This is a genomic window from Pseudomonas mendocina, from assembly GCA_037482215.1.
GTDB classification, from domain to species: Bacteria; Pseudomonadota; Gammaproteobacteria; order Pseudomonadales; family Pseudomonadaceae; genus Aquipseudomonas; species Aquipseudomonas mendocina_E.
The window spans coordinates 1,555,485-1,786,170 of the sequence record CP148074.1 but is presented as its reverse complement, the minus strand read 5'-3'; the positions used below and the strand labels follow the sequence as shown (position 1 = coordinate 1,786,170).

At 54.1% G+C, this 230,686-nt stretch carries 213 protein-coding genes and 1 pseudogene (2 of these 214 only partly in view); 70 read left to right on the top strand and 144 right to left on the bottom strand.

Annotated features, from left to right (window positions below; translation table 11 throughout):
- The 3 genes in view from plsX to WG219_08075 are tightly spaced (at most 13 nt apart) and all read right to left on the bottom strand, a layout consistent with a single transcriptional unit that may run on beyond the window.
- A protein-coding gene (plsX, locus tag WG219_08085) for a phosphate acyltransferase PlsX (protein WXL27401.1) crosses the window boundary here: on the bottom strand, positions 1 to 128 show its beginning. Its footprint begins 883 nt before the window's first position; only the first 128 of its 1,011 coding nucleotides appear in the window; the start codon lies at positions 126 to 128; the stop codon falls past the left edge of the window.
- A gap of 3 nt (positions 129 to 131) precedes the next feature.
- Positions 132 to 314: a 50S ribosomal protein L32 gene (rpmF, locus tag WG219_08080; GenBank protein ID WXL27400.1), complete on the bottom strand. Its 183-nt coding sequence runs from the start codon at positions 312 to 314 to the stop codon at positions 132 to 134.
- A 13-nt stretch (positions 315 to 327) separates the two neighbouring features.
- A complete protein-coding gene (locus WG219_08075) occupies positions 328 to 855 on the bottom strand; it encodes a YceD family protein (protein WXL27399.1) in 528 nt (175 codons plus the stop codon).
- A gap of 118 nt (positions 856 to 973) precedes the next feature.
- On the opposite strand from WG219_08075, the gene WG219_08070 reads away from it, so the two are divergent.
- The gene (locus WG219_08070) at positions 974 to 1,549 is read left to right on the top strand and encodes a Maf family protein (protein ID WXL27968.1); all 576 of its coding nucleotides are present in this window, start codon (positions 974 to 976) and stop codon (positions 1,547 to 1,549) included.
- A gap of 44 nt (positions 1,550 to 1,593) precedes the next feature.
- On the opposite strand, the gene WG219_08065 is transcribed toward WG219_08070, so the two are convergent.
- From WG219_08065 to rluC, 3 genes are read right to left on the bottom strand one after another with little or no spacing between them, the layout of a single operon-like run.
- Complete coding sequence (locus tag WG219_08065) at positions 1,594 to 2,571, bottom strand: S49 family peptidase (protein ID WXL27398.1); 978 nt, start codon at positions 2,569 to 2,571, stop codon at positions 1,594 to 1,596.
- A complete protein-coding gene (locus WG219_08060; GenBank protein WXL27397.1) occupies positions 2,561 to 3,256 on the bottom strand; it encodes an HAD-IA family hydrolase in 696 nt (231 codons plus the stop codon). Before WG219_08060 ends, WG219_08065 begins: the two co-directional genes overlap by 11 nt.
- Entirely contained in the window at positions 3,249 to 4,202 is a 954-nt protein-coding gene (gene rluC, locus WG219_08055) for a 23S rRNA pseudouridine(955/2504/2580) synthase RluC (GenBank protein WXL27396.1), read from the bottom strand. Before rluC ends, WG219_08060 begins: the two co-directional genes overlap by 8 nt.
- A gap of 567 nt (positions 4,203 to 4,769) precedes the next feature.
- Here rluC and rne point away from each other — a divergent pair.
- Positions 4,770 to 7,853: a ribonuclease E gene (gene rne / locus WG219_08050; GenBank protein WXL27395.1), complete on the top strand. Its 3,084-nt coding sequence runs from the start codon at positions 4,770 to 4,772 to the stop codon at positions 7,851 to 7,853.
- Between the two features lie 62 nt (positions 7,854 to 7,915).
- On the opposite strand, the gene WG219_08045 is transcribed toward rne, so the two are convergent.
- The 15 genes from WG219_08045 to WG219_07975 form a co-directional block, all read right to left on the bottom strand.
- Positions 7,916 to 8,515, bottom strand: a complete 600-nt coding sequence (locus WG219_08045; protein ID WXL27394.1) for a nucleotidyltransferase family protein — start codon at positions 8,513 to 8,515, stop codon at positions 7,916 to 7,918.
- Positions 8,512 to 9,504 carry an XdhC family protein gene (locus WG219_08040; GenBank protein ID WXL27393.1) on the bottom strand — a complete coding sequence of 331 codons (993 nt, stop codon included), beginning with the start codon at positions 9,502 to 9,504 and terminating at the stop codon, positions 8,512 to 8,514. Before WG219_08040 ends, WG219_08045 begins: the two co-directional genes overlap by 4 nt.
- The gene (locus WG219_08035) at positions 9,504 to 11,825 is read right to left on the bottom strand and encodes a molybdopterin cofactor-binding domain-containing protein (protein ID WXL27392.1); all 2,322 of its coding nucleotides are present in this window, start codon (positions 11,823 to 11,825) and stop codon (positions 9,504 to 9,506) included. Before WG219_08035 ends, WG219_08040 begins: the two co-directional genes overlap by 1 nt.
- Positions 11,825 to 12,292, bottom strand: coding sequence for a (2Fe-2S)-binding protein (locus tag WG219_08030; GenBank protein WXL27391.1), 468 nt, complete (start codon positions 12,290 to 12,292; stop codon positions 11,825 to 11,827). Before WG219_08030 ends, WG219_08035 begins: the two co-directional genes overlap by 1 nt.
- Positions 12,293 to 12,513: 221 nt before the next feature.
- Complete coding sequence (gene murB, locus WG219_08025; protein WXL27390.1) at positions 12,514 to 13,533, bottom strand: UDP-N-acetylmuramate dehydrogenase; 1,020 nt, start codon at positions 13,531 to 13,533, stop codon at positions 12,514 to 12,516.
- Entirely contained in the window at positions 13,530 to 13,994 is a 465-nt protein-coding gene (locus WG219_08020; protein WXL27389.1) for a low molecular weight protein-tyrosine-phosphatase, read from the bottom strand. Before WG219_08020 ends, murB begins: the two co-directional genes overlap by 4 nt.
- Entirely contained in the window at positions 13,994 to 14,758 is a 765-nt protein-coding gene (kdsB, locus tag WG219_08015; GenBank protein ID WXL27388.1) for a 3-deoxy-manno-octulosonate cytidylyltransferase, read from the bottom strand. Before kdsB ends, WG219_08020 begins: the two co-directional genes overlap by 1 nt.
- Positions 14,759 to 14,944 (bottom strand): Trm112 family protein, encoded by a 186-nt coding sequence (locus tag WG219_08010; protein WXL27387.1) that lies wholly within the window; start codon positions 14,942 to 14,944, stop codon positions 14,759 to 14,761. It lies immediately after the preceding gene.
- A gap of 52 nt (positions 14,945 to 14,996) precedes the next feature.
- Positions 14,997 to 15,998: a tetraacyldisaccharide 4'-kinase gene (lpxK, locus tag WG219_08005; GenBank protein ID WXL27386.1), complete on the bottom strand. Its 1,002-nt coding sequence runs from the start codon at positions 15,996 to 15,998 to the stop codon at positions 14,997 to 14,999.
- Between the two features lie 12 nt (positions 15,999 to 16,010).
- Entirely contained in the window at positions 16,011 to 16,439 is a 429-nt protein-coding gene (locus WG219_08000) for a biopolymer transporter ExbD (GenBank protein ID WXL27385.1), read from the bottom strand.
- Positions 16,436 to 17,068 (bottom strand): MotA/TolQ/ExbB proton channel family protein, encoded by a 633-nt coding sequence (locus WG219_07995; protein ID WXL27384.1) that lies wholly within the window; start codon positions 17,066 to 17,068, stop codon positions 16,436 to 16,438. The genes WG219_08000 and WG219_07995 overlap by 4 nt, the downstream gene beginning before the upstream one ends.
- Positions 17,069 to 17,140: 72 nt before the next feature.
- On the bottom strand, positions 17,141 to 19,366 hold the full coding sequence (locus WG219_07990) for a DNA internalization-related competence protein ComEC/Rec2 (GenBank protein WXL27383.1): 2,226 nt from the start codon (positions 19,364 to 19,366) through the stop codon (positions 17,141 to 17,143).
- Between the two features lie 76 nt (positions 19,367 to 19,442).
- On the bottom strand, positions 19,443 to 20,687 hold the full coding sequence (locus WG219_07985; protein ID WXL27382.1) for a lipoprotein-releasing ABC transporter permease subunit: 1,245 nt from the start codon (positions 20,685 to 20,687) through the stop codon (positions 19,443 to 19,445).
- Positions 20,687 to 21,370, bottom strand: coding sequence for a lipoprotein-releasing ABC transporter ATP-binding protein LolD (gene lolD / locus WG219_07980; protein ID WXL27967.1), 684 nt, complete (start codon positions 21,368 to 21,370; stop codon positions 20,687 to 20,689). Before lolD ends, WG219_07985 begins: the two co-directional genes overlap by 1 nt.
- Positions 21,371 to 21,377: 7 nt before the next feature.
- Positions 21,378 to 22,628, bottom strand: a complete 1,251-nt coding sequence (locus tag WG219_07975; GenBank protein ID WXL27381.1) for a lipoprotein-releasing ABC transporter permease subunit — start codon at positions 22,626 to 22,628, stop codon at positions 21,378 to 21,380.
- Between the two features lie 93 nt (positions 22,629 to 22,721).
- On the opposite strand from WG219_07975, the gene WG219_07970 reads away from it, so the two are divergent.
- From WG219_07970 to WG219_07960, 3 genes are read left to right on the top strand one after another with little or no spacing between them, the layout of a single operon-like run.
- Complete coding sequence (locus tag WG219_07970; GenBank protein WXL27380.1) at positions 22,722 to 23,297, top strand: PilZ domain-containing protein; 576 nt, start codon at positions 22,722 to 22,724, stop codon at positions 23,295 to 23,297.
- A gap of 7 nt (positions 23,298 to 23,304) precedes the next feature.
- The gene (locus tag WG219_07965; GenBank protein ID WXL27379.1) at positions 23,305 to 23,598 is read left to right on the top strand and encodes a phosphodiesterase; all 294 of its coding nucleotides are present in this window, start codon (positions 23,305 to 23,307) and stop codon (positions 23,596 to 23,598) included.
- Positions 23,595 to 24,326: a glycerophosphodiester phosphodiesterase gene (locus WG219_07960; GenBank protein WXL27378.1), complete on the top strand. Its 732-nt coding sequence runs from the start codon at positions 23,595 to 23,597 to the stop codon at positions 24,324 to 24,326. Before WG219_07965 ends, WG219_07960 begins: the two co-directional genes overlap by 4 nt.
- A gap of 155 nt (positions 24,327 to 24,481) precedes the next feature.
- Here WG219_07960 and sthA read toward each other — a convergent pair whose 3' ends face one another.
- The 10 genes from sthA to WG219_07910 all read right to left on the bottom strand — a co-directional run bounded on the left by sthA (position 24,482) and on the right by WG219_07910 (position 34,878).
- Positions 24,482 to 25,876, bottom strand: a complete 1,395-nt coding sequence (sthA, locus tag WG219_07955; protein WXL27377.1) for a Si-specific NAD(P)(+) transhydrogenase — start codon at positions 25,874 to 25,876, stop codon at positions 24,482 to 24,484.
- A 115-nt stretch (positions 25,877 to 25,991) separates the two neighbouring features.
- Positions 25,992 to 26,219, bottom strand: a complete 228-nt coding sequence (nqrM, locus tag WG219_07950; protein WXL27376.1) for a (Na+)-NQR maturation NqrM — start codon at positions 26,217 to 26,219, stop codon at positions 25,992 to 25,994.
- Positions 26,216 to 27,241, bottom strand: a complete 1,026-nt coding sequence (locus WG219_07945) for an FAD:protein FMN transferase (GenBank protein WXL27375.1) — start codon at positions 27,239 to 27,241, stop codon at positions 26,216 to 26,218. The genes nqrM and WG219_07945 overlap by 4 nt, the downstream gene beginning before the upstream one ends.
- Positions 27,242 to 27,243: 2 nt before the next feature.
- Positions 27,244 to 28,470 (bottom strand): NADH:ubiquinone reductase (Na(+)-transporting) subunit F, encoded by a 1,227-nt coding sequence (gene nqrF, locus WG219_07940; protein WXL27374.1) that lies wholly within the window; start codon positions 28,468 to 28,470, stop codon positions 27,244 to 27,246.
- A 9-nt stretch (positions 28,471 to 28,479) separates the two neighbouring features.
- Positions 28,480 to 29,088 (bottom strand): NADH:ubiquinone reductase (Na(+)-transporting) subunit E, encoded by a 609-nt coding sequence (gene nqrE, locus WG219_07935; GenBank protein WXL27373.1) that lies wholly within the window; start codon positions 29,086 to 29,088, stop codon positions 28,480 to 28,482.
- On the bottom strand, positions 29,089 to 29,757 hold the full coding sequence (locus WG219_07930) for an NADH:ubiquinone reductase (Na(+)-transporting) subunit D (protein ID WXL27372.1): 669 nt from the start codon (positions 29,755 to 29,757) through the stop codon (positions 29,089 to 29,091).
- A 2-nt stretch (positions 29,758 to 29,759) separates the two neighbouring features.
- Positions 29,760 to 30,548, bottom strand: coding sequence for a Na(+)-translocating NADH-quinone reductase subunit C (locus tag WG219_07925; GenBank protein WXL27371.1), 789 nt, complete (start codon positions 30,546 to 30,548; stop codon positions 29,760 to 29,762).
- Complete coding sequence (locus tag WG219_07920) at positions 30,541 to 31,752, bottom strand: NADH:ubiquinone reductase (Na(+)-transporting) subunit B (protein WXL27370.1); 1,212 nt, start codon at positions 31,750 to 31,752, stop codon at positions 30,541 to 30,543. Before WG219_07920 ends, WG219_07925 begins: the two co-directional genes overlap by 8 nt.
- Before the next feature lie 3 nt (positions 31,753 to 31,755).
- Complete coding sequence (locus tag WG219_07915) at positions 31,756 to 33,093, bottom strand: Na(+)-translocating NADH-quinone reductase subunit A (GenBank protein WXL27369.1); 1,338 nt, start codon at positions 33,091 to 33,093, stop codon at positions 31,756 to 31,758.
- 336 nt (positions 33,094 to 33,429) lie between these two features.
- A complete protein-coding gene (locus WG219_07910; GenBank protein WXL27368.1) occupies positions 33,430 to 34,878 on the bottom strand; it encodes a glyceraldehyde-3-phosphate dehydrogenase in 1,449 nt (482 codons plus the stop codon).
- Positions 34,879 to 35,028: 150 nt separating this feature from the next.
- On the opposite strand from WG219_07910, the gene mfd reads away from it, so the two are divergent.
- Positions 35,029 to 38,466, top strand: coding sequence for a transcription-repair coupling factor (gene mfd / locus WG219_07905; GenBank protein WXL27367.1), 3,438 nt, complete (start codon positions 35,029 to 35,031; stop codon positions 38,464 to 38,466).
- Positions 38,467 to 38,476: 10 nt separating this feature from the next.
- Positions 38,477 to 39,016 carry a CsiV family protein gene (locus tag WG219_07900; protein ID WXL27366.1) on the top strand — a complete coding sequence of 180 codons (540 nt, stop codon included), beginning with the start codon at positions 38,477 to 38,479 and terminating at the stop codon, positions 39,014 to 39,016.
- A 40-nt stretch (positions 39,017 to 39,056) separates the two neighbouring features.
- Here WG219_07900 and WG219_07895 read toward each other — a convergent pair whose 3' ends face one another.
- On the bottom strand, positions 39,057 to 39,299 hold the full coding sequence (locus tag WG219_07895; protein ID WXL27365.1) for a glutaredoxin family protein: 243 nt from the start codon (positions 39,297 to 39,299) through the stop codon (positions 39,057 to 39,059).
- A gap of 62 nt (positions 39,300 to 39,361) precedes the next feature.
- Positions 39,362 to 40,480, bottom strand: coding sequence for a DUF5610 domain-containing protein (locus WG219_07890; protein WXL27364.1), 1,119 nt, complete (start codon positions 40,478 to 40,480; stop codon positions 39,362 to 39,364).
- Between the two features lie 244 nt (positions 40,481 to 40,724).
- Here WG219_07890 and WG219_07885 point away from each other — a divergent pair, with 244 nt between their 5' ends.
- The 6 genes from WG219_07885 (at position 40,725) to WG219_07860 (ending at position 47,287) form a co-directional block, all read left to right on the top strand.
- Positions 40,725 to 41,048, top strand: coding sequence for a YqjD family protein (locus tag WG219_07885; protein ID WXL27363.1), 324 nt, complete (start codon positions 40,725 to 40,727; stop codon positions 41,046 to 41,048).
- 9 nt (positions 41,049 to 41,057) lie between these two features.
- Positions 41,058 to 41,444 (top strand): phage holin family protein, encoded by a 387-nt coding sequence (locus WG219_07880; GenBank protein WXL27362.1) that lies wholly within the window; start codon positions 41,058 to 41,060, stop codon positions 41,442 to 41,444.
- The gene (locus WG219_07875; protein ID WXL27361.1) at positions 41,441 to 41,749 is read left to right on the top strand and encodes a hypothetical protein; all 309 of its coding nucleotides are present in this window, start codon (positions 41,441 to 41,443) and stop codon (positions 41,747 to 41,749) included. Before WG219_07880 ends, WG219_07875 begins: the two co-directional genes overlap by 4 nt.
- A 100-nt stretch (positions 41,750 to 41,849) precedes the next feature.
- Complete coding sequence (locus tag WG219_07870) at positions 41,850 to 43,181, top strand: deoxyguanosinetriphosphate triphosphohydrolase (GenBank protein WXL27360.1); 1,332 nt, start codon at positions 41,850 to 41,852, stop codon at positions 43,179 to 43,181.
- Between the two features lie 4 nt (positions 43,182 to 43,185).
- Positions 43,186 to 44,250 carry an FUSC family protein gene (locus WG219_07865; protein WXL27359.1) on the top strand — a complete coding sequence of 355 codons (1,065 nt, stop codon included), beginning with the start codon at positions 43,186 to 43,188 and terminating at the stop codon, positions 44,248 to 44,250.
- A gap of 85 nt (positions 44,251 to 44,335) precedes the next feature.
- Positions 44,336 to 47,287 carry an HD domain-containing phosphohydrolase gene (locus WG219_07860; protein WXL27358.1) on the top strand — a complete coding sequence of 984 codons (2,952 nt, stop codon included), beginning with the start codon at positions 44,336 to 44,338 and terminating at the stop codon, positions 47,285 to 47,287.
- Between the two features lie 58 nt (positions 47,288 to 47,345).
- Here WG219_07860 and WG219_07855 read toward each other — a convergent pair whose 3' ends face one another.
- On the bottom strand, positions 47,346 to 47,687 hold the full coding sequence (locus WG219_07855; protein ID WXL27357.1) for a YggL family protein: 342 nt from the start codon (positions 47,685 to 47,687) through the stop codon (positions 47,346 to 47,348).
- A gap of 224 nt (positions 47,688 to 47,911) precedes the next feature.
- Here WG219_07855 and dacB point away from each other — a divergent pair, with 224 nt between their 5' ends.
- Entirely contained in the window at positions 47,912 to 49,360 is a 1,449-nt protein-coding gene (gene dacB / locus WG219_07850) for a D-alanyl-D-alanine carboxypeptidase/D-alanyl-D-alanine-endopeptidase (GenBank protein WXL27356.1), read from the top strand.
- Between the two features lie 51 nt (positions 49,361 to 49,411).
- A complete protein-coding gene (locus tag WG219_07845; GenBank protein WXL27355.1) occupies positions 49,412 to 49,663 on the top strand; it encodes a YheU family protein in 252 nt (83 codons plus the stop codon).
- 99 nt (positions 49,664 to 49,762) lie between these two features.
- Here the strand turns inward: WG219_07845 and WG219_07840 are convergent, their stop codons facing one another.
- From WG219_07840 to WG219_07765, 16 genes are all read right to left on the bottom strand, one after another.
- A complete protein-coding gene (locus WG219_07840) occupies positions 49,763 to 50,569 on the bottom strand; it encodes an SDR family oxidoreductase (GenBank protein ID WXL27354.1) in 807 nt (268 codons plus the stop codon).
- Positions 50,570 to 50,748: 179 nt separating this feature from the next.
- Positions 50,749 to 51,072 (bottom strand): helix-hairpin-helix domain-containing protein, encoded by a 324-nt coding sequence (locus WG219_07835; GenBank protein WXL27353.1) that lies wholly within the window; start codon positions 51,070 to 51,072, stop codon positions 50,749 to 50,751.
- A gap of 222 nt (positions 51,073 to 51,294) precedes the next feature.
- A complete protein-coding gene (locus WG219_07830) occupies positions 51,295 to 53,292 on the bottom strand; it encodes a nucleoside-diphosphate sugar epimerase/dehydratase (protein WXL27352.1) in 1,998 nt (665 codons plus the stop codon).
- A gap of 95 nt (positions 53,293 to 53,387) precedes the next feature.
- Positions 53,388 to 54,398, bottom strand: coding sequence for a glycosyltransferase family 4 protein (locus WG219_07825; GenBank protein WXL27351.1), 1,011 nt, complete (start codon positions 54,396 to 54,398; stop codon positions 53,388 to 53,390).
- A gap of 114 nt (positions 54,399 to 54,512) precedes the next feature.
- Positions 54,513 to 55,403 carry a glucose-1-phosphate thymidylyltransferase RfbA gene (rfbA, locus tag WG219_07820; protein ID WXL27350.1) on the bottom strand — a complete coding sequence of 297 codons (891 nt, stop codon included), beginning with the start codon at positions 55,401 to 55,403 and terminating at the stop codon, positions 54,513 to 54,515.
- A complete protein-coding gene (gene rfbD, locus WG219_07815; protein WXL27349.1) occupies positions 55,400 to 56,293 on the bottom strand; it encodes a dTDP-4-dehydrorhamnose reductase in 894 nt (297 codons plus the stop codon). Before rfbD ends, rfbA begins: the two co-directional genes overlap by 4 nt.
- A complete protein-coding gene (gene rfbB, locus WG219_07810) occupies positions 56,290 to 57,366 on the bottom strand; it encodes a dTDP-glucose 4,6-dehydratase (GenBank protein WXL27348.1) in 1,077 nt (358 codons plus the stop codon). The genes rfbD and rfbB overlap by 4 nt, the downstream gene beginning before the upstream one ends.
- Positions 57,367 to 57,602: 236 nt before the next feature.
- On the bottom strand, positions 57,603 to 57,893 hold the full coding sequence (gene ihfB / locus WG219_07805; protein ID WXL27347.1) for an integration host factor subunit beta: 291 nt from the start codon (positions 57,891 to 57,893) through the stop codon (positions 57,603 to 57,605).
- Positions 57,894 to 58,046: 153 nt separating this feature from the next.
- Positions 58,047 to 59,732 carry a 30S ribosomal protein S1 gene (rpsA, locus tag WG219_07800; protein ID WXL27346.1) on the bottom strand — a complete coding sequence of 562 codons (1,686 nt, stop codon included), beginning with the start codon at positions 59,730 to 59,732 and terminating at the stop codon, positions 58,047 to 58,049.
- Between the two features lie 151 nt (positions 59,733 to 59,883).
- Positions 59,884 to 60,570: a (d)CMP kinase gene (gene cmk / locus WG219_07795; protein ID WXL27345.1), complete on the bottom strand. Its 687-nt coding sequence runs from the start codon at positions 60,568 to 60,570 to the stop codon at positions 59,884 to 59,886.
- Entirely contained in the window at positions 60,567 to 62,822 is a 2,256-nt protein-coding gene (locus WG219_07790) for a bifunctional prephenate dehydrogenase/3-phosphoshikimate 1-carboxyvinyltransferase (protein ID WXL27344.1), read from the bottom strand. Before WG219_07790 ends, cmk begins: the two co-directional genes overlap by 4 nt.
- The gene (gene hisC, locus WG219_07785) at positions 62,819 to 63,925 is read right to left on the bottom strand and encodes a histidinol-phosphate transaminase (GenBank protein WXL27343.1); all 1,107 of its coding nucleotides are present in this window, start codon (positions 63,923 to 63,925) and stop codon (positions 62,819 to 62,821) included. The genes WG219_07790 and hisC overlap by 4 nt, the downstream gene beginning before the upstream one ends.
- Before the next feature lie 73 nt (positions 63,926 to 63,998).
- Complete coding sequence (gene pheA, locus WG219_07780) at positions 63,999 to 65,093, bottom strand: prephenate dehydratase (protein ID WXL27342.1); 1,095 nt, start codon at positions 65,091 to 65,093, stop codon at positions 63,999 to 64,001.
- Positions 65,093 to 66,178 (bottom strand): 3-phosphoserine/phosphohydroxythreonine transaminase, encoded by a 1,086-nt coding sequence (serC, locus tag WG219_07775; GenBank protein WXL27341.1) that lies wholly within the window; start codon positions 66,176 to 66,178, stop codon positions 65,093 to 65,095. Before serC ends, pheA begins: the two co-directional genes overlap by 1 nt.
- A gap of 90 nt (positions 66,179 to 66,268) precedes the next feature.
- On the bottom strand, positions 66,269 to 69,043 hold the full coding sequence (gyrA, locus tag WG219_07770) for a DNA gyrase subunit A (protein ID WXL27340.1): 2,775 nt from the start codon (positions 69,041 to 69,043) through the stop codon (positions 66,269 to 66,271).
- A gap of 233 nt (positions 69,044 to 69,276) precedes the next feature.
- Complete coding sequence (locus WG219_07765) at positions 69,277 to 69,498, bottom strand: hypothetical protein (protein ID WXL27339.1); 222 nt, start codon at positions 69,496 to 69,498, stop codon at positions 69,277 to 69,279.
- A gap of 218 nt (positions 69,499 to 69,716) precedes the next feature.
- Here WG219_07765 and WG219_07760 point away from each other — a divergent pair, with 218 nt between their 5' ends.
- From WG219_07760 to WG219_07740, 5 genes are all read left to right on the top strand, one after another.
- The gene (locus WG219_07760) at positions 69,717 to 71,042 is read left to right on the top strand and encodes a TRZ/ATZ family hydrolase (protein ID WXL27338.1); all 1,326 of its coding nucleotides are present in this window, start codon (positions 69,717 to 69,719) and stop codon (positions 71,040 to 71,042) included.
- Positions 71,043 to 71,174: 132 nt separating this feature from the next.
- A complete protein-coding gene (ubiG, locus tag WG219_07755) occupies positions 71,175 to 71,873 on the top strand; it encodes a bifunctional 2-polyprenyl-6-hydroxyphenol methylase/3-demethylubiquinol 3-O-methyltransferase UbiG (protein ID WXL27337.1) in 699 nt (232 codons plus the stop codon).
- 5 nt (positions 71,874 to 71,878) lie between these two features.
- On the top strand, positions 71,879 to 72,550 hold the full coding sequence (gene mupP / locus WG219_07750) for an N-acetylmuramic acid 6-phosphate phosphatase MupP (protein ID WXL27336.1): 672 nt from the start codon (positions 71,879 to 71,881) through the stop codon (positions 72,548 to 72,550).
- A gap of 48 nt (positions 72,551 to 72,598) precedes the next feature.
- Positions 72,599 to 73,339: a YciK family oxidoreductase gene (locus tag WG219_07745; protein ID WXL27335.1), complete on the top strand. Its 741-nt coding sequence runs from the start codon at positions 72,599 to 72,601 to the stop codon at positions 73,337 to 73,339.
- Between the two features lie 200 nt (positions 73,340 to 73,539).
- Positions 73,540 to 74,466: a GGDEF domain-containing protein gene (locus tag WG219_07740; GenBank protein WXL27334.1), complete on the top strand. Its 927-nt coding sequence runs from the start codon at positions 73,540 to 73,542 to the stop codon at positions 74,464 to 74,466.
- A gap of 61 nt (positions 74,467 to 74,527) precedes the next feature.
- On the opposite strand, the gene WG219_07735 is transcribed toward WG219_07740, so the two are convergent.
- The 6 genes from WG219_07735 to WG219_07710 all read right to left on the bottom strand — a co-directional run bounded on the left by WG219_07735 (position 74,528) and on the right by WG219_07710 (position 79,148).
- Positions 74,528 to 75,634 (bottom strand): pseudouridine synthase, encoded by a 1,107-nt coding sequence (locus WG219_07735; protein ID WXL27333.1) that lies wholly within the window; start codon positions 75,632 to 75,634, stop codon positions 74,528 to 74,530.
- A gap of 121 nt (positions 75,635 to 75,755) precedes the next feature.
- Complete coding sequence (locus WG219_07730; protein WXL27332.1) at positions 75,756 to 75,935, bottom strand: DUF1289 domain-containing protein; 180 nt, start codon at positions 75,933 to 75,935, stop codon at positions 75,756 to 75,758.
- 33 nt (positions 75,936 to 75,968) lie between these two features.
- Positions 75,969 to 76,793, bottom strand: coding sequence for an SMC-Scp complex subunit ScpB (scpB, locus tag WG219_07725; protein WXL27331.1), 825 nt, complete (start codon positions 76,791 to 76,793; stop codon positions 75,969 to 75,971).
- A gap of 1 nt (position 76,794) precedes the next feature.
- A complete protein-coding gene (locus WG219_07720) occupies positions 76,795 to 77,493 on the bottom strand; it encodes a ScpA family protein (protein ID WXL27966.1) in 699 nt (232 codons plus the stop codon).
- Positions 77,494 to 77,641: 148 nt separating this feature from the next.
- The gene (locus WG219_07715; GenBank protein WXL27330.1) at positions 77,642 to 78,271 is read right to left on the bottom strand and encodes an L-threonylcarbamoyladenylate synthase; all 630 of its coding nucleotides are present in this window, start codon (positions 78,269 to 78,271) and stop codon (positions 77,642 to 77,644) included.
- Positions 78,272 to 78,284: 13 nt separating this feature from the next.
- Positions 78,285 to 79,148 (bottom strand): PHP domain-containing protein, encoded by an 864-nt coding sequence (locus tag WG219_07710; protein WXL27329.1) that lies wholly within the window; start codon positions 79,146 to 79,148, stop codon positions 78,285 to 78,287.
- Positions 79,149 to 79,296: 148 nt separating this feature from the next.
- Between WG219_07710 and WG219_07705 the strand changes: the two genes are divergently transcribed.
- The 5 genes from WG219_07705 (at position 79,297) to WG219_07685 (ending at position 82,625) form a co-directional block, all read left to right on the top strand.
- Entirely contained in the window at positions 79,297 to 79,596 is a 300-nt protein-coding gene (locus tag WG219_07705) for a YciI family protein (protein WXL27328.1), read from the top strand.
- Between the two features lie 41 nt (positions 79,597 to 79,637).
- Positions 79,638 to 80,021 carry a translation initiation factor 2 gene (locus WG219_07700; GenBank protein WXL27327.1) on the top strand — a complete coding sequence of 128 codons (384 nt, stop codon included), beginning with the start codon at positions 79,638 to 79,640 and terminating at the stop codon, positions 80,019 to 80,021.
- A 3-nt stretch (positions 80,022 to 80,024) separates the two neighbouring features.
- Entirely contained in the window at positions 80,025 to 80,702 is a 678-nt protein-coding gene (locus WG219_07695; GenBank protein ID WXL27326.1) for a response regulator transcription factor, read from the top strand.
- Positions 80,703 to 80,807: 105 nt separating this feature from the next.
- Positions 80,808 to 81,218: an LTXXQ domain protein gene (locus WG219_07690; GenBank protein WXL27325.1), complete on the top strand. Its 411-nt coding sequence runs from the start codon at positions 80,808 to 80,810 to the stop codon at positions 81,216 to 81,218.
- Positions 81,219 to 81,293: 75 nt separating this feature from the next.
- Positions 81,294 to 82,625, top strand: a complete 1,332-nt coding sequence (locus WG219_07685) for a HAMP domain-containing sensor histidine kinase (protein WXL27324.1) — start codon at positions 81,294 to 81,296, stop codon at positions 82,623 to 82,625.
- Here WG219_07685 and WG219_07680 read toward each other — a convergent pair.
- Positions 82,603 to 83,157, bottom strand: a complete 555-nt coding sequence (locus WG219_07680; GenBank protein WXL27323.1) for a nitroreductase family protein — start codon at positions 83,155 to 83,157, stop codon at positions 82,603 to 82,605. The two genes, WG219_07685 and WG219_07680, sit on opposite strands and share 23 nt — an antisense overlap.
- Before the next feature lie 89 nt (positions 83,158 to 83,246).
- Entirely contained in the window at positions 83,247 to 83,618 is a 372-nt protein-coding gene (locus WG219_07675) for a YkgJ family cysteine cluster protein (GenBank protein ID WXL27322.1), read from the bottom strand.
- 152 nt (positions 83,619 to 83,770) lie between these two features.
- Between WG219_07675 and WG219_07670 the strand changes: the two genes are divergently transcribed.
- Both WG219_07670 and WG219_07665 read left to right on the top strand, forming a co-directional pair.
- Entirely contained in the window at positions 83,771 to 85,225 is a 1,455-nt protein-coding gene (locus tag WG219_07670; GenBank protein WXL27321.1) for a TrkH family potassium uptake protein, read from the top strand.
- Positions 85,226 to 85,295: 70 nt separating this feature from the next.
- On the top strand, positions 85,296 to 86,750 hold the full coding sequence (locus WG219_07665) for a TrkH family potassium uptake protein (GenBank protein ID WXL27320.1): 1,455 nt from the start codon (positions 85,296 to 85,298) through the stop codon (positions 86,748 to 86,750).
- Here the strand turns inward: WG219_07665 and WG219_07660 are convergent.
- On the bottom strand, positions 86,744 to 87,757 hold the full coding sequence (locus tag WG219_07660) for an AraC family transcriptional regulator (protein WXL27319.1): 1,014 nt from the start codon (positions 87,755 to 87,757) through the stop codon (positions 86,744 to 86,746). The two genes, WG219_07665 and WG219_07660, sit on opposite strands and share 7 nt — an antisense overlap.
- Positions 87,758 to 87,899: 142 nt before the next feature.
- On the opposite strand from WG219_07660, the gene WG219_07655 reads away from it, so the two are divergent.
- Together WG219_07655 and WG219_07650 are read left to right on the top strand one after the other, a co-directional pair.
- The gene (locus WG219_07655) at positions 87,900 to 88,217 is read left to right on the top strand and encodes an Mpo1-like protein (GenBank protein WXL27318.1); all 318 of its coding nucleotides are present in this window, start codon (positions 87,900 to 87,902) and stop codon (positions 88,215 to 88,217) included.
- A 151-nt stretch (positions 88,218 to 88,368) separates the two neighbouring features.
- Positions 88,369 to 89,763 (top strand): adenylate/guanylate cyclase domain-containing protein, encoded by a 1,395-nt coding sequence (locus WG219_07650; protein WXL27317.1) that lies wholly within the window; start codon positions 88,369 to 88,371, stop codon positions 89,761 to 89,763.
- A 46-nt stretch (positions 89,764 to 89,809) separates the two neighbouring features.
- On the opposite strand, the gene WG219_07645 is transcribed toward WG219_07650, so the two are convergent.
- On the bottom strand, positions 89,810 to 90,628 hold the full coding sequence (locus tag WG219_07645) for a UDP-2,3-diacylglucosamine diphosphatase (GenBank protein ID WXL27316.1): 819 nt from the start codon (positions 90,626 to 90,628) through the stop codon (positions 89,810 to 89,812).
- A gap of 161 nt (positions 90,629 to 90,789) precedes the next feature.
- Here WG219_07645 and WG219_07640 point away from each other — a divergent pair, with 161 nt between their 5' ends.
- The 3 genes from WG219_07640 to WG219_07630 all read left to right on the top strand — a co-directional run bounded on the left by WG219_07640 (position 90,790) and on the right by WG219_07630 (position 92,810).
- Positions 90,790 to 91,542: an AraC family transcriptional regulator gene (locus tag WG219_07640; protein WXL27315.1), complete on the top strand. Its 753-nt coding sequence runs from the start codon at positions 90,790 to 90,792 to the stop codon at positions 91,540 to 91,542.
- A gap of 81 nt (positions 91,543 to 91,623) precedes the next feature.
- Positions 91,624 to 91,959 carry a tRNA-binding protein gene (locus tag WG219_07635; protein ID WXL27314.1) on the top strand — a complete coding sequence of 112 codons (336 nt, stop codon included), beginning with the start codon at positions 91,624 to 91,626 and terminating at the stop codon, positions 91,957 to 91,959.
- A complete protein-coding gene (locus tag WG219_07630) occupies positions 91,956 to 92,810 on the top strand; it encodes a DMT family transporter (GenBank protein WXL27313.1) in 855 nt (284 codons plus the stop codon). The genes WG219_07635 and WG219_07630 overlap by 4 nt, the downstream gene beginning before the upstream one ends.
- Before the next feature lie 5 nt (positions 92,811 to 92,815).
- Here WG219_07630 and WG219_07625 read toward each other — a convergent pair whose 3' ends face one another.
- From WG219_07625 to recQ, 5 genes are all read right to left on the bottom strand, one after another.
- The gene (locus WG219_07625) at positions 92,816 to 93,106 is read right to left on the bottom strand and encodes a SelT/SelW/SelH family protein (protein WXL27312.1); all 291 of its coding nucleotides are present in this window, start codon (positions 93,104 to 93,106) and stop codon (positions 92,816 to 92,818) included.
- Between the two features lie 105 nt (positions 93,107 to 93,211).
- Complete coding sequence (locus WG219_07620; protein ID WXL27311.1) at positions 93,212 to 95,410, bottom strand: FimV/HubP family polar landmark protein; 2,199 nt, start codon at positions 95,408 to 95,410, stop codon at positions 93,212 to 93,214.
- Between the two features lie 102 nt (positions 95,411 to 95,512).
- A complete protein-coding gene (locus tag WG219_07615; GenBank protein WXL27310.1) occupies positions 95,513 to 96,916 on the bottom strand; it encodes an MFS transporter in 1,404 nt (467 codons plus the stop codon).
- Entirely contained in the window at positions 96,916 to 97,350 is a 435-nt protein-coding gene (locus WG219_07610) for a MarR family transcriptional regulator (protein ID WXL27309.1), read from the bottom strand. The genes WG219_07615 and WG219_07610 overlap by 1 nt, the downstream gene beginning before the upstream one ends.
- 146 nt (positions 97,351 to 97,496) lie before the next feature.
- Positions 97,497 to 99,623 (bottom strand): DNA helicase RecQ, encoded by a 2,127-nt coding sequence (gene recQ, locus WG219_07605; GenBank protein WXL27308.1) that lies wholly within the window; start codon positions 99,621 to 99,623, stop codon positions 97,497 to 97,499.
- Between the two features lie 165 nt (positions 99,624 to 99,788).
- Here recQ and WG219_07600 point away from each other — a divergent pair, with 165 nt between their 5' ends.
- The 4 genes from WG219_07600 to lapD all read left to right on the top strand — a co-directional run bounded on the left by WG219_07600 (position 99,789) and on the right by lapD (position 103,581).
- Positions 99,789 to 100,376, top strand: a complete 588-nt coding sequence (locus tag WG219_07600; protein ID WXL27307.1) for a YecA family protein — start codon at positions 99,789 to 99,791, stop codon at positions 100,374 to 100,376.
- Between the two features lie 15 nt (positions 100,377 to 100,391).
- Positions 100,392 to 100,790, top strand: a complete 399-nt coding sequence (locus tag WG219_07595; GenBank protein WXL27306.1) for a YbaN family protein — start codon at positions 100,392 to 100,394, stop codon at positions 100,788 to 100,790.
- Positions 100,791 to 100,924: 134 nt separating this feature from the next.
- Positions 100,925 to 101,617 (top strand): cysteine protease LapG, encoded by a 693-nt coding sequence (lapG, locus tag WG219_07590; GenBank protein ID WXL27305.1) that lies wholly within the window; start codon positions 100,925 to 100,927, stop codon positions 101,615 to 101,617.
- A gap of 8 nt (positions 101,618 to 101,625) precedes the next feature.
- Positions 101,626 to 103,581, top strand: a complete 1,956-nt coding sequence (gene lapD / locus WG219_07585) for a cyclic di-GMP receptor LapD (protein WXL27304.1) — start codon at positions 101,626 to 101,628, stop codon at positions 103,579 to 103,581.
- Between the two features lie 49 nt (positions 103,582 to 103,630).
- Here the strand turns inward: lapD and WG219_07580 are convergent, their stop codons facing one another.
- The 12 genes and pseudogenes from WG219_07580 to WG219_07525 form a co-directional block, all read right to left on the bottom strand.
- Entirely contained in the window at positions 103,631 to 105,025 is a 1,395-nt protein-coding gene (locus WG219_07580; GenBank protein WXL27303.1) for a sigma-54 dependent transcriptional regulator, read from the bottom strand.
- Between the two features lie 6 nt (positions 105,026 to 105,031).
- Positions 105,032 to 106,168: pseudogene (locus tag WG219_07575) on the bottom strand (ATP-binding protein).
- Between the two features lie 255 nt (positions 106,169 to 106,423).
- Positions 106,424 to 107,893, bottom strand: a complete 1,470-nt coding sequence (locus tag WG219_07570; protein ID WXL27302.1) for a sigma-54 dependent transcriptional regulator — start codon at positions 107,891 to 107,893, stop codon at positions 106,424 to 106,426.
- A 242-nt stretch (positions 107,894 to 108,135) separates the two neighbouring features.
- Positions 108,136 to 108,432, bottom strand: a complete 297-nt coding sequence (fliT, locus tag WG219_07565) for a flagellar protein FliT (protein WXL27301.1) — start codon at positions 108,430 to 108,432, stop codon at positions 108,136 to 108,138.
- 22 nt (positions 108,433 to 108,454) lie between these two features.
- The gene (fliS, locus tag WG219_07560) at positions 108,455 to 108,835 is read right to left on the bottom strand and encodes a flagellar export chaperone FliS (protein WXL27300.1); all 381 of its coding nucleotides are present in this window, start codon (positions 108,833 to 108,835) and stop codon (positions 108,455 to 108,457) included.
- A gap of 81 nt (positions 108,836 to 108,916) precedes the next feature.
- Entirely contained in the window at positions 108,917 to 109,309 is a 393-nt protein-coding gene (gene fliS / locus WG219_07555; GenBank protein WXL27299.1) for a flagellar export chaperone FliS, read from the bottom strand.
- Positions 109,309 to 111,042: a flagellar filament capping protein FliD gene (gene fliD / locus WG219_07550; GenBank protein WXL27298.1), complete on the bottom strand. Its 1,734-nt coding sequence runs from the start codon at positions 111,040 to 111,042 to the stop codon at positions 109,309 to 109,311. Before fliD ends, fliS (WG219_07555) begins: the two co-directional genes overlap by 1 nt.
- Positions 111,043 to 111,117: 75 nt before the next feature.
- A complete protein-coding gene (locus tag WG219_07545; protein WXL27297.1) occupies positions 111,118 to 111,468 on the bottom strand; it encodes a flagellar protein FlaG in 351 nt (116 codons plus the stop codon).
- Positions 111,469 to 111,539: 71 nt separating this feature from the next.
- Positions 111,540 to 113,057 carry a flagellin gene (locus WG219_07540; GenBank protein ID WXL27296.1) on the bottom strand — a complete coding sequence of 506 codons (1,518 nt, stop codon included), beginning with the start codon at positions 113,055 to 113,057 and terminating at the stop codon, positions 111,540 to 111,542.
- Positions 113,058 to 113,325: 268 nt separating this feature from the next.
- The gene (locus WG219_07535; GenBank protein ID WXL27295.1) at positions 113,326 to 117,717 is read right to left on the bottom strand and encodes a glycosyltransferase; all 4,392 of its coding nucleotides are present in this window, start codon (positions 117,715 to 117,717) and stop codon (positions 113,326 to 113,328) included.
- A gap of 68 nt (positions 117,718 to 117,785) precedes the next feature.
- Entirely contained in the window at positions 117,786 to 118,676 is an 891-nt protein-coding gene (locus WG219_07530; GenBank protein WXL27294.1) for a glycosyltransferase family A protein, read from the bottom strand.
- Positions 118,673 to 119,425, bottom strand: a complete 753-nt coding sequence (locus WG219_07525) for a class I SAM-dependent methyltransferase (GenBank protein WXL27293.1) — start codon at positions 119,423 to 119,425, stop codon at positions 118,673 to 118,675. The genes WG219_07530 and WG219_07525 overlap by 4 nt, the downstream gene beginning before the upstream one ends.
- A 483-nt stretch (positions 119,426 to 119,908) precedes the next feature.
- Here WG219_07525 and WG219_07520 point away from each other — a divergent pair, with 483 nt between their 5' ends.
- The gene (locus tag WG219_07520) at positions 119,909 to 123,712 is read left to right on the top strand and encodes a hypothetical protein (GenBank protein WXL27292.1); all 3,804 of its coding nucleotides are present in this window, start codon (positions 119,909 to 119,911) and stop codon (positions 123,710 to 123,712) included.
- Positions 123,713 to 123,789: 77 nt separating this feature from the next.
- Complete coding sequence (locus WG219_07515; protein WXL27291.1) at positions 123,790 to 125,619, top strand: tetratricopeptide repeat protein; 1,830 nt, start codon at positions 123,790 to 123,792, stop codon at positions 125,617 to 125,619.
- 39 nt (positions 125,620 to 125,658) lie between these two features.
- On the opposite strand, the gene WG219_07510 is transcribed toward WG219_07515, so the two are convergent.
- The 11 genes from WG219_07510 to flgB form a co-directional block, all read right to left on the bottom strand.
- Positions 125,659 to 127,317 (bottom strand): flagellar hook-associated protein 3, encoded by a 1,659-nt coding sequence (locus WG219_07510; protein WXL27290.1) that lies wholly within the window; start codon positions 127,315 to 127,317, stop codon positions 125,659 to 125,661.
- Positions 127,318 to 127,364: 47 nt separating this feature from the next.
- Complete coding sequence (flgK, locus tag WG219_07505; GenBank protein WXL27289.1) at positions 127,365 to 129,410, bottom strand: flagellar hook-associated protein FlgK; 2,046 nt, start codon at positions 129,408 to 129,410, stop codon at positions 127,365 to 127,367.
- A gap of 6 nt (positions 129,411 to 129,416) precedes the next feature.
- The gene (gene flgJ / locus WG219_07500; GenBank protein WXL27288.1) at positions 129,417 to 130,598 is read right to left on the bottom strand and encodes a flagellar assembly peptidoglycan hydrolase FlgJ; all 1,182 of its coding nucleotides are present in this window, start codon (positions 130,596 to 130,598) and stop codon (positions 129,417 to 129,419) included.
- A gap of 10 nt (positions 130,599 to 130,608) precedes the next feature.
- Entirely contained in the window at positions 130,609 to 131,715 is a 1,107-nt protein-coding gene (locus tag WG219_07495) for a flagellar basal body P-ring protein FlgI (protein WXL27287.1), read from the bottom strand.
- An 11-nt stretch (positions 131,716 to 131,726) separates the two neighbouring features.
- The gene (gene flgH / locus WG219_07490) at positions 131,727 to 132,446 is read right to left on the bottom strand and encodes a flagellar basal body L-ring protein FlgH (GenBank protein ID WXL27286.1); all 720 of its coding nucleotides are present in this window, start codon (positions 132,444 to 132,446) and stop codon (positions 131,727 to 131,729) included.
- Positions 132,447 to 132,537: 91 nt separating this feature from the next.
- Entirely contained in the window at positions 132,538 to 133,323 is a 786-nt protein-coding gene (gene flgG / locus WG219_07485) for a flagellar basal-body rod protein FlgG (GenBank protein ID WXL27285.1), read from the bottom strand.
- A 46-nt stretch (positions 133,324 to 133,369) separates the two neighbouring features.
- The gene (locus WG219_07480; protein ID WXL27284.1) at positions 133,370 to 134,110 is read right to left on the bottom strand and encodes a flagellar basal body rod protein FlgF; all 741 of its coding nucleotides are present in this window, start codon (positions 134,108 to 134,110) and stop codon (positions 133,370 to 133,372) included.
- Positions 134,111 to 134,309: 199 nt separating this feature from the next.
- Positions 134,310 to 135,680, bottom strand: a complete 1,371-nt coding sequence (flgE, locus tag WG219_07475; protein ID WXL27283.1) for a flagellar hook protein FlgE — start codon at positions 135,678 to 135,680, stop codon at positions 134,310 to 134,312.
- Between the two features lie 43 nt (positions 135,681 to 135,723).
- Positions 135,724 to 136,395: a flagellar hook assembly protein FlgD gene (locus WG219_07470; protein ID WXL27282.1), complete on the bottom strand. Its 672-nt coding sequence runs from the start codon at positions 136,393 to 136,395 to the stop codon at positions 135,724 to 135,726.
- A gap of 25 nt (positions 136,396 to 136,420) precedes the next feature.
- Complete coding sequence (flgC, locus tag WG219_07465; GenBank protein ID WXL27281.1) at positions 136,421 to 136,870, bottom strand: flagellar basal body rod protein FlgC; 450 nt, start codon at positions 136,868 to 136,870, stop codon at positions 136,421 to 136,423.
- A 14-nt stretch (positions 136,871 to 136,884) separates the two neighbouring features.
- The gene (flgB, locus tag WG219_07460) at positions 136,885 to 137,292 is read right to left on the bottom strand and encodes a flagellar basal body rod protein FlgB (GenBank protein WXL27280.1); all 408 of its coding nucleotides are present in this window, start codon (positions 137,290 to 137,292) and stop codon (positions 136,885 to 136,887) included.
- Positions 137,293 to 137,691: 399 nt separating this feature from the next.
- Here flgB and WG219_07455 point away from each other — a divergent pair, with 399 nt between their 5' ends.
- Positions 137,692 to 137,910 carry a bacterioferritin-associated ferredoxin gene (locus WG219_07455; GenBank protein WXL27279.1) on the top strand — a complete coding sequence of 73 codons (219 nt, stop codon included), beginning with the start codon at positions 137,692 to 137,694 and terminating at the stop codon, positions 137,908 to 137,910.
- A 199-nt stretch (positions 137,911 to 138,109) separates the two neighbouring features.
- Positions 138,110 to 138,580: a bacterioferritin gene (gene bfr, locus WG219_07450; GenBank protein WXL27278.1), complete on the top strand. Its 471-nt coding sequence runs from the start codon at positions 138,110 to 138,112 to the stop codon at positions 138,578 to 138,580.
- Between the two features lie 120 nt (positions 138,581 to 138,700).
- Here bfr and grxD read toward each other — a convergent pair whose 3' ends face one another.
- The gene (gene grxD, locus WG219_07445; GenBank protein ID WXL27277.1) at positions 138,701 to 139,027 is read right to left on the bottom strand and encodes a Grx4 family monothiol glutaredoxin; all 327 of its coding nucleotides are present in this window, start codon (positions 139,025 to 139,027) and stop codon (positions 138,701 to 138,703) included.
- A gap of 117 nt (positions 139,028 to 139,144) precedes the next feature.
- Positions 139,145 to 141,253, bottom strand: a complete 2,109-nt coding sequence (locus WG219_07440; GenBank protein ID WXL27276.1) for a molybdopterin oxidoreductase family protein — start codon at positions 141,251 to 141,253, stop codon at positions 139,145 to 139,147.
- Between the two features lie 413 nt (positions 141,254 to 141,666).
- Between WG219_07440 and argF the strand changes: the two genes are divergently transcribed.
- Positions 141,667 to 142,587 carry an ornithine carbamoyltransferase gene (gene argF / locus WG219_07435; GenBank protein WXL27275.1) on the top strand — a complete coding sequence of 307 codons (921 nt, stop codon included), beginning with the start codon at positions 141,667 to 141,669 and terminating at the stop codon, positions 142,585 to 142,587.
- Positions 142,584 to 143,687, top strand: coding sequence for an ABC transporter ATP-binding protein (locus WG219_07430; GenBank protein WXL27274.1), 1,104 nt, complete (start codon positions 142,584 to 142,586; stop codon positions 143,685 to 143,687). The genes argF and WG219_07430 overlap by 4 nt, the downstream gene beginning before the upstream one ends.
- Positions 143,688 to 143,690: 3 nt before the next feature.
- Here WG219_07430 and WG219_07425 read toward each other — a convergent pair whose 3' ends face one another.
- From WG219_07425 to ybaK, 3 genes are all read right to left on the bottom strand, one after another.
- A complete protein-coding gene (locus WG219_07425) occupies positions 143,691 to 144,494 on the bottom strand; it encodes a PhzF family phenazine biosynthesis protein (GenBank protein ID WXL27273.1) in 804 nt (267 codons plus the stop codon).
- Between the two features lie 101 nt (positions 144,495 to 144,595).
- Positions 144,596 to 145,390, bottom strand: coding sequence for a transporter substrate-binding domain-containing protein (locus WG219_07420; GenBank protein WXL27272.1), 795 nt, complete (start codon positions 145,388 to 145,390; stop codon positions 144,596 to 144,598).
- Between the two features lie 102 nt (positions 145,391 to 145,492).
- Complete coding sequence (ybaK, locus tag WG219_07415) at positions 145,493 to 145,963, bottom strand: Cys-tRNA(Pro) deacylase (GenBank protein WXL27271.1); 471 nt, start codon at positions 145,961 to 145,963, stop codon at positions 145,493 to 145,495.
- Between the two features lie 300 nt (positions 145,964 to 146,263).
- Here ybaK and WG219_07410 point away from each other — a divergent pair, with 300 nt between their 5' ends.
- From WG219_07410 to glpD, 4 genes are all read left to right on the top strand, one after another.
- On the top strand, positions 146,264 to 147,109 hold the full coding sequence (locus tag WG219_07410) for an MIP/aquaporin family protein (protein ID WXL27270.1): 846 nt from the start codon (positions 146,264 to 146,266) through the stop codon (positions 147,107 to 147,109).
- A gap of 41 nt (positions 147,110 to 147,150) precedes the next feature.
- Entirely contained in the window at positions 147,151 to 148,647 is a 1,497-nt protein-coding gene (gene glpK, locus WG219_07405; GenBank protein ID WXL27269.1) for a glycerol kinase GlpK, read from the top strand.
- Between the two features lie 126 nt (positions 148,648 to 148,773).
- Positions 148,774 to 149,529, top strand: coding sequence for a DeoR/GlpR family transcriptional regulator (locus WG219_07400; GenBank protein ID WXL27268.1), 756 nt, complete (start codon positions 148,774 to 148,776; stop codon positions 149,527 to 149,529).
- A gap of 179 nt (positions 149,530 to 149,708) precedes the next feature.
- Positions 149,709 to 151,256, top strand: coding sequence for a glycerol-3-phosphate dehydrogenase (glpD, locus tag WG219_07395; protein WXL27267.1), 1,548 nt, complete (start codon positions 149,709 to 149,711; stop codon positions 151,254 to 151,256).
- Between the two features lie 111 nt (positions 151,257 to 151,367).
- Here glpD and ccoM read toward each other — a convergent pair whose 3' ends face one another.
- The 13 genes from ccoM to WG219_07330 form a co-directional block, all read right to left on the bottom strand.
- Positions 151,368 to 151,490, bottom strand: a complete 123-nt coding sequence (gene ccoM, locus WG219_07390; GenBank protein ID WXL27266.1) for a cytochrome c oxidase subunit CcoM — start codon at positions 151,488 to 151,490, stop codon at positions 151,368 to 151,370.
- Positions 151,491 to 151,649: 159 nt separating this feature from the next.
- Positions 151,650 to 151,814, bottom strand: a complete 165-nt coding sequence (locus tag WG219_07385) for a hypothetical protein (protein ID WXL27265.1) — start codon at positions 151,812 to 151,814, stop codon at positions 151,650 to 151,652.
- Positions 151,815 to 151,930: 116 nt separating this feature from the next.
- Positions 151,931 to 152,764, bottom strand: coding sequence for a UTP--glucose-1-phosphate uridylyltransferase GalU (galU, locus tag WG219_07380; GenBank protein WXL27264.1), 834 nt, complete (start codon positions 152,762 to 152,764; stop codon positions 151,931 to 151,933).
- 72 nt (positions 152,765 to 152,836) lie between these two features.
- Positions 152,837 to 153,856, bottom strand: coding sequence for a UDP-glucose 4-epimerase GalE (gene galE / locus WG219_07375; protein ID WXL27263.1), 1,020 nt, complete (start codon positions 153,854 to 153,856; stop codon positions 152,837 to 152,839).
- A gap of 25 nt (positions 153,857 to 153,881) precedes the next feature.
- Positions 153,882 to 154,931 carry an NAD(P)-dependent oxidoreductase gene (locus WG219_07370; protein ID WXL27262.1) on the bottom strand — a complete coding sequence of 350 codons (1,050 nt, stop codon included), beginning with the start codon at positions 154,929 to 154,931 and terminating at the stop codon, positions 153,882 to 153,884.
- Positions 154,931 to 155,716, bottom strand: a complete 786-nt coding sequence (locus WG219_07365) for a DUF4422 domain-containing protein (protein ID WXL27261.1) — start codon at positions 155,714 to 155,716, stop codon at positions 154,931 to 154,933. Before WG219_07365 ends, WG219_07370 begins: the two co-directional genes overlap by 1 nt.
- Complete coding sequence (gene glf, locus WG219_07360; GenBank protein ID WXL27260.1) at positions 155,716 to 156,858, bottom strand: UDP-galactopyranose mutase; 1,143 nt, start codon at positions 156,856 to 156,858, stop codon at positions 155,716 to 155,718. The genes WG219_07365 and glf overlap by 1 nt, the downstream gene beginning before the upstream one ends.
- Positions 156,859 to 156,996: 138 nt before the next feature.
- Positions 156,997 to 158,373: a DUF6418 domain-containing protein gene (locus tag WG219_07355; GenBank protein ID WXL27259.1), complete on the bottom strand. Its 1,377-nt coding sequence runs from the start codon at positions 158,371 to 158,373 to the stop codon at positions 156,997 to 156,999.
- A gap of 8 nt (positions 158,374 to 158,381) precedes the next feature.
- The gene (locus tag WG219_07350; GenBank protein ID WXL27258.1) at positions 158,382 to 159,524 is read right to left on the bottom strand and encodes a CDP-glycerol glycerophosphotransferase family protein; all 1,143 of its coding nucleotides are present in this window, start codon (positions 159,522 to 159,524) and stop codon (positions 158,382 to 158,384) included.
- A complete protein-coding gene (locus tag WG219_07345) occupies positions 159,521 to 160,729 on the bottom strand; it encodes an oligosaccharide flippase family protein (GenBank protein WXL27257.1) in 1,209 nt (402 codons plus the stop codon). The genes WG219_07350 and WG219_07345 overlap by 4 nt, the downstream gene beginning before the upstream one ends.
- 57 nt (positions 160,730 to 160,786) lie before the next feature.
- A complete protein-coding gene (locus tag WG219_07340) occupies positions 160,787 to 161,248 on the bottom strand; it encodes an adenylyltransferase/cytidyltransferase family protein (protein ID WXL27256.1) in 462 nt (153 codons plus the stop codon).
- A gap of 906 nt (positions 161,249 to 162,154) precedes the next feature.
- On the bottom strand, positions 162,155 to 162,892 hold the full coding sequence (locus tag WG219_07335) for a carbonic anhydrase family protein (protein ID WXL27255.1): 738 nt from the start codon (positions 162,890 to 162,892) through the stop codon (positions 162,155 to 162,157).
- Between the two features lie 33 nt (positions 162,893 to 162,925).
- A complete protein-coding gene (locus WG219_07330) occupies positions 162,926 to 163,225 on the bottom strand; it encodes an aspartate-semialdehyde dehydrogenase (protein WXL27254.1) in 300 nt (99 codons plus the stop codon).
- Positions 163,226 to 163,452: 227 nt separating this feature from the next.
- On the opposite strand from WG219_07330, the gene rapA reads away from it, so the two are divergent.
- Positions 163,453 to 166,296, top strand: coding sequence for an RNA polymerase-associated protein RapA (rapA, locus tag WG219_07325; GenBank protein WXL27253.1), 2,844 nt, complete (start codon positions 163,453 to 163,455; stop codon positions 166,294 to 166,296).
- Here the strand turns inward: rapA and WG219_07320 are convergent, their stop codons facing one another.
- The gene (locus WG219_07320) at positions 166,297 to 167,214 is read right to left on the bottom strand and encodes a LysR family transcriptional regulator (protein ID WXL27252.1); all 918 of its coding nucleotides are present in this window, start codon (positions 167,212 to 167,214) and stop codon (positions 166,297 to 166,299) included.
- Between the two features lie 117 nt (positions 167,215 to 167,331).
- Here WG219_07320 and WG219_07315 point away from each other — a divergent pair, with 117 nt between their 5' ends.
- Both WG219_07315 and WG219_07310 read left to right on the top strand, forming a co-directional pair.
- Entirely contained in the window at positions 167,332 to 168,990 is a 1,659-nt protein-coding gene (locus WG219_07315) for a GMC family oxidoreductase (protein ID WXL27251.1), read from the top strand.
- A 96-nt stretch (positions 168,991 to 169,086) separates the two neighbouring features.
- Entirely contained in the window at positions 169,087 to 170,706 is a 1,620-nt protein-coding gene (locus tag WG219_07310) for an MFS transporter (protein WXL27250.1), read from the top strand.
- 43 nt (positions 170,707 to 170,749) lie between these two features.
- On the opposite strand, the gene WG219_07305 is transcribed toward WG219_07310, so the two are convergent.
- Positions 170,750 to 172,069: an MFS transporter gene (locus tag WG219_07305; protein WXL27249.1), complete on the bottom strand. Its 1,320-nt coding sequence runs from the start codon at positions 172,067 to 172,069 to the stop codon at positions 170,750 to 170,752.
- A gap of 345 nt (positions 172,070 to 172,414) precedes the next feature.
- On the opposite strand from WG219_07305, the gene WG219_07300 reads away from it, so the two are divergent.
- On the top strand, positions 172,415 to 174,595 hold the full coding sequence (locus WG219_07300; protein WXL27248.1) for an EAL domain-containing protein: 2,181 nt from the start codon (positions 172,415 to 172,417) through the stop codon (positions 174,593 to 174,595).
- A 21-nt stretch (positions 174,596 to 174,616) separates the two neighbouring features.
- Here the strand turns inward: WG219_07300 and WG219_07295 are convergent, their stop codons facing one another.
- From WG219_07295 to WG219_07285, 3 genes are all read right to left on the bottom strand, one after another.
- Entirely contained in the window at positions 174,617 to 176,002 is a 1,386-nt protein-coding gene (locus WG219_07295) for an undecaprenyl-phosphate glucose phosphotransferase (GenBank protein WXL27247.1), read from the bottom strand.
- A gap of 412 nt (positions 176,003 to 176,414) precedes the next feature.
- Positions 176,415 to 177,197 (bottom strand): TIM barrel protein, encoded by a 783-nt coding sequence (locus tag WG219_07290; protein WXL27246.1) that lies wholly within the window; start codon positions 177,195 to 177,197, stop codon positions 176,415 to 176,417.
- Entirely contained in the window at positions 177,194 to 178,084 is an 891-nt protein-coding gene (locus WG219_07285) for an NAD(P)-dependent oxidoreductase (protein WXL27245.1), read from the bottom strand. Before WG219_07285 ends, WG219_07290 begins: the two co-directional genes overlap by 4 nt.
- A gap of 123 nt (positions 178,085 to 178,207) precedes the next feature.
- Between WG219_07285 and WG219_07280 the strand changes: the two genes are divergently transcribed.
- From WG219_07280 to phnE, 4 genes are read left to right on the top strand one after another with little or no spacing between them, the layout of a single operon-like run.
- A complete protein-coding gene (locus tag WG219_07280; GenBank protein WXL27965.1) occupies positions 178,208 to 179,062 on the top strand; it encodes a putative selenate ABC transporter substrate-binding protein in 855 nt (284 codons plus the stop codon).
- Positions 179,059 to 179,862, top strand: coding sequence for a phosphonate ABC transporter ATP-binding protein (locus WG219_07275; GenBank protein WXL27244.1), 804 nt, complete (start codon positions 179,059 to 179,061; stop codon positions 179,860 to 179,862). Before WG219_07280 ends, WG219_07275 begins: the two co-directional genes overlap by 4 nt.
- Positions 179,856 to 180,683: an ABC transporter permease gene (locus tag WG219_07270; GenBank protein ID WXL27243.1), complete on the top strand. Its 828-nt coding sequence runs from the start codon at positions 179,856 to 179,858 to the stop codon at positions 180,681 to 180,683. Before WG219_07275 ends, WG219_07270 begins: the two co-directional genes overlap by 7 nt.
- A complete protein-coding gene (phnE, locus tag WG219_07265; protein ID WXL27242.1) occupies positions 180,680 to 181,450 on the top strand; it encodes a phosphonate ABC transporter, permease protein PhnE in 771 nt (256 codons plus the stop codon). The genes WG219_07270 and phnE overlap by 4 nt, the downstream gene beginning before the upstream one ends.
- 4 nt (positions 181,451 to 181,454) lie before the next feature.
- Here phnE and WG219_07260 read toward each other — a convergent pair whose 3' ends face one another.
- Together WG219_07260 and WG219_07255 are read right to left on the bottom strand one after the other, a co-directional pair.
- Complete coding sequence (locus WG219_07260; GenBank protein WXL27241.1) at positions 181,455 to 181,823, bottom strand: DUF5064 family protein; 369 nt, start codon at positions 181,821 to 181,823, stop codon at positions 181,455 to 181,457.
- 68 nt (positions 181,824 to 181,891) lie between these two features.
- Positions 181,892 to 182,209: a DUF2288 domain-containing protein gene (locus tag WG219_07255; GenBank protein ID WXL27240.1), complete on the bottom strand. Its 318-nt coding sequence runs from the start codon at positions 182,207 to 182,209 to the stop codon at positions 181,892 to 181,894.
- Positions 182,210 to 182,496: 287 nt separating this feature from the next.
- Here WG219_07255 and WG219_07250 point away from each other — a divergent pair, with 287 nt between their 5' ends.
- The 8 genes from WG219_07250 (at position 182,497) to tsaA (ending at position 189,485) form a co-directional block, all read left to right on the top strand.
- Positions 182,497 to 183,618: a branched-chain amino acid ABC transporter substrate-binding protein gene (locus WG219_07250; protein WXL27239.1), complete on the top strand. Its 1,122-nt coding sequence runs from the start codon at positions 182,497 to 182,499 to the stop codon at positions 183,616 to 183,618.
- Between the two features lie 114 nt (positions 183,619 to 183,732).
- Complete coding sequence (livH, locus tag WG219_07245; GenBank protein ID WXL27238.1) at positions 183,733 to 184,656, top strand: high-affinity branched-chain amino acid ABC transporter permease LivH; 924 nt, start codon at positions 183,733 to 183,735, stop codon at positions 184,654 to 184,656.
- Positions 184,657 to 184,664: 8 nt separating this feature from the next.
- Entirely contained in the window at positions 184,665 to 185,921 is a 1,257-nt protein-coding gene (locus tag WG219_07240; protein WXL27964.1) for a high-affinity branched-chain amino acid ABC transporter permease LivM, read from the top strand.
- Positions 185,918 to 186,685, top strand: coding sequence for a high-affinity branched-chain amino acid ABC transporter ATP-binding protein LivG (livG, locus tag WG219_07235; GenBank protein ID WXL27237.1), 768 nt, complete (start codon positions 185,918 to 185,920; stop codon positions 186,683 to 186,685). The genes WG219_07240 and livG overlap by 4 nt, the downstream gene beginning before the upstream one ends.
- Positions 186,685 to 187,386 carry an ABC transporter ATP-binding protein gene (locus WG219_07230; GenBank protein ID WXL27236.1) on the top strand — a complete coding sequence of 234 codons (702 nt, stop codon included), beginning with the start codon at positions 186,685 to 186,687 and terminating at the stop codon, positions 187,384 to 187,386. The genes livG and WG219_07230 overlap by 1 nt, the downstream gene beginning before the upstream one ends.
- Positions 187,387 to 187,507: 121 nt before the next feature.
- Entirely contained in the window at positions 187,508 to 188,218 is a 711-nt protein-coding gene (locus tag WG219_07225) for an rRNA pseudouridine synthase (GenBank protein WXL27235.1), read from the top strand.
- A gap of 30 nt (positions 188,219 to 188,248) precedes the next feature.
- Positions 188,249 to 188,710, top strand: a complete 462-nt coding sequence (locus WG219_07220) for a DUF1456 family protein (GenBank protein ID WXL27234.1) — start codon at positions 188,249 to 188,251, stop codon at positions 188,708 to 188,710.
- Positions 188,711 to 188,768: 58 nt separating this feature from the next.
- Positions 188,769 to 189,485, top strand: coding sequence for a tRNA (N6-threonylcarbamoyladenosine(37)-N6)-methyltransferase TrmO (gene tsaA, locus WG219_07215; GenBank protein ID WXL27233.1), 717 nt, complete (start codon positions 188,769 to 188,771; stop codon positions 189,483 to 189,485).
- Between the two features lie 188 nt (positions 189,486 to 189,673).
- Here tsaA and fpr read toward each other — a convergent pair whose 3' ends face one another.
- Entirely contained in the window at positions 189,674 to 190,453 is a 780-nt protein-coding gene (gene fpr / locus WG219_07210; protein ID WXL27232.1) for a ferredoxin-NADP reductase, read from the bottom strand.
- Between the two features lie 110 nt (positions 190,454 to 190,563).
- Here fpr and WG219_07205 point away from each other — a divergent pair, with 110 nt between their 5' ends.
- Positions 190,564 to 191,490, top strand: a complete 927-nt coding sequence (locus WG219_07205) for a LysR family transcriptional regulator (GenBank protein WXL27231.1) — start codon at positions 190,564 to 190,566, stop codon at positions 191,488 to 191,490.
- 9 nt (positions 191,491 to 191,499) lie between these two features.
- On the opposite strand, the gene WG219_07200 is transcribed toward WG219_07205, so the two are convergent.
- Together WG219_07200 and erdR are read right to left on the bottom strand one after the other, a co-directional pair.
- Positions 191,500 to 191,865 carry a diacylglycerol kinase gene (locus WG219_07200; protein ID WXL27230.1) on the bottom strand — a complete coding sequence of 122 codons (366 nt, stop codon included), beginning with the start codon at positions 191,863 to 191,865 and terminating at the stop codon, positions 191,500 to 191,502.
- A 54-nt stretch (positions 191,866 to 191,919) separates the two neighbouring features.
- Positions 191,920 to 192,570 (bottom strand): response regulator transcription factor ErdR, encoded by a 651-nt coding sequence (gene erdR, locus WG219_07195; GenBank protein ID WXL27229.1) that lies wholly within the window; start codon positions 192,568 to 192,570, stop codon positions 191,920 to 191,922.
- A 200-nt stretch (positions 192,571 to 192,770) separates the two neighbouring features.
- Here erdR and WG219_07190 point away from each other — a divergent pair, with 200 nt between their 5' ends.
- Entirely contained in the window at positions 192,771 to 193,652 is an 882-nt protein-coding gene (locus tag WG219_07190) for a DMT family transporter (protein ID WXL27228.1), read from the top strand.
- A 3-nt stretch (positions 193,653 to 193,655) separates the two neighbouring features.
- Here WG219_07190 and WG219_07185 read toward each other — a convergent pair whose 3' ends face one another.
- The gene (locus tag WG219_07185; protein ID WXL27227.1) at positions 193,656 to 194,366 is read right to left on the bottom strand and encodes a tRNA-uridine aminocarboxypropyltransferase; all 711 of its coding nucleotides are present in this window, start codon (positions 194,364 to 194,366) and stop codon (positions 193,656 to 193,658) included.
- 263 nt (positions 194,367 to 194,629) lie between these two features.
- On the opposite strand from WG219_07185, the gene WG219_07180 reads away from it, so the two are divergent.
- On the top strand, positions 194,630 to 195,028 hold the full coding sequence (locus WG219_07180) for a quorum-sensing-regulated virulence factor family protein (GenBank protein ID WXL27226.1): 399 nt from the start codon (positions 194,630 to 194,632) through the stop codon (positions 195,026 to 195,028).
- 39 nt (positions 195,029 to 195,067) lie between these two features.
- Here WG219_07180 and WG219_07175 read toward each other — a convergent pair whose 3' ends face one another.
- Positions 195,068 to 197,464 (bottom strand): xylulose 5-phosphate 3-epimerase, encoded by a 2,397-nt coding sequence (locus WG219_07175; GenBank protein ID WXL27225.1) that lies wholly within the window; start codon positions 197,462 to 197,464, stop codon positions 195,068 to 195,070.
- Between the two features lie 129 nt (positions 197,465 to 197,593).
- On the opposite strand from WG219_07175, the gene WG219_07170 reads away from it, so the two are divergent.
- Both WG219_07170 and WG219_07165 read left to right on the top strand, forming a co-directional pair.
- Entirely contained in the window at positions 197,594 to 198,991 is a 1,398-nt protein-coding gene (locus tag WG219_07170; GenBank protein ID WXL27224.1) for an MBL fold metallo-hydrolase, read from the top strand.
- A 68-nt stretch (positions 198,992 to 199,059) separates the two neighbouring features.
- A complete protein-coding gene (locus WG219_07165) occupies positions 199,060 to 200,136 on the top strand; it encodes an LOG family protein (protein WXL27223.1) in 1,077 nt (358 codons plus the stop codon).
- Positions 200,137 to 200,230: 94 nt separating this feature from the next.
- On the opposite strand, the gene recX is transcribed toward WG219_07165, so the two are convergent.
- From recX to WG219_07150, 3 genes are all read right to left on the bottom strand, one after another.
- Positions 200,231 to 200,698 carry a recombination regulator RecX gene (gene recX / locus WG219_07160; protein ID WXL27222.1) on the bottom strand — a complete coding sequence of 156 codons (468 nt, stop codon included), beginning with the start codon at positions 200,696 to 200,698 and terminating at the stop codon, positions 200,231 to 200,233.
- 5 nt (positions 200,699 to 200,703) lie between these two features.
- Complete coding sequence (recA, locus tag WG219_07155; GenBank protein ID WXL27221.1) at positions 200,704 to 201,747, bottom strand: recombinase RecA; 1,044 nt, start codon at positions 201,745 to 201,747, stop codon at positions 200,704 to 200,706.
- An 89-nt stretch (positions 201,748 to 201,836) separates the two neighbouring features.
- On the bottom strand, positions 201,837 to 202,349 hold the full coding sequence (locus tag WG219_07150; protein ID WXL27220.1) for a CinA family protein: 513 nt from the start codon (positions 202,347 to 202,349) through the stop codon (positions 201,837 to 201,839).
- 77 nt (positions 202,350 to 202,426) lie between these two features.
- Between WG219_07150 and mutS the strand changes: the two genes are divergently transcribed.
- Together mutS and fdxA are read left to right on the top strand one after the other, a co-directional pair.
- Complete coding sequence (mutS, locus tag WG219_07145) at positions 202,427 to 205,000, top strand: DNA mismatch repair protein MutS (protein WXL27219.1); 2,574 nt, start codon at positions 202,427 to 202,429, stop codon at positions 204,998 to 205,000.
- 132 nt (positions 205,001 to 205,132) lie between these two features.
- The gene (gene fdxA, locus WG219_07140; protein WXL27218.1) at positions 205,133 to 205,456 is read left to right on the top strand and encodes a ferredoxin FdxA; all 324 of its coding nucleotides are present in this window, start codon (positions 205,133 to 205,135) and stop codon (positions 205,454 to 205,456) included.
- Positions 205,457 to 205,876: 420 nt separating this feature from the next.
- Here fdxA and rpoS read toward each other — a convergent pair whose 3' ends face one another.
- The 9 genes from rpoS to WG219_07095 form a co-directional block, all read right to left on the bottom strand.
- Positions 205,877 to 206,872 (bottom strand): RNA polymerase sigma factor RpoS, encoded by a 996-nt coding sequence (rpoS, locus tag WG219_07135; protein WXL27217.1) that lies wholly within the window; start codon positions 206,870 to 206,872, stop codon positions 205,877 to 205,879.
- A 106-nt stretch (positions 206,873 to 206,978) separates the two neighbouring features.
- Positions 206,979 to 207,863: a peptidoglycan DD-metalloendopeptidase family protein gene (locus WG219_07130; GenBank protein WXL27216.1), complete on the bottom strand. Its 885-nt coding sequence runs from the start codon at positions 207,861 to 207,863 to the stop codon at positions 206,979 to 206,981.
- Between the two features lie 81 nt (positions 207,864 to 207,944).
- A complete protein-coding gene (locus WG219_07125) occupies positions 207,945 to 208,892 on the bottom strand; it encodes a DUF368 domain-containing protein (protein WXL27215.1) in 948 nt (315 codons plus the stop codon).
- A 22-nt stretch (positions 208,893 to 208,914) separates the two neighbouring features.
- Positions 208,915 to 209,550, bottom strand: coding sequence for a protein-L-isoaspartate(D-aspartate) O-methyltransferase (locus tag WG219_07120; GenBank protein WXL27963.1), 636 nt, complete (start codon positions 209,548 to 209,550; stop codon positions 208,915 to 208,917).
- Positions 209,551 to 209,591: 41 nt separating this feature from the next.
- Positions 209,592 to 210,341: a 5'/3'-nucleotidase SurE gene (gene surE / locus WG219_07115; GenBank protein WXL27214.1), complete on the bottom strand. Its 750-nt coding sequence runs from the start codon at positions 210,339 to 210,341 to the stop codon at positions 209,592 to 209,594.
- Entirely contained in the window at positions 210,329 to 211,387 is a 1,059-nt protein-coding gene (gene truD / locus WG219_07110) for a tRNA pseudouridine(13) synthase TruD (protein WXL27213.1), read from the bottom strand. The genes surE and truD overlap by 13 nt, the downstream gene beginning before the upstream one ends.
- Entirely contained in the window at positions 211,384 to 211,857 is a 474-nt protein-coding gene (gene ispF, locus WG219_07105) for a 2-C-methyl-D-erythritol 2,4-cyclodiphosphate synthase (GenBank protein WXL27212.1), read from the bottom strand. Before ispF ends, truD begins: the two co-directional genes overlap by 4 nt.
- Before the next feature lie 86 nt (positions 211,858 to 211,943).
- The gene (fghA, locus tag WG219_07100; GenBank protein WXL27211.1) at positions 211,944 to 212,789 is read right to left on the bottom strand and encodes an S-formylglutathione hydrolase; all 846 of its coding nucleotides are present in this window, start codon (positions 212,787 to 212,789) and stop codon (positions 211,944 to 211,946) included.
- 56 nt (positions 212,790 to 212,845) lie between these two features.
- Positions 212,846 to 213,958: an S-(hydroxymethyl)glutathione dehydrogenase/class III alcohol dehydrogenase gene (locus WG219_07095; protein ID WXL27210.1), complete on the bottom strand. Its 1,113-nt coding sequence runs from the start codon at positions 213,956 to 213,958 to the stop codon at positions 212,846 to 212,848.
- Between the two features lie 125 nt (positions 213,959 to 214,083).
- Between WG219_07095 and WG219_07090 the strand changes: the two genes are divergently transcribed.
- Positions 214,084 to 214,974: a LysR substrate-binding domain-containing protein gene (locus WG219_07090; protein ID WXL27209.1), complete on the top strand. Its 891-nt coding sequence runs from the start codon at positions 214,084 to 214,086 to the stop codon at positions 214,972 to 214,974.
- On the opposite strand, the gene ispD is transcribed toward WG219_07090, so the two are convergent.
- The 14 genes from ispD to WG219_07020 all read right to left on the bottom strand — a co-directional run.
- Positions 214,975 to 215,688 carry a 2-C-methyl-D-erythritol 4-phosphate cytidylyltransferase gene (gene ispD, locus WG219_07085; GenBank protein ID WXL27208.1) on the bottom strand — a complete coding sequence of 238 codons (714 nt, stop codon included), beginning with the start codon at positions 215,686 to 215,688 and terminating at the stop codon, positions 214,975 to 214,977. It lies immediately after the preceding gene.
- Complete coding sequence (gene ftsB, locus WG219_07080) at positions 215,685 to 215,966, bottom strand: cell division protein FtsB (protein WXL27207.1); 282 nt, start codon at positions 215,964 to 215,966, stop codon at positions 215,685 to 215,687. Before ftsB ends, ispD begins: the two co-directional genes overlap by 4 nt.
- A gap of 126 nt (positions 215,967 to 216,092) precedes the next feature.
- Positions 216,093 to 217,382 (bottom strand): phosphopyruvate hydratase, encoded by a 1,290-nt coding sequence (gene eno / locus WG219_07075; GenBank protein WXL27206.1) that lies wholly within the window; start codon positions 217,380 to 217,382, stop codon positions 216,093 to 216,095.
- Between the two features lie 115 nt (positions 217,383 to 217,497).
- Positions 217,498 to 218,343, bottom strand: a complete 846-nt coding sequence (gene kdsA / locus WG219_07070) for a 3-deoxy-8-phosphooctulonate synthase (GenBank protein WXL27205.1) — start codon at positions 218,341 to 218,343, stop codon at positions 217,498 to 217,500.
- A 3-nt stretch (positions 218,344 to 218,346) separates the two neighbouring features.
- Positions 218,347 to 219,978: a CTP synthase gene (locus tag WG219_07065; protein ID WXL27204.1), complete on the bottom strand. Its 1,632-nt coding sequence runs from the start codon at positions 219,976 to 219,978 to the stop codon at positions 218,347 to 218,349.
- Between the two features lie 163 nt (positions 219,979 to 220,141).
- Complete coding sequence (gene tilS / locus WG219_07060; protein WXL27203.1) at positions 220,142 to 221,455, bottom strand: tRNA lysidine(34) synthetase TilS; 1,314 nt, start codon at positions 221,453 to 221,455, stop codon at positions 220,142 to 220,144.
- Complete coding sequence (accA, locus tag WG219_07055; protein WXL27202.1) at positions 221,456 to 222,406, bottom strand: acetyl-CoA carboxylase carboxyl transferase subunit alpha; 951 nt, start codon at positions 222,404 to 222,406, stop codon at positions 221,456 to 221,458.
- Positions 222,407 to 222,577: 171 nt separating this feature from the next.
- Positions 222,578 to 226,099: a DNA polymerase III subunit alpha gene (dnaE, locus tag WG219_07050; GenBank protein ID WXL27201.1), complete on the bottom strand. Its 3,522-nt coding sequence runs from the start codon at positions 226,097 to 226,099 to the stop codon at positions 222,578 to 222,580.
- 111 nt (positions 226,100 to 226,210) lie between these two features.
- Entirely contained in the window at positions 226,211 to 226,807 is a 597-nt protein-coding gene (rnhB, locus tag WG219_07045; GenBank protein ID WXL27200.1) for a ribonuclease HII, read from the bottom strand.
- The gene (gene lpxB, locus WG219_07040) at positions 226,807 to 227,940 is read right to left on the bottom strand and encodes a lipid-A-disaccharide synthase (GenBank protein WXL27199.1); all 1,134 of its coding nucleotides are present in this window, start codon (positions 227,938 to 227,940) and stop codon (positions 226,807 to 226,809) included. Before lpxB ends, rnhB begins: the two co-directional genes overlap by 1 nt.
- Positions 227,941 to 227,943: 3 nt before the next feature.
- Positions 227,944 to 228,720, bottom strand: coding sequence for an acyl-ACP--UDP-N-acetylglucosamine O-acyltransferase (lpxA, locus tag WG219_07035; protein WXL27198.1), 777 nt, complete (start codon positions 228,718 to 228,720; stop codon positions 227,944 to 227,946).
- Positions 228,717 to 229,157, bottom strand: a complete 441-nt coding sequence (gene fabZ, locus WG219_07030; protein ID WXL27197.1) for a 3-hydroxyacyl-ACP dehydratase FabZ — start codon at positions 229,155 to 229,157, stop codon at positions 228,717 to 228,719. Before fabZ ends, lpxA begins: the two co-directional genes overlap by 4 nt.
- 50 nt (positions 229,158 to 229,207) lie before the next feature.
- The gene (gene lpxD, locus WG219_07025; protein WXL27962.1) at positions 229,208 to 230,269 is read right to left on the bottom strand and encodes a UDP-3-O-(3-hydroxymyristoyl)glucosamine N-acyltransferase; all 1,062 of its coding nucleotides are present in this window, start codon (positions 230,267 to 230,269) and stop codon (positions 229,208 to 229,210) included.
- On the bottom strand, positions 230,269 to 230,686 hold the 3' portion of the coding sequence (locus WG219_07020; GenBank protein ID WXL27196.1) for an OmpH family outer membrane protein. The gene runs 86 nt beyond the window's last position; only the last 418 of its 504 coding nucleotides appear in the window; the start codon falls outside the window, past its right edge — the gene reads right to left on this strand; the stop codon is at positions 230,269 to 230,271. Before WG219_07020 ends, lpxD begins: the two co-directional genes overlap by 1 nt.

Below are 230,686 nucleotides of genomic sequence, written 5' to 3'. Positions count from 1 at the left end.
GAGGATTGGCCAACGAGGACCAGGTGCAGCGAGGGGAATTCAGCCAAGCAGGAAATGCAGGCCGGAACAATGCTGTGGGGACCGAAGTCCCCACCCATTGCATCAATCGCAATGATCGAGGCGGACAAGGATTACTCGTCAGCGCCCTTGTCGATCACTTTGCGACCACGGTAAACGCCTTCTGGCGATACGTGGTGACGCAGGTGTACTTCGCCAGTGGTTTTCTCAACCGACAGAGCGTTTGCTTCGAGAGCATCGTGGGAACGACGCATGTCGCGAGCGGATCGGGATTTTTTGTTCTGCTGAACAGCCATAACTAATTAACTCCTAAACGTTTGGGTCACGCTTTAACTGTGCCAATACACTGAACGGGTTGGACCGCGCTACCTCGTCCTCGCTCAACTCGGGCTCTTCGAGGCCGGCCGGCTGCTGGCAATCTTTAGGGTCATGAGCCGGGACAATGGGTAAAGCGAGCAAAAGCTCATCCTCAACCAACGCCAGCAGATCCAATGGGTCTTCACCCAACTCAATCACGTCATAGCCCTGAGGCACTGACTGGGTATTGGCACCCTCCCTCACCACAGCGTAATCACACTCACTGCGAATCGGTAAAGTGACCTGCTCCAGACAACGCTGGCAAACCATTTTAACTTCAACCTCAAGCTCACTGTGGAAAACCACAGCATTGCGCTCGTCGCGCTCGAACGAAAACTTCGTGCGCACCATGCCTTGGTTATCGGCAAGCGGGCCGCAGAGGCGCTCTAAATCAGCAAGCGGCATCTCACCATCGAGGGTGGTGCTGCGATCTGCTAACTTTCGCGGATCAACGTGAGGTGGAATCGGGCCATTTGACATAGGCGGCGCATTCTAGGGATGCAACCCGCTGCTGTCAAAGGAATTCAGCCTGTGCAGTGACTAAACCGACAGTTAGAATCACCAGACCACTATTTAACCACTCAAGGAAACTGCCGTGCTGCCTTTAGTTCTGGCCTCCAGCTCCCCTTATCGCCGCGAACTGCTGGGCCGCCTGCGCCTTCCCTTTGCCTGGCAAGCCCCCGACATAGATGAGTCTCGCCACGCCGACGAACCTGCACACGCCCTGGTTCGTCGCCTATCACTGGAGAAAGCCAGCGCACTTCGCCAGGAATACCCGCAACACTTGATAATCGGCTCCGATCAAGTCGCGGTGTTAGGCGAAGAAATCCTTGGAAAACCCCACACATTTGAACGCGCCATGCAGCAATTAAAAGCAGCAAGTGGCAACAGCGTGACCTTCCTGACCGGACTAACCCTGCTCAACAGTCAAACAGGGGAACATCAGACCGATTGCATTCCATTCACCGTCCACTTCCGTGAACTCAGCGACGAACAAATCGCCCGCTATCTTGAGGCTGAGCAACCCTACGACTGCGCAGGAAGCTTTAAATCTGAAGGCCTGGGCATCAGCCTATTCCGCAGCACCGAGGGCTCTGATAGCAATAGCCTGATAGGACTGCCACTAATTCGACTGGTGGACATGCTACTGGCCAACAAAATTCAAATCCCATAAGCAAAAGACCCGGCTAAAACCGGGTCTTTTTTTGCACAAAGGGACTAACGCAGCGTTGGCCCCTGGAACCCCATCCACAGCGCAATGCGCTCAGCCACACTGGTACCGAGGACCTTAGCAAACCGGTCAAATGGCGTTTCTTGAACGGTAAAGTCGACGAGATTTTTCTCACCGACAACCTCACGCGCCACATAACTAGTGCTACCCAACCCATCAATCAACCCCAACTCCAGCGCCTGCTCACCCGACCAAACAAGCCCCGAGAACAATTCTGGATGTTCCGCATCTTTGAGACGATCCCCGCGCCCCTTCTTAACACTGGCAATAAACTGCCGATGGGTAGTTTCGAGGACGCTCTTCCAGAACTTGGTTTCCTCAGGATTTTGCGGCTGGAACGGATCAAGAAAAGCCTTATGCTCACCCGAGGTGTACAAGCGGCGCTCAACACCAACTTTCTGCATGGCATCAACAAACCCGAATGATGCAGCAGTCACCCCAATAGAGCCCACCAGACTGGCTTTGTCGGCATAAATAGCATCAGCAGCACTGGCAATGTAATAAGCGCCCGATGCCCCGAGATCAGAAATCACAGCATAAAGCTTGATATTGGGATGCTCACCGCGCAAACGACGAATCTCGTCATAGACGTACCCCGACTGCACAGGGCTACCACCTGGGCTATTAATACGCAAAATGACAGCTTTAGTGCCCTCGTCTTCAAAGGCAGCCCGCAGACTGCTAACTATATTGTCGGCACTGGCGGACTCCTGATCTGCGATCATCCCGCGAATTTCAATGAATGCCGTATGACTAGCAGAAGTTGCAGCCCCACCGCTCATTTTGAGCGCCGGGGAAAACAGCGCAAGGGCCGCGAAAATATAAATAAAAGTCAGGAGCTTGAAAAAAATTCCCCACCGACGCGAACGGCGCTGCTCCTGGACTCCTGCCAAAAGAGCCTTTTCCAACAACTTCCAGCTCTTGGCATCTTCGCCCTCAGCCGGCGCCTTCCATTCATCCGCCATGCACACCACCCTCAACTGAACACTTGGGAACCTGCCCAGCCAACCAGGCAGCCAAATCGGTAAAACAGTCTACTTCCAGCACAGGCTTGCAGGGGCGCAGCATCTCAAGAGGCTGCGCACCATAACCAACAGCAACAGAATCCATACCGGCACGCTGAGCCATAAGCAGATCAAAAGTTGAGTCACCAACCATTATCGCCCGCTCAGCACTGACACCACTTTGCTCAAGTATTTCGTGCAACATCAAAGGATCAGGCTTACTCGCTGTCTCATCAGCGCAGCGACTGTAATCGAAGTAGTCCAGCCACCCCCGCCCAGCGAGCGCTCGCTGCAACCCAGGCCGTGCCTTACCTGTTGCCACAGCCAGCTGGTAGCCCTGCTCTCGAAAAGCCGCAAGGGATTCCTCAACCCCATAAAATAAAGGAGAAGGTTCAACATCCAGCGCCCGGTAATGCACGCTGTAGAGCTCCCGAAGTCTCGCCACATCTGCATCACTGTGCATCTGCGGATACAACACACGGATTGCTTCCGGCAGCGCCAGCCCAATAATGCCGCGCACCTGATCATCACTACAGCGCGGCAGAGAAAAGGCATCAGTTGCACGATGCATTGACTCAACGATACGACTGATTGAGTCAGCTAAAGTGCCGTCCCAGTCAAAGATCAATAACTGATAATCACGCACTCAAACGCTCCAGCGTTTTCGACCAAAGCTCATCAACAGGCGCCTCAACCCTAAGTTGAGAGCCATCAGGCATCGGTACGATCAGCTCGTATGCATGTAGAAACAGACGCTTACCACCCATCTCGCGCACTTCGCGGGTGAAATCATCATCACCATACTTACTGTCCCCAGCAATGCTATGCCCGGCATATTGCGTGTGAACACGAATTTGATGAGTACGACCCGTTACAGGCTTAGCCTCAATAAGCGTGGCAAATTCGCCAAAACGGCGCAGCACACGGAAAACGGTCAACGCTTCCTTACCTTCCGGATTCACTTCAACCATTCGCTCGCCCGAGCGCAGATTGCTTTTAAGCAGCGGCGCACTGACTTGCTTTTTGGCTGTTGGCCAATACCCTCGCACAAGCGCCATGTAGCGCTTGTCAACGCCATCACCACGCAGCGCTTCATGCAGATGTCGCAGCATGCTGCGTTTCTTGGCGATCATCAGAAGCCCGGAGGTATCACGATCCAAGCGATGGACCAACTCAAGGTCTTTTGCATCCGGACGCAACTGACGAAAAGCCTCGATAACGCCGTAATTAAGACCGCTGCCACCATGTACAGCGATACCCGCAGGCTTGTTCAACACAATAAGCGCTTTGTCCTCATAGACAATTGCCGCTTCAAGGCGCTGCAACAAACCCTGCGCAACAGGCTCGGGCTCATCACGATCTGGCAGACGTAATGGCGGGACCCGCACCACATCACCAGCCTGGAGCTTGTACTCAGGCTTGATCCGACCTTTATTCACCCGCACTTCGCCCTTACGCAAAATGCGGTAAATCAAAGTCTTAGGCACACCCTTAAGTTGGGTGCGGAGGAAATTGTCGATTCGCTGGCCGGCATACTCCGGCGAAACCTCGAGCAGCTGGACGCCGGAGGTTGGAGAGGAAGGATTTGTCATCCTCTGATCATACATTTTTTATGCAATTGAAGCACTTATTCATTGCTGCTATAGTCGGGAAGCCGCCATAAGCGGACTGGCAATAGAGTGCTTGCAAAACTGCCACCTCTGCCAACGCAACCCATTTGGGACGCAGGCCGTCCGACGGGCCATTCAAGACGTCACTTAAGATGCTGAATAGTCCGGAAACAAAGCCTAACAAAGCCTTGATGCGCAGATGAATCCACGGATAACTGCGATAAAAGTAACCCGCTGCGTAAGAACGCGAGCGGCACCCGAGTTTCAGCGATACGTGTAGGGTGGAGATGCACAACTGTTGGCCTGCGTAGCAATTTGCTTTACCAAGACGCTTTACTCGTCCGCTACCAACAGCTGATTCCTCCTCCTGACTTAATGCTTACTGGAAATCACAGCAAGCAGGAGACGTCCGTCGCGGACCAGCAAAACGCTGCCGCCGCTTGACACTGGAGCGCTTTACGACCGCACCAGCGACGCCCCTGACACCGACAACTGAAGTCGTGTGTGCCGAACGCCGCTTCCGCCAGCACCGGAAATCGACGGTACTACATGAAAAGAATGTTGATTAACGCAACTCAACCCGAAGAGTTGCGTGTCGCCCTAGTAGATGGCCAAAAACTCTACGATCTGGACATCGAGTCAGGCGCTCGTGAACAGAAAAAATCCAATATCTACAAAGGCCGTATTACCCGCGTAGAACCTAGCCTTGAAGCCGCTTTCGTTGACTTCGGTTCCGAACGCCACGGTTTCCTCCCTCTTAAAGAAATCTCCCGCGAATACTTCAGTAAGGCTCCGGAAGGACGCGTCAACATTAAAGACGTCCTGAAAGAAGGCCAGGAAGTTATCGTTCAAGTTGAGAAAGAAGAGCGTGGTAATAAAGGTGCTGCACTGACCACCTTTATCAGCCTGGCAGGCCGTTACCTGGTTCTGATGCCCAACAACCCACGCGCTGGGGGTATTTCCCGCCGCATTGAGGGCGAAGAGCGTAACGAACTGCGCGAAGCCCTCAATGGTTTGGTCGTGCCGGGTGACATGGGCCTGATTGTCCGCACTGCTGGCCTCGGCCGCAGCAGCCAGGAAATGCAATGGGACTTGGATTACCTGCTGCAACTCTGGAGCGCTATTAAAGAAGCGTCCCAGGACCGCGCAGCCCCATTCCTGATCTATCAGGAAAGCAACGTCATTATCCGCGCTATCCGCGACTACCTGCGCCAAGATATCGGTGAAGTGCTGATCGACAGCATCGAAGCCCAGCAGGAAGCACTGAGCTTCATCAATCAGGTGATGCCGCAGTACGCCAGCAAGATCAAGCTGTACGAAGACAGCGTCCCGCTGTTCAACCGTTTCCAGATCGAAAGCCAGATCGAAACCGCCTTCCAGCGCGAAGTTAAACTGCCTTCTGGCGGTTCCATCGTCATCGATCCGACTGAAGCCTTGGTGTCTATCGACATCAACTCGGCACGCGCCACCAAAGGCAGCGACATCGAAGAAACAGCCCTGCAGACCAACCTGGAAGCGGCTGAAGAAATCGCCCGCCAACTGCGCCTGCGAGATATCGGCGGCCTGATCGTGATCGACTTCATCGACATGACCCCGGCTAAAAACCAGCGCGCCGTTGAAGATAAAGTGCGTGAAAGCCTCGAAGCAGACCGCGCCCGCGTGCAAGTCGGCCGCATTTCCCGCTTCGGCCTGCTGGAAATGTCCCGTCAGCGCCTGCGCCCGTCCCTCGGGGAAAGCAGCGGTATCGTCTGCCCTCGCTGCAACGGCCAAGGCATCATCCGTGATGTTGAATCGCTGTCTCTGGCAATTCTGCGCCTGATCGAAGAAGAAGCCCTGAAAGACCGCACTGCTGAAGTGCGTGCTCAGGTACCAATCCCAGTTGCCGCATTCCTGCTTAACGAGAAACGCAACTCGATCACCAAGACCGAGCTGCGCACCCGTGCTCGCATCGTCATCATCCCGAACGATCACTTGGAAACCCCGCACTTCGAAGTGCAGCGTATCCGTGATGACAGTCCGGAGGCCCTGTCTGGCCAGTCCAGCTACGAAATCGCAGCTGTTGAAGTTGAAGAAGAGAAGCAGACCACCGCGACCCGCACCTTGGTTCGTCAGGAAGCTGCAATCAAGACTGTGCCTCAGCGTACAGCTCCTGCCCAAGCTGAAGCGGATCCGGTAGCAGCCCCTGCCCCATCAGAGCCAAGCTTGTTCAAAGGCCTGGTGAAATCACTGGTGAGCTTGTTTGCTGGCAAACAGGAAGAAAAGCCTGTAGTTGTCGAAAAGAAATCTGAGCGCCCACAGCGCGAAGAACGCCGCAACGGTCGCCAGCAGAACCGCAATCGCGCTGGCCGTAATGGTGAGGAGCGTAAACCTCGCGAAGAACGCGCACCTCGTGAAGAGCGTGCACCGCGCGAGGAACGTGCCCCGCGTGAGGAGCGCGCGCCACGCAATAACCGCGAAGAGCGCAACCTGCGTGAAAACGTTGAAGTGCGCGAGCCGCAAGAGCAGCGTCAGTCGCGCCCACCACGCGATCGCAAACCTCGCGAGGAGCGTCAGCCTCGTGAACTGCGTGAGCCACTGGATGCCGTTCAATCCGAGAACAGCAACGAGGAAACTCGTGAGCGTCCGCAGCGTGAGCCACGCCAGCCACGTCAGCCGCGTGAAGATCGCCAGCCACGCAACGAACAAGTTGCCGCCGCTGATGAAGAGCTGCTGAATAACGAAGAGCTGAACGAAGATGATCAGGACAACAGCGAAGGCGGTGATCGTCCGCGCCGTCGTTCTCGTGGCCAGCGTCGTCGCAGCAATCGTCGCGAGCGTCAGAATGATGCCAACGGCAATCCAATTGACGCTAACGAGGAAAATACAACTGACGCCACTGCCGCTATCGCTGCCAGCACTGCAGTCGCTGCAGTCGCTGAAGTGGTAACTGAAGCCGCAGCCAGCACGCAGCCTGCTGCCGAAAACACCCCGGTAGAGGTTGTTGTCGAGGCTCCTGCTGAAGCTCAACCGGTTGCTGCATTTGTAGCCACTGAGGAATCTGCACCAGCCAGCGCTGCTCAAGTTGAAGTGGCTGAAATTGCCCCTCAGGTAGTGCCTGCTGCTGAAACTCAAGCTGAAGCAGCCCCAGCGACTGTTGCCGTTACTGAGCCTGAGACAGCACCTGTTGCTGCCGAAGCCGCTCCGGCTGTTGTTGCCGAGCCGGCAGCTAGCGAAACCGCACCGGCTGTTGCAGAAGCCAGCCCGGTCGTTGCACAAGCTGAGCCAGTTGCCCAGCCAGCCGTAGTGGCAACCACTAATGGCCGCGCACCGAACGACCCGCGTGAAGTGCGTCGTCGCAAGCGTGAAGCTGAAGCTGCCGCGAAAGCTGCTGCCGAAGCTCAGGCTCTGGCAGCAGCCGCCCCGGCTGTAGCGACAGTTGCTGAAGTAGTCGAGCCTGTTGTGAGCGAAGCTGCACCGGCCGCTGTTGAGGTTTCGGAGCCAGTTGCTGAGGCATCAGAGCCAGTAGTAGCTGAAATCCCAGCCGCTGCTGAAGTAACGGTTGCCGAGGCACAGACTGAGGATGCCGCCACAAGCGAGCCTCAGGAAGTCGCCACCAGCAACGAAGCGACCAACGAGCCTAAACCACTCGTCTAACGCTTAGCCGTTAAAAAGCCCCGCTAGGTCAGCCTAGCGGGGCTTTTTAATGCATGCTCGAATCAATTGTTTGGCGTGTGAACCAGCGCTTCAGGCGTGTCGATATCCCAGAAAATACCTTGATCCGTCACATCAATCGCTTCAACCGATACTCCGGTGAAGAGGCTCCGTGCACCGCGATCCCCTCTGAGATTCATCAGATCAGAACCATGTGAGTTGGCAAAGGCGACAGGATGGCCGTATCGGCCGCCCTTCTGCGCAACACTGACAGAGGATCGAAGCAAGCCAGCGGCTACCCGCTCAATCGTCTCAGGCCTGATAAACGGCATGTCTCCTAGGAGGATCAGCCACCCTGGAGCATCTGCCGATGCTCGGACCCCAGCGGCCAGACTTTCCCCCATCCCCTCTGATTGCAGCAAAATTGGCTGGCAAGCATAAGCTTCAGCCAGACCGATGACAGCAGTGCGCCCTGGCGATGTGACCAGCACTCTGCGCGTCAATTGTGGCGGTATATTGCACAGTACTTGTTCAAGCACCGGTCGAACCACGCCATCATTCCCAAGGCATGGCGCGAGCAGCTTGTCTGAACGTTCACCTGCTTGCTGCCGGTAACGTGTGCCCTGCCCTGCTGCCAGAATGACTACACACGGCAGGCTGCTCATGTCTGTGGCTCAGGAGCACGCTGGGTATTTTTCTGGATCGACTGCACCTGATTCTTGATCGCTACAATCTCAGCCATCACTGATAGGGCTATTTCAGCGGGAGTATGACTGCCGATATAGAGCCCTATCGGCCCATGCAGGCGGCTGATAGCCGCTTCGCTCAAACCGAGCTGAGCTAAGTTTTCGCGCCGACGCTGGCTGTTTCTGCGTGAACCAAGCGCCCCCACGTAAAAAGCTGGCGAATCCAGTGCGGTCAACAAAGCCATATCATCAAGACGCGGATCATGGGTTAGAGCAATGATTGCCGTGCGCTCATCCGCTTTAATGCTGAGCACGGCATCATCAGGCATGCCGGGCACAAATTGGCCATTTCGCTCATCCCAGCCATGCACGAACTCTTCACGAGGATCACAAACCAGCACTTCGAAATCGAGCATGCGCGCCATTTCTGCAACGTAGCGCGATAGCTGCCCAGCGCCGATCAGTAATAACCGCCAGCGCGGGCCATAAATGGCGCGTAAGGTATGTGCATCAAATTGCAGACTATCTGTCCTTGCGGCTGGCGTAAGCCGAACCTCGCCGGTTTCAAGGTTCAGTTCACGGGCAACGATCTCATGAGCTTCACAGCGATTCAGAAGCGCCTCAACCCACGCGTAATCGTCGACACGCTCCTCGACTAGCCGCAAGGTACCGCCGCAAGGAAGTCCGAATCGTGCAGCCTCCTCCTTGGTCACACCGTAAGTAACCCATTGCACGGCGGGACCTTGCTCAGGCAAACGCCCGTCATTCAGGCGTGCAATCAGATCGTCTTCAATACAACCACCGGAAACCGAGCCAATGACGACACCGTCCCCGCGCAAAGCCAGCATGGCGCCTGGCTGACGAGGGGCGCTGCCCCACGTCTGTACAACGCTATAAAGGATTACACGCTGCCCTGCACGGCGCCATTCCAGCACGCTGCGCAGGACATTCAGATCAGCGCTGTCCATCAGCTATTAGCCTTGCGCCAACCCTGCAACTGTATTCCAACAGGCAGGTTACGGATGCGCTGGCCAGTCGCTGCGAAAATGGCGTTACACAGCGCAGGCGCAATGGGCGGAACCCCTGGCTCACCCACACCGCCCAGAGGCACCTCCCCATCCGGCGTAACGAAATGCACTGCAACCTGCTTAGGCGCCAAATCAATACGGGCCACTTCATACATATGGAAATTGTCCTGCTGCGCCTGGCCATCCTTGAAGCTGATCTGGCTGCTAACCGCATTACCTAACCCCATGACACAGGCCCCTTCCATCTGGGAACGAATCCGATCTGGGTTAATCTGCGGCCCACAGTCCACGGCAATATCTGCCTTATGCACGATCAGGTTGCCGTTGTCCTCGACCTCCACATCAAGCACCACAGCCACGTAGCTGACAAAACTGTAGTGCAAGGCCAGCCCAAGGCCACGACCTTGCGGTAGTTTTCTGCCCCAGCCAGCCGCTTTTGTTGCGGCCTCCAAGACCGCCCGCATACGTCCCGTATCAATCGGGTATTTGACCGGTGACTCGCCGTAGTTCCAGCCGCTTCCGTCCAAACTTGCCGGATCAATCTTACGATCGTTTCCTAATAGCTTAAGCTGATAAGCCAGTGGGTCTTGCCCGGCCTTATGTGCCAGCTCATCAATAAAGCTCTGTATGGCAAAGGCATGAGGAATATTCAGAACTGAGCGATACCAGCCCACACGCGTAAAGGCTTGGGCCTCCGGGTTTTCCATGCGCACATTGGGAATCGCATAGGCCATGTTGGTAATACCCATGCCCAGCTCGAATGGCCCTGAGTTTTTCGCACCTGGTGCAAACAGTGAAGCGATGGTGGGTGACGCCACACGCTGCAACCACGCAGTGGGCTGACCGGATTGGTCCAGGCCTGCTTTGATGTACTCGGCCGCAACCGTATGAAAGTAGGAGTGGCGAAGATCATCTTCACGCGTCCACTGCACCCGAACAGGCGTTCCTTCGATGGCTTTGGCCAGAATCGCTGCCTCAACCATGTAGTCAGGCTTCGACTTACGTCCGAACCCGCCCCCTAGCAATGTGACGTTCACTTTCACATTGTCTAGCGGAATCCCCAAACGCTGAGCAATACGCTCGCGGGCTACTTGTGGCGCTTGAACAGGTGCCCACACTTCACAGGAACCTTTCTTGTACACGGCAAGCGCGACCATAGGCTCCATAGGGGCCTGGGTCAGGTGCGGCAAATAATAAGTCGCTTCATGAGTACCGGCAGCCTTACTCAACGCCTGATCAACATCGCCATTGTTACGCACTACTTTGCCCGGCTTTTTCACAGCGCTCTCAAGCTGCTGCCGGTATTCAGACGAGTTGTAACGGGCATTGGGGCCGTCATCCCATTGCAACTTCAGTGCATCGCGGCCTTTGATCGCGCCCCAAGTGTGCTTGGCCAGAACAGCGACACCGCCCAAAGGTTGAAACTCAGAAGGCAGCGGCGAAGCATCAATCTTGATGACCTTAACCACACCCGGGACTTTGAGCGTTGCACTGTCGTCGACAGAAACCAGTTTGCCGCCATATACCGCTGGACGAGCGATCGTGGCGTAGAGCATGCCTTCAAGATGTATATCAGCACCGTAGAGGGCTTGGCCCGTAACGATGTCCTCGCCATCAATGGCGCGGTTAGAGTCCTTACCGATGTAGCGGAATTCACTGGCCGGTTTCAGACGTAATGTGTCACGTGGCGGCACCGGGAGATCGGCCGCTGCCTCAGCAAGCTCACCATAACCCAGCGTGCGGCCAGACGGCTTGTGCAAGACCTGATGCAACTGCGCCTGACACTCAGCCACAGGAACCTGCCACCGACCTGCTGCGGCCTGCTCAAGCATGGCTCTGGCGGCAGCACCACAGCGTCGCATGGGTTCATACCAGTGGCGCATGCTGCGTGAACCGTCGGTGTTCTGGTTACCAAAGCGTACTTCGTCACCATACGCCTGCTGCACTTTGATCTGCGCCCAGTCGGCCTCAAGCTCATCTGCAACAACCATAGCCAAACTGGTACGGATGCCCTGCCCCATCTCAGAACGGTTACAAATGACCGTCACGGAGCCATCGGTGGCAATGCTGAGGTAGATTTTAGGGTCATCCACGACGCCATTAGGCATCCCTTCCCCACCATATTTTTCCTCTTCAGCGGCAAAAACAGATGGCCAACTCCAACTGGCCATGATCACCAGCGCACCGGTCGCCCCCAACCCTTTAAGGAAGTTGCGGCGGCTGAGATTATTAAGGGTGTAGGCAATAGGTGAGGAATTCATCACTGCGCCTCCTTGATTTGAGAGGCCGCTTGGCGAATCGCTGTCTTGATGCGGTTATAGGTCCCACAACGACAGATGTTGCCGATCATGGCTTCTTCAATCTGCTCGTCGGTTGGGTTTGGGTTGCTTTTAAGTAAAGCAGTAGCCGACATAATCTGGCCGCCCTGACAGTAACCACACTGGGCCACTGCCGTGTCCAGCCAAGCAGCTTGAACGAGCTTACCGACAGGGTCTTGCCCGAGCTGCTCAATGGTGCTGACGTTTTTACCGGCCACAGTACCGACTGGAGTCACGCAGCTGCGAACAGCAACACCATCAAGGTGCACCGTGCAAGCTCCGCACAAGCCCATTCCGCAGCCGAACTTGGTGCCTGTGTAGCCTGCCACATCACGAATAGCCCACAGCAGAGGCATATCTTCCGTGACGTCCAGCTGTTGCTCTTTACCATTGAGTTTCAGGGTAATCATCTGCTCGTCCGCCATCATCTAGTTATTAATTAACAGGCGATCTCAGCTCATCTTGAACGGGATAACCGGTGCGGCAATCGGCTCTTATTCGGCCCTTTATCGGTTAGGTGTTGCCAAAAATTCAAGCAATAGGAACCCAAGTACGCCACACAGCGAACCGCTTGACCAGACCAAACCAGACAAATTGCACCGCACCGACGTACCTAAATAGAAATCCGGGTTTAATACAGATTGGGCTCTATCTCAAGCTCAACGCCGAAGCGGCTAGCAATGTCAGCCTGAATTTTACGGGCGAGGTTCAACAATTCTGTACCGGTAGCACAGCCATAGTTAACCAGCACCAGCGCCTGCAATTTGTGCACACCCGCGTCCCCTTCCCTGAAACCTTTCCAGCCCGCTTGCTCAATCAGCCAACCAGCCGCCAGTTTGACTTGACCATCCGCTTGAGGGTAGGCAACCAGCTGCGGATAAGCCCGCTTGAGCTCAGCCGCGGTTTCAGCGCTGACCAAAGGATTCTTGAAAAAACTCCCGGCATTACCCAATACCGCCGGGTCAGGGAGTTTCTCGCTACGAATGCTGCATACGGCCCGACTGACATCAAGAGGAGATGGCTCGGTGATGCCCTGATCAAGTAGGTGCTGCTGTACGAGCCCATAGTGCAACGTCAGTGCGGCTGTACGGCGCAGATTGAACCGCACCCGTAAAATCACCCAGCGACCGCTCTTCTGCTTAAACAAGCTGTCGCGATAGGCAAAGGCACAGTCAGCCAGATCAAAGTCCCTCACCTCACCTGACTCCCGATCCAGAGCCGTCAGCCCGGCGAATACGTCTTTGATTTCAACACCGTAAGCACCAATATTCTGCATCGGTGCAGCACCCACAGTGCCGGGAATTAGACTGAGGTTTTCAAGACCGGAGAAACCTTGCTCAAGCGTCCACAAGACAAATGAATGCCATACTTCGCCAGCCTCAGCCTCGACCACAACTCGCTCACCGTCGTCACTGAGTAGCCTCAGGCCACGGCTGTTCATGCGCAACACCAGCGCATCAACATCACGTGTCAGGAGCAGGTTGCTTCCTCCGCCGATTACCCATAGAGGCACATTGCGGGCAGCGGCATAAGAAATGGCTTCACGCACATCCTGCTCATTAACGGCTTCAGCAAAATACTGTGCCTGCACATCTACGCCAAAACTGTTGTAGGGTTTGAGCGAAACCTGAGACTGCACCAGCAACGTCATAAGCGTCCTTTGATTTCCACGACTAAGGCGTCACAGGCTTGCTCAATTAAATCTAACACCTGCTCGAAGCCATCTTCCCCACCGTAGTAAGGATCAGGCACTTCACTAAGTGGCATCTGATAACGACGCAAGAACAGATCCAGCTCTGCCTTCGCTGAGTGAGGCTGAATTTGCTGCAAATTGCTCAAGTTGCTCTTGTCCATCGCCAAAATCAGATCAAAGCGCTGGAAGTCTTCAGGCACGGCCTGCCGACCTCGCAAAGCTGACATGTCATAACCGCGATGTTGTGCAGCACGACGGGTACGGCTGTCAGCCTGCTTGCCGACATGCCAGTCGCTGGTTCCGGCGGAATCCACTTCAACCCGGCCATCCAGCCCTGCTTCCTGCAATTTATGGCGCAACACCGCTTCAGCCGTAGGTGAGCGGCAGATATTACCCAGGCAAACGAACAAAATGCGCATCAAGCCCCCAGCAGCTGGCGAACCCGCGCCAAATCTTCAGGGGTATCAACGCCCGCCGCTGGCGCCTCAAGGGCGTCTGCAACGTGGATACGCACGCCATGCCACAGGGCACGCAACTGCTCAAGGCACTCGGTATTTTCCAGCCAGCATGGGCCCCAACTGACAAAGTCATGCAGAAATTGAGCACGGTAAGAATAAATGCCGATGTGACGACGGTAAGGAACGTTCTGCGGCAGCTGCTCTTTGCTCACAGCAAACGCATCACGCGCCCATGGCAGTGGAGCACGACTAAACGTCAGGGCCAGCCCGGTTTTATCCGCCACCACCTTGACCACATTAGGATTGAACAGCGACTGCACATCCTCAATGGGCTCAGCCAGTGTAGCAATGGCAGCCTGAGGGTTATTGGCCAGGTTTTCAGCCACTTGGTCAATGATCGAAGGCGGAATAAGCGGCTCATCCCCTTGCACATTGACCACAATCGCGTCAGCAGCGAGGCCCAAGGCCGTTGCCACTTCAGCCAGACGGTCAGTTCCCGAGTTGTGATCGACACGCGTCATCACAACCTTCGCTCCAAAACCTTCGCAAGCGTCAGCGATGCGCTGATCATCGGTGGCGACTACCACTTGCTGAGCGGCACTGCGGCATGCCTGCTCCCAAACGTGCTGAATCATCGGCTTGCCAGCAATATCTTGAAGCGGCTTGCCCGGCAGACGGCTAGAGGCATAACGGGCAGGAATAACAACGGTAAAGGCAGTGCTCATTTATTTATCCAGACGCTCATCAACGTTCAGGGTGCGAGCCTCGCCTTCGAGCATGACAGGAATACCATCACGCACCGGATACGCCAGCGCATCGGCTTTGCAGATCAACTCGCTTTTGTCTGCGGAGAGGTGCAGAGGCCCCTTGCACAGTGGGCAAGCGAGGATGTCGAGAAGTTTCGTGTCCATGGCAGTTCCTTGTTAAACCGGCCGGCTCGGCCGGACTCATCAGATATTTGAATCAGCTACGCGGTATCAATCGCTGTAGTTGTTGATCGAACCAACCGACAAATTCAGGTGTGGGTTCAGCATCAACCGCCAGATACCACCAATCATCCAGGGCAAAGCCCCGGCATTTGACTGCATCCTTTTCCGTCATTAGCACCGGCAATTTCGGGGTAAAGTCCAGTAACTCTGAGCTGTAGGGAGCATGGTCGGCAAATGCATGGCATACAGGCTTCCAGTGTAGTCCTTCAAGGGTGTTGAAGAAACGCTGGGGGTTGCCGATACCAGCCACCGCATGCACGGACTGCCCCGGTGGGAAATGATCCAGTGGCCGTTGTTCAGCGGTTTTGAGGTTAACCAAGGCCTTAGCCCGTAGGACAAAACCATAGCCACCGGCAGGCGCGTTGCGCGTGCCGTTATAAAGCACTGCATCCACGCTTTTCAGGCGCTCAGACGGCTCCCGCAGCGGTCCTTCCGGCAGACAACGGCGATTGCCGAGCCCACGGGCCGCATCAATCAGTACCAGCTCAAGGTCCCGCGCCAGACGGTAGTGCTGCAGGCCATCATCACTGAGGATCAAATCCAGCGGCTGTTCAGCCAGCAGTGCCTGCACGGCACGACTGCGGTCAGGGTCAATCATCAGCGGTACACCGCAACGCTGCACGATCAGCAGCGGTTCATCCCCCGCCACACTGGCAGCCTGGCTGGCTTCTACTCTCCAGGGGAAGTGTGGCGGCTTGGCACCGTAGCCACGGCTGACAACACCTACGCGCAATCCCTGGCGGCGGCAATGTTCAACCAACCAGAGGATCATCGGCGTTTTACCAGTGCCACCCACTGTAATGTTTCCAACTACAACGACAGGCACTGGCGCCCGGTAGCTTTGGCTCTGACCGCTCAGAAAACACGCACGCTTACGCTGGACAACCGTCCGATACAGCCACTCCAATGGGCGCAGCAACAGTAACGCCGGATGTCCGTTGTACCAGGCTTGGCTAAGACGCTCAGCGAGGCTCATAACACATCAACCTCAAGGCTTAGCCTGCGCCTCGACTGTGGTCAGTCGCAAATGGGAGAAGCCCAGCTTACCGGCAGCATCCATAGCGGTGATCACCGCCTGATGCGGGGTCTGGGCGTCCGCACTGATAATGAGCGGCAGGCTGTTATCCCCCGCAGATTCCTTCTGCAAAGCTGCGATCAGGTTGTCCAGCTTGCTTTCCATCAGCTGCTGGCCGTTCATTGAATAGGTGCCATCGGCTGCAATCAGAATTTCCAACTGCTTCAATTCTGTTTGCTCAGGGGGCGTTCCACTGGCCGCTTCCGGCAGATCGACTTTCATCTGCGTTTCACGGGTAAAGGTTGTGGTCACCACAAAGAACAGCAGCAGAATAAAAACTACGTCGATCAGCGAAGCCAGGTTGATCTCGACGTTTTCCCGCGGTTTACGCCGAAACTTCACGGTTTTTCCTCACCGAGATCGACATCACGGTCGCCTTGCACCACTTCCACCAGTCGAATCGCTTCTTGCTCCATGCCCACGACCAACTCGTCAACACGACGCTGCAGGTAACGGTGAAAGAACAGCGCCGGTATAGCTACGATCAGGCCCGCGGCCGTGGTGATCAGCGCCTTAGCAATACCGCCAGCCAGTGAACCCGCATTGGTCATGCCTGAGCCCATAAAGGAGCTGAAAATGTCGATCATACCCAGCACAGTACCCAGCAGCCCTAGCAACGGAGCAATACCGGCAATGGTGCCTAGCGCATTGAGGTAGCGCTCCAGCTCATGAATGACCCGGGCCGCAGCCTCCTGGATACACTCTTTCATGATCTCCCGGCCATGCTTGGAATTGGCCAGGCCTGCGGCCAGAATCTGCCCGAGCGGAGAGTCAGCGCGCAGCTCCTTGAGCTTCTGGTTATTGAGTTTCTTTTCCTTGATCCACTTCCACACCTGGCCTAACAGGTGGGGGGGAGACACGCGGCTTGGCCGCAGCGTCCAGAGTCGTTCGGCGATAATGCCTGCAGCAGCGATAGAACACAGAATGATCGGCAGCATAATCCAGCCGCCAGCTTTGACCAGTTCCCACACGGTAGCAGATCCCCTTCTCAAAATTCCCGCAACTCTAGCATAGGCCTGCTGCCACGCCGACCGCTGTATGACTCATTTTTCACGCCAAAAGTGCAACTGCGCTCTGCCGGACTCTGCCGGAACAAAGCGCCCCAGTTTTATGCGGATGGCGCCCTGCTCGGCAGTGTCATAAATCTGTGTTCCGACATCCCGATAGCGCTGCACAACTGCCTCATGCGGGTGGCCAAAAGCATTGTGAGCACCACGGGAAATCAGACTGTTGGCAGGCCTTACACGCTCAAGTAATAACTGTGACGAGGAACTCCGACTGCCGTGATGAGGCGCCAGCAGCCAGTGAACCCTTTGCAGCCCGGTATTTTCCACTAGACCTCTTTCAGCGTCCTGATCTATGTCACCCGTGAGCCACAGCTGCTCCCCACCCGCCTCAACCATCAACACACAGGAGGCCTGATTGCCGTTGCGCGCTCCCGACCATTGCCACAGGCGAAAGCGCACGCCATTCCACTGCCACTGCGCATCACTCAGGCAAGGATCAGCCTTCAAGGCAGCCCCCAGTTTCACGGGCTCACCACTGACCACACGCCGAACCGGCACCCCCTGTGTGATAGCTATTGCACCGCCGCTATGATCGGTGTCGGCATGGCTGATCAGCATCATGTCCAGTTTGCGCACATCCAACGCCCGCAAAGAAGGCACAACGATCCTCTGCCCGGTATCAAACTCGCCAAACTTAGGCCCTGCGTCATAAAGGAGATCGTAATCCCGGGTTCTGATCAGAACCGAAAGCCCCTGCCCCACATCCAACACCCAGACATCCGCTTCACCAGACTCAGGGCGTACCGCCGGCAGGAAAACCAGCGGCATGAGTAGCCCCAAACCTAGGCTTCGCATGGGCAAGGCCGCGGGCATCAATAAGACTAACCCGCCAATCAGACCACAGCCCCAGGCCCACAGCGGGAGCGCACTGGGCGTCCAGGCTGGCAGCAACTGCGCCAATAACGCCAACACACTAAACAAGATATTCAGTGTGCCTCCTGCCAGCCATAGCAGACCTTCGCCAAGCCACGGAACTGGTAGAAGCACCATGCCGAGCAACCCCAGCGGCACCGTTATAAAACCGACTATTGGCCCCGCAATCAGATTAGCTAAAGGGCTGGTGATGCTGATTGGCAAGCCCTGCACCACCAACAGCGGTACAAGCCCCACAGCCATGGTCCACTGCACCCGCCACAAACTTGACCACCAACGCCATGCACCAAGTCGACCGGAAAAGATCAGCACCAGCAGGATGACCGCACCGAACGACAACCAGAAACCTGCCTGGAGACACACCAACGGCTCCCATAACAAAACCGCCAGTAAACTGATTAGCAGAGGATCAATCACCCCGAGATGACGGTATCGCCAGCGCCATATCAGCACCAATGCAACAGCCACACAGGCACGCTGAACCGGCACCTGAAACCCCGCTAACAGGCCGTAGCCCATTGCCCCGGCAAAGCTGACCACACAAGCCACAGGCAACCAGGGCCAACGCTGCGGCCACCAGCCCAGACGTGCAAGGCCCGCTACCAAACCATACAGCAGAGCCGCCATCAGGCCGATATGCTGGCCTGAGATCACCATAAGATGCACTGTCCCGGTATTTTGAAACACTAGCCAATCAGCACTGCTGAGGCCGGAACCATCGCCCAGCACCAGCGCACTCAATGCTCCGGCTTGCCCGGCAGCCGAAGCGGCCAGTAGCTGCTGACGTAATCTGTCACGCCATGAGGACAGACCGCCCGCCTCTCTCAGGCGATAACCACTTTTAACCGTTCCACCGGCACCAATGCGCTGCCCGAGCAGCCAAGCCTCGTAATCAAATGACTGTGGATTGACTAAACCTCGGGGCCGTTTAAGGCGCACAGCCATACGCCAAACCTCGCCACCTCGTAACTGCGGGCCGTCATACCAGGACAGACGCATTTTCCGAGGTAGTACGTAACGACGCGACGTGGCGTCCCTCAACTCGAAACGCACCACCTCCCGACTGACTTCCGGCAATCCTGCTACGGTTCCTTCCAGCCATAAGGTTCGCCCATCCAGCTCGGCAGGCAGCCGGTCATCTAGAGCTGACTGGGTGCTAATACAGGACCACGACAGTCCCAACAAAAACAGCCCCAGTGGATAGACCCTTCCAACTGACAACACAATCCCCACCGCCAGCATCCCCAGAACCCACCCCGTAGGCGGCAGAGCTGGTAACCAACGCAGCACCACCAGCCCGGCAATAGCTGCAAGCATCCCTGTTCGCATGACTCACTCCCTGAGCCTTCGGCAGAAACAAAAAAGCCGTTACACAAGTAACGGCTTTTTCATATCGCGGGTGTGATTACTCGTAGCGCAAGGCTTCAGCAGGCTGAATCCGTGAAGCCCGCCAAGACGGATAAATCGTGGCAAGAAAGCTCAAGCTGAAGGCTGCCGTGCAAATCAGCACCACATCAAAAACCTGCAAATCCGAAGGCAGGTTACTGACGAAGTAAACATCCGAGCTCATCACATGCCGCCCACTCACCCGCTCGATCCACCCCACCAACTGGCTGACATTTAGCGCCGCAATCACCCCAAGGACCGCACCGATCAGCGTGCCGATTACACCGATCACCGTACCTTGAACCATGAAAATACCCATGATCTGCTGCGGTGTGGCCCCGAGAGTTCTCAAAATGGCGATATCAGCGCCTTTATCCGAAACCACCATGATCAACGTCGCAATGATGTTGAAGGCAGCAACCGCCACAATCAGCAGTAGAAGCAAGCCGATCATGGTTTTTTCCATCTTCATTGCACTGAACAGGCTGCCCTGGGTCTGGGTCCAGTCGCTGGGCTTAAACCCTTCCCCCAAGTCCGCAGCAATGCTGGCGGCCACCTGCGGCGCCTGATACAAGTCGGCCAGTTTCAGGCGCACACTTTGCACCTGCCCCGGCTCAAAGCGCTGGATTTGCGCCGCGTCGGCCACATTAATCAGAGCCAACGAGCTGTCCAGCTCTGCGCCGACCTTAAAGATACCCACCACGTTCAGACGCTGCATACGCGGGCTAATCCCACCCGGTACGCTGCTGACCTCTGGCACGATCAGCGCCAATTTGTCGCCAATACGCAACTGGAAGCGGCGTGCGGTAATCTCGCCGATCACCACGCCATAATCGCCTTCACGCAAGTCCTCAAGCCGACCCTGGATCATGTGCTGGCCGATGATGGAGACCTGCGGCTCCAGTAACGGATCAACGCCATGCAACTGCACCGGCTGCATCACGCCGCGGTATGACAGCATGCCCTCCAGCTCAGCGAATGGAACAGCACCCAACACCTGCGGGTTTTTCCGCGCAGCAGCCGCCACTGCCTGCCAGTCACTCAGCGGCTTATCCGCAGAAATACTGGCGTGTGGCACCATACCTAGAATCCGCGTGCTCATCTCCTTCTGAAACCCATTCATCACCGACAGAACCACAATCATCGCCAGCACACCCAGTGCCAGACCAATCATTGAGGTCATCGAGATAAAGGAGATGTAGTGGTTACGCCGTTTCGCACCGGTGTAACGGATACCTATAAACAGACTCAGCGGGCGGAACATCAGGCAGCCACCAACTTACCGCCTTCCAGACGCAGCACGCGATCCATCTGCTGCGCCAGAGACATATCGTGAGTAACGACCAAGAATGCAGTCTGAGAAGAGCTGCTCAGCTCCTTCATAAGCTCCTGAATACCTTGTGCTGTGTGCTGATCCAAGTTACCGGTCGGCTCATCCAGCAGCACCAGCCCCGGACGGTTCACCAAAGCACGGGCAATCGCCACCCGCTGACGCTCACCACCTGACAGCTCTGCCGGTTTGTGCGCCAGACGATGGCCCAACCCCACTCGCTCCAACAATGCCGTAGCACGCTCACGAGCTTCATGGATCGGCGTGCGACCGATCAGCAGTGGCATGCACACATTCTCCAGCGCTGTGAACTCAGGCAGCAGATGGTGAAACTGATAAACAAAGCCCAGCGCCCGATTGCGCAGTAAGCCTCGTTGTTTTTCATTCAGCGCAGACAGTTCTTCACCAGCCAACCAGACACTACCCGTGCTAGGCGTATCCAGCCCACCCAGCATATTTAGCAAGGTACTTTTACCCGAGCCGGAACTGCCGACGATGGCCACACGCTCCCCAGGATGAAGCTCTAGCTGCAGATCTTGCAGAACCACAACCGACTGCGGACCCTCGTCATAACTTTTGCCAAGGTTGCGACAACTCAAAACCGCCCGATCTTGCATAACCTGATCACTCATAACGCAGAGCCTCCGCTGGCTGGGTACGTGCAGCACGCCAAGCCGGATAAAGGGTGGCTAAAAAACTCAGAAGCAATGCTGCACCACACACCATGAGTACGTCCGGCAGCATCAACTGTGAAGGCAGATAGTCGATGAAATAAACATCCGCATTAAGAAACTGAATACCCAGCACCTGTTCTACCCAGGCGATAAAACGGCTGATATTCAACGCGGCCAGAATACCCAGCACCGCCCCAATCAACGTGCCGAATACACCGATCACCGTACCCTGAACCATAAAGATGGCCATGATCTGCCCCGGCGTGGCGCCTAAGGTACGGAGAATCGCGATGTCGCCCTTCTTATCCGTCACGACCATAACCAACGTGGAGATGATGTTGAATGCCGCCACTGCCACGATCAGCAGTAACAGCAAGCCGATCATGGCCTTTTCCATGCGGATAGCCTGATACAGATTGCCGTGAGTGCGGGTCCAATCGCGAGCATAGTAGTCGCCATTGCCCAACTGCTCAGACAACGCCCACGCCGTGCGCGGGGCTTGGAAAAGGTCGGCAAACTTCAAACGCACGCCCTGAACCTGATCAGGTTTCCAACGTTGCAGACGAGCGATGTCCTGCACGTGGGTCAGGGCCAGATGCCCATCCACCTCACCAGCGCCAACATGGAAGATGCCCACCACAGTGAAACGCTTAAGACGCGGAAACATCCCGCCTGGCGTTACGGTTACTTCCGGCGCAACAAACGTGATCTTGTCGCCTAGGCCAACGCCCAGCTTAGATGCCGCCTTATCCCCCAGCACCATGCCGAATTCACCAGCCTTAAGAGCTTGGAGATTACCCTGTTGGAAGAAGCCATCAATGATCGAGACTTTCGACTCCTCAGCCGGGTCGATTGCGTTAATCAGCACCTTCTGCACTTGCCCGTTGTTACTGAGCAAACCCTGCATCTGGCTAAACGGGGCCACCGCTACAACCTGCGGGTTCTCTTGAACCCGTTGCGCCAAGTTGCGCCAATCACTGATGGGAGTTGGGCTTTCAATCGTGGCATGGGGCACCATGCCGAGGACACGGGTGCGCATTTCGTGGTCGAAGCCGTTCATAACCGACAACACCAGAATCATTACCAGCACGCCCAGCGCCAGCCCGATCATAGAAGTCATGGAAATAAACGAAACAAAATGACTGCGGCGCTTGGCCCGCGTGTAGCGTGTACCAATAAATACAAATAATGGTCTGAACATGTCGGGCTGATTCGCGGGAAAAAGAAACGTCCTTGTGGCAGGGCTGAAAAAGCGGCCGTACACTCTGACCACTACTGTTGCTAAGGATTCGCCATGCCGATGCAAGAAGATATTGATCGCCGCGAATACTATCGTATCGACGACACGATAGCACTGGAATTCACCCAGCTAACGGGTGCAGACGCAGTGTCTGGTGATGAACTTCACGACAGTTCACCACTGTTCAATCTGCTCAGCGACCTGCAACTGATGGAAATTGAATCCCAGCACCTGCTGCGCAGCATCGGCGAACGTGACCGCACCCTGGCCAACTACCTCAAGCTAACCAACAAACGTATTGAGCTATTGGGGCAGGCACTGTCTCAGAGCCTGTTGCGCGATATCGGCCCGGCGCGTGAAGTCAGCATCTCCGAAGCCGGTATCAATTTCTTACACAACAGCCCCGTCCAAGCCAATAGCCATCTGGCGCTGAAAATGATCCTGATGCCTCAGGCACTGGGTCTTCTCTTACGGGCCCGCGTTATTCACTGCCGGCCTGTGGCCAATGAAAAATTTGAACTGGGCCTCGAATTTGAATCGCTGACCGAGGCCCAACGCCAAACCCTTGCACGCCACATCTTGCAGCGCCAGGCGCAAAAGCGCCGCGAGGCATTGAAGCAGCCCAAGTAAGCACAGCATGAGAGCCCCCCTGTTCTCCCTAATATTTCTGCCCGGCCTGACTCTGGCCGGTACCTTGCACATCCCAGTCGGCCAGCAAGGTTCCGACCTGAGCAGCCTACCCACATACGGCGAGAGCAGACGTAGCGTGCTAGAGCGCTTCGGCCTGGCCGATGAGGAACACCCCAGCGTTGGCAATCCGCCCATCACGCGCTGGGACTACCGCGAATTCAGCGTCTACTTCGAGTACGATCACGTCATCAACAGTGTTCGCCATCATTCCAGCCCCAGCCTACTCAAGGAGCAGCAGTGACAGTTATCTACGGACATCGCGGTGCCAAAGGTGAGGTGCCGGAAAATACGTTGGCCAGTTTCCAACAGTGTCTCCAGCACGGCGTACGTCGCTGTGAGCTGGATTTACATCTATCTCGTGACGGCGAGCTAATGGTTATCCACGACCCGACCCTGAAACGTACCACCGGGCGCCGCGGAAAAGTGGTTGAACATGACGCAGATGAGCTGGTGACCTACGACGCCCGCAAAGGCGGTCCGGGTGCACTCACACCGTGCCCGATCCCGCGTTTGGAAGAGCTGTTTCAACAATGCGACTTCGAACACTGGCAGCTTGAAGTGAAAAGCGCCTCGAAAGTTCGATCCGCACGGTTGGTAGAGCAAATCGCGGCACTAACGGCTAAGTACCACTTAGCCGACAAAGTCACCGTCACTTCCAGCTCCCGCGTGGTACTGAGTGCGCTGAAAGAGCTGGCGCCCCATCTTAAGCGGGGCTTGGTGGCTGAATATGCCTGGCTGGACCCGCTCAAAGTGGCGAAAAACTATGGCTGCCATTTGCTGGCCCTGAACTGGACACTCTGCACCCCGGAGCGCTTGCTTAAGGCGCAGAAAAACGGTCTGCATGTATCCGTATGGACGGTAAATGAGCCAGCGCTGATGCGCCGACTAGCTAACTTTGGCGTAGACAGCATCATCACCGACTTCCCAGGTATTGCAGTCGACACTCTCGGCAAAGCGGCCTGCGCATAACCCCACAGCTTCGCACCGACAAAAAAACCGGCTCAATTGAGCCGGTTTCTTTCTTAGGCCGCCTGATCAGAAACTCTCCCGATTAGGCCAACGCCAGTCGCTTGAGTTGCTGAACGGATCCCCCCCGACCGGCTCAGGCCGCCGGCCGGAGTCGCTTAAAAAAGGCGATTCAGGCCATCAAACGCAGCCACACGGTAGGCTTCCGCCATAGTCGGGTAGTTAAACGTGGTGTTGACGAAATACTTCAGGGTATTCAACTCACCCGGCTGGTTCATGATTGCTTGACCGATGTGAACGATCTCCGAGGCCTGATACCCGAAGCAGTGAACACCCAGGATTTCCAAAGTTTCACGATGGAACAGGATCTTCAGCATGCCCACCGGCTCACTGGAAATCTGTGCACGGGCCATACCCTTGAAGAACGCCTTACCCACTTCGTAAGGGATTTTCGCTTGGGTCAATTCACGCTCGTTCTTACCCACCGAGCTAATTTCAGGGATGGTGTAAATACCGGTCGGTACATCATCCACGTAATGCCAGTTGTCGCCTTCACAAATGTTGCCAGAAGCAGAACGCCCTTGGTCGTATGCAGCACTGGCCAGGCTCGGCCAGCCGATAACATCACCCGCTGCGTATACATTCGCGACAGATGTGCGGTAATGCTTGTCGACCTCAATCTGCCCACGGCTGTTAGCCTTGATACCGATGTTTTCCAGGCCCAGCTGATCAGTGTTACCGGTGCGGCCGTTACACCATAGCAAGGCGTCTGCCTTGATCTTCTTTCCCGACTTGAGGTGCAGAATCACACCGTTTTCCAAGCCCTCGATACGCTCATATTCTTCGTTGTGGCGCACCAACACGTTGTTATTACGCAGGTGGTAGCTCAGCGCATCGGAAATTTCATCATCAAGGAAGCTCAGCAGCTGATCACGGTTGTCGATCAGGTCAACCAATACCCCAAGACCACTGAAAATCGAAGCGTACTCAGAGCCAATCACACCGGCCCCGTAAATGATGAGACGGCGCGGAGTGTGGCTGAGAGTCAGAATGGTGTCGCTGTCATAGACGCGTGGGTGAGAGAAGTCCACGTCAGCAGGACGGTATGGACGAGAACCGGTTGCTACAACGATTTGCTTGGCCACCAGTTTTTCGACGGCACCATTGGGGCAAACCACCTCAATGGTGTTTTCATCCGCAAAGCTGCCAGTACCGAAAAACACATCAATGCGGTTACGTGCGTAATAGCCGGTACGCGAGGTAACTTGCTTGGCGATCACCCGCTCAGCACTTTTCAGCACATCAGGAAACGAGAACCAACGCGGCTCGCCAATCTGACGGAACATGGGGTTGGTGTTGAACTGCATGATCTGGCGAACGGAGTGTCGCAGCGCCTTCGACGGAATCGTACCCAGGTGAGTGCAGTTGCCCCCAACCTCACGACGGTTATCCACTACAGCAACCTTGCGCCCGGCCTTGGATGCATTCATTGCCGCACCCTCACCTGCAGGACCGGACCCCAGCACCACTACGTCGTAGTTATAAACCGCCATGATTACTCCTCAGAACGTACCGGAGCCAATGTGTTTTACTCCGGCGAGACCGTCCACGTACTGTAGACGGTTTGATTAATACCAATAAATCACTGCCCCTTGAGCTAAGAATCAGTTAAGACTTGCTCGCGTCATAGGCCAACGCATCCGCATCATTTTGCGGTGCGCTATTAATCTCTTCGCACTTCTCACGGTTACCGCCACAGATCGAGCACTCTTTCTCAATGCCCAAACTGGCGATCCCACCACATGCTCCGGCGATAGGCTTGCGCCCCATCATTACGCCGACAGCCATCATGCCAACAACTATCAGCATGGTTAAAAATGCCATGGCAAATATCATTGCTTATCTCCTTCAGCAAACAGGCGCTCGAATGTGCTGGAGCCTTCTGTGACAAACCCGTCAGCACTGCGAGTCACGAAAAATGCTGCAACGCCAAGTTGCTCAGCAAGCGCCATGCCACGCTCAGTGCCCAGAACCATCAGTGCAGTAGATAACCCATCAGCTCGCAACGTCGAAGGGTCAATTACCGTTACCGCCGCCAGACTGTGGGTAATCGGCGCGCCGGTTGATGGATCAAGCGTATGTGAGTACCGCTTGCCGTTTTCTTCAAAGTAATTGCGATAGTCACCGGAAGTAGACACTCCGTAACCATCCAGTTCAATTATACGTTGAGCTATTCGCTGATCGGTCTGCGGGGCCTCCACCGCAATGCGCCAAGCCTTGCCATCAGGCTTCTTACCGACAGCCTTAAGCTCACCCGTCACCTCAACCAGGGCGCTGCTAATGCCCAGTTCAGCAAATCGTTGAATAATCCGGTCTACGGTATAGCCCGCAGCGATACTGTTGAAGTCGACCTGAACATTGATGTCTTTACACAGCTGGTCGCCTTCACGTCGCAGGTGCTGCATACCGATCAAAGCCTTGGCATTGGCTAGAGCGGCATCATCAGGAACCTTCTCTACGCGTGCTTTGGGGCCGAACCCCCACAGGTTCAGCAATGGTTCAAGGGTCAGATCGAATGCACCATTACTGAGCGCGTTCAATTCACGCCCCGTGTCGATCAGTGTAAACACAGGCGCCGGCATCACTTGGCAAGTGCCTGCTGGCGCATCGTTAAACTGTTCGATTATCGAGTCAGGACGGTAGGTGGACATTTGTTGGTCCACCTCAGCCAGAATGGCTTCGGTTTCCTGCTTGAGTTGCTCAAGAGCAGGCGTTTGACTGCTGCGGACATATTTGATGGTGTAGGTGCTACCCATAGTCGGGCCGGAAAACTCTTCTACACGATCAGAAAAGCCGCAACCCGTTAAGGCTGCCAGCAAGCTGGCAACAATAACGGGTCGAAGGTACACAAAATTCATGCTTAGCCGCCGAAGTCGTCGAGCAGGATATTCTCCTCCTCTACTCCCAAATCGACCAGCATCTTGATCACCGAGGCGTTCATCATGGGTGGGCCGCACATATAGAACTCGCAATCCTCAGGGGCCGGATGGTCTTTGAGGTAGTTCTCGTACAGCACGTTATGGATGAAGCCGGTGTAGCCTGTCCAGTTGTCTTCAGGCAGCGGATCTGACAAAGCCAAGTGCCACTGAAAGTTCGGGTTTTCGGCTTGCAGCTGGTCGAACTCCTCGGTGTAGAAGGCTTCACGCAGCGAACGGGCGCCGTACCAGAAGCTGATCTTACGAGTAGATTTCAGACGCTTAAGCTGATCGAAAATGTGCGAACGCATCGGCGCCATGCCCGCACCACCGCCGATAAAGACCATCTCTGCTTCTGTGTCCTTAGCGAAGAACTCACCAAAGGGACCATACACAGTCACTTTATCGCCCGGCTTCAAGCTAAATACCCAAGAGGACATTTTGCCTGGTGGGACGCTGTCATTGGACGGCGGAGGTGATGCGATGCGGATATTGAACTTAACAATACCCTCTTCTTCCGGGTAGTTCGCCATGGAGTAGGCACGGATCACGGTTTCTTCAACCTTGGATACGTACTTCCACTGGTTAAATTTGTCCCAATCGCCGCGGTACTCTTCCTGAATATCGAAGTCTTTGTAATGCACCTCGTGTGGTGGGCACTCCAGCTGGACATAGCCACCAGCACGGAAGTGAACATTCTCCCCTTCAGGCAAGCGCAGGGTCAGTTCCTTAATGAAGGTGGCCACGTTCGGGTTAGACTCGACCGTGCACTCCCACTTCTTCACGCCAAAAACTTCTTCAGGAACATGAATCTTCATGTCCTGCTTTACTGGCGTTTGGCAAGACAAACGCCAGCCCTCTTTAGCTTCGCGACGATTGAAATGTGACTCCTCGGTAGCGAGCATTTCCCCACCACCGGATTCAACAATGCATTTGCACTGAGCGCAGGTGCCACCACCGCCACACGCTGAAGACAGGAAAATGTCATTGTCAGCCAGAGTCTGCAGCAACTTACCGCCGGCAGCTACAGTGATGGTCTTCTCATCATTGATGACAATACTCACATCGCCGCCACTGACCAACTTGGCCCGGGCAATAAGAATGACCGATACCAGTACCAGCACCATGCCGGTAAATACAGCAATCGGTAAAACCAAATCCATATTCAACATGTCCGCCCCTTACAGTTGCACGCCGGAGAAGGACATGAAGCCCAACGACATCAGGCCAACAGTGATAAAGGTGATGCCGAGGCCACGCAGGCCTGCAGGCACGTCACTGTATTTAAGCTTCTCACGGATCGCGGCCAGCAAGGCAATCGCCAAAGCCCAAGACACGCCCGAGCCCAAGCCATACACCACACTCTCAGTGAAGTTGTAATCCCGCTCAACCATGAACAGCGTGCCACCCATAATGGCGCAGTGCACGGTGATCAGAGGCAGGAAGATACCCAGCGTGTTGTAGAGCGACGGCAGGAACTTATCCAGCGTCAGCTCAAGGATTTGCACCACCGCTGCAATCACGCCAATGTAGCAGATCAGACCGATAAAGCTCAGGTCGACCCCTTCAACGCCAGCCCAAGCCAACGCACCATCCTTAAGGATGTAGTTGAGCACAAGGTTGTTCAGTGGCAGCGTGATGACTTGCACCACAATAACGGTCAGGCCCAGCATGATCGCTGTTTCGACCTTCTTGGAAATCGCCAAGAAGGTGCACATGCCCAGGAAGAATGCCAGCGCCATGTTCTCAACGAACACAGCCCGAACGAAAAGACTCAGGTAATGTTCCATTTAAAAGGCCTCCTTATTCGACACCTGAGGGGCCATGACGTAATCAGGCTTCTCGACCTGCTCTTTCTTCCAACTACGCAGCGCCCATATAAACAGGCCAATCAAGAAGAAAGCAGATGGTGGCAACAGCAACAGACCGTTAGGTACATACCAGCCGCCGTCATTGACGGTCGGCAACACCACATGGCCAAACAGCTTGCCGGCACCGAACAGTTCGCGGATAAAGCCCAGCGCCAGCAACATGGCGCTGTAGCCCAGACCATTACCGATGCCATCGAGGAAAGACATCAGTGGCGGGTTCTGCATGGCAAACGCTTCAGCACGCCCCATCACAATACAGTTAGTGATGATCAGCCCGACAAACACGGAGAGCTGTTTAGACAGCGCATAGGCAAACGCCTTAAGCACCTGATCCACCACGATTACCAGAGACGCGATAATCACCACCTGCACGATCATTCGAATCGCACTGGGAATCTGGCTGCGGATGATCGAGATAAACAGGTTTGAAAAACCCGTCACCAGCGTCAACGCTATGGACATCACCAGCGCAGTGTTCAGATTTGACGTTACCGCCAGCGCCGAGCAAATACCCAGAATTTGCAGACCAATCGGGTTGTTCTGAAAAATTGGGCTCAGCAATACACTTTTGACAGTCGGTTTAGACATTTTTAAGCCTCCCCGGCACGCAGCTTGGCAATGAAGGGACCGAAGCCGTTCTCACCCAGCCAGAAATGCAGCAGGTTGTTCACCCCGTTGGTAGTCAGCGTGGCACCAGCCAAGCCATCAACCTGATAGGCCGCTTCAGGGCTTTGTGCGTCAACATGGCCCTTGACTGCTTGCACGGCAATGGCACCGTCTGCGTCAAAAACCTGCTTACCCGGCCACTGCCCTACCCACTTCGGATTATCGACTTCACCACCCAGGCCCGGCGTTTCACCGTGCTGGTAGAAACCGAAACCGGCAATAGTATTTAAGTCACCCTTCAGTGCGAGGAAGCCATACAGGGTGGACCACAGGCCGTAGCCACGGACCGGCAGAATCAACGTTTCAATCTGCCCAGAGTTTTCAACGACATAGACCGTGGTGAAGCGTTCACGGCGGCGGATTGAGGCCACGTCTTCAGCCCCTTGAAGGGCATCTGACAGAGCTGGGTCCTTGGCTGCAGCCAGCGGATCAAACTGCTCAGCATCGTATGCATCAGTAAATTTACCCGTCTCCAGATCAACAACACGGGCAGAAATTTTCTCCGCATACAGCGCCTGCATTTGGCTCTTGGTCATCTCCGGTGTAACCAGCCCAGCGATACGCAAGATACTTTGCTGCTTATCAAATAGACGGTTCTCTACCTGTACAGGTCGCAACAGAACGGCTGCCGCTGATACCAGTACCGAACACACCAGGCAAACCAAAAATGCGACCAGCAGCGTACGAGGTATGGATTCATGATGTTTAGACATTACGTGCCAGCCTCCGCTTGATATTGGCCTGAACAACAAAATGGTCGATCAGCGGCGCGAACAGGTTGGCAAACAGAATCGCCAGCATCATGCCTTCAGGGAATGCCGGGTTGACCACACGGATCATCACCACCATCACCCCGATCAGTGCACCGAAAATCCATTTGCCGGTGTTGGTCATGGAGGCCGATACCGGATCGGTGGCCATAAAGAACATACCGAACGCAAATCCGCCCATCACAAGGTGCCAGTACCACGGCACTGCGAACAGCGGATTGGTATCCGAACCGACTGAGTTGAACAGCATGCTGGTAGCAATTGTGCCCAACATCACGCCGACCACAATGCGCCACGAAGCGATCTTGGTCATTAGCAGCACCAACCCACCGATCATGATGGCCAGGGTGCTGGTTTCCCCAAGCGAACCTTGCATGGTGCCAATAAATGCATCCATCCAGGTAATGCCGTGGTTAATTACGTTATCGATACCACCCGAAGCCGCCAAGCTCAGCGACGTAGCACCCGCGAAACCATCCACAGTGCTCCACACCAAATCGCCTGACATTTGCGCCGGATAGGCAAAGAACAGGAAGGCACGGCCAGCCAGGGCTGGGTTAAGGAAGTTCTTACCAGTACCGCCGAACACTTCCTTACCAATCACAACACCAAAGCTGATGCCCAGTGCCACCTGCCACAGCGGGATGCTTGGCGGGAGGATCAGGGCGAACAGCACGGAGGTAACGAAGAAGCCTTCGTTCACCTCATGCTTGCGGATAGAAGCGAACAGCACTTCCCAAAAGCCGCCGACAATGAATGTCACGGCATAAACCGGCAGGAAGTACGCAGCGCCCTGAATAAAGTTGTCCCACAGGCTGTTCGGGTCAAACCCGGCCAGAGCACTGATCAGGGTAAAGCGCCAGCCTTCTTGCGCAGCCAGCAAGTCAGGGCTGTTACTGTAAATCAGGTTGGCTTGATAACCGGCGTTCCACATACCAAAGAACATGGCGGGGAACGTACACAGCCACACTGTGATCATCATGCGCTTGAGATCGATACCGTCACGCACGTGGGCAGTGGTCTTCGTTACGCTGCCCGGGCGATAGAAGAAGGTGTCGAATGCCTCATATAAGGCATACCACTTCTCGTATTTGCCGCCCTTTTCGAAGTTGTGCTCGATCTTGTCGAGAAATGCACGGAAACCCATGGCTTAACCTTCCTTTTCAATACGAGCGAGGTTATCCCGCAGAATCGGACCATACTCGTACTTACCGGCGCACACGTAGGTGCACAGCGCCAGATCCTCTTCATCCAGTTCCAGACAGCCCAACTGCTGAGCTACCTCGGTATCCCCGACAATCAGCGCACGCAGCAATTGAGTCGGCAGGATGTCCATCGGCATTACTGCTTCATAGTTGCCGACCGGAACCATGGCGCGAGGGCTACCGTTGGTGCTGGTAGAGAAGGCAAACTTCTTGGCAGACATCAGCTTGGAAATGAAGATGTTCAACACTGAATGCTTGTTCACCCCTGCACGCAGGTAGTGCAGCAACTCCCGCTCGTTACCCTCTGCCAGGCAAGACACCTGCAGGTGGTAACGCCCCAGAAAATCAAAAGCACCGCGGGCTGTACGGCCACCCAGCACGGAACCGGATACCACACGGTTGTTGCCGACGTGCAACTCACCCGCGGTCAGTTCGGAGAGGTTAGCGCCCAGACGGGTACGAACCAGTCGCGGCTGATTGACCACAGGCCCTGCTAGCGCAACCACACGGTCCGTCCAGAGTTGGCCGGTAGTGAACAATTTGCCGACAGCGATTACGTCCTGATAATTAATAGTCCACACGCTTTTGTGCGCATGCACAGGGTCCAGGAAGTGAATATGCGTACCGGCAAGTCCGGCCGGGTGCGGACCGGCGAAGGCCTCTACCTGTACATTGCTGATCTGTTCGCCAGGCAATTGTTTGCCATCGGCCTTACACAGATAAACCTTGGCGAGATTGGCCAACACTTTCAGGCCATTTTCAAAATCAGCTGCGTATTCTGCGATCACTACCGCCGGGTCAGCAGCCAGCGGGTGCGTATCAATAGCGGTAACAAAAATGGAAGACGGCTTGGCGTCTACCGCAGGTACCTTGCTGAACGGGCGGGTGCGCAGTGCTGTCCACAGGCCGGACTGCTGAAGTATTTCGCGCACTTTGGCGTCACCAGCATTGGCCAGTTGTTCGGCTGGCAGATGCTCGAAGGTGACACTCTCCTCCCCTTCCACATCAATGACAACCGATTGCAGTACACGCTTCTCGCCACGATGGATGGCGCTGACGACACCTGCAGCAGGGGCGGTGTACAGCACACCCTCAGATTTTTTATCTGAGAACAGTACTTGACCCAGTTTGACGCGATCACCGACCTGAACGTCCATGGTCGGCTTCATGCCGTGATAGTCGAAGCCTATGACGGCGACGCTGCGCACAGGCTTACCAGCCTCAATACGCTGCACCGGCTCGCCGGTTATGGGCAAGTCAAGCCCACGTTTGATTTTGATCATAGGTCTGCCTAACCACTGATTTATTTAGCTTTTTAGGTTACCGATCGCACCTGTGAAAATTTAAAAGTGCGGCACAGCGTTCGAATCCATCAAACACTGCACAAATAAGTCGGTCGCGGGAAAATCTGTTCAATTATAGAGGCGAGTGCAAACCGCTGGCCACCCAAGACCTTGTTTTTCTTGACCGTTCGGCCACGAGCAACCCCATGATTTGTGTGGCATCAGTCAAAATCACACACCTTTTGTAAAACAAAAGTCTTTATAGACTGTGCAAAATTAAAAACGCCGCCCATAAAAAACGGGAGCCGAGGCTCCCGTTTTTTTATTCACTGCGGCTTAGCGAGGGAAAGCAGGCGGGTTTACACCAGCCATATCTTCCATCACGCGAATAACCTGGCAGCTATAACCGAATTCGTTGTCGTACCACACGTACAGAACAACACGGTTGTCGTTGCAGATAGTCGCTTCAGCATCCACTACACCTGCATGGCGGGAGCCAACGAAGTCAGTGGAAACCACTTCCTGCGATTGTACGAAGTCGATTTGCTTTTGCAGCTCGGAGTGCATGGCCATCTGGCGCAGGTACTCGTTGATCTCTTCGCGAGTGGTAGCCTTCTCAAGGTTCAGGTTGAGGATAGCCATGGACACGTTCGGCGTCGGAACGCGGATTGCGTTACCTGTCAGCTTGCCTTTAAGAACCGGCAGCGCTTTGGCAGCAGCAGTGGCAGCACCGGTCTCGGTGATAACCATGTTCAGTGCAGCGCTACGACCACGACGGCTTCCTTTGTGGAAGTTATCGATCAGGTTCTGGTCGTTGGTGTAGGAGTGAACAGTTTCAACGTGACCGTTGACGATGCCGTACTGATCGTTAACTGCTTTCAGCACCGGCACGATGGCGTTGGTGGTGCAAGAAGCAGCAGAAATGATCTTGTCGTCAGGGCTGATTTCGCTGTGGTTGATGCCGTGAACGATGTTCTTCAGCGCACCTTTGCCAGGAGCGGTCAGAATTACACGATCAACGCCTGGGCACTTCAGGTGCTGACCCAGACCTTCGGCGTCACGCCACTTACCAGTGTTGTCCACCAGCAGCGCATTTTTGATGCCGTACTCGGTGTAATCAACCGAAGACGGATCATTGGAGTAAATCACCTGAATCAGGTTGCCGTTGGCAGTGATGGTGTTGTTGGCTTCATCAATGGTGATGGTGCCGTTGAACTTGCCATGCACGGAGTCACGACGCAGCAGGCTGGCGCGCTTGACCAGATCATTCTCAGCACCTTTACGTACCACGATGGCACGCAGACGCAGGCCGTCACCACCACCGGTTTTCTCGATCAGGATGCGAGCCAGCAGGCGACCGATACGACCAAAGCCGTACAGAACAACGTCGGTGCCTTCACGGGCATCGCCGTTTTGCTTACCGGCAACGTCAGCCAGCTCGTCTTTAACGAACTGCTCAATGCTGCGGCCATTACCTTCAGTCTTGAACTTGCCAACCATCTTACCCAGGTCAACCGAAGCGGAACCCAGCTTCAGTTCACTCATGGTCTTGAGTACCGGGAAGGTGTCATGAACCGACAGTTCGCTGTCGTCATTAAGACGATGGCGTGCGAAACGGTGGGCTTTGAGAATGTCGATAACCGAACGGTTGATCAGACCACGGCCGTAGATCGAGGTGACCACGTTGTTGTTACGGTAAAGCTGGCCAATCATCGGAATCATCGCTTCCGCGAGGGCTTCACGATCAATCCACTCACCGAGACACTGGTCGGGCTTCTGAGTCACGGGCAGTACCTTCCACTTTGTAGGGGCTGAAAAAAAGGGGCTACATTATGACGATGACGGCGCTTTGGAGCAATCCACGACTGTCTTAACTGACACCGCAGTCAATCGCCCGGTACAATCGCCGCTTCGTACCTTCATCGTGAGCCACCTGTGTCCGTACTGCGCCTTCCGTCCCTGCCGGCCAGCGCCGGGAAACAACATTGGGGCAACCTGCCCGGAGCTGCACTGAGCTTGGCAATCGCCGAAGCAGCAAGCAGCGCCAATCGTTTCACCTTGTTACTGACTGCCGACAGCCAGAGTGCAGAGCGGTTGGAACAGGAACTGCGCTTTTTTGCGCCAGAACTTCCTGTACTGCACTTCCCCGACTGGGAAACGCTGCCGTATGACCTGTTTTCGCCACACCAAGACATTATCTCGCTGCGGGTTTCCACGCTTTATCGCCTGCCGGAGCTGAAGCACGGCGTTTTGGTTGTGCCCATCACCACCGCACTACATCGCTTGCCACCCAAACGTTTTTTGCTTGGCAGCAGCCTGGTGATGGAAATTGGCCAGCGTGTTGATGTGGACCAGTTACGCAGCAAACTTGAGGCTGCTGGCTATCGCTGTGTTGATACCGTGTATGAACACGGGGAGTTTGCAGTACGTGGCGCGTTGATTGACATCTACCCAATGGGTAGCAGCGAACCCTATCGCATCGACCTGTTCGACGATGAAGTGGAAACCCTGCGCACCTTCGATCCGGAAACTCAACGTTCCATCGACAAGGTCGAATCCATCAAGCTGCTGCCAGCCCGAGAGTTCCCGCTGGAGAAGAAGGCTGTCACCGACTTCCGCGGCCGTTTCCGCGAGCGTTTTGATGTGGATTTTCGCCGCTGCCCGATCTATCAGGATCTCAGCACCGGTATTACTCCAGCCGGTATCGAGTACTACTTACCGCTGTTCTTCGAAGAAACAGCCACCCTCTTCGACTACCTGCCCGGCGACACACAGGTTTTCTCGCTACCGGGTATTGAAAAGGCTTCAGAGCAGTTTTGGATCGATGCGCGCAGCCGCTATGAAGACCGCAAAGTCGACCCTGAGCGCCCCCTGCTGCCACCAGCCGATATCTTTTTGCCGGTGGAAGACTGCTTTGCCCGTCTGAAGAACTGGCCCCGCGTGGTGATCAGCCAGGACGATATTGAGGCTGGTGTTGGCAACAGCCGCTTTAACGCCCGCCCGCTGCCCGACTTAGCGATTCAAGCCAAAGCAGGCGAACCACTCGCAGCGCTGCGCCGCTTTATTGAGGAATATGCTGGGCGAGTGCTGTTTTGCGCGGAGTCAGCCGGTCGGCGTGAAGTACTGCTGGAATTGCTGGCGCGCCTGAAGCTCAAGCCTAAAGAGTTTGCAGACTGGCCCGCCTTTACGGCCAGCAAAGACCGACTGGGTATCTGCATCGCACCGCTGGATGAAGGCCTATTGCTGGATGATCTGGCCCTGGTTGCAGAAAGCCCGCTGTTTGGTCAGCGCGTGATGCAGCGCCGCCGCCGGGAGAAAACCCGTGACGGTGGCGACAACGTCATCAAAAACCTCACTGAACTGCGCGAAGGTGCACCAGTTGTGCACATCGACCACGGTGTCGGCCGCTACTTGGGCTTGGTAACCATGGAGTTCGACGGCCAGGCCGCTGAATTCCTGGCCCTGCAATACGCGGACGAGGCCAAGCTTTATGTCCCCGTGGCCAGCCTACACCTGATTGCCCGTTACACCGGCAGCGATGACGCACTGGCTCCACTGCATAAGTTAGGCTCAGAAACCTGGCAGAAAGCCAAACGCAAAGCGGCTGAACAAGTTCGCGACGTCGCGGCTGAACTGCTCGACATTTACGCCCGCCGGGCCGCCCGAGAAGGCTATGCCTTCAACGATCCGAAAGCCGACTACGCAACCTTCAGCGCGGGCTTCCCCTTCGAGGAAACTCCCGATCAGCAAGCCGCCATTGATGCCGTGCGCGAAGACATGCTGGCAGCCAAACCAATGGATCGTCTGGTCTGCGGCGATGTGGGCTTCGGCAAGACCGAAGTAGCCATGCGCGCAGCCTTTATTGCTGTGCATGGTGGCAGGCAAGTGGCCGTTCTGGTGCCCACCACCCTACTCGCCCAGCAGCATTACAACAGCTTCCGCGACCGCTTCGCTGACTGGCCGGTGAAAGTGGAAGTCATGAGCCGCTTCAAGAGTGCCAAGGAAGTCAGCGATGCCATGCAGCAGCTGGCTGAAGGAAAAGTGGACATCGTCATCGGCACCCACAAACTGCTGCAAGATGACGTCAAGTTCAGCAATCTTGGCCTGGTCATCATCGACGAAGAACACCGTTTCGGCGTGCGCCAGAAGGAACAGCTTAAGGCGCTGCGCAGTGAAGTGGACATCCTCACCCTGACCGCCACGCCGATTCCGCGCACGCTGAATATGGCGGTTTCCGGCATGCGCGACCTGTCCATCATCGCTACTCCACCGGCACGCCGTCTGTCCGTGCGCACCTTCGTAATGGAGCAGCACAACAACGTCATTAAAGAGGCACTGCTGCGTGAACTGCTGCGCGGCGGTCAGGTGTATTACCTGCACAACGATGTTAAAACCATCGAGAAATGCGCCGCAGACCTAGCTGAACTGGTGCCGGAAGCCCGCATCGGCATCGGCCACGGGCAAATGCGTGAACGCGAGCTAGAACAAGTAATGGGAGACTTCTACCACAAGCGCTTTAATGTGCTGGTAGCCTCAACCATTATTGAAACCGGTATCGACGTACCCAGCGCTAACACCATCATCATCGAACGGGCCGACAAGTTCGGCCTGGCCCAGTTGCACCAGCTTCGCGGACGCGTTGGCCGCAGCCACCATCAGGCTTATTGCTACCTGCTGACGCCTGCGCGCAAATCCATGACCGACGATGCCCAGAAACGCCTGGAGGCCATTTCCGGGGCGCAGGATCTCGGCGCCGGCTTTACCCTCGCGACACACGATTTGGAAATCCGTGGTGCAGGTGAATTGCTCGGGGATGGCCAGAGCGGCCAGATCCAGGCAGTCGGCTTTACCCTGTATATGGAAATGCTGGAACGGGCAGTCAAATCCATTCGCAAAGGCGAGCAACCCAACCTTGAACAACCGCTAGGTGGTGGGCCCGAGATCAATCTGCGCGTACCAGCGCTGATCCCTGAGGATTACCTGCCCGACGTTCATGCGCGCCTCATTCTGTACAAGCGCATCGCCAATGCCAGCGACGATGAAGGTCTGAAAGAGCTTCAGGTGGAAATGATCGACCGCTTCGGTCTGCTGCCAGATGCAACCAAGAACCTGATTCGCCTGACGCTACTGAAACTGCAGGCTGAAAAACTGGGCATCACCAAAGTCGATGCAGGCCCGCAAGGCGGCCGTGTTGAGTTTGCGGCGGATACCTGCGTAGATCCGCTGACGTTGATCAAATTGATCCAGAGCGCGCCGAACCGCTACAAATTTGAGGGTGCGACACTCTTCAAATTCCAAGTGCCGATGGAGCGCGCCGAGGAACGTTTCAATACAATTGAGGCCTTGTTTGAACGCCTCACCCCGTCAACCTAAGGATTGCTTCATGCGTGCATTACGTTCACTGGCTTTGCTCGTACTTCCCCTACTGTGCCTGTTCAGCGTAACTACAGTTCATGCTGAAGGCCTGTACTTGGTCGAAACTATTGTGTTCCGCCAATCAGGCCAGGTTATCCCGAGCACCCAGCAAGTGCCGGATGATTGGATGGGCAGCGCTCGCATGTTTGACAGCAGCATCAGCCGCGTGTCCACGCTTAACGATGAGGCCAGCAAACTGACTCCGGAAAACGGCTATGAGATTCTGCTGCACAAGGCCTGGGAGCAATCCATCAGCTCTGCAGATACCAGCATTGCTATCACTGAAGGACAAGGCCAGTTTGGGCACTTTCCCGTACAGGGCACTATCACTCTGCGGGAGAAGCGGCCTGTTGAGCTGAGCACGGATATTTGGATCAACCGCTTCGATGATCACGGCTCCATCACTGAAAGTGAGCGCCTTAAACAAACATCACGCCTGAGCGTAGGGGAGCTGACCTATCTGGATGGCGGTGGTATCGGCATGTTAATTCGCGTACGAGCGCTTTAAGCGCATGAAGCAAATGGCCGCATAGCGGCCCTTTTTGTTCTCACGCTGAAGCCAGAAACTCAACCACCTGCTCAGCAGCAAACGGCCAGTTCAGCTCTGCACCGTTATCCAGCCTGCGCAAAACTGGAATACGCACGCCGTACGCCTCGACCCATTGTTCCTGTTCAGCAATATCAATCAACTCGACCAGCAAACCGCGCTCAACAAAAGGCATGAGAACCCCTTCAGCCACTTCACAGAGGTGGCAACCAAGGGTTCCGAACAATTGGCATTCAGGGAACATCTGCATACATCCAGAATATAGCGGAGGCGCAGTTTATCACTGCGCCAAACCACCTGCGCCGGTTAGAGCAGCTTAGGCAGTCCTTGTAGCAGGCGCTGGTTCAGCTGATCCGCTTTATCCAACAATTCACTGCTAAAACGTTCATCCAGCGAGAAGCCACCTTTGAGCATGTCGAGTAAGCTAGCCGGAGCTTCATCTTTGGCTACAACCTGCTCAGTGGTTTTCAGTGCATCGAGCAGTGACTGTGCGTAATCACTCAACCAGCTATTGACCGCACTGGCTGCCTGGCCGCCTTCCTGAGCAACAGCGCTGTAGGCATCGGTGGCCTGGCGAATACTGGTCTGGGTCAAACGCAAGCTCATTGATGCGAGCTGCTCGCCATCCATCTTCAATGTCATCGCGCGGTCGAAGGCTCCAGACAGATCACCTGCATAGAATTTGTCGGAAAGGTCCTGCACCTGAGTAAAGAGCTTTTCCAACGCCGCGACTTCTTCGTCGTCCAGCTCTCCATCAACTTCAACCTGCCATGCACCGATCTGAATGCTTCCAGATTGACTGCTCGAAGCAGCCATTGTGGTAGAGCCATTGCTGCTGATCGCAGCACTTTTCTGCGACCAATTTGCAGAGGCCTGCGCCACGGAAATGCGCAACCGATCACCATCACGGGTGGTGATGGCCAGATCGAATGTCTCGGCCTGCGCAGTAAAACGCTCGCTATAGGCCGCCGCACTCAGGCTGGTGGTGGTAGCAGCAGGCGCTGGCGCAATCTGTTTAGCCAGATCCCCCAGACCCTCTTGGATTTTCTGGTAGGTGGTGTCGATATTTTCAGCAATCTTGCCTTGCAGGGCCCCCATGCCATCGAGAATTTTGCGGGCATCAGCGAAGCCCTTCTCAATCCCCGCACGCGCCTGGTCCAGCAAACCTTGCAATTGAGTCGTATCGGCACCAGCAGCCTTCTCGCTTTGCAAACGCTGGCTTACAAACCCAAGCACTCGATCAGCAACTTTTTCTGGCGTGTAGTCATCAGCTCGTGAGGCCAGAGCCGCCTGACCGATCCCAAGCCGCTCGCTCAGACGATTGGCCAGCGTAGCCTGAGCATCAGCTGTATTGGATGCTGAGTTCTGAAAGTTAGGTGTCGGCAGGCGATGCGTTGCTGACGTAAAACTGGCCAGTGGGGTCATGACTATGCACCTGAATCGGGTATTCGCCTGTTTAACGGCAGCCCGTGAGAAATCTTTAGCATCCACTTGGCACCAAGTGACCAATGGACCTTGTCACTCCCCGTCAACGATCTGACGAGTGACATTAAGCACATTTCTAGAAGCCCCCCATACTCAGAAGTCGCACTTAAGTGCGATGCAATTGGTGAACATTCGTCCCTGTTTACAGTCGAACTTCACACCACACATGGAAGAGGAAGAAACAATGCCCCGCAAGTCCGCATCATCTGCAACTGACTCGCAAAATCAACTGATTGAGCAATTCCAGTCACTCGTGGCCGACACTGAAAAACTGCTGCAGGAGTCCGCCGACCTGGCTGGCGACCAAGCCGAGGGCCTGCGCGAACAGCTTCGCAACAGCCTTGGTAAGGCCCGTGACGCCTTAAAAGGCACGGAGGAATCGTTGAAAGAACGCGGCAAGGCCGCTATTGACGCTACTGAAGGCTATGTTCAGAGCAACCCATGGCAAACCATCGGCATTGCAGCTGCAATCGGCGTACTGATTGGCCTGTTGATCGGCCGCCGCTAAGGGAACGTCATGGAAGCAACAAAGCCCACCACTGAACGTAATCGTGGTAATTCGCCTCGCCGGTTTGCCAGCGCATTGTTGGGACTGTTGCAAGGCCATGTCGCCCTATTTGCCGAAGAACTCAAGGAGCAGCAAAGCAACACTGTCACCCTGCTGATTCTCACCGGCCTGGGCCTTTTGTTCGCCTTGCTGCTCATTTTCGGCCTGTCCGCCGCCCTGCTGATTGCCTTTTGGGACGAGCACCGCTTACTGGTCATATCCCTGCTGTGTGTTTTTTATGCGCTAGGGCTGATCAGTTGTGTCGGCATTCTGCTTACACGTCTGCGCAATGCCCCCACTCCTTTTAGCGCAAGCCTCGAAGAGCTTGCCCGCGACCGGGAGCAATTATTGCCATGAAGCCGACCGAACTACCTGCGAAAGCTTCACGTCGTGAATTGCGTAAATCAGTGATACGCATGCAGCTTGAGCTTCACCGACACGAAATGCGCCATGAAGCCATTGTTATGATGGAGCCCTTACGCAAGATGCAGGGACTACGGGGCAGCATCGGTAATACCCTGAAAGGAGGCCCTGCTCCCTTATGGCTGACGGGAGGAGTCTTACTCTTTACCGCCCTCGGACGAAAACGCCGAGGATGGCGACAGGTTTTGCGCTTGGCACTTATTGCGCTGCCCTTGCTGCGGCGCAAAATAAAAGGTTGAGTCCATCGATTATTGCCGGCTTTGACAAGTCGGCATCTTGCATCCGCCCTCTATAACCCCGAAGCTAGCGGACATTGGCCTGCAATGGCGAGGATCAGCTTTGGATTGGCACTCACTGCTTAACCGTGAACGACTCGGCAAACCCACTCATAGCGCTGCCGAGCTAGGACGCACTCCTTTTCACAAAGACCACGACCGCATCATCTTCTCCGGCGCATTTCGCCGTCTGGGCCGCAAAACCCAGGTTCATCCCGTGTCCAGTAATGACCATATTCACACACGCCTCACCCACTCACTGGAAGTGGGCTGTGTCGGCCGCTCACTGGGCATGCGCGTTGGCGAAATGATCCGCGATTCATTACCCGAGTGGTGCGAGCCTAGTGATCTAGGTGTAGTCGTACAGTCCGCCTGTCTCGCCCACGACATCGGCAACCCGCCGTTTGGTCACTCCGGCGAGGATGCTATCCGCCACTGGTTTCATCAGGCCGCCCAACGGGGCTGGCTGGATGACATGCGCGACAGTGAACGTAACGACTTCCTTAACTTTGAAGGCAACGCCCAAGGCTTTCGTGTGCTTACACAACTGGAGTACCACCAGTTCGATGGCGGGACACGATTGACCTATGCAACCCTGGGTAGCTATCTGAAATACCCTTGGACAGCCCGCCACGCCGAGGCCCTAGGCTATAAAAAACACAAATTTGGCTGTTACCAGAATGAACTGCCCCTTTTGACCCAGATCGCCAACAAACTGGGCTTACCACAGCTTGAGAACGAGCGTTGGGCACGCCACCCACTGGTCTATCTTATGGAGGCGGCAGACGATATCTGCTATGGCCTGATCGACCTCGAAGATGGACTCGAAATGGAGCTGTTGACCTACAGTGAAGTCGAGGCGCTGCTCTTGGATCTAGTCGGTGATGACCTGCCAGATACCTACCGGCAATTGGGTCCAAACGATTCCAGAAGGCGCAAGCTGGCCATTCTTCGTGGTAAGGCCATCGAGCACCTGACTAACGCCGCTGCGCAGGCTTTTGTCGAGCAACAACAACGGTTACTTGCGGGCAGCCTGCCTGGTGACCTAGTCGAACATATGCACGGTACCGCTAAACACTGCGTACAAAGCGCTAAGGACATGGCCCGCCAGAAAATATTTCAGGACAAGCGCAAAACCCTGCATGAAATTGGCGCCTACACGACCCTCGAAATTCTGCTCAATGCTTTCTGCGGAGCGGCTCTGGAACAGCATGGCGGACACTCACCTTCATTCAAAAACCGACGTATTCTTGATCTGTTGGGCAATAACGCCCCCGATCCGAACAGCTCTCTTTACCACTCATTCCTGCGGATTATAGATTTCATCGCGGGGATGACAGACAGCTACGCGACTGAAATGGCCCGTGAAATGACAGGCCGCTCGAGCCCAGTCTGATGCGATGAAACGTACACTGAGACCGCTTACCAACTGGCACGCCAGGCCTCTCGCCTGGGGCCCCGCGTTTATTGCAGGGATAGGCTGCGGTTTGCCGCTGTTGTTGGGGTTATTCAGTTTTCATCCCGGTTTTCTATGGGCTGCCCTAGGGGCGTTCCAGGCCTCACAAGCCAATCCGCTGCACCGTTTAGGCATGTTACGCATGCTGATGTTCTGTGTTTTGGGTGCTTGCAGTACCGGCCTGGGTTTCTGGGTAGTAGAACAGCACACCTACAGTCTGCTGATTTTCGCCGCATTCGGATTGCTGCTGGCCTGGCTACAGCGTTTTGGAAAAGAGTCGGCCAAGCTGGGAATGGGACTTGCCTTATGCCTTTGCCTAGGACAGGGACAGCAAGGGGTAAGCAACCTCAACAACCCCTACGCCGTTGCTATGTTGTTTATCCTCGGCGGACTCTGGGTCATGTTGTTGGCCTTTTTTCTGCGAGGCTTACATGGCCTGCGCATGTGGCCCCACATCCCCCGTCTGAGGAGCATGCTGAGAGTCCTGCGGCAACACGCCAGACACCTGCCTCAACGCAAATGGCGCCTGCATGCTTTGGGTTGCATACTGGCCCTGGCTCTATCGGGGCTGGTCGTCAATCTGGCTAACCTGCATCGTGGGTACTGGCTAACCATCACTGTACTGATCTCCCTGCAATTAGAGTTCAAAGGGAGTTTGGTTCGCGCCGTGCAATCCTCGCTCGCCAGCCTTATCGCTGCAGGTTTGCTGATTTTGCTTGGATACAGTCTGCAAAGTCCGGTGGTAATGGTGAGCCTGCTACTGCCCCTGATCATGCTTTGCCGCGCCTTGCAGGCAAACCACTATGGGCTGTTCGTGGCGCAGACAACTATCTGTTTTGTCCTGCTGGCAGAAAGCTTGTCACTGGACTGGCAACTGCCTGCAATACGACTGTTCAACAGCTTGCTTGGCGTTGCCATCGGCTTGATGATTTCTCTCCTCGTTTATGGCCTTGAGCGTTGGATTAAGCAGCGCCGCAGTCCCGTTAGCCCTCCCCTCATAGACCCGTAACTACTTAAAAGGCCTGGGCCTACCTCCAGCAAAAACTCCAACTTTCACTATGCTTCTGACATACCTATCAGTACCAGGGTGTCAAATGCATAGCAAGCCAGAACCTGCCAAACGGCGATTTGCCCTGCATATCCACATCAGCCTGTTGTTCAGCCTCTTATTACTAGGGTCTGGGGCCATCCTCGGCATATTTAATTACCAGCAAACCAGCAAGATCATTCTGGACAGCAGCAGCAAACTGTTTGAACAGATGAGCAACAACGTAGAGGCTGACCTCAAGGGCACCTACCAGCCAATCCGTTTTATGCTCAACCTGCTGGCACGTAATGAGCAACTGAACAGACGTGACCGGCATACGCGAATGGTCATGCTCCCTCTCTTTGTCCAAGCCCTGGTCGACAACCCCCGCCTGACATCAATTTATGTGGGTTACCCAGACGGCAGCTTTTACATGGTTCGCGCCCTTCGTAATCAGCAGACGCGCGACATTTTCTATGCACCGCCTGAGGCTGCCTACCAGATATGGAGCATCGACCGGATCAGTGAACGCCGTGCTGACTCTGAGTTCCTCTACATTGATGCTGACATGCATCCCATTAGCCGCAGACAGAACCTGCGCGACCCTTACGACCCACGCACCCGCCCCTGGTACAGCAATGCGTTGCAGTCGGATACTCATTACACGACTGCGCCCTACAGTTTCTTTTCCACGAAAGAAATCGGAACCACCATTGCCCTGGCAAATTCCAACCAGGTTGTTGTTGCTGCAGACCTGACCTTAGCCGATCTATCTGCCACCCTCGCCAACCACGCCATAACGCCATCGACAGAAATGGTTCTGTACAGCCCAGACGGTCTTGCCGTGGCCTTCCCAGACATCTCCCGTTTGATCAAGCCTGGCAATGAGCAACAACGCACCCACATTTCTGAACTCAGCCCAGTTCTGAATGAGTTTCTCAAACTGAACGTGGATGAAAGTACACCGGTTAGCAGCCTGATGCTGAACAAGGAGCGTTGGCAGGCATCCTACGCCAAACTCACTGAGGGAGGCCCGGACGGCCTAAGGCTCTTGGTTATGACTCCAGAGAAGGAGCTACTGGAGGACGCTTATCGCATCCGCTGGCAGTCTGCCGCACTCAGCTTACTCATCCTACTTCTATGCATTCCTCTGGCCTGGTTGCTGTCCCACGTACTGGCCAAATCATTACGCATCCTTGTCGGAGAGGCAGAGGCCGTACGGCGTTTCGACTTCAGCTATCCGGCGAGTGGTCGCAGCTTTGTTAAAGAGGTGGATCAACTGGCTGTTTCGATGAAGCACATGAAGGAAACCCTTTCCAGCTTCCTCGACATCACCGCCAGCCTGTCTGCAGAAACCCGTTTTGACTCGCTACTAAACAGAGTCCTGCGCGAGACCGTGGGTTTGAGCGACGCTAGTGCAGGCCTTATATACCTGCTCAATGAGGGGCGTCTGGAACCTAACGGGCTGTTCATCGACAACGAGCAGCATGCTCTCGATGCCCAAAATCTAACCAGCTTCGACCTCAATGACAGTGCCACACCCTACATCCTCAAACATGTTGCAACTGGCGGAGCTAGCATCACCGAAACACTGGATCACTCACAGAACAAAGGGTTTCAAAGCCTGCTGCAAACGCTCGACTGCAACAACGTTGACCTCGTCTGCACCGGGTTGCACAACCGCCAAGGTGAAACGCTCGGCGTGCTTCTGCTTCTGCATCGTAACGACGGCAAAGATGACAACCTGGCCATGCTGCGTCCCGAACGCATCGCGTTTGTCGAAGCCGTGTCTGGCGTAGCCGCGCTGTGCATCGCCAGCCAACGTCTTCTTGAGCAACAGAAACAACTACTGGATGCCTTTATTCAACTGCTTGCTGGAGCCATCGATGCCAAAAGCCCTTACACAGGCGGCCACTGCCAACGAGTACCGGAAATTACTCTGTTGCTGGCCCGTGCCGCGGCTGAAAGTAACGATCAAGCGTTTCGCGATTACCAGCCTAGCGCAGAGGACTGGGATGCGCTGCATATAGCAGCCTGGCTACATGACTGCGGAAAAATCACGACTCCCGAGTTCGTGGTGGATAAAGCCACCAAACTCGAGACGCTCTACGATCGGCTGCATGAAATCCGTATGCGCTTCGAAGTGCTTAAGCGCGATGCCTGGATTGAGTACTGGCAAGGTATCGCCAAGGGCTCAGATCCAGGAAGCCTTGCACAGATTCGGGATGCTTTACTCGCCGTACTTGATGAAGAGTTCGCCTTTGTCGCGCAATGCAATTTAGGCAGCGAGGCGATGAGTGATGCTGATCTGGAACGGCTTAAGCAGATCGGCCGTCGAACTTGGAGCCGGACACTGGATAACCGAATCGGGTTGTCTTGGGAGGAAAATCAACGTCAATCCCGAACACCTGTACTCAGCCTGCCTGTACAAGAAATGCTACTGGACGACAAACCAGAACATCTCTTTGAACGACCTGCCAGCGAGAAAATGGAAGCCAACAATCCCTTCGGATTCAAGATGGAAGAGCCACGCTATAAGTACAATCGTGGCGAACTCTATAACCTGAGTATCCGGCGCGGCACACTCACTGATGAAGAGCGATACATCATCAACGGGCACATGCTGCAAACCATACGCATGCTTAAGTTACTCCCCTTCCCTCCCCACCTCAGCAACGTGGCAGAAATTGCCGGAGGGCACCATGAGAAAATGAATGGGACGGGCTATCCCAAAAAACTTAAACGCGAAGAAATGAGTCTGCCTGCCAGAATGATGGCCATCGCTGATATTTTCGAAGCACTGACAGCAATTGACCGTCCTTATAAAAAAGGCAAACGCCTTTCAGAGTCGCTGAGCATCATGGCAGACATGTGCCTCAATCAGCACATAGATGCCGATCTGTTTAAACTATTTATTCAGGAGCAAATTTATCTGCAATACGCTACGCGCTTCTTGCAAGCGCAGCAGATTGATGCAGTAGACGCTAAGGCTATTCTGAGCAAAGCGGGCCTGAACTGACTCAGGCGAAGGGAAATAACGACTATGCCGGGACCATAATGGCCCCGGCATATCAGACTCAGGCCTTGTTGACCGGAGTCTCTGGGTACCATACGTCCAGTAGCGGGCTGACAGTGATCTCAGTCAGTTCGCTACGGCCTTTCAGCCAGCTCTCAACAGCAGCGCGCTGCTCTTCGTTGACCGAGCCACGCTTGCCCAGGCAAACCAGACCGAAGTCATCACCACCAACATAAGCCAGACCGTTGGCTTCCATCGCTTCGCTCAGGAAGGCATCTAGAAAGGCATCAATTGCCTCTTCACTCAGGTCTTCTTTGAAGTTCAGATTCAGCTCAAAACCCAGCTCCTGGAATTCATCCACACAGAGTTTTTTGCGCAGACGGCGGGAACGGTTAGTAGCCATGGAACAATCCTCAGAAGTAATTACGGGTCGCACTCTAACAGGTTCGCCGGCAAAGTGCCTCCCTGGGCTGTTAATAACGCTCGATCGACAACCGCCGAAATGCCTGCCTTACGGCGAGTTTTAACCTATCTCGTAGCCTGTATTCGGGCATAATCAGCACAGATCATTCAGGAGTCCGCGGTCACACACCGCGCCTGCCTTAATCAGCTGGAGACTAGCTGCCCATGATGAAAACGCTTCGCCGACTGGCCTTCGCCAGTTTGCTACTTCCTGTATGCCTTCCCCTGGCCGCAGCCGATACTCTGCTCTCTAACAAAGTTCAACAAGCTCTGAAAGCTAATAAGATCAGCAGCCAATCCCTTTCCATCGCTGCTATCCCACTCGACGGCCCAGGCAACAGCGCGTTCTACAACGCTGATGTTTCAGTAAACCCAGCCTCTACCATGAAGCTGGTAACCACCTTCGCCGCGCTTGAGCTGCTTGGCCCAAACTATCAGTGGAAGACTGAGTTCTATACCGATGGCACACTGCGTAACGGAGTGCTCAGCGGTAACCTGTATTTGAAAGGCGGCGGTGACCCCAAACTCAACATGGAGAAGCTCTGGTTACTGATGCGTGACCTGAGAGCCAACGGCGTTCAGCAAATTCACGGCGACCTGATTCTCGATCGCAACTACTTTGCCCAACCTCAGCACACCGAATTCAACGACGACGGTGGCGACGCATATAAGCCGTTCCTCGTGCCACCAGACTCACTCATGGTGAACCTCAAAGCCCTGCGCTTTATCACACGAACCGAGGGTGGAAAAGTCTACGTAGCCGCCGAGCCGCCAATTGCCTCGATCCAAATAGACAACCAAGTCAAGCCGCTACCGGCAGCCAAATGTCCTGGCTGGCCCGATGTGCGTTATAGCCCTGTGACCGACTTGAACGGCACCCGCGTAGTTGTTTCTGGCCAATTGGCTGAGGGTTGCAGTTCCCAGACCTACATCGCGCTGCTTGACCATCCTAGCTACGCCGCTGGCGTCATCCGCAGTACATGGCAAGAGCTGGGTGGCACCATCTCTGGCCAGAATCGACTGGGTGTTGTACCAGACAAAGCGCGCCTGTTGGCCCGGGCATACTCGCCAGACCTTGCCGAAGTTATTCGCGACATCAACAAATACAGCAACAACACCATGGCCAAGCAGGTCTTCCTCAGTATCGGGGCACACTACCGTACCAGCACCGATACCGACGACAGCATGGCCGCACAACGGGCCATACGCAGTTGGCTGGCCCGCAAAGGCATCAACGCCTCGCACTTGGTCATGGAGAACGGTTCAGGCCTGTCACGAGCAGAGCGAGTCAGTGCCCGCGAACTCGCGCAACTGCTGCAAGCGGCCTGGAAAAGCCCCTACGCTGCAGAGTTCATGGCATCCCTCCCCTTGGCTGGCATGGACGGCACTATGCGACGGCGATTGCAAAATAGTCCGCTCAAGGGAGAGGCTAGAATCAAAACAGGCACCCTAAACAACGTTCGCGCAATTGCCGGCTTCAGCCGTGACAGCAATGGCAAAACCTGGGCAGTAGTGAGCATTCTGAATGACCCACGGCCGTGGGGGGCTTCTTCGATTCTGGATCAGGTACTGCTGGACCTGCACCGTCAGCCCAAGATTAACGCCGCGCGCTAGCAAGCATCTGCGTCGTGTCGACAACACGACGCAGACTCCGGAGATATTGTTGTGCTGATTCCGCATCACTTGCTCGAACCCGAAACCTTAACCCGCCTTATAGAAGACTTCGTCACCCGGGATGGAACCGATAATGGCGATGAAACACCGCTGACGACCCGTACAGAGCGCGTACGCCGCGCCCTTGAACGCGGAGAAGCCGTGATCATCTTCGATCCGGAAAGCCAGCAGTGCCAACTGGCCTTGAAACGTGATGTTCCAAAAGAGTGGCTAGCGGCATTGCAGGAATCTCTAGACGAATAAATCAGCACATGGCCGTCAGCATCCCGCCCCTAGGCTGCTGACGGCTCTTATACAAACATCCAGCCTCTGCAATAACTCAGGAATAGGTGCTAAGAAAGATCACTTGGTACGAGGCGCTCGCATTTTATTAGCCATTGCAGTCATCTCGTCATAGATCATCTGTGGGTTTTTCTGCTTAATTTCCCACGCCATCCGCCCTTGCTCATGTGGCAGGATCATGAATTGACCTTTAGCCACATCCTGATAGATGTAGTCAGCAATGTCTGCGGCACTGATGGGGGAACTCTCAAGCAGTTTACCCACCTGAGCCTTCATCTCTGGCGTAGGCCCACGGAAAGAATCCAATAGGTTTGTCTGGAAGAATGACGGACACACCACATGCACATTCACTTCCTGCATCTTCAGCTCAGCCAAAAGGCTTTCAGAAAGCGCCACAACACCGGCTTTAGCAACGTTATAGTTGCTCATGGCCGGTCCCTGCATCAGAGCAGCCATCGAAGCGATATTGATAATCTTGCCTTTGCTCTTGAGCAGTTGTGGCAAAAACGCCTTGCAGCCTTTCACCACACCCATCAGGTTTATACCAATTTGCCAGTCCCAATCCTCTAAGGACAGCTCACTGAAGAAACCGCCAGATGCAACACCTGCGTTATTGACGATGATATCTATACCGCCAAACTTTTCTTCGCAGGCTTGAGCCAAAGCAGTCAGCTGACTGAAATCTCTGACATCACAACGCTGGATAAAACCGTCACCACCGGCCTCGCGGACTTTCTGCAATGTCTCGACAAGTCCAGGCTCATTTACATCCGATAGAGCCAGCTGCCAGCCTTCACGAGCCCAGCGTAAGGCGATCTCGCGCCCTAATCCTGAGCCCGCACCGGTGATCATCATGCGATTGTGCATAGCGGAGTTCCCTCTAACGGTTAGTGTTCATAGCATTGTAATCAGCCGATCGCGCAATCTACCCACCATCAAAACGCTGAATAGCAGCAGCTAATACAAAGCAAATGTTCTTCTCTCGAGGGCAATTCCATGATCGTCACAAACAAAAAGAGGCCGGAAATCCGGCCTCTTTGAAGCACTTAATTCACGGATATTTTTTCGCGGTTTTTCTCAAGCAGAGCCTCGCCAATTCCCTTCACTTCCAAGAGCTCTTCGACGGACTCAAAATTTCCGTTTTGCTCACGATAGCTCACAATGGCTTGTGCCTTAACCGCGCCTACACCTGACAACTCCCGCTGCAAAACTTCTGCATTTGCCGTATTGAGATTAATCTTTGAAACAGCCACAACAGGCTGACTGCTCTCCGATGGCGCTTTTGGGGATAGGGCTTCTGCAGCACAGACAGCAGAAGCTGTAACAGCAGCACACAGAGCGAAAGCAATTGATACGATCATCTTTCTCATAGCTGAATCCTTTCAAAGTTTCTGGGAGTGAGTATTCAACTCACGCCCAGACACTAATCCACTGCCATGGAGAGTCAAAAAAGAGAAAGATTAAAAATCCAAAGCATCACAATTCTTTAATTAACACAGGACATTATGCCAATACCGGCACAACCATGATCTTTTAAGAGAACTCTGAATACTATACATTTGATTTCAAAAACCGCAAAAATAGATCAAAGATCATTCAATACGGATGTTCTTTTGTCTATAGGTCAGATCTGCAATGCTTGCCTCAGGCGTATACCCGGTTACCATATCAACCAACGACAAACGCAATTTCTGGTAATCCTCCCGATCAACTGCCTCAAGCAATTCAGCTAACTTTGACTTAAATGTACCCCAAGGAAGGTACTCCTCGTTAGCCTTCATAATCATCGAATGCTCTGTAGCAGAAACATCTTCACCAATTAAAAGTTCTTCATAAAGCTTTTCACCAGGGCGCAACCCCGTAAACTTAATCTCGATATCACCGGCGGGATTTTCATCTGATCGGACGCATAAGCCTGAGTACTGAACCATCTTTTCAGCCAAACCGAGAATTCTCACAGGCTCTCCCATATTAAGAACGAATACGTCTCCCCCCTCCCCCATTGATCCCGCTTGTATAACCAACTGCGCAGCTTCCGGTATCGTCATAAAGTAACGTGTGATCTCAGGATGCGTAACAGTAACCGGGCCACCTGCTTTAATTTGTTGGCGAAAAAGAGGTATCACCGAACCTGAAGAACCCAGTACGTTACCAAAGCGAACCATGGTGAAGCGCGTCTTGTTAACATGAGATATGTTAGATGGGTCGCCAAAGAGCGTGGGAGCCAACTCCCGACTCAATGCCTGCAGAACCATTTCAGCTAAACGCTTGGTAGTCCCCATGATGTTGGTAGGCCGAACAGCTTTATCAGTCGAGATGAGAACAAAATTTTCCACTCCAGCACAAAGTGCAGCCTGAGCGGTATATAAAGTCCCCATCACGTTATTGAGAACACCCTCAGCGATGTTCTGTTCAACGATGGGTACCTGTTTATAGGCTGCAGCGTGATAGAGCGTTTGAACCCGCCACGTCTTCATCACATCCAATAATTTCTTCGAATTACTGACAGATCCCAGAATGGGAACCAGCTGAACTTCGGAAAATGAAGCGATTACGAGCTGCTCCAACTCCTTGTGGATACTGTAGAGATTGAACTCACTGTGCTCATATAAAACTATAAGCCGAGGCTCTAGTGCTAAGATTTGGCGGCATAGTTCAGAACCAATCGAACCTCCGGCCCCCGTGACCATAACTGCTTTGTCAGTAACACAACTTCTGAGCAGACTAGGTGAAGCTGGAACGGAGTCACGGCCCAGCAAATCCGCAATATCAACTTCCCTTATGTCTTCAACTTTAACCTTTCCACTAGCCAAGTCTGTCAAGTCAGGAACACTTCGTACGTGCAAAGGAAAGCGCTCCAGCACACTCAGTATTTCATGGCGGCGACTACGGGATATTGAAGGTAAAGCCAGAAGAACTTCCTGCGCCCCAGTTGTAGCCATCATTGCCTCAATTCCACTAGGTTTATAGACATGCAGCCCAGCAATAGTGCGATTGGCAATACTGGGATCATCATCAATAAACGCAACTGGCTTCAAAAAGCGCCCCATTCTCAGCGCGGCCACCAGTTGATTACCGGCAACCCCTGCACCATAGATAGCGACCTTGCGCTCCTGAAAGTCCATACTGTCCAGTAGTGCATTGGGTGACGCAGTAAACCAATCCCCCATAAAATACTGGCGCATACATAAACGCAGCCCACCAATGATTACAAGTGCCAAAAACCAATAATTGAAAATGACAGACCGGGGTATCGGCTGGTCGCTGGACTCGAAGAAATAAGCAATTACGGCCAACATCAGAGAAGATAAAGTAACAGCCTTTATGATTGCGATGAGTGCATCATTACCAAAATACCGCATAACTGCACGATACATCCCCAACCTAATAAATAAAGGAATTGATACCACTGGCGCTAGTATAAATAGCCAAGCATATTTGAAAGGTGGACCGAATAAATCAGCAGCCCCAAGACGAACTATAAACGCAAGCCATAACGCCATCCAGACCAAAACAATATCCGTCGCCACCTGCAAAATACGCTTTTTGCTTTTCGGCATAGCCAAAAGACTTTTTTTAAACCTGTCCATAAATCTTATTATTCTCCATTGGTGGTACACATCTCTTGCCAAGCACAATCGCATAACACCTGGTATAGCTCTACCTATCCGATAGCAAGAATTGGCTATGCAGCTTTTTCTCCTGCCCCCCAGATGTAAACCAACATTAGAATGGATATGAAAGATATAGTCAGCGCTACCAGAGGATCACAGATTTTGAGCACAACCAATAAGCACAGAGGGAACAAATAAAGCGCATTGATAGACAACACAACTAAGCTAACCACTTTATGTCCGTAGATATGAGCAGCTTTCTGGTACGCATGGGTACGATGGGGCTCATAAAACCGATCCCCGCGGATCATCCTTCGTAGCAGCGTATACGTTGCATCTACGATAAATACCGACAGCATTATTAACCAGCAGTAGAGCAATACAGGGTCGCTCTGCCCTGCATGCAGGGCAAGAATGCCAAGACTGAATCCGAGAAAACCACTACCCACATCCCCCATAAAGACCCTTGCCGGAGGAAAGTTCCACACAAGAAACCCCATAACAGAGGAGGCAAGCAGTACAGGCACATTGACAAGATGCTCCGCCTCAGAGACTAAGTAAATACCGCCCATCGCCAAACAAACACTGATCGCTTCGATGGAGGCTAGCCCATCAATACCGTCCATAAAGTTGTACAGATTAAGAAGCCACACTAGAAAGCAGAGAGCAAGAAGCCAGGACAGCCAGCCTTCAATGATCACTACTCCAGCAACATCAAGAACTGGTAGCTCACCAAGACAATAAAGAGAAAACACAGCTACTAGAAAATGTCCGAGTAGACGCCACCGAGCCGGCACCGAGGAATGATCATCTACAAAGCCAATCAATGCCACACCGCCCCCTGCAACGATCAGCACCCAAACCAACTTATGTATGGTTGGATCCGTTGCGAGGCAGACGAACAGCGCGAGAGAAAAAGCAATAACAAAACCCACACCACCACCGCGTGGTGTGGGCAGAGTATGTGAGCTACGCTCATTCGGCATATCCATCATTCGCTTGCTAAGCGCATAACGAAAAGCCAAACGAGTAAAAATACAAGAAACAATCAGAACAGTGGCCATGAGCCACAAAACTGTCATCTAGCGGCTGCTCCACAATCACATTTTCATTGATCTGCAGTTTCTACTGATGCGGCCAATCAAGCAAACACTGATGGCCTCAGAGTGTATGAAGGTCTCATTAACTCAAATCATCTACTGCTCAGACTCGTTCAGTAGCTTTAGCAGGTACTGCCCATAGCCCGTTTTCTTCATCGACGCTGCCTGGGCAAGCACTTGATCAGCAGTAATCCAGCCGTTGTTAAAGGCAATTTCTTCAAGACATGCGACCTTCAGGCCCTGCCGATGTTCGATGGTATGGACAAAATGACTGGCCTGTAAGAGCGACTCATGTGTTCCAGTATCTAGCCAAGCAAATCCACGACCTAGAAGCTCGACATTTAGGGCGTTCTGCTCGAGGTATGCGCGATTCACATCTGTTATTTCAAGTTCACCACGCGCAGAAGGCTTGATTGCCTTAGCGATATCGATTACTTGATTGTCATAGAAATATAATCCTGTAACCGCATAATTGGACTTTGGGTTTATTGGCTTCTCTTCAATGCTCAAGGCCTGACCCTTAGCATCAAATTCCACAACACCAAATCGCTCTGGGTCAGAAACGTGATAACCGAACACCGTTGCGCCATGCTGTTTTTCTCCCGCAGAGCGCAGGTAATCTGAAAAATGCTGCCCGTAGAAAATGTTGTCACCTAGAATGAGGCTGCACGGATCATTGCCGATAAACTCTTCACCAATGATAAAGGCTTGGGCTAGCCCATCAGGGCTGGGTTGGACGGCATAACTCAGCTTGATACCAAATTGGCTGCCGTCTCCTAATAGACGGCGAAATCCTGGTAAATCTTCTGGGGTAGAAATCACCAAAACTTCACGCATACCCGCCAGCATTAGTACTGACAGCGGATAATAAATCATAGGTTTGTCATAAATAGGCAGCATCTGTTTCGACACACCCAGCGTCAAAGGGTGTAATCGAGTACCCGAACCACCTGCCAGTATGATTCCTTTACGATTCGCTAAGGTCATTTCTTCAGTACTTCCATAAGCATGCGAGTTACACCAACTTGCCAATCCGGCAAATGAATTGAAAAAGCGTCCCGCAGTTTTTGAGTGTTTAAGCGCGAGTTATGCGGCCGAGCGGCTGGTGTGGGATATTCAGAGGTTGCAATGGGATAAATCGTTTGAACTTTTAGCGGTATATCCAACTTCTTGGCGGTCTGGACAATATGATTCGCATAGCCATACCAAGAAACCTCTCCAGCAGCAGCAAGATGATAAGTACCTGACAGATCAGGATTCTTCATTGCTTGAGTAAGAGCAAGTGCAGTGACATCTGCAATAAGCTCGGCACCTGTTGGTGCACCTATCTGGTCGGCAATGATATTCAGCGATTCACGCTCGCCGGCCAAACGCAAAATTGTTTTGGCGAAGTTCGACCCACGGGCCGCATAAACCCAACAGGTACGAAAAATAAGATACTTACAGTCCGACGCAATGATGGCCTGCTCACCAGCTAATTTGCTTGCGCCATATTGATTCAATGGATCTACATGGTCCGACTCAACCCATGGGGTGTTCCCGGCTCCGTTAAAAACATAATCCGTCGAGTAATGAACCAACCAAGCACCTAAAGCGCAGGCCTCCTCGGCAAGCACCTGGCAGGCCTTTGCATTTACCTGATAAGCAAGATCCGGTTCAGACTCTGCCTTATCAACTGCTGTGTAGGCAGCAGCATTGACGATAATCTCAGGCTGCACGTGCCGAACCGTGTCGCGAAGACGATCAGAATCACTCAGATCACCACACAGTAAGCCAACTGGCTGTCGATCGAGCGCAACCAGCTCCCCCAGCGCGGTAAGGGATCGCTGCAGTTCCCATCCAACCTGACCGCCCTTACCTAGTAGTAGAATTTTCATGGGCGCTTGTCACGCTGAGAATAATTCTGCTCCATCCAGTTTTGGTAACTACCACTCTTAACGTGAGCAACCCATTCTGCGTTAGATAGATACCAAGCTACTGTCTTGCGAATTCCGGACTCAAACGTCTCATCCGGGGTCCAACCCAATTCACGCTGAATCTTGCTTGCATCAATCGCATAGCGCAGGTCGTGACCTGGACGATCCTGTACATGGGTTATCAATTGAGCATGTGGCCGATAGGGCGAATCAGGTAGCAATTCATCAAGAAGCTTACAGAGTGTATGGACAACCTCAATATTCTGCTTCTCGTTATGGCCACCAATATTATAAGTTTCGCCCACCACCCCCTCGGTAACGACCTTATACAATGCCCGTGCATGGTCTTCTACATACAGCCAATCACGAATCTGATCACCCTTGCCGTATACAGGCAAAGGTTTACCCTCTACCGCGTTAAGAATCATCAGTGGTATCAATTTTTCGGGGAAATGATATGGCCCGTAGTTATTGGAACAGTTTGTAACCAAGACCGGCAGACCATATGTCCGCGCCCAGGCTCTCACCAAATGATCAGAACTGGCTTTACTCGCAGAGTAGGGCGAACTGGGCTGATATGGCGTAGTTTCAGTGAATAAGTCCTCTGGCCCCTCCAGATCACCATACACTTCATCAGTAGAAACATGGTGGAAGCGGAATGCAGATTTGCGCTCATCACTCAAACAGGACCAATAATTCCGGCTGGCCTCAAGCAAGGTATATGTACCAATAATATTGGTCTGGATAAATTCTGACGGTCCACTGATTGAGCGATCAACATGGGACTCCGCAGCCAAATGCATAATCGCATCAGGTTGATATTCCTGCATGATTCTGTCGATTTCAGCACGATCACAGATATCGACCTTTTCAAACGAATAACGGGGGCTATGCTCTACAGAAAGCAATGACTCTAGGTTGCCTGCATAGGTTAATTTATCAACGTTTATGACATAGTCACTTGTGTGATCAATGATGTGTCGAATAACTGCTGAGCCAATAAACCCTGCCCCACCGGTAACCAGTATTTTCACTCGATTGCCTACGTATAAAATAAATGAACGACCGCCAGACAATCCATTGAATCTGGTGATGTCTTTTAGTTTAAACAATTCTATTGATGTTGATGACGCAGTGATACCTAATTACACAAACGGCTCACAACTAGCTCTACAGCAGCCCACGATTATGCCAAGAGCACTTTAATCTAGATTTGCGGAACAGTAACAGAACGATGGCTGCTCACGCACAGGGTGCAAGAGGAAGCCTATCAAGCTTCCTCTTCTTCATTGACCCTGTCGCGCAGCTCCTTACCAGGCTTGAAATGAGGGACGTACTTACCATCAAGCCTTACCGAGTCACCCGTCTTTGGATTGCGACCGATGCGTGGAGCTCGATAATGAAGTGAAAAGCTCCCGAAACCGCGAATTTCAATGCGGTCACCTGTAGAGAGCGCCTGGGACATCTGCTCAAGCATCGTTTTGATTGCCAACTCGACATCTTTAGACGAGAGCTGTCCCTGCTGGGAGACTATGCGCTCGATCAACTCCGACTTGGTCATGATTTTCCCTTCTTTTTCAAGCGGCTAGATCACTAGGTAAGTTGTTTTTAGCATGCCTGATCGGATTTGAACAGCCTATAAAACAATGTGTTATAAAATTTCAAGCACAAAAAAGGGCGACCGAAGTCGCCCTTTTCAGAAGATAACCCGAACTTAGTTCTGGTTTTCCATCTGCGCACGGATCAGATCACCAATGGTGGTCGGACCAGCAGTTTCAACTTCCTGCTTACGCATTTCTTTGATGGCTTCTTTTTCGTCTTCAACGTCTTTCGACTTGATCGACAAGCTGATTACGCGGCTCTTACGATCAACGCTGATGATCTTAGCTTCAACTTCTTCGCCTTCTTTCAGCACGTTACGAGCGTCTTCAACGCGGTCACGGCTGATTTCGGAGGCTTTCAGAGTGGCTTCGATACCATCAGCCAGAGTGATTACAGCACCCTTAGCGTCGACTTCTTTGACAGTACCGCGAACGATAGTGCCTTTGTCGTTAACAGCAACGTAGTCGGAGAACGGATCTTCTTCCAGTTGCTTGATACCCAGGGAGATGCGCTCACGCTCTGGATCTACGGACAGGATAACAGTTTCCAGCTCGTCGCCTTTCTTGAAGCGGCGTACAGCTTCTTCGCCTACTTCGTTCCAGGAGATGTCGGACAGGTGAACAAGGCCGTCGATGCCGCCATCCAGACCAATGAAGATACCGAAATCGGTGATCGACTTGATGGTGCCGGAGATTTTGTCACCCTTGTTGAACTGGCCGGAGAAATCTTCCCATGGGTTGGTTTTGCACTGCTTGATACCCAGGGAAATACGACGACGCTCTTCGTCGATATCCAGAACCATAACTTCAACTTCGTCGCCAACGTTAACGACTTTGGAAGGATGGATGTTCTTGTTGGTCCAATCCATTTCGGATACGTGAACCAGACCTTCAACACCCTCTTCCAGCTCGGCGAAGCAGCCGTAATCGGTCAGGTTGGTTACGCGTGCAGTAACGCGGGTGTTTTCTGGGTAACGTGCCTTGATAGCAACCCATGGGTCTTCACCCAGCTGCTTGAGGCCCAGAGAAACACGATTGCGCTCGCGATCGTACTTGAGGATTTTAACGTCGATTTCGTCACCAACGTTGACGATTTCGGAAGGATGCTTGATGCGCTTCCAAGCCATGTCGGTGATGTGCAGCAAGCCGTCGACGCCACCCAGATCCACGAACGCGCCGTAGTCGGTGAGGTTCTTGACGATACCTTTGACTTGCTGACCTTCCTGCAGGGATTCCAGCAGAGCTTCGCGCTCGGCGCTGTTCTCGGCTTCCAGAACACTGCGACGAGAAACGACAACGTTGTTGCGCTTCTGGTCCAGCTTGATAACTTTGAACTCGAGTTCTTTGCCTTCCAGGTGAGTGGTATCACGCACCGGACGGACATCTACCAGGGAACCTGGCAGGAACGCACGGATGCCGTTAACGTCGACAGTGAAGCCGCCTTTAACCTTACCGTTGATAACGCCCTTAACCACTTCCTCAGCGGCGAAAGCTGCTTCCAGAACAATCCAGCACTCGGCACGTTTGGCTTTTTCACGGGACAGTTTGGTTTCACCGAAACCATCTTCAACCGCGTCCAGAGCAACGTGAACTTCGTCACCGACATTGATAGTCAACTCGCCAGCTTCGTTCTGGAACTGCTCCAGAGGAATCAGGCCTTCGGACTTCAGACCAGCGTGAACAGTTACCCAACCAGCTTGGTAATCGATGTCCACGATGATAGCGGTGATGATCGAGCCTGCCTGAAGGTTCAGGGTTTGTAGGCTTTCTTCAAACAGTTCAGCAAAGCTTTCGCTCATTTTAATTCCTGTAAATTTAGGGCAGGGAATCCGCCCAAACCACATTCCAGACAATGTGGGTACGTTCATATATAAAGAGGCTTGCGAGACAATGACTGGATTCTCGAAAACCTCTCGGCGAGCCGATCAACTTAATGCAATTGAGGCCCTGTCATTCCACAAGATCGCGATTTGCGGCCTCATGAAGAATTCGTTCAAGCACTTGCTCGATGGTCAACTCAGTGGAATCCAGCAAAATTGCATCAGCCGCTGGCTTGAGTGGGGCCACTGCACGCTGGGTATCGCGCTCATCGCGCGCCTGAATCTCTTCGAGAAGACTCGCGAGATTAACATCATCTCCCTTTGCCTTCAACTGTAAGTACCGACGACGCGCCCTTTCCTCAGCACTAGCGGTCAGAAATATCTTCAGCGGCGCATCCGGGAACACCACAGTCCCCATGTCGCGTCCATCCGCCACAAGCCCAGGCATTTCCAGAAAAGCCTTCTGCCGCTGTAACAATGCATCCCGCACAGCAGGCAGTGATGCGACCTGAGAAGCCCCGGCCCCCACCTGCTCATTACGAATCAGACTAGTGACCTCTTCGCCCTCCAGGATAATGCGCTGCTCCTGACCATCACCAGCCGCCACAAACTGCACATCAAGATGCGCAGCCAGTAACTTCAAAGCCTCTTCATTGGTCAGGTCGATTCGATGGTTACCCGCCGCAAAGGCCAGCAAACGGTAAAGTGCGCCAGAATCCAACAGATTCCAGCCCATTTTTCTTGCCAGCAACCCAGCGACGGTGCCTTTGCCTGATCCACTTGGGCCATCAATGGTGATGACTGGAGCAACAATCATGCCTTGCCCTCTTCAGCGACCCGAATACCGACCTGCGCCGACAACGCTAGGAAGTTCGGGAACGAGGTTGCCACGTTAGCGCAATCATGTATGCGGATTGGCGCAGTCGCGCGCAGCGAGGCGATACTGAATGACATGGCAATACGGTGATCACCATGCCCCCAGACTTCACCACCACCAATGCTGCCGCCTTCAATAATAATACCGTCTGGAGTCGGCTCAGCCTTCACGCCCAGAGCGATCAGACCATCAGCCATCACCTGGATACGATCCGACTCCTTCACCCGCAGTTCAGCAGCACCGCGCAGGACGGTACGCCCTTCCGCAACAGCAGCCGCAACGAACAGCACCGGGAATTCGTCGATCGCCAACGGGACCAGATCCTCAGGAATGTCGATTCCTTTGAGTTTGGCGCTGCGCACGCGAATATCTGCCACCGGCTCGCCGCCAACTTCACGCTGATTTTCTAGAGTGATATCGCCGCCCATGAGCTTGAGGATGTCAATAACACCAGTACGTGTCGGGTTGATTCCCACATGCTCCAAGACCAACTCCGAGTTCTCAGCAATGCTCGCTGCCACTAGGAAGAATGCAGCCGAGGAGATATCCGCCGGAACCTCAATATGAGTCGCAGTCAGCTTATGCCCTGACTCGACACTTGCAGTACTGCCCGACACCTCGACCGGATAACCAAAACCTCGCAGCATACGCTCGGTATGATCGCGCGTAGGTGCCGGCTCAGTTACCGCCGTGCGACCGGCCGCATAGAGACCAGCCAGCAGCAGGCAAGACTTAACCTGAGCACTGGCCATTGGCATCTCGTACTCCATACCGGTCAGGCGCTGGCCACCCTTAATGGTCAGCGGCGGACGCCCCTCAGGCCCCGTTTCAATGACCGCCCCCATTTCGCGCAACGGCTTGGCTACGCGATTCATAGGACGCTTGGACAGCGACGCATCACCGGTCAGGGTGGTATCAAAAGGCTGCGCAGCTAAAAGACCAGAGAGCAGGCGCATAGAAGTCCCTGAGTTCCCCATATATAACGGGCCGGCCGGAGCCTTAAGACCATTCAAGCCAACGCCGTGGATCGTGACGCGACCATGATGCGGCCCTTCAATCACCACCCCCATGTCGCGGAACGCTTGCAACGTAGCCAGCGCATCCTCGCCCTCCAAAAAGCCCTCTACGCGGGTAACGCCTTCGGCCAGCGACCCCAGCATGATGGAGCGATGAGAGATGGATTTGTCACCCGGTACGCGGATTCGACCGGATATAGAGCCACCAGGGTTTGCCAGAAAAATCAGATCATTCGCGTGCATAGCGTCCACATAAGCCCGACGGGCCAGAATTTTGCCGAAATGCTCACGGGCAACCCGAGCGCGAGTAAATACGCCCAGAAGTTGATGCCCATCCCCTGCTTCAACCGCGTCGCGCAAAGCGTCGAGATCGTCGCGAAATACATCCAGCGTGCGCAGCACCGCCTCACGGTTAGCGAGGAAGATGTCATGCCACATCACCGGATCACTGCCGGCAATTCGCGTGAAATCACGAAAACCGCCAGCAGCGTAACGAAAGATTTCAAGGTTCTCACTGCGCTTGGCCAGCGAGTCAACCAAGGTAAAAGCTAACAGATGCGGTAGATGGCTAGTTGCCGCAAGCACCTCATCGTGGTGCTCAACGTCCATATGCTCGACATCAGCCCCCAAGGCACGCCACAAACCATCGACCAACTGCAAAGCGGAATCGTCACTGAACTCACATGGCGTCAAGATAACTTTATGCCGACGGAATAGTTGAGCATTGGCCGCTTCAACACCACTCTGCTCAGAGCCAGCAATAGGATGACCAGGAACAAAGCGCACATCATTGCCAGTAAAACAACGGCGCGCAGCCCGGACGACATTGCCCTTAGCACTGCCCACATCCGTTAACACAGCGCCACCCAGATCAAGCTTGACCAGCTCAGCCAGGAGCTTTTCCATGGCCAGAATCGGCACAGCTAGCTGGATCACAGCTGCGCCTTTACAAGCTAGTTCAAGATCGGTTTCGCAACGGTCCACAACGCCCAGTTCAACCGCCAGTCGGCGCGATTCTGCATCCAGATCAACGCCAACCACCTCATCAAAGAGGCCGAGCTCACGCAGTCCTTTGGCAAAGGAACCGCCAATAAGACCCAGCCCAACCACCACTAGGCGGCCAAGCTTAGGAGTAGCAGATTGCACTTGAGTTACAGCAACATCAGAATCACTCACGCGCTCAACACCTTGGCCAACGCTTCAAGGAAGCGGGCATTCTCTGCTGGCAAACCAATCGAAACGCGTAGAAAGTTGGGCATACCGTAACCTGCAACCGGTCGCACAATCACACCTTCGCGCAACAGCGCTTGGTTGATGGCTGCAGTATCACGACCAAAATCCACGGCAATAAAGTTGCCCTTCGATGGAATCCAGCTCAGCCCCAGCTCACGCAACCCCGCCTCAAGCTGCGCCATACCTGCATCATTCAGCTCACGGCTCTTTTGCATGTACTGCGCGTCATCCAGCGCAGCGCACGCCGCAGCCAATGCCAGACTGTTGACGTTGAAAGGCTGGCGCACTCGGTTCAGCACGTCAGCAATTTGCGCCGAGCTCAGGGCATAGCCAACGCGCAGCGAAGCAAGGCCGTAGGCCTTTGAGAACGTGCGCGAAACCAGCAAGTTATCGTAGCGAGCCAGGTATTTGAGGCCATCCGGCAGCTCGTCACCTTCAGCAAACTCGATATACGCCTCATCCAGAACCACGAGAACATCCTTCGGCACTTTAGAAAGGAAAGTCTCCAGTGCATCAGGACCAAACCAGGTACCAGTCGGGTTATTCGGGTTGGCGATGAACACGACACGGGTGTTCGAGTCGATTGCCGCAAGCATGGCCTCAAGGTCATGGCCATAGTCTTTTGCCGGGACCACTTTCGCCTGGGCACCAACAGCCTGGGTCGCAATCGGATAGACCGCAAAAGCGTATTGACTGAACACAGCATTAACGCCCGGCGCCAAATAAGCACGCGCCACCAGATCAAGAATATCGTTGGAGCCATTGCCCAGCGTGACCTGATCAATGCCTACCCCACAGCGAGCAGCCAAGCGGCTCTTCAGCTCAAAACCATTGCCATCCGGGTAGCGGGTTAGCTCGGCCAGCTCCGCACGAATAGCCTCAAGCACTTTCGGGCTCGGGCCCAGCGGGTTTTCATTACTCGCCAGTTTAACGATCCCAGCAGGATCAAGATTCAACTCACGGGCCAGCTCATCGACAGGCTTACCCGGAACATAAGGGGACAGTTGCTGCACGCCCGGCTGAGCCAGGGCAAGAAAATCAGTCATTGCAAAGCCTCACGCATAGCTTGCAGCTCTCAGGCCCCCTGTAAGGCGAGTGACTGAGAGCCCATAGGGCAAATTAAAGTACTGCTTTTGGGTATGAACCCAAGACCTTCACGGCCACGGCTTCCTGATTGATTTTCTCCAGCACATCCTTGATCAGCGGATCACGGTGATGGCCAACGAAATCAATAAAGAACACATAGGTCCATTTGCCGCTGCGGGACGGGCGCGTCTCGATGCGGGTCAGGTCGATACCATTATTGTGGAATGGCACCAGCAGCTCATGCAGAGCACCCGGCTTGTTACGCATAGAGATAATGACTGACGTCTTGTCATCACCCGTTGGCGGAACTTCCTGATTACCGATAATAAGGAAACGCGTGGAGTTATCCGGACGATCCTCAATCTTCTCAGCAAGCTTATTCAGGTCGTAGAGCTTAGCTGCCATGTCACCAGCAATCGCCGCACTGTTCCACTCACTTTTGACACGCTTGGCAGCATCGGCATTGCTGGAAACGGCTACACGCTCAACATTTGGGTAGTGCGCGTCCAACCACTTACGGCATTGAGCTAAGGACTGGGCATGGGAGTAGATTCTTGTGATCTTGTCAGTTTTGGTATTTTCGCCCACCAACAAGTGATGGTGAATGCGCAGCTCAACCTCACCGCAAATGACCAGATCATGCTCAAGGAAGCTGTCGAGGGTGTGGTTGATTGCCCCTTCAGTCGAGTTCTCAACTGGAACCACACCGAAGTTAACCGCACCAGCGGCCACTTCGCGGAACACCTCATCAATGGCAGCCATGGGCACACTGATAACGGCATGGCCGAAGTGCTTCATTGCCGCGGCCTGGGAGAATGTCCCCTCCGGACCGAGATAAGCAACGCGCAGCGGGTTTTCTAGCGCCAAGCAAGACGACATGATTTCGCGAAACAGCCGCGCCATTTCTTCATTGCCCAGCGGCCCCTGATTTCGCTCCATGATGCGCTTGAGCACCTGAGCTTCACGCTCGGGGCGATAGAAAACAGGCTTTTCACCTTCAGCCAGCTCTTTCATCTTGACCCGCGCAACTTCCTCAGCGCAGCGGGCACGATCACTGATCAGCTCGAGAATCTTTTCATCCAGATTATCGATACGCACGCGAAGGGCTTGCAGCTCCTGTTCCGACATCAACCGTGCTCCTTTTCGAACTCCGCCATGTAGGCAACCAACGCCTCGACCGCATCCAGCCCTACAGCGTTATAAATGGAGGCACGCATGCCACCAACAGAACGATGCCCCTTCAGGTTGAGCAGACCGCGAGCATCAGCACCCGCCAGGAAAGGCTTGTCCAAGCGCTCGTCAGCAAGACGGAACGGGACGTTCATCCACGAACGCGCATTAACACTGATCGGATTGCTGTAGAACTCGCTGCTGTCGATGGCCTTGTACAACAGGTCTTTCTTGGCGCGGTTCAGTTTCTCCATCGCCTCGACACCGCCCTGCTCCTTCAGCCACTCAAAGACCAAGCCGGATAGATACCAGGCAAAGGTCGACGGCGTGTTGTACATGGAGCCGTTATCGGCGGCGATTTTGTAGTTGAGCATGGTCGGACAGCTGCTACGGGCACGGCCGAGCAGGTCTTCCCGAACAATCACCACCACCAGACCACTCGGGCCTATGTTCTTCTGTGCGCCCGCGTAGATCAGGCCATAACGGGACACGTCCACAGGACGGGAAAGAATGTCCGATGACATATCTGTCACCAGCGGCACGTCACCCACCTCTGGAATCCAGTCAAATTGCAAACCACCGATGGTTTCGTTGCTGGCGTAGTGCAGATAAGCAGCGTCTTTCGAGAGCTTCCACTCGTTCTGACCCGGAATGGCAAAGTAGTCATAGGCCTTGGCACTGGCGGCTACATTGACATTACCGAAGCGGCTGGCTTCCTCAATGCTCTTTTTCGACCAGATGCCGGTATCGACATAGTCAGCCACACCATCTTCAGGCAACAGGTTCAGCGGAATTTCAGCAAATTGCTGGCTGGCACCACCTTGCAGGAACAGCACCTTGTAGTTGTTCGGAATACTCATCAGGTCGCGCAGATCCTGCTCGGCCTTAGCGGCAATGCCGGTGTACTCGTCACTACGGTGACTCATTTCCATGACTGACAGACCTTTACCCTGCCAATCCAGGAGTTCAGCCTGGGCGCGTTGCAACACTGCTTCAGGAAGCGCGGCCGGGCCGGCGCAGAAGTTAAAGGCTCGCTTGCTCACATCCACTCTCGCTCAAAAATAGGGCGGCCGTGGAATTCCACGGCCCGCCAGACACTACACCAGCGGGGCGGCCTAAGCCGCCCCGATAGATCACTCTTCGCTTAGCGGGGCCGCATCCTCGCCCGCGTCTGCTTCAGTGGCATCCTCTGCCTGAACGTCGGCAATTTCTTCGCCTTCCAGCAGCTCGTCCTCACCATCATCAGACGGCTCCTGCACGCGCTCCAGTCCCACTAGGGTTTCATCTTTGGCCAGCTTAATCAGGGTTACACCCTGCGTGTTACGACCCAAACATGAAATTTCGCTAACACGGGTACGGACCAGTGTGCCTTGGTCGGAAATCAGCATGATTTCCTCTCCGTCGAGCACCTGTACAGCCCCAACCAGCTTGCCGTTACGCTCGTTGCTGACCATGGCGATAACGCCCTGACCACCACGACCACGGCGTGGGAACTCCTGAATCTCGGTACGCTTACCGTAACCGCGCTCGGAGGCGGTCAGAATCTGCGCACCTCCTTCCGGGATCAGCATAGAGATGATGCGTTGACCTTCCATTAGACGCATACCGCGGACACCGCGAGCAGTGCGCCCCATGGTACGGACATGTTTTTCTTTGAAGCGGATAACCTTGCCGCCATCAGAGAACATCATCACGTCGCGAGCACCATCAGTGATGGCAGCCGCGATCAAGGTGTCGCCTTCTTCCAACTTCAGAGCAATCAAACCGCTGGTACGTGGACGGCTGAACTGCACCAGCGGCGTCTTCTTCACAGTACCGAAAGCGGTTGCCATAAAGATGTAGGCGCCCGTTGGTTCGTCCTGCTCGTCATCAGCCACATCGGAGTCGCTGTCGTCAGCGCCTTCGGCTTCAACCACTTCGCCTTCCAGAACAACGCCTTCAGCATCATCCAGCTCGTCTTCGTCACCGCCGTTTTGCTGCAGGGCTTCCAGATCGACCTGGAGCATGGCGGTGATGCGCTCACCTTCATCCAGCGGCAACAGGTTGACCAGCGGACGACCACGAGCAGCGCGGGAGGCTTCCGGAATTTCGTAGGTTTTCAGCCAGTACACTTTACCTTTGCTAGAGAACAGCAGCAGCGTGGCATGGCTGTTGGCAACCAACAGGTGCTCGATGTAATCCTCATCTTTCACGCCAGTCGCCGACTTACCGCGACCGCCACGGCGCTGAGCCTGGTAGGCATGCAGCGGCTGGCTCTTGGCATAGCCACCGTGGGAAATAGTGACGACACGCTCTTCTTCGGTGATCAGATCGGCAATGGTCAGGTCCATGCGCGATGCAACGATTTCGGTGCGACGGTCATCGCCGAATTCAGCCTTAATCGCCTCCAGTTCTTCGCGGATCACTTCCATCAGGCGCTCGGCGCTGGTCAGGATGCGGATCAGCTCACCAATCTGAGTCAGGATTTCCTGGTATTCGGCCAGCAGTTTTTCATGCTCAAGACCGGTCAGGCGGTGCAGGCGCAGATCCAGAATGGCCTGAGCTTGTTCCGGTGACAGGAAGTACTTGCCATCACGCAGACCGTATTGCGGGTCCAGGTCTTCCGGGCGGCAGGTATCGGCACCGGCACGTTCAACCATTGCTTCAACGGCGGCGGATTCCCACGCAGTGCTGATCAGCGCCTGCTTGGCTTCTGCCGGGGTTGGCGAGGCTTTGATCAGGGCAATAACCGGATCAATGTTGGACAGCGCAACGGCCTGCCCTTCAAGGATATGGCCACGCTCACGCGCCTTGCGCAGCTCGAACACGGTGCGGCGGGTAACCACTTCGCGACGGTGCAGGATAAAGGCTTCGAGCATGTCTTTAAGGTTCAGGACACGCGGCTGACCGTCAATCAACGCTACGACGTTGATACCGAACACGCTCTGCATCTGGGTCTGCGCGTACAGGTTGTTCAGCACAACCTCTGGCACTTCACCACGGCGCAGCTCGATCACCACGCGCATACCGTCCTTGTCGGACTCGTCGCGCAGCTCGGTGATCCCTTCGATTTTCTTTTCTTTGACCAGCTCAGCGATCTTCTCGATCAGGCGCGCCTTATTCAGCTGGTAAGGCAGCTCAGTCACGACGATCTGCTGGCGGGTACCGCTCTTGTCGATGTCTTCGACTTCAGCACGGGCGCGCATGTAAATGCGACCACGGCCAGTGCGGTAAGCCTCGATGATACCGGCGCGGCCATTGATAATGCCCGCAGTCGGGAAGTCCGGACCTGGGATGTGCTGCATCAGCTCATCCACAGTCAGCTCCGGGTTCTCGATCAGGGCCAGACAGCCGTTGATCACCTCAGTGAGGTTGTGCGGCGGGATGTTGGTCGCCATGCCAACAGCAATACCGCTGGAGCCGTTAACCAACAAGCTTGGAATTTTGGTCGGCATGACCGCCGGAATTAGTTCAGTGCCGTCATAGTTCGGCACCCAATCCACGGTTTCTTTGTGCAGGTCAGCCAGCAGCTCGTGAGCGAGCTTGGTCATACGCACTTCGGTGTATCGCATGGCTGCAGCGTTGTCGCCGTCCACAGAACCGAAGTTACCCTGACCATCTACCAGCAGATAACGCAGGGAGAACGGCTGGGCCATACGTACGATGGTGTCGTATACAGCGATGTCACCGTGCGGGTGATATTTACCGATTACGTCACCAACCACACGGGCGGACTTCTTGTATGGCTTGTTCCAGTCGTTGCCCAACTCGCTCATCGCAAACAGCACGCGGCGGTGCACAGGCTTCAAGCCATCACGTGCATCAGGCAGTGCCCGACCGACGATTACGCTCATTGCGTAGTCGAGGTAAGACTGCTTGAGTTCGTCTTCAATATTGACCGGGAGGATTTCTTTGGCCAGTTCGCCCATGAGTAGCCTGGTTCCTTTTTCTGGTAAAACTCCGCGCCATTCGTCCTGAATGACAGGGAGCCAGTCGCTCAGCCTTACGGCTTACAGCGACTCACGACAAATCAATCAGTTATGCCATCTATCAGCGCTGGTAAGAGGCACCTTTAAAGGCCCCCTGAAACCGCCGGAGCTTACCACAAACAGTACGCCGCACCTATCCCTTACCGTGCAGCGTACAACGCATGAAGGGCAACCTAGGTCAATGCAGGCACTGACGACACATGAGTTGTGCCATTTTTCGTCATCAGGGCGATGCCAACTTCCCTCTCAGTCACCATAAAATCAATCAGATCTGCAGGCATTACATCAAAAGAAGGACTAAAAACCTCTCCTCCCGCCACCACAGTGCGTGGCTCTGCCCCACTCTTTAGCGGATACACAGCATCAATCACGTCACCACCATAGCCTTTAGTCATATCAGTGCACTGGGAGAGGTCACCATCACCCCGCCCCCGTGATGCATGGCCGTATGGCTAGCTGATAGGAACAAATCGGACCAACCGCGTCACTATATAGTCGCCCCCTGCAGGCACAGTCATACCGGAACCGGCATGTGAAACTGGCCTGTACACTTCATGCTTCAGGCGTTCCCCTATACACTCCCTTTCTTCTTTAATAGGCTCGGAATTCCCCCATGGATCGCCCACTACTTGACCTGCTGCTTCTGCCAAGTTGGCTGATCCCCGTCGAGCCGGCAGGCGTACTGCTCAAGGAACACGCGCTAGGGGTTCTAGACGGTAAAATTACCCTTATTGCTCCACGTGAAGAGGCACTGAAATATCAAGCCCGGCAAACTCTTGAGTTACCGGGCAGGCTCCTGACACCTGGACTGGTTAACGCCCACGGGCATGCCGCCATGACCCTGTTCCGCGGTATAGCCGATGACCTGCCACTGTCGACCTGGCTGGAAAAACACATATGGCCAGCCGAGGCCAAATGGGTTAACGAGCAATTCGTGCAAGATGGCACCGAGCTGGCGATTGCTGAACAGATCAAAGGTGGCATTAGCTGCTTCTCTGATATGTACTTCTTTCCACAGGCCGCCTGCGAGCAGGTTCACAAGAGCGGAATCCGCGCACAGATCACCATCCCCGTGTTGGACTTTCCCATTCCAGGCGCCCGGGATGCTGCTGAATCCCTGCGCACGGGAGTGACACTGTTCGACGACATGCGCCACCACCCGCGCCTGAAAATCGCCTTTGGTCCCCACGCGCCCTACACGGTCAGCGATGACAAACTGGAAAACATCCTAATACTGGCTGAGGAACTGGACGCCGGCATCCATATGCATGTCCATGAGACAGCACTGGAAGTTCAACAAAGCCTGGAGCAGCGCGGCGAACGCCCTATGGCCCGCCTTGCACGCCTGGGCCTCCTGGGGCCGCGTTTCCAGGCCGTGCACATGACCCAAATAGATGATGACGACCTTGAGTTACTGGTCGCCAGCAATACCAGCGTCATCCACTGCCCAGAATCAAATATGAAACTGGCCAGCGGCTTTTGCCCGGTGGAAAGGCTCTGGCAAGCAGGCGTCAACGTCGCCATCGGCACGGACGGCGCCGCCAGCAACAATGACCTTGATCTACTCGGCGAAACCCGCACAGCTGCCATGCTAGCCAAGGCAGTGCACGGCTCCGCCAGCGCCCTGGACGCCCACCGAGCACTGCGCATGGCAACACTCAATGGCGCTCGCGCCCTTGGCCTTGATGAACAGACCGGCTCACTGGAACTGGGGAAACTCGCTGATCTGGCAGTATTCAACCTCGATGGTATGGGACAGCAGCCCATCTATGATCCGCTATCACAACTGATTTATGCCGGTGGAAGGACCTGTACTGAACACCTTTGGGTAGGCGGCAAACACTTATTAGACAGCGGAAAACTCACCCGCATGGACGAAGAGCGGATCACCCACAATGCCCGAATGTGGGGGAGCCGAATTGTCGGACTCACATCGTAGGCACCGAAATGCAAATTCCTGCGACAAACTGACATACATCAGTTATGCAACTGATACCCACGCGACCCGACTAAACTGGCAACATGAGCAATTTAGCTCGCGCCCTCGCCGCATACAGATTCAGGGAACCTTATGAGCAACGTTGATCACGCCGAAATCGCCAAATTCGAAGCATTGGCTCACCGCTGGTGGGACCGTGAAAGCGAGTTCAAGCCACTGCATGACATCAATCCATTGCGCGTCAACTGGATTGACCAACGCGTAGGCCTGGCGGACAAGAAAGTCCTGGATGTTGGCTGCGGCGGCGGCATCTTAAGCGAGGCGATGGCGCAGCGCGGCGCCAATGTGACAGGTATCGATATGGGCGAAGCGCCATTAGCCGTGGCGCAACTGCACCAATTGGAGTCTGGCGTTCAAGTCGAATACCGGCAGATCACTGCCGAGGCACTGGCTGAAGAGATGCCAGGCCAGTTTGATGTCGTTACCTGCCTGGAAATGCTGGAGCACGTGCCAGACCCAGCTTCAGTCATCCGCGCCTGCTACAAGATGGTCAAACCTGGCGGCCAGGTGTTCTTCTCCACCATCAACCGCAACCCCAAGGCGTATATGTTCGCCATCATCGGTGCCGAATACATCATGCGCCTGCTTCCACGCGGCACCCATGACTTCAAGAAATTCATCCGCCCATCCGAGCTGGGTGCTTGGTGCCGTGCTGCTGGCCTGCAAGTTAAAGACATCATCGGCCTGACCTATAACCCTCTGACCAGACACTACAAGCTGGCGCCTGATGTAGACGTCAACTACATGATTCAGACCCTGCGTGAGGAATAAGGGGCATGCGTTTACGAGCAGTACTTTTTGACATGGATGGCACGCTACTCGACAGCGCCCCCGACTTTATTGCCATCTGCCATGCCATGCGCGAAGCGCGTGGCATGCAACCGATTGCTGACAAACTGATTCGCGATAATGTATCCGGCGGCGCTCGTGCCATGGTGGCCGCTAACTTCGACATACAACCAGATACCGAAGGCTTTGAAGCCTTACGCTTGGAGTTCCTTGAGCGCTATCAGACTCACTGCGCCGTACTGACTCGCCCGTTTGATGGCATCAACCAGTTGCTCAATGAAATCGAGCAAGCCAAGCTGACCTGGGGCGTGGCCACTAACAAACCAGTCCGCTACGCAGAACCGATTATGCAGCAGCTCAGACTGGCAGAGCGCTCGGCGGTTTTGGTGTGCCCCGACCACGTCAGCCGCAGCAAACCCGACCCGGAAATGATCCTGCTGGCTTGCGAAAAAATGGGCATCCCCCCGCAGGCCACTCTGTTCGTAGGCGATGACGAGCGCGATATCGAAGCTGGCCGTGCTGCCGGCTGCAAGACCGCCGCAGTCAGTTACGGCTACATCCACCCTCAAGACAACCCACGCAATTGGGGTGCCGATGTGGTGGTGGATCATCCAATGGAACTGCGCGACATCCTTGAGCGCGCTCAGTGCGGTTGCTGAACCCTCGCTGCCCCATAGACACCAGCCCTGAACCAATGAGGCTTTTTCATGTTTGATTACACTGCCCGCCCAGACCTGCTTAAAGGCCGGGTGATACTCGTCACCGGTGCTGGCCGCGGCATTGGTGCTGCCGCTGCCATGAGCTACGCAGCCCATGGTGCAACCGTGTTGCTTCTGGGTAAAACCGAAGATCACCTGACCCGGATTTATGACGCAATCGAAGCTGCGGGCTATCCGCAGGCTGCAGTCATCCCGTTCAACCTGGAGACAGCGTTACCGCACCAATACGACGAACTCGCCTCAATGATTGAAGCTGAGTTCGGTAAAGTTGACGGTCTCTTACACAACGCCTCAATTATTGGACCGCGCACACCTCTTGAGCAGCTATCCGGCGATAACTTCATGCGCGTCATGCAAGTCAACGTCAACGGCATGTTCATGCTCACCAGTACCCTGCTGCCCCTGCTGAAGCTCTCAGAAGACGCCTCTGTGATCTTCACTTCAAGTAGCGTTGGTCGCAAAGGTCGGGCTTATTGGGGCGCTTATGCCGTGTCCAAATTCGCCACCGAGGGCCTGATGCAAGTCATGGCCGATGAGGTCGAAGGCATCAGCAACGTCCGCGCTAACAGCGTTAACCCCGGCGCCACCCGCACTGATATGCGCGCCCAGGCTTATCCCGGCGAAAACCCGCAAAACAACCCGCTGCCCGAGGAAATCATGCCGGTTTACCTCTACCTAATGGGCCCGGACAGCAAAGGCGTCAATGGCCAAGCGTTCGACGCGCAATAAACGGTGAACTGCCGCCGGTTTTCCGTCGGCGGCAGTTTCAGCGGCATCTATATTCCCTTCAAGCCGACATTTATCCGGCATCAATTTGCCACCACACACCTCTAAATCTTAATAAATCCTTATATTTCAATGGTTTATAAGGTTGGCACGAAACTAGCTATACAAAAGTATTGCCGCGTTTCGGTTAGAGGTAGAGCTTCATGGCACCGCGCACACCATCCAATACAATCGATTTTGATACCGCTAAATTGCAACGCCTTGGATTTACTAAGCGTGCAAAGTCGCCGCTCAAACCGGTGAGCTTGGCGCAGCTGCGCCAACAATTGAGTTTGCGACTGCAAACCTCGTTGGAGGTTGAGCGAATCATCGAAATGTTCTTCAGCGACATTCAACAGCTGATTCCGCTGTCATCCCTGACGTTCGAGCTGGCATCTTGTGACCTGCGCCTTGAGCTGGGTGAGCGGAGCAACCACAGCGCCAGCTACCACCTGAATCATCAAGACCAGTACCTTGGCGAACTGACATTTCGCCGCAAAGTGCGCTTTACAGAGGAAGAGCTAGGTCAGCTTGAATCCTTATTGGCCAGCCTGGTTTACCCGCTGCGCAATGCCCTACTCTATCGCATTGCGATCCACTCAGCCCTGCGAGACCCACTAACCGAAACAGGCAACCGGATCGCCATGGATCAGGCCCTTAATCGTGAGATCGATATTGCGCGGCGCAACCTGCAACCGCTTTCAATCCTGATGATCGACATTGACCACTTCAAACAGATCAATGACAACTATGGTCACAGTGTCGGTGATCAGGCCCTGAAGGCCGTGGCCAACGCAATCAAAACCAGCCTGCGTAACGTCGACATGGTTTTCCGAGTTGGCGGAGAGGAGTTTCTGGTCCTTTTGTCCAACACCGGCAAGGAGGCAGCATCAATGGTTGGCGAGCGTTTGCGCCAGTCTGTTATGAACACCCAGTACCTTGTGGACGGCGAGGCAATGAAATTGTCTATCAGCTTGGGCTGTGCCGAGCTGGAAGCAGGTGAATCCAAGGACCAACTGATGCACCGGGCAGACTGTGCGATGTATGCCTCTAAACGAGCAGGACGCAACCGTCTTTCTATGGCGAGTTAAGCACAGTAGAGGTGATAAAAAAGGCGACCATCAGGTCGCCTTTTTTACGGGTGCCGCTTAATCACTCAGGCTTACGGCCGCGGCCAAAACCAGGGCGCTGGCCTTCACGAGCAGGTTGGCTGCGGCGCTTATCGGCTCCAGCAGGCTTACGTGCTGGACGATCGGCGAGCTCAACAGCAGGACGCTGACGCTTTTTGGCCACATCGCTCGGACGCTCAGCAACTGGTGTACCCTTACCCTGCTCACTGCGGGATGGACGGCCACGGCCAGTCGTTGCAGGCTCGCCTTTGGCCGGACGCAAAGTGCGCGCAGGACGCTCACCACGAACAGGCTTGGCAGCTTTACGCTGCATGCGATCGAGCTTGTCGCGGGCCTTTTCTTTCATTTCCGGCAGTGCAACAGGCTTGAGCCCGACTTCCTCGCTGAGGATGTCCACTTCACGCTGACCCATTTCACGCCAGCGCCCCATGGGCAGATCAGATGTCATAAAGACCGGTCCGAAACGCACGCGCTTCAAACGGCTGACCACTAGACCTTGAGACTCCCACAGACGGCGCACCTCACGGTTACGACCTTCCATTACCACACAGTGGTACCAGTGGTTAAAGCCTTCACCACCTGGAGCTTCTTGGATGTCGGTAAACTTCGCAGGGCCATCTTCCAGCATTACGCCGGTTTTCAAGCGCTCTATCATCTCCTCGGTGACTTCGCCACGCACACGCACTGCGTATTCACGGTCCATCTGGTAGGAGGGATGCATCAGGCGGTTCGCCAATTCACCGTCTGTGGTGAACATCAGCAAGCCAGTGGTGTTAATGTCCAAACGACCGATGTTGATCCAACGGCCTTCACGCGGACGCGGCAGACGATCAAACACCGTCGGACGGCCTTCCGGATCGTCACGGGTGCAGATTTCACCTTCCGGCTTGTTGTAAATAATGACGCGGCGTACGGTTTCGGCGCGCTCTTCGCGGCGAATTACTTTACCGTCGACAGCAATGGCGTCATGCAGATCGACTCGCATACCCAAGGTGGCGGTTTCACCATTGACCTTGACGCGACCGGCTGTAATCCAGGCTTCGATTTCACGACGCGATGCCATGCCCATACGGGCCATGACTTTTTGCAGTTTTTCGCCTGCAGGACGGGTTTCTTCGATTTCACTCATCTGGGCACCTCCCGGTGTTTTCTGGTGAAGAACAGGCCACTCTGACCTGTTGAGGGGCCCGGATCATACGCGAATTATTGGATTGACGCACGGTTGAGCTTAGTTGGCTGGCAGCAAACCGTCACTTTCTACGCCGATTTAAGGCCGACAAAGTCAGTAATCGCATATCGGCCTGCGCCAGTACTGCCCGCTGCTCCTGCTTATCGAGCTTCTTCCACGCTTTAATTTCGGCCTTGCTGCGGCCACAACCACAGCAGATCTCACCGTCGAACTTACAGACCTTGATGCACGGATTTTTCACCCAGCCTCCGTTTTACCTTAAGACGCGACATGCCTAGTGGCTGTGCGGAGGCTCGTCATCAATCAGCGCCTCTTCTCCATTCACGTCATCAGCGTTGTCTTCGAGCGATTCCTCGTCCTCAGACTCGAGTGCAAGAACTGGCAAATCGTCGAAGTCTGTTTTCAGCCCCTGCTCCATGGAATCCAGCTCTGCCAACAGGCTGCTGAAGCTGGTTTCCTCTGACTCTTCAGGATTTTCCTCGTCTGCTGCCGCCAGATCGGCGCGGGCCTGCAAGCCTTCCGGCACGGCTGGATCCACCTCGAACGCCAGCACTGGTTCAGGCTCCATCTCACGCAGGGCAGCCAGCGGCGGCAATTCGTCGAGACTCTTCAAGTTGAAGTGATCGAGAAACGACCGGGTAGTGGCAAACATAGCCGGCTTTCCCGGTACATCTCGGTAGCCCACCACACGAATCCACTCTCGCTCCAGCAAGGTTTTGACAATCTGGCTGTTGACCGCCACCCCGCGTACATCTTCAATTTCGCCCCGGGTGATTGGCTGGCGATAGGCAATCAACGCCAGAGTTTCCAACATGGCGCGGGAATAACGTTGCGGGCGCTCCTCCCACAAACGGCCGACCCACGGTGCAAAGCGCTCACGCACCTGTAAGCGGTAACCGGAAGCCACTTCCACCAACTCAAAAGCCCGCCCTTCGCAGGACTTACTCAGGTGCTCCAGAGCCTGTTTGAACACATCTGGCTCAGGCCGCTCACCTTCTTCAAACAATTCGTATAAGCGCTCTAGAGAAGTCGCCTTTCCAGAGGCTAATAAAAATGCCTCAAGCAAACTGGCAAGCTCTTGGGGGTCACTCAGATTCATACTATTCAGCCCGCGCCCTTACGTGGATTGGCCCAAACGCTTCGTTCTGTACCAACTCAACCAGCGACTCCTTGATCAACTCAAGCACTGCCATAAATGTCACCACTACACCGAGCTTACCTTCCTCGGCAGTAAATAAGCTGACAAAAGGTACAAACGCCCCGCCCTTGAGACGCTCCAGCACCTCACTCATGCGCTCGCGGGTAGACAGCACCTCACGGGTCACCTGATGGCTTTCGAACATATCAGCGCGTCGCAGCACTTCTGCCATGGACACCAGTAGCTCTTCGAGGCTGACATCAGGCAGTAGTTTTCGCGCCCGGGCTTCAGGTGCATCAAGGCGCGGTACGGTAATGTCGCGCCCCACCCGACTCAGGCCATCAATGCCTTCAGCGGCCGCCTTAAAGCGTTCGTACTCCTGCAACCGGCGAATCAGCTCAGCACGCGGGTCATCTTCTTCAGCATCCGCTTCGTTTGAGCGCGGCAGCAGCATGCGCGATTTGATCTCGGCCAGCATGGCCGCCATCACCAAATACTCAGCAGCCAGCTCCAGACGCACAGTACGCATGAGCTCGACGTAGCTCATGTACTGGCGGGTGATTTCCGCCACCGGAATATCCAGCACGTCAATGTTCTGTTTGCGGATGAGATAGAGCAGCAAGTCTAGCGGCCCTTCGAACGCCTCCAGGAAAACCTCCAGTGCATCCGGCGGGATGTACAGGTCTTGCGGCAGTTCGGTCAGCGCCTCACCGTAAACCAGCGCAAACGGCAGTTCCTGCTGGGCATTGGCCTGCGGGTCTTGATGCTCTTGGGCAGTGGCTTCACTCATTCGGATACTCGGCTCAAGCTCAGCGTTCGCCGCCAAACGGCGTCGGATCGCCACAGCCTACGCGCAGCACCTCGGGCTCATCCTCAAGCAGGCTGACCACAGTCGAGGCCTCCAAATTGCCATAGCCACCATCAATGACCAGATCCACCTGATGCTCCAGCATCTGCCGCATCTCGTAAGGATCGCTCATGGGCAAAGATTCCCCCGGCAAAATCAGGCTGACACTCATCATCGGCTCGCCCAACTCAGCCAGCAGCGCCATGGCTATCGGGTGTTGTGGTACACGCATGCCGATGGTGCGGCGTTTGGCATGCAGCATAATGCGTGGCACTTCACGGGTGGCGTTAAGAATGAACGTATATGGACCCGGCGTGTAGGTTTTAAGCAGACGGAAAGCAGCTGTGTCCACCTTGGCAAAGGTGCTCAACTGGGAGAGATCTGAGCAGGCCAAGGTGAAATTATGTTTGTCGTCCAACTGACGCAGACGACGGATTTTCTCCAGCGCGCTCTTATCCCCAAGCTGACAGCCAAGCGCATAGGACGAGTCAGTCGGGTACACCACCACCCCGCCATTGCGAATGATGTCCACCGCCTGTTTGATCAGACGTGGCTGGGGATTTTCCGGATGTATTTGAAAAAACTGGCTCACGCTCGATCCCTGATCAGATTGCTATGGGTTGTTTAACCTGGCGAAAACGTCCCGACAACAGCGGCAAATCATCAGGCACCGGGCGATACATGCCCAACTCTGACCACTGCCCCGGCCCGTGGAAGTCGCTACCAGCACTCACGAACATACCGAATTCTCGCGCCAGAATGGTTAACGTTCCGACCTGCTCAGCAGGCTGCATCCCATTAACCACTTCTAATGCATGACCACCCGCGGCGACGAAATCTGCCACCAGCTTCCGCCTTTTACTGCGGGTGAAATCGTAATGCCAAGGGTGAGCCAAACTGACCCAAGCCCCTGAGCGACGTAAGGTATCGACCGTTTGCGCCAACTCCGGCCAATGCTGCTTCACATCGCCAAGTTTGCCAGCGCCCAACCATTTGCGAAAAGCCTCGGCGCGGTCTTTAACATACCCCTCACGCACCAAAAAATCTGCGAAATGAGGGCGTGCAGGTGCATTACCGCTGTCACCTAAGGTTTGCTGAATCTCACGCGCCCCCTCTAATGCCCCCGGCATTCCTTTACCAGCTAACCGTTTGGCAATTTCAGCCGCGCGTAACCAGCGCCCCTCGTGTAGCTCGGTTATGGCAGCTTGTAACGCAGGAGCATCAGGGGAAAAGTCGTATCCCAAAACATGGATAGTGGCGCCGCCCCAGGTACAAGACAGCTCAATGCCATTGACCAACTCGATGCCGAGCCTCGAAGCCGCCGCAGCCGCCTCGTCCAACCCTTCAATCGTGTCATGATCTGTCAAGGCCAGCACGCGCACTCCGCGCTCATGGGCACGGGTGACCAGCGCCGTAGGGCTGAGCGAACCGTCTGAGGCGGTACTGTGGCAATGCAAATCAACTTCCATAAGGAACACTTTTCCAGTCATTCATGTTTGTTATTATGCAGGCAGATCAGGATTCTTGCTGGCCCACCGCACCATTTCTCCGACAAGCTAATGTCTGGCAACCTGTATTTAGGCCTGCGGACTGGCACTCAACGATTTAAGGACTGAGATGTTCTACGCAATCATTGCTACCGATGCCGAAAACTCACTGCAAAGCCGACTGGATGCTCGCCCTGCTCATCTGGCCCGCCTTGAGCAACTGAAATCTGAAGGCCGCCTGCTGATTGCGGGCCCTCACCCAGCAGTAGACAGCAACGACCCAGGCCCTGCTGGCTTCTCCGGCAGCCTGATAGTGGCTGAGTTCGACTCCCTAATTGCTGCTCAGCAGTGGGCAGATGCTGACCCTTATCGTGCTGCTGGGGTATACAGCTCGGTCGTGGTTAAACCATTCAAACTCGTATTGCCGTAATTCCCTGACGTCTGCCAATTACAGAAAAATAAGGATTTCCGATGCGATTAGGTTCACTGATTTTGCTAACTGCTTTATCTGCTCCTTGCGCAACGCTCGCGGAAGAAGCGGCTCCTGCACCATCTGAAATCCCCTCTGCGGCGCTGCCAGTGGCAACAGCCCCAGCAGCGCCAGCACCTTCGGCACTGGAAGTACAGCTGCAAAAACAAACCGCTGAACAAGAGGCCCAGTTACTGGCCGAGCGCAACGAGAACCAGCGACTGCGCCAACAGCTTAAGCAAGCTCAAGCTGACAGTGCTCCACCACCACTAATCACTGAACAGCAAACCTGGTACGCAATCGGCGCAGGCTCGGCCCTGCTAGGCGTCATCATTGGTGCATTGCTGCGCGGCGGCCGCCGTACACGCCGAGAGTGGCTCAACTGACCCATGACTAACCTGCTACTGATTGATGACGACGTTGAACTGTGCGAACTCCTGAGCAGCTGGCTCACTCAGGAGGGATTTCAAGTCAATGCCTGCCATGACGGTGCAAGCGCCCGCCAAATGTTGGCAGGGGTTACGCCAGAAGCTGTCGTGCTGGATGTCATGCTTCCGGACGGCAGCGGCCTGGAATTGCTGAAAAAGCTACGCAGCGACTACCCAGAGCTCCCTGTAGTTATGCTCTCTGCCCGGGGAGAACCCTTAGACCGCATCCTCGGGCTTGAGCTAGGGGCCGATGATTACTTAGCCAAGCCCTGTGACCCACGCGAGCTGACCGCTCGCTTACGCGCCGTCTTGCGCCGCAGCCACAGCCCTGTGCAGAACAGCCAGTTTGACCTGGGTGATCTGCACTACAGCCAGGCACGGGGCACGGTCAGCATTGGTGAGCATGAGGTGACCCTGACGCTGTCCGAAAGTCGCATTCTTGAGGCCCTGCTCCAGCAACCCGGTGAACCCGTGGATAAACAGGTGCTGGCGCAACTGGCCCTAGGCCGTAAGCTCACCCTGTACGACCGCAGCTTGGACATGCATGTCAGCAACCTGCGCAAAAAGCTCGGCCCGCACAGCGATGGCCGCCAGCGCATTCTGGCACTGCGCAGCCGGGGCTATTACTACGCGGTTTAACACGCTCTTTACCAAAGCTTTACTCAGCCCTGACTGCGCTTGACCTTGACCGCCCTAAACTGAGCTCATCCGGTTATCCACCGGGCTCAGAGAAGGAGAAACACCATGCGCAAGACCCTTACCGCTGCCCTGATTGTCCTGACCCTGCCAGCACTGGCCATGGCCATGCCAGAAGGTGGTCACCACCGCGGCGGCGACTTTGGCCCTCGCTTCGATAAAGAGCTGGACCTCAGCCGCGAACAGAACCGCACCGTTCGCCAAGCCATGGCAGAAGGTATGAAATCCCGGCACGAAATCACCCAGCGCTACCTGGAAAAGCTTTCTGCCGCTGATAAGAAAGCGATGGAGGATGAACTGAAAGCGGCCCGTGACAAACAGCAAAGTGCGATCCGTGCCGTACTCACGCCCGAGCAGCAAAAAGCGTTTGACGAGCGTCAAAAGCAAATGCAGGAGCGCCGCGCCGAACGCTTGGAGTTTGAAGCGTGGAAAGCTGAGAAGGACAAAAAAGCCCAGTAAATTTCGGGTTTAACCCAAAGCCCGTCACACTCTTCGTGTGACGGGCCTTTTTCATGTGTTGCTGAAGGAGTTGCCGTGCGTTCACTTTTCTGGCGTGTTTTTGCAAGCTTTTGGCTGGCCATCGCCCTTGCCGCCGGTTTTTCACTCCTGCTTGGGCGTGTTATCAATCAAGACGCCTGGTTGCTTAGCCAGCACCCTGCACTCAAGGGGCTTGCCGAGCAGTGGACGCAGCACTACGAAAATAATGGCCCCAAGGACTCACAGAACCTGCTGGAACAACGCAAGCGTGAGCATCGGGTTGATGTTCAGGTTCTGGACGAGAACGGCGCCCCCGTTGTCAAAGGCACCTTCCCGCCACGGGCAGCCGCCTATGAGGCCCGGCACCGTAATGAAAAACGCCTGCCTTGGCGGCGACTGAGTCTGGATTACACCAGTCCCCAGACCGGTGAAACGTACCTTTTCATCTACCGCATCCCAATGCCAGAGGTGCTTGAATGGCAGCGGCAAAGCCTGCTCTGGCCTGTTAGTGCAATCTGCATTGCCTTGCTGGTGGTAACCCTGATTAGTTTGTGGCTGACCCTCTCCATCACCCGCCCTCTCAATCGCTTGCGCGGCGCCGTGCATGATCTGGGACAAACCGCCTACCAGCAGAGCAGCCTGGCAGAGCTGGCCAAACGACGGGACGAGTTGGGCACTCTAGCTGCCGACTTTAACCGCATGGGCGAACGGGTACAGGGGCTGATTGGCAGCCAGCGGCAGCTGCTGCGCGATGTATCACACGAGCTGCGCTCACCTTTAGCTCGGCTGCGTATAGCCCTGGCGCTGAGTGAGAGAGCCGATCCGGCCGAACGCGAAAAGTACTGGCCGCGTCTGACCCAAGAATGTGACCGCCTGGAAGCACTGATTAGTGAAATCCTGGCATTGGCCCGGCTGGATGCGGAGCCCGGCAGCATCCAAACCATCCACGTACGCGAGATGCTCAGTAAGCTGCAAGAGGATGCCCGCATTGAGGCACCTGAGCAGCAAATACGTGTCGAGAGTGAAGCACATCTGGCACTTTCAGGCTGGCCAGATATGCTCCAGCGCGCCATGGAGAATCTCCTGCGCAACGCCCTGCGCTTCAGCCCGACTGATAAACCGATTGAACTGATAGCTCGCCAAGAGGGTGACGAGATCCGCTTAAGCGTCCGCGATCACGGCCCTGGCGTCGCTGAAGAACACCTGGCGCGCCTTCACGAACCCTTCTTCCGTGCACCGGATCAAGGCGCCAATGGTCATGGACTTGGGTTAGCAATAGCCCGTCGTGCAGCTGAGCGGCATGGCGGCCAGTTGATCCTGGCCAACCATGCTGCAGGTGGTTTTATCGCGACGTTGCGGCTGCCGCTTAAACCAGCGGCCACGCTTTAACAAACGGTGTGATATCGGGCCGAGGAGCAGTTCTCGGCTCTTTCTCAGGCGTTCCAAGATAGAGATAGCCCACCAGTTGCTCGTTGGCCTGCAATCCCAGACCTGTAAGCACATTCGGGTTATAGGCCATATCCCCTGTACGCCAAACCGCCCCGATGCCTTGAGCATGGGCCGCCAACAACATGGCATGAGCGGCACAACCTGCGGCCAGCACTTGCTCCTGTACCGGAACCTTGTGGCCCTCGGTGACAGAAGCAATGACAACCACCATCAAGGGTGCACGCAATGGCATATTCCGGGCTTTGTTGAGAAGCTCCGGGGCGCTGTCCACCGGCAGTGATGCCGCAAACAGCTCGCCTAGCTGAACCAGCCCTTCGCCTTCAATGATCAGAAAACGCCAAGGCTTCAGTTGACCATGGTCCGGCGCACGTAAAGCAGCTTGAAAAAGCAATTCACGCTGCGCTGCATCAGGAGCAGGCGCAACTAAGCGCGGAACCGAAACCCGGTCAGTCAGCGCAACAAGAGCATCCATTGGAAACCTCAGGTATCAGAGAAATTGCATCATTCTAATACCTGAACACCACACTCGGACAAAATTCCCGAATGTCAGCCCTATTAGGCTCAAGCCACACGATCCGGAGACATCTCCGGCTGCTGCGGTGGCGTCAACGGCGGCAAACCATGGGCGCGGCGTGCATCATCACAACGGGGGTTATGCACCCCATCAACCCAAGACGCCTCAAACTCGCGGCAAGGTGTCGAACGGTGCTCGTACAGGGTGCATCGCACGCCCTCACCAACAGTACCCATCAAGGCCGTGCAACGCACCGGCTTGGCATCCGTACCGATCATAGCGACACGATGCGGACTGATCTGCACCACCTTGTCATCCGGCACGGTTCCACCTGCGGACTGGCACTCACCCCAGAAAAAAGACACACGAAAAAACGCGCAGCATGCACCGCACGTGAGACACGGATTGTTATCAGACATGATGTGGTCGACTCAGAAACCGGAGAGCTCCGGCGCAGGCGCACAATTTTATTCATCGCCAAACGCTTGTAAAGCGCCATAAAGCGATAGCTGCAAAGGCAACCATGGGAAGGGTAGAATGCGCCCACTGCAACCAGCCACCGGGCCCACTCATGTCCATGCCGACCCTGCGTATTATCGCTTTCATCCTCGGCATATTCCTGATCACGCTCGCCATCAGCATGTTGATCCCCATGCTGACGCTGCTGGTCTACTCCCGCACCGATGACCTCAACGCCTTTATCTGGTCGAGCCTGGCCACCGCAGCCGCGGGTATTGCCATGATTCTGCCCGGCCGTCCGAAAGAAGCCCATTTACGCCCTCGGGACATGTACCTGCTCACCACAGCCAGCTGGCTGGTGGTCTGTATTTTCGCCGCGCTGCCACTGACCATGGTCCAGCATATGGGCTACACCGACGCATTCTTTGAGACGATGTCCGGTATTACCACGACAGGGTCAACAGTTCTGGTCGGGCTCGACACGGCCTCACCGGGCATTTTGATCTGGCGCTCGATGCTGAACTGGCTCGGTGGGATTGGTTTTATCGGCATGGCCGTGGCCATCCTGCCGCTGCTACGGGTGGGTGGCATGCGCTTGTTCCAGACGGAGTCATCAGACTGGGGTGAAAAGGTTATGCCGCGCTCGCATATGGCAGCCAAGTACATCCTGGGCACTTACCTGGCGCTGACGATTATTGGCTTTCTGGCCTTTTGGGCTGCAGGCATGAGCCCATTCGATGCGATCAACCACACGATGGCGTCTATTTCTACCGGTGGTTTTTCCACTTCAGACCAATCACTGGCCCATTGGCAGCAACCCGCGGTGCACTGGGTTGCCGTTGTCATGATGATCAGCGGCAGCCTGCCATTTACCTTGTATGTCGCCACCATACGAGGCAATCGTAAGGCCATGCTCCGGGATCAGCAGGTACGCGGTTTTTTGGCCTTCCTGATCGTCACTTGGCTGGTTCTCGGCACTTGGTATTGGCTGAACTCGAACAACAGCTGGCTGGATGCCTTCAGAATTTCGGCGGTAAACGTCACTTCAATCGTCACCACCACCGGTTTTGCCTTGGGCGACTACACCACATGGGGCAGCTTCGCGATTTTGCTGTTTTTCTATCTGACCTTTATCGGCGGCTGCTCTGGCTCAACTGCCGGAGGACTGAAAATCTTCCGTGTACAGGTGGCTTATGTCCTGCTCAAAGCCAACCTGCAGCAACTGATACACCCCCGTGCGGTGATCAAACAGCGCTACAACAATCACACCATCGACGAAGACATCGTCCGTTCGATGATTACCTTCTCGTTTTTTTTCGCCATCACCATCGGTGTCATCGCCTTGGGACTGGCTGCCGTCGGACTCGATTGGACAACTGCACTCACCGGAGCAGTGACCGCCGTGTGCAACGTTGGCCCTGGCATGGGCCCTATTATTGGCCCAGCCGGCAACTTCGCCAGTCTTCCGGACGCGGCCAAATGGCTGCTCAGCCTCGGCATGCTGCTGGGACGCTTAGAAATTCTTACTGTGTTGGTATTACTAACCCGGGCGTTCTGGCGGCATTGATTGGCCCCGGAACACATTGACCTGACTAGACTCTATAACGCTTCGTCTTCACGACATGGACTTTTGTTAAATGGCTTGGCCAACCCTACGGATCATTACATTCATCAACGGCATATTTTTGCTGACGCTTTCCATCAGCATGGTTATCCCAATGCTGACGCTGACGATCTTTTCCCGGCCAGATGAGATCAACCCGTTTCTCTGGTCCAGCGTAATTACCTTTATGTCTGGCCTGGGCATGGTGCTCTATGGTCGCGCCCGTGATGTGCATCTGCGCCCACGGGATATGTACCTGCTGACAGTATCCAGCTGGGTGCTAGTAGGACTGTTCGCCTCACTGCCCTTTATGCTGTCGCAGCACATGGATGTTACCGATGCTGTATTCGAGAGCATGTCCGGCATTACGGCCACCGGAGCCACTGTTTTGCAGGGCCTGGATGATATGTCGCCAGGTATTCTGATCTGGCGTTCTGTACTGCACTGGCTAGGCGGTATCGGTTTTATCGCCATGGCGGTGGCCATTTTGCCGATGCTGCGCATCGGGGGGATGCGCCTGTTCCAGACGGAATCCTCTGACCGCTCCGAAAAGATCATGCCGCGCTCACACATGGTGGCTAAATATATGGTGGCCGCTTACGTTGGCGTCAGCACTCTGGGGTTTCTAGCGCTATGGCTGGCCGGAATGAGTGTGTTTGATGCAATCAACCACAGCATGTCAGCCATTTCCACGGGTGGTTTTTCCACATCTGATCAGTCTCTGGCCAAATGGACTACCCCTGCGGTGCATTGGGTCGTTATTGTTCTGATGATCCTCGGCAGTCTGCCATTCATGCTATTTGCCGGTGTATTACGCGGTAATTTCAAGGCTTTGCTACGTGATCAGCAGGTACGCGGTTTGATCACAATCCTACTCTGTACGTGGGCCATCCTCGGCACCTGGTACTGGCTGACCACAGACATGCCTTGGTATGACGCTTTGCGCCATGTGGCGTTCAATACCACCTCAATCATGACCACCACCGGCTTTGCCTTGGGTGATTACACCCTGTGGGGTGGCTTTGCCAGCATGCTGTTCTTCTACCTGGGATTTATCGGCGGCTGCTCTGGCTCCACGGCAGGCGGGCTGAAGATCTTCCGTTTTCAGGTCGCCTACACCCTGCTCAAGGCTAACTTGATGCTATTGATTCACCCCCGCGCGGTGATCAAACAGCAGTACAACCGGCACAATCTGGATGAAGATATTGTCCGCTCGATCCTGACTTTTTCCTTCTTTTTCAGTATCACCATTGCTGTTCTGGCACTGGGGCTGACGCTCTGCGGGCTGGACTGGATCACCGCTTTGACTGGTGCCGCCAGTACCGTATCCGGTGTAGGCCCGGGGATGGGGCCTGTCATTGGTCCGGCTGGCAACTTTGCCAGCCTGCCGGATGCGGCAAAGTGGATGCTAACGGTCGGTATGCTGCTGGGCCGCTTAGAGATCCTAACGGTACTGGTACTGATGCTGCCCGCCTTCTGGCGTCATTGAGCCTGATGCAGACGTGCCCGGTACTCACCGGGCGTTGCATCAAACCAACGGCGGAAAGCGCGAAAAAAGTTACTCGGATCCGAAAAACCAAGCAGATAAGAAATCTCCAGCAAGGTCAGCGATACCTGATCCAGATACTGAACCGCCAACTCACGGCGGGTATCGTCAAGCAGTTGTTGGTAACTGGTTCCTTCCTCTTGTAACCGGCGCTGCAGTGTTCGCTCAGAAAGCAGCAAGGCTTGCGAAACCGTCTCACGCTTCGGTTCGCCCTGTGGCAACAGGCGACACAACACCTGCCGCACCTGATGGGTCACCCGGCTACCGGCGAAACGTGCCAGATAATCACCGGCAAAACGGTCATGCAACTGGGCCAGAGCTTCATTGGCCGACGGTAGCGGCGCCTCAAGGTCAGCGGTTTCAAATACCAATACGTAGTGATCAGCATTAAATGTGATGGGGCACTGGAAAACTTTGTCGTAAGGCGCCAGATCTTTGGGTGCTGCCCCCATCAAACGCACATATCGTGGGCGTAATGGCTTACCGGTGACCCATCGGCAAAACGCCACGTAATAAGCCATAGAGGCCTCTGTGCTCTGCCGAGCCGCAGGAATACGGTCACCGTGCACGGCTAAGCGAATTTCATAGCCATCCACAGCAGGGACGAAACTGATGTCAGCCCCTTCGGCAATAATGCGCTGATAACGCACCAACCGAATGATGCCTTCCCTTAGATTACGACTGCTCATCAGTGCGTAACCGACCACATTGAACGAGGAAGGCCGCAACACCTTGGCCATGTTCAAGCCGATGGCCGGATTACCGGATACCTCAACAGCAAGTTGCCATAGACGTGTCATAGCATCTTGGGGAAAGCGTGCATCCGGATTGCTCAATGCCGAGTAATCCAACCCCAACTGGGCAAAAAGACTGCGTACATCGAGTCCATCGTATTCAAGAGCAGCAACAATACCCGAGGCCCAACTAGAAGATGTGGTGCGTTCAGTCATGGGATGTTCTTGTAAGAATGGTGTGGCAACGAAAGGATACTAAACTGGCACCAAATGTCAGTGGGTTTGGCAGTTCATACGCCTAGACTGCAATTAAGCCTGCGTGGCTGCAAGACTGATAAACAAAAACAGGAGGCCTGTCATGAGTACCAAGGCTCAAGAACGCTTCACCAGCTTTGCCGAGTTCTACCCTTATTATCTGCAAGAACACAGCAACGCCATCTGCCGCCGCCTGCACTATGTCGGCAGCATACTGATCCTTGTTGTAGCGGCCTATGCCGTATTGACCCAGCATTGGATGTGGTTGCTGACCTTGCCCGTCATTGGCTACGGTTTTGCGTGGGTTGGGCACTTTGTTTTCGAGAAAAATCGGCCAGCCACCTTTGACTACCCACTGTATTCACTGATGGGCGATTGGGTAATGCTTAAAGATGCCTTCACCGGGCGTATCAAGTTCTAACCCCTTCTTCAGCACTAATGAGAAATCATTAGTGCTGAACCGTTCAACCTGTTGCAATAGCACCGCCACATCACCTTGGTTATGATCCCTGCCTTTTGGAAGCTCGACTCAACTTCTTGTTCGGGCGAAATAGTAGGGATTGCACCTCGACATGGATGCCTTGCGCACTTCGCTGATCAATCATCTGCCGGCACCGCCGATGCGGGAGTACTACTCTCGCACACTGGCTTACGTGGCCATGGCCGCGACAGTTGCAGCAGGAATTGTCAGTCAGTACTTTACCTTTGAAACTTTCTGGCTGATCCCATATGTACTGATATACCCACATGTCGCGCACCATGTGTGCCGGTATTTCCGTCGAAAAGCTCCTGAAAAAACTCGGCTTTGTTTGCTGTTTGTCGACGCCCTGAATACAGGCTGCATAATGGTCTTATTGGGGTTTTCGATAGTACCTAGCCTGATTTCAGTTCTGCTGCTGGCGTTCAGCTCTCTGGTAGCCGGCGGTATACGCTATCTAAGCCTTGCCATGCTTGTGACGATCAGTAGTGCATCCCTATGCTCTTCGGTGACGCACATTGAAAAAAGCCTGAGCACCCCACCACTAGTAGCCTTGATTAGCCTAACCTTTAGTGCATTGCATATCTGTGTTACTGCCTACTTTGTGCACCAACAGAGCCTTAAACTCATGCGCGTCAGCCAAGACATGCTGGAGCAAAAGCACAAAGCAGCTCAATTAGCTCAGAACCTAGCCAAATATCTTTCTCCTCAAGTGTGGGAGTCGATATTCAGCGGCGAACGCAGCGTGCGTCTGGAGACGCAACGCAAAAAGCTCACCGTTTTCTTCTCGGACATCAAAGACTTCACCGAACTGTCCGACGAGCTTGAGGCCGAGGCGCTGACTGACTTGCTTAACACCTACCTCAATGCCATGTCGCAAATCTGCCTCAAATATGGCGGCACCATCGACAAGTTTGTCGGAGACAGTGTCATGGTGTTCTTCGGCGACCCGGCCAGTAACGGCCCCAAGAATGACGCAATAAATGCTGTTTCGATGGCCATTGCCATGCGCAACCAGATGAAAATCTTACGCCAGCAGTGGCGCAGCCAAGGCATCACTAAACCCCTGCAAATTCGCATGGGCCTCAATACAGGCTATTGCACCGTCGGCAACTTTGGCGCCGATACGCGCATGGATTACACCATCATTGGTCGAGAAGTGAACCTGGCCAGCCGCCTGGAAAACGCAGCGGATACAGATGAAATCCTGATTTCCCACGAGACGTATTCGCTGATCAAAGACCAGATCGTCTGCCACGACAAAGGCAACATCTGGGTGAAAGGCTTCAACCGGCCAGTAAAAATCTATCAGGTGGCTGACTTCCGCCACTGCATAGACAAGCCTTCCAGTTACATTGAGCATGAGTTACCGGGTTTTACCATGAGCCTGGATATCAATCACCTCAGTAGCTATGACAAGGCCAGGGTCTTGGGCGTATTGAAAGAGGCTGCGCGCGAACTCGAAACCCCGCCACAGACTGAGGAATAACCCAGCTCGCGTATTCGCGGGCATACCGTTGCCTCGCGAAGTCTGATCAGGCTACAGGCTCTGTGGCACTAGCCTGCTGTCGGTGGAGGTGCGCAACCGGGTCATCCGCAAGCCGGTAGAGAGTAATACTGCCATCCAGATGCTCGATCAACGCCGAGCAAGATTCGACCCAATCACCACAATTCATGTACTCCACTGCTCCCATCTGGCGTATTTCAGCATGGTGGATGTGACCACAGACCACGCCATTGAAACCGCGCCGGGAACACTCATGGGCTATGGCCTGTTCAAAATCGCTGATGAAGTTCACTGCCGTCTTCACCTTGTGTTTGAGATAGGCAGACAGTGACCAATAGCCATAGCCATAACGTCTGCGCCAGTAATTGAGCCAGCGATTGAGCGTCAGTGTTAGTTCGTAAGCCGAATCGCCGAGAAATGCCAGCCAACGGTGATAGCGCGTGATCACATCGAACTGATCGCCATGAATCACCAACAAACGCCGCCCATCTACGGTGACATGCTCGGCCTCATCCACCAACTGCACATTGCCCAGCACCAGAGTGCTGTAACGCCTTAAAAACTCATCGTGGTTACCGGTCACGTAGATGACCTGCGTACCACGCTTACTCATTGTCAGCAGGCGGCGGATAACATTGCTGTGGCTCTGTGGCCAGTACACCCCGCTGCGCAGCTTCCAGCCGTCGATGATGTCCCCGACCAGGTAGATTTTTTCGGCATGAAAGCGTTTTAGAAACACGGCCAGGTGTTCCGCCTGGCTGTCACGCGTCCCCAGATGCACATCGGAAATCCACAGCGTACGCACCCGCTGTTTGCGTCCTGGCTTAGTCAAGTTGGCACTGTTCATGAACGGCCTCCTGCACGTTTTGGCCAAGTGTGTGCAGGCAGCGGTGAATTGATCGTTACAATGCAGTGTCATTGCAATGACAATCCGGCCCTGTTATCCAGCTCCTGCCCCCAAGCTTGAGCCTGATAGACTGTCCGGCCTTGCACAGGAAGCGCTTTGCCATGTCGTCACCACTCTCGATACGCCATTACACCCACGACAAAATCTGCCACAGCCATGACTATGCGCAGTTGGTGTTTGGCCTGAGCGGTCGATTGGACTTTGAGGTGGAAGGCCATGGCAGTCAGGTCATCAGCCAAACCCTTTCGGTTATTCCCCATGAGGCCCGGCATACCTGTGGCAGCCCTTCTGGCAGTCGCTGCCTGGTATTAGACGTGCCGTCCGAACAGTGGCTCAAACACCAGCTGGGAGCACATGCTAATGCGGTGCGCCGCCTATTGGACAAAACCGCGACACTTACCCTGACCTCGCACCAAAGCCAGTTGGTCAATTGGTTAGCCAACAGCCCAATCGGTGATCCAGTCATTGCCGCTCAAGGTAGCGCACTACTGCTTGCCAGCCTGAGCAGCGAAACACTGGGCGCCCCCTTGACCGTTGGCCTGCCAATGGCCGCCTTGAATGCCCATATCGACCGTCATGCTGCCCATCCTCTGCAAGTCAGTGACTTGGCCAAACTGGCCGGTCTGTCTACGGCACGCTTTCATGTGCGTTTTCTTCAGCAAACCGGGCAAACACCTATGGAGTATGTGCGTATCCGTCGTCTGCATCTGGCGCGTGAGCTGCTCGTTAACACGTCACTAGCAGTTGGGGAAATCGCAGCACGGGTTGGATACAACTCTCAGAGCGCTTTCACAGCAGCCCTTAGTCGCCACTATGGGTGCTCAGCGCTGGCTCTGCGCCAACAGCACAACTGACGCGACAAAACCCGCAAGTTCCGCGACAGAACCAAGACGGCTTGCTATTTAAACTGGCGCAAACCTACAGGGAGCCTGTCCATGCCTCAGATCGAATGGGAAGATTTTCAGCGTGTTGAACTGCGTGTTGGCACTATTGTGAGCGCCGAGGTTAATGAAAAAGCCATCAAACCGGCTTACGTACTCCAAGTCGATCTCGGTGAACTTGGTCTTAAAAACTCCAGCGCCCAAATTACTGCGCACTACTCCTGCGCCGAACTGATCGGCAAGCAGGTGTTGTGCGTCTGCAACTTTGCCCCCAAACGCATAGCAGGGGTTCGCTCAGAGGTTTTGGTGACCGGTGTATATGATGCTGATAACAAAGTGGTCCTAGCCGGATTCGATAGACCGCTGCCCAACGGAGCACGTCTGGCATGACACCAAGCAACGCACTCTGGGCCATTCATCTTGGCGCCCTGCTCTTTGGCCTGTCTGGCATCTTCGGCAAATTGGCCGACAGTGCGCCAGAAATTATTACAGCAGGCCGCTCACTCTTTGCAGTGCTGGCCCTGCTAGTCTTCGCCCGGCTGATCGGGAATGTCAGATTGGTCAATCTGGGCATCAAACAAACCGCTGCATTAGCCCTTGGTGGCGCACTACTGGGCGGACATTGGTGGGCATTTTTCGAGGCGGTGAATGTCTCCGGCGTGGCAATCGCCACCTTGGGATTTGCCAGTTTTCCAGCCTTTACCGTGCTACTGGAAAATCTGCTGCTGCGTGAGCGGGCAAACGCCATTGAGTACGCCATGATTGGCCTGGTCTGCCTAGGTTTGATGCTAGTGACGCCTCACTTTGATCTGAGCAGTCAGGCCACAAGTGGTCTGCTCTGGGCAGTCTTTTCAGGCTTCCTGTTCGCCCTACTGTCGGTACTCAACCGCGCGTCGACCCAAGGTGTGGAGCCTGCACAAGCAGCGCTGTATCAGAACATCACCGTAGCACTGCTGTTTCTGCCACTGGCGTGGCCAAGCTTGCCGCAGACAAGCGCACATAATTGGCTGTGGATGGCCATGCTCGGCATTCTCTGCACAGGTTTGGCCCATACCTTATTTGTCGCCAGCCTGCGGGTGCTCAAAGCACGCACCACAGCGGTGATTTTTGCCTTGGAGCCGGTTTACGGAATTGCATTTGCTTGGCTGCTGTTTAGCGAACAGCCGACTCTGCGCATGCTTGCCGGTGGCCTGCTAATCGTCAGCGCCATATTCATCTCGGCCCGTTTGGTCAAACACTAGGCCGGTTAGGTCCGTGGCCGGTCGTTGTGGCCGAGGTCGCGCTGCGGATCGATGACATCGCGCACTCGCTGTTTCAGCACTTTGGCTTCAGGGAAACCGCCATCGGCCTTACGCTCCCATATCTGCACACCATCACAGGTGATTCTGAAGGTTCCGCCAGTAGCGGGCTCCAGGCTGACCCGAGCCAGATCATCGGAGAAGGTCGACAACAGCTCTTGTGCCAACCAAGCAGCACGCAACAGCCACTGGCATTGGGTGCAATAGGTGATGACCACCTCAGCTTTAGGATTAGACATTACTAAGGCCTCGCATGAAAAAGAGGCCCGATCATACGCCCAACCCTCATCAACAAAAACGCCCGCAAGCCTAAGGCATTGCGGGCGTTTTGCTTAGGGTCCCTGTCAGGCGATACGTGCCAGCAGATCCCTCGCCTCCTTCTGCTCAGCCTCATCACCCTCAAGGATGATTTCATTGAGCACCTGACATGCGCCGTCAATGTTGCCTTGGTCGATAAAGGCTTGAGCTATGTTCAGCTTGGCGATATTGCCCTTCACTGACGATTCAAACTCGTCGTCCTGAAGATTCAGATCCAGCTCCAACAACTCAGCACTCAGGTCATCTTTCCAGGTACCGTGACCGGCCTCTTCAACTAGCATGGTTTGTGCGAATGGACTGCGTGCGTCACGGCTGTCTGCCAAATCGAAAATTTCTGCGGTGTGTTGTACCGGCTGGATCTTAGCCGGAGCCTCTGCCGCAAATGGATTGACCGCATCCCAATCGGCATTAAGGGTAAAGTCATCCAGATTAAGCGGGCTATCAGGCGCTTCTGCCAGAACGGATTTCGGGGCCGGATCATCCAGCTCTACATCAGCCAACAAATTAGCCGGCTGCTCGGCAAACAATTGAGCATGGCTGGCCTTAAGCTCATCAAGGCGCACAGCACTAAAGCCCGTTGCACGTACCAATGGCTCCAGCTCCAAATAACGCTGAGCGTCACCTAACTCAGCCAGAACTTCCAGATAACGGAAACCAATATCACCGCGTTGCGGATCAGCCTCCCAGGCCTGATTCAAGGTGGCCGCAGCCTCCCGGTAGTGCCCGTAGGCGATATACACGTTAGCCGTCTGCATAGGATCAGCGTCCGGCGCAGCCTGCCGGGCAGCAGCCGTGGCTTCGGTGTCAGATTGCGATGCTCGGACATACACAGGGCTAATAGCAGCCGAGCCAGCAGCGCTCAACGCTACGCTCTGAGCCGCTACAGGAGCAGGTTTGGTCGTGCGATTACGACGCCACAGCAACGCCAAGACGCCCGCCATCAGGAGCCCCAACAGACCGGCTACCCCGCCCACCCAATTGCGCTCTGCCGCTGCGCCCTGAGCAGTCGTTGCAGCTACAGGCTCTGCTACTGCAGGCTGAGGAGCAGCTGCACTTTTCTCACGTTCGGCCAACTCAGCTTGGAGAAGAGCAATCTGCTGATCCCGTGCTGTCATTTGCTCTTGTAACTGCTGGACCTGACTTGCCAGAGTACTCAGGTTTTCTTGAAGCTTCTGGGTCTGCTCGGCCTGGGCCAACTGCTGTGCTGCAGCCTGTGCAACCTGCTCAGCCAACAGAGGATCAACGGCAGCTGTAGCATTGGCTTCATCCATAGCCTGCACAGGCGCTGACGCCTCAACACCTTGAATCTGTTCAACTGGCTCAGTGACCGACTCCTGAGCAACCTGAGCTGGCACAGTTGCCACTGGGGCCGGAACAGTGTCAGGCATCTGCGCACGATCAGGCATTCGCAACTGCACACCCGCTCGTAGGCGGTTCATGTCACCACCTACAAAGGCTTGTGGGTTGAGTGCATGGATGTCAGCCATCAAAGAAGGCACGGCATTGGGTGAAGGCGCGTGGCGTGAAGCGATCTTCCAGAGGCTATCACCACTGACAACGCTATACCCCTTGCCTTGTTCAGCCTTTGGCATGACCGCAGGTGCAGGCGCGATTCGCGGCGCTGGGGCTGCAGTTTGCGCCGCAGAAACGGACTGCACCGCAGAAACGCTTTGGTAAGCTGAAGAACCTGGCGGGTCGAGCAGGACCGTGTACTCGCGGTACAGCTGCCCAGTCGGGCGCTCGACCTCGATAATAAAATTCAGATAAGGCTCACTTACAGGCTGACTCGAAACCACACGAATCACGCTGTTCTCGCCTTTAAATACCGGGGTGAAGCGCAGATCGTTGAAAAACGTTAAGCGGTCTACGCCAGCGCGACTGAATACCTCAGAAGGTGCCAGACGCACACGTATGTCATTGTCGGCGAGATCACCTGTATTAATCAGCTTGATCTCGGCATCCAACGGCTGACTCAACGCTGAGTTCAGGGTGATGTCCCCCAACCCCAATGCTGACGCAAAGCCGGAGTAGAGGACTGAGCTGGACGCCAGGCCAATCAGTAGATGACGAACCTTTTCCATTGAAATCGCTCCCGGTGGAACGCCCTTGATCTCTTCTGTAGCAACAGATGCATCCGGCAATAGATCGTCAGTCAGGCGCTCAAACAATGCGTAGGGAAACGTTCCATGTACAACCCCGAGCAGAATTGCAATTGGCAGATTCAAGTCAAGTGCTGTAAATCAGCCAAAATGGCACTATGCCATAATGGCATCAGAGTACCAGCATGGTCAATTAAATGACAAGGACGAGAGCAAATTTAGTTGGTGTCAGCTTCTTGTCAATCGGACACCACGAGCGGCCAGTATCGCCAGCAAAAATAGCGCAGTAACCAGCCAGAACGTTTGCTTAAAGGCGGCGAGTTCAGCCAACTGATCTGCCCCTTCGGCACTGTGGCGCCACTCCAAAAAGAAGGTCATCAAATTGACCCCAAACGCGCCACCCAATTGCCGGACAAACGTGATAGCTCCGGTACCCTGAGACAACTCTTCAGGCTCCAGCATATCCAGAGACCCTGTGCTCAGCGCAGGCAGCATGAGTGCCAGGCCACTACGCCCGAGGCAAGCCCAGAGGCACAGCACCAGAAAGGAGGCACCCGGCGAGATCAGCGCCAGCCCAGCAGCTGAAAGGGCAAATGCCAATAATCCCAAGCTAAGTAACAATGAGGCAGACCAGCGATCACTAAGTAATCCCCCCACAAACGACGCGACACCCATCAACAACCCTGCTGGCAGAAGCAGTAGGCCTGCATCCCCAGCACTAAAGCCTTCTGCCATCTGCAAATAAAGCGGTATCAAATAGGTCGAGCCGTACAGACCAAAGCCCAGCGCCAAGGCGACCCAGCTAGCACTGCGAAAACCAGGGTGGCGCCAGAGGTGCATAGGCAACAGCGGAGCTGGCGAACGACGATTGCGTCTCACAAACAATGCCACTGACACAATGGCAACAAGGCCTGGTAACCACACCTGCAGTTCATGCAATGGGAAACGCTGCACTTCACTGCAAAACCCTAGCCCGGCAAAAAGAGCGATGCTTAGCCAGACAAAAGCTTGCCCATCGAATGAGGGTTTATTCATATCCGGCTGGCTAGGGAGCAGCCAGTGACCAGCCAAAAATGCCAGCAGACACAGCGGCAAAGGCATCCAAAAAATGCCCTCCCAGCCAAAATGGTCTACTAAATAACCTGCAACTCCTGGCCCTAAGGAAGGCGCCATCATGATGCCCAAGCTATACAGGCCCAATGCCATTCCCCGCCCGCCTTCGGCGAAGGTACGGAAGATCAGCACGGTGGCTAAAGGTTGGACAATGCCTGCGCACGCACCCTGAACGATGCGTACCGCGATCAGCTGCCAGACATCCTGCGCCAGCAGAGCTAAGAGAGAGCTGACAACAAACAGTAAAAGGCCAAACTGGGCGGTTAGTCTTGCGCCAAAGCGGCCATGGGCCCATGAACTCACCAACAGGCCCGCCGTCATGGCAGCAAGGTATCCGGTGAACAGCCACTGAGCGACCGGGCGGCCAATGGCAAAATCCCTCATGATTGCGGGCAGTGCCACGTTGATGCTGGTGGAAGACAACACCATGGTCATACTGCCCATGATCAGCACCGCTAATAACCACTGCGGGTAATGCTTGCCAAAACGTAGCTGCAAGCTTTGCAGATCATTAGCCATTAACGCTTTTCCAGATTTCTCAGTACCTGAGCGTGTACAGACTGGGCGCGGCGCAAATCTTCTTCATCAATACCCGCAAAGACTTCTTTACGCAGCTGAGCCGAGATCGCTTCGATCTGCTCAATCAATGGGCGGGCTTCAGGGCACAACGCGACCTTCTTCGCCCGGCGATCCTCCGGGACAGCCAAACGAGTCACCAGCCCTTGGGCTTCTAGACTGTCAAGCAAGCGTGCCAGTGTAGGCCCTTCGACGCCCACGCTCTGAGCCAACTCACGTTGAGTGGGCAACTCTTCAAAACGCCCCAAATGCAAAAGAACCAGCCAACGCGCTTGAGATAACCCCAAGCTAACCAGGCGACGGTCCAGCTCTGCTCGCCATGAGCGGGAGAGTTGTGCAACTTGCATAGCAAAACGGTGTTGATCAGTGTGCGACATGGAAAGCAGCTCTTGAAGCAAAACTAATAATTAGCCAGCTAACCATAACAATAGAGATCAAACAAGCCTGCCGAAAAGTACAACCATCGAGTAAGACCTCCCCCACCGGAAAGAACACCTTGCACTGTCACGGATGCCAGCTTGGCTCAAGCCTCGAACTCGGCCTGTAAAGCAGCCCGCACACAGTACAGAACACCTGGGTCAACCTGGCCGGCGAACTGCTCGATAATCTCAGCCACTGGGGGCAGCTCCCCTTCGCCATCAAGGAAGGCATCCTGAATTTCCCCAAGCAGCTCCTCAGGCAGATCCAGTGCTTGCTCCAAGGACAACTGTTGGCGACCAATCGCGTCAGCGAGCATGCTGTACACCGACTTCTCGGTGCAACTTAGCTGGCTGGCGATTTGCGCCGGGGTCATCCCGGCGCGGGCCAGACTGACCAGTTCGTGGCGCAGATCAGCCACTGCTCTTGGCGTTTCCTCACCACCGTTAAGTACTTCGAGGAAAGCTTCGCCATAGCGCTCAAGCTTACGCGCACCAACGCCGCTCACCTGAGCCATCTCGGGCAGTGTCGAGGGTTTGCTACGCAGCATTTCCAGCAGAGTGGCATCAGGGAAGATCACATAAGGCGGCACGCTGTGCTCTTCAGCCAGCTTACGCCGGAGAGTACGCAGTGCTTCCCACAGGGTTTTCTCATCACTGCGAACCAGCTGGCTCGCTGCGCTGCCTGAAGCCTTCGCACTTTGCTGAGGCTTGAGGTCCCTGCGCAATTGCAGGCTGACCTCACCCTTGAGTAGTGGACGACAGGAGTCTGACAAACGCAGGCCACCAAAGCCTTCCAGATCCAACTCCACCAATCCCCTTGAAACCAACTGCCGGAACAAGGAGCGCCACTCGCCATCATTCATGGATTTGCCGATGCCGAACACACTCAGGTGCTGGTGGCCAAGATCGCGCACCTTATCGTTTTCACGGCCTTGCAAGACATCCACTAAATGCCCCACGCCGAAGCGCTGGCCTGTTCGATAGATTGCCGACAGCGCCTGCCGCGCCGGTTCGGTCGCATCCCAGGTCTGGATGGCATCCACACAGTTGTCACAGTGCCCGCAAGGCTTTTCCAGTTCTTCATCGAAGTACTTCAGCAGCGCCTGGCGCCGACAGCGGGTTTCCTCACACAACGCCAGCATGGCATCCAGCTTGTGCTGTTCAATACGCTTGTGGCGCTCGTCACCTTCAGAGTTATTGAGCATCTGCTTGAGGAAGATCACATCCTGCAAGCCATAGGTCATCCAAGCATCCGCCGGAAGACCATCACGCCCGGCCCGGCCGGTTTCCTGATAGTAGGCTTCAAGCGATTTTGGCAAATCCATGTGGGCAACAAAGCGCACGTTGGGTTTGTCGATGCCCATGCCAAAGGCAATGGTTGCCACCATGATCAAGCCTTCCTCATTGAGGAAGCGCCTCTGGTGATAGGCCCGCAGATCGTTGCTGAGCCCTGCGTGATAAGGCAATGCAGGAAAGCCCTGATCGCAGAGGAAACTGGCCACTTCCTCGACTTTCTTACGCGACAGACAATAGATGATGCCAGCATCCCCTTTACGCGGAGTGAGGAAGCTCAGTAACTGTTTACGTGGCTGCTCTTTGGGGACAATGCGGTAAAAGATATTGGGCCGATCAAAGCTGGAAAGAAAGCGCTCCGCTGATTGCAGATGTAAACGTTGGACGATCTCTTCACGGGTACGCATGTCCGCTGTGGCCGTCAGGGCGATGCGCGGTACATCCGGAAACAGCTCAGCGAGCTGACCAAGCTGCAAATACTCTGGGCGGAAGTCATGCCCCCATTGTGATACGCAGTGGGCTTCATCAATGGCAAACAGGGCAATCTCCAGCCCTTCCAGAAAGCTCAGCATTCGTGGCTGAACCAGACGCTCCGGCGCCACGTAAAGCAATTTGATTTCACCACGACGAATGCGTCCGGCGATCTCAATCTGTTCTTCCGTACTGAGGCTGGAGTTCAGCGCCACCGCCGCCACGCCCAGCTCATTCAAGGTCGCGACTTGGTCTTCCATCAATGCAATCAGCGGCGACACCACCACCGCCAACCCATCACGCAGCAAAGCCGGGACTTGAAAACACAGGGACTTACCGCCTCCTGTGGGCATCAGTACCAGTGCATCACCGCCGCTGGCAACACGCTCGATAATGGCGCCCTGACGACCACGAAAGCTGTCGTAGCCGAATACGTCTTTAAGGATGCGTTGCGCCTGATCAAGCATGAAGGGTCTCCAAAACAAGCCGCGCATTATACGCACCTGTCGACGGCCACGGCTGGGCCTGATCAGCTTTACATCGAAATGCGCCGGTATTGTCCTGTAGCTATGGCCGCTAAAGCTCTACTGGACTAGAATCCACCGTTGTTTATTCCCTTAAGGTAGCGCCCAATGTCCTTCGCCGAGCAACTCTCCCGCCTTCAAGCCTTCCTCGATGCTGACGAGTTGCATGAAGAAGCGCTGGACTACATTGCCGCCCACGGCTATCTGACTGCCCTCTCGATCTGCCCGGAGAAAGTCCCGGAGCGCGAGTGGATCGACGCGCTTTTCTCGGAAACACCGAAATACCGTGACGATGCCCAGCGCGAAGAAATCGAAGGCACCTTGATCCAGCTGCAAGCTCACATCGCCCGCCAACTGGCCAGTGATGATGACCCTGAAGTTCCATGCGACTTGGACCTGGGTGATGATCCTGATGAGTCCGAACTGCGCGGCTGGTGCATTGGTTTTATGGAAGGTGTCTTCTTGCGCGAAGCCGTATGGTTTGACGATGCTGAAGATGAAGTCAGCGAACTGCTGTTGCCGATCATGGTTGGTTCCGGCTTGTTCGATGAGCAACCTGAGTTTGCCGATATCGCCCGTGACCGCGACTTGGTAGACAGCATGGTCGACCAAATCCCAGACGTGCTGACCGCCCTCTTCTTGCTGTGCAATGCACCGGAAGAGAAACCTGCGCTGCTGAAGCCCCGTCACCACTAAGCTTGCGCCACCCTTATGGCGCGACAAATCCAAAAACAGCGTAATCCGCTGATTCGCTACGCTCTGCTGGCCGTTGGCTGGCTGAGCGTCGTGTTGGGCGTCATCGGCATCTTCCTGCCTGTCCTGCCAACGACGCCCTTCCTGTTGCTTGCCGCTGCCTGCTTTATGCGCAGCTCAGAGCGGTTTTATTTGTGGCTGATCAACCACCGCCACCTTGGCCCGTGGATTGTTGACTACCTTGAGGGGCAAGGCATTCCACTCAAGGGTAAGGTCTACGCCATCGGGCTGATGTGGTTGAGCATCAGTATTTCCTGTTACGTGGTCCCGCTGTTCTGGGCACGCCTGTTCATGCTTACCAGCGCCATTCTGGTAACCATCTATATCCTCAGACAAAAGACCCTGAGCAAACGCTAACCCAGCCACCGACCTAGCGCCATTAAGTACGGACTGTTGTACACCCAAGGGGCCTAGTGGGTACTCTGTTGGTATATTAGTACAATAAAAACTAAACTTCTCCATCCACCCTCCCGCTAATCGAGACGCGGTTTATGCAGGCCTGCCAGACTACATGCGGATGGCTTCAGCGCTTCCAAGCGGCGCTGCTGGGCTGCTGCATTCTGCTACTGGGCCTTGCCAGTGCAGTTGCCAACTGGGATTTCGGCCTGATCATCCAAAATGCAGAGAGACAGTACGGCAGCCTTGGCAGCGGCAAACAGCGAATACTCGATTGGGAAGAACAGATCAAAGCCAGCCTGAGCACTAAAGAAAGAGAACAGCTCAACGACATCAACCGTTTTTTTAATCGCCAGGTTCGCTTCTCTGACGACATAAACGTCTGGCGGCAAAAAGATTATTGGGCCACCCCCGTGGAAATGCTGGTGAAGGGCTCGGGTGACTGCGAAGACTACTCCATCGCCAAATACTTCACCCTGCGCCGCCTGGGGATCCCCAGCGAAAAGCTGCGCATCACCTACGTTAAGGCATTGAATTACAACCAGGCGCACATGGTGCTGACTTACTACGCCACGCCCACCTCTGAGCCTTTGGTGCTGGATAACCTGATTAACGACATTCTACCGGCCTCACAGCGCAGAGATCTGCTGCCTGTTTACTCCTTCAATGCTGAAGGCCTGTATCTACCGGGTTCCAATAACAAAAAAAGCGACACTAAAAAACTTTCGCGTTGGCAAGATCTGCTCAGAAAAATGCGAACTGAAGGCTTCGCCATTGGCGAAGGCTAGGAGGCTACATGTCATTGCTCAAACAGCTTTTTATCGCCATCTGCCTATTATTGGCGGTGGCTTTTACCGGCAGCTTTATCGTCGGCGTAGAAAGCTCGCGTGAACAACAGCTCAGCCAGCTGCGCTCCCACGCGCAGGATGCGGCCACAGCCCTGGGGCTTTCCCTGACCCCGCATGTGGATGACATGGCCATGTCCGAACTAATGATCAGCTCGATCTTCGACAGCGGTTACTTCGCCAGCATCCGCCTGATTCGCATTCCCGACGATGAGGTTCTAGTAGAACGCCACATATCGGACACAAGCGCAGAAACCGTTCCGGCATGGTTTAGTCGATTAATCAACTTGCAGCCCCAACCCGGTGACGCCCTGATCATGCGTGGCTGGGAACAGGCCGCCCGCGTTGAGGTTATCAGCCACCCGAACTTTGCCCTGGCTCGTCTTTGGGACAGCGCCATTGGCACTTTGCTCTGGTTGTTGCTGTGTGGCGTCATCAGTGCGCTAGTGGGAGGATGGTTGCTACGCAAGCAACTGAGCCCACTCGACAAGATGGTTCAACAAGCTCAGGCCATCAGCCGCCGCGAATTTCTCACCCTGAACAAAGTACCGCGCACCCCTGAACTCAAGCGCGTTGTAAGCGCCATGAATCAGATGGTCGACAAACTCAAGACACTTTTTGCTGAAGAAGCCTCACGCAGCGAGAAGCTGCGCGAAGAAGCCTACCAGGACAGCATCACTGGCCTGGCAAACCGCCGCCAATTCGACATCAGCCTGACCAACCGACTCGACACCAGCGAGCAAAACACCGAAGGCTACCTGTTCCTGCTCCGGGTAAATGATCTGGCCGGTCTCAACCAGCGCTTTGGCGGCCAGCACACCGATGCGCTGATTGCCGCCATCGGCGAACTCTTCAAACGCATGCTTAGCCAACATCAACGCACCGGCTGGCTGGCATCACGCAGCCGTGGCGGTGAGTTCAGTTTGCTCGCCCCCGGCTTAGGCAGTGAGGAAGCTGAACAGCTGGCTAATGACCTTAATGAAGGCCTACAGACCTTGCTGCAAACCGGCGCTAGCGATTGCAATCCGGTTGCTCATGTCGGGATAACCACATTCCGCCCCGGTGAAGAACCTGCTCAAGTTATCGGCCGGGCCGATCAGGCACTGGCTCAGGCTCAGTCACAAAATGACGGCGAACGTAACTGGGCACATCTGGATGACTTCAGTGCACAACCCACCCAGAGCCTTCACGAATGGCGCGAATGGATTGATGAGGCTCTTACCCAGGGCAAATTGCAGCTGTACTTTCAGCCTGTAATTCAATGCGCCGAACGCAGCAAGCTGCTGCACCATAAGGTACTGGCACGCTTGCTTGATCCTCAGGGTGAAGCCATTGCCGCGGGCCGTTTTCTGCCGTGGATTGAGCGTTTGGGCTGGGCGCATCGCTTTGACTTGGCCATGCTGAAACATAGCCTGACTCATCTTCAGCAACATCCAGCGCCATTAGCTTTGAGCTTGTCCAGCGCCACTGTGCGTGATCCTCAAGCCTTCAGCGCACTGATTGAATTGTTGAGGCAGTATCCTCAACAGACGGCTCAGCTGACCTTGGAGTTGGATGAACGCCATCTGCCGCCGCCCGCTGAGCTTGACCAGCTAAGCCGACGCGTTCGGGAATGCGGCTGCAACTTGGGCCTGCAACACTTCGGCGGGCGCTTCAGCTTGATCGGCAACCTGACCCACTTGGGTCTGGCCTACCTGAAACTGGACGGGGCTTACATCCGCGCAATTGATCAGGAAAGCGATAAACGCCTGTTTATTGAAGCCGTATTCCGCGCCACCAACAGCATCGACCTGCCACTGATTGCAGAGATGGTTGAAACCGAGGGTGAGTTTGCTGTGCTGAAGGAGCTGGGCCTTTACGGCGCCATGGGCCGTCTGCTGGGTGCACCGGAGCCCTGGAAAAGCTGATGATGATCAAGGGCGAGCCAAGTGACTCGCCCTTTTCTTTTAGGTCGCTTTAACTGGCGAACAGATAACCTTCCACATCCATTCCGGCGTCACGCATCTGCGCCAGCTTGTAACGCAACGTGCGCGGGCTGATGCCCAGCCGCTCAGCAGCCTCCTTACGTCGACCACGCTCGGCGCGCAAAGTGTCGATAATCATCTGGAACTCATGGCGGCGCAGGTCATCCCCCAAGCCACTCGCCTCACTTGCCACTGGCGCAGTTGCAACGGCTGATACGGGGGACGGCGGCAAAGGCGCGCTGATTGGGGTCAAACCGATCACCGTATCCAGACACAGGTCTTCGGGCTCTATCACCCCACCTTGCTGCAAGATCAACGCACGCTGAATGGCATTGTCCAGCTCGCGCACGTTGCCGGGCCACGCATGCTGGCGCAAACAGGCTTGAGCTGCTGCGGACAAGCGTATTGGGCCGTGATTCATTTTCTTCATGTACTTATCCAGCAGACGCTCAGCCAGCGGCACAATGTCTGCCGGGCGCTCGCGCAGAGGACGCCAGGCCAGCGGAAAGACTGAAAGTCGGTAAAACAGGTCTTCCCGGAAACGCCCTGCTGCCACTTCAGCCGCCAAATCGCGGTTACTGGTAGCCACGACGCGGATATCTAGCGTGATGGGTTTACGTGCCCCCACCCGCTCCACTTCACGCTCCTGCAGCACCCTCAACAATTTGGCCTGCAGGCCAAGGGGCATTTCAGAAATTTCATCAAGCAAGATCGTGCCGCCCTCGGCCAGTTCGAATTTGCCTGGCGTGCTAGCAATGGCCCCGGTGAAGGCACCTTTCTCATGACCAAACAAGGTGGCTTCCAGCATGTTGTCTGGAATCGCCGCGCAGTTGATAGCAATAAAGGGTTTGCTGGCGCGCGGTGATTGCTGATGTATGTACTGCGCCAACACCTCTTTACCTGTACCGGATTCGCCAGTAATCAATACGGTCGAATCGCTCTGCGCGACGCGGGCCGCCAGCGCCAACAATTGCACGCTGGCAGGCTCCACTGCCACCGGTCCGGCCTGATCAGCTGGACTCACTCGCCCTAATGCATGCTTGTCTACCAGCGCCAGCAAGGCCTTAGGCTCAAACGGTTTGACCAAGTAATCGACGGCTCCGAGGCGCATGGCATCGACTGCCCGATCTACCGCTGCAAAAGCAGTCATCAACAGTACCGGCAACTGTGGGTAGTTATGACGAATCCGAGCCAGAAGCTGATGGCCATCCATGCCCGGCATGTTCACATCACTGATCACCAGGCTGAAGGTTTCTTCAGTCAACGCTTGCAATGCGGATTCAGCACAATCCACAGCACGATAATCATGCCCGGCGATGCTCAGCGTATCGGCCAAAGCCTCGCGCAATGCCCGGTCGTCTTCTACCAGAAGGATTTTATTGCTCATACCCACTTACTCCTGAAACACAGCCTGCGGCGCACAAATCAGCGGAAGGCTGAGCGTTGCGCAGGTGCCCAATCCAGGGCGAGAGCGCAAAAACAATTCACCTTTGTGGGCTTTTGCCACTGCCTTTACAACGGCCAGTCCAAGGCCTGTTCCTGTTGTCTTAGTGGTAAAAAAAGGCTCGCCGAGGCGCTCGAGAGCATCCTGAGCAACGCCTGGACCATTGTCGCTAACACTCAGGCGCAGCGTGTTGCCACGAACGTAAAGATGGACCTTCAGCAGAAGGTCGTCAGGGTTAGCCTGGATCGCGTTCTCAATCAGGTTAAGCACGGCACCCGCCAAGGTGTCGCGATTACACAGCACTTCACCTACGTTGCTGTCGCATTGCCAACGGACTTGCAGCCCCTGCACATGGGGCTCAGATGCATTACGTACGGCATCAAACAACGCTTTGGGAGAGAGACGGTCCGGCATTGGCAGCTCACCACGGGCAAACACCAGCATGTCGCGCACCTGATGCTCCAACTCGTATAGGCGCTCCTTGAGTCTTGCAGCAAAACGCTTCTGCTGTTCACCAGTTAATGACTCGTCGGCCAAATGACTTGCATAGAGCATCGCCGCAGACAGCGGCGTGCGTACTTGGTGAGCCAGCGATGCGACCATCCGACCGAGGGAGGACAATCGCTCATGCCTGGCCAATTGGTCCTGCAAGCGACGGGTTTCGGTCAAGTCGTTCAGCAAGATGAGCTGACCTGGTTCGCCATCCAGAGAGCGGGTTGCAATGGATAAGCGGCGGCCATCCTTGAGTGAGATTTCGTGGCCATCATCTTCGCGGGGCGAAAAATTACGGATAATTACGTCGCGCCACAGCATGCCAACCAGCGGCTTACCTAATAGAGCACAAGCAACTGGATTGGCCTCACGCACAACACCCTGAGCATCCAGAACAATGACACCGCCAGGCAGCAGATCGAGAAGGCTCTGTAGACGATGTGCCAGACGCTCTTTTTCTGCCAACTCCTGCAGGCGCTGAGCGCTGGCCAGCTCCAGCTGCCCCTTGAGCTCATTCACACGCGCCTCAAGCAAGCCGTATGAGGTATTGAGCTGGCTGGATACCTGATTGAATAGAGCGTAGGCCTGCTCTACATCAACAGGATTAACGTGCTCAGCTTCACGGCAGAGTGCCTGGTTCGGATCATGGCGTTCGGCAGTTGCGCTCATAGTGTTCTCTCGCGTGACGAGGCGTCAGAAGACAGTCATTTGCAGAGAGCTAAAGCAATACCCGTGCCTTAAAATTTAATCGATATAAATCAATGAGTTAAAAAATAAGGCCGAAGATTTTATTAACCTTCGGCCTTATTCATGCGAGAAACGCCAAGTTGCTGACAGAAGCGGCAGGCGCTACTCATCACCCTCATCTTCACGGCGGCTCATGCCGTACTTGCGCATTTTCTCGACCAGCGTGGTACGTCTGATGCGCAGGCGTTCAGCAGCTCGGGCCACGACGCCACCGGCATCATCAAGCGCCTGCTGAATCAGCCCCTGCTCCAAGTTGCCCAGGTAATCCTTAAGGTCCAGCCCTTCGGGCGGTAACATGGCCACGGAATCCACACCCGGCAGACCAGCCATCAACGACGAGCGCTCATCCAGCTCCTCACGAATACCGGCAACCATCCCGTCGTCTTCATCGTCGACGTGGCGGAATTTCTTCGGTAGCTCGCCAACGCCAATTACACCATACGGATGCATGATGGCCATGCGTTCGACGAGGTTAGCCAGCTCACGCACGTTTCCCGCCCAGTCGTGACGACACAGCGACATGATGGCCGCCGAGTTGAAACGGATCGACCCGCGCTTTTCCACTTCCATGCGTGAAATCAGCTCGTTGAGCAGCAGAGGAATGTCCTCAATACGCTCACGCAGCGGCGCCATCTCAATCGGGAAGACGTTCAGTCGATAGTACAGATCTTCACGGAAGCTGCCGTCCTCAATCATCTGTTCCAGATTCTTGTGGGTTGCAGCGATGATGCGCACGTCCGCATTCTGAGTCTTATTACTGCCAACACGCTCAAATGTACGCTCCTGCAACACGCGCAACAGCTTAACCTGCATCGGCAGCGGCATATCACCGATTTCGTCGAGGAACAGGGTGCCGCCATTGGCCAGTTCGAAACGGCCAGCACGGCTGGTGATCGCACCGGTGAAGGCCCCCTTCTCATGACCAAACAATTCGCTTTCCAGTAGCTCAGCGGGAATAGCCCCGCAATTGACCGGCACGAATGGCGCGTCACGGCGCTTGGAGTGGTAATGCAGATTACGGGCGACCACCTCTTTGCCCGTACCCGACTCCCCAAGGATCAATACACTGGCCTCGGTATCGGCAACCTGCTGCATCATTTTGCGCACTTGCTGAATGGCACGACTGGTACCGACCAAACTGCGGAACAGGTTGGGCTCACGCTGACGACCACGCTCACGGGCTTGGTCATACATTTCGCGATAGACCTGAGCACGGTGCAGACTATCGAGCAACTTGTTGTAGCTGAGCGGCAACTCAAGGCTGGCCAACACGCTGCGGCGCTGTTCTTCAGGCCAGTCAACGGAGATCTGTTCCCCAACCAGCAAAGTTGGGATGAACGAGTCCCAACCGGCAAGCTGCTTGAGCACTTCAAGCAGGCCACCTTTTGCCTTCACTTCGCCAAGCAGAACGCTAAGGACTTCCCGGCTGGACTCCAGCTCGGCAACGCATTGCCGCCAGTTCTGGCTGTCGCACGCCAGATGATCTTCCCCAAGAAAGTTCAGAATCACCGTTAAATCGCGACGGCGATCGCTATTGTCATCAATCAGGAGAATCTTCGTCTCACGCCACATAAGTAAGTCTGCTGTTCCCGAAGTGGAAAATGCGTCACTAACCCAACCTTCAGGGTCAACGATATTAATTAGCCACTAGTAAAGTCAATTTCGGTGGCAATGTCAATTTTATGGCGTACAAAACTCGTTGACCAGCAGCAGTTGCAAACCTCAGCTGAACAATAAGTTTTGGAAGTTGTGATAAGTGCAGAAATACAGAGAGGAGCCGGTGCATTTTGGCACCGGCCTTAAAGAAAGCGAATTTAGCTGAAGAACTGATAAACCTTGGCGCCCTGCTTGGACTGATTGATCTGCACCATTTCCTGAGCCAAGCGGCGTTGCTCTGCCTGACAGACGCTTACAAGCTCACGATACAAGTCCAGCAAATCCTGCATACGCGACTGAAGCAGCTGTTCATCCGCCACTGATTCGACCATGACTTCATCAACAGCCTGGCGGCATTGCAGATCCAACTCACCAATGGCTGCCCAGTCCCGACTGACTAATGCCTGACGCAGGGCACTGCCGGTTTCTTCAAGACGCTGCACAGATGAGCTCATTAAACCTTCCTCTACCAACGCATTACTGCGCAATGGCGTCCCAGCCTGATTTCACATTACGCAACAGGCCAGCCACCTCATCCAGGGGTTCGACTTGATTGTGCACATTAGCTTCAACCAGACGCCCAGCCATATATTCGTACAGATTATCCAGATTGGTGGCAATTTCGCCACCGACTTCGAGGTTTAGCCCCTGGCGTAGGCCACCGATAATTCCGATGGCCTTGCTGATCAGCTCACCCTTCATTGCAGTCTGCCCACGCTCCATTGCGCCACGCGCCTGAGCGATTCGAGTCAAACCGCCCTCCATCAACATCTGAATCAGGCGATGCGGACTCGCTTCAATTGCCTGAGCCTGTGTATTGACGGTTTGATATTGCTTGAGGGCCGCCAGAGCGTTCATCGCATGTTCTCGCTAGTTACTAAGTGGATATTCCTAATATCGGCCTAGCAGCGAAAAACTTTAGCGATGAAAACACCCAAATCAGCGTTCCAGAGCGGTTTCTGCTTCCGGCTCAATGGAATCCCAAGCAGTCTTGATCTGCTCGAGCAGCGTCTGCACTTCATCCAGAGAGTCCAGTGTCTTATCGAGGGAAACTCCCGCCAGACGGCGCGTCATGTAGTCATAAAGCGAGTCCAGATTCTCGGCGATATCACCCCCGAGCTCTTTATCAAGACTAGCCTGCAGCACACCCAAAATAGTGATGGTTGTGCCTACTGCCAAGCCACGAATCTCGGTGTCACCCTCAGTGTGAGCATGCTTGGCTAACATCACACGTTGCAAAGCGCCCTCAAGCAGTAACTGAACAGTCTTGTGCGGAGAAACTTCTTGGTTCAAGTTGACCTGCTTATAGGTGTCAATCGGAGCCTTGCTCATTACTTATCCTGTTTAACTACGCCAGGCAGGCTGGCTAAAGAATTAGTGAGGTTTTCGCTTGTACGCGAGAGTTGAGCGACAAGGCTATCCATCGCCTGATATTGCGCAAGCAGGCGAGTCTCGAATTTTTCAATACGCAGATCCAGCACTTCCTGCTGCTTCTTCAAATCGGCTTTAGTCGACCAAAGTGCACTGTCACGCTGCTTAATTACGCCGTCAGTACCCAAGTAGGGTTTAGTGACAGACTCAAGACGCCCCATCAGACCATTAGTGCCGGTGAGGAACTCGCCAGCCTGATCAAAATTGTTAACCAGAAACGCATCGAGTTTACTGCTATCCAAGCTGAGGGTGCCGTCTTTTTGGGTGGTAACACCCAGCTCTGCCAGCGAACTGACACCTGTCCCACTGGTGTTCAGACTGACCATCTCCTTGCGTAAACTTGCAAGAAGGTTACGTACAGATGAGTCCCCTACCAATGCACCGGTAACCGGGTTTTCACCTTCCTGCGCCGCAGGAACCACCACGGTCAGACTGTTAGTTGTGCTTATCAGTTTGTTGTAAGCATCCACGAACTGCTGAAGGTTTGTACGAACAGCGGATCTATCTTGGCTGACGGTGATATCGACAGTTTTATTTGCAGCGATGTCATCAGCAGACTGAACGCCTGTCAGCTTGATTGTCACGCCATCAATAACGTCACTGATGGTGTTGGAATCTTTCTTTACTGCGAGCCCGTCTACCGTAAACAGTGCAGACTTAGCAGTATCAATGGTTTTACTGTTGCTGCCAGAAACTGATGCAAGAGCGCTTAGATTGTTGCTACCTGCACTGCTGTCATCACTGCTCGCAGTGACGGTCAGGTCCTCACCGTTGCTGGAGTGAATCACCAGCCGAGAGCCATCCTTAACGGTTTCAATGGAAGCACTGATGCCCTGGGATGCACCGGCAGCATTGATTTTCTGCATGATTGCGTCGAGAGAGTCCTCGGCGTCAACATCAATACCAAGGCTTACAGCCCCACTGGCAATTGTCAGGGTACCCTGTTTGAAGGTCGCGGCCGCACCACCCTCAACTTGCGGCAGTTGGGTCGTGCTGCTACCCCCAGTAAAGCCCAGCGCCTTCAACGAGTTGCTGCCAGAGGCCGCACCATCCTCAGTGACACTGACTTTAAGATCGTTCCCCTCGCCCGTTTTGGATGAGCTCAGCACCAACCGAGAGCCGGACGAGTCTGTAACGATACTTGCACTAATACCTTTGCTATCGCCCGCAGCATTAATAGCATCACGAATGCCAAGCAGACTGTTGTTCTGTTCGGTGATATTGACCTCAATGCTGCTATCGCCAGCACTGATGGACAATGAGCCGGTATTAAATGAAGCGGATGAGCCCCCCGTAACAGAGGGCAACACCACCTTGCTGCTGGAGGCTAGCTGTTGCACCTGCAAGCTGAATTTGCTGGGCGGGATGTTGCCGTCAGAGGTAACCGTTAAAACCGATGAGTTGGATGACGATACACTCTGTTTCTGAAATGCAGAGGCCTTATTCAGGTTCTGCAGTGCAGTGCCCAGCTCATTAACAGCTGAATACAATGTGCCCAAGGCTGATATCTTGGACTCAGCAGCAGTCTGCTGCTTGGTAATTTGGTTTTGCTTAGGAGCACGCTCCACAGCCACCAGCTTACTGACCATTTCCTGGATATCAATCCCTGACCCCAGACCTGAGATACCAGCCATGATTCACCTCGCCAAAAATGTGACTGCCAATCCTTGTTAGGGAAGAACAATCAAAAGCCGTGCCAACCTTGTGGGTCAGGCCTCGGCCTTGAACAGCAGACTGCGAACCTCAGAAAGGTTCTCAGCCAGCTGCAACGCTTCCTCAGAAGGAATCTGCCGAATTACATCGCCAGAACCGCTGTCGGTGACTTTAACAACCACCCGACCGCTACCCTCCTCAAGGGAAAAATTAAGGCTGCGACTTACAGACTGGACAAAGTCACTAATTGTAGCCACCGCTGCTTCTAAATCTTCACGAGAACCACGGCCAGCATTCAACACATTGCGCTGCTGTTCAGCGAGGGCTGCACCAGCAGTAGTACCAGAAACGCGACTGTCAGCAGTGACTGACGCTGTAGCTGTATTGGCAATAGATCTGGTATCCATAATCCTCTCCTCAGAATGAGGCAACGGGGGAAAGAGCTCAGCTCATCCCCCCGAAGTCTAGCTTATTATGCTTAGCCCAAGAGGCTGAGCACTGCCTGTGGAAGCTGGTTGGCCTGAGCCAAGATAGCGGTACCAGCCTGTTGCAGGATCTGATTTTTGGTCAGTTCCGAAGTCTCCGCTGCGAAGTCAGTATCCCGAATCCGGCTGCGAGCAGCAGAGGCGTTCTCGGAGATATTCTGCAGGTTGGAGATGGTGTTTTCAAAGCGGTTCTGTACAGCACCCAGTTGAGCACGCTGCGAGTCGATGTTAGCGATCGCGCCGTTGATGATACCAAGAGCATCCTGTGCGCCAGTCGAAGTACTGATATCGATCTCGCGAACAGTGTCCAGCTCACTGAATACTGCACCACTGCTAGTTGCCATCCCAGAGCCCATGCCAGTCAGTGAGAAGGCATCAGCTGCTTCAAAGCGGATTTGACCATCAGCACGCATGCCCGAACCTGCGGAGATAGTGCCAGAGCTCATGGCTGTCTCACCGGAGAAGTCATAAGCAGTCATGGTTGCAGTACCGGAAGTTGCCGCGAAGTCGCCGATCACGATCGCATCACCGCGGGAGCTAACCAGTTCAATCTCTCCGCCTTTGGAGATGGCCGAGATACCAGTTTTGCCAGTTTCTTTGTTGATAGCATCAGCCAGAGCACCCAGATCAGCTGGATCCTTGATCACAGCAGAAACAGTAGCACCCTCATCTGCAGTAGTTTTGCTGTCAGCGCCGTAAAGCTTGAAGGAGACAGTATTTCCAGCGCCCGATGCGCCAGCAGAAATACCACCCAAGCGGGCGACTGTACGCGCACTCGCAGTTACACCAGTCTCATCGCTTTTCGCGTTTACGGCAGCAGCTACTTCACTTGCAGCCCCGCTGGTCGCGTAAGTAATAGCCACATCACCCTGGGACAGCTTGGAGTTGATGCTGAAACCACTGGATGCGAACGCACTGCCAGAAGTGGCGCTAAAGCCGCTACCTTGTACAGTCGGCGCATAACCGGTACCCGCCCCTTGGGAAGAGGTAAAGCGGTTTACACCGATACGGTCAGTTGCTGCAGAACCGATGGAAACACTGATGGTTTCGTAGGCGTTGGCACCCACTTGGAAGCTCTGGGAACCGAACGAGCCGTCAAGAATTTTGCGACCACCGAAACTGGTGGTCTCAGCGATACGGTTCAGCTCCTGTTGCAGCTGAGCCACCTCACCTTGCAGAGCAGCACGCTCACTCGCACCGTTGGAACCGTTAGCCGATTGCAGGGCCAGGTCTCGCATACGCTGCAGGATACCAGTGGACTGCTGCAGTGCACCTTCAGCAGTCTGGGCCAGAGAGATACCGTCGTTCGAGTTACGGGTTGCAACATTCAAACCGCTGATCTGGCTGGTCAGTCGGTTGGAAATCTGCAGACCAGCAGCGTCATCTTTTGCGCTGTTGATGCGGAAACCAGTCGACAGGCGCTGCAGCGAAGTATCCAGACCCTTGGACGAGGTGTTCAGGTTACGCTGAGTGTTCAGCGAGGCTACGTTTGTGTTGACAGTAAGGGCCATGGTGAATTCCTCCAAAGGACCTAGCAAAGTTTGTCTGAGCTTGCGAGCTTCGGGCCTGCTTGCTCAGACGCCCCATAAAGTTCGCATTCGTTACTTTTATCGGCCTACCCCTAAAAATCTTTAGGGCCATGGCCGAATTTTTTTTTGACGCATTAAAATTGGCACCAAGGCGGTTGGAGGTTCATTTTCGACCTCCTTTATAAGTAGCTGTGTCTTGCACTGTTCTGGCCGATACTGCGTCAGTCAGTACGCAGTATCAGCCGCTCAGTTACTGACCAGACCATGCCTGCAGCCAGTTTCTGGCTGCGTTTTCGTCGAGCATCCAGTCACTGCGTACTGACACCTGCAACTCATCTCCCATCTTGGCCGCTGCATCCAAATCACTGATATGTGCACGTATGGCATCGACCCAGTCTTTGAATCGGTTTTTCACCCGGGTAACTGGCAAGTCTCCCTGGTAGCACGCCAAGTCGCTGCAAATTACGGGATAGCCGCAGACACCGTACTCAAGCAGGCGCAGATTGCTCTTGCATTCGTTGAACAGATTCTGCTCCACAGGGGCTAAGGCCAAGTCCAGGTTTAAACTGGCCAATGCAGCTGGATATTTCTCTATATCGACACCCGGATAGAATTCATGAATATAGGGCCGCAATTTGGCCGGGCACATCCCTAGGAATACCCACTCCACTTCATCCGCCAATGCTTTGACCACATCCGCAATCAACTCCAGATCGCCGGTGTGGCTGGCGCCGCCAGCCCAGCCCACGCGAGGCTTGCGCCCTTGTCGACGCTTGCTCTTCAAGCCTTCCCACCATTCTGGGGCCAAGCGGTTTTCCACCACCTGAATTTCACCGTGCAGACCAGTAAAGGCCTCAGCCAGACGCTCGGTTGACACCACAAAACGATCCACATAGCTCAGGCCTTTACGCAGGGACTTCAATACATCTTTGGGCATTTGCTCGCGGTGTACGTTTTTCAGTGGCAGGTTAGGCAAGTAGTCATCCAGCTCATAAACCTTGAACGCACGCGAGAACTTCTGGATACGGCGCATGGCCTCCAGCCGCTCGTCACCAATCTGACGCTGCAACACAATAACATCCGGGTCATAGCGCTCCAGATCAGCTACGTGCAACAAGCCCGGAGAAAGCATGCCATCGATAAGGCCCGCCTTCTGCTGTGCCTTAAAGGGCAGGATGATCCGGTAGTTACCGCAACCATGCGGGTCAGCCGGATGAGCCAGCACCACTGGCCGCGGGCGCCAGCTCAGCGGACGCCAGGTCAGTTTGAAATCAGGCTCGATTTCAAAACCCACGCCGTTGAGTGAAAGGTTTGCGTTGTAAGCCGGATCGCGGGCGAGGACAGACACCCAGCGCTCATACATCGCATCCTGCTCAGACACAAAACGCTTGAGTTTGGCCTCAGCGGCAGCAGTATCCACACTGTTCTGGCTGACACTGCCTTCGTGTAACAGCTGGGCAAATGGTGTCCACACAGTCAGATAGCCAGCCTGACGGGACTTCAGACACAAATCCACATCGTTGTAGGAAACCTTGAAGACCTCCTCGTCTAGGCCACCGACCTGCTCGTAAACTTCACGGCGAATCATCAGGCAAGCAGCAGTCACAGCAGTGTAGTTCTGCACCACTTGCATGCGCTGCATGTAACCCGGCGCATCCGCCGGCGAGCCAATAAACGGATGGTCTGCTGGCCCGCGTAGGCCCAAGACTACCCCGGCGTGCTGAATGCGACCGTCCGGGTACAGCAGCTTGGCCCCGACAATACCCACTTCCGGACGCTGAGCGTGGTTGAGTAGCTCGTCCAGCCAGCCCCCGTCGATGATGGCTGTGTCGTTGTTCAGCAGAACCAGATACTCGCCACGTGCTTCACGGGCAGCCATGTTGTTAATGGCCGAGTAGTTGAACGGATGTGGATAGCGCAAGACACGTAACTTGGGCTCATTAAGGCCAATAATCCCTTGCAGCCACTCGCGGGCCTCCGGGGTTTCGCTGTTGTTGTCGACGATGATGACTTCGTAATTCTGGTAACGCGTCAACTCCAGTAGCGACTCGACACAACGCTGCACCATCGGCAGTTGGTCTTTGGTCGGAATGATGATCGATACCAGCGGCTTGCTAGCATGTTGGTAATCAATGCGGTAGCGGCCCGGCAAATGCTCCTTCAGCTCAGCCGCATAACCGCGCTGGCTCAGGTGACGCAGCAGCGTAGCCTGTTCTTGCGGGTTGTCCTGCAGCTGCGGCGCATCGGTGATCAGAAGCGGCTCGGCGACATGGCCCAGACCGTTCAGGCCGTCCTGCTCAATCAGTCGCAGGATCAAGTCGAACTCCATGGCCTCAGGCTGATCAACGGAATAACCGCCTAGCTCCACAAACAGCTCGCGTTTAACCAGCCAGTGATGCGCCATCACTGCCGGCATGCTCAGCAGGTAATCCAGGTTGAAACCAGGACGCAGGGCTGCGCCGAGTTCGTCATTGGCCAGGCGATGCATTTCATCACCGTACAAGGCGCGGCATTGCGGCTGCCGGATCAGCTCCAATGCAGCCATCATCAGACCGCTTGAGGTGAACTCCTCGCCGGCACGGGCGAGCATAAACCACTCAACCTGGCTCTCACTGATGACGCTATTTAGCTGCGCCACATAGTCAGTCGGATCAATGTTGACGAAGTGCAGCTTGTCCGTGGGACTGGTCTGCGGCACGTTCGCAGGCGTCAGTGCGATTATTTTCAGCGTGGCGTAGAGGCAGCGGTCCAAACCAAGACTCTTGATGGTTGTCATCAGCTTGGCACTGTCGCCTTCCAGATCGACCACGACCACACCCAGCAGCGGCCCACCCTGATGCTGCTCAAGGTGACCGGCAATCAGTTGGTTCTCCTGCTCGGTAGGCAAGCGGTTGGCCAGCCAAGTGCGGGTAATGTCGATTTCAGAACCCGTTGTTTGGGGCGCGGTAGAACTGACAGTCTGGGAATGTGCCCCCTGATCCAGATAGCGTTGCAAAGCCTGACGCAAGCGGGTCGGCGACAAACGCACATCCAACATGGACGCTTTGAGGCCCTCCACGCTGCCGGGGAACAACTGAACCTGACGCTGGAACTCAACTTCCTGGGCCAGGTATGCATCGGTATCGACCGGTTTACCAGTTAGCTGGCTGACCACACGCGACGACAGCTCGGCAAGATGCAGCGGAGTATCGGCCATCGGCTGGGCGACACTGCCAATCCGCGCCAGACTGTGGAACATGCCTCGGAACAGTGGCAAGGCCACATCAATCTCCGGCCAAAGTTGCCACTCCAGATCAAACAGCGTGCCGTTGCCTTCAGCATCAAGCACCAGATTGAACGGCGTGGCATCAAAATATTGTCCAGGAAGCACAAGGCGGCCGCCCTTATCAACAGCTGCACTAAACAGCACGCGGGACAGCGGACGCAGCCACTCGGCCAGAGCGCTCACCCCCCAGCCTTCACGGTTCATCAGGGTCAACAGCGAGTTGAAAAGCAACTCACCCTGATGCAGCGGCTCAACCGGACTGAACTGCATCCAGGCTGGCAGTGCGGCGTGGCTATCAAGCAGTTGGCGGCGCACTTCCAGTGCAGTGCCCGCACGATGGATGCTGACTTCTTTACTCAGCTGGCGACGACGGCCCTGAGAGTAGGTGAACGCAACAGCGTCCGGGTCACCAGTCCAGTTACCGCTGCCTTTCTTGGCAACGATAAAGAAAGAGTTTGCCAGGTCACCGACCAGGCCGTTTTCAACCAGGCCGCGCTGAGCCGCGCCTTCGGAGAACGTGCGCTGATAGTTCGCCCCTTGCACCGGCGCAAATACGCCGGAAAGCAGGTTGACCAGTACGTCATCGCGCTGCTCGAGGGCACGCTCGGTGAGCACCATCGAAGGCAGTTTGTAATCTGGGTACGGATAGAAAAACTCAAGCTCAGAGAAATCGGCCTGCTTAAGAATGCGGGCCAAATCGCGACGTCCGAACGTCACCGCTTCGCCGTCGCCATACAGGCTTTCGATACCATAGAACGGCACGCCCTGGTGATCTTCGTAAGCACCGGCCCAGTATTTGAGACCGAGCTTGTTCTCAATCGCGACCAGCAAAACCCCGTCCGGCTTAAGGAAGGATCGCGCCAAGGCCAGCGCTGCGCCAACTGGATCCTCACCGCCAATAAACTTGCGGCTGTACTCAAGCACCCCGATCAGCGTCACGACATCAAAACGCTCGTCGGTTTCAAAGTTCTGGAAGTTGTCGTTGTAGACCTTGACGTTGTTCAGGTCGCGGCAACGGGCTGCCGTAATACCGGCACGACGAAGGCTACCTTCAACACACGTGAGCTCGCACCCGGACTCCCCCAGGAAGCGACTGATTGCACCGCAGCCTGAACCCAGCTCCAGCACCTTTTTACCCTGCAGGCTGGCAGCAATCGGGCGGAACAGGTTGGCGCGCATCGGACTCAGGTGATACAGCGTCGGCCAGTTGCTGATGTGCTGCTGCAGCTCTTCAGAGCCTGTGGAGACATCCGCAGCGTTCTTGATGACGTTATAGAGGAAGTTCTCCACCGCATCGCCGTCACTGTAGTTAAAGCGATTCGCCTCAGGGCGCGTGTAGAGATTGTGTTCAGCGTCAAACTTATACCGAGTGCTCACATCAAAGCCTTCCAGTGAGTTGATAGATATCCAGGCTCATGCCTGCTCGAAACCATGTGGAAATCGTTTCAGCCCTTCAGCGCATTGATCGATAACGCCAGATGATCATGCGAGTAAGGATGTACCGCTCCGAAATACTCAACAGGCACATGAGGAATTTCCCAATTCTTCCCCCGGATGCTCTGGTACTCCCTGTGAAAAAGCTCCCACTTCGAGCCTTCATCATTGGATGAAGTCCCGCCATGGAATTGATGGAAGGTCCCTTCTCCCAACAACACAATCAGGTTCTGCGGCAGTAGTTCCAGCGCGCGGCGGAATATATCCAAGTTGCACAGGCCGCCCCCCGGCAGCTCAAACGCCGGGTCATAACCGCCCAACTGCTCCCAGGTTTGCTTAAGCATGAACAGTGCATTGCTTTCGCTGGTGGGTCCGAACCAGCCACGCGGAGACGAGCCGGCGTAACAGGACACAACAAACAGCCGATACGGGTCTTTGGCCCAGTCGATGGATGCCAGCAGGAAGTCCTCAAACTTTTGCTCATAGCCCATCGCCACACTACGCGACTGATGGACTGGCCCCAGATGGAAACCTACGGTTGAAATCACCGGCTCTTCGCGCAGGTTCCTGGCTTTGAGCACACGGGCCAGCAGCCCCGGCGTCACCATGCGTGCGCCGTCTACGATCACTCCACACACTTCGCCACGGGCCTCAGCCAAGCCCAGGTTTACCGCCGCGACAGGGGATTTGTTCGGCTTTTCCACCTGCAGACAACGCACATCCGCGCCCCAAGCACTCAGCACGCTCTGCGGGACGGGCTCTGCCGAGCCGTTATCCACCACGATGATTTCATAATCATCGGCACTGATGCCCTGCTGTAGCTGCGGCGAGAGGGACTGCACGGTGCGTGGAAGTTCACGCGCCATATTGAACGCCACAACAATGACAGAGAGTTTTTTCATAGCCCTCTCCACGCCAGCAGCTTGCGCAGTTTATGCATCTGTTCTTGTGGCTCGTGAGAGGTCCTGACGGTTTTAATCAACTCGCAGGTGGAGACAATCAGTTCATTATTTGGAGCCATCGCCCCCTCCCTACGCAGCACCCCTTCAGGTACAGCCAGGTCGTTATGGACGTACTCCTTGAGGATGGTTTCATAGTTATCGCTCAGCGCGGTATTGGAAGGGTCCAGGCCGATAATCAGCAGCAAGCCGCTGGGCCATGTATCCAATAAAATCTGAACCAGATCCGGGCGGTAGCGCTTGAGGCAGTCGCGCAGTTTCCACACATCGCCAGTCCACACTGTGGTCTTGCGATCCCGAGCAGCCTGAGCCGGGTGGTTGGGGCACATGTCATCCAGGACCACCACAGTCCAAGGAGTCGCATACGCCTCAATATTAATGAAGTCACGCAGTGCGTATTCGAACAGGTGCATGCCATCAATAAATGCCAGATCCACCTTCTCTTCGATGTTGCTGTTTTTTGCAGCAGCAAAAAAGTCATCGCTGGTCATCTCATAGAACAGCGTTGTGGCAGGAAGCTCTTTAGTGAACTGCTTAAGCGGGTCGATTCCCACTGCGCAGCCTTTGGCCAGACTCAGGCTCCCGGCGTTGCGTACGCCCACTTCCATATAAAGGTCCGGTAACAACTGCTCATGCAGTATGTTCAGTACCTCAAGGTAATTGCGCTGACCCGCGACAGCTTCTTGGCTCATGCCACCACTCCCCTTCAATCCCATGCGTGCTAGCTAGATAAACCAAGCCCGCGAGCACTCGCTCGAACGTCTTGGTCAGGGTGCAAATGTCAGTGTTCTGACGCTAAGCACAGTTTGGGTGGTTCTCTGCAAATATCCCGCCAACTCCCTTGGCCAACCCGCTTAGTGTTCGCACGTCGCCCTAAGAGCAACGACAGGGCACTCGAAAAGCGCCACTGCGCCCATCGAATCAGGCCAGATGCTGTTAAAAAAAAATCAACCCGAACAGCCTCGCTGCAAACCTTGCTGTAGACATCCCGCTTACAGAATGACACTCCTGCCAAAAGATAGCTCAGTGCCACTATTTTATTTTTTACGTTAAAGTTGTTCGACAATCTGCCGATTTCCCAGCCGACTCTCCCCCAAAATAGCTTGGGCCAACAATTAATAAGCCTGAAAAACAAGAACGGGCTTGTGCATCTGATAATCAGAGGGCAGCACACAATGAGCACAACAATTACGAGCTTTAAGTCCTACACGCTTGATCAGATCGTTAGCCTGAGCACAGAGCAGATTCGAAGTGCAGGCTCTGGTGCAATCAAGACACTGTCTGCCCAACAGATTCAGATGTTTTCCGCTGAACAGGTAAAGGCGATTGACGAAGGCGTTATCGTTAACCTCAGTGCATCGCAGATCAAAGCCTTCTCTGATTATCAGATCGAATACGGCCTGACCTCAGGCCAAATCAGCAACTTCACCACCACTCAGCTGCGCAGCCTGGATACCAAGCAGATTGCCAGCCTGACCTATGCGCAAATTGATGCCATCAACGATGACCCGACCAAGGTACAGGCGCTCACTGCCCAGCAGTTGGCCGCGCTGAGTGCAGACCAGTTGCGTACGCTGGAAGAAGATGCCGATGACTCGGCCTTGACCAAAACCCAGGTCCAGGCCCTGACTGCGGCTCAACTGGATGCCGTTAATGTGCTGAGCACTGATCAGATTCAGCAGCTCTCGACCCGCCAGATCGGTCAACTGACTGTTGAACAGCTGCGCTCCATGTCCGAAGAGCAAATCGGCTCGTTGACCTCTGCGCAGATCCAAGCCCTCAAGCCTGCGCAACTGGATGCCATCGACATCCTGGGCACTGCGCAGATTGCCAGCCTGAGCGCCAAGCAGGTCTCCACGCTGACCACAGATCAGCTGCAAGTTATGACCTCTGAACAATTGGGTGCCCTGACCGGGACCCAAGTCAGAGCACTTAAGACCAACCAGATTCAGGCACTGGACGACAGTCAGATACGTAGCCTGTCTCCTAACCAGACCCGATTCCTGACCGCTGCACAGGTGGGTGCATTCACCACCGACCAAGTCAAGGCCCTGTCCGTAGACAGCCTGCAGACCATGTCGACCCAACAGGTTGCAGCCTTGACCGCCGGCCAGATCAAAGCTTTGTCAGATGAGCAGCTCTCAGGATTGCTGCCAGCCCAGATTAAAGCCCTGAAGAACGACCGCATCCAGGCACTTGAACCCAATCAGATCAGCTCCCTGAGCACCGGTGCAATCCGCGCCATGACCAACGCCCAGATTACGGCGCTGGGTTCGAACCAGCTCAAGGCCCTGACTGATGATCAACTGGGTGCCCTGACTACCGCCCAAGTGCGCGCATTAGGCCATGATGATGACGGCATTAAGGCACTTGAATCTAACCAGATTGCTGCGCTCAGTGCCAACGGAATCATGGCGCTTACCACTGCTCAAGTGGCCAGCCTCAGTAATACTCAATTGCAGAGCCTGACCACCGATCAGACAGCATCTCTGACCTCGGCGCAAATTCGTGCAATTGGTAACAGCTCGCTCCAAACACTGAGCAACGAACAGATTGCTTCGCTCTCGACGTCCGCCATTGCGGCCCTGCGTACCGACCAGATTCAGGCACTGACCACGAACCAAGTCCAGGCGCTGACCACAACCCAAGCTGAAAAACTTAACAGCAAAGCCGCACAAAGCCTCACAAGCGGCCAGCTGAAGTTGATGAATGCCGAAACAATCGCCAAGCTCTCAACGGCCCTCACTTCCGGTCAAATCCAACACCTGACCACAGAGCAGGTCCAGGCGTTGACCACAACGCAGTTCAAGTCACTGACAACGGCACAAGTTGCAGCACTCAGTGGTGACCATCTCAAAGCATTAAGCACCGACCATCTGGCCAACATGACCACTGCACAGGTGCGTGCACTGGGTACCGGCACCAACGGCATCAGCGTACTCAGCGGTGAGCAGATCAAAGCCTTGAGCACGGCTGCAATTGCAGCCCTGCGTACAGAGCAAGTGGCAGCATTGACCGCTGACCAAATCACCAGTTTAGAAGATGATCAGGCTGCAAAACTGACCGCAGCGGCAGTCAAAGCGCTGAATAGCAGTCAGATCCAGGCACTGGAAACTCAAGACATCAAAGCCTTGGGCACCAAACTGCAAACCAGTCAGGTTGCACAACTGACCATTGAGCAAGTTCAAAGTCTGGACACTGATCAAATCAAAGCCCTGACCACTGCTCAAGTCGGCTCATTAAGCGACGAGCAAGTTGCAGCCATGTCCGCCACTCAGATTGGGGCCATGGAAACCAACCAACTGCGTGCGCTCAAAACCAACCAGCTCAACAGCCTGTCTGCTGAAGCTCTGAAAGCATTGAGCACTACTTCAGTCAAAGCGCTGACCACCGCTCAAATCAGCAACCTCAGCACAGAGCACGTGCGTAACATGACCAGTGCTCAGGTCAACGCGTTGACGACTCAGCAGATCCGCGCACTGACCAGTGACCAGGTCAAAGCCCTTGAGTCAGAAGACATCGCTAACGTCCAAGCCAGACTGAAAGATCAGCAGATCAAAGAGCTGACTGACACCCAAGTCGCCGAACTGGATACCTCGGCGCTGACTACCAGCCAGGTTCGCGCACTGCAAACCACTCAGCTGGCGCTGATGTCGTACAACCAGATCAAAGACCTCAGCAGCGACCAGATGCGTGTCATGAGCACCGGCCAGTTAGCTGGCCTCAGCGCTGGCCAGGTTGCCAGCATTGATGGCATTGATCTGAAAGCCCTCAACACGACTCAGCTGAACGCCCTTAGCGCGTCGAAAATGCAGGGGCTGACTTCTGCTCAGGTGAAAGATCTGACCAACACCCAAATTCGTGCGCTGGATAGCACTCGCCTGAATGCCATCCTGAATAACCTGACAACCGACCAGATCAGCCAGCTCACCACTACTCAAGTTAAGAGCCTGAATACGGATCAGCTGATCAGCCTGACCAACGATCAGGTGTCCAAGTTCACCCAGAACCAGTTGCGCGCGATGGATTCGACCCAAATGGCTGCCATTGCCGATCTGGGTGCAGCTGATATCAGCCACTTCACCTCAGGGCAGATCAGCGGGCTATCCGCTACCAAATTGGGCGAGCTGACCTATAACCAGGTCAAAGGCCTGAGTTCTGAGCAAGTGCAAGCGCTGGACGACTCGCAAGTTGCTGCCATTGTGAAAAAACTTACCGGCGACGACATCAAAGACCTGTCTGTGACCCAAATCAGCGGCCTCTCCGCCACCAGCATTGGCGCACTGAGCACCAACCAAGTTGCTGGTTTGAGTGACGAGCAACTCAAAGCCCTGGATGATACGCAGCTGTTGACTGAACTGACAGCGTCTACAGGAGGCAATCTGTCGTTGCTGCGCCAGTTGGGTGATCGGGTTGATCAGCTCACTGTTGATCAGATCGCAGCCCTTGATGTCAGCGGCGTTACCGACGCTAACAAGGGGCTCAGTGCAGATCAGATCGCCAAGCTGACCGACGTACAACTGCGCGCACTGACAACCGACCAAGTAGAAGTGCTGACACAGGGCCAGTTGGAGAAGATCTCCAACGCCAGCTTCGGTGCTCTGCTGAACAGCCAGATCGAAGCGCTGACCCCCGCGCAAATGGCCCACATCAGCGCAGGCCAGGTGGGTGCCATGTCCGCCAGCCAGACAGCCACCCTGACGGCAGCCCAGATCAACGGATTGGCATCCGCCAGCATCAAGGCAATCACGTCTGACAACATCAAAGAGCTGAGCAAAACTCAGCTTCAGGGCATGAATGACGCTGCGCTAGGTGCGCTCAACGCAAGCCAAGTCAGTCAGTTCACCAATGATCAACTTGAGCACTTGGGAGTCGCCAAACTCGAGAAAGTGGACCTCAGTGCACTGACCACTGCGCAAACCGACTTCCTCAAGGAGATTCTGTCCGCGGACGATCTGAATACCCTCGGCATCTCCTGATTGAGTTGAGCGGCAGGCTGGACGGCAATTTTGCCATCCAGCCTGTTATCGCCCGTTTTCTGATGAACTGGACATAAATGGCCAAGAAGAACGCCCTGCCTCAGACAACACAACCAGACTTCGCTCAGGCCACGCTTCAAGCCTGGAACGGACAGTTGGGTTTACTCCAACTGTTAGAGCTCTGTAACCAACTCAGCGAACAAAACGCGCCGCTGGCTGCTGTTCTGTACCAGACCTGGCTCAAACGTAACCGCACCACCCACGACCACCTTGCCCTGTTCAACCTGGGCGTGATCCTGTTCAACGAAGGGGATTACGCCGGAGCAGGTGAGGTCTATAGCCGGGCCATACGCTTGGCACCTGATTTTCTGCAACCTCGCTTTAACCTGGGCTTGGTGCATGAACGCCTGGGCCAGTTCGACATTGCTACCGCCCAGTGGCAATGGATTGAAACCCATGCCGACGCCAGCGACCCTGAACAACGCCAGTTCCTGTTAATGGCAGTGAACAACTTGGGCCGTCATTATGAAGAACAAGGCCGGCTTGCAGATGCCTTGCACTCGCTCACCAAAAGCCTGCGTATTGAGCCCAATCAACCGGATGTGATCCACCACTGGGTCTTCCTGCGCGCCAAACAGTGCGTGTGGCCGGTTTACGAACCATTGCCCGGACTTCCGGAAGCGATTCAGCGCGAGTACACCTCGGCCATGGCAATGATCAGCATCTCCGAAGACCCGCAGCAGCAGCTGATTGCCGCCCAGAATTATGTGCGCAACAAAATGGCCTCCGTGCCGCACAAACTATCTCCGGACAAACCATACAAGCACAAAAAACTGCGCATCGGTTACTGCTCGTCAGACTTCTGCTTGCACCCGGTGGCCAAGCTAACAGTTGAATTGTTCGAGCTGCATGACCGTGATCAGTTTGAAGTGTATGGGTTTGATTGGAGTCGCGAGGATGGCTCGCAAATCCGCCAGCGCGTGATTAAGGCCATGGATCATTTTGAACGCATTCATCACCTGAGCGATGAAGCCGCTGCACAGCTGATCCGCCAGCATGAAATTGATATTCTGATCGACTTGCAAGGGCAAACCTTGGGTGCTCGCCCAGCCATGATTGCCCTACGCCCAGCCCCGCTGCAAATCACCTATCTCGGCCTCCCGGCCACAACAGGCCTGCCATCGATCGACTACGTGATTGCAGACAAATTCCTGATCCCGGAAGACCAAGCCCAGTACTACTCGGAAAAGCCGCTGTACCTGCCAGACGTCTACCAGTCCAGCGACCGACAGCGCCAGCATTCCGCCATTCCAACCCGCAGCAGCTGCGGCCTGCCTGAAGATGCAGTGGTGTTCTGCTCATTCAACAACAACTACAAATTCACCGAGGAGATGTTTGACAGCTGGATGCGTATTTTGCAGCGCACTCCGAACTCTGTGCTCTGGCTACTGGCAGACAACCCCTGGGCGCAAGCCAATCTAATCGCCCATGCACAAGGCGCTGGTATTGATATGAGTCGGCTGATTTTCGCGCCACGTGTGTCGCCTGAAGATTACCTGGCGCGTTTTGGTGTGGCCGACCTGTTCCTCGACACCTATCCGTTCAACGCTGGAACTACAGCCAACGATGCCCTGTGGATGGGCCTGCCAGTGCTGACCCGCACGGGTAAGACCTTTGCTTCACGTATGGCCGGTGCGCTGCTCACAGCAGCAGGTATGCCTGAGCTCATCACCTACGATCTAACTAGTTATGAAGAGCAAGCCGTCGCCCTTGCCAACGCAACTGGAAAGCTGCAAGCACTAAGAGAGCAGCTTAAAGACGTGAAGGAAAACGGTGTGTTGTTTGATACTCCGCGACTGGTGAAGAACCTGGAAGAGCAGCTCAAGCATCTGGTCAGACCGCACTAACAAGAAGCCCGCCATTTGGCGGGCTTCTTGTTTCAGGCATCAGCGCAACTGGTTGAACAAGTTAAGGCTGGCGATCTTCACGTAGCTCTGCTGCGCTGCCTCCAGAACGATGGTCTGGAAGGACAGGCGCGACAATGCCTCGGCATAATCCAACTCTCGCAGCTCTGCCTGCACTCCCTTGTTGACGAGGGTGACATCCTCGTTGTCGGTTTGCGTGGTTTCGATCAGATTCAACCGTGCACCGATCTGCGTCTGCACGCCGAGCACATTGCTAATACCGTTATCAATGTTGGTCAGGGCAATGGCCACTTCATCGCGAATGGCCAGATTGCCATTAGGTGAGTCTGGAGTTGATTCAAGCGCTTGGCGCAGTCGGCTGACGGTGTCGAGGATACTGCGCTGCTCCTGAAACTGCGGCATTAAAGTGAACTGGTCATCCGCACTGAGAACGTCGTTGACCTGCATCGACACCCCAAGCACCTCGACCGTATCAGGCGGACCGGGGATCAGCGGAGCCGTCTGCAACACAGGATTTCCTGCCTTATAGGGCTGGGCAAAAACATCAAAATCGGTGCCATTGAAGCGCATCAGCACCCCAGAAGTGGGGAACTGGCTGTTGAACACGGCCTGATTGGTAATGCCTTCAGGAACCAGGCGTGCAGAAGACGCGTTGCCCGCAGCACGGGTGCTGGCAAATGCAGTCGGTGTCGAAGACAAGGTGAAGCTATGGGTGCCCGGCGTGCCAGGGGTTGAGGCGTCGGCCAGGAGGTTATCCGCGTCCTTAGGGTTATCGCCCTCTTTAAAGACCACATCGAGCTGAAAACGCATGCCGCGGAAGTTAATGACATTACCGCTGCTGGCAGTCGGGTCAATTATGCCGCCGCCGGTGATATCCGAGGTCACATCGCTGCCGTCTTTATCGTAAATGGCGAACTCTGTACCGCTGACCATCACCATCGAGTAGGGCTCACCCGCACGGAACTGGCTGTTGTACACCTTGTTGTCCTGCACTAGCCCCGGTGACATGAACAGCCGCTGCTCATTAGCCGGCTTGGGGGCGAATGAAGTGGACTGCAGCGGTGGCATCGGCAAATTAGGGTTATCCACACCGTTATCACTTTGAATACGGTTGGCGTTAGTCACCGACTGAAACAGCGCCTTGCCGTTATCGTTAATCGCCACGGTACTTGAAGTAGCCACCTGCAAACTGCGCTGGCCTTCGTCACCGTGGTAGGAGTAGGTGCCATCAGGGTTGCGGGTGAAAGGCTCTGTCTTACCTAAGTTACCGCTGAACAGGTATTCACCACGGGCGTTACGTGTGTTCATCAGGTTGAGCAGCTCGTTCTCACGCTCTGCCAGCTCCTGAGCCAGGGAGTTGCGGTCTTCGGCAGACAATGCACCGCCACCGGCCTGTACTGCCAGCTCACGGATACGTTGCATAACGGTGTTCACCGAATTGAGCGTCGCCTCTTCCTGCGACAGGCTGTTTTTGGCAGCCGTCAGGTTGGACTTGTACTGCCCCAGCACCGAAGCCTGCTGCTCAAGCTGCATCAAACGCACGGAGGCGACCGGATCATCTGCCGGCGTCAGAATACGGTTGCCAGTGCTGATCTGTTCTTGCGTGCGGATCACATTGGAGTAGTTGCGGCCCAGGCCACCTACTCCGTTATTGAAGGCCTGCAGCGAAGAAATGCGCATAACCATATTGCTAACCTCAAAACACTATAGGCAGCCGCAGCGGCCCATCAGAATGAATTAATCAGTGTATCGAACAGGCTGCGTGCAACTTGAATAATCTGTGCCGACGCTTGGTAGTACTGCTCAAACTTGATCAAGTTCGCTGCCTCTTCATCCAGGTTTACCGCCGAGATGGAGTCGCGGTTGTCGGTGGCCTGTTTGAGGATTGCGGTGTTGGCTTCACCATCCACCCGAGCCTGACTCGTCAGGGTACCGACCCTTTCGACCAGATCACCGTAGGCCTCATTGAAGCTAGCACCTGTGGTTTCCGCTGACAGCGGATTGACCCCGATAACAGGGCGCTTTTGCAGGTCGATCATCTGCAAGGCGTTGCGGTTGTCTGACACACCATTGGTGTTAAACGACACAGAGAAACTGTCGCCAGCCTTTGGCCGCCCGCCGATATTCACGGTGTACGTGAACTCTTCTAGGTAAGGCGGGCCAAGCTCTGGCGGAACAGTGATTTCAATGGTGTTGTTCTGCCCCGGTGTGATGCTGTTGGTGTACAGCACATTACCGGCACTGTCATACACATCAAAAGACTGCAAACCACCCGCCGTCGTCGGCTCAGGCCCCATCACGATGCGAACCGGTGGCTGCTGGCGCAGGCTGTCTTCAACCCAGAGTTTGGCGTCCGGATCGTAGATATCAACTTGGGTTTTTAGTACGGGCTGGCTGATGGTGCCGGTGCCGACGTTTGCCGGGCTGACTTCGGCCTTCAGTGGCGAAGCGAAGGCCAGTTCCTCCGGCTGTTTCATATCCGTACGGATACCTTGCGCGGCGTTGCGAGTCGGGATCAGGCGGAACTTGTCGCCGTCAACCACGCTGCCTGCGTTGATGTTGATCGACAGACCGTCAAACTCGTCAGGTGGCACCGCTCCCACATCAAACGGACCGAAATCCTTACCGTCATTCAGGCGGCGGACGGTGAACTCGGAGGCACTGGTAAACGTCACCTCATAATCGCTGGTGGTCAGCAGATTGGTGTCAGTGATGATCACATTGAGGTTGGCGTCCCCATCGTAGTTCCCGACTTGCGCCAAGCTACGCAATTTGGTCAGTTCCGGATCGTTGAGATCACGAAACAGCCCGGAGCCGAATTCGCCATTCAAATCCAGGCCCTGGCCTAACTGGCGGTTCATCTGGTCAGTAACGGACAGAGCAAGCCGCCCAATAGAGTTTAAGGTGTTGTCCAGCACATCTTCGCGGTATCGGATCAGCCCCCCCATTTCACCACCGGTAATCATGCTGGTGATGGTCTGCCGCGAATTGCCGCTAACGAACTGCACCTCATTGCGCATCGGGTCTTTGGTGCCCGGCACCACTTCTAGACGCGCCGCAGTGTTGCCAACTACCAACGGCTGGCCTGAACCGACGAACACGTTGTAGCTGTTGTCATCCTGAGCTACCACCGACACGCCAACAAAGGTCGACAATTGACGAATGGCCTCCTCACGGGAGTCCAGCAAATCGTTAGGCGCATTGCCGGTCGCGGCAGCAGTCGCGATCGCATTATTGAGCTTGGCAATGGATGTAGCTATTTGATTGACCTGATCGCTGATCGCATACATCTGTTTGTTAACGAACGCGTTCTGCTCATTCAGGCGGTCATACACAGTGTTGAAGCGATTAGCCAGGCCCTCAGCTTCAGACAGCACCAACTGCCGCGCGGGCAGATCGGATGGATCTTCAGCAGCGGTCTGCAAGGCCGCAAACAGCTTCTGCATGCCGGGCGTGATACCGGTCGTGGAGCCTGCCAGCAGCGAGTCGAGTTGGCTGATTTGGCTCAGGTACGACTGCGCATCGCTGTTCAACGCCGTGCTGCTGCGTACCTGATTGGTCAGAAACTCGTTATAAATGCGGCGTACATCCGCCAGAGTTGTACCAGTCCCAATAAAACCCGCACCGCTGAACTGCGGAGTTTGTGTGGCCTGTACCGTGCCTTGCCGGGAAAAACCCGGCGTATTGACGTTGGTAATGTTATGGCCGGTGACCGCCAGTGAGGTTTTATTGGCACTCAACCCGGACAAGCCGATTTGGAGTAAGTCAGCCATTTTTCATCAGCCTTTTGCTGGCGGCGCTGTCACAGCCGCAACGGTTTGGTAGGTCTGCATCTGCCGGGCGATCTGAGCAATTTTGCGTGCGTAGTTCGGGTCAGTTGCATAACCGGCCTTTTGCAGTTCTTGAGCGAACTGCTCCGGCTTGTCTGTCTTGGTCAGCGCTTTCTCGTAGCGCTGGTTGTTTTGCAGAAAGCTCACATAGTCTTCAAAGCTGTGGGCATAGGACTCATAAGCACGGAAGGAGGCGGCCTCTTTGACGGGCTTGCCGTTGACGTACTCAGTGGTCAGCACTCGGGCTGACTCGCCGCCCCAGCTGTTGTGGCTCTTGATACCAAAAAGGTTGTGGCTGCTGCTGCCGTCCTGCTGGCGGATAACCGACTTACCCCAGCCAGTCTCCAGAGCTGCCTGAGCAACCAGATAACGCGGGTCAACGCCAATCTTGTCCGCAGCCTGCTCAGCCAACGGCAACATGGTCGCGATGAACTCATCTTTGGAGCCAAAGGCAGCCTTGCTCGGAGCCAGTGGTGGCTGTGCCAACCGTCGACCTGTGATGGCATCACTGCCATTGATGCTCAGCGCTTTATCACCAGGCGCTGCAAAACTTTTCGCTGGGATCCAGTCACCTTTAGTCAGCGTGTTTGCCTCATCTCCTGTTGTGGGAACAATGCCCGCTAACAGACGATCAGTCAGCTTACCTGGCAAAGACAGACGGCGCTGGTTCAGCAGTGAGGTGTCGTCACGATTGCTCTGAACCGGTTCCGCCTTAGCCATCGGTTTGCTCGGTGCAGCAGGTACGGCCTCATTCACCTGAGCGAATGGATTGGGGCGATCGCTGACATTTTTAATTTTGGACAGCTGACGAGTCAGTACATCCGCCAGGCCGATGCCGTTATTGCTGTTTGACATGGTGACTGAGAGCTGCTGGTCATACATATCCTGGTAGGTTTTGCCTTCGTTACTGTTGAGGTAGTTACCCTCAGCAAACACTTCGTTGGCAGAACGCATGGCCTTGAGCATTTCATTCAAAAACAGCGACTCAAACTCTTGAGCCACTTTTTTGATGTTGCCTTCGTTGTCACCGCCCACCTTAAACTGCTGGAGGCGATTGAGGTCGTTGTACGAGCCAGAGTCGACTGCGCCTTTGGCGCCACCGAGCAAGCCTGCTGAAATTCGAGAGTCCATAGTGGCAGCCTCAAATAACGATCAGGTCAGCCTGCAAAGCGCCAGCCTGTTTCAGCGCTTCGAGGATAGCCATAAGGTCGGAAGGTGCGGCACCTACCTGATTTACCGCACGGACGATCTCATCCAAAGTGGTGCCCGGGCCGAACTTGAACATCGGCTTAGCCTCCTCTTCCGCATTGACGCGTGAACGCGGCACTACCGCAGTCTGACCACCTGACAGCGCTTCAGGCTGGCTGACAATCGGGTCTTCAGTAATGGTCACAGTCAGGCTGCCGTGGGTCACAGCAGCAGGCTGAACGCGCACGTTCTGACCAATCACAATGGTGCCCGTACGGGAGTTGATGATGACCTTAGCAACCGCCTGCCCTACCTCGACTTCGAGGTTTTCCAAAATCGACAGATAATCAACGCGCTGGCTCGGATCAAGCGGCGCGGTAACGCGAATCGAGCCCCCATCAACAGCCTGAGCGACCCCTGGGCCGAGCAGATCATTGATGTGATCAACAATGTTCTTAGCTGTGGTGAAATCAGGACGGTTTAAGTTCAGGGTCAGGGTGTTGCCCTGATCAAAACCACTCGGAACCGGACGCTCAACCGTCGCACCCGCCGGAATACGGCCCGCCGAAGGGACGTTCACAGTAATACGAGAACCATCACCGCCAGAGGCATCAAAGCCACCAACAACCAGGTTACCTTGAGCAACGGCATAAACGTTGCCATCAATACCTTTCAGCGGCGTCATCAACAGGCTGCCACCACGCAGGCTTTTGGCGTTACCAATCGACGACACAGTAACGTCAATGGTCTGACCCGGCTTAGCAAAAGCAGGCAAGTCAGCATGGATCGACACCGCTGCAACGTTCTTCAACTGTACGTTGCCGCCCTGCGGCACCTTAATGCCGAACTGGGCCATCATGTTGTTGAAGGTCTGAACGGTAAACGGCGTTTGAGTGGTTTGGTCGCCAGTGCCGTTAAGGCCAACAACCAGGCCGTAGCCGATCAGTTGGTTGGTCCGCACACCTTGAATGCTGGCCAAGTCTTTCAGACGCTCAGCGTGCGCCGCCGACGCCATGATCAGGGCTGCCGTGACTGCGAGGAGGTATTTGCAAAACTTCATGCTGATCATCCTCAGAACGGCCACAGCGGGCTCATAAAGAACCGGCTCATCCAACCCGGCTGACTGGCATCAGCAAAAGCTCCAGTACCTGAATAGGTGATGCGCGCATCCGCAATACGGGTAGAAGACACCGTGTTGTCAGTGGCGATGTCATCGGCACGAACCAGGCCAGTAATACGCACCAGCTCGTCGCCGGTATTCAGGGTCATCCACTTCTCGCCGCGCACCAGCAGGATGCCGTTAGGCATCACCTCCGCGACAGAAACTGTGATCGAACCGCTAAGGCTGTTGCTCTGCCCTGCTTGTCCAGCGGCTTTATTGGCCCGGGTTGCATCCCAGTCGGCACTCAGGCTCAGGTTGTCACCGGTCATACCCAATGCACTGATACCTGCGAGCGGGTTCTTTGGCGCCACGGCCATGCCAAACAGATTAGGTACCCCCAGGTTACCGGAGCTGTCTTTAGACAGCTGGCTGTTACTGTTTTTGCTTGCTTGGGTGCGCTCATTCAGGGTGATGGTAATGATGTCACCGACCCGGTATGCCTTACGGTCAGTGAACAAGCCATTCTCAAACCCGGCCTGATAGATCGCACCGTTGTTCTGCGCAGCAGGCAGAGGTGTGCGCGGCATAACAGGAGCGTAATAAGGGTCATTCGGCTTTGGCGCAGGCGCCATACAGCCAGTCAGGGCTAATGAGCCAAGGACTGCAGTGAGAGTTACCAGCCGTTTCATATCACTTACCTCATGTCTTGCCAGAGCCGACCTAACGTGCCAGCCCAACTTATTCCTGCGTACACACATCACATTCAGCGCAGTTCAACTATCAAAGATTCTGAGAAATGAAGCCCAGCATCTGATCCGCTGTGGAGATGACCTTGGAGTTCATCTCGTAAGCGCGCTGGGTGGTGATCATGTTCACCAGTTCCTCAACCACACTTACGTTGGAGTTTTCCAAGGTGTTTTGCAGCGTCGTACCCAAGCCATTCAAGCCCGGAGTACCGACTTGCGGTGCACCACTGGCGGCTGTTTCCAGAAACAAGTTATTGCCGATTGCTTCCAGGCCCGCCGGGTTGATGAAGTCAGCGGTTTGCAGGTTGCCGACAATTTGTGGCTGCGGGTCGCCTGCTGTGGTCACGGATACCGTGCCATCCTCACCGACGGTGAAAGTACGCACTTCGTTCGGCAGTACGATGGCAGGCTCAAGCGGGTAACCGTTGGATGTTACAACTTGACCATCAGAGTTCAGGTGGAAGCTACCGTCGCGGGTATAGGAGACCGTACCGTCCGGCATCAGAATCTGGAAGAAACCACGACCGTTGATGGCCATATCCAACGGCTGCTCAGTCGTTTGCAAGCTGCCTGCAGTGAACACTTTCTGCGTTCCAACCACTCGCACACCGGTACCCAGCTGCAAACCGGATGGCAGTTGACTGTCCTGGGTGGACTGACCACCTGGCTGGCGACGGATCTGGTAGAGCAGGTCTTCAAACTCCGCACGATCGCGCTTGAAACCTGTTGTCGAGACGTTAGCCAAGTTGTTGGAAATGGTGGTCAGGTTCATGTCCTGGGCGGTGAGGCCCGTTTTGCTGACCCAAAGTGCTGGAAGCATGGTGTTTCTCCTTGGGCGACGATTTACCGTCGCCGCATTGTGATCATCAGGTCATCTGCAAGACGCGGGCCATAGCTGAAGAATTATCCTCAGCGGTACGCATCATTTTTACTTGCAGCTCGAACTGACGGGACAAGGACAAGATCGCTGTCATTTCCTCAACAGCATTGACGTTGCTCGACTCAAGAAAACCCGAGGTAACCTCCACCGTTGCATCAGCCTCAACAGCCCCCTGCCCGGTGTAACGGATCATGCCGTCCTGACCTTTCTCCATTTGTTTTAGGTCGGGGTTAACCAGCTTGATACGGTCCACTTCCGCCAACACATTCGGCGCCTCACCCAAAGCCCGAATGGAGATGGTGCCATCGGCGCCAATCTCGATTTTTTGCTCCGGCGGTACAGCAATAGGCCCGGCATTGCCCATCACCGGCAAACCATTGCCGGTACGCAACACCCCGAGGGCATCAACATTGAGACTGGCAGTACGCACATAAGCTTCACCACCATCAGGCGCTTGGACGGCAATCCAACCCTGGCCACCAACGGCCACATCCAGATCGCGCCCCGTCTCCTGCAGAGAGCCAGGGGTGAAATCAGTCCCTGGACGCTCACTCATCGCGTACACCCGCGCCGGAAAACTGTCACCAAAAACAGGCATCGAACGAGCCTGTTCAAAATCCCGTCGAAAACCCGTAGTGGATATGTTGGCCAAATTGTTGGCATGGGCACGCTGAGCCAGCGTGTTCTGGTGCGCCCCAGTCATGGAGACGTAAAGCATCTTGTCCATGTTGATCCTCCGCGTGGGCCATCGCCCTTTGCTCAATACAGGCTATTAAGCAAAGGATGTGCCAAACCCTAAAAGAATCACAAGGCATTGATTTTGCTAGCTTAAATAGAAAAAGGCTCCCACGGGAGCCTTTTTTATGACGCTTTGAATGCCGCTTGAAGCGAAAACCAATCAACACGCCTCGCCAAGCGTCAAAGCCTTAACGCAGGTTGATGATGGTCTGCGTGATTGCACTCTGAGTTTCGATGGTTTTAGCGTTCGCTTGATAGTTACGCTGGGCCACAATCAGGTTAACTAGCTGGTCAGACAGTTCAACGTTGGAGTCTTCCAGCGCCCCGCCTTGTAGCGCACCCAAAGTACTACTCATCGGCTCGCCGATTGCGGGCTCCCCAGACTCAAATGTTTGCACCCAAGAGGTTTTTCCCACGGGTGTCAGCCCTTGGATATTAGCGAAATTGGCTAGCAATATCTGACCTTGAGCCTTTGTCTGTCCATTGGTGTAACGAGCCAAAATGACACCGCTGTCGTCCACCTCCAAGCCAGATAGCTGGCCGGTAGTGAAGCCATCCTGATTGATGGTGTTAACACCAAACCGCGCGTTGTATTGGGTTGAGCCCCGCATATCGAATGTAATACCAGATGCAGCCGCACTATTCGGAACCATAGTACCTGGGTTGGCCGGGTCCGCCTCAGCTGGCACCCAAGTCCCTTCAGGCAGGGCAAATACACCATTAGGAGCATCAACAGGGATAGCCGGCGTATCAGTGGGTTGTGGAGGCACGCTGACCACCAGCGGGGTAAATGCCGGCTCATTCAGCTGGCCCGACTCGTTGAAGTCAAGAGCGTAACTATATGGTTGTGTGCTGGAGGGATCAGCCGGGTTCACACCATCGATCAACACATGCATTGTCCAACCGTTGTTAGCCGGTGCTTCATTTTTAACGAAGTACTGGGTCATTACGTGAGCATTACCCTGTGCATCGTAGATGTTGGTCGACGTTGACTCGTTGTAAGACAGTGGATCACTCGGATCAAATGTCGGTGCAGCCATGGTGCCCGCGTTGGCCGGGCGTACCTGTGTCGAGTTCAGGTTCAGCGTTTGCGCAACCTTGGTCGTCGCCTTAGGTTCCTGCTGATCCACTTGAATACGCAGATCAGCCTTCACCTTGATCAGGTTGCCGTCTATGTCTGCAGCATATCCTTGGAGGCGCTGACCAAAGTTGTTGACGATGTATCCGTCTCGATCAGTACCGAAATACCCAGCGCGAGTATAGCTAATAGCCCCGTTGTCACTGGTAATGAAAAAGCCATTGCCATTAACTGCCAAGTCCAGTGGGTTCTGGGTGTAGTTGATATTGCCTTGGTTAAACTGCTGAGAAACATCCCCCAGCATCACACCACTGCCTTGCTGGTTTTTGCCTGTACCCAACACAGAGGCTGCGTAAACATCAGCAAACTCGGCACGTGAGGCTTTAAAACCAGTAGTCCCCGCGTTAGCAATGTTATTACCGGTTACGTTCAAGTCATTGTTGGCAGCGCGCAGGCCACTGAGACCAATATTGAAACTCATAAAAAACTCCTATGCCGGCCAGCCGGCGAGCAAAAACAGAAATCTACTGACCGATAACCTGAACCTGTGAGAGCGGAACACTGCCAATCCCGGCCAAGTTCAACACCAACTCGGAACCACCCAGCGTGACGCTGTCCACATTCGCCGGAAGCATCGTGTACAAGCCTTTAGTCCCATCTGAATAACTGGCCTGCGCCTCAAACTTGTAAGTGCCCGGCGGCAATGTATTGCCGCTTGCATCTTTGCCATCCCAGATAAAGCTGACGTTGCCAGCCTCTTGAGCGCCAAGATTGACACGACCGACTGCTGCCCCCGCTTGGTCATAAACGTTGACGTAAACGTTGCCACTGCTAATAGGCAAAACAAGGCTGGCTTTAAAACTTTCACTGGTATCAACCAGTGCTTTGTCAGTCGGGATGACGACCTTAGTGCCGACCATTGACGAGGCCTGGAGCGCCTGGGATGACTGATACCCCCCAAGCAGCGCCTCCATGCTGGTATTGAGTTTCTCAACACCCTCAACCTGACTGAACTGAGCCAGCTGAGCGATAAACTCACCGTTACCCTGAGGCTCAAGCGGGTTCTGGTTATTCAGCTGAGCAACCAGCAGCTCCAGAAATTGGTTCTTGCCAAGCTCATTGGACTTGGCACCGTTATCCTGCTTGATCTGATACTGATCAAGCACAGACCCCGTAACATTACTAACCGTGCTCATCTGCGTTGCACTCCTGATCCGCCGCTTACTGGCCCAATGTCAGCACACGCTGCATCATTTGCTTGGCGGTATTCATCATTTCGGTGTTGGTCTGGAAAGCACGACTGGCGGAAATCATGTCGGCCATTTCTTCCACTACGTTCACATTCGGGTAGTACACATAGCCGTTTTCGTCCGCCGAAGGGTGGTTCGGCTCGTACCGCGGCATCAGCGTGCTCTGATCCTCAACGATGCCCAAGACCTGCACACCCACACCGGCGTTATCCTGATCAGCAAACAGCGAGCCACGATCTCCCCCTTGCTGAGCAGCCTGTTGGTACATGGTGGCAAACACCGGATGCCGCGCACGGTAGGTCTGATCAATACTGGAAGAGACCGTTTCGGCGTTAGCAATGTTGCTTGAAATGGTATTGAGGCGAGTGCTCTGGGCACTCATACCAGTACCGGCAATGTTGAACACACTGAGAAGAGACATGGTGAAGGCTCCTGTTATTCGCCACGCAGGGCGCCAATCAGCCCTTTGAATTTACTGTTGAGCAGAGTGAAGCTGGCCTGAAAGTTGACCGAGTTCTCCGCGTAATTGGACTGCTCGATCTGCAGGTCGACCGTGTTGCCATCAATAGAAGGATGCAACGGTATGCGGTAATCCAAGTCACCTTCTCCGATACCAACCCCTTCACCGGCAATGTGCTTGGCATCTGTACGATCCAGACTGATATGCCCTTTGTCGTTTTTGGCGCTTTGCGCCGCCAGCACATTGGCGAAGGTCAGATCGCGCGCTTGGTAGTTAGGGGTGTCAGCATTGGCAATGTTGTTAGCCAGCACTTCTGCACGCTGAGCGCGGAAGCCCAGTGCCTTCTCATGGATGCCGAGTGCCCGGTCGAAGTTGATGCTCATGGTCAGTAACCTATTCCGGTTGCCGTTATGTAATTCGTCGCCAATCCTTAAGCAAAGCCTGTGCCACGTTTAAAAATCCTTTTATTTCATAGACTTAACAAAATACAAACGCCATAAACCTGACAAAGCGGCAAAAGTTTTCCGCCAAACTGCCAGCATCGGCAATGACAAACCCACAAAAGCCACGACACGTGACAGAAACCCGTCACTCGTCTGAAATCCTGCTTTCAGCGGTTACAGGTTTTGGCTCTGGGCACCTGCCCCACCGTACAAGTCAGACGCGCGTAGCCAGAAGCCTCATTGAATGCGACTGGAAAATAGAAACAGATGTCTTTGACAAGCATTCTCATTCACATTAGTATCTCGACCATTCACTAAGCCCTTTCATGAGCGTGAAACATGTACGTTTGTCTTTGCGAAGGTGTTACTGACGGTCAGATCCGTGAAGCTATTTACGAAGGCTGCTGCAGCTATCGTGAAGTGCGTACCAGTTTGGGTGTGGGCACCCAATGCGGGAAATGCGCTTGCTTGGCGAAGCAAGTCGTGCGTGAGACGCTCAGCGAAGTGCAAAGCAGCCAGTCCGCCCTCGCCTATTCGGCAAGTTTTGTTGCTGCTTAATTAGCTAAGAAGTTGAAAGCCGGACCTTGTGTCCGGCTTTTTTATGCCTGTAATTCAAGAGCTTAGCGCTCAGATGCAGAACTAAAGCCTTCTCATTCATATTAATTTTAACTTTAAATTCAAATACTTAGGTTTGACAGCCCCTATGCTCCGGGCCAGAATCTATCGACATTCCAACCCATTCAAGGCAGAAGCAGACATGAAAGGCGACAAGAAAGTCATCCAGCATCTGAACAAGATCCTCGGTAACGAGTTGGTCGCAATCAACCAATACTTCCTGCATGCGCGCATGTACGAAGATTGGGGTCTGAAAAAAATCGGTGAGCACGAATACCACGAGTCCATCGACGAGATGAAGCATGCGGACAAGCTGATCAAACGCATTCTGTTTCTGGAAGGTCTACCCAACCTGCAAGACTTGGGCAAAATCCTGATTGGTGAAAACACCAAAGAGATGCTTGAGTGCGATCTGAAGATCGAGCACAAAGCCCACGCTGATCTAAAAGCTGCCATCGCCTATTGTGAAAGCGTTGGCGACTACGCCAGTCGCGAGCTGCTTGAAGACATCCTCAGCTCGGAGGAAGAGCACATCGACTGGCTGGAAACCCAACTGAGCCTGATCGAATCCGTCGGCCTGCAGAACTACCTGCAATCGCAGATGGAAGAGTGATCTCACTCATCAGAAACGGGAGCCTAGGCTCCCGTTTTTTTATGCCTGCTCAAATGCCATGGGTTTTTCCAGACGAAAAAAAACCGATGCACTGGCATCGGTTTTTTCAGCTTTCAGACCTCAGGCGCTGGCGCCCTGCACAGCTTCTTTGATCAGGCTCTGCAATTCGCCCTTCTCAAACATCTCAACCATGATGTCGCTGCCGCCAACCAGCTCACCCTTCACCCACAGTTGCGGGAAAGTCGGCCAGTTTGCGTATTTCGGCAGATTAGCGCGAATCTCCGGGTTCTGCAGGATGTCGACGTAAGCAAACTTCTCACCGCAGCCCATCACAACTTGAGCAGCTTTGGCAGAAAAACCGCATTGCGGCGCATTCGGCGAGCCTTTCATGTACAGAATAACGGTGTTATTGGCGATCTGCTCTTTGATGGTTTCGATGATATCCATGGGGCACCTCAGAACTTGACTAACCCGACCAGCAGGTCGGCACGGTGGCGGCATTGTATAGAAAAGCCGAGCGTAATGCTCGGCCTTACGCGTCAAGACATCGGTTGATACAGCATGTCAAGCAGCCACCACATGGACGGGCACCGCATTTAAAGCTGCATTGCCGGATAAATGATCGAGCACCCGCTCATCAGTCAGATCATTGACGCTGGCACCGGGCAGTTCACTGGCAATCCCCAGTTGAACGCCGCTCCGCCGGTGCCCCCAGCCATGGGGCAGGCTCACCACGCCGGGCATCATGTCGGTACTGACGCCCATCTCAACCTCTATCTCCCCCACACGCGAAACAACCTTTACCCGCTGCCCGTCTTGCAGGCCAAGACGCTCCGCGTCAGCAGGATGCATCAACAGGTGTTGACGCGGTTTACCTTTCACCAAGCGGTGATAGTTGTGCATCCAGGAGTTATTACTACGCACATGGCGTCGACCAATCAGTAATAGCTGACCATCGGTGGCACAAGGTTGCTCGGCAAAGCGCTGTAGATCAGCCACTAGCGCTTCCGGAGCCGCTTGAACAGCCTGATCAGGCGTTTTCAAACGTCCCGCCAGGTTGGGTTTCAGCGGCCCCAAATCAATCCCGTGAGGATGCTTGAGTAAGGCGGTCACAGAAAGGCCATGGGATGATCGGTCGCCGTAAGGCCCTGCGCGCAAACCTAGGTCTACCATCTCATCAGGTGCCCGTGTTGGTTTGAGCTGCACACCGGTTTTGGCGGCAAATGTCTGGGCCAGCGCGACAAAAATCTCCCAGTCGTGCATTGCACCATCAGGCTTGGGCAAAACGGGCTGATTGAAGCGCGTTACATTGCGCACCGCCAATAAGTTGAAGGTCGCATCGTAGTGATCGTGCTCCAGAGGGGCGGTCGGCGGCAGAATCAGGTCTGCAAAGCGCGTGGTTTCATTGATGTAGAAATCAATGCTCAGCATGAAATCTAACCCATCCAAAGCCCGTTCCAGCTGCCTGCCATTGGGCGTCGATAACACTGGATTGCCCGCTACGGTAATCAGCGCCCTAACCTGCACATCACCAGCCGTTAAAATTTCCTCAGCTAGCGCAGCGACAGGTAATTCGCCGCCAAACTCCGGTAAAGCAGACACCCTACTCTGCCATTGGTTGTAATGACCGCCAGCGGTTGTTGCGACAAGATCCAGGGCAGGCTCCGTGCACAAAGCCCCACCCACACGGTCAAGATTGCCAGTCACCAAGTTAATCAGTTGCACCAGCCATTGGCACAGCGTACCGAATGCTTGGGTGGAAACACCCATGCGCCCGTAACACACCGCAGCAGGAGCACCAGCAAAATCACGTGCCAACTGGCGAATAACAGGAGCTGGAACGGAACAGCGTTCACTCATAGCCTCAGCGGTAAAACTAGCAATCGCCTGACGCACCTCAGCTAAGCCATTGATAGGTAAATGGCTGCTGCGCCCAAGCCCTTCCTCAAATAACGTGTTAAGCAGCCCCAGCAGCAAAGCCGCATCTTGCCCTGGCCTAATAAACACATGCTGGTCAGCAATCGCGGCGGTTTCAGTACGACGCGGATCGACTACCACCAACCGGCCACCACGCCGCTGTATAGCCTTTAAGCGCGCTTCAACATCCGGCACCGTCATGATGCTGCCGTTGGATGCCAAAGGATTGCCGCCGAGAATCAGCATGAAATCCGTGTGATCAATATCAGGGATGGGAAGCAGCAAGCTGTGGCCGTACATCCAGTAACTTGCCAGATGATGAGGCAACTGATCGACCGAAGTCGCAGAAAAACGATTGCGAGTTTTCAACAACCCCAAAAAGTAGTTGCTGTGGGTCATCAGCCCATGATTGTGCACACTGGGATTACCCTGATATACCGCTACGGCATTGCGTCCGTATTGGTTCTGTATATCACTTAGACGCTTGGCAACCAGCTCAAATGCCTCATCCCAACTGATTGACCTCCACTGATCGCCCTCCCGGCGCATGGGCCCCCGTACGCGATCGGGATCGGCTTGGATGTCCTGTAGCGCGACGGCCTTAGGGCAGATATGCCCACGACTAAAGGGATCCTGCGCGTCTCCTTTTATTGAACTCACGCACACGTTGCCGTGATCATCAGTCGTGGTCTCAATCACCAGACCGCAAATCGCCTCGCACAGGTGACAGGCACGGTAATGGACTGCCTTGTTCATAGTCAGGCCTCTTGTTGTACTCATACCTGATACTTACACACACCTGAATATGGCCTCCCCCTACTGAACTTGCCACCAAACCTTGCTGGATGAATCGTCGGTTATCAGAGCGACCAATAGGGCTCAGTGTTAGCCCCTGGCCTGAACAGACACAAAGCAATAGCTATTGGACTCAGTACCCATAGAGCCGGGCCGAGCCTGAAAACAGGTGGCAAGCAAATGTTTGCGATGCCCCCATCGGCATATTTTCGTAACAGCCTTTTTTGCGCGAGTTGTGCAGCGCCACCAGTTGCTTATAAGATCGACGTTTCCCCGTTTCGTCGCACAATGCGGCCCCCAGCCGCAGGTTCTTCTGTTTCTTACGTTTAGGAACGCCAACGAACCTGCGCCCAGCTGTTAAAAGGTAGTTAACGATGAGCGCAAGACACTTTCTCTCCTTTAAAGATTGCACCCCGGACGAACTCAACGGTTTGATCCGCCGCGGCATGGAGCTGAAGGACCTGCGCAATCGAGGGGTTCTTTTTGAGCCGCTGAAAAACCGCGTGCTGGGCATGATCTTCGAAAAAGCCTCCACCCGTACCCGCCTCTCGTTTGAGGCCGGCATGATTCAATTGGGCGGCCAAGCTATTTTCCTGTCGCCCCGCGATACACAACTGGGCCGTGGTGAGCCAATCTGCGATGCAGCCAGGGTAATGTCACGCATGCTGGATGCTGTCATGATCCGTACGTTTGCCCACAGCACCCTGACAGAATTTGCAGCTAACTCGCGAGTGCCCGTCATCAACGGCCTGTCAGATGATCTGCACCCATGCCAACTACTGGCCGATATGCAGACCTATCAAGAGCATCGCGGCAGCATCAAGGGCAAGACCGCAGCTTGGATCGGCGACGGCAACAATATGTGCAACTCGTACATCGAGGCGGCTATTCAGCTGGACTTCCAACTGCGTGTAGCCTGCCCTGAAGGGTACGAGCCGGACGCCCGCCTGCTGGAAGAAGCCGGTGATCGCGTACAGGTTGTGCGCGACCCGCGCGAAGCCGTAGCCGGTGCACACTTGGTTTCAACTGACGTATGGGCCTCCATGGGCCAGGAAGATGAAGCCGCCGAGCGCATGGCGCTGTTCCGTCCTTATCAGGTCGACCGTGCCCTGCTCGATGCGGCGGCCGAAGATGTACTGTTCCTGCACTGCCTGCCCGCCCACCGAGGTGAGGAAATCAGCGAAGACCTGCTGGATGACCCACGTTCCGCCGTGTGGGATCAAGCTGAGAACCGCCTGCACGTGCAGAAAGCCCTGCTCGAGTTTCTGGTTGAGCCGGCGTATCACCACGCATGAACCACGTATTGCTTAACCTGCGGGACCTGAGCTGCAGCTACGATGCTCACAAGGTGGTGCAAAACCTCAACTTGCATCTGAATGCAGGCGACATCGGTTGCCTGCTCGGCCCCTCAGGCTGCGGCAAAACCACCACATTGCGCGCTATTGCCGGTTTTGAGCCTGTTCACAGTGGCGAGATTCAGCTTGCCGGAACAGTGATTTCCAAAGCCGGTTACACCCTCGCCCCAGAAAAGCGCCGCATTGGCATGGTATTTCAGGATTACGCCCTTTTCCCTCATCTGAGTGTGGCGGAAAACGTAGGCTTTGGCATCCGCAAGCAGGCCAACTGCGAGCGAGTGGTCAATGAGCTGCTGGCGCTGGTCAAGCTGGAGCACCTCAGTAAGCGCTACCCACATGAGCTTTCTGGCGGCCAACAGCAGCGAGTTGCACTGGCTCGCGCACTGGCGCCAGAACCCCAGTTACTGCTGCTTGATGAGCCATTCTCCAACCTCGATGGCGAACTGCGTCGGCGCCTTAGCCATGAGGTCCGTGAGATTCTAAAGGCCCGTGGCACCAGCGCTATTCTGGTCACCCATGATCAAGAAGAGGCCTTCGCCGTGAGCGATCTGGTCGGGGTATTCAACCAAGGCCGGCTTGAACAGTGGGACACGCCCTACAACCTTTACCATGAGCCGCACACTCCATTTGTGGCGAGCTTTATCGGCCAGGGGTATTTCATTCGCGGCCAATTACTCAGCCCTGACTCGGTGCAGACTGAGCTTGGCGTCATTCGCGGTAATCGCGCCTACAACCTGCCGGCAGGCAGCGCGGTTGATGTCCTTTTGCGCCCGGACGACATTGTTTACGAACCCAACAGCGAACAGCAGGCTAAGATCGTCGGCAAGACATTCCTCGGTGCTGCCACACTGTATCGGCTGCAGCTGCCAACCGGTACGCAGCTGGAAGCGATCTTCCCCAGCCATGCCGACCATCAACCTGGTCAACAAGTAGGCATCAGGGTCGCGGCGGACCATCTGGTGATCTTCCCAGCCCAAGGAAGCATCGCTGCCCAGGTCAACCTCAGCGACAACGGTGTCAGGCGCTACAGCGGCGCCTGATAATTAGAGCGCCAGCAGCAGCTCTCCTCTGGCCACCAATACGGCGTGGCCAGCGATCTTCACCCGCTCTCCATGCAACTCACATTGCAACTCACCGCTACGGGCTGAACACTGCCGAGCAATGAGTGACTGCTTACCAAGTCGCTCAGCCCAATAAGGCGTAAGCATGCAGTGAGTTGAACCGGTGACGGGGTCCTCATCAATCCCAATAGCCGGTGCAAAGTAACGGGAGACAAAATCATGCTGTTCTCCGGGCGCCGTGACCAGCAGGCCCAATCCTGGTAAACGAGCCACCGCCGCCAAGTCAGGCTGGCAGGAACGCAATTCCTCTTCAGAGGAAACCACGGCCATCAGCTCCTGAATGCCCCCGTCCTCCATCAAGGCCAACAGCTCCAACACAGGCAGCCCTAGGGCTTGATCAACTGCGGGGTTATGTTCGACCTGCTGCACCCTCCGCACCGGAAAATCCAACACCAGCTGAGTCCCCTTACGAGCAACACGCAGCGCACCTGAGAGGCTGGCGAATTCAATTACCTCAGCGCTTTCGCCATACACCTCATACAGCACATGGGCGCTCGCCAACGTGGCGTGACCGCATAAGGGCACCTCGGCCTTTGGGGTGAACCAACGAATGCGCCACTGATCGTCTTCACGGACCACAAACGCGGTCTCCGCCAAATTATGCTCAGCAGCAATCCGCTGCATTTGCACGTCTTTGAGCCAATTTGAGAGTCGATAAACGATGGCTGGGTTACCACTGAATGGAACCGACGTAAACGCATCAACCTGAAAGTATTCGAGCGACATATAAGCCTCGACTGGATAGTTCAGGCCAGTATGCAGAAAACAGAAAACCATCGTTGAAACAGTTACCAGCAATTACTCAGATACAGTCTGAGCCAAGCGGGTCAGTTTTCTTTCACACCGTAAGCGTGGAAAAGTGCTTGCAGGCGTCCGTTGGCGCGGAAACGCTTTAAGCCTTGATCGAAAATTTCGGCGTAACGCCTGCTGGAATCAAGCACAGGAGAGAATGCCAAATAGATGGCGACATCAGGGACACGGCAACCGGTCTGACGCAATGAGCCTGGGCGCCCTTCTCTAGCCAGGAGCGCCTCAACCACCCAGGGGTTTTCAAGAACAACGTCTAGCCTTTTGCGCCGCAGTTTACCCAAGCTCAGAGACAGCGCTTTGTCTCCAGCGGCCAGCTGCACCCGAGAACTGTTATGACGGTATGTGTTGATATAGGCGTTCAGTGCATCACCGTAACTGTAGTCGTTGATGACCCCTAAACGCTGCCCTGCCAAAGACTTCACCCCGTCCCACTGCCAAGTTGAGTCACTGCGGGTGTAAAAACAGTTCCGGGACATTGCCATCGGCGTCTGATGAAACATGAAGTCGGGTGCATCTTCAATCCCAGCTCCAATAGCCGCATTAATCTCGCCGCGCCTAACCAACTGCAGTGTTCTAGCCCAATTCATGGTTTGGTAGTCGAGCGTAATACCAGACTCGGCAAAAATCTCCCGCACTAGCTCAACAAATATGCCAGGACGGGAGGAGCTAGCTTCGCAATTGACCGGGCACCACTCGTCCCCAGCAATAACTAAAGTTTCAGCTTTTGAAATGCTAGCGTAACTGAGCAGTAGCAATAGCAACCCATGACCAGCAAGTAAACGTATCAACGACATGCACAGCCCATGTTTCAATGCGATCGGTATAAACCGCGCCTCGTGCTAACGGCGTGGCAACTCTTGATTACAACTGGCAAGTTACAGCTTGTACCAAATCAACGGCCATCAAGGCCAGCGCTACTCTCGCCCAATCGAGGCAAACTGGGCCTGGGTTAACTCACACAAAGCACTGGCAGCCAGCTGCACCTCAAGGCCACGCCTTCCGGCACTGACATACACAGAAGCAAAAGACTGCGCAGTGTCATCAATAAACGTACGCAGGCGCTTTTTCTGCCCAAGAGGGCTGATCCCCCCCAACAGATAGCCTGTCGCACGCTGAGCGGCGGCAGGGTCAGCCATATCAACCTTTTTTACACCTGCTGCATGGGCCAACGCTTTTAGATCCAACGTTCCGGCGACTGGTACGACAGCCACCAGCAACTCCCCCTTTTCACTGCTGACCAGTAACGTTTTGAACACCTGCGCGGGGTTTAAGGCGAGCTTCTCTGCTGCCTCAAGCCCATACGAAGCGGCTTTCGGGTCGTGCTCATAACTGTGGACCTGATGCTCAATGCGGCGTTTTTTCAGGAGATCCAAAGCAGGAGTCATCGTTACATCTCTAGCGAGTCCGGAAATACGGTCGCCAAATGTAGGGCAAAAGCGCTGCTGACTCCAGACTGCTGTAACTGATACCTAGAGGTTTAGCTGGCACAAATTGACCAGCCATCGGTCAGATAGGTACATATGTTCACTTTCGATCTTTGACAGTATCTTTTCAGGGCTTTATTTTTTCACTTCCGAAAATATGGAAACGAATTTCATCATGGATGGTTTGCGTTATGGAGGCCTTGAGCCGTTCCTGTTGTTGGCGCCTACCTGGCATCACAACAATAAGGAATATGCTCAATCATGACTGCCTCAAGCCAAAATCCCACCCTGCTTGGTCAATGTATTGCTGAGTTTCTGGGGACTGCACTGCTCATTTTCTTTGGCACCGGCTGCGTTGCAGCGCTCAAGGTCGCAGGTGCCAGCTTTGGGCTTTGGGAAATCAGCATCATCTGGGGGGTGGGCGTTAGCCTGGCGATCTATCTCAGCGCCGGAGTCTCTGGCGCTCACCTGAATCCAGCGGTCAGCATCGCCCTCTCCCTATTTGCAGACTTCGAGAAACGCAAGCTGCCGTTCTATATCCTCGCTCAGATCGCCGGGGCCTTTAGTGCAGCGGCATTGGTGTATTACCTCTACAGCAATCTCTTTATTGATTACGAACAGAGCCACAACATGATTCGTGGCACGCAGGCTAGCCTGGAACTGGCCTCAGTATTTTCCACCTACCCGCACCCTGCCATTACCGTTGGCCAGGCATTTGTCGTGGAGCTGGTCATCACAGCAGTGCTAATGGCGGTGATCATGGCTCTGACTGATGACAACAATGGTCTGCCTCGAGGCGTTATGGCACCCCTGCTAATCGGCCTGTTGATTGCTGTAATCGGAAGCGCCATGGGCCCTCTTACCGGTTTCGCTATGAACCCTGCCCGGGATTTGGGCCCTAAGCTAATGACATACCTCGCGGGTTGGGGTGAGATGGCCTTCACCGGTGGACGCACAGTGCCCTATTTTCTAGTTCCGATCTTCGCGCCCATCGTCGGAGCCTGCCTAGGGGCCGCCCTTTACCGCGGGCTGATTGCACGTCACCTGCCCAACCCCGTACCACCAACAGAAGGCACTGCCAGCCCTCAGAACAACGCGCACGCTTAATCAGCAAGCCGCCCACATTCATTTGTAGTAAGGCCACCACCATGACAGACAGCCAAAATAAGAACTACATCATCGCACTCGACCAAGGCACTACCAGCTCCAGGGCCATTATTTTTGACCGCAACGCCAATGTGGTCGGCCTTTCACAGCGCGAATTCGCCCAGCACTACCCGCAAGGCGGCTGGGTTGAGCACGACCCCATGGAAATTTTTGCCACCCAGAGCGCAACCATGGTCGAAGCCCTGGCCCAGGCCTCAATCAGCCACGATCAAGTGGCCGCAATCGGTATCACCAATCAGCGTGAAACCACCGTTGTTTGGGACAAACACACCGGCCGCCCGGTGTATAACGCCATCGTCTGGCAGTGCCGTCGCAGCACAGAAATCTGCCAGCAGCTTAAGCGTGATGGCCACGAAGACTACATCCGCGAAACCACGGGCTTGGTAACTGATCCCTACTTCTCCGGAACCAAACTGAAGTGGATTTTGGACAACGTTGAAGGCGCCCGCGAACGCGCGGAAAAAGGTGACCTGCTATTTGGCACCGTCGACAGTTGGCTGATCTGGAAATTCAGCGGCGGCAAGGTGCACGTAACCGACTACACCAACGCTTCGCGCACCATGCTGTTCAACATCCACACCCTTCAATGGGATGAAAAGATGTTGCAGCTGCTGGATATCCCGAAACAGATGCTGCCGGAAGTGCGCTCCTCCTCCGAAGTCTACGGCTACACCAAAAGCAATATCGCCATTGCAGGTATTGCCGGTGACCAGCAGTCCGCACTCTTTGGGCAAATGTGCGTCAACCCTGGCGAAACCAAAAACACCTACGGCACCGGCTGCTTCCTGCTGATGAACACCGGAAAAAAAGCCGTTAAATCGGTCCACGGCCTGCTCACTACCTTGGCGTGCGGCCCCCGTGGCGAACCAGCCTATGCGCTGGAAGGTGCTGTATTCAACGGTGGCTCCACCGTGCAGTGGCTGCGCGATGAGCTGAAGATCGTAAATGACGCCTATGACACCGATTACTTCGCCAGCAAAGTCAAAGACAGTAACGGCGTTTACCTAGTGCCAGCCTTTACGGGCCTAGGCGCACCCTACTGGGACCCTTACGCTCGAGGCGCACTGTTCGGCCTTACTCGAGGAGTAAAAGTCGACCACATCATCCGTGCCGCATTGGAATCCATCGCCTACCAGACACGCGATGTGCTGGACGCCATGCAACACGACTGCGGAGAACGCCTTAGCGCGCTTCGGGTAGACGGTGGCGCCGTAGCGAATAACTTCTTGATGCAGTTCCAGGCCGACATTCTGGGCACCAAGGTCGAGCGCCCTCAGATGCGTGAAACCACAGCCCTCGGTGCTGCTTATCTGGCCGGTTTGGCCACAGGATTCTGGAGCAGCCTGGATGAGCTGCGCGATAAAGCTGTCATTGAAAGGGAGTTCCTACCGCAACTGGCTGACACTGAGAAGGAACAGCTCTATGCCGGCTGGAAAAAAGCCATCGAACGCACCCGTAACTGGCAGGAACACGACTGAAAGCCCTTACACATGCCGACATAGCCTGAACCGTCACACACAGGCTGCTTTGTCGGCATGTATTGTGGAATGGCACGCTTTTCCTGATGATGGCGTGCCTCTTCCGACACTCTGTAAGGATGGTCAATGAATCTGCCACCACGACAACAGCAAATCCTCGAACTGGTTCGTGACCGCGGTTACGTGAGCATTGAGGAAATGGCTCAACTGTATGTGGTGACCCCGCAGACCATCAGGCGTGACATTAATCAACTCGCCGAGCTGAACATGCTGCGTCGTTATCACGGCGGCGCCGCTTACGACTCAAGTGTCGAAAACACCGCCTACTCCATGCGAGCCGACCAGATGCGCGACGAAAAACAGCGCATTGCCGAAGCGGTGGCCAGCCAGATTCCCGACCACGCCTCGCTCTTCATCAACATCGGCACCACCACTGAAACCATCGCCCGCGAGCTTCTCAATCACACTGGCCTCAAAGTCATCACCAATAATCTGCACGTTGCTGCCCTACTAAGCAGCAAAGCAGACTTTGAAGTGCTAGTGGCCGGAGGAACCGTACGCAGTGATGGCGGCGTGGTGGGCCAGGCGGCTGTGGATTTCATCCAGCAATTCAAGGTCGACTATGCCATTGTTGGCATTAGCGGTATTGACGAAGACGGCAGCCTGCTGGATTTTGACTATCAGGAGGTACGGGTTTCACAAGCCATCATCCACAACGCCCGTCAGGTCATTCTCGCCGCAGACTCAAGCAAGTTCGGCCGCAATGCCATGGTGCGGCTGGGCTCAATCAGCCTGATTGATTGCCTGGTAACCGATCAGCCTCCTTCCCCAGCGTTCTCCCAACTCCTGCACCAGCATAAGATTCGTCTCGATGTGATCTGAGCACACTCTGCGCGCCTGCCAATTTCCTTCGCAACACATGCACTGCTGATCGTCCGTCTGTCATCCAAAATCCGTTTACTGGGTTTACGGCTGGTCGTAGGCGTTTTGCTGCGCTAGTATTTTCGAAATCGAACATTGATGTTCACAATCGATACCAAGATACACAAAGGAGGCTCACCGTGTCGACCACCCATACCCCCTCAACCGCACAACCCGACGTGTACGATCTGGTTGTAATCGGCGGCGGCATTAACGGAGTGGGCATCGCGGCTGACGCAGCCGGACGCGGCCTATCCGTTTTCCTTTGTGAAAAAGACGACCTGGCCAGCCACACCTCGTCGGCCAGCAGCAAACTGATTCATGGTGGCCTGCGTTATCTGGAGCATTATGAATTTCGCCTGGTGCACGAGGCACTGGCTGAGCGGGAAGTGCTGCTGAGCAAGGCCCCGCATATCGTTAAACCTATGCGTTTTATCCTGCCCCACCGCCCTCATCTGCGACCAGCCTGGATGATTCGCTGCGGCCTATTTCTCTACGACAATCTGGGCAAACGCAAACAACTGGGCGCCTCCAGCGGTCTGAAGTTTGCTTCAGACCATCCACTGCAATCGCATATCAGTCGGGGCTTCGAATACGCCGACTGCACAGTAGATGACGCACGACTGGTAGTCCTTAATGCCATAGCAGCCCGTGAACACGGCGCTCAAATCCACACTCGTACCCGCTGCACCCACGCACAACGGCTGGACGGTGTTTGGCAGGTAGAGCTGCAACACGCCGATGGCACTACCCGCAGTATCCGCGCCCGCGCCCTCGTCAATGCCGCCGGCCCGTGGGTCTCCAGCTTTATCCGCGACGACCTCAAGCAGAAATCGCCCTATGGCATCCGCCTGATTCAGGGCAGCCACATCATCGTGCCGAGACTTCACGACCTGCCCCAATCATTTATTTTGCAAAACGAAGACAACCGGATTGTTTTTGTTATTCCTTATCACGATCAATTCACGCTGATCGGCACGACTGATAAGGAGTACAACGGCGATCCGGCTAAGGTATCCATATCCGATGACGAAATTGGCTACCTGCTCAACGTCGTCAACAGCCACTTCAAACGGCAGATACTGCGTAGCGACATCGTCAGCAGCTACTCAGGCGTACGCCCGCTATGTGATGACGAATCAGACAACCCCTCAGCAGTGACCCGGGACTACACACTAGCGCTCAGTGAAAAAAGTGAAGGTGCGCCCCTACTGTCCGTTTTTGGCGGCAAGCTGACCACCTACCGCAAGCTGGCGGAAGCTGCGATGCACCAGCTAGCTGAGTTCTTCCCCAAAATGGGTCCAGCCTGGACCAAAACCGCCCCACTGCCCGGTGCCGAGAAAGTCACTGATCTGCGTGAGCTCGCCGGCGAGATCGCCAGCAGCTACAACTGGCTCCCAGGGAGTGTCATCAAGCGCTGGGTAAACACCTACGGCTCACGCACATGGGCCATGTTGGAGGGCGTGAGAACCCTAAATGACTTGGGCGAACATTTAGGAAGTGGCTTGTACACCCGCGAAGTCGACTACCTGCGTGAACACGAGTGGGCGCTAACAGCTGAAGACATCCTCTGGCGCCGCAGTAAGCTGGGCTTGTATCTGAGTCAGGAACAACAAGACAGGCTCGCGCAATACCTGAACGAAGTCACCAATATCCAGCCATCACAAGAACAGGCTATCGCCCACTGAGACGAAGCAGCGCACAGCTATCTGGCGCTGATCAGCAGAGAAAATCGGAACGAAAAAAAAGGGCGACATAGTCGCCCCAAGTTGCCTTGCGTGCCCCTGAATCGGCAGGATTCAGCTCTTCTTGCTATCGCGCTTACGTGCGTCCTGCCAGATGAAATAACCAACCGCCCCGACGAAAGCAACCATCAAACCGACAGTGCCAATACCTGCGAGAACAACTGTATCGATGAACATGGTGCCTCCTGTTTATGGTGTAACCCGTGTGGGAATGGCTACACCTTAACAGGCGGGCCGCCTGGCAAATTGATCCAGATCAACGGCTACCAAGCGGTATTGACAGAGATGACAGGGAACTGATCCAGATCAACTAATCAGCCCTACAACAGGCGGGGATTAACGCTTTTTCGGCTTTTTAGCGGGCTTTTTCTTTTTGCCCTTAGGCAGAGGAAGGGCCTGCTCGAAGGCAGCCCGCACCTCATTGAGTTTCTTCTCATGCAGGTCATGGATGCGCTTGTCACGTTCCGCGGAGAAGTCGATCAGCTTAGGAGCATTGCTCATAGCAGACTAATCACCCGTAAGTAAGACACAAGATGTACCCCTCTAATACTCTGAATCTAAAGCCAACGACAGTGATTAAAGAGGATATGAACTTCATCACTGCCGCTGCATTCGGCTCAGAAACCAGATGAATATAGATTGTTGAAGCAGTAATTGGTTGCAGCCACATAACCTTCTGCGCTACCACAATCGAATCGCTGACCTTTGAACTTGTATGCCAGCACACAGCCTTGCTGAGCCTGCTTCATCAAGGCATCAGTAATCTGGATTTCCCCACCTTTCCCAGGCTCTGTCTCAGCGATCAGATCAAAAATATCAGGCGTAAGAATATAGCGGCCAATGATGGCAAGATTGGACGGTGCTTCTTCCGGCTTAGGTTTTTCAACCATGCTATTTACGCGGAAAATATCATCGCGGATCATCTCCCCAGAGATAACACCGTATTTATGGGTTTGATCTCGCGGCACTTCCTGAATTGCAACAATAGAGCAACGGAATTGGTTATAGAGCTTGACCATTTGTTGCAATACGCCATCGCCCTCGATATTCAAGCAAAGGTCATCAGCCAACACCACAGCAAAGGGCTCGTCACCAATTAAAGGGCGGCCACAGAGAATTGCATGACCGAGACCTTTCATTTCAACCTGACGCGTGTAAGAAAATGTGCAGTTTTCTATCAACTTACGCGTACCAGCAAGGTACTTCTCTTTATCAGTCCCCTTGATCTGATGCTCAAGCTCATAACTGATATCGAAGTGATCCTCTAATGCACGTTTACCACGCCCTGTAACAACAGCCATATGCTGAATCCCGGCATCCTGAGCCTCTTCTACAGCATACTGAATCAATGGCTTGTTAACGATTGGAAGCATTTCCTTTGGCATAGCCTTAGTGGCAGGGAGAAAACGGGTTCCGTAGCCAGCTGCTGGGTACAAACATTTGCGAATCATGAGCAACCCTAAAAACTAATGTTATGAACGGCTAAACCGAATGAAGTCACTTCCTGCGAGCCAAACGTAGCCTCAAGAATACCCATGTGGATTTCGTGACTGCCAACGCCAAGTATCCTCCATCATTTGAGCCAGGCTTCTCTTTGCTTTCCAACCCAGCTCCCGTTCGGCTTTTGACGAATCAGCCCAGCACTCGGCGATATCACCCGAACGACGAGGCGCTATTCGATAAGGCAACGTCTTACCGCAAGCGACCTCAAATGCCCGCAACATCTGTAGGACGCTATATCCATTTCCAGTACCTAGGTTCCAGATATGAACCCCCTGGCGACCAGTAATAACCTGCAACGCCTTGAGATGCCCGTCAGCGAGATCAACGACATGAATGTAGTCGCGCACACCGGTACCATCTGAAGTTGGATAATCCCCACCAAAAATCGCCAGTTCACTCAACTTCCCAACAGCGACCTGAGCAATAAAAGGCAATAGGTTATTTGGTATACCTTCTGGATCCTCGCCAATTAACCCACTGTCATGCGCACCAACAGGATTGAAGTAGCGTAAAAGTGCAATGCTCCAGCGAGCATCAGAATTCGCCAAATCCCCCAGCACCTCCTCCACCATCAGCTTTGAGCGGCCATAAGGATTAGTCGGGGTACCGGTTGGGAAATCTTCACGGATAGGCATTTGCTTCGGCTCACCATAGACCGTGGCAGAAGAGCTAAAAACCAGAGTAAATACGCCAGCAGCAGCCATCGCCTGACAAAGCGTTATGGTGCCGGATACATTGTTTTCATAATACGCCAGCGGCTCACGCACACTTTGACCAACAGCCTTAAGGCCTGCGAAGTGAAGCACACATGAAATACGGTGTTCTGTAAACAACTTATCAAGCAACGCTCTGTTGCGGATATCACCCTCGACAAAATCAAGTGAACACCCGCTGATTGACTCAATTCGACGTAATGACTCAACCGAGCTATTACACAAACTATCGAGTACGACTACTTCGTAGCCCGCCTCAAGTAAAGCCAAAACAGTATGTGACCCAATGTAACCAGCTCCACCAGTTACTAGGACTTTATTACTCACAAGTCAAAATCCGCCGTTAGTCAAGTCATTGCCACTCATTTGGGCAGTCACGCATCCAATCTTCAAAAGCTGAGTCGAGTGTGTATTGATAAGGATAGCCATTATCCACGAGATACCCAGGGTGAATATTATTGGAGCGAACCAGCTTTTTAATCCTCACGGGACTAAATGGGTGATTAATCCGAAGCGGCTTGGCAATGAGATCAATACCATATGCTACAGCCAACAACAGCGGATAAGGGATAGCTGGAACCTTGCGCTGTACTCCAGCAACCCTACAAACAGTATCTACATACTCTTTAATAGAAGGGCCTGGATTCATAGACATGTTGAACAAAGTGAAATGTTCAGCCTTATCTTTCTGGCGCGACAAAACCCAACACATGGCCGCACAGAGCTCCTTCACGTAAGTACCAGCCTTACGCGTGCTACGGTTGCCCATATAGAAAAAGTACCGCTTAAGAACAGCCTTAACCAGACGAGAGACATTGCCACCCTCTCCAGGGCCGAAAACTACACCTGGACGGACGATGACCAAATGTCGATTATTGCTATCGGCTGCCAACCAGGCCTGATGGATTTTCTCAGCAACCAATTTGGAGCCACCATATGCAGTGACCGGCACGGGCAATGAGCGCTCATCCTTCTGCTGCTCGCTAGGGCCGTAAGGGGAAATGGAGCTAGTAAAAATGACCTCGTTGCACCCAACCTCTGCGGCCCACGCGCAAACATTTTCTGCGCCGGCCAAATTGGTTTCGTAATACTCATAATCTGCATGACCAGGTTCACGGTGCACCGCAGCGAAATTGGCAATAAGCGCAATTGGTTCTTCTGGCCGCCAAGTCACAGACTGACGAACGTCTCCGCTTACTTCAACAATACGGGGATCGTCTTGCACCAACTGAGCTCTGAATGGAAACGGCTTGTCAGCAACCTGTTCTCGGTCATAAAGATAAACCTTTTCAAACCCTTCATGCCGCAGAAGATGTTTGGCGAAAAACACGCCTATAAACCCAGAACCACCGAAAATAACCGCCGTTTTCATTGATCTCTCCATATCAACTTGAGCATTCATTATTCTTGTTTCACGCCTTTAAATTTACGCTCGAGAAGACCAATAGCCTTTTTGAAGAGATTCTCACCTTCAATATTGATAACAGGAAGATATTTTATCTGTGCCGGATCAATATTTTTCTCAACCCAGACATTCAGCAAGCGCTCCGCCAAGAATCCGAAGACACGACCTTGGTAAGCACCGTAACTCTTGTAAGGGATACGTTTTTCTAATTCAAAAAGAATCGAGAACAGCCAGCTACAATAACTGTTAAAAAGATCAGCACGCATAAAAAACATATTGTAGAGCGAAACACGCGTGCGCCCCATTACTGTATCAAAGGATGCAACATACTCAGGATGTTTCTCACTCAGCACTTGTCGTAGCGCATCAAGATCACTCGCATTGTGTGCATTCACATAGTGCTTACGAACACTCTCAATCCAATAATTGCGGGGCTTAGACAGCAAGATTGAATAACCATCGAGCTGTTTCAACAAATCCTCGGTAGCCGCTATAGCCTTACCCGCAACCCGTACCCCATCCCCGCTGACCGGTTTGAAATATCGGCGATAGTGCGCAAGCCCGTAAAAGTCAGATGCTTGATTTTTCCATAACCAATATAGCCCCGTGAGTTCACAAAATGACTTGTTCAAATGGGAAATATTATCCCCAGAATCATCACCCGTGATATTCAGCTTATTAGCTGCCAGGGATCTACCAACCTGTACTGGTAAATAACCCTTATCCTCAGGGAACTCATAGTCTTTGTGCGCCGCAACCATCAGAGATACAGAAGAACTCATTAAATAGGCTCCACAAAGAACGTTGGAATAGACTCACCATTTTCTTTTGCAGCCAAGAATAAATCTGCGGCCTGCAATGCCTCGGCGATGGTCACATCCATATCAAGATAGCGATATGTACCCAGACGCCCTACAAACGAAACGCCTTGCTCACGCCGAGCAAGTTCAACATACTGTTTGAGCTGTTCCTGCTCACCAACCAAACGAATTGGGTAGTAAGGGATATCGTTTGGCTCACAGCTACGACTGAACTCCTTGAATGCCACCGTCTTTTCATGTGACTCCCAAGGTGCGAAATATTTATGCTCGGCAATCCGGGTAAACGGAACGGACTCATCACCATAGTTCATAACAGCGCAACCTTGGTAATCGCCATCAGCGCGGATTTCCTCGAAATCTAGCGTGCGATAACCCAAGCGCCCTTCAGAGTAGCCAAACCACTCATCAATGGGCCCACTGTAAAAAACATGCTCATATCCCTTAGTCTGATCACGGGAAAGCTTAGTTCCTAATTCAACAGTGATATTAGGATGGTCCAACATTCGCTCAACAATGCTGGTGTACCCATCTTTAGGCATCCCCTGGTACTTATGATTGAAGTAGTTATCATCATAGTTAAATCGGACAGGCAGGCGCTTGAGGATGCTGGCAGGCAATTCGCTCGGTTCTAAGCCCCACTGCTTCTTTGTATAGCCTTTGAAAAATGCCTCGTAGAGGTCCTTGCCTACGAAGCGTAAGGCCTGCTCCTCGAAACTTTGAGGATCTTCAATCGACGAATCGCCAATAGATGCAAGAAACTCTTTCGCCTGCGCCGGGCTCAATGTCTTGTCAAAAAATTGATTAATGGTATGAAGGTTAATAGGCAGGGAATAGACTGAACCACCAACAGTCGACTTAACCCGATTCACATAAGGCATAAACTCACCGAACTGGGTGATAAACTGCCATACGCGCTCATTGTCAGTATGGAAAATGTGAGGGCCGTAGCGGTGGATCATTACACCGCTATTGGCATCACGCTCTGAGTGACAATTACCAGCCAGATGTGTCCGACTATCTACTACACATACTGTTTTATCCCTACTGGCTAGACAACGAGCAATAACCGCCCCAGAAAAGCCTGCACCAATAATTAAAATCATCAACTCCTCCACTTATAGAACGACAACGGGGCAGAAGACAGCACCTTGAGTTAGAGGAAGACGCCCCATAACTCATATAAATCATGAACTATAGTCGTGCAAATATTAAAAATATCACAAAAAACACCAAAAAATAATTCAAACATTGGCATCCAAATATTTTTTCGAGCTAGACAGACTAAATTTTGGTATACGCATCCGAAACTTGGCAGCTAGCAAAATTGCCAGCCCCAATATCAACATCTCAAAAGAAAAAATCTTGTAAAAATCAGCATCTTTGAACGCCTTCATAAATATATAAAAAACCCTACACAAAATAATGCTTTCGAATAACCAAAAGCTAAGTGAGGCATGATACATCCGCCGAAGCAACCAGCCCCACAAAAAACCAAATACAAGCATAAATACGCACGCAATGAAACCATTGAAATAATAATACAGAAGCGCCTGCGCTGAACGAGTGTATCTAGATTGCCGCTCAATTTTCTGCTCAACGAGTTCCTCCGGAGCAGCAAGCCTCATAACTTTATACATGCCTATTTCAAGGAAATTCCGCTCCATCAGTTCTGAAGAAAAATAAGAGGAAATTTCGAATCGCAACTCATCCATATGAAGACGATCATTGTCTGGATTTTTCGCGACAGCCCACCATAGCTGCCCCTCTTGGAAGAGTCTATGCCGCAAATAATCTTTAGCTGAAAAAGCCGGAAACAGATACAAATTTATACTTACCGCCATACCAAAAAGCAGCGAAATTCCGAGAATAACTGAGGCGATTTTCCTACGAAGCACCTTGACAGAAGCCATACAAAAATACGGAACTGCGAATAGAAAAAAAGCCTCTACAAGATTCGAAAACTTATGCCCCTTCAAAAGAAAAACAAAAATAATCATCAGAAATAAAAAAAACGAAAAATATGACTTGCGCCCAAAAAATATAGCGCCTAAGCCTAAACAAAAATAATACCCCAAGTTTGTAAAGTTACCCCATACACCCAAAACCACCTTATCATATATAAACCTATCAACCTGCAGCACCAAGGCAGGCCGATGATAAGCAATAACAAACAATGAAACCACCAAATATATTACAACCAAAAAATTAAACCACCCGCCCCCTCCTCTTATTATTGCTGAGTCACTACGCGATACACCATCCAAGACAATACTAGTCCCTCTAGCGTACGCATACATGCACGCCAAAGCGCCAAAAAAAGTTCCATGCCAACCTGAAAGCTCATCAATTTCATACATATAAAATGCATCAGAATATTCAATAGAAAGAACCCCCAGTAAAAAAAGAGTACCAAAAAGATAAGTATGTATATTTAAATAAAAAACCCGAGTCCTAACTAAAAGCTCATACCCCGACCAACATAAAAATAATAAGAAAGACAGAAAATCAATCCAACCTTGCCCACCATCCAGCAACTTAAAAAAAACGAGCAAAAAAAACAGAGCATCGAACAAGTAAGGTATGATTATTCTATCAACTTGATATCGAATAGCAGTCATAATTAATCTCATTTAAAAACTGCTAGTGGATAGCTTTCTGCAACACTGTGACATAAAAATTCACCAGACCCCACATCACCTTCTATCTTGTCGCCACAAAGCCATCTACTCAAGTTCTCCAACAAATTATCTAAATCTTCAGAGTACACAGAAGACAATGTATTCTTTGCATCAAAGTAAAAACCACGACAATTAGAGTTATAAAAATCAACATCAGGACAATGAAGAAAAAATGGGACACCTACATACCCACAATCAAAAAATATTGATGAATAATCTGTAATGACAGCATCCATCATCTGAACAACAGAATAAACATCTACCAACCTATCAACTTGATGAATATTATCAAACTTTGAAAAATCAAGTGACATTAAAGAAACATCGGAAGGATGAGCCTTAACATGAAAAACCACATCATTATCACGCGCAAATTCATTCAGCCTTACAAAATCAACCAACCTCTCATATTCAAGCACAGCACCATCTCGAAACGTTGGCGCAATTAAAATATGCTTATACCCGTCAGCCATCGAGACTCTCTCAAAATCCATTAGCCGCGGCGGATAAGTTTTATACATCTCATCTGCGCTTATACAAAATGCTGTCTTGAAACATTTTTCCTCATACCGGCTCGAAACAAATACTTTATATGGTCTAAAATATATCCACGGCTGTATAATTTTGAAAATCCACTTATACTTATACCTAAGACTATAAATACCGGTATCAATATCGAATTCGATCTTCTTCAAAGGTGTTCCATGCCACACATTCACACCACGAACCCCTTTTGATAAAAAATAAGAAATATCTGAAACATATGATGAGTAGCAATAATAACCAGCTGTCAAACACCAAAAAATACCAGCAAATGAATATTTGTATACCACTGGATAACCTTTAGATGCAATAAAATCATATGATTCTTTATTGCTTGCAACCCACACCAACTGATACTGACCAGAATTTTGCTCAATGCAATGCTTGTAATAATAAAATATATTTCCAGCCGGTTTAGATAGATGACAACCAAAAACAACCTTTTTCCTATTTCTAATAAAAAAACCTGAAACTATAAATATAGGATATAAAAGTAGAACTAGGACAACCGAGTAAAACAACTTCGATATCGCAGAAAACGTTCTCATCGGGCATCCTCTTGAGCACACATGAAACTGACGAGGGCTTTAGCTTTAAACGCCCTGTAAGCTAGTACAAATACCTCTACAGACATTACAGACCCAACTACAACTACTTCACTTGTCCATCCCACAAGATAAATAATAAATAAAATCACCACCTGCAAGAGCCCACCATAGATAACACTGAGATTTGCAGATCGATTATCACCTAGTGCACCGAGAAACGGGTAACCAAGAAGTATTGAAGGCATGGTGATACAGAACGCAACCATAAATACTGCTAGTATCGGAAAGCTGTGTGAATACTCCGAACCAAATAAAAGGACGAGAAACCACTCACCAATTAGTAAGCCTACAATCAATCCCAAGATACTAAGCAATACTACAATTTTCAAAATCCTGAAAAACAACTTTGTATCCCTGGTCTTGGTCATGTATGGATACAACGCTTGTGATAAAGGCTGAAAAAGCGCTTGAGCCCCTTTATACAACTGCTCAGCCGCGGAGTAGTATGCAACGGCTGTAGGTCCTGCTACTAAACCCAAATAAAACGCCCCACCTGCTGTATAGGTCGCAACAGCAGCTCTTGACCAAAAAAATTCCACGGATTGATTAAAGGTTTCTCTAATAAACCTTATGCCGGGCCAAATAGGCCAATACCCGAGACGAAACATAAATAAAGTCGCAATGCTAGCAGCTGCTAATTGAGCTACACCATTTGCTACTGCTACCCAAAGATAGTCTGAAGAGCTAGTAACCCACAGTAGAGTAAGTAAAACATACGAACTGCGAGCTAGAACAAGGCAGAGGGAAATGTAGCCCATTCGCTCTATACCTTGAAATAGCCATATTGGTTGAAACGTCTGCCCTATGATAGGAATAAGGAGCAGCCAGAAATAATGGCTATTTCCACCATAACTCTGCTCTTGAAAACTTAGGAAAAAGTATATGAAAGCGACAATCGGTATAAGCAATACCAGCTTGCAAATACTCACAGCCGAAGCAATTTTTCTTACAAGCAGCGTATTTTCAAAGTTGCTGGCTATTCGGTGTGTGGCAGACAAATTAAATCCAAAATCTGTTAGCACACAAGCTAACTGAACAATAGCCATCCCAAGCGCAACAACGCCATATAAAGACAAACCAAGAGTACGCGTTAAATATGGGATAAGAACAAACGGCAAAATAGCATTAGCTATTTGCAGAGCCAAGAGGGCACCCGTATTAGATACCAACCTGCGAATACCACCCGATGCCATCGACTGTACCTAATCGAAACGATCAACGATTGACGAGATCAGATCTAAGGCTTTCTTCAAATCATCTATGTGTGTTTTATCAATCACCTGAAGTGTTTTCTTTATGGCTGTAGTAGAAATCCCCTCAGTACGCGGTAGATAAACAACCTCACAATAACTTTTCAGTTCATCAAAGTGCCCTTCCCAGTCGTGCCCCATGCCAAATATTGACACGCCGTATTTTTTGATATCACTTATTTTTTGATCCCAACTTTCTTCAGGAATAGCGAGATCCACACACTTTAAGCTTGAGACTATTCTAAGCCTGTCCTCAAAACCAACTATAGTCTTCTTACCTTTTCCCTCATTAAATGCATCCGTAGAAACACCAACAATCAAAAAATCCCCTAACTCACGAAGCCTGTTTAATAAGTTAAGATGCCCAATATGAAAAAGGTCAAATGTTCCATAGGTTAATACTACCTTTCTCATCAGAGTCAATCTCTCCATACACCAGACTAAAAAACTAAATACTACCTAACCAATAAATCTATTACAGCGGCCAGTTGTTCGCTGACGCTAAAACTGCCATCCGCTCGATTAGACACAAACGTATAAATCCAATACCGCACAAATCTTACTGAGTATCATTCTCATCAAGAGGATGCTATATGATGAATACTACCTAATGAAGGTCCTGAAAAACACTTTTGATTCACCGATTCCTCTTCACAATCTCAGCTGAATATTTGAGTCGTACTCGGCCCAGTACATCCAATTCAGAGGGCATTCATATTCGGACTAGGCTCACGACACCCCCTCTAATTCGCCCCAGATGCTGCCAATGAGGCTACGTTCAACTGCGCTTAACCAGTCAAGAGCTACGCTTTAACTTTTACAGTGTGCTCAATCCAGCCTGGGCTTTATGAAGAAAACCGATGCCAAGCCCCTTCGGACCGGCTTGGGCTGGGGCGGTTAAGGGCCGTGCGTGGGCTTACCTTCACTGTACTTTCCTAACGAGTCCTGCGCATCACGGCAATAATGAACACCACCGCATTCAAAACTTAACCTGCCTCCACCGGCGCTCGACCTCATATTTTTCTTGGCATTGGCGTACGGGCTGGTGAATGGCGCCAAGACTAAAATAGCGCTAGCCGGCCCCGTGCCTCGCCAAACTAAGCCACAACACTCTGAATGGCCCTAACCTAAGAGCATCAGTCTCTGCCGCTCCTAAATTTGTGCGCGTATGTCACTTGACCAGCTACCCTCTCAGCCTCAATCTACGCAAGCTGATAGTAGACATATATTCGCATGTACTAGATTGACAACATGAGTACGAACGTGCTCGGCTACTCAAGTTACCCCGTTTTATTCTTGCTGGCTTACCAGACTCATCAATCACTCAATACTGACAATCACTCGCCTTCCATTCAGTGGCTGGATTGATCGGTTATTGAGTGCGTAAGTGTATTTGAACAACTCAATCTGCGACCGTGAAACTTCAACGGGAGATTTCATAACGTACCTCTCCACATTTTCAGAGAACGGAGGTGTCGTTAGTGAGCCATCATTGTGATAGTACGATAAGTCACTTGGCAGTAGCGCCCGCAGACCTACAGATTCCCCAGACTCAACCTGTGCAGTCTTGTAGGACTGCTTATGCATCGCCTCCAAGGTCGGATTTTCTTTGCCAGACTTGAGGAACACAGCGACCACAGCTACCTGGCCATCTTCGGCCTTGTTAACAAAATGCAACTCTATCGGATAGTGCTTGCCATCCACTGTATGCTCGCTACTGGAATGAAAGTGCAGCTGCTGTAGGTCGAAACGTTGGCCATCTAAAATTGCCGTACCTGCACTCACTAACTTAAGGGGGCGACCACTACCCAGCACGCCGATCACGGGGTTGTGGTAATCCAGCCTAATCGGGATTAGTGCCTGCACAGGTTCGGCATTTAGCGTCTCGATGTTAATCGGCGACTGAGAGCGACCCGCCTTGATTATGCTTCCACCATTACCATGATAGTCGGCCGGATGCTCGCCACTTCTGCCTGCACTCTCTTGCTTCATGCACATGCAACCAGCCAAGGAGGCGAAAAACAAAGCAGCCAGTACTAGAACAAAACTATTGTTCATAAATCTCCCAGCATATAAACGATTAAGCTGTGATCAAACTTCTACATCCACCCACAACCCCTGCCGTGGAAGATCCTTCAATTCGACCGCATCTGCTTCGTCGATGTTGCCCTCAGCAAGTTCCTCAGGACTGTATCCAGGCCTGCGCTGTCGACGGCGTTGCTCTTCACGCAAAAACAGTCCGGCCTCTTGCGGATGCCGCTTATCGGTACTGACTTCGCTTTCCTTAGCACTTTCGGCAGTAGCGGTGACGGGTTGAATATCTGGGCGCGGCTTGGCTACATCCTGTTGAGCTGTGACAGGTACAAGCCCTTGTGGAATAGGTGGAAGCATCGCTTACAACCTCACGTGTCCGGCATTCACACCAGCATGTTGGATCAATTAAGGTTCTTTGGAATCGATTTCTTCAAAAAGAAGCAACTAGATCTTTCCTAAAGATCAACAACCTCACTCAGTCTGACAACACCAAATTTCCCAAAGTGCGTTACGTTCATCATTGCGCCTTTGGTCAAAAGCCACGCTGCGGTAATATAGCCAGCTTTTTCACGCGGGAGACAAGCATGGCGCAGTATCAACCGGGGCAACGCTGGATCAGCGACAGCGAAGCAGAACTGGGTCTGGGGACCGTACTGATGCAGGACGGCCGCATGCTCACCATGCTTTACCCGGCTACAGGTGAAACGCGCCAATATGCAGTGCGTAATGCTCCCCTGACCCGCGTACGTTTTTCGCCGGGCGATGAAGTGACCCATTTTGATGGCTGGAAAATGACCGTTCAGGAAGTCGATGACATCGACGGCCTGCTGGTTTACCACGGCATCAATGCGCAGAACGAAGAGGTCACCCTCCCAGAGACGCAGCTGTCTAACTTCATTCAATTCCGTCTGGCCAGCGACCGTTTGTTTGCCGGTCAGATCGACCCATTGCCTTGGTTTGGTCTGCGCTATCGCACCCTGGATTACACCAGCAAGCAGTTGCAATCTAACCTGTGGGGCCTTGGTGGTGTACGTGCTCAGCCCATTGCGCACCAATTGCACATTGCCCGTGAAGTCGCAGACCGGATCGCACCACGGGTTTTACTGGCTGACGAAGTAGGTCTGGGCAAAACCATCGAAGCTGGCTTGATCATTCACCGCCAGTTGCTCAGTGGCCGTGCCAGCCGTGTGCTGATCCTGGTGCCTGAAAACTTGCAGCATCAATGGTTGGTGGAGATGCGTCGACGCTTCAACCTGGAGGTTGCGCTGTTTGATGCCGAGCGCTTCCTTGAGAGCGACGCCACCAACCCGTTCGAAGACTGTCAGCTGGCTCTCGTCGCCCTTGAGTGGCTGCGTGAAGACGAAAACGCCCAAGACGCCCTGTTTGCCGCCGGCTGGGACCTGATGGTGGTCGATGAAGCTCACCACTTGGTCTGGCACCCGGAGCAAGCTAGCCCGGAATACGCTTTGGTCGAACAACTTGCCCAAGTGATTGATGGTGTCCTGCTGCTGACCGCAACCCCTGAACAACTCGGGCTGGACAGCCACTTCGCACGTCTACGCCTGCTGGACCCGAACCGCTTCCATGATCTTGAGGCGTTCCGCGCTGAAAGCGAGCATTACAAGCCAATTGCCGAAGCGGTACAGGAACTGCTTGATCAGGGCCGCCTTTCGGATGCTGCAAACAAAACCATCCGCGATTTCCTTGGTGCAGAAGCAGAAGAGCTGCTGAGCGCTGTGGCCGCTGGCGACACCGAAGCCTCGCAGCGTCTGGTGCGCGAACTGCTTGACCGCCATGGCACCGGCCGTCTGCTGTTCCGTAATACCCGCGCCGCTGTACAGGGCTTCCCGGAGCGCGAGTTGCACGCCTATCCGCTGCCAAGCCCGGATGAGTACATGGAGCTGCCACTCGGCGAGCACGCTGACCTGTACCCGGAGGTGGCCTATCAGGCCCAACCTGAAGTGGATGAAGAGCAGCGCTGGTGGAAATTTGACCCCCGCGTCGAATGGCTGATCGACACCCTGAAGATGCTGAAAAAGGTCAAGGTGTTAGTGATCTGCGCCCACGCTGAGACCGCCATGGACCTTGAGGACGCCCTGCGCGTACTGAAAGGGATCCCGGCCACCGTATTCCACGAAGGCATGAGCATCCTGGAGCGTGACCGTGCCGCCGCTTACTTCGCTGACGAAGAATTTGGCGCACAAGTTTTGATTTGCTCCGAGATCGGCTCCGAAGGCCGCAACTTCCAGTTTGCCCACCATCTGGTGCTGTTCGATCTGCCTGCCCACCCGGACCTGCTGGAACAGCGTATCGGCCGTCTCGACCGTATCGGCCAAAAGCACCGTATCCAGCTGCATGTGCCGTATCTGGAAAACAGCCCGCAAGAGCGCCTGTTCCACTGGTACCACCAGGCCCTGAATGCGTTCCTGGCCACCTGCCCGACCGGGAACGCCCTACAGCATCAGTTCGGCAGCCGCCTTCTGCCACTGCTTGAAGGCGGTGAAGATGACGCCTGGGACAAACTGGTTGAAGAAGCCCGCAACGAGCGCCTACGCCTGGAAAGCGAACTGCATGACGGCCGCGACCGCCTGCTTGAACTGAACTCGGGCGGTGCTGGCGAAGGTGAAGCGCTGGTTGAAGCGATTCGCGAACAGGACGATCAGTTCGCCCTGCCGATCTACATGGAGCAGCTGTTCGATGCATTCGGTATCGACAGCGAAGACCATTCCGAAAACGCCCTGATCCTGCGCCCCAGCGAGAAGATGCTGGACGCGAGCTTCCCGCTCGGGAGCGACGAAGGTGTCACCATCACCTACGACCGCGAACTGGCACTGGCCCGCGAAGACATGCAGTTCCTCACCTGGGAACACCCAATGGTGCAAGGTGGTATGGATCTGGTGCGCTCCGGCTCCATGGGCAACACCGGCGTAGCGCTGATCAAGAATAAGGGCCTGAAGCCGGGTACTGTCTTGTTGGAGATGCTCTACGTCAGTGAGGCCGTGGCCCCGAAAGCCCTGCAATTGACCCGTTATCTGCCGCCGATCGCGTTGCGCTGCCTGTTGGACGCTAACGGCAACGATCTTGCGCACAAGGTCTCTTTCGAAACCCTGAACGATCAGTTGGAAAGCGTCCCTCGCGCCAGCTCCAACAAGTTTGTGCAGGCTCAGCGTGACAGCCTCGCGGCCCTGATCAACAGTGGCGAAAGCAAGGTCGCACCTCGTCATGAGCAGCGTGTAGAAGAAGCTAAGCGCCGCCTGGCGTCAGAGAGCGAAGAAGAGCTAGCCCGCCTGATTGCCTTGCAAAAGGTCAACCCGAGCGTGCGTGACAGCGAGATCGAAGCCCTGCGTCAACAGCGCGAACAAGGTTTGGCCATGCTTGATAAAGCGGCACTGCGCCTTGAAGCGATCCGCGTTCTGGTCGCTGGCTAATCACTCCGGGGCGGACTCAGTCCGCCCCACTCCTCCCCCCATCAAAAGCGCCTGTTCCTGCTCACAGAGCGCCAATAAGTAATCCCAGACCAATCTTAAACGCACCGAACGGTGCAACTCGCGACGAGCACTCATCCAGTAGCTGCGTTCAATAAACAGCTCCGGCAATACGGGTTGCAACTGCGAGTCACACGCCCCCACAAAATTCGGCAGAATCGCCAAACCAACCCCGGCACGCGCCGCCTGCTGCTGGGCCGACACACTGGTGCTGCGGAAAATCACCTGCGGATGTCGGCAGAAGCTGTGGTGAAACATCAACTCCTGGCTAAACAACAGGTCGTCCACATAACCAATCCACTGATGCTTACTCAAATCCTCCCGATTGCGCAGCGGCGGCGACTGATGGAGGTATTCCGGGCTGGCATACAGACTCAGGCGGTAGCGGGTCAGTAAGCGGGAGATAAGTAAATCGGCGCTGGGCTGCTCCAACGTGATCGCAATATCGGCCTCCCGGTTAGTGATGCTGACAAATCGCGGCACCGACACCAACTCCACCTCAAGCCCCGGATACTGCTTTAGCAGCCCACCCAAGCGCTGGGCGAGAAACCCGTTACCTAGCCCCTCAGTAACACCTATGCGCACCTGCCCAAGCGGCGAAACCCCTTGACTGAGCACCTCCTGCGCCAGCAGTGCGGTGTTCTCCATAGCCTCGGCATGCTGCAGCAAGGCCTGCCCGGCCGGAGTCAGTTGGTAGCCGCCGGTGTGCTGCACAAAAAGCTGGGTACCGAGCCCCTTCTCCAGGTTGTCGATATGCCGAGATACCGTGGCATGGGTTGTGTTCATTCGCTTGGCAACCGCCAGCAAGCGCCCGGTGCGGTGCAGCTCAAGGAAATAGCGCAAGTCCCCCCAATCAAACACAAACACCTCCCGCTGTTAAAAAATAAACAGCTAATGCGCGAAAACGATTGTTTTTTTATCGCGAATGAACGCTTAGCCTCAAGCGTCAGACAAGAATAAGAAGCCAGGAGGAGCTCTATGTCACAGGATTCCTGCGACTACATCATCATCGGCGCTGGCCCGGCAGGTTGCCTGCTGGCCAATCGACTGTCCGCCGATCCTGCCAATCAGGTGGTGTTGCTTGAGGCCGGTGGCAAAGACAACTACCCCTGGATTCATATTCCCGTCGGCTACCTCTACTGCATCGGCAACCCACGCACAGATTGGTGTTTCGACACTGAACAAGTGCCCGGCCTTGCAGGACGAGCCTTGAAATACCCCCGCGGACGTGTGTTGGGTGGATGTTCTTCGATTAACGGGATGATCTACATGCGCGGTCAGGCCCGGGATTACGACTGCTGGGCGGCTGAGGGCAACAGCGGCTGGGGCTGGAAAGATGTACTGCCGCTGTTCAAGGACATCGAAGATCATTACGCCGGTAGCTCGCAACTACACGGCAGTGGCGGTGAATGGCGTGTGGAGCGTCAGCGCCTGTCATGGCAGATTCTGGAAGCCTACCGCAGCGCAGCGGCGCAAACTGGGATTGCCAGCATCGACGACTTCAACGGAGGTGATAACGAAGGTTGCAGCTACTTTCAGGTCAATCAGCGTAGTGGCGTACGCTGGAATGCTTCCAAAGCCTTTCTCCGACCGGTTTTGTCACGCCCAAATCTGACGGTGCTGACAGATGCTCAGGTTGATCGAATCCTGCTGGACAATGGCCGTGCAGGGGCTGTCTCAGTACGTCAGCATGGCAAGGAGAAAACGCTGCGGGCGCGCCGGGAAATCATCCTCTGCGCAGGCGCGATCGGCTCACCGACCATTCTGCAACGTTCTGGGATAGGCCCGAGTACTTTGCTTAAGCAGCATGGCATTGGCGTTCGCCATGCACTGCAAGGCGTGGGGGCGAACCTGCAAGATCACCTGCAACTACGGCTGATCTATCGCTTCAGCCGTGCCCCCTCGCTCAATCAAATTGCCTCCAGCTTCTGGGGCAAACTGGGGATGGGGCTTGAGTACGCACTCAAGCGCAGCGGACCGCTTTCTATGGCTCCCAGCCAACTGGGTGCATTTGCCAAATCCGATCCGCAGCAAGCCAGCGCCAATCTTGAATACCACGTGCAACCGTTGTCATTGGATCGTTTTGGCGAGCCGCTGCACAGCTTCCCCGCATTTACTGCGTCGGTTTGCGATCTCCGCCCGATGAGTCGCGGCACGGTACACATCCGCTCCGCAAACTTTAACGACAAACCCATTATCCAGCCCAATTACCTCAGCCATCCGCAAGACCTACAGGTGGCGGCCAATGCCATCCGCCTGACCCGGCGCATCGCTGCCGCCCCCGCCCTAGCACCCTATCAACCAAACGAGTACAAACCTGGGCCGGACTACCAGAGCGAAGAAGACCTGCAACGCGCAGCTGCTGAGATCGGTACCACTATCTTCCATCCGGTGGGCACCTGCCGGATGGGCGAAGGCGCCGACGCCGTGGTCGACAGTCAGTTACGGGTGCACGGCATCCCCGGCTTGCGTATTGCCGATGCCTCCATCATGCCTTCAATTACCTCAGGCAACACCTGCTCGCCGGTGCTGATGATTGCGGAAAAAGCCGCCCGAATGATCCTTGCAGATGCATGCCGCAAGCACTCATTAACGCCCATTAATGAAACCCAATCTGCATCCACCGCACTGTCCTGATCCCGACGGTAGATGCGTGCAACCGGTGCCGTACGGCCAGGAGGTCGATACCGAATAATAAAAAGCTGAAGCCCCATAAGGGCAGGAGAATGCTCCATGAGCCTATCTGCACAGAGCAACACCTGTGAATCGACACAGGTGACCCGTCGTGAAGAACGCAAAGTGATACTCGCCTCATCCCTCGGTACGGTCTTCGAGTGGTACGACTTCTTCCTCTACGGCGCACTGGCCGCCATCATCAGTAAACAGTTTTTTGCCGGCGTGAACGACACCACGGCTTTTATCTTCGCCCTGCTGGCCTTTGCCGCCGGTTTTCTGGTCAGACCCTTTGGGGCCTTGGTGTTCGGGCGGCTCGGTGACATGGTCGGGCGTAAATACACCTTCCTTGCGACCATTTTGCTGATGGGGCTCTCAACGTTTTGCGTAGGTCTGCTGCCTTCCTACGCCAGCATCGGCGTCGCCGCACCAATCATCCTAGTCGCCCTGCGCATGCTGCAAGGCCTTGCATTAGGCGGTGAATACGGTGGTGCCGCGACGTATGTTGCGGAACACGCCCCAGCCGATAAGCGCGGCAGTTACACCAGCTGGATACAGTCCACGGCCAGCGGCGGTCTGCTGCTGTCGCTGCTAGTAATTGGGGCTTGCCGCTACTTCACCGGCGATGAATTCGAGACCTGGGGCTGGCGCCTGCCGTTTCTGCTGTCGATCGTGCTGCTGGGTATTTCCACGTGGATTCGCTTGTCCATGCAGGAGTCTCCGGCCTTTGTAAAAATGAAAAACGAAGGCAAGTGCAGTAAAGCGCCACTGCGTGAATCGTTTACCAACTGGAAGAACCTCAAAGTTGTGCTGACGGCCCTGTTCAGCATCAATGCAGGGCAAGCGGTGACCTTCTACACAGCCCAGTTTTATGTCCTGTTCTTCCTGACGCAGGTGTTAAAAGTTGATGCAGCACTGGCCAACAACCTACTGATCATCGCCATCGTTATCGGGGCACCCTTTTTTATCGTCAGCGGATGGCTGTCTGACCGAATCGGGCGAAAGCCAGTACTGCTGGCGGGCCTCTTGCTTGCCACCCTTTTGTATTTTCCGCTGTTTAAAGCCCTTACCCATTACGCCAATCCGCAGATCGACATGGCTTCGCGACAGGCCCCCGTCACGGTCATCGCTGATCCTGCGACCTGCACCTTCCAGTTTGACCCAGTGGGCAAAGCACGCTTCGACACCCCCTGCGACCTGACCAAAGCGCTGCTGGCCAAAAGTGGCATTCCATACAAGACTTCAGCCAGTGAGCGCGGAAGTGAATTGGTGGTTACGGTAGGTACCCAGACCCTACAGGGTCATAATGCCGAAGCCTTGAGTTCAGCCCTTAGGGACGCCGGTTATCCAAGCCAAGCGGACTCCTCCCAACTCGACCGCACCATGGTTGTTGTCATCATGGTTGCACTGCTGCTGATCGCCTGCCTTTGCTATGGCCCGCTGGCGGCATTGATGGTCGAGCTGTTCCCTACCCGGATCCGCTATACCTCGCTGTCATTGCCCTATCACGTTGGCAACGGATGGTTTGGTGGGCTGCTGCCAACCGTGTCATTCGCACTGGTGGTGTACACCGGGGATATTTTCTACGGGCTCTGGTATCCGGTGTTGATCACCGGCATTAGCCTGGTTTGTGCACTGCTGTTCCTGCGTGAGACTCGGCACAACGATATTCACGCCTGACAGGTGAGCCTGCCTGCACCGGCTATTGGTGCAGGCATATTATTCAAGCGGTCGTCAGACCATCGCGCATAGCTGCAGCATCACGAACACAAAAGCGGGATGCCATATACAGCGCCAACATGGTCAACACAAACGCAACTGGTACCAGATACAGCGCATCGTGCAGGCCAACAGCTTTAAAAGCCTCGGTCATTTCGCTCGCACCTGCAGCAGACATTGCCGCCTTAGCAAAGTAGTCCGACAGGGCCCCAACCACCACAGGGCCTAAACCTCCGCCGAGCAAATACAAACCTGCAAAGAACAACGCCATCGCCGTGGCCCGCAGGCGCGGTTCCACAACATCCTGGATCGCGGTGTAGACGCAGGTGTAGAAGTTGTACGAGAACAGCCAGCCAAAGCTGAACAGGCCGACAAACACAGCAATTTCGATCTTCCCACCCAGCAAGGCCATACCGGTCGCAAACGCCGCAATCAACATGCTCACGGCCGCAAACAGCAGGCGTCCCCTTTTCCAGCGCTGGTGAATCTTGTCTGCCAGCCAACCGCCCAGCGTAAGCCCCACCAACCCTGTCACCCCCACAATCAAGCCTGTTGCCACGGCTGCCTCTTGCAGAGGCATGAGGAAGTAACGTTGCAACATCGGCACCAGGAAGGAGTTGCAGGCATAGGTCGCAAAGTTAAACGCCAAGCCAGCTACTACTAACCACCAGAACGTACGAATCGACAGAACCCTGCGTAGAGGCTTGTCCACAGGAGCAGTCGATACCTGCACCTCATCCGCCGCACCGCGTTGAGGCTCTTTAATAAAGAAGATAAACAGCGCCAAAACCAAGCCGGGTACAGCCGCTATAAAAAACGGCGCACGCCAGCTGTCAAAGGCTTTAACCATCATGCCAATGGTGAAGTAAGCCAGTAAAAGCCCCAGTGGCAAGCCCAGCATGAAAATCCCCATCGCACGGGAGCGCTTATGTGCTGGAAATAAATCACCGATCAATGAATTGGCCGCAGGAGCGTAACTGGCCTCACCAACACCGACCCCCATTCGAATCAGCAGGAAGCTCCAGTAGTTCCAAGCCATACCGTTTAGGGCCGTAAGCCCACTCCACACGGTAAGCCCCCACCCCATGATCTTGCGACGCGAGCCAGTGTCCGCCAAACGTCCAAGCGGCAACCCAGCAATGGCATAGATAAGGGTGAAGGCAGTACCCATCAAGCCAACTTGAAAGTCACTCAGATCCCACTCATGGCGGATCGGCTCCCCGAGAATGGCAGGGATCGTTCGGTCAAAAAAGTTAAAAAGATTGGCCAAAAACAGCAGAAAAAGGACGCGCCATGCGTTAGGAGCTTGTTGCAGTTGCTGCATGATTTTTCTCTCTTGTTATCAGCACACGCAATAGGAGCTGATCGTCGTACAGCACCCGAAGCTGCAATCTAAAGGGTATAAAAAAGACTGCCATTACCATCAGCGACATGTATAGGACATCATGCCATGCCTTAGATTTTCTTGAACACACGACATGACAAGCTAAGGGAGTTTAGAAAGGGATAACGGCTTGCATCGGTTAGTAGTAGAACCGATGCAAATGATGACTAAGCAACCGTTTTTGTTATGGATCAAAATAATGGCCAAATAATATCGGCACATTAGTGCATCAAGGTAAACATATGCTTCACTAAAAGTATCCAAGCAGCTACAAGGTAAGGCTTCATGCAGTGGTTTCCAGTCCGGTTTCTCTCTGAACTTCCGCACGACCATCATGTAGTTTTAGCGTGCAGCCACACACTCTGGCTGGTCGCCCTTTCGTACCTGATAGCTGTATTTGGCAGCCATATCACGCTCACAATTGCGAAGCAGGCTAGCAAGACCCTGAATCTGAGCATGAAGCGTATCTGGACCCTGCTAGGGGCAATCTGCCTAGCGGGTGGCATCTGGACAATGCATTTTATTGGCATGCTGGCTTTCAAGGCACCGGTTTACATCCATTACGATCTCAGCACCACACTTTTCTCTTTCCTTGTCGCCCTGACGGCCTCGGTCATCGCGATGCATTACATGACTAGCACCAGTCAGCGGTTGATTCAACAATGTGCAGCAGCAGTGGTGATTGGTGTAGGTATTTCTGCAATGCACTACAGCGGTATGACCGCCATGCAGTCCGAAGCAGATATCTACCACCATGGTGGAATGTTCGTCCTGTCTATCATCATCGCTATAACCGCAAGTTTTGCAGCCCTAAAGCTTGCAGAATATTTTCGCGATGGCCAACGACGAAACAGTACATGGCTCAAGTACTCAGCGGCATTGGTAATGGGCGCCGCCATCTGCTCCATGCATTACACCGGCATGAGCGGGCTTTATATGGTCGCTCCGGTTGACCTCCCTCTCCAACTGCGCAGTGCCCATAACAGCGTCCAACTCGGCCTGATCGTAGCGTCCATCACCTTCCTGATACTCGGCTTAAGCTTTGCTGCAGCCTGGGCTAGCCGCAAACTCGAAGAAAAAGATCGAGACTTACAGCGGGTCAATGCACTGTTACAACAGCTTGATCAGGCTCAAGCCTCATTGGAGCAGATAGCCCATTACGACTCTCTAACAGAACAGCTAAACAGACGCGGCTTCAATCGTGTATTTAGCGCAACCCTCGAAGAGCACGCCCTAACAGGCCGAAGTCTTGCCGTTATGTTCCTTGATGTCGATCACTTCAAACGTATCAACGACACCTTGGGGCATGACGCAGGGGATGAGCTGCTGAGGATCGTCGCACATAGGATTCGAAGCTCCCTGCGTGACCGAGACATCGTCTCAAGGCTAGGCGGCGATGAGTTCTGCATAGTTAGTAGTATTGATAGCGATGAGGCGCTGCAGCCGCTAGCAGAACGATTGCTTGAAAAGCTCAAGGAGCCCATCACCCTCGGCGAACGCAAGCTGGTCATGACCACGAGCATCGGTATCAGTCGATTCCCACAAGATGGAAGTACTACAGAGGAATTGATCAAACATGCCGATCTAGCGCTCTACCAAGCGAAAGCTGATGGCCGAAATACAATCAGACTGTTCAAACAGCATCTAACTGACAAAGCGTCCATAGAGCTGCAACTAGAAGAAGACTTACGCCAAGCGCTGCAAGAGGAGAGTGAGCTGAAGCTCTATTACCAACCCATCATCGATCTGAGCGATGGCCAAATAACACGCTTGGAAGCATTGATACGCTGGCAACATCCACGCCATGGACTACTCACACCAGAGCGATTCATCTGCATAGCAGAGGCTAACGGCCTGATCGGAGAATTGGATAAATGGGTAATGCGCAAAGCTTGCCAAGACCTCGAATATTTATTCGAACAAGGCTATTCGAATATCAAAATTGCCATTAACTGTTCGGCGTTGAACTTAACCCACAACCTTCTCAGTGAAGGTATACGCACTATCCTGCAAGGTAATTTAGAACTGGCTCATCGACTAGAAATAGAAGTCACTGAAAGCACATTGCTTAGCAATATACGCTGCGCCAAAAGTCAACTGGAAGCCATCAAAGCCCAAGGCATCAGCATTGCACTGGATGACTTCGGTACTGGCTACTCCTCGTTGACCTACCTGCGCCGACTACCTCTAGACGTATTGAAAATTGACCGATCCTTCATCAAGGAGATAACCGAATCAACACAGGACAAAGAAATTGTTCGCGCAATCATCACTATGGCTCATGCACTTAATATGAAGACTGTTGCGGAAGGCGTTGAATCAAATGCACAGCTAACGATACTATTGGAGCTTGGCTGTGATCAAGTCCAGGGATACTTATTTAGCAAACCGCAGCCTTTATCAGAGACAGCTATGCACTACCCACCAAAATATTCCGTTTTGGATAGTGCATATGCGAAGTTCTGAGTATGCGCAAAAGAACACAGACTAGTATGCGTTCTTATCAACAAACCCTTTGAACAAAGTTAAAAAAATTATCTTAATATCCAATCCAAGCGACCAATTATCGATATACCATAGATCGTGCTCAACACGCTTTTTCATTTTATCTAGTGTATCGGTCTCCCCACGATAGCCATTCACCTGAGCCCACCCTGTAATCCCGGGTTTAACTTTGTGGCGCTGCATATAAGACTCGACCAGATCCTTATAGTATTCATTATGTGCAAGCGCATGCGGACGAGGCCCAACAATCGACATTCGACCCTGTAGGACATTAAAAAATTGAGGCAACTCATCCAAACTTGTCCGCCGTAAAAAAGCCCCAACTTTAGTAACCCGAGCATCAGACTTTTTGGCTTGAGTTACAACACCTGAGTGTTCATTATGCACAACCATCGATCTAAACTTATAAACTTTAAACCTTTTCCCATTGATACCAGTCCTATATTGCTTAAACACCACAGGACCTGGAGACGTGATTTTAATCGCAATACAAATAGCGATACAAATAGGGATAATCATTAGCGAAATGATGCCACCCACAACAATATCCTCAATACGCTTTACAAGCCTTGAAGGGCCTTCCATGGGTGTACAACTCAGGTCAAGCGAGTAATGTCCAGCAATACTACTGACTCTATGGTTCAATAGCGGTATATCACCCCATTCCGGGATGAATCTGACTTCTACTGTCAGATGCCTCAACTCATAAAGAACTGCCTTTATTGAATCCCCCGAGGACAAGGGTAGGCATAACCAAACTTCGTGAACCCCATGCTCAAGTATCGAGTCTGCCATTGACTTTAGCCAATCGTTGTTAGCATCGTAACGCAGACGACATGAAATTCTATAACCATGCTGTTGCAATGACTCTTTATCATCAAGACCTTGCGAAATTTCTCCGCCGGCCTCAACTAGCAACACACTCTTTAAGTTGTGACCACTTGAGCGAAGATACCGCAGTGTTTGAAAAGTAAAAATACGCACAAAAGTTGATAAAAAAATCCCCACTCCCAACATTATAAAGAACCACTGCCGAGAGTATGAAGCTGATATTTTAAGAAAAAATGCAAGAGTCAGCACAAGACCAACTGCCAATAGCCAACCCGTATAAAGGCGTCCTATTTGTGCGAGCAAAGAGCGACCACGCCAAGAGCGATAGCATCCGCACATCAAAAGACAGAGCATCACAACAAAGCCAAATAAAAATATTGATAACGTATACCGACCATTCAGAGCGAGAGAATCAAAACGAAGAAAGTAGGAAAAATAGCCACTAAAAACCACTAAAACAAAATCGAGCATGGCTACAAGCATTGCAACCGGGTAACGCTCAGCAAATGTTGGCTTATACGGATTATTAAAAAGCATACCTTACACAACACCCCAAACCATTGAATAGAAACCACTTAGTAAAAACTCAACCAAAAACACTCGCAATCCTAGCACATACCCACCCGAACCCAGAACATCCCGCACGCGCCTGGCGTGTGCCAATCAGGCATGAACAACCTACACTGAATAAATCAAGCCCAATGAAGCAGTTACTTTTTACAACCCTTGACCATTTTTCTAGGCGTACCGCCTCCCTATCAAAAGAAAAACACCCTTGAAAGTTCTTATTCAGTTATCAGTAAATTTTATACAAGCACTAAGACAGTCAAAATCTTAAAACTTTAGCAATAGAGGTTATCACCACAAAGAAATTAACCCTTTAAAAAACTATACCTGCTGCAACCAAAATTTCTTCTGACTTCCCCATCATCCACTTTTGATCCTTCATTCATCTCTGATTAAGCTCTCGCCAAATGCTAAGCCATTCGACGCCTGCGTTCCCTGAGTGTGAATACTCTGCTGCTAACCAGTTCTGATACCCAGTGCTAAACAGCATTGACAATGCCGCTTGGAAATCAATGCGACCGCTCCCCGGAGCCCCCCGCCCAGGACAATCCGCAAACTGCACATGACCAATACGCCCCGCAAGCAGTCTGATCCCTGCTGCTATGTCCAAGCCCTGTCGGGCCATGTGGTACAGATCGTACTGAGCCTTAACATTCGGATGTATCACTGAATTCAGTAATTCATCCAAGTGCTCTGGCGTGTTTATAAGGAAGCCTGGCATATCCAGAGGGTTGATGGCTTCGGTCACGACTCCGATGCCTAGAACTTCGAATGCATCAGCTGCTTTACGCAGGTTGTTGACCAAGCACTCGAATGCCTGGTCTCTAGACACACCCTTAGCCAGCCTGCCAGGTAAAATATTCACTAGGCTAGGCCTAACCATCGCGGCATAGCTGAGTGCTTCTTCTAAAGCGGCATCAAATTCCGCATGTCGAGATGGAACAGCTGCCAAGCCTGGACCTCCCTCAAGAAGATCACCAGCCGGTAGGTTTATCAGGCATAGTGGCATGTCGGCCATGCCTAGCAATTCTTTCAGGCGAATGGCAGGCAATTCATATGGGAACTGAATCTCTACCCCATCAAAACCTGCAGCCGCCGCTGCAACAATTCGATCAGCTAGAGGCAGCTCAGTAAATAACATGGAAATGTTGGCAGCAATTTTCACGCCTCAGACTCCCTGTAGAGTTGAACTAGCGTTGCAGGGTCGCGTTCTCGATTACCTGCACTGGCGTGTTGGCGCATAAGCTGGGCTGCCAATCCGCTCACAGGTACCGCTGAACCTGTTTGCTGTGACAACTTTACAGCCGTATCGAGATCCTTTAACAAAGTGCGAACATGCCACTTCACAGGTTCAAATCGGCTTTCTGCCATTTGCGGGGCCAATATTTGCAATGGTTTTGAGTCTGCAAAGCCGCCCGCGAGCGCTGAGGCTATTAAGCCAGCATCAACCCCAGCCTTCTCTGCCAATGCCACAACCTCTGCAATAACCATTGCATTGCATGCAACGATCATTTGATTGCAAACCTTGGTCACTTGCCCTGCTCCTACATCACCCATTCGCGTTAAACGTTGCCCTAAATGGGTAAGTATGGGACGGATATGCTCAATATCAGCCTCACGGCCACCTGCCATAATGGCCAGCGTGCCCGCCTCAGCCCCCTGAACGCCGCCCGAGACGGGGGCGTCAACCCAGCGCATGCCGGTGCGAGACTCTAGCTCGGCAGCCATTTCACGGGTTGCAGCCGGTTCTAGACTGGAGAAATCCACAAGCAACTGTCCCTCTCGGGCGTTTGCGGCAATACCGTGTTCTCCGAACACAACTTCCCTCACCACATCCGTGTTAGCCAAGCACAGCATAACGATATCGGCACCATTACACAGTTGGGCGGGAGCGGATACCATTCGGGCACCACTGGATTGTAGCGGCAAACACTTCTCAGCAGTGCGGTTCCATATGCTCAATGAATAGCCTGCCGCAAGAAGCCTTTGACTCATTGGCAACCCCATCAGGCCGATGCCAGCAAACGCTAAAGCAGGGTATGACACCGTCATCAACCAATCTCCAACACGTTAACTTTCCATATTAACCCGACATTGACGTTGGTTTTCCAAACATTGCGTCAACTAATCTTTATAATTTCCCCAGTTTCGCCGCTATTGAACCGGAGAGTCATCATTATGAAACACTTCCTCAGCGCCACCATTATGGGCGTGGCCTTAAGTTTGGCTGCAGCTTTGTCACACGCGGCTGAAACACTACGCGTATCAGCTATTCCCGACGAAGCGCCAACTGAACTGCTGCGTAAGTTCGAACCGCTGGGGGCTTATCTTGAGCAGCAACTCGGAATGAATGTTCAGTTTGTTCCGGTATCCGATTACGCCGCTGTAGTGGAGGCCATTGCATCAGATCGCCTGGATATGGCTTGGCTCGGTGGCTTCACTTTCGTGCAGACACGCTTAAAAACCGGCACGGCGATCCCTCTGGTACAACGTGCTGAAGATGAACAGTTCACCAGTAAGTTCATCAGTGCGGATCCAGATGTAAAAACGGTACAGGATCTAAAAGGCAAAACCTTCGCGTTTGGTTCCGTTTCATCCACCTCTGGCAGCCTGATGCCGCGTTATTTCATGCTGAAGGATGGCATCAAACCAGAAGAGTTCTTCAGCCGTATTGCCTATTCGGGTGCCCATGATGCGACTGTGGCGTGGGTTCAAGCTGGCAAGGCCGCCGGTGGCGTGCTGAATGCTTCGGTGTGGGAAAAACTTCTGGCCGCTGGGAAAGTGGACACCAACAAAGTAAAAGTTATTGCCACCACCGCGCCTTATTACGATTACAACTGGACTGTTCGTGGCACGCTGGATGAAGGCTTGCGTGAAAAGATCAAGGCAGCCTTCTTGGCCCTTAATCCTAATAACCCCGAGCACAAGAAGATCCTGGATCTACAGGCCGCCAGCCGTTTTATCCCAACCAAGGTTGAAAATTACACTGGCATTGAGGAAGCAGCCCGCGCCGCTGGTCTATTGCAGTGAGTATCTCGCTCGAGGGCGTGGGGCTTACCCACGCCAACGGCCATGTCGCCTTGCAGGCAATCAATCTGACAGTTGCCAGCGGTGAGCGCGTTGCCATCATCGGTCCCTCTGGAGCCGGTAAAACCACACTGCTACGTCTGCTGGCCAACAGCGTAAAGCCCAGCACAGGGCAGCTAGCCCTGCTCGGCCATGCTCCATGGCAGCTGAGCAGTCGCAACCGTCAAAAGCTGCGCTCCCGCATCGGCCTTATCCACCAGTCTCCTCCGCTACCACCACGACAGCGAGTTGTTACGGCGGTGCTGGCAGGAAAACTAGGCCAATGGCCGCTGCTGAAAAGCCTGTTCAACCTGTTGTACCCACTCGATATAAACGGCGCACGCTCAGCTCTAGAACGCCTGGATCTGGCAGAAAAACTATTTAATCGCTGCGATCAGTTATCTGGCGGACAGTTGCAACGGGTAGGAATTGCCCGCGTGCTGTATCAAGCCCCTGAACTGATTCTTGCTGACGAGCCGGTATCAGCCATGGACCCCAAACTGGCCGAGCACACCTTACATATTCTGAATACAGAGGCCACCCGCCAGGGAGCAACACTGGTGGCAAGCCTGCATGCGGTTGATCTGGCCCTCAATCACTTCCCTCGCATCATTGGCGTACGCCAGGGCAAGCTGATGTTTGATCTTCCGGCGCAAGCAGTAACCCGCGAGCAACTCGACGCCCTCTATGCCAACGAACAACTCGGCGGCATCTCTGCACCGGCATCCCCTGCGCCACTTGATACTCAGATTGCACGATGCTGAAACCCGCCCAGCGTGACCCGGCCGCCTTGCCACGCCTGCTAATTGCCACTCTGGCGATTCTGCTGCTTTGGCCTGGGATGCAACTAAGTGAGCTGAGCTTTAAAGGGCTGTTTAATGAGGATAACGCCGCCAGCGTAAGCGGCTTCCTTGCCGACTTCTGGCCACCGGCCGACTCAGCTTATTTCCTGCAACTGCTGTTTAAGGCAACCCTTGAAACCTTGGCCATCGCAACTGCCGGGATGAGCCTGGCCTTGCTGCTTGCCCTGCCCGCATCACTGCTGGCGAGCCGTGCCCTGTCGCTGTCTGCAGTTCACCGCGAAGGACAGCCAACTTGGGGGGCGCGACTGCTGCGCTGGCCGGCTCGAGGTCTGCTGATCGTACTGCGCAGCATTCCAGAGATCGTCTGGGCGTTACTCTTTGTAAGAGCCGTCGGCCTTGGCCCAACAGCCGGGGTAATGGCGATTGCCATCACTTACAGCGGCATGCTCGGCAAGGTCTACGCCGAGATTTACGAGTCAGTGGATCAACGCCCGGCCCGCGCCCTGCTTGCCGCCGGAAGTTCTAGGCTGGCCGCCTGGGCATACGGCCTTCTGCCCAATGCCGCCGGGGAGATGCTCTCTTACACCGTTTACCGTTGGGAATGTGCAATACGCGCCTCGGTCGTGATGGGGTTTGTCGGCGCAGGTGGACTCGGGCAGCAGATTGACTTGTCCATGCGCATGTTTGCCGGGGCAGAGGTGTCCAGCATGCTGCTGACCTTCCTGCTTCTGGTGCTGCTGGCTGATCTGCTTAGCCGTTTGCTACGTAGGCAATTCTTATGAAAAGGCGACTCATCAACAGCCTCTTGTTGCTGCTGATACTGGCAGGCGTAACGAGTTCCTTTAGTTACCTGAACATCGACCTTAGCGGCCTATTCAGCGGTGACAGCCTTGAGCAGATGGGGCGCTACGCTGGTAACTTCCTAACGCCGGACTTTTCCACCACGCACCTGAACGCGATCTTAAATGGCAGCTTGGAAACCTTGGCTATGTCGGCCATGGGCACAGTGCTTGCTGCTATCTTTGGCTTATTCCTTGCCTTGCCTGCTGCGGGAAACTTAGGCTGGCTGGCCCTACAGAGCTCACGACTGATTCTCAACGCACTGCGGGCAATACCCGAACTGGTATGGGCTGCCCTAGTTGTGCTGGCCGCAGGGCTAGGCCCCAACGCAGGCACGCTGGCCTTGGCCCTGCACACCGCAGGCGTGCTCGGCAGGCTGTTTGCTGAAGCACTGGAAAACACGCCCAGAGAACCCGCACAAGCCATTCGCTTGAGCGGAGGCAGCCATCTGGCCGCTTTCTGCTATGGCACACTGCCAAATATCTGGCCGCAATTGCTGGCCTATACCCTCTACCGCTGGGAGAACAATATCCGCATGGCGAGCGTGCTAGGCTTCGTCGGCGCGGGGGGGCTTGGGCAGATGTTGTACGTCAATCTCAGCCTGTTTCAGGAAGCCCGCGCCGCCACCGTAATTCTAGCCATGCTGGTACTGGTGCTGGCCGTTGACGGCTTAAGTGACTGGGCACGCCAGCGATGGGTTAGCGCCTAGGCCGTCAGAAGCCATCCTTGCTCAGGTGATCCAAATTAATCGCCTCCCCTGGTTTCGCCCCCAGCTTAGCGCGGATGTCCTCATAAACCAGGTCATATTCGTGGTGGCCGTGCTTGATCATGCTAGTTGCCGTCGGCAGCCCGTGTTTATGGGCTAAACGGCTAACAACGCTGGCAAAGTTGTAGGCCGAATCGCGGTGCAACTCGAAAGTCTCACTGAAGGCCTTACCGCCAACCTCCCCGTCGAGCCGCATATGCAGCATTGCACCCTCTACAGCGTCCTGGCGGACTTCGTAAAACAAATCAACGCTGTAAGCAGGAGTCTCTGCCGTTACGACAGTGTTTGCATGATGCCAATGGCCAGGTTTGAACATAGTGATGTTTCTCTTGCAGTAAGTTCTGCCAAGCTTAGCCTCTACAAAAGATCACCACGCGACGTGAATCAATGCAGAGAAGGACGCTCGGCACGCTCCTGCACCAGTACCCAGGGTGCGACAACCACTGCCCACAACTGAGGGTCGCGGTTGAGCAGATCTTCCGCCAAGGTTTCATTTACCTTGCGCAGCTCCTCCCCCTTCAGCCAGTCAGCAACCTTGTCCTGATTGTTTTCAGCCACAGCCAGTGCCACCTCGATCAAGTCCTGGGCACCATCAACCAACAACAGAACACCTCTGGCAAAAAAGGGCTGCAGTTCCTCCCAGCTAATGGGGGCAGTTTCGCCGAGCAGTTTAGCGTAGAGAGTGCTGGAATCTTCGATCATGGTGTGCCTGTACGGTGCGGAGTTTCAAATAATTACCCATCATACCGTCAGCCGCTGGGAGTAAGAAATTGCCTGCTGAATCAATCAGTTCGCTGACGCCGTTTATCTGTACTTTTATGTCAATAAAGCGACAACCGAACATTCATACAACTTAGTAGCTTTTCAACCGATGAAACAGCGCTCTAAACTGTTCCGGTACAGATGCCTGGAAGGCACCCGAACAACCGGGGGTCAGCTGTTTTGACCGCAGGGAACAACAATCAAAACAATTATTGGGTGGAGCAATTATGAGCAAGGCTACAAAACAGATTTCCAAGCTGTTCGCCGCGATGGTCATGGCAGGGGTTGCCAGCTACTCAGTAGCCGCCGACACCATCAAAATTGGTCTTGCCGGCCCTGTAACCGGCGCAGTGGCTCAGTACGGTGAAATGCAATTCATCGGCGCCAAAATGGCCATCGAGCAAATCAATAAAGCCGGTGGTGTCAACGGCGCCCAACTGGAAGCGGTCGTGTATGACGACGCCTGCGACCCTAAACAAGCCGTGGCCGTGGCCAACAAGATCGTCAACGATGACGTTAAGTTCGTGGTCGGCCACCTCTGCTCCAGCTCCACCCAACCCGCCTCCGACATCTATGAAGACGAAGGCATTCTGATGATTACCGCGGCATCAACCAGCCCGGAAATCACCGCTCGCGGTTACGAACTGATCTTCCGCACCATCGGTCTGGACAGCCTTCAAGGCCCGACTGCTGGTAACTTCATTGCTGACAAAATTAAGCCTCAGGCTGTAGCTGTTCTGCATGACAAACAGCAATACGGTGAAGGTATCGCCACTGCCGTTAAACAAACCCTGGAAAGCAAAGGCACTAAAGTTGTGCTGTTCGAAGGCATCAACGCTGGCGATAAAGACTTCTCAGCGATGATCGCCAAACTCAAGCAAGCAGGCACCGATTTCGTTTACTACGGTGGCTACCACCCGGAACTGGGTCTGCTCCTGCGCCAAGCGCAAGAGAAAGGCCTGAAGGTCAAATTCATGGGCCCAGAAGGTGTGGGTAACAGCGAAATCTCTGCCATCGCAGGCCCTGCCTCCGAAGGCATGCTGGTCACCCTGCCGAAGTCGTTCGACCAAGACCCACGCAACAAAGTGTTGGTTGAAGCCTTCAAGGCGAAGAAAGAAGACCCAAGCGGTCCGTTCGTCTTCCCGGCCTACTCCGCTGTGCAAGTCATTGCAGAAGGCATTGCTAAAGCCGGCGACACAGACACAGCTAAAGTGGCAGCAGCACTGCGCTCGAACACCTTCGACACCCCTACCGGCGTCCTCTCCTTTGACGAAAAAGGCGACCTCAAGGACTTCAACTTTGTTGTGTACGAATGGCACCAAGACGGCACTAAGACCGAAGCCAAGTAACACACTTGCCTGAACCCAAAGCCCACTGCACTCCAGTGGGCTTTGCACATAAAGAAGAATCTGGCTGCGCGCTGCGCCAAAAGCGCCCGTGCGCGACAGTCATGGAGTTAGGCTATGCCTGATCTGTATCACTACCTGCAACAGTTGATAAACGGTCTGACTGTCGGCAGCACCTATGCCTTGATCGCCATTGGCTACACCATGGTCTACGGCATCATTGGCATGATCAACTTCGCCCATGGCGAGGTTTATATGATTGGCTCCTACGTAGCACTGATCGCTATTGTCGGTCTCACCATGATGGGTCTGGACAGCCTGCCCATTCTGATGACTGTCGCTTTTGCCGGGAGCATCATCATCTGTAGCGCCTACGGCTACAGCATTGAACGCGTCGCTTACAGACCGCTACGCGGCGGCAACCGGCTGATCCCCTTGATCTCGGCCATAGGTATGTCGATTTTCCTGCAAAACGAGATCCTGCTTTCGCAAGGTTCTAAAGACAAAGCCATCCCCAACCTACTCCCCGGTAACTTCGTGCTGGGTGAAAGCGCCATGCATGGTGTGACCATCTCCTACATGCAAGTGCTGATCTTTGTCGTTACCTTCATCGTGATGGTTGGTCTGACGCTGTTTATCTCCCGTTCTCGCCTTGGCCGGGCCTGCCGTGCCTGTGCCGAAGACCTGAAGATGGCCAATTTGCTTGGCATCAATACCAACAACATCATCGCCCTGACCTTCGTCATCGGTGCAGCTCTGGCTGGCGTTGCAGCCGTACTGCTGAGCATGCGCTACGGCGTGATCAACCCGCACTTGGGCTTCCTTGCTGGCATTAAGGCCTTTACTGCGGCGGTACTGGGCGGGATCGGCAGTATTCCTGGTGCAGTGTTAGGTGGCCTTCTGCTAGGGCTGGCTGAAGCCTTTGGCGCCGACATTTTTGGCGATCAATACAAGGACGTAGTGGCATTCAGTCTACTGGTTCTTGTCCTGCTGTTCCGTCCGACTGGGATTCTGGGTCGTCCGGAGGTTGAAAAAGTATGAGTACTGGCATTCGTAAAAACCTCAAGACCGCCATCTTCAGTGCACTGCTGGTACTGGCCGTCGCCTATCCGGTGCTAGGCCTTAAACTGGCCATTGTCGGCATCAAACTAGAAGTTCAGGGCGCTGAACCCATCGTTCTGTGGACTATCGCAGGTTGCGCAATCGCCATGTTCTTTTGGCAGTTGCTGCGCAGTCCACTTGGTGAAGGTAGAGGGTTACTGCCTAAGTTGCCGGGCATCCCGGCTAAGGCAAGCAACTTTTTGACCCTGCCTTCGACGCAGCGCTGGATAATCCTCGGTCTGATCATGGCTGCACTGGTTTGGCCGTTCTTTGGCAGCCGGGGCGCGGTCGATATCGCCACCTTGATTCTGATCTACGTCATGCTCGGTCTGGGCCTGAATATCGTGGTGGGTCTAGCCGGTTTGCTTGATCTGGGCTACGTGGGCTTCTATGCGGTGGGTGCCTATACCTATGCCCTACTCTCCCACTACTACGGATTGGGCTTCTGGATTTGCCTGCCCATTGCAGGTCTGATGGCCGCATTCTTCGGCTTTATCCTCGGCTTCCCGGTTTTGCGCCTGCGTGGGGACTATCTGGCCATTGTGACGTTAGGCTTCGGAGAGATCATTCGCATCCTGCTGCGCAACATGACGGAGATTACCGGCGGCCCCAACGGCATCAGCGGTATCGACAAGCCCAGCTTCTTCGGCTTGAGCTTCGACCGACGCGCCGCAGAGGGCATGCAGACCTTCCACGAGTACTTCGGCATCGCCTACAACTCCATCAACAAGGTGATTTTCCTCTACCTGATCGCCCTACTGCTGGTTCTGCTGACTCTGTTCGTAATCAACCGCCTGCTGCGCATGCCGATTGGCCGCGCTTGGGAAGCCCTGCGTGAGGACGAAATCGCCTGCCGCGCACTGGGCATGAACCCCACTGTAATCAAACTCTCGGCCTTTACCTTGGGCGCTGCCTTTGCCGGTTTTGCGGGCAGCTTCTTCGCCGCTCGCCAGGGGCTTGTATCGCCGGAGTCGTTTACCTTTATCGAGTCGGCGATCATTCTCGCCATTGTTGTACTGGGTGGCATGGGCTCACAGCTAGGCATCATCCTCGCAGCGGTCGTGATGATCCTGCTCCCGGAAATGATGCGGGAGTTCAGTGAATACCGCATGTTGATGTTCGGTGCCCTGATGGTACTGATGATGATCTGGCGTCCGCAGGGCCTTCTGCCCATGCAACGCCCCCACCTGGAGCTGAAACAATGAGCCGCCCGATTCTAGAAGTAAGCGGCCTGTCCATGCGCTTCGGCGGCTTGCTGGCCGTCAACGGTGTGGAACTGTCCGTTAAAGAAAAACAGGTTGTGTCGATGATTGGCCCCAACGGCGCCGGTAAGACCACCGTATTCAACTGCCTGACCGGCTTCTACCAAGCCACCTCTGGCAGCATCAAGCTGGATGGAGAGCGTGTGGACGGCCTGCCCGGCCACAAGATTGCCCGCAAAGGCGTGGTGCGCACTTTCCAGAACGTGCGCCTGTTCAAGGACATGACAGCGGTTGAAAACCTGCTGGTGGCGCAACACCGCCACCTGAACACCAATTTCCTGGCCGGCCTGTTCAAAACCCCGGCGTTCCGCAAAAGCGAGCGCGAGGCCATGGAGTATGCGGCGTACTGGCTGGAGCAGGTCAACCTGACCGAATTCGCCAACCGTACGGCAGGCACCCTGGCTTACGGGCAACAGCGCCGCCTGGAAATTGCCCGCTGCATGATGACGCGCCCGCGCATCCTCATGCTGGACGAACCCGCTGCAGGCCTCAACCCACGGGAAACCGATGATCTTAAGGCACTGATCGGCGTGCTGCGCGACCAGCACAACGTCACGGTACTGCTGATTGAGCACGACATGAAGCTGGTCATGAGCATTTCCGACCACATCTACGTAATCAATCAGGGCACGCCGCTGGCAGACGGTACGCCACAGCAAATCCGGGAAAACCCCGATGTGATCAAAGCCTACCTAGGGGAAACCTGATGCTCTATTTCGAGAATGTTTCCACCTTCTACGGCAAGATTCAGGCGCTGCATAACGTCAATGTCGAGGTCCGACAGGGCGAAATCGTCACCCTGATCGGTGCCAACGGCGCGGGTAAATCCACCCTGCTGATGACGCTCTGTGGCAGCCCTCAGGCCAGCAGCGGCAGCATTCGCTATTTAGGCGAAGAGCTGGTGGGCATGGATACCCCACAGATCATGCGTAAAAGCATTGCCGTGGTTCCGGAAGGGCGCCGCGTATTTGCCCGCCTGACCGTTGAAGAAAACCTGGCCATGGGCGGTTTTTTCGGCAGCAAGGTTGAGAACGAGGAACAACTGGACAAAGTCCTGCACCTGTTCCCTCGCCTGAAAGAGCGCTTCAATCAGCGTGCGGGGACCATGTCCGGCGGCGAACAGCAGATGCTTGCCATCGGCCGTGCGCTGATGAGCAAACCAACGCTGCTGCTGCTGGATGAGCCGTCTCTGGGCCTGGCCCCGATCATCATCCAGCAGATTTTCGACATCATCGAGCAACTGCGTAAAGACGGTGTGACCGTGTTCCTCGTCGAGCAGAATGCCAACCAGGCACTCAAATTGGCGGACCGTGGTTACGTCCTTGAAAACGGCCATATCGTCATGCAGGGCAGCGGGCATGATTTGCTCAACGATCCGCGAGTAAGGGACGCCTATTTAGGCGGCTAATCCCTGACCAACTAGAAAAACCGCTCTGTAGGAGCGGTTTTTCTTTTTCTGGCTATCCTTTCGGACATCACACCTTTGTGCCGGTACAATGCCTGCCCGCAACTGCCTGATGAATCGCACCATGTCCGAACCCGTCCGCCTGTCCAAACGCCTGATCGAGCTGACCGGCTGCACCCGCCGCGAAGCCGAGCTGTATATCGAAGGAGGCTGGGTCACGGTCGATGGCCAGGTCGTCGAACAGCCACAATTCAAGGTGACCACACAAACTGTGTGCCTGCTTGAAGGTGCCACCGCCAGCGAGGCTGAGCCAGTCACCGTGCTGCTGAACGTCCCTCGCGGACATTCACCCGACCCTATCAGTGAAAAACTGACGCTGGCAGAGCAATGGCCTGAGGACAGCTCCGGCATCCGTCCGTTGTTTGGTCACCTCAAACGCCTGACCGCTTGTGCGCCCCTGCAAGTCGGTGCTGATGGCCTGCACATCCTCACTCAGGACTGGCGCACCCGGCGTAAATTACAGGATGACCTGCACAAGCTGGAGCAGGAATACATCGTCGAAGTTATCGGCACACTCAGCAACACCCAACTCAAGCGCCTCAACCACGGTTTGGTATTCAATGGCGTTACCCTGCCCCCCTGCAAAGTCAGCTGGCAAAACGAAACCCATCTGCGTTTTGCCTTGAAAGCGCCACAGCCCGGTCAGCTGGTATTCATGTGCAACAGTGTTGATCTGAAAGTGCTGGGCATGAAGCGAATCCGCGTTGGTGGTGTCTCACTCGGTAAGGTCCAGGCGGGGCAATGGCGCTACCTGTCAGGCAAAGAACGCTTCTGAACCCTTTATTTCCGCCACAACAGGTTTCCCATGCTCAACAACGACATCCTGCGCAGCCTGCGCTACACCCTCGATATCAGTGAAGAGCAGCTGGCTGAGATCATCGCACTCAGCGGACGCCAAGTGGATGCACAGACGCTGGCTGCCCTCCTGAAGAAAGATGATGAAGAAGGCTTTCAGGCCTGCGACGACGAATTACTGGCGCACTTCCTTGATGGCCTCGTCTACTTTAAGCGCGGCAAAGATGAATCTCGCCCCAGGCCACCACTCGAGCTGCCATTAACCAACAATATCGTGCTGAAAAAGCTGCGGGTGGCTTTTGAACTAAAGGAAGACGACCTCCATGTGTTGATGGACAGTGTCGGCTTCAAGGTGTCGAAACCAGAAATGAGCGCCCTGTTCCGAAAAGCCGGGCACAGCAACTACCGCCCTTGCGGCGATCAGTTCCTGCGTAATTTTCTCAAGGCTCTGACCCTGCGCGAACGCGGCTAATCCATTAGAGCGCCGTACTCAGGTACTATGGCGGCGTTTCGCACTTGATCTGGCCGCCATGTCCTACTCTGTCTCCCCCATCGGTTTTGTCCGTTCCTGTTTCAAGGAAAAATTCGCCATCCCGCGCCAGCCGCAACTGGCCCCGGCCGCTCGCGGCGTGCTGGAACTGGTTGCACCGTTCGACAATGGCGATGCGGTACAGGGCCTGGAGCAAGTCAGTCATGTCTGGCTGCTGTTTCTTTTTCATCAGGCACTGGAAGACAAGCCCAGGCTTAAAGTGCGTCCACCACGCCTTGGCGGCAATCAATCCGTCGGTGTCTTCAGCACCCGCGCTACCCACCGCCCTAATGGCATCGGCCAGTCGGTGGTCAAACTGGAAAAGGTAGAGGCCGGTAGGCTATGGCTGTCAGGAATTGACCTGCTCGATGGCACCCCGGTGCTAGACGTCAAACCCTACCTGCCCTACGCCGATATCGTGGCAGATGCTAGTAATGCCCTGGCTGATTCAGCTCCCGCGCCAATCAAAGTTGAATGGCAGCCTGCCGCCTTGGAACAAGCACATCAGCATGCCTTGCGCCTGCAGGAACCCTTAGTGGAGTTGATTGAACAGTGCCTGGCCCAAGACCCGCGCCCGGCCTATCAGCAGCCGGCGCCAGAGCGCCGCTATGGTGTCCAGTTCTGGGATGTAGACGTGCACTGGCATTACCCTCATCCCGGCGCGATCTGCGTACTTGAGGTTGTACAAGCGGCGGATATGAATGGATCGCTTGTGTAGGCGAGGTTATCCGTAACGCGGCGCAATCCGCCATGTCGCTGGCAAACGTTTATCGATAGCTGCGAGTGTCCAATAACCTTGAATCGCGAAACCCGGATTACGCCACTTACGTGGCTAATCCAGGCTACGGTCATCGAATGGTGGATAACAAAAAACCGCCCGAAGGCGGTTTTTTGAGAACGTCGCAGTTACTTCTCGACGAAAGCGCGCTCGATCAAATAGTCACCCGGCTCACGCATACGCGGCGAAACCTTAAGACCGAAGCTATCCAACACTTGGCTGGTCTCATCCAGCATGCTCGGGCTGCCGCAGATCATTGCGCGGTCATCCTGAGGGTTGATCGGTGGCAGGCCGATGTCAGTGAACAGCTTGCCACTGCGCATCAGATCAGTCAGACGCCCTTGGTTTTCGAACGGTTCACGGGTCACGGTCGGGTAGTAGATCAGCTTCTCTTTCAATGCTTCACCAAAAAACTCGTTCTGCGGCAGCGCTTCAGTGATGAATTCGCGGTAAGCAACTTCATTCACATAACGAACGCCGTGAACCAGAATGACCTTTTCGAAACGCTCGTAGGTTTCCGGGTCTTGGATCACGCTCATAAACGGAGCCAGACCGGTGCCGGTGCTGAGCAGGTACAGGTGCTTGCCAGGTTTAAGATCGTCCAGCACCAGCGTACCGGTGGGCTTTTTGCTGATGATGATCTCATCACCTTCTTTAAGGTGTTGCAGCTGGGAGGTCAGCGGGCCATCCGGCACCTTGATGCTGAAGAACTCCAAATGCTCTTCCCAGTTTGGGCTGGCAATCGAGTAGGCGCGCATGAGCGGACGACCGTTAGGCTGTTGCAGGCCGATCATCACGAACTGGCCATTCTCAAAGCGCAGGCCCGGATCACGGGTGCACTTAAAGCTGAACAGTGTGTCATTCCAGTGGTGAACACTGAGGACACGTTCGTGGTTCATGTTGCTCATGCTGATTCCTCAGAAAAACGCGGGGCTAGTTTAAGTTGCGGCGGATTTTAAGCGAGCGCACAATATCTGTTAAGTGGATTATAAAGATATAGGTTATCGGTTATATCGATATGCGATTTACGCTCAGACAACTTCAGATATTTGTAGCCGTAGCCCAACACGAAAGCGTTTCTCGTGCCGCCGATGCCTTATCCCTATCCCAATCGGCTACTAGCACCTCCCTGAGCGAACTGGAGCGCCAGTCTGATTGCCAACTATTTGATCGTGCAGGGAAGCGACTGAGCCTCAATGCGCTGGGATTGCAGTTACTGCCGCAAGCAGTGGCCTTACTGGAGCAAGCAAGCGAAATTGAACGCCTGTTGATCGGACAAAGTGGTTTTGGCTCGCTCAAGGTGGGAGCGACCTTGACCGTAGGCAACTACTTAGCGACGCTGCTCATCGGCAACTTCATGCAGCGCCACCCTGAGTGCAAGGTCAAACTCCAAGTGCACAACACCGCCCACGTGGTGCAACAAATTGCTCATTATGATCTGGACCTCGGCATGATCGAAGGTGACTGCCAACACCCAGACATTGATGTACACCCTTGGGTGGAAGATGAGCTGGTTGTTTTTTGCGCCCCTCAACATCCATTAGCCAAACGTGGCGTGGCGACCTTGGATGAGCTGAGCCGCGAAGCTTGGATTCTCCGCGAGCAAGGCTCCGGTACACGCCTTACCTTTGATCAGGCCATGCGCCATCACCCCCAAAGCCTGAACATTCGCCTAGAGCTTGAGCACACCGAAGCAATTAAACGCGCGGTTGAATCAGGCCTGGGCATCAGCTGTATTTCCCGCTTAGCCCTGCGCGACGCATTCCGCCGAGGCAGCTTAGTCCCCTTGGAATCCCCTGAGCTGGATTTGCGCCGACAGTTTTACTTCATCTGGCATAAAAGAAAGTACCAGACTGCCGCCATGCGCGAATTTATCGAAATGTGCAGAGCATTGACCGCTGACGTAACCCGTAGCGATCAAATACAACTGCCAGAGATTCGCTGATCCTGAGACTCACCCCAGCAAGATGGTGGCCCATACAACTGCAATTAGGCTTAACGAGACAAACTGGGCCGCACTGCCCATGTCCTTAGCATTTTTTGAAAGTGGATGACGTTCAAGGGAGATACGATCAATTGCCGCCTCGATAGCTGAGTTGAGCAGTTCAACAATCAGCCCCAGCATACACACAGCAATCATTACCGCCCGCTCGCCAGGGCTGACCTCCAAAAAGAACGCCAACGGCACCAGCACCACATTCAACAAAACCAATTGCCTGAAAGCAGCTTCTCCAGTGAAAGCTGCCCGTAAGCCGGCCAGTGAGTAACCGGCAGCGTTGATAATGCGTTTGAAACCTTTCTGCCCCTTGAACGGTGACATAGTGCATCCCAGCTAAAAAAGCGGCAGCTTACGGTATGCCCTTGAGAAAATCACTCAGTCCTTGATAACTGATTCCAACTGTTGAAGCAGAAGTGCAGCTTGGGTTCTGGTTCTGACCCCCAGCTTACGGAAAATGGCTGTTACGTGTGCTTTGACGGTAGCTTCAGAGACATTCAACTCGTAAGCAATCTGCTTGTTTAGCAAACCATCACAGACCATGGTCAAGACGCGGAACTGTTGAGGCGTCAGGCTAGCCAAACCGGCACTGGCTGCCTTCGCCTCCTCACTCAGGGCGATGGCCTCTTCGCTTTGGGTTGGCCACCAAACATCACCATCCAGTACTTGGCGAACGGCCTCCTGAATAACCTCAAGTGAGCTGGACTTTGGAATGAAGCCACTGGCGCCGAACTCACGGGAACGCGCAACAACTGATGACTCTTCCTGAGCAGAGATCATCACCACGGGGATGTGCGGGTATTGCCCACGCAGCAGTACTAGGCCTGAAAAACCATATGCACCAGGCATGTTCAGATCCAGCAACACCAAGTCCCAATCTGTTTTGCCGGCCAAGCACCCTTCCAGCTCAGCAATGCTGGCAGCCTCAACCAGGCGTACATCTGGTCCCAGCCCGAGGGTCAAAGCTTGCTGCAGGGCACTGCGAAACAGTGGGTGGTCGTCGGCAATCAGGATTTCAAAGGCAGCCATAATTATTCCCGTTCTTGTTGTAAGTACCGACTTGGTTCGGCAGACAGGCACGTAATTATGCAGTGTCGCCTCTCGATAAAAACGGCATCCTTGCGAGATTTTTATAAATAATCTGTGGCGTGCAGCATGCCGAGCAGTGACGGGGTGGTCAAGCGCGTTGGTTTACGGCAAAGTTCGCGCTTTTGCCCCGAGACTCAAAAATGCGAACCCAAGCTTTACGCGCCGACCTGTTGATGCTGCTCACTGCCATGATCTGGGGCTCGGCTTTCATTGCTCAACGCTTAGGCATGGATTCAATCGGTCCATTTCTGTATACCGGCCTGCGTTTTGGCTTGGCGGCAATTATTCTGATCCCCGTTCTCCACCTGCTGCAAAAACGTAATCCCGTCCCTGCCGCACCACTGTCACGCCCACTGCTCACTGGCGGCATCCTGATGGGCTTAGCGCTGTCACTTGGGATCAACCTGCAACAGGTCGGTCTGCTGTTTACCAGCGTTACTAATTCGGGCTTCATCACCGGTTTGTACGTCATTGTGGTACCGATTCTGGGCCTGTTCATCGGGCACAAGACCGGCATCGGTATCTGGCTGGGCGCTTCACTTGCGGTCGTCGGCATGTTCCTACTGAGCGTCGGTGACGGCTTCCATGTGGCCTCAGGCGACTGGTTACAACTGGCTGGCGCCTTCGTCTGGGGCGTTCATGTGCTTCTGGTTGGCGCATTTGCCAGCCGCCATGATCCGTTACGTCTGGCCTTGATCCAGTTTGTCACCTGCGCGGTGATCAGCTTGATCCTCGCAATCGCTCTGGAAGAGATAAAACTGGATGCCATCATCGCTGCAGGCCCGGCCATTCTCTACGGCGGCATTTTCGGTGTTGCGGTGGGCTTTACGCTACAAGTCGTAGCGCAGAAAGATGCTATTGCCTCCCACGCTGCGATCATCCTGTCACTTGAAGCCGTTTTCGCCGCGATCGCTGGGGCAATCTTCCTCAGCGAGTCATTGGAGCTGCGCGGTTACTTTGGCTGTGCGCTGATGTTCACCGGCATGCTGCTGGCTCAGCTATGGCCGAAAAAGACGGCCTAAGCCTCACAGAAACGCTTTCAAGCGCTCGTGCAGAGGATCGCCGAGATCGACTGCACGTGGCGCTTTAGCCGCCAGATAATGCTGGCTGAACACATCAAGATAGGCATTCAACGCATCTGCGGCACGCTCATCGCCCGCCAGCTCTAAGCACAGTGCGGCTACTTCAGCTGTACACAGGTGGTCGTCCCGCTTTGAGCGACGCAAGCGATAGCGGGACAACTGCTCGGGCTGCAAGCTCAATACCGGTAAACGATCCAGATAAGGGCTCTTGCGAAACATCTTGCGTGCTTCGCTCCAGGTTGCATCGAGCAAAACAAACAGCGGGCGCTTGCCTGTGTCTGCTCTAACTTCACTGACCACCCGTTCTGGCGCTGCATACTCACCAGGGAAGACGAGATAAGGCTGCCACTGCGGATCATCTAACAACTCAAGTAAGCGCGGGTCCACTTCAACCCTCGACCAGCCGAACGCGCTGGTATCCGCTACCACATCAGCAATCAGCCAACCGGTGTTGCTGGGTTTGAGGGCTTCAACGTCATGCATGACCAGCGCCATCCCTGAACGCGATTCAACGTTCGGCCTCCAAGCACACAAGCAATGAGTCACCGCCAGACGGCAGTCAGGGCAACGTATCGCCCGACAGCCCCTGGCCAAAAAAGGTTTTTCACTACGGGCGATGCGCTCGGCACGTAAACGGGCGACGGCGTGGCTCATCGGAACATCACCCGATGATAAAAAATAGCAGGCATGGTAACTCCAGACTCAGCGAGCGCGGAGTCTAGCAAAGGCGGACACGAGTTGTTCAACCAGGTATCCAGACTTAACCGCGTATACAGTTTGCACAGCGTGCAGAACGGAGCGAACGCAACGAAGTCCGGCACTGTCGTCAATCGGCCTGCTCAGTTAGGCTAGAATTGACTGAACCTCTTTACCGAGCATCCGGTCTTAAAGAGCGCGATTAAAATCTGGAGAACCCAATGCTGCGTTTAACCTGTCTGGCTGTTGCCCTGACCCTACCGATGTTTGCTCAGGCCGTGACCCTTAAAGATTACGAACTCAGCAAAACGCTGGAGAAAGTAGCGCGCGAGAGCAGCGTCGGCACACCCAGAGCTATCAACGAAGATATTCTCGACCAAGGCTATACCGTCGAGGGCAGTGAGCTGGTGAACCATCTCAGCGTACGCAGCGAACATGCTGCGAAAATGCGCGGCAATCCGGACACCGTTCGTGCGCAACTGGCTAACAGTGTTTGTCAGAACCCAGGCTACCGCCAACTGCTCGCCCGTGGTGCCGGCTTGCGTTACGAGTTCAGTGAATACCGCACCAATCGCCCGGTTACCACCGAGCGATTCAGCAAAGCAGATTGCGGCCTGTAATCACAAACCGCACCTTACTGTTTAGTCGCTTGCCTGTGCTTAGCGCAGGCAACGTGGCTCCCCTCTCCCTTCAACTGCTGCACGCTCAGCCTCACTGAGAAAATCCCTCAGCGGTCTGTTCAATAGCTCAGCACAGGCTACAAGCACATGAGCCCAGCTCGACCGGTTGGCAAACAACATGCCGGCCTCATCCAATGTGCCGCCCCGATTCAGATAGCCCAAAACACGACTCTCCTGACCGAGCAATGGCCACAGGTGCCCACGCGCCACTTCCGGCCGCATATGGCTCAGCAGCACTCGCCGCGCATACGCCTCAGGGAATAGACGGGCGACCAGATCCGCGTTGGCTACCACTTCCTCCTCCCACTGATCACGCGGGCTACGGAAACGACCCGGCTCCTGCAAGTAAACCAGTCGCCAGGCACAATCCGCTTCAGTCAGACGAACAGCGGCTCGCTGCATTTCACCTAGCTGATAACTACCGCACGCAATCAACAGCACCGGGTCATCACCACCTCGCTCAGCCAGCACCAGAGCACCATCACGGACCAGTTGCTGTGCTTGTTCCGCATCAAAGACACAAGGCCGCTCTCGCTTGGCGATCACCATGCAGGCCAGTTGGCCGCGTGCCCCGTAAATTTCCGGCAGCGACGCCAACACCGAGTTGTGATCAGCAGGGAACAACACCCTGACCATATCACTCATCTCACCCAGCAGAGCCTCACAAAAGGTTGTGTCCTGATGGGACTGCTGGTTCTTACCGTTTTCCCATGTATGGGATGTAGCCACCAACGGCCAACCGAGCCAACCCGCCGGGCGCCCGACCTCCTTCTGCTGCCTGGCAAAGATGATGCGCTGGCGAACAGCGCCGAGCATCTTCACGCAGAAGGCCTCATAGCTGGCCACCAGATTCAGGCCACCTTGGTTGGCCAAACAAGCAGACACCACCGCCTCCTCATTTAGCGCCGTGATAACCGCTCCATCGATAGCCTCTAGCTCACTTTCCGGGGTGTTAACCCGATGTTTAAGAGCCTTGAGCACGCTGCCTAAGCGATTGCTGGCCAACTCGTCCGGGTTGCCGACACGGGGTCTCAGCTGCGGGTTAGCTTGAACCAGATCAACAAAGAAACGGTCCAGCGCTGACATCGGCGAGCATGTCTCTGACCGGAAATGCAGCTCCGGAATAACGGGAGCTGTGGGGCGTCGTAACGCCAGCGGGTTATCACGCTCAAGCGGGCGATTGCCTCGATCAGCGAAACAGTCACACGCCTGCTCTAGCTCATTTGGGCTTACCCACAACTGAGCAGCATGCTGGTTGAACAGTGCCCTGGCTGTGTCGTCGAGATGGGGATTGCCCGGCAGCGGCAGGTTATGCGCCGCATTGCTGCCGTCACCGTAAAAGCCAAAGCCCTTGGTGGTTTCAGCAATGCCATAAGGAATCGGCAGGGGGTAATTCAGCAGCCCGTTTTTATATTCGTCTACACGATGCCCCAGGCGCTGCTCCATCTCCCACAACGCACAGACAAATGCCGCTGGGTCGCGCCCGTCGAAACTCATGGGATCAAAGCCACAGTGTTGGAGATGCTCGCGAAAACCCGCCAAGCCCGCAGGGGTACCCAGCTCAGTACGCTGTTCAATACGACGACCGTTGGCGATCATCACCGGCAAAGCCACACCGCAGTCTTCTGCCCGCCACCAACGTGGTATCCAGTCACTGCCGCGCTGCTCCTCGGCAGCACCATCAGACAGAAACGCCACCAGTTTTTCACCCGGCAATGGCAAGTGGGCGTATTGCAGCTCGGCAAAGCCCAGATAACCGCCCTCAGCTATACCACCTGCGGTGTGAGGGTTAACATGGCTGCCAAGGGGCGCATCGACCTGCCCCGAGGCGTTCTGCGCGTAACTGTAGAAGTCAGCTGCCATCCGACTCATACCCGCCTCACTGCGGGGATAGCACTTAGCTTGCTCAGGATGCTGGTTACCTGTGAGTAAGTTCAAAGCCTCAATAGCCGCGACGCAATGCCCTTGCCCCATTAGCCAACCACGGGTTTCACCGGTCAGCTGATTCAGCGCCAGATACCCCGCGTACGCTGGAACCATGTTCAGTGCACCACCGGTATGGCCCTCTGGTGTTACCTTAAAATCCTCGGCCTGCAACGGCGTGCCGTCCAATCGGACACGCTGTGCATAGGTCATATGTACAACCATCCACAGCCCCGCCGACGCCAACCGGTCCAATGCGTGCAGCTGTCGGTATACGCTGCCCACATCTGGCTGCAAGCCAGCCTGTACCACTTGATGAGCCATTCGGTAAACCGCAGCCACAGTCTGCATGCTGTGACGTATTGGCCCGTAGCCACGCTGCCAGTCGGCAAATACTGGCTGCTGTGACGCATGTAAGGCCAACTCATCTGGGCCGGGGAACAACTGGGTCATACAATTACTCCACAAATGTTGTACGTCAGTCTAAAGTCAGCCGCAATATACAGTCGCTGACCCATATCAAGACAAGCCGTCAAGCATTCAGTCAGCCTTGACCACTACATGTTCGCCAAAGGAAGTACGATGGCCCTGCTTAAATTTCTGGGTGCAATTCAACAAGTTACAGGCTCTTGCTACCTGCTGGAGAGCCATGAAGGCGCTAAGGTTTTGCTGGACTGTGGAATGATGCAAGGCCGCAAGGAAGAACAGGAACATAACCGTTCAGCCTTCACCTTCGATGTCAGCAGCCTGGATGCCGTTGTTATTTCACATGCCCACATCGACCACACTGGTCTACTCCCCAAGCTGACTGCCGCCGGCTACCGCGGTCCCATCTATGCCACGCCTCCCAGTTGCGAGCTGATGGAGTTGATGCTGCACGACTCTGCGCACCTTCAAGAAAAAGACACAGAGTGGGAAAACAAATGGCGTGCACGCCGTGCCAGACCACCACTCAAACCGCTTTACACCGTGGAAGATGCGGAAAAAACCATCAAACTTTGCCATGCCTTGCCTTACAGCGAACCTTATGAAGTTGCCCCTGGCATTACAGTGACCTTCCACGAAGCCGGCCATATTTTGGGCTCGGCCATCGTTGAAATAGTGGTACGAGAAAAACTCCAAAGCCGTCGCCTAGTGTTTTCCGGCGATTTGGGTTGCACCACCTCGCCCTTGATGAAGGCCCCCAGCACGCTCAAACAAGCTGATGTGGTACTTCTGGAGTCCACCTATGGCGACCGTGATCACCGCAACACTGAAGAAACACTCGAAGAGCTGGCAGACATCCTGCAACAAGCCCATCGTGATGGCGGCAACGTACTGATCCCTGCCTTTGCTGTGGGGCGCACGCAGGACCTGATCTATTACCTGGGTCGTTTCTATCGTGAAGGTCGCCTGCCGCAACAGGCCGTTTTCCTCGACAGCCCCATGGCCATTCGGGCCAATGCTATCTACTCACGCTATCTGGATGAGTTAGGCACTGCAGGCGACCCAGCTGTCGAGTCCTGCAAAGATATTCAAGACTGGCTGCCTATTCTGCGCTGTACACTGGACACCGATGACTCCATGGCAGTCAACCGGATCAACAGTGGGGCCATCATCATCGCGGGCAGCGGGATGTGTACCGGCGGGCGTATTCTTCATCATTTCAAACACAATCTTTGGCGTGAGAACACCCATATCATCATGCCTGGTTTCCAGGCCAGTGGAACCCTTGGGCGCGCCTTGGTGGAAGGAACCGAGTCGGTCAAACTATTCCACCAACGCATCGCGGTAAGAGCCAAGATTCACACCCTAGGTGGCTTCTCAGCCCACGCCGGACAATCGCAACTGATCGACTGGGTCAGCCATTTCGAGAATAAACCCGAGCTCTACCTGATCCATGGTGAGTTGGAAAAAAGCCGGGCACTGCAATTGGCCATCCGTGACCAACTGGATTGGGATGCAATCATCCCTGAGCCAGGCGAGCAAATCGCCCTTTGATCCATCGTTAGTTCACGAACCTTTGCCCTGCTAATAAGCAGGGTAAAGGCGTTCAAGGAGAAAACCCCATGCCTTACGAATCGGACGTTTATTTGTCCCGGCATGTCCAGGTCAATAACCCCGATCTGAGTCAGCATGTTGATGAGCTAAGCAAACTGGCCACCCCACCCGGCAGCCCAAACCTTGAGCTCTACCGAAGCATGCTGGCCAGTGTGACGCGAATGGCTCAGTCAGACCGCAGCCGCTGGGATGCCAAAATCATGGAGCAGACGCTGCATGAAATGGAGCACGCCTTCGATAGACTTGAGCATTTCAAGCGACGCAGGAAAATTACTGTTTTCGGCTCTGCTCGCACACCCAAGGACAACCCGCTGTACGCTCAAGCGCGCTCACTCGGCAGTGCACTGGCCAGCATGGACTTAATGGTCATCACGGGTGCCGGAGGCGGCATCATGGCAGCAGCCCACGAGGGCGCAGGTCTAGAGCACAGCATTGGCCTGAATATCACACTGCCTTACGAACAAGCTGCTAACCCAACGGTCAGCGGAACTCCAAACCTGCTGTCCTTCCACTTTTTCTTTCTGCGTAAGCTGTTTTTTGTCAAAGAGGCGGATGCACTGGTTCTCTTCCCAGGCGGGTTCGGCACACTGGACGAAGCCCTTGAAGTCCTGACCCTGATCCAAACGGGCAAAAGTCCTATTGTCCCCGTGGTCCTCTTTGACCTTCCTGAGGGCAGATTTTGGCCCAGTACTCTGACCTATCTTGAGGAGCAGCTGCGGGACAACGGCTATATCGTGCCCAGCGATATGAAACTGATGCGCTTAGTTCACAGCGTTGATGATGCCGTCATGGAAATCAGGCGTTTCTACAGCAACTTCCACTCAAGCCGCTGGCTGAACGAAACCTTTGTCATACGCCTCAATCACGACCTGAATGAACGGGCCATGCAGCTCATCAACAGTGAGTTCACGGACCTGTGCGACGGCGGCAACTTCCAGCTTCAAGGACAATGTGACTCAGAACAAGATGAACCTGAGTTCTGCGAGTTGACGCGATTGGCATTCAACTTCAACGGTCGTAACTACGGACGCTTGCGAGAGCTGATCGACGTGCTAAATGAGCCCAACAACTGGTCGACTGACTAAGTGAACTGACTCAAAACCGTATGGAAGACTGGAAGGCTGGCTCGCACCGCAACACACATGATGCACATCTGTTATTGCGGCCAGCTGCCAGGCGTTAATCGTCTGACGCGCCACGCAATAGGCGACTAATCATGTCCATCCCAAAGCCCCGATAAGCCAAAAAGCGCCCCTGTTTGGCACGCTCTCGGGGATCTGCCGGTAGCCTGGCTGAGAACTTACGGCGCCACACCTCTTCAAGCTGCTGGCGCCAGTCAATACCTGAGTCCTCCAGCGCTTGCTGAATATCAGCCCGGTTCAAACCGCGCTGCCCCAGTTCTTCTCGAATCCGGGCCGGGCCATACCCCGCACGCGCACGCTGGGCAACAAATGCCTCGAGGTAGCGAGACTCTGATAGCAGCCCCTCTTCGGTGAGGCGATCAAGAGCTGCCTCAATCAATTCCTCTGTTGCTCCGCGACCACGTAATTTGCGTGTCAGCTCCACACGGCCATGCTCACGGCGCGCCAGCAAATCCATGGCCGCCCGCCGCACAGCAACAGGCGTATCCAAAGCAACAGAGGTCATGTTGATCAATAATCGGCGTCAGCCGATTCATCCGCGGTAGTTGCTGCCTTGGCTGGAGCCGAGTTCGCCAGCAACTGCTCACGAATCTTGCCTTCAACCTCTGCGGCAACCTGTGGATTGTCCTCAAGGTACTTAGCCGCATTGGCCTTACCCTGACCGATCTTATTACCCTGATAGCTGTACCAAGCACCGGATTTTTCCAGCAGACCAAGCTGTACACCCAGGTCGATGATCTCGCCATTACGGTAGATACCTTTGCCGTACAGAATCTGGAATTCAGCTTGGCGGAATGGTGGCGACACCTTGTTTTTAACGATCTTGACGCGGGTTTCGCTACCTACAACCTCATCACCCTCTTTAACCGCGCCGGTGCGGCGGATGTCCAGTCGTACAGACGAGTAGAACTTCAGGGCGTTACCACCCGTGGTGGTTTCGGGGCTACCGAACATAACACCGATCTTCATACGAATCTGGTTGATGAAGATCACCAAGCAGTTGGCGTTCTTGATGTTACCGGTGATCTTACGCAGCGCCTGCGACATCAAACGTGCCTGCAAGCCAACGTGCATATCACCCATTTCACCTTCGATTTCAGCCTTCGGCACCAAAGCGGCAACGGAGTCGACGATGATGACGTCAACGGCATTGGAGCGGACCAGCATATCGGTGATTTCCAGTGCCTGCTCACCGGTGTCCGGCTGAGAAACAAGCAAGTCATCAACATTCACACCGAGCTTACCGGCATAGTCCGGATCAAGTGCGTGCTCAGCATCAACGAATGCACAGGTGGCGCCTTGCTTTTGCGCTTCAGCAATAACAGACAGAGTCAGTGTGGTTTTACCGGAAGACTCCGGGCCGTAGATTTCAACAATACGACCCTTTGGCAAACCGCCAATGCCCAGCGCGATGTCCAGCCCTAAGGAACCGGTAGAGATGGCAGGAATAGCCTGGCGCTCATGGTCGCCCATGCGCATAACTGCGCCTTTACCGAATTGCTTTTCGATCTGGCCCAGGGCAGCCGCCAAAGCGCGCTTCTTATTCTCGTCCATTTAAGTCCTCTCGCATCAGGAAGGGCCTTTAAGCGGCCACCAACAACTGTATAAGTAGACAGTATTATTCCACAGGGCAAGCAACTCGCCTACCCCACAATCGGATTTTCTTCTGCAAGCAAGCCCAAAAGCCCCGCCAGTGCCGCTTTTACCGTCTGTCGGCGCACCGCCTCGCGATCCCCGTCAAACTGAAAACGCTTACTAAACAGACGCTCAGCGTCTCCCCAAGCGATCCAGACGGTTCCCACGGGCTTTTCTGCCGACCCTCCGCCCGGGCCGGCGACACCACTGACAGCCACCGCATAGCGAGCACCACTATTGGCTTGGGCTCCTCTAACCATGGCTTCAACAACCTCCTGACTCACCGCCCCAACTTCAGCAAAGAATGACTGTGGCACCTGTAATTGGCGGGTCTTCTGCGCATTGGAATAAGTAACATAGCCTGCCTCGAACCAAGCAGAACTGCCCGCAATACGAGTAATGGCCTCAGCGATTCCCCCCCCAGTACAAGACTCAGCCGTGGTGACCTGCTCGCCTCTGGCATACAACCTTTCACCCAACTCAGACGCCAGTTCAGTCAACTCATTTTCATTGATTTTCATCTGCACTCCGGGGTTAAGCCTGTGGGGTGGATACCGTACACTAGGCGCTTTTGCGATATAGCCGGACAGCTAACACGATGAGCCAAAGCGACCTCAGTTCTCACACGCCCATGATGCAGCAATATTGGAAACTGAAGAATCAGCATCCAGATCAGTTGATGTTCTATCGCATGGGCGACTTTTACGAGATTTTTTATGAGGACGCCAAGAAGGCTGCGAAGTTACTGGACATTACCCTGACTGCCCGTGGCCAATCTGCTGGACAGTCCATCCCAATGTGCGGCATCCCTTTCCATGCCGCCGAGGGATACCTGGCCAAGCTAGTAAAGCTAGGTGAGTCAGTAGTGATCTGCGAACAGATCGGCGACCCGGCCACCAGTAAGGGGCCCGTCGAGCGTCAGGTCGTACGCATCATCACCCCTGGCACCGTAAGCGATGAGGCCCTGCTGGATGAGCGTCGCGACAACCTATTAGCTGCCGTTCTGGGTGATGAGCGCTTGTTCGGCCTCGCAGTCCTCGATATCACCAGCGGCCGCTTCAGCGTGATGGAAATCAAAGGCTGGGAAAACCTGATGGCCGAACTGGAACGCCTCAACCCAGTTGAGCTGCTGATTCCTGATGATTGGCCACAGGGACTGCCCGCAGAAAAACGCCGTGGCTCACGCCGCCGTGCGCCTTGGGATTTTGAACGAGATACTGCACACAAAAGTCTGTGCCAACAATTCGGCACCCAAGACCTTAAAGGGTTTGGCTGTGAGAACCTGACTCTTGCTATTGGTGCTGCCGGTTGCCTGCTGAGTTATGCCAAAGAAACACAGCGCACTGCTCTACCGCATCTGCGCAGCCTACGACATGAACGGCTGGACGACACCGTCATCCTTGACGGTGCCAGCCGACGCAACCTAGAGCTGGACATCAACCTGGCTGGCGGCCGTGACAACACCCTGCAATCCGTTGTGGACCGCTGCCAGACCGCCATGGGCAGCCGATTGCTAAGCCGCTGGTTGAATCGTCCGCTGCGTGATCGCACTGTCCTAGAAGCGCGCCAGCAGTCTATTGCCTGCCTGCTTGAACGCTATCGCTTTGAGACGCTCCAGCCGCAATTGAAAGAAATCGGTGACTTGGAGCGCATTCTTGCGCGGATTGGCCTGCGAAATGCTCGCCCACGAGACCTGGCTCGCCTTCGCGATGCTCTGGCTGCACTGCCTGAACTGCAAATGGCCATGGCCAACCTCGAGGCGCCGCATCTGAATGGCCTGTCCGAGACCATCAGCACCTACCCTGAGCTGGCAGACCTGCTCGCACGGGCAATTATTGATAACCCACCTGCCGTGATCCGTGACGGCGGCGTACTCAAGACTGGCTACGACGCCGAGCTGGATGAGCTACAAGCTCTCAGCGAAAACGCTGGTCAGTACCTGATGGATCTGGAAGCACGGGAAAAAGCCCGCACAGGCTTGGCCAACCTCAAGGTCGGCTACAACCGCGTGCATGGCTACTTTATCGAGCTACCAAGCAAGCAAGCTGAATCAGCACCGGCCGACTATATCCGTCGGCAAACCCTGAAGGGTGCCGAACGTTTTATCACGCCCGAGTTGAAAGAGTTTGAAGACAAAGCGCTGTCTGCCAAGAGCCGCGCGCTTGCTCGTGAAAAGATGCTCTACGATGAACTGCTGGAACAGCTCATCACCCACCTCGGCCCCTTACAGGACAGTGCAGCGGCACTGGCAGAGCTGGACGTACTGAGCAATCTTAGCGAACGAGCCCTGAATCTTGACCTGAATTGTCCGCGCTTTGTTGATGAACCCTGCATGCGCATTGATCAGGGTCGCCACCCCGTAGTTGAACAAGTACTGACCACACCTTTTGTGGCTAACGACCTTAATCTGGATGACAACACCCGCATGCTGATCATTACCGGTCCAAACATGGGCGGTAAATCCACTTACATGCGTCAGACCGCACTGATCGTGCTACTTGCCCATATCGGCAGCTTTGTTCCTGCTAAGAGCTGCGAGTTGTCATTGGTCGACCGTATATTCACCCGGATCGGCTCAAGTGATGACTTAGCCGGTGGGCGTTCGACCTTCATGGTGGAAATGAGCGAAACAGCCAACATCTTGCACAATGCGACTGAGTACAGCTTGGTATTGATGGATGAGGTCGGACGAGGCACCAGCACCTTCGACGGCCTGTCACTCGCTTGGGCCGCAGCTGAGCAACTGGCTAAGTTACGCGCGTACACATTGTTTGCAACACATTACTTTGAACTGACCGTACTCCCCGAGAGCCAACCTATCGTGGCCAACGTGCACCTCAACGCCACAGAGCACAACGAGCGCATCGTGTTTCTCCATCACGTTCTGCCGGGCCCAGCCAGCCAAAGCTATGGCTTGGCTGTCGCACAGCTGGCAGGCGTGCCGAGTGAGGTAATCCAGCGAGCTAAAGAGCATCTGGCCCGGCTGGAAACCACCAGTCTGCCCCATGATGTACCGCCTACACGAAACGAACAGGCATCAGCTCCTATGCAGAGCGATCTGTTTGCCAGCCTTCCACATCCACTGGTCGAGGAACTGCAAAAGATTAATCCTGATGACCTAACACCGCGCAATGCGCTAGAACTTTTATACGCTTGGAAAACTCGGTTCTAAACATCTTGCTAACAAGCTGATAGAATCGCGCGCATTTTTACGATAGCCCGACTTAACAGCCTGAGCCGTGGCCCATACCTAGCCCGCAAATCCGCTCAGACGGAAGGGCTAGTGCCCGAGGAGAGAATCAGAATGACCTTCGTCGTTACCGACAACTGCGTCAAATGCAAATACACCGACTGCGTTGAAGTCTGCCCGGTTGACTGCTTTTACGAAGGCCCGAACTTCCTGGTAATTCACCCGGACGAGTGCATCGATTGCGCACTGTGCGAGCCTGAGTGCCCTGCACAAGCTATCTTTTCTGAAGATGAAGTACCGGAAGATCAGCAAGAGTACATCGAGCTGAACGCTGAATTGGCAGAAGTTTGGCCGAACATCACCGAGAAGAAAGACTCTCTGCCTGACGCAGAAGAGTGGGACGGCGTAAAAGATAAGCTGCAGTATCTCGAGCGCTAATCTCAGCCCTCAATACGCAAAAAACCCGCCATGTGCGGGTTTTTTTATTTATTACAGGCAAAAAAAGGGGCGGTATTACCCGCCCGCTCTTTTGTCCCTATTCCCTTTTTCCTTTCATCATCCTGATGAGTTGCATCCTTACAACGTCCTACCGCCATCCTGGCAGTTGTGCTTATCCCTGAGCACGGTTCAGATACTAACGTTTTACAGAGCTGATTCAAGCACCTAAAAATACCAGCAAGTAGACAAACCGATCCGATCAGTCAAAATTTTATACTTATAAATCAATAGGATAATTAATTTATTCGATTTTTCTCATCTGCAAAAACGACTTTAACTCACACAAATGTAAGATATGGCTTACACAAACATGTACTAAAAAGCCCGGCATATAGCCGGGCTTTTTAGTCACTCGGACTGTCACTGGAACAGACAGTCACCCGACAAACCATTCTTCTCTAGAATTTCCCGAAGGCGCTTAAGTGCTTCGACCTGAATCTGTCTCACTCGTTCTCGAGTCAGACCAATCTCCTGGCCAACTTCCTCCAGCGTCGCGCTCTCATGGCCGCGCAGACCAAAGCGGCGGATAACAACCTCACGCTGCTTTTCTGTCAGGTCAGATAGCCACTGATCAATACTCTGCGAAAGATCATCGTCTTGGAGTAGGTCACAAGGATCGGTTGGACGATCATCAGTCAATGTGTCCAGCAGCGTTTTGTCCGAATCCTGACCAAGAGATACATCAACCGATGTTACCCGCTCGTTAAGGCCTAGCATGCGCTTCACCTCACAGACTGGCTTTTCCAGCAGTTTGGCGATTTCTTCGGCAGATGGCTCATGGTCAAGCTTCTGTGTCAACTCACGCGCTGCACGCAGATAAATATTGAGCTCTTTTACAACATGAATGGGCAATCTGATGGTACGGGTCTGATTCATGATCGCCCGCTCTATGGTCTGACGTATCCACCATGTTGCATAAGTGGAAAAACGGAAACCACGCTCAGGGTCAAACTTCTCGACAGCCCGTATCAGTCCTAAGTTACCCTCTTCAATCAAGTCGAGTAAGGATAAGCCGCGGTTGACATAGCGGCGGGCAATTTTGACCACAAGACGCAGATTGCTTTCGATCATGCGCTTACGGCCCGCAGAATCCCCCTTTTGGGCCAGACGTGCGAAATGAACCTCTTCCTCAGGCGTAAGCAGAGGAGAAAATCCGATTTCGTTCAGATATAACTGAGTTGCGTCGAGTGCGCGGGTGTAGTCAATAAACTTGTGCTGTTTATTGGCAGGTGAGGAGGTGTTGCCTTGGCGAAAGGGCTTTTCCAAAATTTCATCGTCTTGGCCGACAGTGTTCTCCATAAGGAGTACGTCGTCTTCGACATCAAACTCTGGCACTTCTTTTTGATTGAGAGCCATTATTCTTATCCCTTGCTGAGTTCGACAGCAGGCCCTGAATCAACCTAATCTAAGGTTGTAGCAGAGCCTATCCATTGGCACGCGATTGGGACAAAAAGGCTTCAGATCAACGTCGAGGCAGGTATTGCAAAGGGTCTACGGGTTTGCCCTGGCGGCGAACCTCAAAGTGAAGTTTGACACGGTCAGTCCCCGTCGAACCCATTTCGGCAATCGTTTGCCCAGCTTTGACCCTTTGGCCCTCCTGCACCAATAACCTACGGTTGTGCCCGTATGCACTAACGTAGGTGTCACTGTGTTTGATAATCACTAACTCGCCGTATCCGCGCAGTCCACTTCCCGCATATACGACAGATCCATCAGACGCAGCTAAGACAGGCTGTCCCAATTCACCACTGATATCAATACCTTTATTCAAACTACCGTTTGAGGAAAATCGGCTAATAACCTGACCATTTGTAGGCCAAATCCATCCAGAAGCTGACTTTTGTGAAGCAGGTAAAGCTGTCACCGGGGCTGAGGTTTGACGCGTGGCCCCAGGACTAGCTTGAACTGAAGCACCTGAAACAGGCGTACTAGAGCGATTGACAGATGACGTGCTTGCTGAAGCGCTCGCTGTAGTCGTGCGGGGCGTCGGTGCATTTGCAACTACAGTGGATGTGCCAGGCTGTCCATCAAAACGAATGATCTGCCCCACTTTAATCGTATACGGCGCATAAATTTTGTTACGAACGGCAAGAGCCTTCCAGTCCCAGCCATAACGGAAAGCAATGGAGTACAAGGTATCACCGCGCTGAACACGGTATTGTCCAGCGGTTACTGGTTGACGTCGCTGGGCAGTGGAGTGACTCCCACCGCCACTTCGATCTTCAACATAAACCTGACTGGAGGATGAACTACTACAGCCGCTAATCAGAGAACTCAGAACAAAGCCACTCAACAGGCAGCGAACAGTGCTGGAACTAATTGACCGTTTGATCACTGTGATACCCACCCATTTCTCCCCTTTCTTATTGGCCTCCGTACAAGAAGCACAACCACTTTCGTACAGAGCCTAGAGCTTAGTGCAATCGTGCTAGACAACAGAGCCTGAGGATGCAGATTCTCGACTTGTACGCTTGCCCAACCACTCTACCCCCAATACTAGAACTACCGCCGCAACAGCAAGAGCTATAGCAGCCAGTACATGAGGCTCCTGACCAACTAAATTATTGAACTGATGTGGCAGAAGGTTTTCCTGCAACAAGGGATAAGACTCGCCATGACTGTTGGTTTGCCAGGTAAGCGTTTGTTTCCAAGGCCACACTTTGCCCAATGAACCGAGTATCAGGCCGGCAAGAGTGGCTAAGGTCATATCCCGGACATGGTGCAGCAACCAGCTCAATAGCCGCGAGAACGTCATCAGCCCAAGCACACAACCGGCGCTAAAGGTAGCCAGAACAAAGAAGTCTAGATTCTTTAAAGCTCCCAATACGACAGGGTATAGCCCCATCAATACGAGAATAAAGCTGCCTGAAATCCCTGGAAGAATCATGGCACTGATCGCAATAGCTCCGGCTATAAACAAAATCAGCGGTGTCGCTTCCAGTTGCAAAGGTGCAGCCAGGGTAATCCAGATGGCCAGTGCCATACCTGCTACAAAGCCGATCAAGCGCCCCACATTCCACAGTACAACTTCGCGCCCAACCAGATACACAGACACCAAAACGAGGCCAAAAAAGAACGACCACAGTAAAACCGGCTGCTCCAGCATCAGATAACTGATCAGCCGTGCCAGCGTAAACACACTGGTCAGCACGCCCAGTAGAACAATAAGCAGGAATGTGGCATCACAAGCGCGCCAAGCCTCGGTAATACGACCGCGTAAAAACAAGCCAATGGCTCTTGGTGATGCAGAGAAAGAAGCCAGTAACTTATCGTAGATCCCTGTGATTAAGGCGACAGTACCACCAGAAAATCCGGGCACGACATCAACCGCCCCCATAGCCAGTCCCTTGAGGTACAGCAGTAACGAATCTTTCACAACACGTCCCAAATAATGTGTTTTAAGCGAGTTGACCGTTAATCAACGGTACAAAGCGGACTGCATCCAGCACCTGGCGAGTGAATCCGCTCTCCTCTCTGACAATCAACACAAGCTCCTGCACATCGCCTGCCCCGACCGGAATAACAAGACGACCACCTGGAGCCAGTTGATCAAGCAAGGCTTGTGGTACGTTGGAAGCTGCCGCCGTGACAATGATGCCGTTGTAAGGCCCCAATGCATTCCAACCTTCCCAACCGTCCCCCCAGCGGAACACCACATTGCGCAGGTTGAGCTGCGCCAAACGCTCCTTGGCCTTATCCTGCAAAGTCTGGATACGCTCGACGGTGAAGACCCGCTCAACCAACTGAGACAAGATTGCGGTCTGGTAACCAGAACCAGTTCCAATCTCCAGCACTTTGTCCAATGGACCGGCGGCAAGCAATAGCTCACTCATGCGAGCCACCATATAAGGCTGTGAGATGGTCTGGTTGCAGCCAATGGGCAGCGCCGTGTCTTCATATGCACGATGCGCCAGAGCCTCATCTACAAATAGATGACGCGGTGTGCGGCGAATCGTTTCAAGTACGTGAGCGTTACTCAGGCCTTCTTCATACAGGCGCTGAATCAGACGCTCACGGGTACGCTGGGAGGTCATACCGATCCCATGGTGGGTCAGCTCTTCACGCTCACGTCCAATCACAGTAAGTCCTCCACCCATTCCTGCATGGGGCCAAAGCCTTCCTGAAAGGTACGATCCAGTTGTAAGGGGGTAATAGAGACATAGCCTTGCATGACTGCGTGAAAATCCGTTCCTTGTCCGCCATCCTCGGCGTCGCCTGCTACTGAAATCCAGTAGCCCTCTATACCACGTGGATTGACCACTTTCACCGGTGCGGCTGCGCGCGCACGATGCCCAAGGCGGGTTAGCCTTATGCCGCGAATATGATCGAGTGGCAAATTAGGGATATTGACGTTAAGCACGGTACGCGGAGGCAGATCGAGTTTTTCCTGAGCCTCTATCAATTTACGCGCTACATAAGCAGCAGTCGGCAAATTATCCGGCTGACGCGAAAGCAGTGAAAAAGCAAAAGCCGGCCTCGACAGGAATCGACCCTCCAGGGCGGCCCCGACCGTACCTGAATAGAGCACATCATCTCCAAGATTGGCCCCTAGGTTAATACCGGACACAACCAGGTCAGCAACCTCAGGCAATAATCCGTTTAGTCCCAAGTGCACACAATCCGTCGGGGTGCCGTTAATACTGATAAAACCATTAGGCAAAGTGGTCGGATGCAGGGGGCGGTCCAGCGTCAATGCGCTGCTTACACCGCTTCTGTCCTGATCAGGAGCAATGACAGTGCAGCTCGCATAATCAGCCAGCGCGTCATACAACGCAGCCAGACCTGGAGCAGCCACACCATCATCATTAGAAATCAGAATACGCATGTGTTTTCCGTCTGCCCTGCAGGCAAAAGATCAACAAGCTCGCGCACTACGACAGTGGCGAAGCATCCAGCCGGCAGGACGAATTCCAGTTGCAGAATGTCAGACTCGGGATAATGCCACGAGAGACCGCTAATGGGGAGGCGCAGGATACGACGTTCGTGTGTCATACCTGCGTCAGCCAGCCACGCAACAAGATTGGGCTCCTGCTGTGCCAATACCTGTTCAAGTGCCTGCTCAATACCGCCTGCTCCGGAAATCCCTGCTCCCCAAAGCGGCCCAGTGGGATGGAGGTCCAGCTGTTCAAGGCGAGGATCAGAGCATTGAGGCTCATCTGCCAAAAAGAAACTGCGGCTATCGGTAAACGCCAGAAGGTCTCCCGGCAGAGCCCTATTCCAAGTCCCTTCTTGTACTCGCTCAGCTAAGATCTTGTTAAACAGGTAACTGCGCACAGCAGAAAGCAGCCTGGAGCGCACGTTACGCTTTTCCGGTAGTTTCTTTTCGTCAGCAAAATGCCGGGCATGGGCAATATTGCCACCCTCGAAACCGAATCGCTGCAACCCGAAATAGTTCGGCACGCCCTGTACCGCAATTTGACGAAGGCGTTGTTCTAGCGCTTCACGATCTGCGACCAACTGAGTAAGGCGAAGGGTAAAACCATTGGCAGAATGAGCACCACGCTGCAATTTTCGAGTGTGGCGCTGTTGTTTGAGGATGCGCAGGCAGCCATTTTCTGCGGCACTTAGATCAGGATCGGACTTACCTGGTAAGTGCAGGCTGAACCACTGCCTGGTCAGGGCTTGGCGGTCTTTAAGACCGGCATAGCTAATTAAGCGCAATGGAACACCAGCAGCCTTGGCGATACGTTTAGCAGCATCCTCGGTGTTCAGCTCGCGCTTTTCCACCCACAGCCAAAGATGCTCACCCTCGCCCGCCAGCGGAATATCCAATACCTCATCGACCTGAAAGTCTTCAGCAACAGCCTTGAGTACCGCAGTACCGCATGGTCCCTGAAATGCGCGGGGGCCGAGCAGTTGAAGTTCATTCATCGCTTCACCAACAACGCGACTGCATGGACTGCAATACCTTCTTCACGGCCAGTGAAGCCCAGCTTTTCCGTGGTAGTCGCCTTGACGTTGACCTGATCAAGTTCAACCTGCAGGTCTTCAGCAATCAGTTGGCGCATGCTCTCGATATGCGGCGCCATCTTCGGCGCCTGAGCGATGATAGTGGCATCGACATTACCCACCTGCCAGCCGCGGTCAATCAACAGCGATACGACGTGACGCAGCAAGACACGGCTATCGGCGCCTTTATAAGCGGCATCCGTATCCGGGAAATGCTTGCCGATATCACCTAATGCAGCGGCTCCGAGCAACGCATCTGAGAGCGCATGCAAAAGCACATCGCCATCTGAATGCGCAAGCAGACCAAACTTGTGGGGAATCTGTACGCCACCCAGGGTAATAAAACTTCCCTCGGTGAAGCGATGAACGTCGTAACCGTGGCCAATACGCATAAAAAACTACGCCCTGAAAAAGTCAGGGCGTAATTCTACATGCTCACACCGCCTTACTGGCGAAACCGTGCGTATTACTTGTCGGTTTAAGCCTTCAGAGCACTGGCATGATGGCGCAAGTGGTCATCAATAAAGCTGGCAATAAAGTAATAGCTGTGGTCATAGCCTGGCTGCATCCGCAGAGTCAGTGGGTGACCAGCGGCCTGCGCCGCAGCCTTTAGTGCATCGGGCTTAAGCTGACCGTCTAGGAAGTCATCCCTGTCGCCCTGATCAACCAGAAGCGGAAGTTTCTCTCTGGCCTCTGCAATCAGTGCACAAGCATCCCATTCACGCCAGCGTGAGCGGTCTTCACCCAAGTAATTAGTGAACGCCTTTTCACCCCACGGACAGTTGATCGGGTTACTAATCGGTGCGAAGGCCGAAACTGACAGATAACGTCCCGGATTACGCAGCGCACAGATCAAAGCCCCATGACCGCCCATTGAGTGGCCACTGATGCCTCGTTTGTCCGATACCGGAAAATTAGCCTCAATCAGCGCGGGTAACTCCTGCACCACATAGTCATACATGCGGTAGTGGCGCGCCCAAGGCTCCTGGGTCGCATTCACATAAAAGCCCGCCCCCAAACCGAAGTCCCAAGCTTTTTCAGGATCGTCAGGCACGTCATCACCACGCGGACTGGTGTCAGGCGCTACGATGATCAACCCCAGCTCAGCTGCAAGTTTGTGCGCACCCGCCTTCTGCATGAAGTTTTCGTCCGTGCAGGTCAAACCACTCAACCAGTACAGCACGGGTAGTTTTTCGCCCTGCTCGGCCTGTGGTGGCAAATACACCGCAAAGACCATGTCGCACCCCAGCACAGATGAGCGATGACGGTAGCGCTTGTGCCAGCCACCTGCGCTCTTCTGGCAGGACATGTTTTCAAGTGTCATAACAGCCCCTCAGCATCACGGATAGTGGCCGCCAAGGCGACCACTATCCGGACTGATCAGTAGTGGATAACGGTGCGGATGCTCTTGCCTTCGTGCATCAGGTCGAAGGCCTTGTTGATGTCGTCCAGCCCCATAGTGTGGGTAATAAAGGTATCCAGCGGGATTTCACCTTTCTGCGCCTTTTCCACATAGCTTGGAAGTTCGGTGCGCCCCTTTACGCCACCAAATGCTGAACCACGCCATACACGACCAGTCACCAGCTGGAACGGACGCGTGCTGATCTCGGCCCCAGCCTCAGCAACACCAATAATGACTGACTCACCCCAACCCTTGTGCGCACACTCAAGGGCAGCCCGCATCAGCTGCACGTTACCCACACATTCAAAGCTGTAATCCACACCACCGTCGGTCATCTCAACAATGACTTCCTGAATCGGCTTGGCGAAATCCTTAGGGTTGACGAAATCAGTTGCCCCCAACTCACGGGCGACCTCGAATTTAGCTGGATTGATATCGATGGCGATGATGCGCGAGGCTTTGGCCATCTTGGCGCCGATGATCGCCGCCAAGCCGATTCCGCCCAGACCGAAAATGGCAACCGTGGCGCCCTCTTCGACTTTGGCCGTGTTCAGTACTGCGCCGATCCCAGTAGTCACACCACAACCGAGCAGACAGACCTTCTCCAGCGGTGCTTCTTTAGGAATCACAGCCAGAGACACCTCAGGCAGAACGGTGTACTCGGAGAACGTCGAGCAGCCCATGTAGTGATAAATCGGCTGACCGTTGTAGCTGAAACGGCTGGTTCCGTCAGGCATCAGCCCCTTACCCTGGGTCGCTCGCACAGAGCTGCACAGGTTGGTCTTACCGGACTTACAGAACTTGCACTCACGGCACTCAGCGGTATACAGCGGAATAACGTGATCGCCGACTTTAACCGAGGTAACACCCTCGCCAACAGCCTCAACGATGCCGCCACCCTCGTGACCCAAAATAGACGGGAACACACCCTCCGAGTCAGCACCGGACAGGGTATAGGCATCCGTATGGCAAACGCCGGTGGCAACGATACGCACCAGCACTTCACCCGCTTTCGGCGGAGCTACGTCGACTTCAACGATTTTCAGTGGCTCATTAGGGGCAAATGCTACAGCGGCACGGGACTTGATCATGTCGTCTCTCTTATCAGGTTAGAACACTGGCTCGAAGTGTAGATCAATGCCACAGATAAATAATTGAGCAAAAAACAAAACATTCTTGCTATATAGGGATAATCAACTTTATCAGAGCACTATCCATGAGCCGCTGGGAAGGTATTGACGAATTTGTGGCTGTAGCAGAATGCGGCCAGTTCACCGCTGCCGCTGAACGACTTGGCCTGTCCTCGTCACAAGTCAGCCGGCAAATCGCCCGACTCGAAGAACGTCTGCAAACCCGCCTGTTTTATCGCAGTACACGGCGCGTAGCCCTAACAGAAGCTGGAACCACGTTTCTGCAACACTGTCAGCGCCTGCAAGACGGCCGCGAAGAAGCCTTACGCGCCATGGGCGACCTCAGCAGTGAACCTAAAGGGTTGCTGCGCATGACCTGCGCAGTCGCCTATGGCGAACGCTTTATCGTTCCGCTGGTCACCGACTTCATGATTCAACATTCGCAGCTGCGGGTAGAAATAGAGCTAAGCAACCGCCCCCTCGATTTGCTCCACGAGGGGCTCGACCTCGCCATTCGCTTGGGTCGCTTGCAGGATTCACGCTTGGTCGCCAGCCGCCTTGCTCCGAGACAGATGTATCTGTGTGCAGCGCCTACTTACCTAGAGCGCTACGGCCGACCGCATAGCCTTTCAGAGTTAGCACGACACAATTGCCTAATCGGCAGTTCCGATCTGTGGAACTTTCAAGCCAACGGAAGCGACGCCAGCTTGCGCGTTAAAGGTAACTGGCGCTGCAACAGTGGCCAAGCTGTACTTGAGGCTGCGCTACGCGGCTTGGGCTTGTGTCAGTTACCGGACTATTACGTTTTAGAGCACTTGCGCAGTGGCGCGCTTGTATCCTTACTGGAAAGTCAGCAACCACCTGATACCGCAGTATGGGCGCTGTATCCACAGCAACGACACCTGTCCCCCAAAGTTCGGCAGTTAGTGGACTATCTCAAAATGGGGCTGGCAGAACGCAACGAATACCGCACCTGATCAGGTGCGCTGTTGCCAAAGACGATTCAAGGTGAGTAAGTCTTCAGGTCGAGTGACTTTGATATTGTCCGAGCGACCTTCAATCAATCTCGGCGACTTGCCGCTCCACTCGACTGCAGATGCCTCATCCGTCACCGCCACACCAGCGATCAGCGCCTCGGCCATGGCCCGCTGCAGCTCACCGACACGGAACATTTGAGGAGTGAAGGCCTGCCAAATTGTTGAGCGATCAACCGTACCCTGAACTCGCCCATCAGCACCTGCTCGTTTGAGCGTATCCCGCGCAGGTACTGCAAGCAGGCCACCTACAGGATCATCAGCCAACTCGCTCAGCAGTAAATCAAGGTCTTCACGAGCCAAATTGGGACGTGCCGCATCATGCACCAGCACCCAATCATGATCGCGGGCGCCAAGCTCTGTCAGTTTGAGCAAACCACTAAGCACCGAATCGGCACGTTCAGCACCGCCTTCAGCACGGGATATGCGCTCATCAGCCGCACATGGAAGGCCTGGCCAATAAGGGTCATGTTCAGCCAAGCTAACAACAATCCCACGCAATTGCGGGTGACTGAGAAAGCAATCCAGGGTGTGCTCAATGATGGTTTTCTCGGCCAGATGCAAATACTGCTTGGGCCGGTCAGCACGCATGCGACTGCCAATTCCGGCAGCAGGGATAAGAGCCCAGAAAAAGGGAGCGTGTTCGGAGTGGGTCATTCGGCCAACTGATAAAGGGTTTCACCTTCTTTGAGCATGCCTAGCTCGTGACGAGCACGCTCTTCGACGGTTTCCATACCGCTTTTAAGCTCCATCACCTCAGCCTCAAGAATACGGTTTCGCTCTTGCAACTGTTGGTTTTCACCTTGCTGATCAAGAATCTGCTGTTTGAGCTCGCGCACTTGGGCAAGGCTGCCATCACCCACCCACAGGCGATACTGCAGGCCAGCCAGCAAAGCCAGTAGCACGACAAACACCCAGAATGATTGATTACGCATAGATGAAACAGTTTCCAGAAAAACAAGGGGCGACTAAAGCCGCCCCTCTTTTACCATGCCTTGGTCCACGAAAAAACGAGTACCGCGAAACAAAGCGATAGTCAGTACAAGTTACCGCTGCCTAGATCAGCCACGGAACTCAGCACGCCCCTTATACGGAGCCTTGCCAGCCAGTTGCTCTTCAATACGCAGCAGTTGGTTGTACTTGGAGACGCGATCAGAACGGCACAGCGAGCCAGTCTTGATCTGGCCAGCAGCAGTACCGACAGCCAAGTCAGCAATGGTGCTGTCTTCAGTTTCACCGCTGCGGTGAGAGATCACTGCAGTGAAGCCAGCGGCTTTTGCCATCTGAATAGCTTCCAGAGTCTCTGTCAGCGAACCGATCTGGTTGAATTTGATCAGAATTGAGTTGCCGATCTTCTCTTCAATGCCACGCTTGAGGATCTTAGTGTTGGTTACGAACAGATCGTCACCAACCAGTTGAACCTTCTCGCCGATCTTGTCAGTCAGGACTTTCCAGCCAGCCCAGTCCGACTCATCCATGCCGTCTTCGATGGAGATGATCGGATAACGCTGGGTCAGGCCAGCCAGGTAATCAGCAAAACCTTCAGCACTGAATACTTTCCCTTCGCCAGCCAGATCATACTGACCATCCTTGAAGAACTCGCTCGAAGCGCAGTCCAGCGCCAGAGTAACGTCGTCACCCAGTTTGTAACCGGCGTTAGCAACAGCCTCAGCAATAGCGGCCAAAGCGTCTTCGTTGGAAGACAGGTTTGGTGCAAAACCACCTTCATCGCCCACGGCAGTGTTCAGGCCGCGAGCCTTCAGAACGGCTTTAAGGTGGTGGAAGATTTCAGCGCCCATACGCAGAGCATCAGCAAAGTTCTTGGCGCCAACCGGCTGCACCATGAACTCCTGAATATCGACGTTGTTATCGGCGTGCTCACCGCCGTTGATGATGTTCATCATCGGAACCGGCATGGAATAAACACCCGGAGTGCCGTTCAGGTCAGCAATGTGTGCGTACAAAGGGACGCCCTTGGCCTGTGCAGCAGCTTTGGCAGCAGCCAGAGATACAGCCAGAATGGCGTTAGCGCCCAGAGAGGCCTTATTCTCGGTACCGTCCAGTTCAATCATCGCGCGGTCCAGCGCTTGCTGATCGATGGCATCTTTGCCCAGCAACAGATCGCGAATCGGACCATTGATGTTTGCTACAGCCTTCAGAACACCTTTACCCAGGTAACGGCTCTTGTCGCCATCACGCAGCTCCAGTGCTTCACGGGAACCGGTAGATGCACCGGACGGCGCACAAGCGCTACCGATGATGCCGCCTTCGAGGATTACGTCGGCTTCCACAGTCGGGTTACCACGGGAATCCAGAACCTCGCGGCCCTTGATGTCGACGATTTTTGCCATTGCGTGTAGCACTCCAAAATATTGAGGAAGGGTAATAGCTGCACCTCTAGTGCTTACTGCCTGCTCTGCGACACTAAAGCAGAAGCCTTAAAGGTGCGAGATCGAACCAGCCTGATCAGGCTGTTTCGATGGGTGCAAAACTCTTGATCAAATCATCCAGTTGCTTGAGCTGAGTTAAGAACGGCTCAAGCTTGTCCAAGCGCAAGGCGCACGGCCCATCGCATTTGGCGTTGTCAGGATCCGGGTGGGCTTCAAGGAACAGACCTGCCAAACCCTGGCTCATGCCAGCTTTAGCCAGGTCTGTGACCTGAGCACGGCGACCACCAGCTGAATCAGCACGACCACCCGGCATTTGCAGTGCATGGGTCACATCGAAGAAAACCGGGTAGTTAGTCTGCTTCATGATGCCAAAGCCCAGCATATCTACAACTAAGTTGTTGTAGCCAAAAGACGAGCCGCGCTCACACAGGATCAATTGATCGTTACCGGCCTCTTCGCACTTCGTCAGGATATGTTTCATTTCCTGAGGTGCGAGGAACTGTGCCTTCTTAATGTTGATTACGGCACCAGTTTTAGCCATCGCCACCACCAGATCAGTCTGACGGGACAGGAAAGCAGGCAACTGGATAATGTCGCACACATCAGCCACAGGCTGCGCCTGATAAGGCTCGTGCACATCAGTGATCACAGGAACGGCGAAGGTCTTTTTGATTTCCTCGAAAACCTTCATCCCCTCTTCCAGACCTGGGCCGCGGAACGAGTTGATCGAAGAGCGGTTAGCCTTGTCGAAACTCGCTTTAAACACGTAGGGAATGCCGAGCTTTTCGGTCACACGCACGTATTCTTCACAGGCTCTCATTGCCAAGTCACGGGACTCAATAACATTGATCCCACCGAACAGGACAAAAGGTTTGTCGTTGGCAATCTCAATGTTGCCGACCCTGATGATCTTCTGCGCCATAAATCAGGCTTTCCTTGCTTGCTGGGCCAGTGCTGCATTGACGAAACCACTGAACAGCGGGTGGCCGTCACGTGGAGTCGAAGTGAACTCAGGGTGGAACTGGCACGCCACGAACCACGGATGGTCCGGAGCTTCAACCACTTCAACCAGAGCACCATCGCTGGACCGGCCGGTGATCTTCAGACCTGCAGCAGTCAACTGCGGCAGCAGGTTGTTATTCACCTCATAGCGGTGGCGGTGACGTTCTACGATTACGTCCTTGCCATAACAGGCATGAACCTGCGAGCCAGCTTCAAGCTGACACTCCTGCCCGCCCAAACGCATGGTGCCACCCAGATCAGAGGCATCTGTACGCTGTTCAGTTGCGCCACTCGCATCCTGCCACTCAGTAATCAGACCAACGACCGGATGCTGGCTTGCAGCATCGAACTCAGTGGAGTTGGCATCCTTCCAGCCCAGCACGTTGCGGGCATATTCGATAACAGCGACCTGCATACCCAGGCAAATACCCAAGTAAGGAATTTTGTTCTCGCGAGCGTATTGAACAGTCTTGATCTTGCCCTCGACGCCACGAAGACCGAAACCACCCGGAACAAGAATGGCATCAACGCCTTCCAGTATGTCAGTACCTTTGTTTTCGATGTCTTCAGAATCGATGTAACGCAGGTTCACTTTGGTGCGATTCTGGATGCCAGCATGACTCATCGCCTCAATCAGCGACTTGTATGCATCCAACAGCTCCATGTACTTACCGACCATGGCGATAGTGACTTCTTTTTCAGGGTTGAGCTTGGCATCAACCACTCGATCCCACTCTGAGAGGTCAGCGCTGCCACACTCCAGAGCGAAACGCTCAACAACGAAGTCATCCAGCCCCTGAGCATGCAGAACGCCCGGAATCTTGTAGATGGTATCGACGTCTTCAAGCGAGATCACTGCGCGCTCTTCAACGTTGGTGAACAACGCAATCTTGCGACGCGAAGCTACATCAATCGGGTGATCAGAACGGCAGATCAGCACATCTGGCTGCAAACCGATGGAACGCAGCTCCTTAACGGAATGCTGAGTCGGCTTGGTCTTGGTTTCGCCAGCAGTGGCGATGTACGGAACCAGAGTCAGGTGCATCAGCATGGCACGCTTAGCGCCCACTTCTACACGCAGTTGGCGAATCGCCTCGAGGAACGGCTGCGACTCGATGTCCCCCACGGTACCGCCAATTTCAACCATGGCAACATCAGCACCAGCGGCGCCTTTGATGATGCGACGCTTGATCTCGTCAGTGATGTGCGGAATAACCTGGATGGTTGCTCCCAGATAATCACCACGGCGCTCACGGCGCAGTACGTCTTCGTACACGCGACCGGTGGTGAAGTTGTTGTTCTGGGTCATGGTGGTGCGGATAAACCGCTCATAGTGGCCCAGATCAAGGTCGGTCTCAGCGCCGTCGTGGGTGACAAACACCTCACCGTGCTGGAACGGGCTCATCGTGCCCGGGTCGACGTTAATGTAGGGGTCCAGTTTGAGCATGGTGACCTTCAGGCCCCGCGCCTCCAGGATAGCCGCCAAAGATGCCGAGGCAATGCCTTTCCCCAATGAAGAAACAACACCACCTGTGACGAATATGTAGCGCGTCATGAAAAACCCTAGAAGTCTGCGTTTAGGCGGTCTACGCCGCCGGAGAAAGCGAAGGAAAACTGAAGCCACCCATTGCATTCAGCAATGAGCTAGCCGTGCCGACTCCAGAGGAGACGACAAAAGCTGTAGTAAGACGGGAGCGTAGTCTACCCTAAAGGCCTTATCAGCTCAAACCTTGATCACTCGTCGGAGGAATCCAGCGAATTACGCAGCTCTGCGCACTGCTGGAGCGCAGCTCAGGCCTGTTGGCAAGCGCTACAACCGTCCCATTTTTGCGCAATAGCGGCAAACGGTCACGTACGAACACGGGCAAGCGCCACTCATTGAGCAGTCGCTTCAAATCGCGATGGCCGCGCCCAAGGACATGCATGGCCTCGCCCGCCTGTCGGTAACCGACAGTCCAGTTACCGTCCCCTAGCTCTCCCTCAACAACAACCTGCCCATTACCTGGCAGATCGAGCACTTGAGCAGAGGAAACAGACCACTCCTGCCTTTTTACCGCCTTCAACCAATCGCCACCCAGCCACCAGATGCAATCATGACTGCGCCGCACTTCACCAGAATCAAGACGCCACAGCGGCGATGCATCTGGCCCAGCATCGCGCACAGCCTCCCAACCTGCCCAATGCCCGGCATCAGGCATTCGGGTCAGTGGGCGCAGCCAATAGCGCAAGGCATTACGCTGTCGCGATTCACTCAATCCGCGCAATGCAGGCAATGAAAGCGCCGGGACCGTCAACCAGGGGAACACGCTCGTTGCCTGGGCGGCGTGGAGATCCGCCACAGCAAGCTCATCCAACAACTCTCCAGCCTCGGTCAAGAACCCAGCAGCCCTTGCCATGTTACTTGCAGCAAGTGGCCAGCGCTGCTCTAGCATGGGCATTACCTGCTGTCGCAAGTAATTACGGGCATAACGTTGATCAGCATTAGAGGGATCCTCCACCCAGCACAATCCCTCTCGCTGCGCATAAGCCAAAAGCTCAGCACGGGGGACATCCAACAATGGCCTTAGCAGATAGCCCTGCCCTAAAGGTCGATGTGGCCTCATAGCAGACAAGCCCCGCACGCCCGCACCGCGCAAAAGGCGGAAAAGCAACGTCTCAGCCTGATCATCACGGTGCTGGGCCGTTAGCAACAACTCGTTATGAGCAAGGGTCTCGGCGAACGCCCGATAACGGGCGTCACGCGCGGCCTGCTCGATACTCGCCTGCTGCTTAACTTGTACATAGACCACATCCAAGGACACGCCCAACGCTTCGCACACAGCGCGACAATGAGCCGGCCACGCGTCAGCGGCAGCCTGTAGACCGTGATGAATATGAATGGCAGAAATGGGAGGAAGCCGCTCGCCTTGCGCAAGCGTTGCCAGCAGGTGTAGCAACACCGTGGAATCAAGCCCGCCGGAAAACGCTACCCGCCAGGCTGAAGCTGCGCGCCAGGGAGCCAGATGCTCCAGCAACCTGGCACGCAAGATCATTTAGGCAATGCCGTAGCTCATCAGGCGCTCATAACGACGCTTCAGCAGCGTGTCAGTATCGAGCGCCTTGAGGGTTTTCAACTGTTCCAACAAAGCCTGGCGAATCGACTCTGCTGCAGCTGCCGGGTTGCTATGGGCGCCACCCAGCGGCTCATTGATCACCTGATCAACGATACCCAGACCTTTCAGACGCTCAGCAGTGATACCCATGGCCTCGGCGGCGTCCGGCGCTTTCTCAGCCGTCTTCCACAGGATCGAAGCACAACCTTCCGGCGAGATAACCGAATAGGTGGAGTATTGCAGCATGTTCAACTGATCACACACACCGATGGCCAGGGCACCACCAGAACCACCCTCTCCGATTACAGTGGCGATGATCGGGGTTTTCAAGCGAGCCATTACGCGCAGGTTCCAGGCAATTGCCTCACTCTGGTTGCGCTCCTCTGCATCAATACCCGGATATGCGCCCGGTGTATCAATGAAGGTAATGATCGGCATCTTGAAGCGCTCAGCCATTTCCATCAGGCGGCACGCTTTGCGATATCCCTCAGGACGCGGCATACCGAAGTTACGGCGAACCTTTTCGCGAATTTCACGGCCTTTCTGGTGACCAATAACCATCACCGGCTGACCATCAAGACGGGCCACACCACCCACGATGGCTGCGTCGTCCGAGAAGTGGCGATCACCATGCAGCTCATCGAACTCGGTGAACACGTGCTGAAGATAGTCCAGCGTGTAAGGACGGCGCGGATGGCGCGCCAATTGCGCAATCTGCCAGCTGCTGAGATTGCCAAAAATGCTGGCCGTCAGAGATTGACTCTTGTCTTGCAGGCGGGCGATTTCATCGCTGATGTTCAACGAGTTGTCGTTACCAACCAGGCGAAGCTCTTCGATCTTGGCTTGCAGGTCGGCGATCGGCTGTTCGAAATCGAGATAATTCGGGTTCATATTCATCCGTCTTGCGTCGACGGCCGAGTGGCCGGGGAGCTGTATCCGTAATAGCGCTCTACCTTATAGCAGCAAGCGCACTCTGGTCGACACCCGGTTCTGCACGAAATTTTTCAGTGCAGAACAACTCGGATGCCAATTCCGCAGGGCGAGGCTTTCGCCCATCATTTTCTAGCGGTAGTGCAGAAAGACGTTGTCGCGGCCGAACTGGTCACGCAATGCTTGAATCAGAGTGTCAGCTGGCTCGATTTGCCACTGCTCACCGAACTGCAACAGCGCTTTCGCATCATCACGCGTGTAATCAACACTGATTGGGCAAGCCCCCTTATGCCGCTTGCATAAATCCTCCAGCCAGCGCAGACGATCGCCTTGCAGGTCGGCTGAGGAAACCTTGAGGCGCAGGCTTTCTGCCAATCCTGTACGGGCCTCCTCCAAGCTCATCACCCGCTTGGCCCGCAGGCGCATACCGCCGGAGAAGTCGTCATTACTGACCTCCCCTTCAACCACCACCAGCGCATCCGTCTGCAACAGTGCCTGGGCATTGTTAAAGGCTTCAGAAAACAATGATGCCTCAATCCGCCCTGATCGATCATCCAGGGTGATGAAGCCCATCTTGTCACCCTTTTTGTTCTTCATCACCCGCAGGTTGATAACCAGACCGGCCACAGTCTGTGTTTCACGTGACGGCTTGAGATCAATAATCCTCTGCCGGGCAAAACGACGAACTTCGCCTTCGTACTCATCAATCGGGTGCCCCGTTAGGTAGAGACCCAGCGTATCTTTCTCACCTTTAAGACGCTCTTTAAGCGTCCACTCACGGGCATTACGGTGGTTAGCGTACACATCCGCCTCAGCGTCCGCGAACACCCCACCGAACAGATCCATATGGCCGCTGTCATGGCTGCGGGCGGTCTGCTCTGCTGCTTGAATAGCTTCCTCCATCGCAGCCTGTAAAACAGCCCGATTGCGATCGATATTGGCCTGATACGCTTTGGGCTCATCGTAAAAATGTGGTCCAAGGCGATCCAATGCACCTGCGCGGATCAGTGCTTCAAGGGTGCGCTTGTTAATTCGCTTAAGGTCTACGCGGTCACAGAAATCGAACAGCGTTTTGAACGGCCCACCCGCATTGCGGCATTCCGTAATGGCCTCAACCGGCCCCTCGCCAACTCCTTTAATCGCGCCCAAGCCATATACGATCTGGCCGTCATCATCCACGGTAAAACGAAATTCTGAGTTATTGACGTCCGGCGCCACGATGCGCAGCTTCATGCTGCGACACTCTTCAATCAGCGTCACAACCTTGTCGGTGTTCTGCATATCCGCAGTCAGCACCGCAGCCATGAATGGTGCGGGGAAGTGCGTTTTCAACCAGGCCGTCTGATACGAAACCAGACCATATGCAGCTGAGTGCGACTTGTTGAAGCCGTAGCCAGCAAACTTCTCTACCAGGTCAAAGATGTTTCCCGCGAGGTCCGCATCAATATTGTTCTTGGCGCAACCTTCAATGAAGCCGCCGCGCTGCTTGGCCATTTCCTCGGGCTTTTTCTTACCCATGGCCCGGCGCAGCATGTCCGCACCGCCCAGGGTATAACCAGCCATGACCTGCGCGATCTGCATCACCTGCTCCTGATACAGGATGATGCCGTAAGTCGGCTTCAGTACAGGCTCCAGTCCGGCGTACTGGTAGTCCGGATGTGGGTAGGACAACTCAGCGCGACCATGCTTACGGTTGATAAAGTCGTCCACCATGCCTGATTGCAGTGGGCCGGGACGGAACAGCGCCACCAGAGCGATCATGTCCTCTAGGCAGTCAGGCTTGAGCTTCTTGATCAACTCCTTCATGCCACGGGATTCAAGCTGGAACACCGCTGTGGTTTCAGCCTTTTGCAGCATGGCGTAGGTGGCTTTGTCATCCAGCGGAATGAAATCAATATTCACCGGTTCCAGGCCTTTCTTGGCCTGCTCGCGGTTAATGATTTCCATCGCCCACTTGATGATGGTAAGCGTGCGCAGACCAAGGAAGTCGAACTTCACCAAGCCCGCAGCCTCTACGTCATCCTTATCAAACTGGGTTACGAGGCCACCGCCCTCTTCATCGCAGGCAATGGGGGCAAAGTCTGTCAGTTTGGTGGGCGCGATAACGACACCACCGGCGTGCTTACCGGTGCCACGGGTAATACCCTCCAGCTTGAGGGCCATGTCCCATATTTCAGCCGCCTCTTCATCATTCTTGAGGAAGTCGCGCAGGGGCTCTTCCATCTCGAAGGCTTTTTCCAGCGTCATGCCGACTTCAAATGGAATCATCTTCGACAGGCGGTCAGCCAGGCCATAAGACTTGCCTTGTACCCGTGCCACGTCGCGGACAACAGCCTTAGCCGCCATACTGCCGAAGGTGATGATCTGACTTACAGCATTACGCCCGTACGCCTCGGCTACATAATCAATCACCCGATCGCGACCCTCCATGCAGAAGTCGACGTCGAAGTCGGGCATGGAAATACGTTCTGGGTTGAGGAAGCGTTCGAACAGCAGGTCATAAGCCAACGGATCAAGGTCGGTAATTTTAAGCACGTACGCTACAAGGGAGCCCGCACCCGAACCACGACCAGGCCCTACCGGCACACCGTTATTCTTGGCCCACTTAATGAAGTCCATAACGATCAGGAAGTAGCCGGGGAACCCCATCTGGATGATGATATCCAGTTCGAAGTTAAGTCGATCGACATACACCTGGCGCTTGGATTCGTAGTCAGGCGTGTCTTTCGGCAACAGAACCGCCAAACGCTCTTCCAGCCCCTCGAATGAAGCATGGCGCAGATAATCATCAATACCCATGCCATTTGGCGTGGGGAAGTCGGGCAGAAAGTATTTGCCTAACTGAACTTCGATATTGCAGCGTTTGGCAATTTCAACAGTGTTTTCCAACGCTTCTGGCAGGTCGCTGAACAGCTCCGCCATTTCCGCAGGAGATTTGAGGTACTGCTGATCGGAGTATGTACGCGGGCGCCGGGGATCATCCAACGTACGCCCCTCACCAATACAAACGCGTGTTTCGTGGGCCTCGAAATCGTCTTGCTTGAGGAAACGCACATCGTTGGTCGCAACCAGAGGTGCGCCACAGCGATCAGCCAGCGCTACTGCAAGGTGCAAATATTCTTCGTCATTTACTCGATTGGTTCGCTGCAGTTCGAGGTAGAAGCGATCTGGGAATACCGACATCCACTCTTCAAGCAGAGTCTGGGCAACTGCCTCCTCACCATTGAGCAGTGCTTGACCTACCTCCCCTTCCTTCGCCCCAGACAGCGCGATTAGCCCTTCAGCGGCCTCTTTGACCCAGTCCCGCTGGATAATGACCAAATCGTTACTTTGCCCTTCGGTCCAGCCACGGGAAACCAGTTCTGTAAGATTGCGATAGCCCTTGGCGTTCATGGCCAGCAAGGTCATGCGACTCAGCGGGCCATCCTCTTCGGCACTCGCCAGCCAAATGTCTGCACCGCAAATTGGCTTGATGCCTCCCCCCATGGCGGTTTTGTAGAACTTAACCAATGAGCACATGTTGCTCATATCAGTAACCGCAACCGCCGGCATTCCAGCAGCAGCGACTGATTTGACCAATGGTTTAACCCGCACCAATCCATCTACAAGGGAAAACTCAGTATGCAGACGCAGGTGGACGAATGAAGGAGTCATGGCAGCCCTAAATAAAGCAGGAGAAACGACAAAGGAGGGATTGTACAGCCAAGCGGCAGGCACGCTACAAGCGTAAGTTCAGACCTGCCATTTAGGCAAAAGTTGACCCATTCAGTCTTGCAGCAGCGCCTTGACTGGCCCGAACGAGCGGCGGTGAATCGGCGTTGGCCCCAGTCGCCGCAGCGCCTCTAGGTGCACCGGGGTTGGGTATCCCTTATGCCCGGCGATGCCGTAACCTGGATACTGCTGATCCAACACCAGCATCTCCCGGTCGCGGCTGACTTTAGCCAAGATTGAAGCAGCTGCAATAGCCGGAACTTGACTGTCGCCTTTAACCACAGCAGCACTCGGTACATTGAGTTTAGGGCAGCGATTACCGTCGATTAGTGCGAGCTCTGGCTTAACGCTCAACCCTTCAACGGCTCTCTGCATTGCCAACATGGTCGCCTGGAGGATATTGAGCTGATCAATTTCCTCGATTTCAGCACGGGCGATGCACCACGCCAATGCCTTTTCCTTAATCTCGTCAAAGAGCTTTTCGCGACGAGCTTCGGTGAGCTTCTTTGAGTCATTCAAGCCAATGATCGGCCGCGCGGGATCCAGAATCACAGCAGCAGTCACAACAGCACCACAAAGCGGGCCACGTCCCACTTCATCGACACCTGCTACCAATTCTTGGACGAGCGAAAAATCCATACCCAGCTGCATCAGTTACTCCCCACCAGTTGCAACACAGCATCAGCCGCCTGCCTGGACGCGTCACGGCGCAGCGCCCGGTGAATCTCATCAAACCCTTCAGTCTGAATCTCACCACCATCAATAAGCGGGGACAACGACTCAGCAAGGGCATCAGGCGTTGCCGCATCCTGGATCATCTCGGGCACCAACAAACGCTGAGCCAGTAGGTTGGGTAACGATATATATGCACTGGTGACCAGCCGTTTGAGGATCCGGTAGGTCATTGGCGCGACTTTATAGGCCACCACCATTGGACGCTTATAGAGCAGCGCTTCTAGGGTCGCAGTACCTGAAGCAATCAGCACTGCATCACATGCAGCGAGTGCTTCATGGGAGCGCCCATCGAGCAGCGTAAGCGGTAGATTACGCCCGGACAGCATCTGCTCAAGCTGAGCGCGGCGCTCAGGACTGGCACAAGGCAGCACAAACTGAATACCTGGGCGCATCGCTTGTAAGCGCTCAGCCGAATCAAGAAACAGACTACCGAGTTTGGCCACTTCTCCGCCACGACTACCCGGCATCAAAGCCACGACAGGAGCATCGGCAGGCAAGTTGAGCGCTAAGCGAGCGGCAGCACGATCGGACTCCAAGGCAATGGTGTCTGCCAGTGGATGCCCTACAAAGCGCACAGGGACTTGATGCTCTTCATAGAACCGGGCTTCAAACGGAAACAGGGTCAGCATCAAGTCGCAGGCTTCGCGAATCTTCAACACACGCTTTTGCCGCCACGCCCAGACGGACGGGCTCACATAATGCACGGTCTTGATCCCAGCCTGACGCAGTTTCAGTTCAACACCAAGGTTGAAGTCGGGAGCGTCAATTCCGATGAAGACATCCGGTTTCTCATCAATCAACGTACGGATCAGACGCTTACGGCGCGACAGTAGCTCAGGCAATCGCCCCAGCACCTCAACCAGCCCCATTACGGCCAGACGTTCCATCGGGAAGTAGGAAGTTAGGCCTTGGGCCGCCATCAGCGGACCACCGACGCCAATAAACTTGACATTGGGGTGACGGGCCTTCAGCGCCTGCATCAGGCCAGCACCGAGAATATCACCAGAGGCCTCACCCGCGACCAGTGCGACCGTCAATAATTCAGTCATGACTTAGCGGGTAATGCCGCGTTTGGATGCTAGGATCGAGTCACGGAAGATCGCAACCTCCGGGAAGGTAGCGGCAGACTCATCCAGCTCAGACATAGCCTGCTCAACGGTCAAACCCTGGCGGTAGACGGTCTTGTATGCCCTGCGCAGTGCAGTAATAGTTTCAGCGCTGAAACCACGGCGGCGCATGCCTTCAAAGTTCATACTGCGAGCTTCAGCCGGATTACCAAATACCGTAACAAAAGCAGGCACATCCTTACCGATCGCAGTCCCCATACCAGAGAAACTGTGGGCACCAATATGACAGAACTGATGCACCAAGGTGTAACCCGACAGAATCGCCCAGTCATCAACCCACACATGCCCGGCCAACGCTGTATTGTTAACCAGAATGCAGTGGTTACCGATCACACTATCATGCCCAATGTGAGCATACGCCATGATCAGGTTGTGGTTGCCGATTGTCGTTTCACTACGATCCTGAACCGTGCCACGGTGAATCGTCACCCCTTCACGGATGACGTTATCGTCACCAATGACCAATCGGGTAGGTTCGCCACGGTACTTAAGGTCTGGCGTATCTTCCCCAATACTGGAGAACTGATAGATACGGTTATTCTTACCAATCTTCGTAGGGCCTTTAACCACTACATGAGAGGCAATGACCGTACCCTCGGCAATTTCCACATCGGCCCCAATAATTGACCAAGGACCAACAACAACGTTGTCAGCCAACTTGGCACTTGGGTCGATAATGGCGCGAGGGTCAATCAAACTCATAGTTTGCGTTCCGCACAGATGATTTCAGCCGAGCAGACTTCCTTGCCGTCCACTAGGGCCGTGCATTCAAACTTCCAGATACTACGCTTATTACTCAGGTATTTAGCCTGCAGTGTCAACTGATCACCGGGGACAACTGGCTGACGAAAACGCAACTTATCTGAACCCACAAAGTAATACAGCGTGCCATCACTTGGCTTGGAATCCATCATTTTAAAGCCCAGGATGCCAGCAGCCTGAGCCATCGCCTCAATGATCAATACACCAGGCATGATCGGATGTTCAGGAAAGTGCCCGTTGAAAAAAGGCTCATTGATACTGACATTCTTGTAGGCACGAATCCACTTACCTTCAATATCCAGCTCTGCCACGCGATCCACCAGAAGGAACGGATAACGGTGAGGCAAGTATTCGCGAATCTGATTGATGTCCATCATGTGCTGAGAAGCCTGTCAGAGAAAATAAACAAACCGGTTTTATAACCGGTTCAGGCATCAGATGACGTGCCGCCGGCTGAGGTCACGGCCTCAAGCTGTTTTTCCAAAAGTTGGAGACGACGTGCCATATCGTCCAACTGGCGAATTCGGGCTGCACTTTTACGCCACTCGGAAGCGGGCTGCATTGCCGTCCCTGATGAGTAGGAGCCAGGTTCGGTTATGTTGCGCGTCACCATGGTCATACCTGTCACAAAAACGTTATCGCAAACCTCAATGTGACCCACCATGCCAACACCGCCGGCAATCATGCAATTCTTGCCAATTTTGGTGCTACCAGAAATACCACAACAGCCAGCCATGGCCGTGTTATCACCAATCTGGACGTTGTGAGCAATCATGATCTGATTGTCCAATTTGACGCCATTACCGATCAGTGTATCGGACAACGCACCACGGTCGACCGTAGTGTTAGCCCCTATCTCCACGTCATCACCGATAGTGACACCACCGATCTGGGCAATTTTCTGCCATGTGCCCTTCTCGTTGGCAAAGCCGAAGCCCTCTCCACCGATGACAGCACCGGATTGAATAACAACGCGCTTGCCAATACACACATCGTGATAGAGCGTCACACGAGGAGCCAACCAGCCCCCCTCTCCAATGACTGAGCGGGCACCTACAAAGCACTGAGCGCCAATCGTTACATTAGCCGCAACTCGCGCCCCTGCCTCAATCACTGCATGGGCACCGATACTGGCGGTAGGGTCGATTTGAGCATCTGCAGCGACAACTGCTGTTGGATGCACACCTAGAACGGGCAGAGGCTTACGGTCAAAGAGATGCGACAGCTCGGCATAAGCCAGATAAGGATTGGCAACGATCAGTGCATTACCTGAAAAACCCTGTGCATCGGCTTCAGTAAGTAGAACAGCACCTGCACCGGTCGTAGAGAGATATTTGCGGTATTGGGCGTTAGCAAGAAAACTCAAGTGGTCCGGCCCTGCATCCTGCAAAGTAGCAAGACCACAAACCTCTTTATCTGCTGGGCCACATAACGTGGCCCCAAGACGCTCGGCGAGTTCACCGAGACGAAAAACTATAGAAGTCATAATCAACGCAGTTTGTTCATGGCCTCGATAACCTGGCGAGTAATGTCGTACTGAGGCTTGACATCAACTACAGCACCACGCTCGAGAACCAGATCATAGTTACCACGCTTGATCACATCTTCGACGGCCTTATCCAAGTTTGGCTTCAGCTTTTTCAGCATCTCGCGATCAGCTACAGCTTTGGACTCATTCAATTCTTTCGACTGGAACTGAAAGTCACGGGCTTTCTGCTTAAACTCAAGCTCCAGACGCTCACGCTCGGCAGTTTGCATCTTCTCGCCATCTTTAACGAGGCGGTCCTGGATACGCTTGGCATCACTTTCCAGGGTTTTCAGACGATTCAACTGAGGACCGAACTTCTTCTCTGCATCAACGGCATAACGCTTAGCCGCGTCAGATTCGAGCAGAGCCATTTGATAG

Bases quoted from the DNA above. Each gene is read 5' to 3' on its own strand.
- WG219_07920 (WXL27370.1), bottom strand. From the start codon at position 31,752: ATGGGTTTCCGTGCATTTCTCGACAAGATCGAGCACAACTTCGAAAAG.
- WG219_07680 (WXL27323.1), bottom strand. From the start codon at position 83,157: ATGGATGCTCTTGTTGCGCTGACTGACCGGGTTTCGGTTCCGCGCTTA.
- WG219_07830 (WXL27352.1), bottom strand. From the start codon at position 53,292: ATGGACAGGTTTAAAAAAAGTCTTTTGGCTATGCCGAAAAGCAAAAAG.
- lpxA (WXL27198.1), bottom strand. From the start codon at position 228,720: ATGAGTTTGATTGACCCTCGCGCCATTATCGACCCAAGTGCCAAGTTG.
- fliS (WXL27299.1), bottom strand. From the start codon at position 109,309: ATGAGCAAGGCTCCGATTGACACCTATAAGCAGGTCAACTTGAACCAA.
- ispF (WXL27212.1), bottom strand. From the start codon at position 211,857: ATGCGTATTGGCCACGGTTACGACGTTCATCGCTTCACCGAGGGAAGT.
- WG219_07895 (WXL27365.1), bottom strand. From the start codon at position 39,299: ATGTTCCCTGAATGCCAATTGTTCGGAACCCTTGGTTGCCACCTCTGT.
- WG219_07200 (WXL27230.1), bottom strand. From the start codon at position 191,865: ATGTCACCGTTCAAGGGGCAGAAAGGTTTCAAACGCATTATCAACGCT.
- WG219_07540 (WXL27296.1), bottom strand. From the start codon at position 113,057: ATGGCCCTTACTGTCAACACAAACGTAGCCTCGCTGAACACTCAGCGT.
- WG219_07615 (WXL27310.1), bottom strand. From the start codon at position 96,916: ATGGCTAATGATCTGCAAAGCTTGCAGCTACGTTTTGGCAAGCATTAC.
- WG219_07860 (WXL27358.1), top strand. From the start codon at position 44,336: ATGCATAGCAAGCCAGAACCTGCCAAACGGCGATTTGCCCTGCATATC.
- WG219_08010 (WXL27387.1), bottom strand. From the start codon at position 14,944: ATGGACACGAAACTTCTCGACATCCTCGCTTGCCCACTGTGCAAGGGG.
- WG219_07165 (WXL27223.1), top strand. From the start codon at position 199,060: ATGCCTTACGAATCGGACGTTTATTTGTCCCGGCATGTCCAGGTCAAT.
- WG219_07350 (WXL27258.1), bottom strand. From the start codon at position 159,524: ATGAGAACGTTTTCTGCGATATCGAAGTTGTTTTACTCGGTTGTCCTA.
- fpr (WXL27232.1), bottom strand. From the start codon at position 190,453: ATGAGCAACATGAACCACGAACGTGTCCTCAGTGTTCACCACTGGAAT.
- WG219_07675 (WXL27322.1), bottom strand. From the start codon at position 83,618: ATGTCTGATAACAATCCGTGTCTCACGTGCGGTGCATGCTGCGCGTTT.
- WG219_07525 (WXL27293.1), bottom strand. From the start codon at position 119,425: ATGAGCCAAGAAGCTGTCGCGGGTCAGCGCAATTACCTTGAGGTACTG.
- WG219_07900 (WXL27366.1), top strand. From the start codon at position 38,477: ATGCGTGCATTACGTTCACTGGCTTTGCTCGTACTTCCCCTACTGTGC.
- WG219_07225 (WXL27235.1), top strand. From the start codon at position 187,508: ATGTCCGAACCCGTCCGCCTGTCCAAACGCCTGATCGAGCTGACCGGC.
- WG219_08065 (WXL27398.1), bottom strand. From the start codon at position 2,571: ATGGCGGATGAATGGAAGGCGCCGGCTGAGGGCGAAGATGCCAAGAGC.
- WG219_07185 (WXL27227.1), bottom strand. From the start codon at position 194,366: ATGAGCCACGCCGTCGCCCGTTTACGTGCCGAGCGCATCGCCCGTAGT.
- WG219_07655 (WXL27318.1), top strand. From the start codon at position 87,900: ATGAGTACCAAGGCTCAAGAACGCTTCACCAGCTTTGCCGAGTTCTAC.
- WG219_07190 (WXL27228.1), top strand. From the start codon at position 192,771: ATGCGAACCCAAGCTTTACGCGCCGACCTGTTGATGCTGCTCACTGCC.
- WG219_07650 (WXL27317.1), top strand. From the start codon at position 88,369: ATGGATGCCTTGCGCACTTCGCTGATCAATCATCTGCCGGCACCGCCG.
- rpoS (WXL27217.1), bottom strand. From the start codon at position 206,872: ATGGCTCTCAATCAAAAAGAAGTGCCAGAGTTTGATGTCGAAGACGAC.
- WG219_07305 (WXL27249.1), bottom strand. From the start codon at position 172,069: ATGCAGCAACTGCAACAAGCTCCTAACGCATGGCGCGTCCTTTTTCTG.
- rluC (WXL27396.1), bottom strand. From the start codon at position 4,202: ATGACAAATCCTTCCTCTCCAACCTCCGGCGTCCAGCTGCTCGAGGTT.
- WG219_07975 (WXL27381.1), bottom strand. From the start codon at position 22,628: ATGTTCAGACCATTATTTGTATTTATTGGTACACGCTACACGCGGGCC.
- mupP (WXL27336.1), top strand. From the start codon at position 71,879: ATGCGTTTACGAGCAGTACTTTTTGACATGGATGGCACGCTACTCGAC.
- flgC (WXL27281.1), bottom strand. From the start codon at position 136,870: ATGTCTCTTCTCAGTGTGTTCAACATTGCCGGTACTGGTATGAGTGCC.
- eno (WXL27206.1), bottom strand. From the start codon at position 217,382: ATGGCAAAAATCGTCGACATCAAGGGCCGCGAGGTTCTGGATTCCCGT.
- WG219_08045 (WXL27394.1), bottom strand. From the start codon at position 8,515: ATGAGCAGCCTGCCGTGTGTAGTCATTCTGGCAGCAGGGCAGGGCACA.
- WG219_08075 (WXL27399.1), bottom strand. From the start codon at position 855: ATGTCAAATGGCCCGATTCCACCTCACGTTGATCCGCGAAAGTTAGCA.
- WG219_07735 (WXL27333.1), bottom strand. From the start codon at position 75,634: ATGAGTGAAATCGAAGAAACCCGTCCTGCAGGCGAAAAACTGCAAAAA.
- WG219_07835 (WXL27353.1), bottom strand. From the start codon at position 51,072: ATGAGAAAGATGATCGTATCAATTGCTTTCGCTCTGTGTGCTGCTGTT.
- WG219_07970 (WXL27380.1), top strand. From the start codon at position 22,722: ATGCCGATGCAAGAAGATATTGATCGCCGCGAATACTATCGTATCGAC.
- fghA (WXL27211.1), bottom strand. From the start codon at position 212,789: ATGACACTTGAAAACATGTCCTGCCAGAAGAGCGCAGGTGGCTGGCAC.
- WG219_07745 (WXL27335.1), top strand. From the start codon at position 72,599: ATGTTTGATTACACTGCCCGCCCAGACCTGCTTAAAGGCCGGGTGATA.
- WG219_07705 (WXL27328.1), top strand. From the start codon at position 79,297: ATGTTCTACGCAATCATTGCTACCGATGCCGAAAACTCACTGCAAAGC.
- murB (WXL27390.1), bottom strand. From the start codon at position 13,533: ATGACGTTGCTGGTGCAGTCTCAGGTTTCGCTCAAACCCTACAACAGT.
- truD (WXL27213.1), bottom strand. From the start codon at position 211,387: ATGAATGAACTTCAACTGCTCGGCCCCCGCGCATTTCAGGGACCATGC.
- WG219_07985 (WXL27382.1), bottom strand. From the start codon at position 20,687: ATGTTCCGCCCGCTGAGTCTGTTTATAGGTATCCGTTACACCGGTGCG.
- dacB (WXL27356.1), top strand. From the start codon at position 47,912: ATGATGAAAACGCTTCGCCGACTGGCCTTCGCCAGTTTGCTACTTCCT.
- WG219_07885 (WXL27363.1), top strand. From the start codon at position 40,725: ATGCCCCGCAAGTCCGCATCATCTGCAACTGACTCGCAAAATCAACTG.
- WG219_07545 (WXL27297.1), bottom strand. From the start codon at position 111,468: ATGGATACCAGATCTATTGCCAATACAGCTACAGCGTCAGTCACTGCT.
- WG219_07180 (WXL27226.1), top strand. From the start codon at position 194,630: ATGCTGCGTTTAACCTGTCTGGCTGTTGCCCTGACCCTACCGATGTTT.
- mutS (WXL27219.1), top strand. From the start codon at position 202,427: ATGAGCCAAAGCGACCTCAGTTCTCACACGCCCATGATGCAGCAATAT.
- flgE (WXL27283.1), bottom strand. From the start codon at position 135,680: ATGAGTTTCAATATTGGTCTCAGTGGCCTGCGCGCTGCCAACAATGAC.
- WG219_07315 (WXL27251.1), top strand. From the start codon at position 167,332: ATGTCACAGGATTCCTGCGACTACATCATCATCGGCGCTGGCCCGGCA.
- WG219_07660 (WXL27319.1), bottom strand. From the start codon at position 87,757: ATGACTGAACGCACCACATCTTCTAGTTGGGCCTCGGGTATTGTTGCT.
- fliT (WXL27301.1), bottom strand. From the start codon at position 108,432: ATGAGCTCATCTGTGCAGCGTCTTGAAGAAACCGGCAGTGCCCTGCGT.
- WG219_07255 (WXL27240.1), bottom strand. From the start codon at position 182,209: ATGATCGAAGATTCCAGCACTCTCTACGCTAAACTGCTCGGCGAAACT.
- rapA (WXL27253.1), top strand. From the start codon at position 163,453: ATGGCGCAGTATCAACCGGGGCAACGCTGGATCAGCGACAGCGAAGCA.
- WG219_07310 (WXL27250.1), top strand. From the start codon at position 169,087: ATGAGCCTATCTGCACAGAGCAACACCTGTGAATCGACACAGGTGACC.
- glpK (WXL27269.1), top strand. From the start codon at position 147,151: ATGACAGACAGCCAAAATAAGAACTACATCATCGCACTCGACCAAGGC.
- dnaE (WXL27201.1), bottom strand. From the start codon at position 226,099: ATGACTCCTTCATTCGTCCACCTGCGTCTGCATACTGAGTTTTCCCTT.
- WG219_07295 (WXL27247.1), bottom strand. From the start codon at position 176,002: ATGCTTTTTAATAATCCGTATAAGCCAACATTTGCTGAGCGTTACCCG.
- WG219_07765 (WXL27339.1), bottom strand. From the start codon at position 69,498: ATGACTAAAGGCTATGGTGGTGACGTGATTGATGCTGTGTATCCGCTA.
- WG219_07495 (WXL27287.1), bottom strand. From the start codon at position 131,715: ATGAAGTTTTGCAAATACCTCCTCGCAGTCACGGCAGCCCTGATCATG.
- WG219_07930 (WXL27372.1), bottom strand. From the start codon at position 29,757: ATGTCTAAACCGACTGTCAAAAGTGTATTGCTGAGCCCAATTTTTCAG.
- WG219_07300 (WXL27248.1), top strand. From the start codon at position 172,415: ATGCAGTGGTTTCCAGTCCGGTTTCTCTCTGAACTTCCGCACGACCAT.
- WG219_07965 (WXL27379.1), top strand. From the start codon at position 23,305: ATGAGAGCCCCCCTGTTCTCCCTAATATTTCTGCCCGGCCTGACTCTG.
- WG219_08030 (WXL27391.1), bottom strand. From the start codon at position 12,292: ATGATTACCCTGAAACTCAATGGTAAAGAGCAACAGCTGGACGTCACG.
- WG219_07260 (WXL27241.1), bottom strand. From the start codon at position 181,823: ATGTTCAAACCTGGCCATTGGCATCATGCAAACACTGTCGTAACGGCA.
- WG219_07610 (WXL27309.1), bottom strand. From the start codon at position 97,350: ATGTCGCACACTGATCAACACCGTTTTGCTATGCAAGTTGCACAACTC.
- WG219_07510 (WXL27290.1), bottom strand. From the start codon at position 127,317: ATGCGCATTTCTTCGCTGCAGGCCTTCAATAACGGAGTAGGTGGCCTG.
- WG219_07470 (WXL27282.1), bottom strand. From the start codon at position 136,395: ATGAGCACGGTTAGTAATGTTACGGGGTCTGTGCTTGATCAGTATCAG.
- WG219_07230 (WXL27236.1), top strand. From the start codon at position 186,685: ATGCTCTATTTCGAGAATGTTTCCACCTTCTACGGCAAGATTCAGGCG.
- ftsB (WXL27207.1), bottom strand. From the start codon at position 215,966: ATGCGTAATCAATCATTCTGGGTGTTTGTCGTGCTACTGGCTTTGCTG.
- WG219_07250 (WXL27239.1), top strand. From the start codon at position 182,497: ATGAGCAAGGCTACAAAACAGATTTCCAAGCTGTTCGCCGCGATGGTC.
- WG219_07095 (WXL27210.1), bottom strand. From the start codon at position 213,958: ATGATCAAGTCCCGTGCCGCTGTAGCATTTGCCCCTAATGAGCCACTG.
- galU (WXL27264.1), bottom strand. From the start codon at position 152,764: ATGATTCGCAAATGTTTGTACCCAGCAGCTGGCTACGGAACCCGTTTT.
- WG219_08020 (WXL27389.1), bottom strand. From the start codon at position 13,994: ATGCGCATTTTGTTCGTTTGCCTGGGTAATATCTGCCGCTCACCTACG.
- lapG (WXL27305.1), top strand. From the start codon at position 100,925: ATGCAGGCCTGCCAGACTACATGCGGATGGCTTCAGCGCTTCCAAGCG.
- nqrE (WXL27373.1), bottom strand. From the start codon at position 29,088: ATGGAACATTACCTGAGTCTTTTCGTTCGGGCTGTGTTCGTTGAGAAC.
- accA (WXL27202.1), bottom strand. From the start codon at position 222,406: ATGAACCCGAATTATCTCGATTTCGAACAGCCGATCGCCGACCTGCAA.
- WG219_07925 (WXL27371.1), bottom strand. From the start codon at position 30,548: ATGTCTAAACATCATGAATCCATACCTCGTACGCTGCTGGTCGCATTT.
- rfbA (WXL27350.1), bottom strand. From the start codon at position 55,403: ATGACCTTAGCGAATCGTAAAGGAATCATACTGGCAGGTGGTTCGGGT.
- kdsA (WXL27205.1), bottom strand. From the start codon at position 218,343: ATGGCGCAGAAGATCATCAGGGTCGGCAACATTGAGATTGCCAACGAC.
- WG219_07690 (WXL27325.1), top strand. From the start codon at position 80,808: ATGCGCAAGACCCTTACCGCTGCCCTGATTGTCCTGACCCTGCCAGCA.
- lpxK (WXL27386.1), bottom strand. From the start codon at position 15,998: ATGAGCCTCGCTGAGCGTCTTAGCCAAGCCTGGTACAACGGACATCCG.
- pheA (WXL27342.1), bottom strand. From the start codon at position 65,093: ATGTCGGAACAGGAGCTGCAAGCCCTTCGCGTGCGTATCGATAATCTG.
- WG219_07515 (WXL27291.1), top strand. From the start codon at position 123,790: ATGGCCAAGAAGAACGCCCTGCCTCAGACAACACAACCAGACTTCGCT.
- WG219_07665 (WXL27320.1), top strand. From the start codon at position 85,296: ATGGCTTGGCCAACCCTACGGATCATTACATTCATCAACGGCATATTT.
- WG219_07340 (WXL27256.1), bottom strand. From the start codon at position 161,248: ATGAGAAAGGTAGTATTAACCTATGGAACATTTGACCTTTTTCATATT.
- WG219_07635 (WXL27314.1), top strand. From the start codon at position 91,624: ATGCCTCAGATCGAATGGGAAGATTTTCAGCGTGTTGAACTGCGTGTT.
- WG219_07365 (WXL27261.1), bottom strand. From the start codon at position 155,716: ATGAGTTCTTCTGTATCTCTGATGGTTGCGGCGCACAAAGACTATGAG.
- fliD (WXL27298.1), bottom strand. From the start codon at position 111,042: ATGGCTGGTATCTCAGGTCTGGGGTCAGGGATTGATATCCAGGAAATG.
- WG219_07880 (WXL27362.1), top strand. From the start codon at position 41,058: ATGGAAGCAACAAAGCCCACCACTGAACGTAATCGTGGTAATTCGCCT.
- sthA (WXL27377.1), bottom strand. From the start codon at position 25,876: ATGGCGGTTTATAACTACGACGTAGTGGTGCTGGGGTCCGGTCCTGCA.
- surE (WXL27214.1), bottom strand. From the start codon at position 210,341: ATGCGTATTCTGATTTCTAATGATGATGGTGTGGCTGCTCCAGGTCTG.
- WG219_07915 (WXL27369.1), bottom strand. From the start codon at position 33,093: ATGATCAAAATCAAACGTGGGCTTGACTTGCCCATAACCGGCGAGCCG.
- WG219_07865 (WXL27359.1), top strand. From the start codon at position 43,186: ATGAAACGTACACTGAGACCGCTTACCAACTGGCACGCCAGGCCTCTC.
- flgK (WXL27289.1), bottom strand. From the start codon at position 129,410: ATGGCTGACTTACTCCAAATCGGCTTGTCCGGGTTGAGTGCCAATAAA.
- rnhB (WXL27200.1), bottom strand. From the start codon at position 226,807: ATGCAGCTGGGTATGGATTTTTCGCTCGTCCAAGAATTGGTAGCAGGT.
- WG219_07355 (WXL27259.1), bottom strand. From the start codon at position 158,373: ATGACTGCTATTCGATATCAAGTTGATAGAATAATCATACCTTACTTG.
- glf (WXL27260.1), bottom strand. From the start codon at position 156,858: ATGATTTTAATTATTGGTGCAGGCTTTTCTGGGGCGGTTATTGCTCGT.
- WG219_07425 (WXL27273.1), bottom strand. From the start codon at position 144,494: ATGTCGCTCGAATACTTTCAGGTTGATGCGTTTACGTCGGTTCCATTC.
- WG219_07270 (WXL27243.1), top strand. From the start codon at position 179,856: ATGCTGAAACCCGCCCAGCGTGACCCGGCCGCCTTGCCACGCCTGCTA.
- WG219_07400 (WXL27268.1), top strand. From the start codon at position 148,774: ATGAATCTGCCACCACGACAACAGCAAATCCTCGAACTGGTTCGTGAC.
- WG219_07150 (WXL27220.1), bottom strand. From the start codon at position 202,349: ATGAAAATCAATGAAAATGAGTTGACTGAACTGGCGTCTGAGTTGGGT.
- rpmF (WXL27400.1), bottom strand. From the start codon at position 314: ATGGCTGTTCAGCAGAACAAAAAATCCCGATCCGCTCGCGACATGCGT.
- WG219_07285 (WXL27245.1), bottom strand. From the start codon at position 178,084: ATGACGGTGTCATACCCTGCTTTAGCGTTTGCTGGCATCGGCCTGATG.
- WG219_07625 (WXL27312.1), bottom strand. From the start codon at position 93,106: ATGTCTAATCCTAAAGCTGAGGTGGTCATCACCTATTGCACCCAATGC.
- flgG (WXL27285.1), bottom strand. From the start codon at position 133,323: ATGCTTCCAGCACTTTGGGTCAGCAAAACGGGCCTCACCGCCCAGGAC.
- erdR (WXL27229.1), bottom strand. From the start codon at position 192,570: ATGGCTGCCTTTGAAATCCTGATTGCCGACGACCACCCACTGTTTCGC.
- WG219_07825 (WXL27351.1), bottom strand. From the start codon at position 54,398: ATGACAGTTTTGTGGCTCATGGCCACTGTTCTGATTGTTTCTTGTATT.
- WG219_07695 (WXL27326.1), top strand. From the start codon at position 80,025: ATGACTAACCTGCTACTGATTGATGACGACGTTGAACTGTGCGAACTC.
- WG219_07220 (WXL27234.1), top strand. From the start codon at position 188,249: ATGCTCAACAACGACATCCTGCGCAGCCTGCGCTACACCCTCGATATC.
- lapD (WXL27304.1), top strand. From the start codon at position 101,626: ATGTCATTGCTCAAACAGCTTTTTATCGCCATCTGCCTATTATTGGCG.
- WG219_07640 (WXL27315.1), top strand. From the start codon at position 90,790: ATGTCGTCACCACTCTCGATACGCCATTACACCCACGACAAAATCTGC.
- WG219_08035 (WXL27392.1), bottom strand. From the start codon at position 11,825: ATGAATTCCTCACCTATTGCCTACACCCTTAATAATCTCAGCCGCCGC.
- tilS (WXL27203.1), bottom strand. From the start codon at position 221,455: ATGATCTTGCGTGCCAGGTTGCTGGAGCATCTGGCTCCCTGGCGCGCA.
- hisC (WXL27343.1), bottom strand. From the start codon at position 63,925: ATGACTGATTTTCTTGCCCTGGCTCAGCCGGGCGTGCAGCAACTGTCC.
- gyrA (WXL27340.1), bottom strand. From the start codon at position 69,043: ATGGGCGAACTGGCCAAAGAAATCCTCCCGGTCAATATTGAAGACGAA.
- WG219_07370 (WXL27262.1), bottom strand. From the start codon at position 154,931: ATGAATGCTCAAGTTGATATGGAGAGATCAATGAAAACGGCGGTTATT.
- recX (WXL27222.1), bottom strand. From the start codon at position 200,698: ATGACCTCTGTTGCTTTGGATACGCCTGTTGCTGTGCGGCGGGCGGCC.
- WG219_07630 (WXL27313.1), top strand. From the start codon at position 91,956: ATGACACCAAGCAACGCACTCTGGGCCATTCATCTTGGCGCCCTGCTC.
- WG219_07890 (WXL27364.1), bottom strand. From the start codon at position 40,480: ATGACCCCACTGGCCAGTTTTACGTCAGCAACGCATCGCCTGCCGACA.
- WG219_07855 (WXL27357.1), bottom strand. From the start codon at position 47,687: ATGGCTACTAACCGTTCCCGCCGTCTGCGCAAAAAACTCTGTGTGGAT.
- livH (WXL27238.1), top strand. From the start codon at position 183,733: ATGCCTGATCTGTATCACTACCTGCAACAGTTGATAAACGGTCTGACT.
- WG219_07065 (WXL27204.1), bottom strand. From the start codon at position 219,978: ATGACGCGCTACATATTCGTCACAGGTGGTGTTGTTTCTTCATTGGGG.
- fliS (WXL27300.1), bottom strand. From the start codon at position 108,835: ATGAACGCTCTGGCGGCCCTCAAGCAATATCAAACCGTCAATACACAG.
- ccoM (WXL27266.1), bottom strand. From the start codon at position 151,490: ATGTTCATCGATACAGTTGTTCTCGCAGGTATTGGCACTGTCGGTTTG.
- WG219_07710 (WXL27329.1), bottom strand. From the start codon at position 79,148: ATGGAAGTTGATTTGCATTGCCACAGTACCGCCTCAGACGGTTCGCTC.
- rne (WXL27395.1), top strand. From the start codon at position 4,770: ATGAAAAGAATGTTGATTAACGCAACTCAACCCGAAGAGTTGCGTGTC.
- nqrM (WXL27376.1), bottom strand. From the start codon at position 26,219: ATGATATTTGCCATGGCATTTTTAACCATGCTGATAGTTGTTGGCATG.
- ihfB (WXL27347.1), bottom strand. From the start codon at position 57,893: ATGACCAAGTCGGAGTTGATCGAGCGCATAGTCTCCCAGCAGGGACAG.
- WG219_07330 (WXL27254.1), bottom strand. From the start codon at position 163,225: ATGCTTCCACCTATTCCACAAGGGCTTGTACCTGTCACAGCTCAACAG.
- kdsB (WXL27388.1), bottom strand. From the start codon at position 14,758: ATGAGCACTGCCTTTACCGTTGTTATTCCTGCCCGTTATGCCTCTAGC.
- WG219_07840 (WXL27354.1), bottom strand. From the start codon at position 50,569: ATGCACAATCGCATGATGATCACCGGTGCGGGCTCAGGATTAGGGCGC.
- scpB (WXL27331.1), bottom strand. From the start codon at position 76,793: ATGAATCTGAGTGACCCCCAAGAGCTTGCCAGTTTGCTTGAGGCATTT.
- WG219_07335 (WXL27255.1), bottom strand. From the start codon at position 162,892: ATGAACAATAGTTTTGTTCTAGTACTGGCTGCTTTGTTTTTCGCCTCC.
- WG219_07480 (WXL27284.1), bottom strand. From the start codon at position 134,110: ATGGACAAGATGCTTTACGTCTCCATGACTGGGGCGCACCAGAACACG.
- WG219_07120 (WXL27963.1), bottom strand. From the start codon at position 209,550: ATGACCTCCCAGCGTACCCGTGAGCGTCTGATTCAGCGCCTGTATGAA.
- lpxB (WXL27199.1), bottom strand. From the start codon at position 227,940: ATGACTGAATTATTGACGGTCGCACTGGTCGCGGGTGAGGCCTCTGGT.
- WG219_07740 (WXL27334.1), top strand. From the start codon at position 73,540: ATGGCACCGCGCACACCATCCAATACAATCGATTTTGATACCGCTAAA.
- WG219_07945 (WXL27375.1), bottom strand. From the start codon at position 27,241: ATGAATTTTGTGTACCTTCGACCCGTTATTGTTGCCAGCTTGCTGGCA.
- WG219_07595 (WXL27306.1), top strand. From the start codon at position 100,392: ATGGCGCGACAAATCCAAAAACAGCGTAATCCGCTGATTCGCTACGCT.
- grxD (WXL27277.1), bottom strand. From the start codon at position 139,027: ATGGATATCATCGAAACCATCAAAGAGCAGATCGCCAATAACACCGTT.
- WG219_07570 (WXL27302.1), bottom strand. From the start codon at position 107,893: ATGTGGCGTGAGACGAAGATTCTCCTGATTGATGACAATAGCGATCGC.
- WG219_07205 (WXL27231.1), top strand. From the start codon at position 190,564: ATGCGATTTACGCTCAGACAACTTCAGATATTTGTAGCCGTAGCCCAA.
- cmk (WXL27345.1), bottom strand. From the start codon at position 60,570: ATGATTGTTGCTCCAGTCATCACCATTGATGGCCCAAGTGGATCAGGC.
- WG219_07875 (WXL27361.1), top strand. From the start codon at position 41,441: ATGAAGCCGACCGAACTACCTGCGAAAGCTTCACGTCGTGAATTGCGT.
- WG219_08040 (WXL27393.1), bottom strand. From the start codon at position 9,504: ATGGACAGCGCTGATCTGAATGTCCTGCGCAGCGTGCTGGAATGGCGC.
- recQ (WXL27308.1), bottom strand. From the start codon at position 99,623: ATGCTTGATCAGGCGCAACGCATCCTTAAAGACGTATTCGGCTACGAC.
- WG219_07175 (WXL27225.1), bottom strand. From the start codon at position 197,464: ATGACCCAGTTGTTCCCCGGCCCAGATGAGTTGGCCTTACATGCGTCA.
- nqrF (WXL27374.1), bottom strand. From the start codon at position 28,470: ATGTTGAATATGGATTTGGTTTTACCGATTGCTGTATTTACCGGCATG.
- flgH (WXL27286.1), bottom strand. From the start codon at position 132,446: ATGAAACGGCTGGTAACTCTCACTGCAGTCCTTGGCTCATTAGCCCTG.
- WG219_07530 (WXL27294.1), bottom strand. From the start codon at position 118,676: ATGAAAAAACTCTCTGTCATTGTTGTGGCGTTCAATATGGCGCGTGAA.
- WG219_07410 (WXL27270.1), top strand. From the start codon at position 146,264: ATGACTGCCTCAAGCCAAAATCCCACCCTGCTTGGTCAATGTATTGCT.
- WG219_07600 (WXL27307.1), top strand. From the start codon at position 99,789: ATGTCCTTCGCCGAGCAACTCTCCCGCCTTCAAGCCTTCCTCGATGCT.
- fabZ (WXL27197.1), bottom strand. From the start codon at position 229,157: ATGATGGACATCAATCAGATTCGCGAATACTTGCCTCACCGTTATCCG.
- flgJ (WXL27288.1), bottom strand. From the start codon at position 130,598: ATGGACTCTCGAATTTCAGCAGGCTTGCTCGGTGGCGCCAAAGGCGCA.
- fdxA (WXL27218.1), top strand. From the start codon at position 205,133: ATGACCTTCGTCGTTACCGACAACTGCGTCAAATGCAAATACACCGAC.
- WG219_07520 (WXL27292.1), top strand. From the start codon at position 119,909: ATGAGCACAACAATTACGAGCTTTAAGTCCTACACGCTTGATCAGATC.
- WG219_07580 (WXL27303.1), bottom strand. From the start codon at position 105,025: ATGAGCAATAAAATCCTTCTGGTAGAAGACGACCGGGCATTGCGCGAG.
- rfbD (WXL27349.1), bottom strand. From the start codon at position 56,293: ATGAAAATTCTACTACTAGGTAAGGGCGGTCAGGTTGGATGGGAACTG.
- phnE (WXL27242.1), top strand. From the start codon at position 180,680: ATGAAAAGGCGACTCATCAACAGCCTCTTGTTGCTGCTGATACTGGCA.
- ubiG (WXL27337.1), top strand. From the start codon at position 71,175: ATGAGCAACGTTGATCACGCCGAAATCGCCAAATTCGAAGCATTGGCT.
- WG219_07455 (WXL27279.1), top strand. From the start codon at position 137,692: ATGTACGTTTGTCTTTGCGAAGGTGTTACTGACGGTCAGATCCGTGAA.
- ybaK (WXL27271.1), bottom strand. From the start codon at position 145,963: ATGACTCCTGCTTTGGATCTCCTGAAAAAACGCCGCATTGAGCATCAG.
- WG219_07760 (WXL27338.1), top strand. From the start codon at position 69,717: ATGGATCGCCCACTACTTGACCTGCTGCTTCTGCCAAGTTGGCTGATC.
- flgB (WXL27280.1), bottom strand. From the start codon at position 137,292: ATGAGCATCAACTTCGACCGGGCACTCGGCATCCATGAGAAGGCACTG.
- WG219_07385 (WXL27265.1), bottom strand. From the start codon at position 151,814: ATGAGCAATGCTCCTAAGCTGATCGACTTCTCCGCGGAACGTGACAAG.
- rpsA (WXL27346.1), bottom strand. From the start codon at position 59,732: ATGAGCGAAAGCTTTGCTGAACTGTTTGAAGAAAGCCTACAAACCCTG.
- ispD (WXL27208.1), bottom strand. From the start codon at position 215,688: ATGACCCACTCCGAACACGCTCCCTTTTTCTGGGCTCTTATCCCTGCT.
- WG219_07090 (WXL27209.1), top strand. From the start codon at position 214,084: ATGAGCCGCTGGGAAGGTATTGACGAATTTGTGGCTGTAGCAGAATGC.
- WG219_07170 (WXL27224.1), top strand. From the start codon at position 197,594: ATGGCCCTGCTTAAATTTCTGGGTGCAATTCAACAAGTTACAGGCTCT.
- tsaA (WXL27233.1), top strand. From the start codon at position 188,769: ATGTCCTACTCTGTCTCCCCCATCGGTTTTGTCCGTTCCTGTTTCAAG.
- WG219_07430 (WXL27274.1), top strand. From the start codon at position 142,584: ATGAACCACGTATTGCTTAACCTGCGGGACCTGAGCTGCAGCTACGAT.
- WG219_07700 (WXL27327.1), top strand. From the start codon at position 79,638: ATGCGATTAGGTTCACTGATTTTGCTAACTGCTTTATCTGCTCCTTGC.
- WG219_07645 (WXL27316.1), bottom strand. From the start codon at position 90,628: ATGAACAGTGCCAACTTGACTAAGCCAGGACGCAAACAGCGGGTGCGT.
- argF (WXL27275.1), top strand. From the start codon at position 141,667: ATGAGCGCAAGACACTTTCTCTCCTTTAAAGATTGCACCCCGGACGAA.
- WG219_07990 (WXL27383.1), bottom strand. From the start codon at position 19,366: ATGCGAACAGGGATGCTTGCAGCTATTGCCGGGCTGGTGGTGCTGCGT.
- recA (WXL27221.1), bottom strand. From the start codon at position 201,747: ATGGACGAGAATAAGAAGCGCGCTTTGGCGGCTGCCCTGGGCCAGATC.
- livG (WXL27237.1), top strand. From the start codon at position 185,918: ATGAGCCGCCCGATTCTAGAAGTAAGCGGCCTGTCCATGCGCTTCGGC.
- lolD (WXL27967.1), bottom strand. From the start codon at position 21,370: ATGCAAGATCGGGCGGTTTTGAGTTGTCGCAACCTTGGCAAAAGTTAT.
- WG219_07670 (WXL27321.1), top strand. From the start codon at position 83,771: ATGTCCATGCCGACCCTGCGTATTATCGCTTTCATCCTCGGCATATTC.
- bfr (WXL27278.1), top strand. From the start codon at position 138,110: ATGAAAGGCGACAAGAAAGTCATCCAGCATCTGAACAAGATCCTCGGT.
- WG219_07440 (WXL27276.1), bottom strand. From the start codon at position 141,253: ATGAACAAGGCAGTCCATTACCGTGCCTGTCACCTGTGCGAGGCGATT.